The sequence below is a fragment of the Nocardioides sp. WG-D5 genome, assembly GCF_054031175.1.
The window spans coordinates 4,740,959-4,968,493 of the sequence record NZ_CM132928.1 but is presented as its reverse complement, the minus strand read 5'-3'; the positions used below and the strand labels follow the sequence as shown (position 1 = coordinate 4,968,493).

Annotated in this window: 208 protein-coding genes and 3 tRNA genes (2 of these 211 only partly in view); 53 read left to right on the top strand and 158 right to left on the bottom strand. The window is 70.1% G+C overall.

Translation table 11 applies throughout. The features are described from left to right. The 12 genes from ACWZJV_RS24010 to ACWZJV_RS23955 all read right to left on the bottom strand — a co-directional run. On the bottom strand, positions 1-394 hold the beginning of the coding sequence (locus ACWZJV_RS24010; protein ID WP_457179122.1) for a sensor histidine kinase. Its footprint begins 1,040 nt before the window's first position; 394 of the gene's 1,434 nt are visible here — the first part of the coding sequence; it begins with the start codon at positions 392-394; the stop codon falls past the left edge of the window. Then, positions 391-1,116 (bottom strand): response regulator transcription factor, encoded by a 726-nt coding sequence (locus ACWZJV_RS24005; protein WP_445321542.1) that lies wholly within the window; start codon positions 1,114-1,116, stop codon positions 391-393. The genes ACWZJV_RS24010 and ACWZJV_RS24005 overlap by 4 nt, the downstream gene beginning before the upstream one ends. 54 nt (positions 1,117-1,170) lie before the next feature. After that, positions 1,171-3,096, bottom strand: coding sequence for an HlyD family efflux transporter periplasmic adaptor subunit (locus tag ACWZJV_RS24000; RefSeq protein ID WP_457179121.1), 1,926 nt, complete (start codon positions 3,094-3,096; stop codon positions 1,171-1,173). After that, the gene (locus ACWZJV_RS23995; protein WP_457179120.1) at positions 3,093-3,935 is read right to left on the bottom strand and encodes a hypothetical protein; all 843 of its coding nucleotides are present in this window, start codon (positions 3,933-3,935) and stop codon (positions 3,093-3,095) included. The genes ACWZJV_RS24000 and ACWZJV_RS23995 overlap by 4 nt, the downstream gene beginning before the upstream one ends. A gap of 31 nt (positions 3,936-3,966) precedes the next feature. Further along, on the bottom strand, positions 3,967-5,196 hold the full coding sequence (locus ACWZJV_RS23990) for an ABC transporter permease (RefSeq protein ID WP_457179119.1): 1,230 nt from the start codon (positions 5,194-5,196) through the stop codon (positions 3,967-3,969). A 56-nt stretch (positions 5,197-5,252) separates the two neighbouring features. Beyond that, positions 5,253-5,963 carry an ABC transporter ATP-binding protein gene (locus ACWZJV_RS23985; protein WP_008363182.1) on the bottom strand — a complete coding sequence of 237 codons (711 nt, stop codon included), beginning with the start codon at positions 5,961-5,963 and terminating at the stop codon, positions 5,253-5,255. Next, the gene (locus ACWZJV_RS23980; protein ID WP_457179118.1) at positions 5,960-7,237 is read right to left on the bottom strand and encodes an efflux RND transporter periplasmic adaptor subunit; all 1,278 of its coding nucleotides are present in this window, start codon (positions 7,235-7,237) and stop codon (positions 5,960-5,962) included. The genes ACWZJV_RS23985 and ACWZJV_RS23980 overlap by 4 nt, the downstream gene beginning before the upstream one ends. A gap of 147 nt (positions 7,238-7,384) precedes the next feature. Continuing rightward, positions 7,385-8,119, bottom strand: a complete 735-nt coding sequence (locus tag ACWZJV_RS23975) for a class I SAM-dependent methyltransferase (protein ID WP_457179117.1) — start codon at positions 8,117-8,119, stop codon at positions 7,385-7,387. Between the two features lie 16 nt (positions 8,120-8,135). Beyond that, positions 8,136-8,723 (bottom strand): PspA-associated protein PspAB, encoded by a 588-nt coding sequence (gene pspAB, locus ACWZJV_RS23970; RefSeq protein ID WP_008363187.1) that lies wholly within the window; start codon positions 8,721-8,723, stop codon positions 8,136-8,138. Between the two features lie 10 nt (positions 8,724-8,733). Then, positions 8,734-9,642, bottom strand: coding sequence for a zinc metalloprotease HtpX (gene htpX / locus ACWZJV_RS23965; protein ID WP_008363188.1), 909 nt, complete (start codon positions 9,640-9,642; stop codon positions 8,734-8,736). 5 nt (positions 9,643-9,647) lie between these two features. Beyond that, on the bottom strand, positions 9,648-9,926 hold the full coding sequence (gene pspAA / locus ACWZJV_RS23960; protein ID WP_008363190.1) for a PspA-associated protein PspAA: 279 nt from the start codon (positions 9,924-9,926) through the stop codon (positions 9,648-9,650). Then, positions 9,923-10,705, bottom strand: coding sequence for a PspA/IM30 family protein (locus ACWZJV_RS23955; RefSeq protein WP_196874749.1), 783 nt, complete (start codon positions 10,703-10,705; stop codon positions 9,923-9,925). The genes pspAA and ACWZJV_RS23955 overlap by 4 nt, the downstream gene beginning before the upstream one ends. Before the next feature lie 186 nt (positions 10,706-10,891). On the opposite strand from ACWZJV_RS23955, the gene ACWZJV_RS23950 reads away from it, so the two are divergent. Further along, positions 10,892-11,476 (top strand): DUF3043 domain-containing protein, encoded by a 585-nt coding sequence (locus ACWZJV_RS23950; protein WP_008363194.1) that lies wholly within the window; start codon positions 10,892-10,894, stop codon positions 11,474-11,476. A gap of 99 nt (positions 11,477-11,575) precedes the next feature. On the opposite strand, the gene dapB is transcribed toward ACWZJV_RS23950, so the two are convergent. Continuing rightward, complete coding sequence (gene dapB, locus ACWZJV_RS23945) at positions 11,576-12,319, bottom strand: 4-hydroxy-tetrahydrodipicolinate reductase (protein WP_457179116.1); 744 nt, start codon at positions 12,317-12,319, stop codon at positions 11,576-11,578. Positions 12,320-12,478: 159 nt separating this feature from the next. Between dapB and ACWZJV_RS23940 the strand changes: the two genes are divergently transcribed. Next, the gene (locus ACWZJV_RS23940) at positions 12,479-12,946 is read left to right on the top strand and encodes a class I SAM-dependent methyltransferase (RefSeq protein ID WP_231380341.1); all 468 of its coding nucleotides are present in this window, start codon (positions 12,479-12,481) and stop codon (positions 12,944-12,946) included. 57 nt (positions 12,947-13,003) lie between these two features. Here the strand turns inward: ACWZJV_RS23940 and ACWZJV_RS23935 are convergent, their stop codons facing one another. The 17 genes from ACWZJV_RS23935 to rimP form a co-directional block, all read right to left on the bottom strand. After that, positions 13,004-14,374, bottom strand: coding sequence for a M16 family metallopeptidase (locus tag ACWZJV_RS23935; RefSeq protein ID WP_457179115.1), 1,371 nt, complete (start codon positions 14,372-14,374; stop codon positions 13,004-13,006). Beyond that, a complete protein-coding gene (locus ACWZJV_RS23930) occupies positions 14,371-16,632 on the bottom strand; it encodes a polyribonucleotide nucleotidyltransferase (RefSeq protein ID WP_457179114.1) in 2,262 nt (753 codons plus the stop codon). Before ACWZJV_RS23930 ends, ACWZJV_RS23935 begins: the two co-directional genes overlap by 4 nt. Before the next feature lie 264 nt (positions 16,633-16,896). Then, positions 16,897-18,081 carry a molybdopterin-dependent oxidoreductase gene (locus ACWZJV_RS23925; protein WP_457179113.1) on the bottom strand — a complete coding sequence of 395 codons (1,185 nt, stop codon included), beginning with the start codon at positions 18,079-18,081 and terminating at the stop codon, positions 16,897-16,899. A gap of 32 nt (positions 18,082-18,113) precedes the next feature. Beyond that, positions 18,114-20,192, bottom strand: a complete 2,079-nt coding sequence (locus ACWZJV_RS23920) for an MMPL family transporter (protein WP_457179112.1) — start codon at positions 20,190-20,192, stop codon at positions 18,114-18,116. A gap of 212 nt (positions 20,193-20,404) precedes the next feature. Next, positions 20,405-20,680 carry a 30S ribosomal protein S15 gene (rpsO, locus tag ACWZJV_RS23915; RefSeq protein ID WP_008363208.1) on the bottom strand — a complete coding sequence of 92 codons (276 nt, stop codon included), beginning with the start codon at positions 20,678-20,680 and terminating at the stop codon, positions 20,405-20,407. A 301-nt stretch (positions 20,681-20,981) separates the two neighbouring features. Then, positions 20,982-22,151, bottom strand: a complete 1,170-nt coding sequence (locus ACWZJV_RS23910; RefSeq protein ID WP_457179111.1) for an HAAS signaling domain-containing protein — start codon at positions 22,149-22,151, stop codon at positions 20,982-20,984. Further along, complete coding sequence (locus ACWZJV_RS23905; protein ID WP_176884102.1) at positions 22,148-22,474, bottom strand: PadR family transcriptional regulator; 327 nt, start codon at positions 22,472-22,474, stop codon at positions 22,148-22,150. Before ACWZJV_RS23905 ends, ACWZJV_RS23910 begins: the two co-directional genes overlap by 4 nt. Before the next feature lie 101 nt (positions 22,475-22,575). Beyond that, positions 22,576-23,445 carry a hypothetical protein gene (locus tag ACWZJV_RS23900; protein WP_457179110.1) on the bottom strand — a complete coding sequence of 290 codons (870 nt, stop codon included), beginning with the start codon at positions 23,443-23,445 and terminating at the stop codon, positions 22,576-22,578. Between the two features lie 49 nt (positions 23,446-23,494). Further along, positions 23,495-24,415 carry a bifunctional riboflavin kinase/FAD synthetase gene (locus ACWZJV_RS23895; protein WP_457179109.1) on the bottom strand — a complete coding sequence of 307 codons (921 nt, stop codon included), beginning with the start codon at positions 24,413-24,415 and terminating at the stop codon, positions 23,495-23,497. Positions 24,416-24,453: 38 nt separating this feature from the next. Further along, positions 24,454-25,482 (bottom strand): hypothetical protein, encoded by a 1,029-nt coding sequence (locus ACWZJV_RS23890; RefSeq protein ID WP_196874757.1) that lies wholly within the window; start codon positions 25,480-25,482, stop codon positions 24,454-24,456. A 36-nt stretch (positions 25,483-25,518) separates the two neighbouring features. Beyond that, positions 25,519-26,412, bottom strand: coding sequence for a tRNA pseudouridine(55) synthase TruB (gene truB, locus ACWZJV_RS23885; RefSeq protein WP_457179108.1), 894 nt, complete (start codon positions 26,410-26,412; stop codon positions 25,519-25,521). Further along, positions 26,409-26,864, bottom strand: coding sequence for a 30S ribosome-binding factor RbfA (gene rbfA, locus ACWZJV_RS23880; RefSeq protein ID WP_457179107.1), 456 nt, complete (start codon positions 26,862-26,864; stop codon positions 26,409-26,411). The genes truB and rbfA overlap by 4 nt, the downstream gene beginning before the upstream one ends. A gap of 204 nt (positions 26,865-27,068) precedes the next feature. Beyond that, a complete protein-coding gene (gene infB / locus ACWZJV_RS23875; protein WP_457179106.1) occupies positions 27,069-29,975 on the bottom strand; it encodes a translation initiation factor IF-2 in 2,907 nt (968 codons plus the stop codon). Between the two features lie 93 nt (positions 29,976-30,068). Then, the gene (locus ACWZJV_RS23870; RefSeq protein ID WP_457179105.1) at positions 30,069-30,431 is read right to left on the bottom strand and encodes a YlxR family protein; all 363 of its coding nucleotides are present in this window, start codon (positions 30,429-30,431) and stop codon (positions 30,069-30,071) included. A gap of 77 nt (positions 30,432-30,508) precedes the next feature. Next, a complete protein-coding gene (locus ACWZJV_RS23865; RefSeq protein ID WP_457179104.1) occupies positions 30,509-31,342 on the bottom strand; it encodes an alpha/beta fold hydrolase in 834 nt (277 codons plus the stop codon). Positions 31,343-31,368: 26 nt separating this feature from the next. Then, the gene (nusA, locus tag ACWZJV_RS23860) at positions 31,369-32,346 is read right to left on the bottom strand and encodes a transcription termination factor NusA (RefSeq protein WP_008363230.1); all 978 of its coding nucleotides are present in this window, start codon (positions 32,344-32,346) and stop codon (positions 31,369-31,371) included. Between the two features lie 3 nt (positions 32,347-32,349). After that, a complete protein-coding gene (gene rimP, locus ACWZJV_RS23855; protein WP_040757156.1) occupies positions 32,350-32,832 on the bottom strand; it encodes a ribosome maturation factor RimP in 483 nt (160 codons plus the stop codon). A gap of 168 nt (positions 32,833-33,000) precedes the next feature. On the opposite strand from rimP, the gene ACWZJV_RS23850 reads away from it, so the two are divergent. Together ACWZJV_RS23850 and ACWZJV_RS23845 are read left to right on the top strand one after the other, a co-directional pair. After that, positions 33,001-33,438, top strand: a complete 438-nt coding sequence (locus tag ACWZJV_RS23850) for a hypothetical protein (protein ID WP_457179103.1) — start codon at positions 33,001-33,003, stop codon at positions 33,436-33,438. Beyond that, the gene (locus ACWZJV_RS23845; protein ID WP_008363234.1) at positions 33,435-33,866 is read left to right on the top strand and encodes a DUF4439 domain-containing protein; all 432 of its coding nucleotides are present in this window, start codon (positions 33,435-33,437) and stop codon (positions 33,864-33,866) included. The genes ACWZJV_RS23850 and ACWZJV_RS23845 overlap by 4 nt, the downstream gene beginning before the upstream one ends. Positions 33,867-34,089: 223 nt before the next feature. Here ACWZJV_RS23845 and ACWZJV_RS23840 read toward each other — a convergent pair whose 3' ends face one another. From ACWZJV_RS23840 to ACWZJV_RS23830, 3 genes are all read right to left on the bottom strand, one after another. Continuing rightward, the gene (locus tag ACWZJV_RS23840; RefSeq protein WP_457179102.1) at positions 34,090-34,794 is read right to left on the bottom strand and encodes an HAD family hydrolase; all 705 of its coding nucleotides are present in this window, start codon (positions 34,792-34,794) and stop codon (positions 34,090-34,092) included. Between the two features lie 20 nt (positions 34,795-34,814). Next, complete coding sequence (locus ACWZJV_RS23835) at positions 34,815-36,059, bottom strand: acetyl-CoA hydrolase/transferase C-terminal domain-containing protein (RefSeq protein WP_457179101.1); 1,245 nt, start codon at positions 36,057-36,059, stop codon at positions 34,815-34,817. A gap of 117 nt (positions 36,060-36,176) precedes the next feature. Next, the gene (locus ACWZJV_RS23830) at positions 36,177-37,937 is read right to left on the bottom strand and encodes a proline--tRNA ligase (RefSeq protein WP_457179100.1); all 1,761 of its coding nucleotides are present in this window, start codon (positions 37,935-37,937) and stop codon (positions 36,177-36,179) included. Positions 37,938-38,028: 91 nt separating this feature from the next. Between ACWZJV_RS23830 and ACWZJV_RS23825 the strand changes: the two genes are divergently transcribed. Both ACWZJV_RS23825 and ACWZJV_RS23820 read left to right on the top strand, forming a co-directional pair. Continuing rightward, the gene (locus ACWZJV_RS23825; protein ID WP_457179099.1) at positions 38,029-39,015 is read left to right on the top strand and encodes a hypothetical protein; all 987 of its coding nucleotides are present in this window, start codon (positions 38,029-38,031) and stop codon (positions 39,013-39,015) included. Continuing rightward, the gene (locus ACWZJV_RS23820) at positions 39,012-40,016 is read left to right on the top strand and encodes a hypothetical protein (protein WP_008363240.1); all 1,005 of its coding nucleotides are present in this window, start codon (positions 39,012-39,014) and stop codon (positions 40,014-40,016) included. The genes ACWZJV_RS23825 and ACWZJV_RS23820 overlap by 4 nt, the downstream gene beginning before the upstream one ends. A gap of 12 nt (positions 40,017-40,028) precedes the next feature. Here ACWZJV_RS23820 and ACWZJV_RS23815 read toward each other — a convergent pair whose 3' ends face one another. The 4 genes from ACWZJV_RS23815 to ACWZJV_RS23800 all read right to left on the bottom strand — a co-directional run bounded on the left by ACWZJV_RS23815 (position 40,029) and on the right by ACWZJV_RS23800 (position 44,448). Further along, complete coding sequence (locus ACWZJV_RS23815; RefSeq protein ID WP_457179098.1) at positions 40,029-40,874, bottom strand: GNAT family N-acetyltransferase; 846 nt, start codon at positions 40,872-40,874, stop codon at positions 40,029-40,031. 81 nt (positions 40,875-40,955) lie between these two features. Continuing rightward, positions 40,956-41,615: a hypothetical protein gene (locus ACWZJV_RS23810; RefSeq protein WP_457179097.1), complete on the bottom strand. Its 660-nt coding sequence runs from the start codon at positions 41,613-41,615 to the stop codon at positions 40,956-40,958. A 117-nt stretch (positions 41,616-41,732) separates the two neighbouring features. Continuing rightward, complete coding sequence (locus tag ACWZJV_RS23805; RefSeq protein ID WP_008363243.1) at positions 41,733-42,512, bottom strand: SDR family NAD(P)-dependent oxidoreductase; 780 nt, start codon at positions 42,510-42,512, stop codon at positions 41,733-41,735. Beyond that, on the bottom strand, positions 42,496-44,448 hold the full coding sequence (locus ACWZJV_RS23800) for a hypothetical protein (protein ID WP_457179096.1): 1,953 nt from the start codon (positions 44,446-44,448) through the stop codon (positions 42,496-42,498). Before ACWZJV_RS23800 ends, ACWZJV_RS23805 begins: the two co-directional genes overlap by 17 nt. A gap of 284 nt (positions 44,449-44,732) precedes the next feature. Here ACWZJV_RS23800 and ACWZJV_RS23795 point away from each other — a divergent pair, with 284 nt between their 5' ends. Together ACWZJV_RS23795 and ACWZJV_RS23790 are read left to right on the top strand one after the other, a co-directional pair. Beyond that, positions 44,733-44,885 carry a hypothetical protein gene (locus ACWZJV_RS23795; protein WP_196874770.1) on the top strand — a complete coding sequence of 51 codons (153 nt, stop codon included), beginning with the start codon at positions 44,733-44,735 and terminating at the stop codon, positions 44,883-44,885. Beyond that, a complete protein-coding gene (locus ACWZJV_RS23790) occupies positions 44,885-45,298 on the top strand; it encodes a hypothetical protein (protein ID WP_040757087.1) in 414 nt (137 codons plus the stop codon). The genes ACWZJV_RS23795 and ACWZJV_RS23790 overlap by 1 nt, the downstream gene beginning before the upstream one ends. 187 nt (positions 45,299-45,485) lie before the next feature. Here ACWZJV_RS23790 and ispG read toward each other — a convergent pair whose 3' ends face one another. From ispG to ACWZJV_RS23765, 5 genes are all read right to left on the bottom strand, one after another. Beyond that, positions 45,486-46,640: a flavodoxin-dependent (E)-4-hydroxy-3-methylbut-2-enyl-diphosphate synthase gene (gene ispG / locus ACWZJV_RS23785; RefSeq protein ID WP_008363250.1), complete on the bottom strand. Its 1,155-nt coding sequence runs from the start codon at positions 46,638-46,640 to the stop codon at positions 45,486-45,488. Between the two features lie 22 nt (positions 46,641-46,662). Beyond that, positions 46,663-48,021 (bottom strand): M50 family metallopeptidase, encoded by a 1,359-nt coding sequence (locus ACWZJV_RS23780; RefSeq protein ID WP_008363251.1) that lies wholly within the window; start codon positions 48,019-48,021, stop codon positions 46,663-46,665. Then, entirely contained in the window at positions 48,018-49,127 is a 1,110-nt protein-coding gene (gene dxr, locus ACWZJV_RS23775; RefSeq protein ID WP_457179095.1) for a 1-deoxy-D-xylulose-5-phosphate reductoisomerase, read from the bottom strand. The genes ACWZJV_RS23780 and dxr overlap by 4 nt, the downstream gene beginning before the upstream one ends. A 205-nt stretch (positions 49,128-49,332) precedes the next feature. Further along, the gene (locus tag ACWZJV_RS23770; protein WP_457179094.1) at positions 49,333-51,369 is read right to left on the bottom strand and encodes an acyltransferase family protein; all 2,037 of its coding nucleotides are present in this window, start codon (positions 51,367-51,369) and stop codon (positions 49,333-49,335) included. Positions 51,370-51,512: 143 nt separating this feature from the next. Continuing rightward, a complete protein-coding gene (locus ACWZJV_RS23765) occupies positions 51,513-52,955 on the bottom strand; it encodes a gamma-aminobutyraldehyde dehydrogenase (RefSeq protein ID WP_457179093.1) in 1,443 nt (480 codons plus the stop codon). A gap of 117 nt (positions 52,956-53,072) precedes the next feature. Here ACWZJV_RS23765 and ACWZJV_RS23760 point away from each other — a divergent pair, with 117 nt between their 5' ends. Next, on the top strand, positions 53,073-54,461 hold the full coding sequence (locus tag ACWZJV_RS23760) for an aspartate aminotransferase family protein (RefSeq protein WP_457179092.1): 1,389 nt from the start codon (positions 53,073-53,075) through the stop codon (positions 54,459-54,461). 7 nt (positions 54,462-54,468) lie between these two features. On the opposite strand, the gene ACWZJV_RS23755 is transcribed toward ACWZJV_RS23760, so the two are convergent. Further along, complete coding sequence (locus ACWZJV_RS23755) at positions 54,469-55,878, bottom strand: amidase (protein ID WP_457179091.1); 1,410 nt, start codon at positions 55,876-55,878, stop codon at positions 54,469-54,471. A gap of 65 nt (positions 55,879-55,943) precedes the next feature. Here ACWZJV_RS23755 and ACWZJV_RS23750 point away from each other — a divergent pair, with 65 nt between their 5' ends. Next, positions 55,944-56,588, top strand: a complete 645-nt coding sequence (locus ACWZJV_RS23750) for a TetR/AcrR family transcriptional regulator (protein ID WP_457179090.1) — start codon at positions 55,944-55,946, stop codon at positions 56,586-56,588. On the opposite strand, the gene ACWZJV_RS23745 is transcribed toward ACWZJV_RS23750, so the two are convergent. Next, positions 56,559-57,173, bottom strand: coding sequence for a hypothetical protein (locus ACWZJV_RS23745; RefSeq protein ID WP_196874777.1), 615 nt, complete (start codon positions 57,171-57,173; stop codon positions 56,559-56,561). The two genes, ACWZJV_RS23750 and ACWZJV_RS23745, sit on opposite strands and share 30 nt — an antisense overlap. Positions 57,174-57,192: 19 nt before the next feature. On the opposite strand from ACWZJV_RS23745, the gene ACWZJV_RS23740 reads away from it, so the two are divergent. Beyond that, entirely contained in the window at positions 57,193-57,366 is a 174-nt protein-coding gene (locus ACWZJV_RS23740) for a hypothetical protein (protein WP_457179089.1), read from the top strand. 6 nt (positions 57,367-57,372) lie between these two features. On the opposite strand, the gene ACWZJV_RS23735 is transcribed toward ACWZJV_RS23740, so the two are convergent. Next, on the bottom strand, positions 57,373-58,761 hold the full coding sequence (locus ACWZJV_RS23735; protein ID WP_457179088.1) for an NAD(P)/FAD-dependent oxidoreductase: 1,389 nt from the start codon (positions 58,759-58,761) through the stop codon (positions 57,373-57,375). Between the two features lie 124 nt (positions 58,762-58,885). Between ACWZJV_RS23735 and ACWZJV_RS23730 the strand changes: the two genes are divergently transcribed. The 3 genes from ACWZJV_RS23730 (at position 58,886) to ACWZJV_RS23720 (ending at position 61,788) form a co-directional block, all read left to right on the top strand. Continuing rightward, on the top strand, positions 58,886-59,359 hold the full coding sequence (locus tag ACWZJV_RS23730) for an Lrp/AsnC family transcriptional regulator (protein WP_008363265.1): 474 nt from the start codon (positions 58,886-58,888) through the stop codon (positions 59,357-59,359). After that, positions 59,356-60,735, top strand: coding sequence for an NAD(P)/FAD-dependent oxidoreductase (locus ACWZJV_RS23725; protein WP_457179087.1), 1,380 nt, complete (start codon positions 59,356-59,358; stop codon positions 60,733-60,735). Before ACWZJV_RS23730 ends, ACWZJV_RS23725 begins: the two co-directional genes overlap by 4 nt. A gap of 165 nt (positions 60,736-60,900) precedes the next feature. After that, positions 60,901-61,788: a serine protein kinase RIO gene (locus ACWZJV_RS23720; protein ID WP_457179086.1), complete on the top strand. Its 888-nt coding sequence runs from the start codon at positions 60,901-60,903 to the stop codon at positions 61,786-61,788. On the opposite strand, the gene ACWZJV_RS23715 is transcribed toward ACWZJV_RS23720, so the two are convergent. Next, positions 61,785-62,378: a TetR/AcrR family transcriptional regulator gene (locus ACWZJV_RS23715; RefSeq protein ID WP_457179085.1), complete on the bottom strand. Its 594-nt coding sequence runs from the start codon at positions 62,376-62,378 to the stop codon at positions 61,785-61,787. The two genes, ACWZJV_RS23720 and ACWZJV_RS23715, sit on opposite strands and share 4 nt — an antisense overlap. Positions 62,379-62,449: 71 nt before the next feature. Here ACWZJV_RS23715 and ACWZJV_RS23710 point away from each other — a divergent pair, with 71 nt between their 5' ends. Beyond that, positions 62,450-63,328 carry an oxidoreductase gene (locus ACWZJV_RS23710; RefSeq protein WP_457179084.1) on the top strand — a complete coding sequence of 293 codons (879 nt, stop codon included), beginning with the start codon at positions 62,450-62,452 and terminating at the stop codon, positions 63,326-63,328. A gap of 18 nt (positions 63,329-63,346) precedes the next feature. Further along, on the top strand, positions 63,347-64,459 hold the full coding sequence (locus tag ACWZJV_RS23705; protein ID WP_008363279.1) for an LOG family protein: 1,113 nt from the start codon (positions 63,347-63,349) through the stop codon (positions 64,457-64,459). Here ACWZJV_RS23705 and ACWZJV_RS23700 read toward each other — a convergent pair. Beyond that, positions 64,434-65,594: a glycosyltransferase family 4 protein gene (locus ACWZJV_RS23700; protein ID WP_008363281.1), complete on the bottom strand. Its 1,161-nt coding sequence runs from the start codon at positions 65,592-65,594 to the stop codon at positions 64,434-64,436. The genes ACWZJV_RS23705 and ACWZJV_RS23700 overlap by 26 nt on opposite strands. Positions 65,595-65,796: 202 nt before the next feature. Between ACWZJV_RS23700 and ACWZJV_RS23695 the strand changes: the two genes are divergently transcribed. Continuing rightward, positions 65,797-66,231, top strand: coding sequence for a hypothetical protein (locus ACWZJV_RS23695; RefSeq protein ID WP_457179083.1), 435 nt, complete (start codon positions 65,797-65,799; stop codon positions 66,229-66,231). Between the two features lie 48 nt (positions 66,232-66,279). Here ACWZJV_RS23695 and rlmN read toward each other — a convergent pair whose 3' ends face one another. The 8 genes from rlmN to rpsB form a co-directional block, all read right to left on the bottom strand. Further along, positions 66,280-67,398, bottom strand: a complete 1,119-nt coding sequence (gene rlmN, locus ACWZJV_RS23690) for a 23S rRNA (adenine(2503)-C(2))-methyltransferase RlmN (protein WP_457181982.1) — start codon at positions 67,396-67,398, stop codon at positions 66,280-66,282. A 121-nt stretch (positions 67,399-67,519) separates the two neighbouring features. Beyond that, positions 67,520-67,918, bottom strand: coding sequence for a hypothetical protein (locus tag ACWZJV_RS23685; protein ID WP_008363290.1), 399 nt, complete (start codon positions 67,916-67,918; stop codon positions 67,520-67,522). A gap of 75 nt (positions 67,919-67,993) precedes the next feature. Further along, the gene (locus ACWZJV_RS23680; protein ID WP_457179082.1) at positions 67,994-68,497 is read right to left on the bottom strand and encodes a histidine phosphatase family protein; all 504 of its coding nucleotides are present in this window, start codon (positions 68,495-68,497) and stop codon (positions 67,994-67,996) included. A 14-nt stretch (positions 68,498-68,511) separates the two neighbouring features. After that, entirely contained in the window at positions 68,512-69,414 is a 903-nt protein-coding gene (locus ACWZJV_RS23675; RefSeq protein ID WP_457179081.1) for a phosphatidate cytidylyltransferase, read from the bottom strand. A 131-nt stretch (positions 69,415-69,545) separates the two neighbouring features. After that, entirely contained in the window at positions 69,546-70,100 is a 555-nt protein-coding gene (frr, locus tag ACWZJV_RS23670; protein ID WP_196876463.1) for a ribosome recycling factor, read from the bottom strand. A 63-nt stretch (positions 70,101-70,163) separates the two neighbouring features. Then, the gene (gene pyrH, locus ACWZJV_RS23665; protein WP_008363298.1) at positions 70,164-70,877 is read right to left on the bottom strand and encodes a UMP kinase; all 714 of its coding nucleotides are present in this window, start codon (positions 70,875-70,877) and stop codon (positions 70,164-70,166) included. A 167-nt stretch (positions 70,878-71,044) separates the two neighbouring features. Beyond that, complete coding sequence (gene tsf / locus ACWZJV_RS23660) at positions 71,045-71,854, bottom strand: translation elongation factor Ts (RefSeq protein ID WP_008363301.1); 810 nt, start codon at positions 71,852-71,854, stop codon at positions 71,045-71,047. A 49-nt stretch (positions 71,855-71,903) separates the two neighbouring features. Then, positions 71,904-72,767, bottom strand: coding sequence for a 30S ribosomal protein S2 (gene rpsB / locus ACWZJV_RS23655; protein WP_457179080.1), 864 nt, complete (start codon positions 72,765-72,767; stop codon positions 71,904-71,906). A 422-nt stretch (positions 72,768-73,189) separates the two neighbouring features. On the opposite strand from rpsB, the gene ACWZJV_RS23650 reads away from it, so the two are divergent. Then, positions 73,190-73,813, top strand: coding sequence for a murein hydrolase activator EnvC family protein (locus ACWZJV_RS23650; protein ID WP_457179079.1), 624 nt, complete (start codon positions 73,190-73,192; stop codon positions 73,811-73,813). Between the two features lie 157 nt (positions 73,814-73,970). On the opposite strand, the gene ACWZJV_RS23645 is transcribed toward ACWZJV_RS23650, so the two are convergent. The 8 genes from ACWZJV_RS23645 to rplS all read right to left on the bottom strand — a co-directional run bounded on the left by ACWZJV_RS23645 (position 73,971) and on the right by rplS (position 80,684). Further along, positions 73,971-74,933, bottom strand: a complete 963-nt coding sequence (locus tag ACWZJV_RS23645) for a tyrosine recombinase XerC (protein ID WP_457179078.1) — start codon at positions 74,931-74,933, stop codon at positions 73,971-73,973. A gap of 29 nt (positions 74,934-74,962) precedes the next feature. Then, positions 74,963-76,135 (bottom strand): DNA-processing protein DprA, encoded by a 1,173-nt coding sequence (dprA, locus tag ACWZJV_RS23640; protein WP_008363310.1) that lies wholly within the window; start codon positions 76,133-76,135, stop codon positions 74,963-74,965. Continuing rightward, positions 76,132-77,715, bottom strand: coding sequence for a YifB family Mg chelatase-like AAA ATPase (locus ACWZJV_RS23635; RefSeq protein ID WP_457179077.1), 1,584 nt, complete (start codon positions 77,713-77,715; stop codon positions 76,132-76,134). The genes dprA and ACWZJV_RS23635 overlap by 4 nt, the downstream gene beginning before the upstream one ends. After that, positions 77,715-78,080 carry a YraN family protein gene (locus ACWZJV_RS23630; protein ID WP_008363314.1) on the bottom strand — a complete coding sequence of 122 codons (366 nt, stop codon included), beginning with the start codon at positions 78,078-78,080 and terminating at the stop codon, positions 77,715-77,717. The genes ACWZJV_RS23635 and ACWZJV_RS23630 overlap by 1 nt, the downstream gene beginning before the upstream one ends. Positions 78,081-78,220: 140 nt before the next feature. Next, positions 78,221-78,529, bottom strand: coding sequence for a DUF2469 domain-containing protein (locus ACWZJV_RS23625; RefSeq protein ID WP_045550889.1), 309 nt, complete (start codon positions 78,527-78,529; stop codon positions 78,221-78,223). 2 nt (positions 78,530-78,531) lie between these two features. After that, the gene (locus ACWZJV_RS23620; RefSeq protein ID WP_040757094.1) at positions 78,532-79,224 is read right to left on the bottom strand and encodes a ribonuclease HII; all 693 of its coding nucleotides are present in this window, start codon (positions 79,222-79,224) and stop codon (positions 78,532-78,534) included. Next, the gene (lepB, locus tag ACWZJV_RS23615; RefSeq protein ID WP_457179076.1) at positions 79,221-80,195 is read right to left on the bottom strand and encodes a signal peptidase I; all 975 of its coding nucleotides are present in this window, start codon (positions 80,193-80,195) and stop codon (positions 79,221-79,223) included. Before lepB ends, ACWZJV_RS23620 begins: the two co-directional genes overlap by 4 nt. 138 nt (positions 80,196-80,333) lie before the next feature. Further along, positions 80,334-80,684 (bottom strand): 50S ribosomal protein L19, encoded by a 351-nt coding sequence (rplS, locus tag ACWZJV_RS23610; protein WP_008363321.1) that lies wholly within the window; start codon positions 80,682-80,684, stop codon positions 80,334-80,336. A gap of 289 nt (positions 80,685-80,973) precedes the next feature. Here rplS and ACWZJV_RS23605 point away from each other — a divergent pair, with 289 nt between their 5' ends. Next, positions 80,974-82,185, top strand: coding sequence for a Fic family protein (locus ACWZJV_RS23605; protein WP_457179075.1), 1,212 nt, complete (start codon positions 80,974-80,976; stop codon positions 82,183-82,185). 99 nt (positions 82,186-82,284) lie between these two features. On the opposite strand, the gene ACWZJV_RS23600 is transcribed toward ACWZJV_RS23605, so the two are convergent. From ACWZJV_RS23600 to rpsP, 5 genes are all read right to left on the bottom strand, one after another. Continuing rightward, complete coding sequence (locus ACWZJV_RS23600) at positions 82,285-83,544, bottom strand: ammonium transporter (RefSeq protein ID WP_008363324.1); 1,260 nt, start codon at positions 83,542-83,544, stop codon at positions 82,285-82,287. Between the two features lie 133 nt (positions 83,545-83,677). Then, positions 83,678-84,835 carry a tRNA (guanosine(37)-N1)-methyltransferase TrmD gene (gene trmD, locus ACWZJV_RS23595; RefSeq protein WP_457179074.1) on the bottom strand — a complete coding sequence of 386 codons (1,158 nt, stop codon included), beginning with the start codon at positions 84,833-84,835 and terminating at the stop codon, positions 83,678-83,680. Further along, positions 84,832-85,392: a ribosome maturation factor RimM gene (rimM, locus tag ACWZJV_RS23590; protein ID WP_457179073.1), complete on the bottom strand. Its 561-nt coding sequence runs from the start codon at positions 85,390-85,392 to the stop codon at positions 84,832-84,834. The genes trmD and rimM overlap by 4 nt, the downstream gene beginning before the upstream one ends. 212 nt (positions 85,393-85,604) lie before the next feature. Next, the gene (locus tag ACWZJV_RS23585) at positions 85,605-85,847 is read right to left on the bottom strand and encodes an RNA-binding protein (protein ID WP_008363327.1); all 243 of its coding nucleotides are present in this window, start codon (positions 85,845-85,847) and stop codon (positions 85,605-85,607) included. A 5-nt stretch (positions 85,848-85,852) separates the two neighbouring features. Beyond that, complete coding sequence (rpsP, locus tag ACWZJV_RS23580) at positions 85,853-86,335, bottom strand: 30S ribosomal protein S16 (protein WP_457179072.1); 483 nt, start codon at positions 86,333-86,335, stop codon at positions 85,853-85,855. Positions 86,336-86,546: 211 nt separating this feature from the next. On the opposite strand from rpsP, the gene ACWZJV_RS23575 reads away from it, so the two are divergent. Next, a complete protein-coding gene (locus ACWZJV_RS23575) occupies positions 86,547-87,434 on the top strand; it encodes a VanW family protein (RefSeq protein WP_457179071.1) in 888 nt (295 codons plus the stop codon). On the opposite strand, the gene ACWZJV_RS23570 is transcribed toward ACWZJV_RS23575, so the two are convergent. The 8 genes from ACWZJV_RS23570 to ACWZJV_RS23535 all read right to left on the bottom strand — a co-directional run bounded on the left by ACWZJV_RS23570 (position 87,425) and on the right by ACWZJV_RS23535 (position 97,453). Then, a complete protein-coding gene (locus ACWZJV_RS23570) occupies positions 87,425-88,498 on the bottom strand; it encodes an amidohydrolase family protein (RefSeq protein ID WP_457179070.1) in 1,074 nt (357 codons plus the stop codon). The two genes, ACWZJV_RS23575 and ACWZJV_RS23570, sit on opposite strands and share 10 nt — an antisense overlap. A gap of 30 nt (positions 88,499-88,528) precedes the next feature. Next, positions 88,529-90,244, bottom strand: a complete 1,716-nt coding sequence (locus ACWZJV_RS23565) for an FHA domain-containing protein (RefSeq protein ID WP_457179069.1) — start codon at positions 90,242-90,244, stop codon at positions 88,529-88,531. Between the two features lie 79 nt (positions 90,245-90,323). Continuing rightward, a complete protein-coding gene (locus tag ACWZJV_RS23560) occupies positions 90,324-92,327 on the bottom strand; it encodes a glycoside hydrolase family 3 protein (RefSeq protein WP_457179068.1) in 2,004 nt (667 codons plus the stop codon). 130 nt (positions 92,328-92,457) lie between these two features. Next, a complete protein-coding gene (locus ACWZJV_RS23555; protein WP_196874799.1) occupies positions 92,458-92,820 on the bottom strand; it encodes a hypothetical protein in 363 nt (120 codons plus the stop codon). Beyond that, positions 92,820-94,382: a signal recognition particle protein gene (gene ffh / locus ACWZJV_RS23550; protein ID WP_008363336.1), complete on the bottom strand. Its 1,563-nt coding sequence runs from the start codon at positions 94,380-94,382 to the stop codon at positions 92,820-92,822. Before ffh ends, ACWZJV_RS23555 begins: the two co-directional genes overlap by 1 nt. An 87-nt stretch (positions 94,383-94,469) precedes the next feature. Then, on the bottom strand, positions 94,470-96,683 hold the full coding sequence (locus ACWZJV_RS23545; RefSeq protein ID WP_457179067.1) for a [protein-PII] uridylyltransferase: 2,214 nt from the start codon (positions 96,681-96,683) through the stop codon (positions 94,470-94,472). Positions 96,684-96,726: 43 nt separating this feature from the next. Continuing rightward, a complete protein-coding gene (locus tag ACWZJV_RS23540; RefSeq protein ID WP_008363338.1) occupies positions 96,727-97,065 on the bottom strand; it encodes a P-II family nitrogen regulator in 339 nt (112 codons plus the stop codon). Positions 97,066-97,114: 49 nt separating this feature from the next. After that, positions 97,115-97,453, bottom strand: coding sequence for a P-II family nitrogen regulator (locus tag ACWZJV_RS23535; RefSeq protein ID WP_008363339.1), 339 nt, complete (start codon positions 97,451-97,453; stop codon positions 97,115-97,117). A gap of 196 nt (positions 97,454-97,649) precedes the next feature. On the opposite strand from ACWZJV_RS23535, the gene ACWZJV_RS23530 reads away from it, so the two are divergent. Then, positions 97,650-98,696, top strand: coding sequence for a class I SAM-dependent methyltransferase (locus ACWZJV_RS23530; RefSeq protein ID WP_196874801.1), 1,047 nt, complete (start codon positions 97,650-97,652; stop codon positions 98,694-98,696). 44 nt (positions 98,697-98,740) lie between these two features. On the opposite strand, the gene ACWZJV_RS23525 is transcribed toward ACWZJV_RS23530, so the two are convergent. Further along, positions 98,741-100,309 (bottom strand): glycosyltransferase family 2 protein, encoded by a 1,569-nt coding sequence (locus ACWZJV_RS23525; protein WP_196874802.1) that lies wholly within the window; start codon positions 100,307-100,309, stop codon positions 98,741-98,743. Positions 100,310-100,411: 102 nt separating this feature from the next. On the opposite strand from ACWZJV_RS23525, the gene ACWZJV_RS23520 reads away from it, so the two are divergent. Next, positions 100,412-102,298 (top strand): rhamnan synthesis F family protein, encoded by a 1,887-nt coding sequence (locus ACWZJV_RS23520; RefSeq protein ID WP_457179065.1) that lies wholly within the window; start codon positions 100,412-100,414, stop codon positions 102,296-102,298. Between the two features lie 6 nt (positions 102,299-102,304). Here the strand turns inward: ACWZJV_RS23520 and ACWZJV_RS23515 are convergent, their stop codons facing one another. The 19 genes from ACWZJV_RS23515 to ACWZJV_RS23425 form a co-directional block, all read right to left on the bottom strand. After that, positions 102,305-103,270: a sugar phosphate isomerase/epimerase family protein gene (locus ACWZJV_RS23515; protein ID WP_457179063.1), complete on the bottom strand. Its 966-nt coding sequence runs from the start codon at positions 103,268-103,270 to the stop codon at positions 102,305-102,307. 41 nt (positions 103,271-103,311) lie between these two features. Further along, complete coding sequence (locus ACWZJV_RS23510; RefSeq protein WP_196874805.1) at positions 103,312-104,319, bottom strand: sugar phosphate isomerase/epimerase family protein; 1,008 nt, start codon at positions 104,317-104,319, stop codon at positions 103,312-103,314. Between the two features lie 25 nt (positions 104,320-104,344). Then, complete coding sequence (locus ACWZJV_RS23505) at positions 104,345-105,718, bottom strand: alkaline phosphatase family protein (protein WP_457179061.1); 1,374 nt, start codon at positions 105,716-105,718, stop codon at positions 104,345-104,347. After that, complete coding sequence (gene eboE, locus ACWZJV_RS23500; protein WP_457179059.1) at positions 105,715-106,899, bottom strand: metabolite traffic protein EboE; 1,185 nt, start codon at positions 106,897-106,899, stop codon at positions 105,715-105,717. The genes ACWZJV_RS23505 and eboE overlap by 4 nt, the downstream gene beginning before the upstream one ends. Next, positions 106,896-107,768, bottom strand: coding sequence for a TatD family hydrolase (locus ACWZJV_RS23495; protein ID WP_457179057.1), 873 nt, complete (start codon positions 107,766-107,768; stop codon positions 106,896-106,898). The genes eboE and ACWZJV_RS23495 overlap by 4 nt, the downstream gene beginning before the upstream one ends. Then, positions 107,768-108,373, bottom strand: coding sequence for an EboA domain-containing protein (locus tag ACWZJV_RS23490; protein ID WP_457179055.1), 606 nt, complete (start codon positions 108,371-108,373; stop codon positions 107,768-107,770). Before ACWZJV_RS23490 ends, ACWZJV_RS23495 begins: the two co-directional genes overlap by 1 nt. Next, positions 108,370-109,248 (bottom strand): sugar phosphate isomerase/epimerase family protein, encoded by an 879-nt coding sequence (locus tag ACWZJV_RS23485; RefSeq protein WP_457179053.1) that lies wholly within the window; start codon positions 109,246-109,248, stop codon positions 108,370-108,372. Before ACWZJV_RS23485 ends, ACWZJV_RS23490 begins: the two co-directional genes overlap by 4 nt. Beyond that, complete coding sequence (locus ACWZJV_RS23480; RefSeq protein WP_457179051.1) at positions 109,245-110,093, bottom strand: SCO3242 family prenyltransferase; 849 nt, start codon at positions 110,091-110,093, stop codon at positions 109,245-109,247. The genes ACWZJV_RS23485 and ACWZJV_RS23480 overlap by 4 nt, the downstream gene beginning before the upstream one ends. Beyond that, the gene (locus tag ACWZJV_RS23475) at positions 110,090-111,253 is read right to left on the bottom strand and encodes an inositol-3-phosphate synthase (protein ID WP_457179049.1); all 1,164 of its coding nucleotides are present in this window, start codon (positions 111,251-111,253) and stop codon (positions 110,090-110,092) included. Before ACWZJV_RS23475 ends, ACWZJV_RS23480 begins: the two co-directional genes overlap by 4 nt. After that, complete coding sequence (locus ACWZJV_RS23470; protein WP_457179047.1) at positions 111,253-112,071, bottom strand: ThuA domain-containing protein; 819 nt, start codon at positions 112,069-112,071, stop codon at positions 111,253-111,255. Before ACWZJV_RS23470 ends, ACWZJV_RS23475 begins: the two co-directional genes overlap by 1 nt. A 63-nt stretch (positions 112,072-112,134) precedes the next feature. Then, positions 112,135-113,310, bottom strand: a complete 1,176-nt coding sequence (locus tag ACWZJV_RS23465) for a Gfo/Idh/MocA family protein (RefSeq protein ID WP_457179045.1) — start codon at positions 113,308-113,310, stop codon at positions 112,135-112,137. 80 nt (positions 113,311-113,390) lie between these two features. Continuing rightward, a complete protein-coding gene (locus ACWZJV_RS23460) occupies positions 113,391-114,428 on the bottom strand; it encodes a substrate-binding domain-containing protein (protein ID WP_457179043.1) in 1,038 nt (345 codons plus the stop codon). A gap of 71 nt (positions 114,429-114,499) precedes the next feature. Then, on the bottom strand, positions 114,500-115,555 hold the full coding sequence (locus ACWZJV_RS23455) for an ABC transporter permease (protein WP_457179041.1): 1,056 nt from the start codon (positions 115,553-115,555) through the stop codon (positions 114,500-114,502). Beyond that, on the bottom strand, positions 115,552-117,111 hold the full coding sequence (locus tag ACWZJV_RS23450; RefSeq protein WP_457179039.1) for a sugar ABC transporter ATP-binding protein: 1,560 nt from the start codon (positions 117,109-117,111) through the stop codon (positions 115,552-115,554). Before ACWZJV_RS23450 ends, ACWZJV_RS23455 begins: the two co-directional genes overlap by 4 nt. After that, positions 117,108-118,382 carry an ROK family transcriptional regulator gene (locus ACWZJV_RS23445; RefSeq protein ID WP_307785655.1) on the bottom strand — a complete coding sequence of 425 codons (1,275 nt, stop codon included), beginning with the start codon at positions 118,380-118,382 and terminating at the stop codon, positions 117,108-117,110. The genes ACWZJV_RS23450 and ACWZJV_RS23445 overlap by 4 nt, the downstream gene beginning before the upstream one ends. Positions 118,383-118,624: 242 nt before the next feature. Then, complete coding sequence (locus ACWZJV_RS23440) at positions 118,625-120,754, bottom strand: PQQ-dependent sugar dehydrogenase (RefSeq protein ID WP_457179037.1); 2,130 nt, start codon at positions 120,752-120,754, stop codon at positions 118,625-118,627. A gap of 157 nt (positions 120,755-120,911) precedes the next feature. Further along, the gene (locus ACWZJV_RS23435) at positions 120,912-122,117 is read right to left on the bottom strand and encodes an ROK family transcriptional regulator (protein WP_008358254.1); all 1,206 of its coding nucleotides are present in this window, start codon (positions 122,115-122,117) and stop codon (positions 120,912-120,914) included. 30 nt (positions 122,118-122,147) lie between these two features. Continuing rightward, complete coding sequence (gene ftsY, locus ACWZJV_RS23430; protein ID WP_040755245.1) at positions 122,148-123,290, bottom strand: signal recognition particle-docking protein FtsY; 1,143 nt, start codon at positions 123,288-123,290, stop codon at positions 122,148-122,150. A 17-nt stretch (positions 123,291-123,307) separates the two neighbouring features. After that, entirely contained in the window at positions 123,308-123,559 is a 252-nt protein-coding gene (locus tag ACWZJV_RS23425) for a hypothetical protein (protein ID WP_040755246.1), read from the bottom strand. 175 nt (positions 123,560-123,734) lie between these two features. Between ACWZJV_RS23425 and ACWZJV_RS23420 the strand changes: the two genes are divergently transcribed. Further along, positions 123,735-124,727: a glycosyltransferase family 2 protein gene (locus ACWZJV_RS23420; RefSeq protein ID WP_196874819.1), complete on the top strand. Its 993-nt coding sequence runs from the start codon at positions 123,735-123,737 to the stop codon at positions 124,725-124,727. Between the two features lie 22 nt (positions 124,728-124,749). Then, a complete protein-coding gene (locus ACWZJV_RS23415) occupies positions 124,750-125,793 on the top strand; it encodes a methyltransferase domain-containing protein (RefSeq protein ID WP_008358258.1) in 1,044 nt (347 codons plus the stop codon). An 80-nt stretch (positions 125,794-125,873) separates the two neighbouring features. Here ACWZJV_RS23415 and ACWZJV_RS23410 read toward each other — a convergent pair whose 3' ends face one another. The 22 genes from ACWZJV_RS23410 to ACWZJV_RS23305 form a co-directional block, all read right to left on the bottom strand. After that, on the bottom strand, positions 125,874-126,914 hold the full coding sequence (locus ACWZJV_RS23410; protein WP_457179034.1) for an FUSC family protein: 1,041 nt from the start codon (positions 126,912-126,914) through the stop codon (positions 125,874-125,876). 97 nt (positions 126,915-127,011) lie between these two features. Continuing rightward, positions 127,012-127,632, bottom strand: coding sequence for a maleylpyruvate isomerase family mycothiol-dependent enzyme (locus ACWZJV_RS23405; protein WP_457179032.1), 621 nt, complete (start codon positions 127,630-127,632; stop codon positions 127,012-127,014). 48 nt (positions 127,633-127,680) lie between these two features. Then, positions 127,681-130,827: a glycosyltransferase gene (locus ACWZJV_RS23400; protein ID WP_457179030.1), complete on the bottom strand. Its 3,147-nt coding sequence runs from the start codon at positions 130,825-130,827 to the stop codon at positions 127,681-127,683. A 117-nt stretch (positions 130,828-130,944) separates the two neighbouring features. After that, the gene (locus ACWZJV_RS23395; RefSeq protein WP_008358262.1) at positions 130,945-131,397 is read right to left on the bottom strand and encodes an acyl-CoA thioesterase; all 453 of its coding nucleotides are present in this window, start codon (positions 131,395-131,397) and stop codon (positions 130,945-130,947) included. Between the two features lie 18 nt (positions 131,398-131,415). Beyond that, a complete protein-coding gene (locus tag ACWZJV_RS23390; RefSeq protein ID WP_457179028.1) occupies positions 131,416-133,485 on the bottom strand; it encodes an acyltransferase family protein in 2,070 nt (689 codons plus the stop codon). Beyond that, positions 133,482-135,239 carry a glycosyltransferase family 2 protein gene (locus ACWZJV_RS23385; protein ID WP_457179026.1) on the bottom strand — a complete coding sequence of 586 codons (1,758 nt, stop codon included), beginning with the start codon at positions 135,237-135,239 and terminating at the stop codon, positions 133,482-133,484. Before ACWZJV_RS23385 ends, ACWZJV_RS23390 begins: the two co-directional genes overlap by 4 nt. Continuing rightward, complete coding sequence (locus ACWZJV_RS23380; protein ID WP_457179024.1) at positions 135,236-136,336, bottom strand: glycosyltransferase; 1,101 nt, start codon at positions 136,334-136,336, stop codon at positions 135,236-135,238. The genes ACWZJV_RS23385 and ACWZJV_RS23380 overlap by 4 nt, the downstream gene beginning before the upstream one ends. A 473-nt stretch (positions 136,337-136,809) precedes the next feature. Then, positions 136,810-140,349: a chromosome segregation protein SMC gene (gene smc / locus ACWZJV_RS23375; RefSeq protein ID WP_457179022.1), complete on the bottom strand. Its 3,540-nt coding sequence runs from the start codon at positions 140,347-140,349 to the stop codon at positions 136,810-136,812. A gap of 162 nt (positions 140,350-140,511) precedes the next feature. Continuing rightward, positions 140,512-141,627: a polysaccharide pyruvyl transferase family protein gene (locus ACWZJV_RS23370; RefSeq protein ID WP_457179020.1), complete on the bottom strand. Its 1,116-nt coding sequence runs from the start codon at positions 141,625-141,627 to the stop codon at positions 140,512-140,514. A gap of 243 nt (positions 141,628-141,870) precedes the next feature. Beyond that, complete coding sequence (locus ACWZJV_RS23365) at positions 141,871-142,068, bottom strand: hypothetical protein (protein WP_008358275.1); 198 nt, start codon at positions 142,066-142,068, stop codon at positions 141,871-141,873. Between the two features lie 181 nt (positions 142,069-142,249). Beyond that, positions 142,250-143,047: a DUF6576 domain-containing protein gene (locus tag ACWZJV_RS23360; RefSeq protein ID WP_457179018.1), complete on the bottom strand. Its 798-nt coding sequence runs from the start codon at positions 143,045-143,047 to the stop codon at positions 142,250-142,252. An 85-nt stretch (positions 143,048-143,132) separates the two neighbouring features. Continuing rightward, complete coding sequence (locus ACWZJV_RS23355) at positions 143,133-144,332, bottom strand: glycosyltransferase family 2 protein (RefSeq protein WP_457179016.1); 1,200 nt, start codon at positions 144,330-144,332, stop codon at positions 143,133-143,135. Further along, positions 144,329-145,123: an FkbM family methyltransferase gene (locus ACWZJV_RS23350; RefSeq protein ID WP_457179014.1), complete on the bottom strand. Its 795-nt coding sequence runs from the start codon at positions 145,121-145,123 to the stop codon at positions 144,329-144,331. Before ACWZJV_RS23350 ends, ACWZJV_RS23355 begins: the two co-directional genes overlap by 4 nt. A gap of 83 nt (positions 145,124-145,206) precedes the next feature. Then, complete coding sequence (locus ACWZJV_RS23345) at positions 145,207-147,327, bottom strand: acyltransferase family protein (protein WP_457179012.1); 2,121 nt, start codon at positions 147,325-147,327, stop codon at positions 145,207-145,209. A 34-nt stretch (positions 147,328-147,361) separates the two neighbouring features. Further along, positions 147,362-151,501, bottom strand: a complete 4,140-nt coding sequence (locus ACWZJV_RS23340) for a glycosyltransferase (RefSeq protein ID WP_457179010.1) — start codon at positions 151,499-151,501, stop codon at positions 147,362-147,364. A gap of 94 nt (positions 151,502-151,595) precedes the next feature. After that, complete coding sequence (locus tag ACWZJV_RS23335) at positions 151,596-152,792, bottom strand: glycosyltransferase family 8 protein (RefSeq protein WP_457179008.1); 1,197 nt, start codon at positions 152,790-152,792, stop codon at positions 151,596-151,598. A 317-nt stretch (positions 152,793-153,109) separates the two neighbouring features. After that, positions 153,110-153,979, bottom strand: coding sequence for a bifunctional DNA-formamidopyrimidine glycosylase/DNA-(apurinic or apyrimidinic site) lyase (mutM, locus tag ACWZJV_RS23330; RefSeq protein WP_457179006.1), 870 nt, complete (start codon positions 153,977-153,979; stop codon positions 153,110-153,112). Positions 153,980-153,992: 13 nt separating this feature from the next. After that, the gene (gene rnc / locus ACWZJV_RS23325; RefSeq protein ID WP_050800711.1) at positions 153,993-154,634 is read right to left on the bottom strand and encodes a ribonuclease III; all 642 of its coding nucleotides are present in this window, start codon (positions 154,632-154,634) and stop codon (positions 153,993-153,995) included. Positions 154,635-154,711: 77 nt separating this feature from the next. After that, positions 154,712-154,897, bottom strand: a complete 186-nt coding sequence (rpmF, locus tag ACWZJV_RS23320) for a 50S ribosomal protein L32 (protein ID WP_008358292.1) — start codon at positions 154,895-154,897, stop codon at positions 154,712-154,714. Positions 154,898-154,965: 68 nt separating this feature from the next. Continuing rightward, complete coding sequence (locus tag ACWZJV_RS23315) at positions 154,966-155,520, bottom strand: YceD family protein (protein ID WP_008358294.1); 555 nt, start codon at positions 155,518-155,520, stop codon at positions 154,966-154,968. 40 nt (positions 155,521-155,560) lie between these two features. Then, entirely contained in the window at positions 155,561-156,943 is a 1,383-nt protein-coding gene (locus ACWZJV_RS23310) for a hypothetical protein (protein WP_457179004.1), read from the bottom strand. Further along, positions 156,895-157,926 (bottom strand): lysylphosphatidylglycerol synthase domain-containing protein, encoded by a 1,032-nt coding sequence (locus ACWZJV_RS23305; RefSeq protein WP_457179002.1) that lies wholly within the window; start codon positions 157,924-157,926, stop codon positions 156,895-156,897. Before ACWZJV_RS23305 ends, ACWZJV_RS23310 begins: the two co-directional genes overlap by 49 nt. Before the next feature lie 94 nt (positions 157,927-158,020). Between ACWZJV_RS23305 and ACWZJV_RS23300 the strand changes: the two genes are divergently transcribed. From ACWZJV_RS23300 to ACWZJV_RS23280, 5 genes are all read left to right on the top strand, one after another. Next, on the top strand, positions 158,021-159,127 hold the full coding sequence (locus ACWZJV_RS23300; RefSeq protein WP_457179001.1) for a glycosyltransferase family protein: 1,107 nt from the start codon (positions 158,021-158,023) through the stop codon (positions 159,125-159,127). Positions 159,128-159,150: 23 nt separating this feature from the next. Then, entirely contained in the window at positions 159,151-159,906 is a 756-nt protein-coding gene (locus ACWZJV_RS23295) for a class I SAM-dependent methyltransferase (protein ID WP_457178999.1), read from the top strand. An 81-nt stretch (positions 159,907-159,987) separates the two neighbouring features. Then, the gene (locus tag ACWZJV_RS23290) at positions 159,988-162,750 is read left to right on the top strand and encodes a YfhO family protein (protein ID WP_457178997.1); all 2,763 of its coding nucleotides are present in this window, start codon (positions 159,988-159,990) and stop codon (positions 162,748-162,750) included. Positions 162,751-162,895: 145 nt separating this feature from the next. Further along, complete coding sequence (locus ACWZJV_RS23285; RefSeq protein ID WP_008358307.1) at positions 162,896-163,948, top strand: glycosyltransferase family 2 protein; 1,053 nt, start codon at positions 162,896-162,898, stop codon at positions 163,946-163,948. Then, complete coding sequence (locus ACWZJV_RS23280; RefSeq protein ID WP_457178995.1) at positions 163,945-164,916, top strand: lysylphosphatidylglycerol synthase domain-containing protein; 972 nt, start codon at positions 163,945-163,947, stop codon at positions 164,914-164,916. Before ACWZJV_RS23285 ends, ACWZJV_RS23280 begins: the two co-directional genes overlap by 4 nt. On the opposite strand, the gene ACWZJV_RS23275 is transcribed toward ACWZJV_RS23280, so the two are convergent. The 7 genes from ACWZJV_RS23275 to ACWZJV_RS23245 form a co-directional block, all read right to left on the bottom strand. Then, on the bottom strand, positions 164,858-166,369 hold the full coding sequence (locus tag ACWZJV_RS23275; RefSeq protein WP_457178993.1) for a phospholipid carrier-dependent glycosyltransferase: 1,512 nt from the start codon (positions 166,367-166,369) through the stop codon (positions 164,858-164,860). The genes ACWZJV_RS23280 and ACWZJV_RS23275 overlap by 59 nt on opposite strands. A gap of 583 nt (positions 166,370-166,952) precedes the next feature. Beyond that, complete coding sequence (locus ACWZJV_RS23270; protein ID WP_457178991.1) at positions 166,953-168,665, bottom strand: hypothetical protein; 1,713 nt, start codon at positions 168,663-168,665, stop codon at positions 166,953-166,955. Positions 168,666-168,726: 61 nt separating this feature from the next. Beyond that, positions 168,727-169,425 (bottom strand): class I SAM-dependent methyltransferase, encoded by a 699-nt coding sequence (locus tag ACWZJV_RS23265; RefSeq protein WP_457178989.1) that lies wholly within the window; start codon positions 169,423-169,425, stop codon positions 168,727-168,729. 90 nt (positions 169,426-169,515) lie between these two features. Continuing rightward, positions 169,516-170,007, bottom strand: a complete 492-nt coding sequence (gene coaD, locus ACWZJV_RS23260; protein ID WP_008358317.1) for a pantetheine-phosphate adenylyltransferase — start codon at positions 170,005-170,007, stop codon at positions 169,516-169,518. A gap of 24 nt (positions 170,008-170,031) precedes the next feature. Continuing rightward, the gene (rsmD, locus tag ACWZJV_RS23255) at positions 170,032-170,595 is read right to left on the bottom strand and encodes a 16S rRNA (guanine(966)-N(2))-methyltransferase RsmD (protein ID WP_008358319.1); all 564 of its coding nucleotides are present in this window, start codon (positions 170,593-170,595) and stop codon (positions 170,032-170,034) included. 9 nt (positions 170,596-170,604) lie between these two features. Further along, complete coding sequence (locus tag ACWZJV_RS23250; RefSeq protein ID WP_457178986.1) at positions 170,605-172,869, bottom strand: ATP-dependent DNA helicase RecG; 2,265 nt, start codon at positions 172,867-172,869, stop codon at positions 170,605-170,607. Between the two features lie 13 nt (positions 172,870-172,882). Then, positions 172,883-174,517: a DAK2 domain-containing protein gene (locus tag ACWZJV_RS23245; protein ID WP_008358322.1), complete on the bottom strand. Its 1,635-nt coding sequence runs from the start codon at positions 174,515-174,517 to the stop codon at positions 172,883-172,885. A gap of 236 nt (positions 174,518-174,753) precedes the next feature. Here ACWZJV_RS23245 and ACWZJV_RS23240 point away from each other — a divergent pair, with 236 nt between their 5' ends. Continuing rightward, positions 174,754-175,782: a class I SAM-dependent methyltransferase gene (locus tag ACWZJV_RS23240; protein ID WP_457178983.1), complete on the top strand. Its 1,029-nt coding sequence runs from the start codon at positions 174,754-174,756 to the stop codon at positions 175,780-175,782. Positions 175,783-175,907: 125 nt separating this feature from the next. Then, positions 175,908-176,093: a 50S ribosomal protein L28 gene (gene rpmB / locus ACWZJV_RS23235; RefSeq protein WP_008358326.1), complete on the top strand. Its 186-nt coding sequence runs from the start codon at positions 175,908-175,910 to the stop codon at positions 176,091-176,093. A gap of 61 nt (positions 176,094-176,154) precedes the next feature. Here the strand turns inward: rpmB and ACWZJV_RS23230 are convergent, their stop codons facing one another. Beyond that, the gene (locus tag ACWZJV_RS23230) at positions 176,155-177,111 is read right to left on the bottom strand and encodes a thiamine-phosphate kinase (RefSeq protein ID WP_457178981.1); all 957 of its coding nucleotides are present in this window, start codon (positions 177,109-177,111) and stop codon (positions 176,155-176,157) included. A 154-nt stretch (positions 177,112-177,265) separates the two neighbouring features. On the opposite strand from ACWZJV_RS23230, the gene ACWZJV_RS23225 reads away from it, so the two are divergent. Next, positions 177,266-177,502 carry an Lrp/AsnC family transcriptional regulator gene (locus ACWZJV_RS23225; protein ID WP_008358330.1) on the top strand — a complete coding sequence of 79 codons (237 nt, stop codon included), beginning with the start codon at positions 177,266-177,268 and terminating at the stop codon, positions 177,500-177,502. A gap of 39 nt (positions 177,503-177,541) precedes the next feature. Next, positions 177,542-178,498, top strand: a complete 957-nt coding sequence (locus ACWZJV_RS23220) for a D-alanine--D-alanine ligase family protein (protein ID WP_196874850.1) — start codon at positions 177,542-177,544, stop codon at positions 178,496-178,498. Between the two features lie 51 nt (positions 178,499-178,549). Here the strand turns inward: ACWZJV_RS23220 and ACWZJV_RS23215 are convergent, their stop codons facing one another. From ACWZJV_RS23215 to ACWZJV_RS23200, 4 genes are all read right to left on the bottom strand, one after another. After that, positions 178,550-179,509, bottom strand: coding sequence for an IS481 family transposase (locus tag ACWZJV_RS23215; protein WP_457178490.1), 960 nt, complete (start codon positions 179,507-179,509; stop codon positions 178,550-178,552). 204 nt (positions 179,510-179,713) lie between these two features. Continuing rightward, a complete protein-coding gene (locus ACWZJV_RS23210; RefSeq protein ID WP_008358334.1) occupies positions 179,714-180,829 on the bottom strand; it encodes a D-alanine--D-alanine ligase family protein in 1,116 nt (371 codons plus the stop codon). 19 nt (positions 180,830-180,848) lie between these two features. Next, positions 180,849-182,339 (bottom strand): UDP-N-acetylmuramoyl-tripeptide--D-alanyl-D-alanine ligase, encoded by a 1,491-nt coding sequence (locus ACWZJV_RS23205; protein WP_008358336.1) that lies wholly within the window; start codon positions 182,337-182,339, stop codon positions 180,849-180,851. A 23-nt stretch (positions 182,340-182,362) separates the two neighbouring features. Then, complete coding sequence (locus ACWZJV_RS23200; protein WP_457178978.1) at positions 182,363-183,100, bottom strand: alpha/beta fold hydrolase; 738 nt, start codon at positions 183,098-183,100, stop codon at positions 182,363-182,365. An 88-nt stretch (positions 183,101-183,188) separates the two neighbouring features. Here ACWZJV_RS23200 and ACWZJV_RS23195 point away from each other — a divergent pair, with 88 nt between their 5' ends. Beyond that, complete coding sequence (locus ACWZJV_RS23195) at positions 183,189-184,256, top strand: trans-sulfuration enzyme family protein (RefSeq protein WP_457178976.1); 1,068 nt, start codon at positions 183,189-183,191, stop codon at positions 184,254-184,256. Here ACWZJV_RS23195 and ggt read toward each other — a convergent pair. Further along, on the bottom strand, positions 184,253-186,079 hold the full coding sequence (gene ggt, locus ACWZJV_RS23190) for a gamma-glutamyltransferase (protein ID WP_457178974.1): 1,827 nt from the start codon (positions 186,077-186,079) through the stop codon (positions 184,253-184,255). The two genes, ACWZJV_RS23195 and ggt, sit on opposite strands and share 4 nt — an antisense overlap. A gap of 173 nt (positions 186,080-186,252) precedes the next feature. Here ggt and ACWZJV_RS23185 point away from each other — a divergent pair, with 173 nt between their 5' ends. Beyond that, positions 186,253-187,893: a glycosyl hydrolase family 18 protein gene (locus ACWZJV_RS23185; RefSeq protein ID WP_457178972.1), complete on the top strand. Its 1,641-nt coding sequence runs from the start codon at positions 186,253-186,255 to the stop codon at positions 187,891-187,893. A gap of 60 nt (positions 187,894-187,953) precedes the next feature. On the opposite strand, the gene ACWZJV_RS23180 is transcribed toward ACWZJV_RS23185, so the two are convergent. Together ACWZJV_RS23180 and ACWZJV_RS23175 are read right to left on the bottom strand one after the other, a co-directional pair. Continuing rightward, positions 187,954-188,967: an NAD(P)H-dependent glycerol-3-phosphate dehydrogenase gene (locus ACWZJV_RS23180; RefSeq protein ID WP_008358346.1), complete on the bottom strand. Its 1,014-nt coding sequence runs from the start codon at positions 188,965-188,967 to the stop codon at positions 187,954-187,956. A gap of 79 nt (positions 188,968-189,046) precedes the next feature. Next, positions 189,047-189,811 (bottom strand): lysophospholipid acyltransferase family protein, encoded by a 765-nt coding sequence (locus tag ACWZJV_RS23175; protein WP_008358348.1) that lies wholly within the window; start codon positions 189,809-189,811, stop codon positions 189,047-189,049. 60 nt (positions 189,812-189,871) lie between these two features. Between ACWZJV_RS23175 and cofC the strand changes: the two genes are divergently transcribed. Then, positions 189,872-190,513 carry a 2-phospho-L-lactate guanylyltransferase gene (gene cofC, locus ACWZJV_RS23170; RefSeq protein WP_008358350.1) on the top strand — a complete coding sequence of 214 codons (642 nt, stop codon included), beginning with the start codon at positions 189,872-189,874 and terminating at the stop codon, positions 190,511-190,513. Here cofC and ACWZJV_RS23165 read toward each other — a convergent pair. After that, a complete protein-coding gene (locus ACWZJV_RS23165) occupies positions 190,510-191,232 on the bottom strand; it encodes a hypothetical protein (protein ID WP_196874855.1) in 723 nt (240 codons plus the stop codon). The two genes, cofC and ACWZJV_RS23165, sit on opposite strands and share 4 nt — an antisense overlap. A 163-nt stretch (positions 191,233-191,395) precedes the next feature. Here ACWZJV_RS23165 and ACWZJV_RS23160 point away from each other — a divergent pair, with 163 nt between their 5' ends. Beyond that, positions 191,396-192,688 (top strand): hypothetical protein, encoded by a 1,293-nt coding sequence (locus ACWZJV_RS23160; protein WP_457178969.1) that lies wholly within the window; start codon positions 191,396-191,398, stop codon positions 192,686-192,688. A 69-nt stretch (positions 192,689-192,757) separates the two neighbouring features. Here ACWZJV_RS23160 and leuD read toward each other — a convergent pair whose 3' ends face one another. Then, positions 192,758-193,363 (bottom strand): 3-isopropylmalate dehydratase small subunit, encoded by a 606-nt coding sequence (gene leuD, locus ACWZJV_RS23155; RefSeq protein ID WP_008358356.1) that lies wholly within the window; start codon positions 193,361-193,363, stop codon positions 192,758-192,760. A 5-nt stretch (positions 193,364-193,368) separates the two neighbouring features. Continuing rightward, positions 193,369-194,781, bottom strand: a complete 1,413-nt coding sequence (gene leuC / locus ACWZJV_RS23150) for a 3-isopropylmalate dehydratase large subunit (RefSeq protein WP_008358358.1) — start codon at positions 194,779-194,781, stop codon at positions 193,369-193,371. 144 nt (positions 194,782-194,925) lie between these two features. Here leuC and ACWZJV_RS23145 point away from each other — a divergent pair, with 144 nt between their 5' ends. Beyond that, entirely contained in the window at positions 194,926-195,648 is a 723-nt protein-coding gene (locus ACWZJV_RS23145; RefSeq protein WP_008358359.1) for an IclR family transcriptional regulator, read from the top strand. Between the two features lie 37 nt (positions 195,649-195,685). On the opposite strand, the gene ACWZJV_RS23140 is transcribed toward ACWZJV_RS23145, so the two are convergent. The 3 genes from ACWZJV_RS23140 to ACWZJV_RS23130 are packed head-to-tail and all read right to left on the bottom strand — an operon-like array spanning position 195,686 to position 198,113. Continuing rightward, a complete protein-coding gene (locus ACWZJV_RS23140; protein ID WP_008358360.1) occupies positions 195,686-196,147 on the bottom strand; it encodes a hypothetical protein in 462 nt (153 codons plus the stop codon). Further along, positions 196,147-196,626 carry a methylated-DNA--[protein]-cysteine S-methyltransferase gene (locus tag ACWZJV_RS23135; RefSeq protein WP_008358361.1) on the bottom strand — a complete coding sequence of 160 codons (480 nt, stop codon included), beginning with the start codon at positions 196,624-196,626 and terminating at the stop codon, positions 196,147-196,149. The genes ACWZJV_RS23140 and ACWZJV_RS23135 overlap by 1 nt, the downstream gene beginning before the upstream one ends. After that, on the bottom strand, positions 196,626-198,113 hold the full coding sequence (locus ACWZJV_RS23130) for an Ada metal-binding domain-containing protein (protein ID WP_196874857.1): 1,488 nt from the start codon (positions 198,111-198,113) through the stop codon (positions 196,626-196,628). The genes ACWZJV_RS23135 and ACWZJV_RS23130 overlap by 1 nt, the downstream gene beginning before the upstream one ends. 205 nt (positions 198,114-198,318) lie before the next feature. Between ACWZJV_RS23130 and ACWZJV_RS23125 the strand changes: the two genes are divergently transcribed. From ACWZJV_RS23125 to ACWZJV_RS23110, 4 genes are all read left to right on the top strand, one after another. Then, positions 198,319-199,467: an LCP family protein gene (locus tag ACWZJV_RS23125; RefSeq protein ID WP_457178966.1), complete on the top strand. Its 1,149-nt coding sequence runs from the start codon at positions 198,319-198,321 to the stop codon at positions 199,465-199,467. A 23-nt stretch (positions 199,468-199,490) separates the two neighbouring features. Further along, positions 199,491-201,032 (top strand): histidine ammonia-lyase, encoded by a 1,542-nt coding sequence (hutH, locus tag ACWZJV_RS23120; RefSeq protein WP_457178964.1) that lies wholly within the window; start codon positions 199,491-199,493, stop codon positions 201,030-201,032. Positions 201,033-201,199: 167 nt separating this feature from the next. Next, positions 201,200-202,852, top strand: a complete 1,653-nt coding sequence (hutU, locus tag ACWZJV_RS23115) for a urocanate hydratase (RefSeq protein ID WP_457178962.1) — start codon at positions 201,200-201,202, stop codon at positions 202,850-202,852. Positions 202,853-202,953: 101 nt separating this feature from the next. Then, positions 202,954-203,940 carry a YihY/virulence factor BrkB family protein gene (locus ACWZJV_RS23110; RefSeq protein WP_457178960.1) on the top strand — a complete coding sequence of 329 codons (987 nt, stop codon included), beginning with the start codon at positions 202,954-202,956 and terminating at the stop codon, positions 203,938-203,940. 88 nt (positions 203,941-204,028) lie between these two features. Here the strand turns inward: ACWZJV_RS23110 and ACWZJV_RS23105 are convergent, their stop codons facing one another. Beyond that, positions 204,029-204,583, bottom strand: coding sequence for a helix-turn-helix domain-containing protein (locus ACWZJV_RS23105; protein WP_457178958.1), 555 nt, complete (start codon positions 204,581-204,583; stop codon positions 204,029-204,031). A 36-nt stretch (positions 204,584-204,619) separates the two neighbouring features. Between ACWZJV_RS23105 and ACWZJV_RS23100 the strand changes: the two genes are divergently transcribed. After that, positions 204,620-205,114, top strand: coding sequence for an arsinothricin resistance N-acetyltransferase ArsN1 family B (locus tag ACWZJV_RS23100; protein ID WP_457178956.1), 495 nt, complete (start codon positions 204,620-204,622; stop codon positions 205,112-205,114). Between the two features lie 84 nt (positions 205,115-205,198). On the opposite strand, the gene ACWZJV_RS23095 is transcribed toward ACWZJV_RS23100, so the two are convergent. The 6 genes from ACWZJV_RS23095 to ACWZJV_RS23070 form a co-directional block, all read right to left on the bottom strand. Then, positions 205,199-205,271 (bottom strand) — tRNA-Glu (locus ACWZJV_RS23095). 164 nt (positions 205,272-205,435) lie between these two features. Continuing rightward, positions 205,436-205,511, bottom strand: a tRNA-Glu gene (locus tag ACWZJV_RS23090). Between the two features lie 63 nt (positions 205,512-205,574). Further along, positions 205,575-205,646 (bottom strand) — tRNA-Gln (locus tag ACWZJV_RS23085). Between the two features lie 110 nt (positions 205,647-205,756). Next, the gene (locus ACWZJV_RS23080; protein WP_008358370.1) at positions 205,757-206,695 is read right to left on the bottom strand and encodes a CPBP family intramembrane glutamic endopeptidase; all 939 of its coding nucleotides are present in this window, start codon (positions 206,693-206,695) and stop codon (positions 205,757-205,759) included. An 18-nt stretch (positions 206,696-206,713) separates the two neighbouring features. Next, entirely contained in the window at positions 206,714-208,204 is a 1,491-nt protein-coding gene (gene gltX / locus ACWZJV_RS23075) for a glutamate--tRNA ligase (protein WP_231381342.1), read from the bottom strand. Positions 208,205-208,254: 50 nt separating this feature from the next. Beyond that, complete coding sequence (locus ACWZJV_RS23070; RefSeq protein ID WP_457178954.1) at positions 208,255-209,067, bottom strand: fumarylacetoacetate hydrolase family protein; 813 nt, start codon at positions 209,065-209,067, stop codon at positions 208,255-208,257. Between the two features lie 70 nt (positions 209,068-209,137). Here ACWZJV_RS23070 and ACWZJV_RS23065 point away from each other — a divergent pair, with 70 nt between their 5' ends. Next, the gene (locus ACWZJV_RS23065; RefSeq protein WP_457178952.1) at positions 209,138-209,989 is read left to right on the top strand and encodes a 3-methyladenine DNA glycosylase; all 852 of its coding nucleotides are present in this window, start codon (positions 209,138-209,140) and stop codon (positions 209,987-209,989) included. Between the two features lies 1 nt (position 209,990). On the opposite strand, the gene ACWZJV_RS23060 is transcribed toward ACWZJV_RS23065, so the two are convergent. Further along, the gene (locus tag ACWZJV_RS23060; protein ID WP_457178950.1) at positions 209,991-210,491 is read right to left on the bottom strand and encodes a hypothetical protein; all 501 of its coding nucleotides are present in this window, start codon (positions 210,489-210,491) and stop codon (positions 209,991-209,993) included. A 68-nt stretch (positions 210,492-210,559) separates the two neighbouring features. After that, the gene (locus ACWZJV_RS23055; RefSeq protein ID WP_457178948.1) at positions 210,560-211,246 is read right to left on the bottom strand and encodes a TetR/AcrR family transcriptional regulator; all 687 of its coding nucleotides are present in this window, start codon (positions 211,244-211,246) and stop codon (positions 210,560-210,562) included. A gap of 158 nt (positions 211,247-211,404) precedes the next feature. Between ACWZJV_RS23055 and ACWZJV_RS23050 the strand changes: the two genes are divergently transcribed. Both ACWZJV_RS23050 and ACWZJV_RS23045 read left to right on the top strand, forming a co-directional pair. Next, entirely contained in the window at positions 211,405-212,139 is a 735-nt protein-coding gene (locus ACWZJV_RS23050; protein WP_457178946.1) for a helix-turn-helix domain-containing protein, read from the top strand. 9 nt (positions 212,140-212,148) lie between these two features. Beyond that, positions 212,149-212,622 (top strand): NUDIX hydrolase, encoded by a 474-nt coding sequence (locus ACWZJV_RS23045; protein WP_457178944.1) that lies wholly within the window; start codon positions 212,149-212,151, stop codon positions 212,620-212,622. A 24-nt stretch (positions 212,623-212,646) separates the two neighbouring features. On the opposite strand, the gene ACWZJV_RS23040 is transcribed toward ACWZJV_RS23045, so the two are convergent. Both ACWZJV_RS23040 and ACWZJV_RS23035 read right to left on the bottom strand, forming a co-directional pair. Then, positions 212,647-213,285: a DUF4145 domain-containing protein gene (locus tag ACWZJV_RS23040; RefSeq protein WP_457178942.1), complete on the bottom strand. Its 639-nt coding sequence runs from the start codon at positions 213,283-213,285 to the stop codon at positions 212,647-212,649. Between the two features lie 197 nt (positions 213,286-213,482). Further along, positions 213,483-213,698 carry a hypothetical protein gene (locus ACWZJV_RS23035; protein WP_457178940.1) on the bottom strand — a complete coding sequence of 72 codons (216 nt, stop codon included), beginning with the start codon at positions 213,696-213,698 and terminating at the stop codon, positions 213,483-213,485. Here ACWZJV_RS23035 and ACWZJV_RS23030 point away from each other — a divergent pair. Beyond that, positions 213,697-214,572 carry an excalibur calcium-binding domain-containing protein gene (locus tag ACWZJV_RS23030; RefSeq protein ID WP_457178938.1) on the top strand — a complete coding sequence of 292 codons (876 nt, stop codon included), beginning with the start codon at positions 213,697-213,699 and terminating at the stop codon, positions 214,570-214,572. The genes ACWZJV_RS23035 and ACWZJV_RS23030 overlap by 2 nt on opposite strands. Positions 214,573-214,583: 11 nt before the next feature. Here ACWZJV_RS23030 and ACWZJV_RS23025 read toward each other — a convergent pair whose 3' ends face one another. Beyond that, positions 214,584-215,180, bottom strand: coding sequence for a TetR/AcrR family transcriptional regulator (locus tag ACWZJV_RS23025; protein ID WP_457178936.1), 597 nt, complete (start codon positions 215,178-215,180; stop codon positions 214,584-214,586). A 48-nt stretch (positions 215,181-215,228) separates the two neighbouring features. On the opposite strand from ACWZJV_RS23025, the gene ACWZJV_RS23020 reads away from it, so the two are divergent. The 3 genes from ACWZJV_RS23020 (at position 215,229) to ACWZJV_RS23010 (ending at position 217,547) form a co-directional block, all read left to right on the top strand. Then, complete coding sequence (locus tag ACWZJV_RS23020) at positions 215,229-215,741, top strand: GNAT family N-acetyltransferase (RefSeq protein WP_457178934.1); 513 nt, start codon at positions 215,229-215,231, stop codon at positions 215,739-215,741. 81 nt (positions 215,742-215,822) lie between these two features. Continuing rightward, positions 215,823-216,908, top strand: coding sequence for an alpha/beta fold hydrolase (locus ACWZJV_RS23015; RefSeq protein ID WP_008358384.1), 1,086 nt, complete (start codon positions 215,823-215,825; stop codon positions 216,906-216,908). A gap of 30 nt (positions 216,909-216,938) precedes the next feature. After that, on the top strand, positions 216,939-217,547 hold the full coding sequence (locus ACWZJV_RS23010) for a pentapeptide repeat-containing protein (protein WP_231380353.1): 609 nt from the start codon (positions 216,939-216,941) through the stop codon (positions 217,545-217,547). A gap of 17 nt (positions 217,548-217,564) precedes the next feature. Here the strand turns inward: ACWZJV_RS23010 and ACWZJV_RS23005 are convergent, their stop codons facing one another. After that, positions 217,565-218,134 carry a TetR/AcrR family transcriptional regulator C-terminal domain-containing protein gene (locus ACWZJV_RS23005; RefSeq protein WP_457178932.1) on the bottom strand — a complete coding sequence of 190 codons (570 nt, stop codon included), beginning with the start codon at positions 218,132-218,134 and terminating at the stop codon, positions 217,565-217,567. A gap of 111 nt (positions 218,135-218,245) precedes the next feature. Between ACWZJV_RS23005 and ACWZJV_RS23000 the strand changes: the two genes are divergently transcribed. Genes ACWZJV_RS23000 through ACWZJV_RS22990 form a run of 3 tightly spaced genes read left to right on the top strand, consistent with a single transcriptional unit; the run spans position 218,246 to position 220,153 of the window. Then, a complete protein-coding gene (locus tag ACWZJV_RS23000) occupies positions 218,246-218,854 on the top strand; it encodes a biotin transporter BioY (RefSeq protein WP_457178931.1) in 609 nt (202 codons plus the stop codon). After that, positions 218,847-219,551, top strand: coding sequence for an energy-coupling factor ABC transporter ATP-binding protein (locus ACWZJV_RS22995; RefSeq protein ID WP_457178929.1), 705 nt, complete (start codon positions 218,847-218,849; stop codon positions 219,549-219,551). The genes ACWZJV_RS23000 and ACWZJV_RS22995 overlap by 8 nt, the downstream gene beginning before the upstream one ends. Next, positions 219,548-220,153 carry a CbiQ family ECF transporter T component gene (locus tag ACWZJV_RS22990; protein WP_457178927.1) on the top strand — a complete coding sequence of 202 codons (606 nt, stop codon included), beginning with the start codon at positions 219,548-219,550 and terminating at the stop codon, positions 220,151-220,153. Before ACWZJV_RS22995 ends, ACWZJV_RS22990 begins: the two co-directional genes overlap by 4 nt. 120 nt (positions 220,154-220,273) lie before the next feature. Here ACWZJV_RS22990 and ACWZJV_RS22985 read toward each other — a convergent pair whose 3' ends face one another. From ACWZJV_RS22985 to ACWZJV_RS22960, 6 genes are all read right to left on the bottom strand, one after another. Beyond that, entirely contained in the window at positions 220,274-221,680 is a 1,407-nt protein-coding gene (locus ACWZJV_RS22985; RefSeq protein WP_457178925.1) for an amidase, read from the bottom strand. 9 nt (positions 221,681-221,689) lie between these two features. After that, positions 221,690-222,646 carry a GNAT family N-acetyltransferase gene (locus tag ACWZJV_RS22980; RefSeq protein WP_457178923.1) on the bottom strand — a complete coding sequence of 319 codons (957 nt, stop codon included), beginning with the start codon at positions 222,644-222,646 and terminating at the stop codon, positions 221,690-221,692. Positions 222,647-222,750: 104 nt separating this feature from the next. Next, the gene (locus ACWZJV_RS22975; RefSeq protein ID WP_457178921.1) at positions 222,751-223,290 is read right to left on the bottom strand and encodes an NADPH-dependent FMN reductase; all 540 of its coding nucleotides are present in this window, start codon (positions 223,288-223,290) and stop codon (positions 222,751-222,753) included. Between the two features lie 64 nt (positions 223,291-223,354). Next, complete coding sequence (gene cimA, locus ACWZJV_RS22970) at positions 223,355-224,965, bottom strand: citramalate synthase (RefSeq protein WP_457178919.1); 1,611 nt, start codon at positions 224,963-224,965, stop codon at positions 223,355-223,357. Between the two features lie 165 nt (positions 224,966-225,130). Then, positions 225,131-226,630, bottom strand: coding sequence for a protein kinase domain-containing protein (locus ACWZJV_RS22965; protein ID WP_457178917.1), 1,500 nt, complete (start codon positions 226,628-226,630; stop codon positions 225,131-225,133). 213 nt (positions 226,631-226,843) lie between these two features. Then, positions 226,844-227,535 carry the 3' portion of a branched-chain amino acid aminotransferase gene (locus ACWZJV_RS22960; RefSeq protein WP_442940982.1) on the bottom strand. 388 nt of this gene lie beyond the right edge of the window, so the window shows 692 of its 1,080 coding nt (coding positions 389-1,080); the start codon falls outside the window, past its right edge; its stop codon occupies positions 226,844-226,846.

Genomic DNA, 227,535 nt, shown 5'->3' with positions numbered 1-227,535 from the left:
TCACGCGGTAGGTGCCGCGATCGGGCAGCTCGACGTCATGGGGGCGTGCGTCGACACGTACCTCGGCCAGCAGATCCAGGTCGGCGGAGCTGAGGGACTCCATCTGGTCGGGGTTGAAGTTGCCGAGGTTGCCTTGGGGCTGACCGTTCTCGGGAAAGGCCGCCAGGACCGAGTCCGGCCCGAAGTTGAGGTCGGTGCCGGGGCCTGGGCCCGGGCCCACGACGCCGCGCGCCATGTCGTGCACGTCCCGGTCGAGACGCTCCATCAGCGTCTGGCGCAGCGCGATCGTGGCGACGGTGGCGATCAGCAGCGAGACGACCAGCACCAGGGCGACCGCGGTGATGACCAGCCGCGAGATGAGCGGCGCGACCAGCCGCTTCAGCGCGCCGGTCACTCAGCGGCCTTCAGCACATAGCCCGCACCCCGCATGGTGTGGATCATCGGCTCCCGGCCGGCGTCGATCTTCTTGCGCAGGTAGGAGATGTAGAGCTCGACGACGTTGGCCTGACCGCCGAAGTCGTAGGACCAGACCCGGTCGAGGATCTGGGCCTTGGACAGCACCCGGCGCGGGTTGCGCATCAGGAAGCGGAGCAGCTCGAACTCCGTCGCGGTGAGGCTGATCTCCTCCCCCGCCCGGCGCACCTCCCGGGAGTCCTCGTCCATCGTCAGGTCCCCGACATGGATCACCGAGTGCTCCTCGATCCGGGTCGCGCCGGCCCGCCGCATCAGGGCGCGCAGGCGCGCGACGAGCTCCTCCAGCGAGAACGGCTTGGTCACGTAGTCGTCGCCGCCCGCGGTCAGCCCGGCGACCCGGTCCTCGACGGCGTCCTTGGCGGTGAGGAAGAGGACGGGTACGGCCGGGTTGGTGGACCGTACGCGGCGCAGGACCTCGAGGCCGTCGAAGTCGGGCAGCATCCAGTCGAGCACGATCGCGTCGGGAGTGAAGTCGCGGGCGGCGCTGACCGCCTTGGTGCCGGTGTGTGCCGCCGCCACCTCCCAGCCCTCGTAGCGCAGCGCCATCATGATCAGCTCGGCGATGTTGACCTCGTCGTCCACGACGAGAACACGAAGGGGCGACCCGTCGAGGCGGGTCATGTCGGAGGCGGCAGCGGTCATGTCACTCATGGTGCCCCGAGAGGCTGTGTGAATCCTGTGTGGCTCCTGTGCGTGTCATCTGGACGGAGGACCGCCGGCCGGGAACCCACCTCCCCCGCCTGGGAATCCACCGGAACCGCCCACGTTGGTGAACGCACCGTCACCGCCGTCGGAGGAGTCGTCGGTGGTCGGCAGCGCGGCCGAGAGGTCGGCCAGCACGATCTCGTCGCCCGCGTCGATCCCTTCGGTCACCTCGACCGTGGTCCTGCCCGTGAGCCCGGTGGTGACGCGTACCCTCTGCGGGTTCCCGTCCTTGTCGAGAACGGTCACGGTTCCGTCGGAGACGGCCGAGGCCGGAACGGTGAGTACGTCCTCGGCGGATCCCAGGACGACCTCCACCGTCGCGGTGTTGCCGGCGAGCAGGTCCAGTCCCTCCTCGTCGAGCGTCACGGTCACCGAGAAGGTGCTGCTGCCCGAGGACGTGTCCGGCACCTTGCCGAGCAGGGTGACCTTGCCGGGCAGGTCCTTGTCGACACCGGCCGGCGAGACCGTGGCCGTCTGCCCCGCCTGCAGCTTGCTCAGCTGCGCGCTCGTGACCTCGAGCTCGACGCTCGTCAGGCCTTCGGCGATCACGGTGACCGCGGCGGCACCGGCGCTCACCGAGGACCCTTCGGTGACGTCCACAGCGGCGACCGTGCCGGCCGCGGGCGCCTTGATCACGGCGGCGGCCAGCGCTGCCTTGGCGTCGATGACGTCGACCTCGGCCCGGTCGATCTCGGCCTGGTCCTGGGCGATCGTCGCCGCCGTGACCGACTGGCCGGCGCCGCCCACGGCGCCACCGGAACCACTCTCCGCGCTGCCCTGACCCGTCATGCCCTCCGGCTGCGTACCCGCGCCGCCCTGACCTTCGATGCTGCCGCCGCCGGTGCCGCCGGGCATCTCCCCTCCGGAACCGCCTGGGGATCCACCCGGGTTGCCACCTCCCTCGGGGGTTCCGCCGGTTCCGCCGCCGGTGCCGCCTCCGGTGCCACCACCGGTGCCACCACCGGTGCCGCCGTCCGAGGAACCTCCGGCCGAGGCCGAGGCGAGCAAGGCGTCGAGATCATCGATCGCGGTGGAGAGCGTTCCCTTCGCGCCCGAGAGCGCCTCCTTGGCGCGGCCGACGGCTTCCTGCGCGGAGCTGAGCTGACCGATCGCATCCTGCACGCTGCCCTTGGCCGAACCCTGGGCGGCGAGCGCGTCGTCCAGGTTGCCGGTGCACCTCTCCGAGGAGCCTTCGTCGGTCGAGGTGCAGCTGGCCCTGGCATCGTTCAGCGCCTGGGCGAGGGCGCCACCGTCGTCGAGCGTGCCGCCACCCGAGACGAGCGCGGAGAGCTTGTCGATGGCGGCGGACAGGTCGGTCTGCGCGTCCTCGAGCTCGCCCTCGGCCGTGGAGACCGAGGTCTGGGCGTCGGTGACCTCGGTCTGCAGCGCCTTGATCTGCGCGACGACGTCGCTGTCGCTGACCGCCGTCACGGTGCCGGTGGTGCCGGTGAAGACGGCCGCGATCACACCGCCCGACGAGTCGGACGTCGTGGTGCTCGACTCGGTGGCCGTGCTCGAGGATGAGGACGACGTGGAGCCGGAGGCCTGGGCCTCCTTGTCGGACTCCAGCTGCGCCTTGGCGGAGGCGAGCGATGCCTTGGCCGTCTTGAGGCTCTTCTTCAGCGAGCTCGTGTCGAGCTCGGCCAGGACCTGTCCCTTCTTGACCGTGGTGCCCTCCTCGACGACCGAGGCCACGGTGCCGCTGGTACCGAAGCTGAGATCGGCACGGCCGTTCGGCGCGACCGTCCCGGTGAGCGAGAGGGTCTGCTCGACGTCGCCGGTCGAGGCCGACGCGAGACGGTAGCCGTCGGCGGGGTCCGTCGAGGCGGCGTACGCCACGTAGCCGCAGCCGGCGAGGACGGCCAGGGTCGCCACCCCCGAGGTGGCTCTGACCCAGCGTGCAGCCGGCCGCCTCACGACGACGCCCCGTCCTGCGAGCCGCCGCCCGGGAACCCACCGCGCCCGAAGCCGGTGGAGCACTCGCCGTCGACCGCGTCGGAGACCTCGATCCGCTCGGCGCTCACCGCGCCGGTGTCATCGGCGGTGCCGCTGGCCGTGACGCAGCGGCCGATGCTCAGCGCGGTGGCGTCGGCCGTCTCGGTGGCCGTCACCGTGGTCTCGCCGGTGGTGGTCACGGTCACCGTCGTGGTCTCGGGATCGGCACCCTCCTCGGCCTGCGGGTCGAACCTCGTCGCGGCGACCGTGATCGTGTCGCCGGAGACAGCGGTCACCTCACCCGAGGTGCCGAACCCGCCACCGCCTCCCGGGCCACCTGAGGGCATCCCGCCCTCGGGCGCACCCGAGGGCATCTCCCCGTCGGGGATGCCAGACGGCATCCCCGACGGACGGCCGCCGCCGAAGCCGCCCTGGCAGGATCCGTCGGTCTTCTCCGTGACCCGGATCGAGCCCGCGGTCACGGCGGTCTCGGAGCTCTCCGAACCGTCGGCCGGGGTGACCACCACGCACACTCCGGCCTTGACGTCGGCGACGCTTCCGGTGACCTGCTGACTGATCGCGGTCTTGTCGGTGTAGGTCACCGCGGTCTGGCTGTCGCTGCCCTGGACCTGGATGGTGGAGCCGTCGGCCGCAGCGACCTTGCCGGTGGCTCCTGGCATGCCGCCGCGCTGTCCGCCGCCCTGTTGACCGGCCCCCTGGCTGTCGCCCGCGGGAGCGTCCTGAGCCGTGTCGTCGGAGCCGCAGGCGGTGAACATGAACAGTCCGCCCACGGCGATGACTGCCAAACAGATGCGCTTCACAAGAGTTCCTTCGTACGTCGAGACGGGTGCGTCACTCGCTGCGGAGTGCGTCGATCGGGGTCAGGCGAGCGGCACGGGTCGCGGGGTAGACCCCGAAGCCGATGCCGAGCGCGAGGGAGGTGGCCAAGGCGGCCGCGGTGGCCACCAGGGAGAGCGAGACCGACTGGTCGATCAGGTCCGGCAGACCCCACGCGCCGAGGGAGGCGATGATGATGCCGACCACGCCACCTGCCAGGCCGAGAAGGGACGCCTCGACCAGGAACTGGTTGCGGATCACCGCCGGCGTGGCGCCGAGCGCCTTGCGCAACCCGATCTCGCGGATCCGCTCGGTGACGGAGACGAGCATGATGTTCATGACGCCGATGCCACCGACGAGGAGCGAGATCGCCGCGATGCCGCCGAGCAGGACCGTGAGGGTCTCGTTGGTCGCGTTGGCGGTCTCGACCAGCGAGTCCTGCGACGAGATCGTGAAGTCGGCGTCGGCCGCGCTCACGTCGTGCAGGTTGAGCAACAGCGCGTTGATCTCCTGGTACGCAGCCGAGAGGCGATCCTCCGAGGCGGCCTCCACATAGATCGTCGAGACGCTCGAGCTGGAGGAGCCGGTCAGGGCCTTCGCGGTGCTGATCGGGGTGACGGCGGTGTCGTCCTCGGTCGAACCCGACGAGGAGGATCCGCTCGAGGCGAGCACGCCGATCACGGTCAGCTGGGTGCCGCCGACGCTCACGGTCTGTCCGACCGGGTTGGCCGGCCCGCTGAACAGCTCCGAGGCGGTGTCGGGCCCGAGCACGACCACCTTCGCGCCCTGAGCGACCTCCTGGGAGGTGAAGAAGCGTCCCGAGGAGAGCTCCCGCTTGCGCACCTCCGGCCAGGAGGTCGTCGCCCCCACGAGCGAGGTGGTCCAGTTGGTCGTGCTGGTGTCGAGCTGGGCGTTGGAGGAGGTCACCGGCGCGACCCCCTTCACGTCCGGTGCGGCCTCGTCGTCCGCGATGGCGTCGGCATCCTGGAGGGTCAGCGTGGACGCCGACCCGAACCCACCGCGTACGCCCTCGGAGCTGGTCGTGCTGCCCGGGGAGACGATCAGCAGATTGCTGCCCAGTGCGCTGATCTGCGACTTCACCTGGTCCTGGGCACCCTGGCCCAGGCCGACGGTGAGGATGACCGAGGCGATGCCGATCACGATGCCGAGCATGGTCAGCACCGACCGCAACCGGTGGGAGCGGACCGCGTCCCAGGCCGTGCGGAAGGTCTCGGCCCAGCTCATCCCCGTCGCCGCGCGCGCAGTGCCCGACGTGTCGCGACGTCGCGGTGCCGCCCTCATCACGCCCCCACCAGGTCGTCCGCGGTGATCAGGCCGTCGCGGATCGTCAGATTACGGCTCGCCCGGGCCGCGACGTCGTGCTCGTGAGTGATGAGCACGATCGTGCGGCCGCTGTCGTGGAGCTCGTCGAGCAGCCCGAGCACGGCCGTGGTCGAGCCCGAGTCGAGGTTGCCGGTTGGCTCGTCGGCCAGGATGATGTCCGGCTCGGTGACCAGCGCCCGGGCCACCGCGACCCGCTGCTGCTGGCCGCCGGAGAGCTCACCGGGCCGGTTGTCGACCCGATCGCCGAGGCCGACCCTCGTCAGTGCCTCGACGGCGCGCTCGTGCCGCTCGGCTCTGCCCATGCCGGCGTACACCAGCGGCAGCTCGACGTTGCGCCAGGCCGCAAGGCTCGGCAGCAGGTTGAACTGCTGGAACACGAAGCCGATCCGGCGGTTGCGGACATGGGCGAGCTCGGTCTCCGACATCGTGGAGACGTCCTCGCCGCCGAGGTGGTAGCTCCCCTGCGTCGGTACGTCGAGGCAGCCGAGGATGTTCATCAGGGTCGACTTTCCCGAGCCCGACGGCCCGACCACGGCGACGTACTCTCCCGCGGTGATCCGCATGTCGACCCCGCGCAGGGCCTCGAACTCGATCGACCCGGAGCGATAGGTCTTGCGTACGCCGTCCAGCGACACCACGGCGCCGGTGGTCTCGGAGAGCGTGCTCACTGGCCACCGCCGCCCGGGAAGCCGCCACCGGGGAAGGCGCCGCCGCCCTGGAAGCCCTCGGGGAGCTCTCCGCCACCCGGGAAGCCGCCCTGGCCACGCTGGCCGCCCTCGTCGCCGCCACCACCGCCGGTGGGCCTGGTGAACCCCTGCATCTCGACGCTGTCGCCGTCCTCGAGGCCCTTGGTGATCTCGGTCGTGGCGCCGTACACCTCGCCGATCGTCACCTCGGTCTTGACCGCCTTCCCGTCGACGACCTTGTCGACGTACGTCTTGTCGCCCTCGGTCTGGATGGCGGCGCTGTTGACGGTGAGCACGTTCTCGCGCTGCTTGACCGTGATCGCGGCGGTGACGCTGGTGCCGGGATAGACGTCCTCGACCTCGCCGGTGACCGCGATCGTCACCGGGAAGACCGCGGCGCCGGTCGAGCTGGACTCGGCCACCTTCCCGACGGTGGAGACGGTGCCGAAGATGTCCTCCTCGGCTCCGTTGAGGGTGAGCGTGGCCTGGAGACCTTTCTTCACCTTCGCCGCGTCATCGGCGCTCACGGTCGCCTCGACCACGAACGAGTCGGTGGACACGACCGTGACGGTGCCGCTGGAGTCGCTGGAGCTGGAGTCGCTCGAGGAGTCCGATCCCGAGTCTCCGGGCATGCTCCCGCCGCCTCCCGCAGCGCTGTCGCCCGAGCCGGAGCTGCTGCTGGAGGATGAGGAGCCGGAGCCGACGGTGTCGCCGACCTCGATGTCGAACGCCGTCACGGTGCCGGAGATGGTGGAGCGCAGCACCGCGTCCTCCACCGCCTCGCGGGCGCTGTCCAGATCGGCCTCGGCCGAGACCACGGCGGCCTCGTCGGCGGCGAGCTGTACGTCGGAGGCACCCGAGTCCTGGTCGGTCTCGTACTGTTCCTCGGCGGCGGCCAGCGCGGACTTCGCCGCGGTGCGGGAGGCGATCAGCGACTCGTCGTCGACCTCGGCGAGCGCCTGACCCTTCTTGACCACGTCGCCCTCCGCGACGTGCACCTTCGTCACGGTGCCCGAGACCTGGAAGGTCAGGTCGGCGGTCTCGGCCGCCTCCACGGTGCCGCTGGCCGACACCGTCTCCTTCACCGTCCCCGAGGACGCCTGCACCGTCATCGTCTGGGACTGCCCGGTGTCCTCGCGGGTGAGCGCCCAGGCTCCCGCTCCGCCACCGACCACCACTGCCGCCACCCCGGCGGCGAGCAGGATCCGGGCCGTCCGCCCCAGCCTCCGCCACCGCTCCGTGAGTCTCTTGCGCACCACGCTGCCTCTCTCGTACGGCCCCGGCGGGGCGCCGGAGGGTCTGACGAGAGGACTGTGGTGAACCCGGCTATGCGGGAGGTCGGCCCCGGCTGTGGGGAGACTGTGAATCCCGTACGTCGCCGACCCGGCGGGCGGTGTGGAGCATCAGGTCCGCACGCACCTCCACCCTTCGGGAAGGCCTCGGGCCAGGTCGGCGAAGAGCGCGGCCCGGTCGTCGGCCGGGAGGATCCGGATCGCGGAGATGGTGTCGAGGTGGCGCACGTAGTCGTCGCGGGCGAGGCTGAACCGGCGCGGCACCTCCCGCTGGCGTACGTCGCTCAGCCGGTCGTCGGCCAGCATCTCGTCCCCGGGGAACAGCATCGGCGCATCCGCCGGGGACGGCGGCGGCAGGTGACGGCCCTCCGGGGCGTACGCCGCGATCATCTCCTCCTCGACCGCCGCGACCTCGTCGTCGGCGAGCTCGAAGGGACCGCCGAAGAAGGCCACCGCTCCCCCGGCGCGGACCAGCGCGGTGGCAAGGTCCCACCGGGTCACCGGCGCGGTCCAGTGCCAGGCCGCGGCCGCGTAGAGAAGGTCGAACGGTTGGTGGTCGGCCGGGTAGAGGTCCTCCAGAGCGGCCCGCACGGTGATCACCGGCAGGCCGGCGCACTCGCGGCGGAGGACGGCGAGCATCTCGGCGTCGGGGTCGGTCGCGAGCACCTCGATCCCGGCGCCCGCGAACGTCCGGGTCGCCTTCCCGGTGCCGGCACCGATCTCGATCGCCCGGCGCACCGGCCCTTCGGCGACCTCGGTCACCAGCGCGACCAGGCTCTCGGGGTAGCCGGGACGATAGCGCTCGTAGTCCTCCGCGACCGCGCCGAAGCTCCGTGCCCGTTCCATGTCGACCTCCGGTCGGTCAGAGCCCGGGGGCGCCCCAGACGGCGAGCCAGCGGGACAGATCCTTCTCGACCGGGAGGTCGCCCTCGATCGCGGTGCGGACGTTGATCTCGAGGAGGTTGTCGCGCTGCTGCGGGCCGGTGGGGACGAAGGGGTAGAAGGTGCCCTGCTTGTAGAGGTAGATCAGGCCGACGCGGCGCCCGTCGGCGCCTTCGAAGGTGATCAGGGAGCACAGCAGCCCGGGGCCGAAGCCGTTCATCTCCAGCGTCGTGTTGACCGCGTGCAGGTCGGTGACCAGGCCGGTGATGTCGGGGTTGTCCGGGTCCAGCGGCTCGCGGTCGACGCTGAGCCAGGTGAAGCCGAACTCGTCGACGCTCGTGGTCACCTTCGGCGCGTTCTCGGAGGCGCCGAGCAGCTCCACGACGTCGTTCTGGGTGCCGGCGAACCCGGCCCCGGCGGCGGCCCGGTAGCAGACCGCGCCGTCGCCGGTCGGGACCAGCCCGAGCGAGGTCTGCATGGTGAGCGCGGCCGTCGGCACCGCGAACAGCGCGTCGAGGTTGGCCTGCTTCGGTCGCGTACGACCTGTGATGACGTCCCAGAAGCCCACGAGGGCGACCCTACTGCGCCGGACGGCCCAGCTCGGCCTCGATCCGGGCGAGTTGCTCCAGCCGCTGCTCCAGCGACGGATGCGTCGAGGTCAGCGTACGCAGCGACTGGCCGCTGATCGCCGGCGCGATGAAGAACGCGTTCAGCGCCTGCGAGGACCGCAGGTCCCGGCTCGGGATCGCGGAGATCTCGCCGGTGATCTTCTGCAGCGCGCTGGCCAGCGCGGCGGGCTTCATGGTCAGCTGCGCGCCGGCCCGGTCGGCGGCGAGCTCGCGGTAGCGCGACAGCATCCGCAGCAGCAGCCACGACACCGCGTAGACCGCGAGCGAGACCAGCAGCACCACCAGCCACACCGGAAGACCGTTGTTGTTGTCGCGGCGGCCGCCACCGGCGTACGCACCGTACTGCGAGCCGCGGCTCAGCATCCCGGCCACGATGCCGGCCGAGGAGGCGACCGTCATCACCAGCACGTCGCGGTGGGCGACGTGGGAGAGCTCGTGAGCGATCACGCCCTCGAGCTCCTCGGCGCTCAGCCGCTGCATGATGCCGGTGGTCACCACGACCACGGACCGCTTCGGCGAGCGGCCGGTGGCGAAGGCGTTGGGCATGTCGGTGTAGGCGATCCCGACCCGCGGCTTCGGCATGTCGGCCAGGGCGCACAGCCGGTCGATCATCGCGTGCAGCTCGGGCGCCTCTTCGGCCGACACCTCTCGCGCGCGCATCGCGCGCATCGCGAGGGTGTCGGAGGAGTACCACTGCCACCAGGCGATGCCGAGCCCGACGATGCCGATGATCGGCGCCCACTGCGCAGGCAGCACGAACATCAGAGCCACGACGAGCCCGACGAACAGTGCGCCGAGCAGGAACATCACCGTGGTCATCCGGACGGTCAGCCCGGCATCACCCTGGAAGCGTGACATGCTGCTCAGCCAGGGATGAGGCCCTCGTCGCCGAGCATCTCGGAGACCTCGGCGAGCGTGGAGCCGGGTCCGGGGAGGATCAGGTCGGAGGAGTCGATCGCGTCGACCGGGTGGGCGGTCCCGAGCGAACGGACGCTGTCGAGCAGCGCGGTGAGAGCCTGTTCGAAGACGGCCTCGTCGGTGCCCTGGCAGGCAGCCTCGACGGCGGCGTCGAGCTCGTTGAGCTTGTCGACGGCGGCGTCGTCGACGTCGTACTGCCCCTCACCCAGGATGCGGACGATCACTGCTCGGCCTTCTTCTCGGTCGACTCCACGTCGATCACCGGCGCGTTGGCGTCGGCGGCGGGCAGCGCCTGCGTCTGCTGCGGAGCGCTGAGGCCCTTGAGCGCGGCGAGCTCGGCCTCGACGTCGTTGGTCGAGCTGAGCGCGTCGAGCTGACGGGTGATGTCGTCGGACGGTCCGGCGGTGAGGTCGTCGAGGGCGCCCGAGGCGAGCAGCTCGTCGACGGCACCGGCACGGGCCTGCATCTCGAGGGTCTTGTCCTCGGCACGCTGCATCGCCAGGCCGATGTCGCCCATCTCCTCACCGATGCCGGAGACGGCCTCGTTGATCCGGGTCTGCGCCTCGGCGGCGGTGTAGGTCGCCTTGATGGTCTCCTTCTTGGTGCGGAAGGCCTCCACCTTGGCCTGCAGCCGCTGCTGGGCGAGGGTGAGCTTCTCCTCCTCACCCTGGAGAGTGGCGAGCTGCGTGTTGAGATCGTTGATCTGGCTGGTCAGCCCCGACTTGCGGGTCAGCGCCTCGCGAGCGAGATCCTCGCGGTTCATCTCGATGGCCTTCTGGGCCTGTCCGGTGAGCTTGTCGGACTGCTGCTTGAGCCCGTTGATCTGCAGCTCGACGCGCTTGCGGCTGGTCGCGACGTCCGCGACGCCGCGGCGGACCTGCTGCAGCATCTGAAGCTGCTTCTGGTAGCTGTAGTCGAGCACCTCCCGTGGGTCCTCGGCCTTGTCGAGCGCCTTGTTTGCCTTCGCCTTGAAGACCAGGCTCAGCCGCTTCATCACACTCATCGGTTCCCTTTACGCCTCTCATATGCGGCCGACCGCCGGCCGCCCCGCGTCGTCGCTTGCCGCTGGACTCTCGTGTCCTAGGACAAGTGTTGCCTCTCACCTTAGGTCGGGTCCACAAAACTCGCTGTCAAGGCCGCTCGGGATATCCTGTGTGTGTCCCAGCCAACAGGTAAGAGGTCACTTAAGTTGTTCGGTCGTAAGTCCCCCGCCCCGCAGGTCGTCGAGCCCGAGAGCCCGGTCAAGGAGACCGGCAAGGGTCGTCCGACCCCCACGCGCAAGGAAGCGGAGGCAGCTCGCAAGGCGCGCCTCAAGCAGCCGCGTACGCGCAAGGAGATCAGCGCCGCCAACCGCGCCCAGCGCGCCGAGCAGGGCGACAAGATGCGCCAGGCGATGAAGACCGGCGACGAGCGCTACCTGCCGCTGCGCGACAAGGGCCCGGTCAAGCGGTTCATCCGCGACTGGATCGACGCCCGGTTCACCTTCGCCGAGATCGTGCTCCCGGTGCTGATTATCGCGCTGGTGGTGCCCTACGTCAGCCTCGAGCTCGCGATGTACTCCCAGCTCTTCACCCTCGTCGTGATGGCCACCGTGATCGTCAACCTGATCGCGCTGCGCTTCCTGCTCCGCAAGGAGCTCAAGCGCCGGTTCCCCGACAACGACCTCAAGGGCACGACCTACTACGCGATCATGCGGGCCATCCAGCTCCGTCCGCTGCGCCTGCCCAAGCCGCAGGTCAAGATCGGCACCCAGCTCCCCGACGACTACCGCTGAGGCACATCGCGCCGAGAATGCAGTTGTGGCGGACGAAACGCTAGTTTCGTCCGCCACAACTGCATTCTCGGCGTCCACAGGTGCGGACTCGGCGAGGCTTCAGAGTCCGAGGACGTCCTCGAGGCCGATGGTGAGGCCCGGCCGCGAGCCGATGCCGCGGATCGCGGCGAGCACGCCGTGGGCGAAGGAGGCGTGGGAGAGCGAGTCGTGGCGGATGGTCAGGAGCTCGCCGACGCCGCCGAGGACGACCTCCTGGTGGGCGACCGACCCGGACATCCGCAGCGAGTGGACCGGGATGCCCTCCACGGAGGCGCCACGGGCGCCGTCGAGCGCCGAGGTGGTCGCGTCGGGCGCCGGGCCCACGCCGGCCTCCCGGCGCGCCGCAGCGACGAGCTCGGCGGTCCTGCGTGCCGTACCGGAGGGAGCGTCGGCCTTCCGCTCGTGGTGGGTCTCGACGATCTCCACCGACGGGAAGTGGGCCGCGGCGAGCTCGGCGAACCGCATCATCAGCACGGCACCGACCGAGAAGTTGGGCACCACCATCGCGCCGACGCCCGGCGCCTTCGCCAGCCAGGCCTCGAGCTGCTCGACGCGGTCGGGACCGAAGCCCGAGGTGCCGATCACCGTGTGCACGCCGTGGGACAGACAGAACTCGGCGTTGCCCATCACCGCCTCGAGGGTGGTGACGTCGACGGCCACCTCGGCGCCGGCGTCGGTGATCGTCGACAGCTCGTCGCCGCGGCCGATCCGCGCCACGAGCTCGAGGTCGTCGGCGGACTCGACGGCATCGCAGACCGCCGAACCGAGCTTGCCACGTGCACCGAGAACAGCCACCTTAGTCATGGGGCCCAACCCTATAGATCACGCTGCAGCAACGATCTACCAGCATCCGGTGAACACTGTCCGGCGAGGGTCGTGCGCACAACCGTAGAAGGATCTGGCAGTCTTGGACCCATGGTGGTGCAGACGATCCCTGCTCGGATCCGTTGGGCCGTTGACTTCATGGACATTCAACCGAACGATCATGTCCTTGAGATCGGCTGCGGTCCGGGGGCTGGTGCCGAGCTGATCTGTAGCCGGCTGGAGACCGGAAAGCTGTTTGCGATCGACCGCTCGGAGTCGGGTGTCGATCGTACGAAGCGACGCTGCGCGAAATACCTGGAGGCAGGACGCCTCACGGTTCGCCAGATCGACCTCGCGACGCTGCGGGTGCCGGTCAAGCGGCTGACGAAGGTCTTCGCGTTCAACGTCAACCTGTTCTGGGTGCGTGACGCATCCGCCGAGATCGCGCTGCTCCACGAGCGCGTCCTCCCCGGCGGCACCGTCAACCTCTTCTACGAGGCCACCCAGCGCGAGCAGGTCCCCGAGATGATCGAGAAGTCGAGCAAGGCTCTGGCCGACGCCGGCTTCCGGGTCTCCATCGTCGACTCCAAGGTCCCGGCCGCGGTCGGGATCATCGGTAAGCGGTAAGCCGCCGCCGACCCAGATCACGCGGAGTCGGCTCGTCCTGACGAGCCGACTCGGCGCTCAGGCCGGTCCCACGACAGCGAGGATCTCGGGCCGGGAGAGGATCTCGGCGGCGACCTCGCGACAGTCCTCCAGGGTGACCGCGTCGATGCGCGCCAGGACCTCGTCGATCGAGTAGAGCTCGCGGTGGACCAGCTCGGCACGGCCGATGCGGGACATCCGGGAGGCCGAGTCCTCCAGGCCCAGCACCAGTCCGCCGCGCAGCTGGCCCTTGCCGAGCTCGAGCTCCTCGGCGGTGATGCCGTCGCGGGCGACGGCGGCCAGCTCGGAGCGTACGACCTCGAGGACCTCGTCGAGCTTGGCCGGCAGGCAGCCGACCTGGACCCCGAAGAGGCCCGTCTCGGCGTGGCTGTAGGCGTAGGAGTAGACCGAGTAGGCCAGGCCCCGGTGCTCGCGGACCTCCTGGAAGAGCCGTGAGGAGGTCGCCCCGCCAACGGCGGTGTTGACCACCTCGAAGGCGAAACGGCGGTCGTCGCCGCGCTGCAGGCCCTCGCGGGCCAGGATCACGTTGACCTGCTCCAGCGGGCGCTGGGCGCTGATCTCGCCGGCCACGACCTCCAGCGGGGAACCCTCGCGGGGAGGCACCGGCGCGGCCGCGCCGGTCAGGAAGCCCGACCCGGAGAACGCCTTCTCCACCATCGCCACGACCTCGTCGTGCTCGACGTTGCCGGCGACCGAGACGACCATCCTGGGCGCGACGTAGTGCTCCCGGTAGAAGTCGTCGATCTCCGCGCGGGTCAGCGCGGTGATCGAGGCCTCGGTGCCGGCGATGCCCCGCCCGAGCGGTGTCTCGGCGCCCCACGCCTGGGCGGCGACGAGGTTGTGGATCACGTCGTCGGGGTCGTCGTCGTGCATGGCGATCTCGTCGAGGATCACGTCACGCTCGGCCTCCACGTCCTCGGCGGTGATCAGCGAGGAGGTCAGCATGTCGCCGACGACGTCGATCGCCAGGGGCAGGTCGACGTCGAGCACCCGCGCGTGGAAGCAGGTGTACTCCTTGGCGGTGTAGGCATTGAACTCGCCGCCGACGCGGTCCATCGAGGAGGAGATCTCCAAGGCCGTACGCGACGGGGTGCCCTTGAACAGCAGGTGCTCGAGGAAGTGGGAGCAGCCGTGCTGACGCGCGGTCTCGTCCCGGGACCCGACGCCGATGAAGACGCCGATGGCCGCCGAGCGGACCCCGGCCATCTGCTCGGTCACGATCCGCAGGCCCGAGGGGTGGACCGTACGGCGCACCAGCGACGTCACCGCCCCGTTGACCTCGGTCTGCTCGAGCGTGACGGTGGTGCCGGGCTCCTGGTTATAGCCGGAGGACCGGCCGACACCCATGTGTCGACCGGTCCCCCAGGTGGTGCGTGACGCCAAGGTCACTCCTCGTCTGCGGCCTCGGTGGCGGTCTCGGCCGGAGTCTCCTCGGCGGGAGCCTCCTCCTCGAGCACCGGGGCGAGCGAGAGCTTGCCGCGGTCGTCGATCTCGGCGATCTCGACCTGGATCTTCTGGCCGACCTCGACGACGTCCTCGACCGACTCCACGCGCTTGCCGCCGTTGAGGGCGCGCAGCTTGGTGATGTGGAGCAGGCCGTCCTTGCCCGGGAGCAGGGCGACGAAGGCACCGAAGTTGGTCGTCTTCACGACCGTGCCGAGGTAGCGCTCGCCGACCTCGGGCATGGTCGGGTTGGCGATCGCGTTGACCGCCGCCCGGGCGGCCTCGGCGGCAGCGCCGTCGGTCGCACCGATGAGCACCGTGCCGTCGTCCTCGATGGAGATCTGGGCGCCGGTGTCCTCCTGGATCTGGTTGATCACCTTGCCCTTCGGGCCGATGACCTCGCCGATCTTGTCCACGGGGACCTTCACGGTGATGATCCGCGGAGCGGTCGGAGCCATCTCCTCGACGCCGCCGATGGCCTCGTGCATGACGTCCAGGATGGTCGTACGCGCGTCCTTGGCCTGGTTGAGGGCCTGGGCGAGGACCTCGGCCGGGATGCCGTCCAGCTTGGTGTCGAGCTGCAGCGCGGTCACGAACTCCGAGGTGCCGGCGACCTTGAAGTCCATGTCGCCGAAGGCGTCCTCGGCACCGAGGATGTCGGTGAGCGCGACGTACTTGGTCTCGCCGTCGATCTCACCGGAGATCAGACCCATCGCGATACCGGCGACCGGGGCCTTCAGCGGGACACCGGCGTTGAGCAGCGACATCGTCGAGGCGCAGACCGAGCCCATCGAGGTGGAGCCGTTGGAGCCCATCGCCTCGGAGAGCTGGCGGATCGCGTAGGGGAACTCCTCGCGGCTCGGGAGCACCGGCAGGAGCGCGCGGCGGGCGAGCGCACCGTGGCCGACCTCGCGGCGCTTGGGCGAGCCCACCCGGCCGGTCTCACCGGTGGAGAACGGCGGGAAGATGTACTTGTGCATGTAGCGACGGTGCTTCTCCGGGGAGAGCGTGTCGAGCTGCTGCTCCATCTTGAGCATGTCGAGGGTGGTGACACCCAGGATCTGGGTCTCGCCGCGCTCGAAGAGCGCCGAGCCGTGGACCCGCGGGATCACGCCGACCTCGGAGTGCAGCGGACGGATGTCGGCCAGGCCGCGACCGTCGATGCGGACCTTGTCGCGCAGGACCTGGGTGCGGATGGCCTTCTTGGTGAGGGCCTTGTACGCCGCACCGATCTCGCCTTCGCGACCCTCGAACTGGGCGCCGATCTTCTCGAGCAGGGCGAGCTTGATCCGGTCGCCCTCCTCCTCGCGCTCCAGCTTGGTCAGGACGCGCTCGCGCGAGCCCTTGACGCTGTAGAGGTCGGTGACGTCGGCGCCGACGGTGGCCTCGACGGCCTCGTAGACGTCGTCCTGGTAGTCCAGGAAGATCGGGTACTCCTGCACCGGCTTGGCGGCCTGCTTGGCCAGCTCGGCCTGAGCCTCGACCAGCTGCTTGATGAACGGCTTGGCGGCGTCGAGGCCACCGGCCACGATCGGCTCGGTCGGCGCCTGGGCACCGGACTGGACCAGGTCCCAGGTCTGCTCGGTGGACTCGGCCTCGACCATCATGATGGCGACGTCGCCGGTCTCGGTGACGCGGCCGGCCACGACCATGTCGAAGACGGCGTTCTCGAGCTGGCTGTGGGTCGGGAAGGCGACCCACTGGCCCTCGATCAGGGCGACGCGCACGCCGCCGACCGGGCCGGAGAACGGCAGGCCGGAGAGCTGGGTGGACATCGACGCGGCGTTGATCGCGAGCACGTCGTAGGGCTGGTCGGGGTCGAGCGCCATGACGGTGATGACGACCTGGACCTCGTTGCGCAGACCCTTCTTGAAGGTCGGGCGCAGCGGGCGGTCGATCAGGCGGCAGGTGAGGATCGCGTCCTCACCCGGGCGACCCTCGGAACGGAAGAAGGAGCCGGGGATCTTGCCCGCGGCGTACATCCGCTCCTCCACGTCGATGGTGAGCGGGAAGAAGTCGAAGTGGTCCTTCGGCTGCTTGGAGACGGTGGTCGCCGACAGCAGCATCGTCTCGTCGTCGAGGTAGGCGGTCACGGAACCCGCGGCCTGGCGGGCGAGCAGCCCGGTCTCGAACTTGACGGTGCGGGTGCCGAACTTGCCGTTGTCGATGGTGGTCTCGACGGCAGTGATGACTGGTTCGGTCAAGGAATTCGTCCTTAGTCTTTGTCGCGGAGCGCCCCCGCGCCGGGCGTGTGCGTTCACTGCGCACAGGGCCGGTCTTCGATCGAGACCCTCAGCCTTCTCGGCACGTGCCGAGATCTGGGAGTCACTACCGAGGACCGAGCCGGACGGGCGGGCCGCTCCTGGTGATGATCATTTTTCTTCGTACGCCGGCCGGTGGCCGTAGCACTCTCGGTCCAGCCTATCCGCCGACCGCCCGAAACGTGGAACGCGCGCCCCTCTCGCGTCTCACACGACGGTGACCGGGTGCCGCACGACGGCGTCGAAGAAGTAGCCGCCGGGGTTGTGGGCGGCGACATCGGGCTGGGTGCGGCCGGCGCGGTCGGTGGCCCGGACGAGGATCTCGTAGGTCCCCGGCGCGGGGTCGCGCCAGGTGAAGTCCCACTGCGCCCACCCGAGACCGTGGCCGCCGGTGGGGCGGCCCGGCGCGTGCGGGATCGCGGGCGCCCAGGTCTCGCCGCCGTCGGTGCTGATCTCGACCCGCGCGATCGGCGCCGCGCCGGACCAGGACCGGCCGCTCAGCACGATCCGCTCCCCCGCCGGGATCTGCGCGTTCCACGCCAGCTCGAGGGCGGAGCGGACCGGGTTGACGGTCAGCGGACCGTCGACGTTGTACCACTTGGTGTCCCACGGCGAGGTCAGCACACTCGTGGACACCTCCAGCGAGCCGAGCCACTTGATCGACGCGATCCCGATCCAGCCCGGCAGCAGCAGGCGCAGCGGGAAGCCGTGGTCGGGCAGCAGGGCCTCGCCGTTGGCTCCCCACACGAGCAGGGCGTCGTCGTAGGCCTTCTCGATCGGGAACGGCCGGCGCACCCGGCCGTAGTCGACGCCCTTGTCCACATAGCTGGCGTCCAGCCCGGTCGCCTGCACCGAGACCGCGTCGCGGCGGACGCCGACGGCGGTGAGCACGTCCTGGAGGCGTACGCCCTTCCAGCGGACCGCCCCCACCGCACCGAGCGTCCACTTCGTGCCGCTGACCTCCTGGCCCTGCTGGGTGGTGAAGAAGCTGCGGCCGTTGCCGGTGCACTCGTGGACGGAGGTCGTCTCGACGTGCCGGAAGGCCTTGAGGTCGTCGAGGGTGAGCTTCACACCGCCTGGATCGCGCAGCCCGTCGCCGAAGATCTCCAGCTCGTACGTCTCGGGGTCGATCCGCGGGGTCGCGGCGTGGTTGCGCACGAACAGGTCGGCCTGCGGGGTCAGGTAGCGGCGCGGGTCGACCGAGTCCCACCGGGTCTCGGCGTTGGTGCCGTAGTCGATGAACCGCTCCGCGGGCAGCGGCTTGAGGATCGCGGGCGCACCCGCCGCCGCACCGGCGACGACCGAGTCAGTCACCTGGGTAGCGCCCACGGAGGCCGCCCCGAGCGCAGCGGTGGTGAGGAACGTACGTCGGTTCAGACCTGGGGGCGTCATGTCCGGATATTAACATGACCAACTTACTGTTGTTAACGCTTCGCCAGTCTGCTCGGCCACCAGATCCGGTCCCCGGCGTCGAGGTTGATCGCCGTGACCAGGATCGACCGGACGATCATCGTGTCGAGCATGACCCCCAGCGCGACGGTCACCCCGATCTCGGCCAGGAAGACCATCGGCAGCGAGCCGAGCACCAGGAACGTCGCCGCCAGGACGACCCCCGCCGACGTGATCACCCCGCCGGTCGAGGTCAGGCCGACGAGCGACCCCTCCCGGGTGCCGCGGACCTCCGCCTCCTCACGCACCCGCGTCATCAGGAAGATGTTGTAGTCGATGCCCAGCGCGACCAGGAACACGAAGGCGAACAGCGGGAACGCCGGGTCCGTCCCGGCGAACCCGAAGACGTACTCGAACAGCAGCACCGAGATGCCGAGGGCCGCCCCGAACGACAGGATCACCGTGCCGAGCAGGATCAACGGGGCGACCAGCGCCCGCAGGAGCACCATCAGCACCAGCAGCACGACCACCAGGACGATCGGGATGATCACCAGGTCGTCGCGCTGGCTGGCCTCGAGGGTGTCGAGCATCATCGCCGAGGTGCCCGTGACCAGCGCGCCCGATCCGTCCACGTCGTGCACGGCCGAGCGCGCGGCGCCGACGATGTCGTACGCCTCGGGCGAGGTCACGTCGGCGTCGACCACCGCCGCGATCGCGACGACACCGTCCTGGGGCGGGCCGAGCGGGAAGCTCTTCACCTCCCCCGCCGGGGTCTCGGTCGGCACCAGTCCCTCGACCCCGTCGAGCGCCTGCTGCACCTGCGTCTGCGTCGCCGCGTCGGCGACCACGAGCAGCTGGTTGGACTGGTCGGCCATGTCGTGGTCGACCAGGACCTGCAGGCCGGTGATCGAGTCGAACTCCTCGGTGTAGGTCTCGTCGGAGGCCAGCCCGTTGGCGTCGAGCCGCAGCAGACCGAGGCACGCGACGAGCAGGAGGCCGGTGGTGACGATCCAGATCACGCGCGGCCGGACCGAGACGATCGCGCCGACCCTCGCCCACAGGCCGGTCTCGGTCGGCTCCGCCGATCCGTACGCCGGGCGCTTCGGCCAGAAGACCCACCGGCCGCAGATGACCAGCAGAGCCGGCAGCAGAGTGACCATCACCAGGTAGGTCACCGCGATCCCGACGGCGACGACCGGCCCCATCCCCGAGGTCGAGTTCATCTCGGCGAAGGTCAGGCACAGCATCGCCAGGATGACGGTCACGGCGCTGGCGAGGATCGCGGGCGCGGCGCGGTGCAGCGCGTGCGCCATCGCCTCGTGGCGGTCCTCGAAGTTGCGCAGCTCCTCGCGATAGCGGGAGACCAGCAGCAGGGCGTAGTCGGTTCCGGCGCCGATCGCCAGGATGCTCAGGATGGCCTGGCTCTGGCCGTTCACCGTCAGTCCCGCGTCCTTGGCCAGGAAGTAGACCAGGCCCATCGTCACGCCCAGCCCGACCACCACCGAGACGATCGGGAAGACCCAGAGCACGGGGCTGCGATAGACGAACAGCAAGATCACCACCACCACGACGAGCGCGGCCGCGAGCAGTGTCGTGTCGATGCCGCCGAACGCCTCCGCGGCGTCGGCGGCGGAGCCACCCTGGCCGGTGACGTGCAGCCGTACGTCGTCGTGGTCGGCGATCTCACGGATGTCGTCGACGATGCCGGGCATCTTGCTCCAGCCGTCCGAGCCGAGGTCGAAGGTCACCGTGAGCTGGGCGACCTCGCCGTCCTGCGACAGCAGGGGCGGCGCGATGTCACCCTCGACCCCGTCGAGCCCGCCGAGCTCGGCGATGTCGCCCGAGGCGACGCCGGCGAGGTCCTCGCCGGTGACCGTGGTCGAGGTGTAGACGAGCGTGGTGGGGATCGCGTTCGGGTTCTGGAAGGGACTCATCCTCTCGAACCCGCGGGTCGACTCCGCCGAGGCCGGCAGCCAGGAGGCGGCCTCGTTGTTCTGCACCTCGGTGAGCTTCCCGGCGAAACCGCCGAAGGCCACCAGCGCGAGCAGCCAGAGCACCACGACGACGTACTTGGTCCTGGGCCCGGTCAGCGTGCCCGCGATCTGTCGATGCACGGTCTCAAGCCTGCGCCCGATGCACCCGCTCGAACGACCCCAAAACAGGCGAACGGGCCGCCCCCGAGTGGGGACGGCCCGTTGCTCACGAAGATCAAGCAGCGTCGCGAGGTGCGTGCGATGACAAGGCGGGGGCGTGAAGGCAACCGTCAAGCGAAGCGGGTTGTCGAACGCCCCCAACGCCGTCAGCGCGCGTGCATCGCGGCGCTGGATCAGCGACGGAGGCCGAGCTTCTCAATGATCGAGCGGTAGCGCTCGATGTCCTTCTTCTGAAGGTAGTTGAGAAGGCGGCGGCGCTGGCCGACGAGCAGCAGCAGACCACGACGGCTGTGGTGGTCGTGCTTGTGCTCCTTGAGGTGGTCGGTCAGGTGGGAGATGCGGTGCGACAGCAGCGCGATCTGCACCTCCGGCGAGCCGGTGTCACCCTCGGTCGTGGCGTACTCGGCGATGATCTTCTTCTTGGTCTCCGCGTCAGTTCCAACTGCCATGCGAAGGCTCCCTTCCGGCCCGTGGGCCTACTCGTTGCGCGGCGCGCCCGGGCCTGTTCACCGGGGCACTCTTGGTCCGCGGCCGATTTCACGGCTTGAGCTGCCGACCCCCATGGGACGACAACCCGAGAAGATTAACAGCGAGCCGGGGTGCGCCCCGAATCGCCGCCATATCAGGCCACGAGCACGAGCCGTGCCACCAGCCGCCGCAACCGCCACCAGAGCTTCATCGCTTCCTCACCCTCGTCTCTCCGCCATATGGATCGACGCTGCGGAACGGAGATCGGTTGCATCGGTCGGGTCATGGCTTGTCGGCGGTACCCGCGGATGCACTCGGAGATGCGCTCGCGGATGCGCTCGGCGAGCTCGTCGTGACCCCGGGCAGCGACACCTTCGGCACGGTGGCCAGCGGCGGCTCCTGGATCGCCGGCGCGTCCTCACTCCCGTCCGCGAAGGCGTTCGGGTCGAGCGCGGTCTCCGGCTGGACGCGGCTGGGCAGCGGGAAGACGTTGTAGAGCTGCGCGGCACCGTTGGACCACGGGTAGAAGATCCGCGGCTGGAGCGGCTCACCGGTCATCTCGTCGGTGCAGGCCACCTCGGCCATGTCCAGCTCGTCGACGGCGAGCGGCGGCAGCGGAGCGGCACTCGTCGAGGTGCAGTCGGGCTGGGTGACGACGTCGATCGGCTTGCCCTCCTGGTCGAAGAGCTGGACGCCGGTCAGCGGCTTGCCCGAGGCGTCGTACGGGTAGATGTTGTTGACCCACCTGCCGCCGGAGTAGACGCCCGCCTGCTCGTCGATCGGCGCGGCATAGGCGCCGCCGGCCTCGTTGAAGCCGTCGCTCCAGCCGCGGTCGTAGTCGGCGCCGCCGCCACCCCACGTCGCCCAGGTCATGAAGAGCACGAAGGCGGCGAAGACGTTCAGGACCAGGAGCACGACGCGCGCGAGGGTCCCCCGCTCACCACCCGGCCAGACCCGGCCGGCGCCGATGAACATGCTGACCGCAACCGCCACGATGAGCAGCAGAACCGCCGGTGCGCTCGACATGCTCAGGCCGAACACCGCCGAGACCAGAGCGACCGCCGCCCAGGCACGTACGATCCACCACAGCGGTCGCAGCCAGGCGACCACAGGCCCCAGATCCGTACGCAGCAGCTCACCGAGCCTGGCGACCGCGGCGTCGAAGCGGGCGTGGCCGGCGTCGAGGAACCCGTCGACCTGCTCGCGGAACCCCCGAGGCGCCCGCACGCCCACCGGGATCCCGGCGGCGGCCCGCAGCTCCTTGGCGTACTCGACCGGGTCCCCGAGCGCGTCGGGCCCACGGTCCTCGACCAGCTCGGTGAAGTCGGCCTCGAGCCCGTCGGTGATGTCGCTGACCACCTCCGGGTCGAGATCGGCGAGCTCACGGCGTACGCGAGCCAGGAAGAGCCGCACCTCCGGTGCGACGTTCGCCTCTGCATCTGTGGTCGTCATGCTCGTGCCCCTTGGAGGATCTCTGTGACGGTGGTGGAGAAGTGGGACCAGTCCTCGCTCTGCTGCTTGAGCTGGCCTTGTCCGGCAGGCGTGATGCCGTAGTACTTGCGGTGCGGACCGGACTCCGACGGCACGACGTAGGAGGTCAGGGCGCCTGCGGCGTACAGCCGCCGCAGGGTGCCGTAGACCGACGCGTCCCCGACGTCCGTGAGCCCGCTGTCGCGGAGCTTGCGGACGATGTCATAGCCGTACGCATCCTCGCCGTCGACGACGGCCAGGACGGTCAGGTCGAGCACCCCTTTGAGCAGCTGGGTGGTATCCATGCTTCGCACACTACTACGCAGTGCGTACTACTTGCCAGAGCATTGCACCGCGCGCCGCCGAGAAGCTCGGCGGCGGCGAGGACCCAGCCCTCGAGCGGCGTCTAGGAGCGGCCGCGTACGTCCCGGACGAAGTCCTTCCAGGCGGCCGTGTCGCCGGCCGGTCCGGAGCCACCGCGGACGGGGCCGGTGAAGGTGCGCACCTGGACGGGCTGCGCGGGCCGCCCGGAGGGCGAGGTGGGCGCCAGGCTCGTCTGCGCGGTCGGCACGGCGACGCTGGCACGCAGCTGCTGGCCGTAGCCACCGGGCGCCCCAGGCGTGCTGCCGGGCGCACCGCCCGGCGCGCCCCCGGAACCGGAGATGAGCGAGGACATCGGCGTGTACTCCTCCACCTCGTCCCGCTTGCCGGGCACCGCGAGCCAGATCAGCGCGATCAGGAAGCCGATCGCCCACCCGTACGTCAGCCCGTACGCAGCCCCTGACGCGATCACGTCGTCGAGCGAGGCCACCAGCCACCCGGAGCGGCCGTCGCTGAAGTAGGCGTAGATGCTCTCCGCGGCCTGGCCGGCGGCGGTGGCGACGATCGCGGCGAACCAGCAGCCGACGAACACCGGCCAGAACGCGCGCGGCCAGATGCCGACGGTGCCGAGCCAGGTCAGCAGCCAGGTGAGCACGAAGACGGTCGCGGTGAGGACCGCGGAGTGCACCAGGGCGTCGCCGGAGAAGAGGTCGCCGAACCCGCTGTTGCCGAAGTAGGTGAGCCGGTCGCCGAGCAGCGAGGCCACCCAGCCGGCCGAGTTGGTGCCGTTCTCGTCGGCCCAGGTCGAGAACGGGGTCGACCCGGAGAAGAACTGCAGGGCCCAGAGCCCACCGGTGACGAGGACCGCGTTGAGGAGGGCCGGGATGCCGCCGCGGGGGCGCTCGGCCTCGACCTCGGTCTCGTAGACGGACGTGGGCGTGGAGTGGGGATCCATAACCAGCAATTCAACCGCACCCGGAGCCGGCTGAACAGGCCGCCCGGATCTACGAGTCGGTAAGGATCTGGCGCGCCCGCTCCACGTCGGCGTGCATCTGCTCGACGAGCGCGTCGATCCCCTCGAAGGCGACCATGCCGCGCAGCCGCTCGACGAAGGCGACCTCGACCTCGACGCCGTAGAGCTCCAGGTCGTCGCGGTCGAGCACGTAGGACTCGACCCGGCGACCGACCACGCCCTCGAAGGTGGGGTTGGTGCCGACCGAGATCGCCGCCGGGAACCGCTCCCCCGTGTCGCGCCGGGTCAGCCAGCCGGCGTAGATGCCGTCGGGCGGCACCGCGGTCAACGAGTCGGTGGGCACGTTGGCCGTCGGGAAGCCGAGCTCGCGGCCCCGCTGGTCGCCCTTCACGACGACGCCGCGGACGGAGTAGGGACGGCCCAGCGCCTCGGCGGCACCGGTGACGTCACCGGTCGCCAGACACGTACGGATGTAGGTGGAGGACCACACCTGGGGCCCGCCGTCGAGCGGGATCCCCTCGGCGGAGAAGTCGTGGATCTTGCCGTAGGCGATCAGGTCGGCCACGTCGCCGGCGGCCTTGCAGCCGTAGCGGAAGTTGGCGCCGACCACGCACGCCTCGGCGTGCAACGCGTCGACGAGGACCCGCTGGGCGAAGTCGTCGGGCGACCAGTTGGCCATGTCCATGTCGAACGGGAGCGCGAGCACGGCGTCGGCACCGGCGGCGTGCAGCAGCTCGGAGCGCTCCTCCATCGTGGTGAGCACGCCGGGGGCGTGCTCGGGGCGCAGCACCGCCATCGGGTGCGGGTCGAAGGTGACCGCCACCAGCGTGAGGTCCTTGGCGTCCGCCACCTCGCGTCCCCGGCTGATCACGTGCTGGTGCCCGAGGTGGACGCCATCGAAGTTGCCGATGACGACGCACGTGCGCCCCAGGCCGGCCGGCACCTCACTCAAGCTTCGCCACAACACGGCCACAGAATATCGGGGAGTGCTCACTCGGACGTGACCTGGGCCGTCTGTCGGGCACGGAGCGTCAGATAGACCGCGCGCATCCCGACGGCTCGCTCGATCTCGCGCAGCACCGTCCCGAAGAACTGCTCGCGGTAGGTCTCGTCCGTCACGGTCGAGACGGTCAGGTAGAGCGAGGAGAACCCGGCGAGGAACAGCGCGACCTTCACCAGCTCGCCCGACACGTTCGGCAGCCAGGACAGGTTGTGCAGCGACTGCTGACCGGTCCAGCCCATCTGCACCCCGTCGGTCATCACGATCGCGCCGAAGAGGAGGAAGAACGCGAAGACGGCGACCGCGATCAGCACGACCTGGGTGGCCTGGATGACGAGCAGCGCCAGGACCAGGTTCCAGCGCTCGAAGCCCGTCACCTGAGCGAGCTCCGCGGGGTCGGCGCCGCGGCCCTCCCGGGCGTCCTCGACCAGCTCCGCGCAGGCGGCCTCCAGGGGCGTTCCCCGGCAGGTGCGCATCAGGAAGGCGGCGTCCACGTCGTCGTCGATCCGGTCCACCTCCTCGGGCAGCCGGACCAGCAGGAACGCCACCGCCGACCCGGCGAACAGCAGCGTGACCAGCCACAACGCACCCAGGTCGAGGTTGGCCGACATCTCCCAGACCTCGGCGTTGATGAACAGGAACGTCATGAAGAGAAGCAGCAGCGGCAGGGCCCGCAGGGCCATCGGCAGCAGCCTGGTCAGGGACCCGAACGTACGCCCCATCGCCCACACCAGGATCGGCCGGAACCGCATCGCGGTCAGCGCGTACCAGCCCGCAGCGGCGCCGCCCAGGGTCAGCAGCAGCGCCGGCGCCGCACCGAGGTCGCCGGTGGTCCATGCCAGCGCCACCCCGGCCGCCACGGCGACGACCACGACCACCAGGCCCACCCTGACCGTACGCCGCGGCCGCATCGCCGCTCGCACCGCGACGCGCTCCTCGGGGACGAAGTAGGTCAGGCCGTTGTGGCGGAACCACGAGTCGGTGAGCCGAAGCGCCTCGGCCGGTCCGTTCTGCTTCACAAGCGCGTCATCCTCGCAGGCTTTACCGTTCCTCGGTCACCCGACGAAGACCGCGCTCGCCTTCGCGGTCGTCGCGCCGACCGGCTCGTAGAGCGCCAGGAACTCGCCGTCGGGGGCGAACACCGCGGTGAGCCCGTCGAGCGCGAGCTCGAGCTTGCGGCCGTAGCGGACGTCCTGGGCCTGCGCCTCGGAGAGGTCGTAGGAGGTGAACGCGGCGCGGGCGGCCTCGGCCAGCGGCAGCGCCGCGAACTCCTCGGCGAGCTCGTCGAGCGTCCTGGCGACGCCGAGATCGTAGGGCCCGACCGCGGTGCGGCGCAGCATCGTCAGGTGTCCACCGACGCCGAGCGCCTCCCCGACGTCGCGGGCGATCGCCCGGATGTATGTGCCCGAGGAGCAGCGCACCGAGATGTCGACATCGACGACGTCGCCCTCCCGCCGGAGCTCACCGACGGTGAGCTCGTGCACGGTGACCGGCCGGGCCTTCAGCTCGACCTGCTCCCCGTCGCGTACGCGTTGGTAGGCGCGCTTGCCGTCGACCTTGATCGCCGACACCGCGGTCGGCACCTGGAGGATGTCGCCGACCTGGGTGGCGAAGGCGCTTCGTACGCGCTCCTCGTCGAGGCCGGCGGCGGAACGCGTCTCGACGCGATGGATCGAGCTTGTCGAGATCACCTCACCCTCGGCGTCGTCCGTGGTCGTCGAGACCCCGAGCCGCACCGTCGCGGAGTAGGCCTTCTCGGTCAGCATCAGGTGGCCGAGGAGCCGGGTGGCCCGCTCCACCCCCAGGACGAGTACGCCGGTGGCCATCGGGTCCAGGGTGCCGGCATGCCCGACCTTGCGGGTGCCGGCCAACCGCCGGACGCGCGCGACGACGTCGTGGGAGGTGACACCGGCAGGCTTGTCGACGATGACGAGGCCGGAGGGACTCACTCCCCCTCGTCCTCGTCCCACTCGTCCTCGATCTCGCGGGGCTTCTTGTAGGGGTCGGCCTCGCCGGCGTAGGTCTCCCCACGAGCGGCGGCGACCGCGTCGTCCTGCGCCTTGGCGCGGGCGAGCACGTCGTCGAGATGGCGGGCCGTCTCCGGCAGCGCGTCGTGGATGAACTCCAGCGTCGGGGCGGTGCGGGTGCCGAGCTGTTTGGCGACCTCGGAGCGGATCAGCCCCTTGGCCGACTCCAGCGCCGCGGCCGTACCGGCCAGCTCGGCCTCGGAGTCGGCGCCCAGCACCGTGTAGAAGATCGTCGCCTGCTGACTGTCGCCGGTCACCCGCACGTCGGTGACGGTGACGAACCCGATCCGCGGATCCTTGATCCGCCGCTCCAGCATCTGCGCCACGATGACCTTGATCCGGTCAGCGATCCGGCGAACCCGTGGGCTACTCATGTTCACACTCTCTCAAACCGCGCCGAATCGGCGCTAATGTCTCAACTCGAAGCGCCGAGTCGGCGCTCATGTCTCACGAACTGGCGCCGAGTCGGCGCGTATTCCCGGGGCAGACGCGCCGACTCGACACGTACGTCCGGGACAAACGCGCCGAGTCGACGCATCTGTGCGGGACAGATGCGCCGACTCGGCAGGGGTTGGGGATCAGCCCCGGGGAATCTCCACCATCTCGAAGGCTTCGATGATGTCGCCTTCCTTGATGTCCTGGAAGTTCTTCAGGACCAGACCGCACTCGAAGCCCTCGCGGACCTCGGAGGCGTCGTCCTTCTCGCGGCGCAGCGAGGCCAGGTCGAGGTTGTCGGCCGCCACGGCGCCGTCGCGCAGGACGCGAACCTTGGCGTTGCGGCGGATGAGACCGCTGGTGACCATACAACCGGCGATGTTTCCGGCCTTGGACGAGCGGAAGATCGCACGGATCTCCGCCTGACCGAGGACCCGCTCCTCGTACTCCGGCTTGAGCATGCCCTTGAGGGCCGCCTCGATCTCCTCGATCGCCTGGTAGATGACCGAGTAGTAGCGGATCTCGACACCCTCGCGGTCGGCCATCTCCGTCGCCTTGCCCTGCGGGCGGACGTTGAAGCCGATGATGATCGCGTCGGAGGCAGCAGCCAGGTCGACATTGGTCTCGGTGATCGCACCGACACCGCGGTCGATGACCCGGATGGAGACCTCGTCGCCACCCACGTCGATCTTGGCCAGTGCGTCCTCGAGCGCCTCGACCGAACCGGACACGTCGCCCTTGAGGATGAGGTTGAGCTCCTGGCTCTCGCCCTTCTCCATGGAGGCCATGAAGTCCTCCAGCGTGCGGCGTACGCGGCGCTTGGCCTGCTGCGCGGCACGCTCGCGTGCCTCGCGCTTCTCGGCGATCTGGCGAGCCATCCGGTCGTCCTCGACGACCAGGAAGCTCTGACCGGCACCCGGCACCGCCGAGAGACCCAGGACCATCGCCGGACGCGACGGGGTCGCCTCGGTGATCTCGTGGCCGTACTCGTCGATCATCGCGCGGACACGACCGTGGGCCGGGCCGGCGACGATGGACTCACCCACGCGCAGCGTGCCGCGCTGGACCAGGATGGTCGCGACCGGGCCGCGGCCACGGTCGAGGTGAGCCTCGATCACGATGCCCTGCGCGTCCTGGCTGGCGTTGGCCTGCAGGTCGAGCGAGGCGTCGGCGGTCAGCACGACGGCCTCGAGAAGGCCATCGATGTTGATCCGCGACTTCGCCGAGATCTCGACGAACATCGTGTCGCCGCCGTACTCCTCGGGGATGAGGCCGTACTCGGTCAGCTGGCCACGGACCTTGGTCGGGTCCGCCTCCGGCTTGTCGATCTTGTTGATCGCGACCACGATCGGGACACCGGCCGCCTTGGCGTGGTTGAGCGCCTCGATGGTCTGCGGCATCACACCGTCATCGGCCGCGACCACGAGGATCGCGAGGTCCGAGGACTGCGAACCGCGGGCACGCATGGCGGTGAACGCCTCGTGACCCGGGGTGTCGATGAAGGTGATCTTGCGCTCGGTGCCGTCGACCTCGGTGGAGACCTGGTAGGCACCGATGTGCTGGGTGATGCCGCCGGCCTCGCCCTCGATGACGTTGGCGTCACGGATGGCGTCGAGCAGCTTGGTCTTACCGTGGTCGACGTGACCCATGACGGTGACGACCGGCGGACGGACCGTCCAGTCGGACTCGTCGCCCTCGTCGCCGAGCTCGATGTCGAAGGACTCCAGCAGCTCGCGGTCCTCGTCCTCCGGGGAGACGACCTGGACGACGTAGTTGAGCTCCTCACCGAGCAGCTCGAGGGTCTCGTCGTTGACGGACTCGGTCGCGGTGACCATCTCACCGAGGCCGAACAGCATCTGCACCAGCTGAGCCGGGTCGACGTTGATCTTCTCGGCGAAGTCGGTCAGCGAGGCGCCACGGGCGAGACGCACGGTCTCCCCGTTGCCCTTGCGTACGCGGATGCCACCGATCGTCGGGGCCTCCATGGCCTCGAACTCCTGGCGACGCGCCCGCTTCGACTTCCGGCCACGACGCGAGGGACCACCCGGGCGACCGAAGGCACCCTGGGTCGTTCCGCGGCCGCCGGGACGACCGGCACCGGGACGACCGCCACCGGGACCGCCGCCGAAGCCGCCGCCACCGGGACGACCGGCACCGCCGCCACCACCGGGACGCCCACCGGCGCCCGGACGACCGCCGCCACCGGGACGACCCGGGGCACCGGCACGACCACCGGGACCGCCACCAGGACGGGCACCGAACGCGGCCGGGGACTTCGGCATCATCGCCGGGTTGGGACGCGGCATGCCGGGACGGCCACCGGTCTGGCCACCCTCACGGGCGGCAGCAGGACGCGGCGGACGCTGGTCGCCACCGGCCGGGGCACCGCCCTGGCCACCCTGGCCTCCACCCTGGCCGCCGGGACGCGGACGCCCCATGCCCTGGTTGGAGGAGAACGGGTTGTTGCCCGGGCGCGGAGCGCCGGGCTTGCCGACCGGACGCGGTCCGGGACGACCGGTACCGGCGCCACCGGCGCCACCCGCGCCACCGCGGGCCGCGGGGGCCTGCGGACGGGCGCCGGGCTTCGGGGCGCCAGGCTTGGGCGCACCCGGCTTGGCAGCCGCCGGCTTCGGGCTGGGCTTGGGCGCGGTGGGGGCCGATGCCGACGCCGCAGGCGCGACCGGTGCGGCCTCGGCCTTCTTGGCCGGGGGCTTCGGGCCGGGCTTGGGCGCGGCCGGCTTGGACGCAGCGGGCGCCTCGGCAGGCTTCTCGGGCGCCGTGTCCGCAGCCTTCTTGGGGGCCGCAGGCTTGGGAGCTGCCGGCTTCGGGCCGGGCTTGGGGGCAGGCTTCTCGTCGGTGGACGCGGAACCACCCTTGCCGCCGGCCTTCAGGCCGGGGCCGATCTCCTTGCGGAAACGCATCTCCGCAGGCAGCTCGACGGTCGAGCTCGCCGACTTGACGAACTCACCCATCTCCTTGAACTTCTCGAGAACGAACTTGCTCTCGACTCCGAACTCTTTGGCGAGCTCGTGGACTCGGGTCTTAGCCACGCTTCTCCTTCTGGCCACAGACCCAAATCCGGGTGAAAACTGTGACCACTAGTGGGTGTAGAACACGCTCATCGCGAAGTACTCATCGAGTGCTCATGAGCTTTTGCTCCAATTCCTGGTCAGTTGACCGTCGGCGACGGTCGTGGGTGTCTGGCGCAAGTCGAGGTAGTCCTCCACCGGTGCGCTGGAAAGCCCGCCCTCGGCCCCCTTACCTTTCGGGAACAGGGCCCGGGTGAACGCCTTCCGGCGCACCGCGAGTTCGTAGCACTCACGCGTGGGGTGCAGATGCGCCCCTCGCCCGGGTGCGGTGGCTGTCGGATCGGGCACCACGGCCGGCTGGCCGTTGCGGTCCGAGCCGGCGGTCACCCGCAACAACTCGCGCTTGGCGGCTCGCTTCCGGCAACCAACGCACGTACGGACAGGTCCGTGCTGCGTAGTTTCTTCGAGGCGTTCCACCGATCCTTAACACTACCGCTTCCGGGGTTCGGTAGACGAAACCGGGGCACAGGTCGTTCTTATTCCGTGACCCGCGCTCACAAGATGGCGGCGATCTCCGGCCACGCCAGCAGCCCGAGCTCGCGGTCGGCGCGCTCCGACCCGCCCCAGGCGAGCGTCCGGCTCGGCGGGAGCACCGGCTCCCCCGGCAGCACGACCCGGTGACCGGCCTCCGGATGGGTGACCACGATCGTCTCCATGTCGTGGGCCGTACGCCGCCGCCGGACCGCCTCGGCGAAGAGGACCGAGGGCCACAGCGCGTCGTCTCCCCCGGCGACCACCACGACGTCACCGGCGATGCGCTCGACCGGGATGGTCGCCGCGGGGACGCGGTCGGCGTACTTCTCCAGGGCCGCGAGGTAGGCCTCGCAGAACGACGGCAGCTCCCCGTCGGCCTCCTTGACGGCATCCTCGATCGCCTCGTCGGCGAAGGGCACGAACGGCACCTGCTCGCCGCGCAGCGTCCACGAGGAGCGCTGCGGCCGCTCGTCGCTGAGGCCGGCCCAGGAGACGTACGTCGGGGAGATCGCGACGACCGCGTCGATCTCGGGATGCAGGGTGCCGAGCAGCAGCGCGGCCTGGGCACCCCAGGACGTCCCGAGCACCACCAGCCGCTCGTAGCGGGAGTGGAGGTCGGTAAGGACGTCGTCGAACGTCTCCAGCGGCACCAGCCGGGCCTCTCCCGGCTGGCCGGGGCCACGGAAGTAGCGGATCGACGCCGCGGTGACCCCGTGGGAGGCGAACATCCGGCACCGGTCGGTCTCGATCCGTCCCGAGGACCCCGAGAGGACGAGTACGCCGGTGGTGGCCCCCTCCGGCTCCAGCAGGACGCCTTCGGGGTCGGTCAGAGTGGTCTCACGCACGCTGGACATGCGCACAGGCTAACGCCGCGCCGGACTCAGGCGACCGGGGTCTCCTCGTCGGAGCGGATGTCGATGCGCCAACCGGTGAGGCGGGCTGCCAGGCGGGCGTTCTGCCCCTCCTTGCCGATCGCCAGCGAGAGCTGGTAGTCGGGCACCACGACGCGGGCGGACTTCGTCGCCTCGTCGATGATCTCGACCGAGGAGACCCGGGCCGGCGACAGGGCGGAGGCGACGAGCACCTTCGGGTCCTCGGACCAGTCGACGATGTCGATCTTCTCGCCCTGCAGCTCGGACATGACCTGGCGGACCCGCTGGCCCATCGGGCCGATGCAGGCACCCTTGGCGTTGACGCCGGGGACGGTCGACTTGACCGCGATCTTGGTGCGGTGGCCCGCCTCGCGAGCGATCGCGGCGATCTCCACGGTGCCGTCGGCGATCTCGGGCACCTCGAAGGAGAAGAGCTTCTTGACGAGGTTGGGGTGGGAGCGCGAGAGCGTGATCTGCGGGCCGCGCATGCCCTTGCGCACGCTCACGACCAGGGCCTTGATCCGGGTGCCGTGGCCGTAGTCCTCGCCCGGCACGCGCTCGGAGAGGGGGATGACGCCCTCGAGCCGGCCCAGGTCGACGAGCACGTCGTCGGGGTTGCGGCCCTGCTGGATGACGCCGGAGAGGATGTCGCCCTCCTTGCCGGAGAACTCACCGAACTTCACGTCGTCCTCGGCGTCGCGCAGCCGCTGCAGCACGATCTGCTTGGCCGTGGTGGCCGCGATCCGGCCGAAGCCCTCGGGCGTGTCGTCGTACTCCCCGACGACGTTGCCCTCGTCGTCGACCTCGGAGGCCAGCACGCGGACGTGACCGGTCTTGCGGTCCAGGTCGACCCGCGCCTTCGTCTGGGCGCCCTCGGTCTTGTGATAGGCCGTCAGCAGCCCCTGCTCGATCGCCTCGACGAGCACATCGAGCGAGATCTCCCGCTCCCGCTCCAGCATCCGCAGGATGCTCATATCGATGTCCATGGCCTACTCCCCCTCGTCGATCCGCTTGAACTCGATCTGCACAAGCGCCTTCTTCACGTCCGCGTACGCCACCTCGCGGCGCTTCCCGCTCACCTCGAGGCTCACCCGGTCCTCGTCGGACTCCTTGACGCGTCCGGTGAACGTGGACCCGTCGGTGGCGGTCACCTTGACCAGGCGACCCTTGTTGCGGCGCCAGTGGCGCGGCAGGGTCAGCGGCCGGTCGACACCGGGAGAGGTGACCTCGAGCGTGTAGGGCTGCTCACCCATGACGTCGGACTCGTCGAGGACCCGGTTGACCTCACGGGTCGCCTCGGTGACCTCCTCATGGGTGATCCCACCGTCCTTGTCGACGGCGATCCGCAGGATCCGGCGCTTGCCGGCCGGCGTGATCTCCACGGCCTCGATGTCGAGACCCAGGGCCTGGAGCGGGTCGGCGAGGGCCTTGTCGATGGCACTCGCGATCGCGTCCTTCCGCTCAGCACTCAACGCGATCTCCCCCTGCATCCTGTTGTCCGGTCCTGTTGTCGTGCGCCTCCGAGCACGCGGCGCCTCTGGTGACACCATACCTGTACGCCTCGGGTGTCTCGAACGCCGCGCGGCTGTGTTGGAAAGCCGCTGACGCGGCTCCCGCGGGGTGTCGTTAGGGTTCCTCACGTGACCAGCGCACGTGCCCTCCGGATGCTCTCTCGGCGCACCGCCGTGGGTGCTGCCGTGGTCGCTCCGCTGGCCGCCTCGGCGTGTTCGGCCTCGGAGACGCTGGATCATGTCAAAGCCCCTCCACCCAGCACTCCCCCGGCCCCTGCCAACCCCGACCAGAGTGTGATCGACGCCACGGTCGCGGAGATCCTCGGCACCGACGACGGGGCTCCGGCGGCGTTCGTCCAGCTCCACCGCGTGCACATCGAGGCACTGGCGCCGACCAAGGGGGTGACCGCCGCGCCCGCGAGCGGACGCTGGCAGGAACGACAGCTGGCCCTGGTCTCGACGCTCACCGCCGCCGCCGGTCGCGCGGCGGACCCGCAGCTGATCACGCTGCTCGCCTCGGCCGCCGCCGGCCAGCAGCAGCTCCTCCACGGACGGGGGCTGGCATGACGACCGCGGACACCGCCTCGACGGAGGCCGTCCAGGCGGCACTCGCCGTCGAGCACGCCGCGATCTTCGTCCTCGGCGCGCTCGGCGGGCTCACCTCCGCCTCTGCCGCACCGGCCCTGGCGCGGGCGCTGACCGACGCCTACGACGACCACGTGAACGCCCGGGAGGCACTGGCCGCGCACGTGGTGGCCGCCGGGATCGAACCGGTCGCGCCCTCGGCCGTCTACGACCTGCCCGGCCGGATCGGCACGGAGGCCCGCATCGCCGCTGCGGCGCTGCGCCTGGAGAAGGACACCACCGCGACCTACCTGTCGCTGGCCCCGAAGGCGACCGGCACCGACCGGACCCTGCTGATCCAGCTGCTGTGCCGGGCGGCCGCGCGGCAGCTCGATCTGGGCGCGAAGCCGTCCGCGTTCCCGGGGACCTGAGCCGCTCAGGCCCGAAAAGCCGAGATGGCCCGCGAACCGTCCGGCGCGGGAGACTCCCGAGATGTCTCCCGAGACCGGGCGGCTCGCGGGCCAGGTTGTGGCCTGGACACGAGGCCTGAGAAGTCGCCTTCGGCTGAACTCCTCTTGCAGAAGTATGCAATCCCCGCTCAGAGTGGCCCAGACCCGCAAAAGCGCATTGCAAGAACTTGCAACTTTTCTGGCGTCATTCCCAGGAGCGGATGATGTGGTGTATGTCGCTCAACCGGTGGGCGACGGCGTCCGGGGAGCCCTCGCTGTGGCCGACCTGGCTGCTCGGGATGTTGCTGTGCGGGATGTGGATCGCCCGAAGACCGGCCTCCTGAGCACCGTACACATCGTCGAAGAGCCTGTCGCCCACGTAGACGCATCGAGACGGATCCGAGACCTTCACGGCCGCCATCGCCGCGTGGAACGCCTCCTCGGCCGGCTTCGTCCACGGGACCTCGGAGGTGTAGACGTCACCGTCGAGCAGATCGAGCACGCCGTCACGCTCGAAGAACCCGCGATGCCACGCGCGCGGCCAGATCGTGTTGGACAGCACCCCGACGCGTACGCCGTCGGCGCGGAGCGCCTCCCACAGCGGCCCGACCTCGGAGTCGGTCAGCGTGTGCGGCTCCCAGAACTCGTAGTAGGCGTCGAGCAGCTCCGGGTCGTGCTCGAGTCCGGCCTCGGCGAAGAGATCGTCGACCGTGGAGCTCTGCTGATGGTCGCGGCTCCGGGCCCAGATCGTGTCGCCGGCCTGGTGGAGCCGGGTCGCGTTGACCGGGTGGTCGTCGTCGCAGGCTCCTCTGACCGCCTGGGCGAGCGCCAGCGACTCCGCATGGAAGTCGATGTCGTGCCACTTCGTCAGCGTGCCGCCCCAGTCGAAGATCACCGCGTCGATCGCCATGGCCCGACCCTAGCGGCGACTCAGCGGGACGGTCGCGCCGTTTCGGCGGCCTCGGTGAGCTGCTCGCGGAAGTCGGGGTGGGCGCAGCGGTCGATGATCCGCCGGGCCCGGGCGGCGGGCGAGAGACCGCGCAGGTCGGCGACGCCCTGCTCGGTGACGACCACCTGGACGTCGTGGGCGGTGTGGTCGACGTGGCGTACGAACGGCACGATGCGCGAGACGGCGCCGTCCTCGGCCGTCGAGGGCGCGACGAAGAAGTTGAGGTGGGCGTTGCTCGCGAAGTCTCCCGAGCTCGCGACGGCGTTCACGTTGCCGTGGATGTCGGCCTCCGTCATCGAGTCGATCGCGATGAGGCCGAGCCGGCGGATGACCTCGGGGTGGTTGGAGATCTCCTGTGGGCGCAGCAGGACCCGGCCCTTGTAGTGGTGGATGTCGCCGTTGAACCGGCGCGCACCCGCCTCGGAGAGGCCGAACGAGGTCGCCGAGACCCCGATCAGCTTCCCGGAGTCGAGGAGGTCGAGGACACCGTCCCGGATCGTGTCGGTGTAGGCCGTCAGGTGCTCGAACTCGGCCTTCTGCAGGCCGGCGAGGACCGCGTCGCCGACGTCTCCGGCACCGGCGTGGAGCGGGAGCAGGCTGTGATGGAGTCGGTCGTGGCGTACCTCGTGACGGAGGAAGTCCACGACCAGGTCGGCCATCGCGTGGCTCTCCTCCCCGATCGGGCTCGGCGGCGAGCCCAGATCGGGACGGTCGGTCTCGACGACGGCGACGACCTTGTCGGGATCGACCAGGAGGTAGGGGTCACCGATGCGCTGCGTCGGTGTCGTCAGCTGGATCGGCGCCCGCAGCGGTGGCAGCCGGGTGCCGTGATGGATGTCGTGGAACCCCTCGAACCCGCGTGGGTGCCAGCTGTTGACCTCGAGGACCACCGTGTCGGCGAGGTCGAGCCAGGTCTGGTTGTTGCCGACGCTGCTCCCCGGGACGAGCAGCCCGTTGGGCAGGATCGCCGCCACCTCGACCACCGCGACGTCGAGGGCGCCGTAGAAGCCGGAGACTGCGTGCTGGGCGACCCGCGAGTGACGTACATCGACGTCCTCCGGCCACTCCCGGACCTCGCCCAGCGCCTCCGGCACGGCCTTCGGGTGGCCGGCTCCGGCGAACCCCGAAAGCGCCACGGTCTCCCCCGGGCCGATCTGCGCGGCCGCCTCCGCCGCGCTCGTCACCCGCCCGGCGAGCGTACGGTCAAGAATCCTGTCCCCCGTCATGGGGTCGATCTTGCCCCAACCGCCACCGCCGAATCCGCAGAAGTGGCGGCCGAGAATGTAGTTGTGGGCGACGAAACTCGAGTTTCGTCGCCCACAACTACAGATTCGGCGGGTGGGTCAGCCGGCGACGACCTCGGTCAGGTGGGCGACGGCCTCGGCGAGCGCGACCTCGGTCTTCTCGCCGCTCTTCCGGTCCTTGACCTCGATCTTGCCCTCGACCAGGCCCTTGCCGACGGTGACGATGGTCGGGACGCCGATGAGCTCGGCGTCCTTGAACTTCACGCCGGGCGAGACCTTGGGGCGGTCGTCGTAGAGCACGTCGATGCCGGCGGCCTCGAGCTCCTCGGCGAGCGTGGCGGCGGCCTCGAAGACGGCCGAGTCCTTGCCGGTTGCGACGAGGTGGATGTCGTACGGAGCGACGTTGCGGGGCCAGGCGAGGCCGATCTCGTCGAGGGTGCCCTCGGCGATCGCGGCCACGGCGCGGGTGACGCCGATGCCGTAGGAGCCCATCGTGACGGTGACCAGCTTGCCGTTCTCGTCGAGCACCTGCAGGCCGAGCGCGTCGGCGTACTTGCGGCCGAGCTGGAACACGTGGCCCATCTCGATGCCGCGCGCCAGCGTCAGCGGGCCGGAGCCGTCGGGAGCCGGGTCGCCCTCGCGGACCTCCGCGGCCTCGATGGTGCCGTCGGGGGTGAAGTCACGGCCGGCGACCAGGTCGATGACGTGCTTGCCCTCGACGTTGGCGCCGGTGACCCAGCGGGTGCCGGTGACCACGCGCGGGTCGACGAGGTAGCGGATCCCGGACTCGGACTTCTCGCCGAGCACCTCGGGGCCGATGTAGCCCTTCACGAGCGAGGCGTGCTTCTTGAGCTCGACGTCGTCCATGGGCTCGACCTCGATCGGCTCCAGCTGGCCCTCGAGACGCTTGATGTCGACGTCGCGGTCACCGGGCAGGCCGACCGCGAGCGGCTCGACGGTGCCGTCGGGGTGGCGCAGCGTCAGCAGCACGTTCTTCAGCGTGTCGCCGGCCTCCCAGGGACGGTCGTCCCGCGGGAACGCCTTGTTGAGGTGGTCGACGAGCGTCTGGATCGTCGGGGTCTCGGGGGTGTCCTCGGCGTGAGCAGCGGGGACGCCCTCGTAGGAGATCGGCTCGGGGGCCAGCGTCGTGACCGCCTCGACGTTGGCGGCGTAGCCGCCGGGCGAGCGTACGAAGGTGTCCTCGCCGGCCTCGGAGACGGCCAGGAACTCCTCGGAGGCCGAGCCGCCCATCGCGCCGGAGGTCGCCTTCACGATGACGTACTCGAAGCCGAGGCGGTCGAAGACCCGGACGTACGCGTCGCGGTGGGCCTGGTAGGCCGCCTCGAGGCCCTCGTCGGTGACGTCGAAGGAGTAGGAGTCCTTCATGATGAACTCACGGCCGCGCAGCAGGCCCGCGCGGGGGCGAGCCTCGTCGCGGTACTTGGTCTGGATCTGGTAGATCGACAGCGGCAGGTCCTTGTAGGAGCCGTAGAGGTCCTTGACCAGGAGCGTGAACATCTCCTCGTGCGTGGGGCCGAGCAGGTAGTCGGCCTCCTTGCGGTCCTTGAGCCGGAAGATGCCGTCGCCGTACTCCGTCCAGCGGCCGGTCGCCTCGTAGGGCTCGCGGGGCAGCAGCGCCGGGAAGTGCACCTCCTGGGAGCCGATCGAGGCCATCTCCTCGCGGATGATCTGCTCGACCTTGCCGAGCACGCGCAGGCCCAGCGGCAGCCAGGAGTAGATCCCCGGAGCGGCGCGGCGGATATAGCCGGCACGGACAAGCAGCTTGTGGCTCGCGACCTCGGCGTCGGCGGGATCCTCACGCAGGGTCCGCACGAACAGGGTCGACATACGGGCGATCATGCGGGCAAGCGTACGGCGCACCGGACCGCTCCCGCGAACCGGTTGGAATTGGCGTTGCAACCGCGGCGGCGGCCCGCGCATCTTAACTTTCATGAGAGGTATCCGAATCCCGGCACTGGCCACGGCCATCCTTGCTGCTCTCATGCTCCCGGTGACACTCCTGTCACCGGCTTCTGCCGCCACATCCGTCAGCGTCCGTCCGCTCCCGCTGCCCATGGGAGCGCCGCCGACGGTCCCCTACATCGCCGGCTCGGTGGGCAACTTCGACGTCGTCGACGGGGAGACGAGGCTTTCGATCCCGATGTCAGACTCCGGCCACGCCAATCTCCTCGGTGCCTCGGGCAACGGCTATCTGGTACGCGTCTTCCCGGAGCACCGAATCGTGCGTGTGGAACCGGGAAAGGCCCCGAAGCAGCTCATCGACCTGAGCCTGGCCGAGGACGCGAGGCTCACCTCCGACGGCCGCTACCTGCTGCTGCTCACCTATCCGAACGACAACGCCGTCGCGCGTGTCCTGGACGCCGCGACGGGACAGCAGATCGCTCGCCGCACGTTCCGGGTCAGCTCTCGCGTGATTCCCCTCGACGTACGCGGAACGACGGTCCTGATGGGCGCCCATTCGCCTTCCCGGACGCTCACCTGGAACTGGAAGACCGGGGCCATCGTCACGATCGGGAACCGGACGGCGTACGTGGCTTCCTACGCCTCCGACCGGCTGGCGACCTATGACGCGTTCTCGGGACAGCCGGAGTGCACGTACGTCTCGAAGATCTCCACCCCGGCGACGACGACCTGGCGCACGTGCACCGAGAAGGTCGCCTCCTTCTCGCCGGACGGCGCTCGGATCGCCACCGAACCGAATGACGGCGGCATCGCGAACGTGAAGCGCCGCAGCCTCAACGGCACCCTGCTGACCACCTACACCAACATGAACGGGGTCTGGGCAGAAGCCTGGGAGACCAACTCCCGGATCCTGCTGAAGTCCTACCCCAACGACCGAACGACCAACTGGCTGGTCCGCTGCGAGGCCGCAGTCTGCGAGCGCGCCGCCAAGGGACACATCGAGGACCTGACATGAAGACGACACTCATCCGCGTCCTGGCAGGCATCACCCTGGCCGCCACCGCGCTCTCACTGCTCACCTCACCGGCATCCGCGGCCCCGACCGTCGACGTACGTCCCCTGCCTCTGCCCGTCGGCGAGAGTCCGACGGTGCCTTACCTGCACCGGCCCTCGTCCGAGTCGGTCTCGGTGGTCGACCCGGCGACTGGCATGAAGACCCCGGTCGCCCTCGTGGGCGACGAGCTCGACGAGTTCACGCTGCTCGGCCGGTCCGGGAAGGGCTTCGTCCTGCGGGTCACCAACCGGGACATCGACCGGATCGTCCGCGTCCAGCTCGACGTCCCGCAGAAGACGCTCGCCAACCTGCACTACTCGGCGAAGGCACGGCTCTCGGCCGACGGCCGCTATCTGCTGCACACGTCCTACCCGAGCACCGGTGGCATCCGAGTCGTCGTGCGCAACGCCACCACCGCGGCCACGGTCGCCGGACGCACCTTCAGGGCGGCGACCCGGCCCGAACCGGTCGACGCGAGCGGCACCCGCGTGCTGATAGGCGGCTTCAGCACTCCGCGCACGTTCGTGTGGGACTGGAGGGCCGGGACGATCCGGACGATCGCCTCCCGCAGCGCATACGCCGGGAGCTTCGCATCCAACCGGCTGGCGACGTACACGAAGGACCCGTCGAACCTCGACGCCTGCTCGGTGGTCTCCACCGTGTCCGCTCCCGGCACCACGCTGTGGCGCGGCTGCCTCGAGGCGGTGGCGTCGTTCGCACCCGACGGCGCCCGGTTCGCGACCAACGCGATCGAGCACGAGAACCACGCCGACGTCGTGCGTCGCCGCAGCCTCCGCGGCACGCTGCTGACCACCTATCGCAACCCCAACGGGCTGTGGATGTACGCCTGGGAGACCAACACCCGGATCCTGATGCGGTCCTACCCGGGTAACGGCAGCGGCGGCTGGCTGGTGCGCTGTGAGGCCACCGACTGCGAACGCGCCTGGCGGGCGTACTCCTAGAACATCGCCGGATCAGAACATGATGGTGGAGAAGCGGGCCGTCTCGAGGAAGCCGGCCCGCTCGTAAGCACGGCGCGCGGGGGCGTTCCACTCGTTGACGTAGAGGGAGATACGAGGGGCGATCTCGCTGCGGACGATGTCGCAGACCGCGGACATCCCGCGGGCAGCGAGACCCTCGCCGCGCCGGTGCGGAGGCACCCAGACGCCCTGGATCTGGGCGGCCTCAGGGGTCGCGCAAGCGACCTCGGCCTTGAAGACGACCTCGCCGTCCTCGATCCGGGCGAACGACCAGCCGCGGGAGATCAGCTGGAGCACCCGGGCCCGGTAGAGGTCGCGGCCGCCGCCGGTCTCGGGCGAGATGCCGACCTCCTCGGTGTACATCGCCACGCACGCCGGATAGAGGACGTCCATGTCGGTGCGGACCGTGCGGCGCACGAACGGGTCGGGCTCGACGAGGCTCTGCAGCTGCTGCTCGAGATGGGGCTGCTCCCACCGCTGGTCGCGCGGAGTGCCCCAGGAATCGCCGATCGATCCCCACAGCGAGCGCACCGCGGGCTGCCGCCCGACGATCGTCGAGACGGTGCGGACCCGGCTGCGAGCGCGCTCGCCGAAGGCCGCGGCGTCGTCCTCGGTGGCCTGGATGGGGACCAGGTTGGCGCCCACGTGACAGGCCGCGACGAGGTCGCCGCCGTCCCAGCGTCCCCAGATCTCGCCGCCCAGCCAGCGGGGCTCGAGGTTGGTGGTGCGCGCGCGGTACTCGGCGAACACGTTCACCACCGGATCCAGGGCGGTCAGCTCCAGGAACGCGCCGAGATCACCCGCATGCAGCGGGCGGATCCCCTGGCGCGTCGTGAGCATGTCTCCGAGCCTAGGGCCAATCTGGTCGTACGTCGCGCCACGGCTCGCTGGCCGGATCAAGAGACCGCGCCGGAGCGACCGCTAAGCAAAGGCGCGTTCGATAGTGTGCATGCGCTCGCGGATGGACTTGAGGCGTACGTCCTGGCCGGCCTCGCCGGTGTCTCCCCAGACCGCACGGCCCACCATCACGCCCCGGGCGCCGAGGGTGCGGACCCGCGGCAGGCGTCCGCTGAAGTCGTCCCAGCCCATCCCGTCCGAGCGCGCGACCCAGGGCGCGTCGCCGATCTCGGCGCGCTCGATGGCCGCGAGGCCCTCGTCGTTGACCTTGAGCTTGAGCACGATGCCGCCGCACCGCGACCGCGCGCCGAGGACGGCCAGGTCGTCGAGGCAGCCCGGCGTCGTGCAGTAGGGCTCGAGGAAGACCCGGTCGTAGCTCGGGAGGCGGTCCAGGATGGCCAGCGCCATCGACGCGCACTCGGCCCGGTGATCGTCGAACCCGACCTTCACCGCGTCCGTCGACCTCTCCGGGACGACGAGGTCATCGACGGCTTCGATGTCCGGGAGCCCGGCGCAGGCGAGCTCGCGGCGTACGTCGCCGTGCCCCTGCGTGGGGCGCACGACGATGCCCCAGCCGGGGGTGTGGGCCACCAGATCGAGGAGCTCGGACCTGATGTCGGAGGAGTCCGAGGTGCGGAACAGCGCATCGTCCGCGTGATCGATGGCAAGCCAGAAATTGGTCACTGTTGTCGCCAGTCTGAGAAGGGAAGAAGAAGACGTGTGGAGGCGCTAGGCGAAGCCTAAGCAGTGCGAGCGCGCATCAGCGGCATCTCGGGTAAATTGCGGATTTCGGGTCGCGCCTCAGTACTCGCCGCCGTCGGCGACGATGCACTGGCCGTTGATCGCGCTCGCGCCGTCGGAGGCGAGGAAGACACACACCTTCGCGACCGCGTCGGCGGTGACGAACCGGTGTCCGGGGATGCGCGCGGCCCGGTAGGAGATGTACTGGTCGACGGTCACGCCCTCCTTGCGGGCGTGCTTGACGAACACCTGCCGGGAGGACTCGCTCCACATCGGCCCGGGGGCGACGACGTTGGCGCGGACGATGCCCTCCTCCTCCTGCGCGATCGCCTGGGCGAGCCCGGTGAGGGCGTGCTTGGAGACCCCGTAGGCGGCCCGTCGTGACGGCGTACGGATCCCGAAGACGGAGCTGACCAGGACGACCGCACCGGACCGGGCGGCCCGCAGCTTCGGGAGCGCGAGCGAGGCCGTGCGCCAGACCGAGGTCAGGTTGAGGTCGAGGGTGAGCTGCCACTCGTCGCGGTCGATCTCGGCGACCGTGTCGGGGCTGGGGTTGATGCCGGAGCAGTTGATGAGGCCGGACAGCGTGTCGAACCCGGCGAGCGTCTCGGCCAGGGCGTTCACGCCGTCGTCGCTGGTCAGGTCGCCCTCCACCCGCGCGACGGCGCCGGTCTCGTCGGCCAGGTAGGCCAGCTCGGTGGTGCGGCTGTAGGCGTGCAGGATGACCGGTGTGCCCTCCGCGGTGAGTCGGCGCGCGACCGCGCTGCCGAGGTCGCCGGTGGCGCCGAGGACGAGCACGGGAGGCCGTGGCGGGGTGCCTGACTCAGACGCTGTGCTCATGGCGCTCCTTGATCCGGTGGATCGCCGACCGGACCACGTCCTGATGGGCGGGCGGCAGACCAGTGAGACCTTCGAGATGGCTCAGGCAAGTGATATCACCCATTTGCCCGAGCCGGTACGCGGTAATCGGAATCGCCGGCGCCAGGACCGGGTGGTGGAGCCGACGGACCAGGGCCGCGGTGATGTCGGTGCCCCAGCCGAGCACGTCGCGCTCGCGGGCGACGGCTCCGGGATCCTCCTCCCGCTCCAGGATCTCGAGGTAGCCGTCGACCGGCACCCGGCCGCGCAGGATCAGCTGGAACATCGCCGCCTTGCGCAGGAACAGCGACCGGAACGCCTCCAGGACGAACTCCAGCTCGTCCCAGTAGCGCTCCGGCGCCTGGTCGAGAAGGTCGCCGTAGTCCTCGCGCTCCTCGGTCAGGTAGAGGCAGATCAGCCGGTCCATCCAGGACAGGCTCTCGCGTACGCTCAGCCGGGCCACGGCATCGAGGTCGCCGGGCTGGAACCCGGCCTTGAGGAACGTCATCACCAGCGGGCCCATGTGCATGTCGGCGAACCGGGCGCCGTCGAGCGCCATGCCGTGCCCGTCGCGCAGCCGGTCGCGGATGCCCTCGGCGACGAAGTACTGGTAGAAGGTCTCGTGGGCGAACTCCGCCGACTCCACCGAGTCCTTGGTCCGTCCGGTCACCCCGAAGACCTCGGAGTGGTCGAGCAGGTCGGCGATCCACTCGTACGTCAGGAAGTCCCGTTGCCGGGTGATGTCGAGGTCGCGCTGCAGGTTGGCGAAGAGCCACTCCGAGACGCGCGGGACCGGGATCAGGTCCTGCTCCTGCGAGTCCGGCTCGTCCATCCCGGTGAACAGGTCCCAGGCGATGTCGCGGTAGGTCTGGAACCGCACCCGGCTGGGGATGCGTGAGCTCTTCCGGTCCCACGGCTGCCCGCAGACGTGCTTGAGGTGGACGGTGTAGCCGTCCCACTGCGTCCGAGGAGCGGGAGCGCCCTCCTCGATGGAGGCGTAGAGCTGCTTGAGGACCATCGGAGTCGCGGGGAAGAATCCTCCCCCGCGCTCCATCTCCGCGGCCAGGTTGCGCAGCTTCTCGTCACCGCCGCGCTCCTCGCTGAGGGCTCGCACCTCGACCGGGGAGATCGGCTCGACGCGTACGACCACGGCCGACTCGACGCCGAGGTCCTCCAGCCGGGCCGGGCTGCGCAGCTGCTCGGCGAGCTCGTCGCGCTCGGTCTGCAGGTTGCGCTTGCTGATCACGACGAACCTGCCACCGCGGCCGAACGCGGAGCGCAGCTCGCTCAGGTCGGGCCGGGTCACGCCGTGCTCCTCGGCGCTGGAGGAGATCAGGTCGAAGTCGTCGATGACGATCGGCGAGCGGTCCTCGCCGACCAGGTCCCCGTAGTCGACCGCGCCGTCGCGCAGGCTGATGTAGCGCACCTGCTCCTGCGAGGCGGTCCAGTCCCTGATCTCGATCGTCTTGCCCGAGCCCGAGGGACCGGTGAGGAAGAAGAGGTTGGACTCGGTGTTCTGGAGCCAGCGGCCCAGCGCCTCGATGAGCGGGATCGTGGGCTGCTCGGTCGTCAGCCCGCTCAGCGCCGCCACCCGGGCTCGCGGGAAGGTCAGCCGGGAGCTGGCGGCCGACACCGTCATCGGGGCCGCGGGTGCCGTGACCGCCGGGGTCAGCACCGGACCGGGCGGTGCGGCACCCTCGTCACGCCAGGAGTACGCCTTCCACCACTTCGCCTGCCAGATGCCGGTGTTCTTCCGGATCCACTCCCCGCGATGGGTCGGGTCGAGGGTGCGGGGCACCGCGCCGCCGACGACGCGGATGAGCTCGTCGAGCGGCATCAGCTTCGAGCCGGACGTACGTCGGTAGAAGGTGCTCCGGGCCATCGCCACACCGGCGCCGCCATCAGCTTTTCCGGTCACCTGCCGGACCCAGGCGCGCAATTCGCTGTTGAACTGCTCTGGTGAGAGAGATTCGTCGGCCATTACCCCTCGCCCAGTCGCCCGCATTCGCGGTTGCGAGTATCCCGCAGGTGTCCCAATTCTGTCCCAGAAACGTCCCAACTCACCAGGGACTGTCCTCACATCGTCCCCACTCCCGCCCGCCCTCTGGCGAGACACCTGTGGCCTCCGCCACCGTGGAGATGTCCCCAGAGGGACAGCGCCGGCCCCACCTACGGGCCCCACCGCTGAAGGAGATGATGACCATGAGGAACCACAAGTTCAGCATCGCCACCTTCGCCGTCACGCTTCTTGTCGTGTTCGGCTTCAACCAGCTGCTCAGCGCCGAGCCGCCCACGTGCCAGGCAGCCGCCGGCACCTCGTCCGTGTCCGTCGTCCTCACGGAAGGAGCGCTGTGATGACCAGCAACTTCCTACGCCTCGGCGATACCGTCCGGGCCCACGGCGGCGTACGTTCCGGAAAGCGCGGTGTCGTCGTCGCCACCGCCGCGGGCCGCACCAAGGTCCGCTTCAACGGCACCAGCGGCACCCGCTGGGTACGCAGCAGCAACCTGAGGTCCACCGGCAGCGGCTCGCTGTCCTGGATCCTTCCGGTCAAGGCCGCACTCGTCCTGTTCCTGGTCGTGCCGGGTCTCCGGTTCGTCGTCGTCCACCTGTGGACCCACGGCGGGCTCGACGGCTTCGCCACGGCCCTCGGGAACCAGATGGGCCAGGCCGCGCTCGCCTGGGGCCACCTGATCACCACGGACCCGCTCGGAGCCCTGCTCCACCTCGGGTTCCTCGGCGTCGTCTCCAGGCTGATGCACTGGTGAGACGACACAGACCTTCGAGGCGCACGCAGGGGGACGCCTCGGAGCACAAGAAGAAGCCCGGTCCGAGACTCGGACCGGGCTTTCCTGCGTTCTGTGTCAGCTGCTGACTGGGTCTCGACCCGCGGTTGCGGCTTCGCAAGCTCAGCCGCACGCTCGCTCGACCTCCTCGCGTTTGCCCTTCGCAAGCTCAGGGCAAGGCTCGGACCTGCGCGCCGGCGCCCTCGACGGGCTCCATGCCCTCGGCGATCTTCATCGCCTCCTCGATCAGGGTCTCGACGATGGCGGCCTCGGGGACGGTCTTGATGACCTCGCCCTTGACGAAGATCTGGCCCTTGCCGTTGCCGGAGGCGACACCGAGGTCGGCCTCGCGGGCCTCGCCGGGGCCGTTGACGACGCAGCCCATGACGGCGACGCGCAGCGGGACCTCGAGGCCGTCGAGGCCGGCGGTGACCGCGTCGGCGAGCTTGTAGACGTCGACCTGAGCGCGGCCGCAGCTCGGGCAGGAGACGATCTCGAGGCGGCGCGGGCGGAGGTTCAGCGACTCCAGGATCTGCAGGCCGACCTTGACCTCCTCCACCGGCGGGGCGGAGAGCGAGACCCGGATGGTGTCGCCGATGCCCTTGGACAGCAGCGACCCGAAGGCGACCGACGACTTGATCGTGCCCTGGAAGGCCGGGCCGGCCTCGGTGACACCGAGGTGGAGCGGCCAGTCGCCGGACTCGGCGAGCAGCTCGTAGGCGCGGACCATCACGACCGGGTCGTTGTGCTTGACCGAGATCTTGAAGTCGTGGAAGCCGTGCTCCTCGAACAGGGAGGCCTCCCAGATCGCCGACTCGACCAGCGCTTCGGGGGTGGCCTTGCCGTACTTCTCCAGCAGCCGCTTGTCGAGCGAGCCGGCGTTGACGCCGATCCGGATGCTCGTGCCGTGGTCCTTCGCGGCGGCGGCGATCTCCTTGACCTGGTCGTCGAACTTGCGGATGTTGCCCGGGTTGACCCGAACGGCCGCGCAGCCGGCCTCGATGGCGGCGAAGACGTACTTCGGCTGGAAGTGGATGTCGGCGATCACCGGGATCTGCGACTTCTTCGCGATCGCCGGCAGCGCGTCGGCGTCGTCCTGGCTCGGGCACGCGACCCGGACGATGTCGCAGCCCGACGCGGTCAGCTCCGCGATCTGCTGCAGGGTCGAGTTGACGTCGGAGGTGAGCGTGGTCGTCATCGACTGCACGGAGATGGGGCTCTCGCTGCCGACGCCCACCGAGCCGACCTTGATCTGGCGGGTCTTGCGGCGGGGAGCGAGCACCGGAGCAGGCGCTTCCGGCATACCGAGGGGGATGGACGTCATGTCTACCAATCTTACGTGCGGGTCAGGCCTGGAGATGAAGCGGGACGACGAGGTCGGCGACGATCAGGACAACACCCATCACCAGCAGCGCCGAGGCCACGACGTACGCCACCGGCAGCAGCTTCGCCGGGTCGGCATGTCCCGGGTCGGGACGTCGGAAGACCTTGGCGAAGGCGCGGCGGATGCCTTCCCACAGCGCCGTCGCGATGTGACCGCCGTCGAGCGGCAGGAGCGGGACGAAGTTGAAGATGCCGATGAAGAGGTTGAACCCACCGACCAGGAACGCGAAGCTGGAGACCTTCTCGGCGACGTCGAGACCCTCGTGGGCCGCGATCTCACCGGCGATGCGGCCACCGCCGACGATGCTGACCGGGCTGTCGGCCGAGCGCTCCTCGATACCGACGATCGCGAGCGCGACGTGCCAGACCTTGACCGGCAGGCGCAGCAGCGAGTGGACGGCGTTCTCGGCCATCGCGCCCATCTCCTTCAGCGCGTAGACCGGCCCCTCCTTGGTCGTCACGATGTGCGACTCGGGAGACATCCCGAAGAAGCCGACCTTCGCGGTCTCCGGGTCGGCGCTGGTGTCGTCGACGTCCTTGATCCGCTCCTGGACGACGGTCTGGGTGTGCAGCGTCATCTGCTTCCCGTCGCGCTCGATGACGATGGTGGCCGCGTCGTCCATGTTGTCGCGGATCAGCTTCTGGGCGACCGACCACGAGGTCAGCTCGGTGCCGTTGAACGAGATCAGCTCGTCGCCGGGCTTCAGGCCGGCGTCGGCGGCCGGGGTCGGCTTGTCGCCGGCGCGGCACTCGCGGCCCTGGTCCTCCCAGCTCAGCAGGCACTCCTGCAGGCTGGAGACGACCGGATGGCCCTCGTTGACGACGGGCTCACGGACGCCGTAGATGCCGAAGACGCCCCACAGCACGAAGAACGCGATCGCGATGTTCACCGACGGCCCACCGGCCATCACGATGACCTTCTTCCACCACGACATCTTGTAGAAGAGCCGCGGCTCGTCCTCGGGACGGATCAGCTCCCACTCGGCCGAGCGGGCGTCGCTGATCAGCTGGGTGAACATGCCGGTGTTGGACTTGCGCACCCGCAGCGCGCCGTCCTCGGTGCGCTCCCCCAGCTGCTCGGCGCCGGGCGGCAGCATGCCGACAATCTTGACGTAGCCACCGAGCGGGATCGCCTTGAGACCGTACTCCGTCTCGCCGATCTGCTTGGACCACACCGTCGGCCCGAAGCCGATGAAGTATTGGGTCACTTTCCCGCCGAACGCCTTCGCCGGGATCATGTGGCCGAGCTCGTGCAGGCCGATCGAGGCCAGGATCGCGACGATGAAGCCGATCACGGCCAGCGTGTAGAGCAGATAGCTCATGAACGGTTCTCCAGCATCCGAGTGGCCTCCTCGCGCGCCCAGGCGTCGGCGGCGAGCACATCCTCGATCGAGAGGCTGCTTTCAGAGCGTACGCCGCCGTGGGCTGCCAACACCTCCGCAATCGTGTCCACGATGCCGGTGAACGGGATCCGGCCCTCGTGGAACGCGTCCACGCAGACCTCGTTGGCGGCGTTGTAGACGGCGGGGTGGGTGCCGCCGCGGGTGCCGGCCTCACGGGCCAGCCGCACCGCAGGAAAAGCGGAGTCGTCGAGCGGCTCGAACCGCCAGTCGGAGGCCTTGGTCCAGTCGATCGGCGTCTCGGCGTCGGGCACCCGCTCGGGCCAGGCCATCCCCATCGAGATGGGCACCAGCATCGTCGGCAGCCCGAGCTGGGCGACCACGGCACCGTCGGTGAACTCGACCATCGAGTGGATGTACTGCTGCGGGTGGACGACGACCTCGATCCGGTCGAAGGGTACGTCGAAGAGCAGGTGTGCCTCGATGACCTCGAGTCCCTTGTTGACCAGGGTGGCGGAGTTGGTCGTGATCACCCGCCCCATCGCGAAGTTGGGGTGCTTGAGCGCCTGCGCCGGGGTGACCTGGGCGAGCTCGTCGCGCGAACGGCCGCGGAACGGGCCGCCGGAGGCGGTCAGCACCAGCTTGCGCACCTCGTTCGCGGAGCCCGCGCGCAGCGACTGGGCGATCGCGGAGTGCTCGGAGTCGACCGGGACGATCTGCCCCTCGCGCGCGACGCGCTTGACCAGCGGCCCGCCGATGATCAGCGACTCCTTGTTGGCCAGGGCGAGCGTGTTGCCGGCCTCGAGCGCGGCCAGCGTCGGGCGGAGACCGACGGCGCCGGTGATCCCGTTGAGCACCACGTCGGCTGGCTGGGCGGCGGCCTCGACCGAGGCCTCCTCCCCCAGCCCGGAGAACTTGGGCGCGAACTCGGCCACCTGGGCCTCGAACAGCTCCTTGTTGGACCCGCCCGCGGTCAGGCCGACGACTCGGAACCGGTCCGGGTTGGCCCGCACCAGGTCGAGCGCCTGGGTGCCGATGGACCCGGTCGAGCCGAGGATCACCACGTCGCGTGGTCGCTGATCGTTCACTCGCTCATTCTCCCAGCAGAGGCTGAGAGGGCGCCAAGCGGCCGGGGCTGCGGCCCGGAAAACTTCACGGGAAATAGCAACAGCCCCGGACTCCCCCACGGGTCCAGGGCTGTGCATGAAACGTTTTGCAACGTCTGGCCACAATTAAGCCACAAAGATGCACGCGAAGGCAAATCCTGAAACCGGCGTCCCAGTTAAATCTGCGTCAGATCAACGGCTCGAGGATGACACCGAGCCTCGGCGTCACGTGACGGACCCACGACTCGGTCAGGTGCGAGTCGTCGTAGTAGGTGACCTTCTCCCCCACGACCAGCGGGCAGCGGTCCTCGGCGCACACGAAGCGCTGGGTGTCGACGTACGCCGCCCGGGTGCCCTTCAGAGCCGCCTCGGTGAGCTCGTTGCTGCTGGTCTCGCGCGAGTCCCGGTCGCTGAGGCAGGACAGCTGGTCCGCCTCGGGAGCGCTGAGGCAGTCGGCCGGGTTGTGGTCGACGGAGGGCACGTCGCCGAGGACGACCACCTTGCGGGAGATCTCCCGGTAGGCCTGTACCGTGCTGCGTACGGCCTGCGACCACTGCTCGTCGCGGCTCATCCCGTCGTAGGTCTTGGGCATGAAGAGCTGGCCGCGGGCCGTGGAGACGATCGCGTCGGGGTCGAGGCGCTCGAGGAGGTCCGCGGACCACTCGCGGAAGTCGTCGCACTCGGCCTGAGTCATCTTCTTGCCGCGGTGCTGGACCGGGTAGGGGGCGCAGCCGACCTTCACGACCGGCACGACCCGGAAGCCGTTCTCGTTGCCGAGGTCGTCGAAGGCGGTCAGCCACATCCCGGCGTGGGAGTCGCCGACGACCGCGACGGTCTTCTTCGCGTCGGTGTCACCGAGGGTGCAGTCGGCACCGCGGGTGTCGCCGTAGTTGGCGTAGCAGTCGCCGTAGGTCTTCTGCCACCGGTCCTCGGTGATGTCCTCGCCGAGCACGGCCGGCGGGATCGGACCGCCGCGGTCGGCGATGTCGAGAGCGGCGCGGAGCTCGCGCTGCACCTGCGGCGGGCCGCCGGTCTCCGCGGCGGTGTCCGGGACCTCGTTGGCCGCGAACCACGCCTGCGCCTGCGCTGCGCGCTCCTTCTCCGCGTACGCCGCGTAGCCGGTCGTCAGCCAGCCGCTGCCGACCGCGAGCACGAGCGCGACCGGCCACAGGACCAGCGAGCGCAGTCCGTGGGAGAGCATCGGCACCCGCTTGTGCTGGAACGGCAGCTCGACGAAGCGGTGGCTCAGCGCGGAGAGCAGCAGCGCGGCGGCGACCGAGACCGTCATCTCGAGGGCGGCGTTGCCGAGCCGGAGGAGCTCGGGGCCGAGCACGACGAGCGGCCAGTGCCACAGGTAGAGCGAGTAGGAGATGTCGCCGACGTAGCGCAGCGGGCGCACGGCGAGCAGCCTCGCCGTCGGGGCGTTCGCGCCGGAGGCCAGCAGCGCGACCGTGCCGAGCGTGGGCACCAGCGCCTGCCAGCCGGGGAACGGGGTGGCCTCGCTGAACACGACGGTCGAGACGACGATCGCCGCGGCTCCACCGAGCCCGGCAGCGACGCTCGCGGCACCCTTGAGCCGGCCGCCCCAGCAGGCCAGCAGCGCGCCCGCGGCGAGCTCGTAGGCGCGGGCGGGCGTGGAGAAGTAGGCGGCGGTGGGGTTCTCGCCGGTCGCGTACACCGACCATGCGAGGCTCGCGACGGCGATCACCGCGGCGACGACCGTGAAGCCCTTGCGGCCGAGCCTGGGGATGAGCAGGAGCGCCAGCACCGGCCAGACCAGGTAGAACTGCTCCTCCACCGAGAGCGACCAGTAGTGCTGGAAGGGCGAGGGCTCGCTGGGCTGGAAGTACTGCACCCCCTCGGCGGCGAAGTGCACGTTGGCCAGGAAGAACGCCGCCCAGGTGCCGTCGGCGGCGGCGTCGGTGAGTCGGGTCGTGGGGAGCTGCCAGGAGGCGTACGCCAGGACGACCAGGATCACGAGGGTGGCCGCCGGCAGGATGCGACGGGCACGGCGCGCGTAGAACTGCGGGATGCTGACGGTGCCGCTCTCGCCGGCCTCACGCAGCAGCAGCGTGGTGATCAGGAAGCCGGAGAGGACGAAGAAGACGTCGACACCGACGAAGCCGCCCTCGGTGTGCGGAATGCCTGCGTGGGCAGCGACGACCAGACCTACGGCAATGGCCCGGAGACCTTGGACATCTGTCCGCCATTGCTTGGCTGACATGTGGGGTGCACCTCGTATGGGGGTTCGACTGCTTCCATTGCTGGCACCGGGTCGCGGAGGTACGCGAAACGGCGCTCGATGCTTTCACGGACCCCTCCGGCCCGCACATCGAGGGTCGCACACTCACATGTTTGTCTAGTGGATTACTCGCCGATGAACGACATCACGTGCTTGATCCGGGTGTAGTCCTCGAACCCGTAGACCGAGAGGTCCTTGCCGTAGCCGGAGTGCTTGAAGCCGCCGTGGGGCATCTCGGAGATGTAGGGGATGTGGGTGTTGATCCACACGACACCGAAGTCGAGGCGCTTGCTGACCCGCATCGCGGTGCCATGGTCCTTGGTCCACACGCTCGAGCCGAGGCCGTAGTCGACGTCGTTGGCACACCGGAGCGCCTCGGCCTCGTCGGCGAACCGCTGCACGGTGATCACCGGGCCGAAGATCTCGTTCTGGATCTGCTCGTCGTCCTGGCGCAGGCCGGCCAGGACCGTGGGCTGGTAGAAGTAGCCGTTCTCGCCACCCTCCACCCGGGCCGGCGCTCCCCCGGCCGCGATCGTGGCATGGTCCGGGAGCCGGTCGACCATGCCCTTGACGCGGGCGAGCTGGCCGGGGTTGTTGAGCGCACCGACGTCGGTGTTGTCCGCGGGGAGGCCGACGGTGGTGCTGCGGGCCGCCTCGGCCAGGGCGGCGACGAACTCGTCGTGGATGCCGGCCTGCACCAGCACCCGGGTCGCCGCGGTGCAGTCCTGGCCGGCGTTGAAGTAGCCCGCCGCGGCGATGCCCGCGACCGCCTTCTCGATGTCGGCGTCGTCGAAGACGATCACCGGCGCCTTGCCACCGAGCTCGAGGTGGACGCGCTTGACGTCGGCCGCGGCGCTCGCGGCGACCTCCATGCCGGCTCGCACCGAGCCGGTGATGGCCACCATCTGCGGCGTCCGGTGGCGGATCAGCGCGCGGCCGGTGTCCCGGTCGCCGGTGACCAGGTTGAGCACCCCGGGTGGCAGGAACTCCTGGGCCAGCTCGGCCAGCAGGGACGAGCTGGCCGGAGTGGTGTCGGAGGGCTTGAGCACGACGGTGTTGCCGGCGGCGAGCGCGGGCGCGATCTTCCACGACATCATCGCGAGCGGGTAGTTCCAGGGCGTGACCTGCCCGATCACGCCGATCGGCTCGCGGCGGATCCAGGAGGTGTGGTCCGGCAGGTACTCACCGGCGCTCTTCCCCTCCAGGGTCCGCGCGGCGCCCGCGAAGAAGCGGAAGTGGTCGATCGTCGGGGGCAGCTCCTCCTCCAAGGTCAGCTGGTAGGGCTTGCCGGTGTCCTTGACCTCCACCGCGGTCAGCTCCTCGGCCCGTGCCTCCATCGCGTCGGCGATCCGGAGCAGCGCCAGGCTGCGCTCCTGGGGCGTGGTCTCGCCCCAGGTCTCGAAGGCCGATGCGGCGGCTGCGTACGCCTTGTCGACGTCGGCCTCCCCTGACATCGGAGCCTGGGCGTAGACCTCACCGGTGGCGGGGTCGACGACGTCGTACGTCGCGGCGTCGGCGGCATCGCACAGCTCGCCGCCGATCACGTTCCTGAAGGTCTGGTCTGCCATGCGATAGAGACTAACTCCTTCCTGTAACAGGGATGTCACAACTGAATCCGCAGTGAAATTCGCACTTTGAAACTGATTCGCTTGCGAAAGCGAGATGCAGTGGGTGACCATGGAGTCATGACCGGCAACCACGAGCAGCTGCAGCGCGACGCCAAGGACCACCTCTGGATGCACTTCACGCGGCATTCGAGCTACGCCGAGGCAGACGTGCCGATCATCGCCAGGGGCGAGGGCGCCTACATCTACGACATCGAGGGCAACCGCTACCTCGACGGTCTGGCCGGGCTCTTCGTCACCCAGGTCGGCCACGGGCGCGCCGAGCTCGCCGACGCCGGCGCGGCGCAGGCCAAGCAGCTGGCCTTCCACCCGCTGTGGTCCTACGCGCACGAGCCGGCCATCGAGCTGGCCGCGCGGCTGGCCTCGCTGGCTCCCGGTGACCTGAACCGGGTCTTCTTCACCAACTCCGGCTCCGAGGCCGTCGAGACGGCGTGGAAGCTCGCCAAGAACTACTTCAAGCTGCGCGGCAAGCCGGGCAAGCACAAGGTGATCGGGCGCAACATCGCCTACCACGGCACCACCCACGGGGCGCTGTCGATCACCGGCCTCGCCGACATCAAGGCGCCGTTCGAGCCGCTGGTCCCCTCGACCTTCCGGGTGCCGAACACCAACATCTACCGCGCCTTCGAGATCACCGGCGGGCTGATGGACGGGAGCGACCCGGAGGCGTTCGGCCGCTGGTGCGCCGACCAGATCGACTTCGCGATCCGCGCCGAGGGCCCCGACACCGTCGCCGCGGTCTTCCTCGAGCCCGTGCAGAACTCGGGCGGCTGCTTCCCCCCTCCCCCGGGCTACTTCCAGCGGGTGCGGGAGATCTGCGACGAGCACGACGTGCTCCTCGTCTCCGACGAGGTCATCTGCGCCTACGGGCGGCTCGGCACGATGTTCGGCGCGGAGCGGTTCGGCTACGTGCCCGACATGATCACCTCGGCCAAGGGGCTGACCTCGGGCTACGCGCCGCTCGGCGCCACCATCATCTCCGACAGGCTGATGGCTCCCTTCCTCGAGGGCGAGGAGACCTTCTACCACGGCTACACCTTCGGCGGTCACCCCGTCTCCACCGCGGTGGCGCTGGCCAACCTCGACCTCTTCGAGGCCGAGGACCTGCTCGGCAACGTACGTCGCAACGAGGCCGCCTTCCGCACCACCCTGGAGAAGCTGAAGGACCTGCCGGTCGTCGGCGACGTACGCGGCACCGGCTACTTCTACGGCATCGAGCTGGTCAAGGACCGCACGACCAAGGAGACCTTCACCGAGGAGGAGTGCGAGCGGATCCTCTACGGGTACGTCTCCAAGGCGCTGTGGTCCGAGGGCCTCTACTGCCGCGCCGACGACCGCGGGGAGCCCGTCATCCAGCTCTCGCCGCCCCTCACCGTGGGCCAGGCCGAGTTCGACGAGATGGAGCAGATCCTGCGTCGGGTGCTGGAGAAGGCCTCGACGATGCTCTGACCCGGGGTCAGCCCTGGATCCGTGGCCACGGCGACTGCTCCTCGAGCGCATAGCCGAGCTCGAGGAGCGTCCGCTCGTCCCCGTACGCCGCGGAGAGCTGCACCCCGATCGGCAGCCCCTCCTCGCTGAGCCCCATCGGCAGCGAGATCGCCGGTGCGCCGGTGATGTTCTGCAGCGGCGTGAACGCGACGTGGCGCCGCAGCCGGTCGACGAGCTCCTCGAACGGCACGTTCGGGGAGAGGTGGCCCAACGGCGGGGTGACTCCGGCGACGACCGGGCAGAGCACCACGTCGTGGTGGTCGAAGACGGCCGCGTAGGCCACCGCGGCCCGCCGCAGGCGGTGCAGCGCAGCCGGCGTACGGCGCCAGCCACCGGAGGTGAAGGCGCGCCGCAGACCGTCGGTGAGGCCGTCGAGCCGGGCGGTGTCGAGGGTCCGGTCGATGGTCAGGCGACCCAGGTTGCCGGCGAGGAACGCGAGCAGGCCCCAGTACTCGAGGAAGTCGTCGCCGAAGCGTGCGTCGACGGGGATCGGGACCGGCTCGACGGTGTGGCCCTGCTCCTCGAGCAGGGTCGCGGTCCGTTCCACGGCCGCCTTCGTCGGGGTGTCCACGACGGCGTCGGTCACCGACTCCATGATCATCGCGACCCGCAGCCGCCGTCGCGCGGGGCCCTCGACCAGCCCGAGCGGCGGCAGCGCCGGGTTGCGCCAGTGCCGCTCGAGCGCGGCATGGAAGGTCGCGGTGTCCCGGACGGTGCGTGTCAGCACGCCCTCGCTGACCATGTTGATCGGCAGGGTCCGGGCCATCTCGCCGTCGATGTGCCGGCCGCGGCTGGGCTTGAGCCCGACCAGCCCGGCGGCCGCGGCGGGGATCCGGATGGACCCGCCGCCGTCGTTGGCGTGCGCGATCGGCACGGCTCCGGCGGCGACCATGGCCGCCGCGCCTCCGGAGGACGCCCCGACGGAGTGCTCGGTGTTCCACGGGTTGGGTGTCGGCGGCCCGCTGCGGAACTCCGTGGTCGCGTTGAGCCCGAACTCCGGCATCCGGCTCTTGCCCAGCACCGTCATGCCCGTGCTGAGGAACTGCGCCGTGTAGCGCCCGTCGCGGGTGGCCGGGCGCGCCCGGAACGCCTCCGAGCCGTGGTTGGTCGGCATCCCGAGCAGATCGGTGTTGTCCTTGAGCAGGGTCGGCACGCCGTAGAGCAGGCCGGTGCCGGCATTCGCGCGACGGGGCGCGTCGTAGGCCTCGTACGCCATCGCGTGCAGCGCCGGAGCCACCTGCTGGAGCCTGGCGACCGCCGCGGCCTCGACCTCGGCCGCGGCCAGCTCCCCCGACCGGATGAGGCGGGCGAGCTCGACGGCGTCGTGGTCGCCGAGGGCGTCGTCGGTGAAGGCGTGTACGCGGGTCGGTGCGGTCATGCCGACAGCGTGCTGGATCCGCCTCGAAAAGTCTAGAAGATCTTCCAGACTTTATGCTGGCTCCCATGAAGCGACGGCACGGCGACAGCGCCAGGCAGCGACGCGACGCCCTCGTCCGCGCCACGATCGAGGTGGCCGCGGAGAAGGGCATGGCCGGGGTCACCCACCGCGCGGTCACCGAGCGGGCCGGGCTGCCGCTGGCGACCGTCGGCTACTTCTTCGACTCCATCTCCGACCTGGCCGCCGAGGCGCTGCGCACCGGCGTGGCCGAGGACGTCGCCCGGCTGCGTACGCTCGCCGACGAGCTCGCCGCGACCTCGCCCGGCACCGATGCCATGGCCGAGGCTTTCGCGGCGGCGCTGATGTCGCCGCCGACCGACGCGCTCGCGTTCCTGGAGGGACTCCTCCACGCCGCCCGCGACCCCGAGTTCCGCCCGGTCGTGGCCGAGATGCTCACCGCCGGCCGCGACGTCGCCGCCCGCGCGGCGACCGTCGCCGGAGCGACCCGGACCGACCCGGCCTCCGTGCTCGCCCTGGTGCACGGCTATCTGCTGCACGCGCTCGCGGCCCCCGACCTGGTCGACCCCGACGCCCTCCTGCGTGGGCTGCGTGCCCTCGTCATCGGGACCCTGGTCGAGAGCGGCGAGATCGATGTCGCCCTGCGGCTCGCCGGCCGTGGGTCAGCCGACGACGCGTACCTCGCTCCCTAGGACCGCGCCGTCCTGCAGGGTCAGGTGGTCACCGGACCAGAAGCGGCCGGGGTCGTAGTAGTTGGTGGGGCGCTCGTCGTCGAGCAGTCCCATCTCCTGGTAGGTGGCCGCGACGACCTCGGCGCAGTAGACCTGCTCGATCCCGGCCTTCGAGCGGACCCTCCCCCGGACCCAGCGCCCGGCCAGGTTCACCGTCGAGGGGAACGGGGTGCCGTCGAGGCGAGCGATCGTGCGGAGCAGGGCATCCTCGCGTGTGCGGTCGATGTCGGCGGTGAGCTGGCGCAGCCAGACCTGCTGCTCGTAGCGGCCGGCCCACTGCTCGACCGCGGCGCGCAGGTCATGGAGCTGTACACCGCGGTGATGGGTGCCGGTGTAGAGGTCGAGCAGCCCCTTGCCGAGCTCGGCGTGCCACATCAGCGGCGGCAGGTCGTCGAGCACGACCGCCATCCCGACGTGGTTGACCGGGGCGTTGCTGAGCATCCGGATGGCCCGGTCGGCAACCGACCGGCCGCGGAAGAGCCACAGATCGCCGGTCCGGGTCTGGTCCACGGCGTCTTCGAGGGAGATAGTGGTGTCGTCAGACATCTCGAGCAGGGGGTCCTCAATGGGTTGGGGCAGTGCACGCGTGTGGAAGATCGTCGGTCTCGCCGGTCTGGCCGGGGTCACCGCGACAGGCGTCATCATCGCGCGCAACCACCGCCAGCGTACGCAGCGCACGCCGGAGGAGATCCACGCCAAGCTCCGCGAGCGGATCGCGGCGGCGCAGGACGCGGCCTGAGCCGGTTCAGGAGTCGAAGCCGAGCCCGAGCCGGTCCATCGTCCGCAGGAACAGGTCGCGACGGCCGCCCTCGGCGTCAGCCTTGCCGAGCGAGCGGACCATCATCGAGATACCGGCGTACCGGGCGGGCTCGGGCGGGAACGGCAGCGGTTTGGAGCGCACCATCTCCAGCGACGTACGTTCCGTCTGCTCGCCGCTGAGCAGGTCGAGCATCACCTGGGCGCCGAAGCGGGTGGCCCCGACGCCGAGACCGGTATAGCCGAGCGCGTAGGCGACGCGGCCGGCGTACGCCTTCCCGAAGAACGCCGAGAAACGGGTGCAGGTGTCGATGACACCGGCCCAGCGGTGGGTGAAGCGCAACCCCTCGAGCTGCGGGAACGTCTCGAAGAAGTGGCTCGCGAGCTTCTCGTGGGTCGCGCCCGTCTCCAGCTCCGGCGAGATCTTCGAGCCGAAGTGGTAGACCGCGTCGTAGCCGCCCCACAGGATCCGGTTGTCCCTGGTCAGGCGGTAGTAGTGGAAGTGGTTGGCGGAGTCGCTGACCCCTTGCCGGTTGGCCCAGCCGATGGCGTCCATCTGCGCCGGTGAGAGCGGCTCGGTCATGAGTACGTAGTCGTAGACCGGCACCGTCATCATCTTCAGTCGGCGCAGCAGCGGCGGGAAGGCGTTGGTGGCCAGAGCCACCCGCCCGGCCCGCACCGAGCCGGTGAGAGTCGACACCCGCATCCCGGCCCCGTCGCGACCGAGCCCGGTGACCGCCGAGCCCTCGTGGATCACGACACCCGCATCGAGGCACGCCTGCCGCAGTCCCCAGGCCAACCGCGCGGGCTCGACGGTGGCGGTGTCGCCGAGCACCTCCAGCCCGCCGAGGTAGGTCGGCGAGTCGAGCTCGGCCCGCGTCCCCGCCTGGTCCAGCAGCCGGTGCTTGACGCCGTGCTCGGTCAGCGCGGCCGACCACTCGGCCAGGTCGTCGACCTCGTGCGGCCTGGTCGCGACGTTCAACGCCCCGGTGAGCCGCCAGTCGCAGTCGATGCCGTGCTCCTGGATGGTGGCCGCCATCTCGTCGAGGTTCTGCTGGCCGAGCCGGTCCAGGGTCTCGAGCTCGTCGGGCCAGCGCTCCAGGCCGTTCCAGAACCCGTGGGTCAAGGACGCCTCCGCGAAGCCGCCGTTCCGTCCCGATGCCTGGTCGCCGCAGCGGCCGGCCTCGAGCACGATCACCGACCACGACGGAAAACGCTCCCGGGCCAGCAGCGCCGTCCACAGCCCCGAGTAACCGCCTCCGACGACCACCAAGTCGGCCGACTCCACCCCGAGCAGCGGCGGCAGCGGGGCAGGTCTCGCGGGGTCGTCGAGCCAGTAGACGGCAGGCTTCGCATCGGTCAGCGACACATGGTTCACGAGGCTCACTATGACAACTCACGAGGGCTTCAGCCACACAGAATGTACGGAATCATGGAAATTGTTCGTTACACACGACGGATTTCGTTGCATCTGGCGACGACAAACGGGTTGACTGGGCGCCATGACCACTCGCAAGCGCAACGGGGGCGCTCACCTCGACGAGGTCAACAAGCTGATCATCGAGCAGCTCCAGCAGGACGGCCGGCGCAGCTACGCCGCCATCGGCAAGGAGGTCGGCCTCAGCGAGGCCGCGGTGCGCCAGCGCGTGCAGCGCCTCGTCGACAGCGGCGTCATGCAGGTCGTCGCGGTCACCGACCCGCTCGAGCTCGGCTTCGCGCGGCAGGCCATGATCGGCGTACGCACCTCCGGACCCATCGAGGGCATCGCCGACGAGCTCGGCAAGCTCGACGAGGTCGACTACATCGTCATCACCGCCGGCTCCTACGACCTCCTCGTCGAGGTCGTGGCCGAGAGCGACGAGGCGCTCCTCAACCTCGTCTCCAGCAAGATCCGCGCCATCGAGGGCGTGGTGAGCACCGAGACGTTCATGTACCTCCACCTGCACAAGCAGACCTACGCCTGGGGCGTCCGGTGAGTGACTACTCCGGCATCAGCCTGTGGCACGAGACCGCGGGCGACTCCTGGGAGCCGCGTCCCGCGCTGATGGGCGACCTCGAGGTCGATGTCGCGATCGTCGGCGCCGGCTACACCGGCCTGTGGACGGCCTACTACCTGTCCGAGGCCAGGCCCGATCTGACGATCGCGATCCTCGAGGCCGAGGTCGCCGGTTTCGGGGCATCCGGCCGCAACGGCGGCTGGTGCTCGGCCCTCTTCCCCGCCTCCCTCGACAAGGTGGCGGCGGGCTCGAGCCGGAAGGCCGCACTCGCCCAGGACCGGGCGATGCGGGAGACCGTCGACGAGGTGGTCCGGGTCGCGGCGGCCGAAGGCATCGAGGCCGACATCGCCAAGGGCGGCACGGTCGTTGTCGCCCGTACCCCCGCCCAGCTCGAGCGCGCCCGACACGAGGTCGAGCACGCCCGGTCCTGGGGACTGGGCGAAGCGGAGCTCTCCCTGCTCGACCAGGCTGCCGCCGAGAAGCGCCTCGCCGCGACCGGCACCCTCGGCGCCACCTATACCCCCGACTGCGCCGCGATCCACCCGGCCAAGCTCGTCCGCGGCCTGGCCCGCGCCGTCGAGGCCCGCGGGGTCACGATCTACGAGCAGACCCGGGTCACCTCGATCGAGCCGCACGTCGTGCGGACCGAACGTGACGTGGTCAGCGCCGACGTCGTCGTACGCGCCACCGAGGGCTACACCCCGACGCTGGCCGGTCTCGAGCGCGAGGTCATCCCGGTGCGCTCCCTCATCATCGCCACCGAGCCGCTCACCGACCTGGTCTGGGCGAGCATCGGGCTGGAGGAACGCGAGACGTTCTCCGACGGCCGCCACTTGCTGATCTACGGGCAGCGCACCGCCGACGACCGGCTCGTCTTCGGCGGGCGCGGCGCTCCGTACTCCTTCGGGTCGAAGATCACCCACGCGGACTCCGCCGACCTGCGCACCCACCGTCGCCTGCAGGAGACCCTGGTGGAGCTGTTCCCGGCCGTACGCGGCCACAGGATCACCCACCGATGGGGCGGCGTCCTCGGCATCCCGCGCGACTGGCACGCCTCGGTCGGCTACGACCCGGCCAGCGGGATCGCTCACGCCGGCGGCTACGTCGGTGACGGCGTCGCGACCACCAACCTCGCCGGTCGTACGCTGCGGGACCTGATCGTCGGCACCGACTCCGACCTCACCGCCCTCCCCTGGGTCGGCCACGTCTCCCCACGCTGGGAGCCGGAGCCGCTGCGGTGGCTCGGCGTCAACGCCGGGCTGCGCGCCATGACCGTCGCCGACGTGGAGGAGACCGCGACCGGAAAGGGCTCGCTGGTCGCCCGGGCCGTCGCGCCGCTCGTCGGCGGTCACTGACTCTGGCCGAATAAACCTGTTGCGTACGCCGGTCGCGGTCCTCCACCATGGACCGCGACCGGCGTTCTCGTCCACGAGGCGCACTGATCGAGAGGAGCAGACCGATGGCTGTCGTTGTCCTGTGCCTGCCCACAGACCACATCTCTCGTATCAGGAGCACCCGAAGTGACTCAGGAGAACATCTCCGCTGATCCCGCCGTATCCGACTCTCTGGCAGGGATCGACCCCCATTTCGTCTTCGACTTCCAGGCCTACGACGACCTCGAGGACGGACAGCGCTGGTCCACCTGGCTCTCCGTGGAGCCGCTCTCCCGTGGACCGGAGCCGCGCCCGGACTGGGTGGTGACCTCTCAGGGCGCCATCGACACCGAGCTCGGCATTCTCAAGACCGGCAAGGAGGCCGACGCCTTCCTGATCGTGCGGGCGGACCCGCTCTATCCGGAGCAGGAGGCGCTGATGGTCGCCAAGCGCTACCGCGACACCGACCACCGCACCTTCCACCGGGCCGCGAGCTACACCGAGGGCCGTTCGGTCAAGCGCTCCCGCGACGAGCGCGCGCTGAAGAAGAACTCCACCTTCGGCCGCGAGGTCGCCAAGGCCGAGTGGGCCAACGCCGAGTGGAACGCGCTCGTACGCTGCTGGAACCTCGGCCTCCCGGTCCCCTATCCGGTGCAGATCGACGGGACCGAGATCCTGATGGAGTGGATCGCGGTCGACGACGGCAACGGGGAACTGGAGACGGCGCCGCGTCTCGCCCAGACCCGCCCGGAGCACCACGTCCTGGAGATGTGGTGGGACGGTCTCGTCGAGGCGCTGGCCACGATGGTGCAGGCGGGGCTGGTCCACGGTGACCTCTCGCCCTACAACATCCTGGCCCAGCAGGACCGGCTGGTGATCATCGACCTACCCCAGATCATCGACCTGGTCGGCAACCCGCTCGGTTTCGACTTCCTGCTGCGCGACATCACCAACGTCGCGAAGTGGTTCCAGGCCCGGGGCCTGGAGGTCGACGAGCAGGAGGTCTACGCCGACCTGATGGCCCACGCCTTCTAACGGGCCAGTCCGCGCATCAGGGTCTCGACGACGTCGCGCACCATCTCCTGCGACTGCTCGGGGGGCACGAAGCCGGACCCGACAAAGGTGGCCAGACCCTGGAGCGCGGCCAGGACGGTGACCCCGATGACCTCGGGGTCACCGTCGACGACCTCACCACGGGCCTGGGCTTCGGTGAGCAGGGCGGTGGGCCGGGCGAAGGCGGCGGCGATCGCCTCGGCGATCTCGGCGCCGGCGGTCTCGGTGTGCTTGCGCGCGAACATCACCGAGAGCAGCGCCGGGTTGTCGGTGGCGAAATCGAGATAGGCCGAGGCGAACGCCACCAGGTCGTCGGTCAGCGAGCCACGAACCGCCAGAGCGGCGTCCATCACCTCGGCCAGCCGCCGGAACCCGGCGACCGCGAGCGCGTCGAAGAGCGCGTTCTTGTCGCGGAAGTGAGCACTCGGCGCGGCATGGCTCACGCCCAGATCGCGGGCGATGCCGCGTAGCGAGAGCGCGTCGGTGCCCGACTCGCGCAGCACCTCCTCGGCGCGGCGGAGCACCGCGGCGCGCAGGTCGCCGTGGTGGTAGCGGGTCATCGTCTCGGTCATCAGGCACACCTTATCGAGATTTCACCAGTCTAGACGTTGTCAAGATTCTTGTCATCGCCTAGATTGGAATCATGACCGAACAGAAGTGGACTTCCGCACGGCTGCCGTCCTTCGACGGCCGCACCGTGATCGTCACCGGCGCAACCAGCGGCCTGGGCCGCGTCGTCGCCACCGAGCTGGGCGCGAAGGGCGCCAGGGTCGTCCTGGCTGTACGCAACGTCGCCGCCGGCGAGGAGGTGGCCGCCACGATCGGTGGCGGCGCCGAGGTGCGCTCGCTCGACCTGGCTGACCTGGGCTCGGTGCGGCGCTTCGCCGAGGAGTGGGAGGGCGAGATCGACGTACTCATCAACAACGCCGGGATCATGATGGTGCCGAAGCGGCTCACGACCGACGGCTACGAGAGCCAGTTCGCGACCAACCACCTGGGGCACTTCGCGCTCACCAACCTGCTGCTCCCCCACCTCACCGACCGCGTCGTGACCGTCGCCTCCTCGGCCCACCGCTGGGGTGGCTTCGACCTCGACGACCTCAACTGGGAGCGGCGCGACTACCAGCCGGAGAGGGCCTACGGGCAGTCGAAGATCTCCAACCTGCTCTTCACCCTCGAGCTGCAGCGACGCCTGGAAGGCACCGGACTCCGAGCGTACGCCGCACACCCGGGCTACTCCGCGACCAACCTGCAGAGCCACACCGGCAACCCCGTCAAGCACGCCCTCATGGCGCTCGGCAACCGGGTCGTCGCCCAGTCCGCGGAGGCCGGCGCGCTCCCCACCCTGTACGCGGCCAGCCAGGACCTTCCGCCGGCAAGCTACGTCGGGCCCGACGGGCTCGGCGAGTATCGCGGCAGCCCGACCCTCGTCGGTCGCACCGCGGTGGCCTCCGACCCCGACCTCGCCCGCAAGCTGTGGACCGAGTCCGAGAAGCTCACCGGAGTCTCCTGGCCACTGTGAGTCGGTAGATTTCTCGGTATGAAGCATCACCGGGGACGGCACGTCGACATCGAGTCGGTCGCGGAGCTCGATGGGCACCTGGCGGCCGGCGCGGGCAGCCTGAAGGGATGGCGGCTGCGGGCGCTGGACCTGACCTCGCGCTCCGGCACGCTGCGTGAGACCGAGCTCGCGGGGGCGACGTTCCTCGGATGCACCTTCGCACCCGGGGACGTCGACTATGCCGAGGACGAGGGCGCGCTGGTGATGCCGGTGATCCCGGAGGCACCGGTGGACGTCTACCGCTCCCGGCTCTACACCCCCGAGGAGCTCTACGACGACCCGGTCTACGCGCGGAGCCTGGACGCGAAGGCGTACGCCTGGCTGCAGCAGCCGCTCGACGCCGACGACGAGCTCGCGATCACCCTCCACGACCACGCGATCGACGCCGCGCTCGAGGCGTGGGTGCGCGCTCGGCGGGACGAAGGGACGCGGATCGTCGGCATGATGGGCGGGCACGCGCTGCAGCGCGGCGAGGAGGGCTACGCGACCGCCGCTCGCCTGGCCCAGCACCTGGCGAGCCGCCACGTGGTCGCCACCGGCGGCGGCCCTGGGGCCATGGAGGCCGCCAATCTCGGCGCCTTCCTCGCCGGGGCACCGAAGACGGCCCTGGAGGACGCGCTCGAGTCTCTCGCCGCAGTGCCGTCGTTCCGGCCCTCGATCGGGGCGTGGGCACAGGTGGCCCTCGGCGTACGCAACCGGGTCGAGGGCAGGCCCGCGCGGTCGCTGGGGATCCCGACGTGGCACTACGGCCACGAGCCGCCCAACGTGTTCGCCGGCGCGATCGCGAAGTACTTCCGCAACGCCACCCGGGAGGCGGTGCTCCTGGAGGTCTGCGACGGCGGGATCGTCTTCCTGCCGGGCGCCGGCGGCACGGTTCAGGAGGTCTTCCAGGACGCGTGCGAGAACTATTACGCCGACACCAGCGCGGTCGCTCCGATGGTGCTGGTCGGACGACGCTACTGGACCGAGGAGTTGCCGGTCTGGCCGCTCCTGCAGGCACTCGCGCGTGGCCGGGCGATGGAACACCACGTCCACCTCGTCGACACCGCCGAGGAGGTCCTCGAGGTCATCGCAGCTGGCGTGACCGGATGACGTCGCGGTAGTGGTCGACCAGGGCCGCATTGACCGCACCCCAGGACTTGTGCGCGACGCTCTTGCGGGCCTCGCGTCCCATCCGCAGCCGCAGCTGCGGGTCGTTGTGGAGCAGCGCGACCTGGGAGCCGAGGTCGTCGCGGCTGCCGGGCTCGTAGAAGAACCCGGTCACGCCCTCGGCGACCAGGTCCAGCGGCCCGCCGGAGCGCGGCGCCACCACCGGGACCCCGGAGGCGAGCGCCTCCTGGACCGCCTGGCAGAAGGTCTCGTGGGAGCCGGTGTGCACGAACACGTCGAGCGAGGCGTACGCAGCCCCCAGCTCCTCCCCCTGCAGCACGCCCAGGAAGGTCGCCTTCGGGAGCAGCTGGCGCAGCTCACGCTCCTGAGGACCACCGCCTACGAGCACGACCCTGTACGCCGGGTTATGCGCCAGCGCGGTCAGCAGGTGCAGCTCCTTCTCCTGGGCCAGGCGGCCGACGTACCCGACGATCGTCTCGCCGTTGGGCGCGAGCTGGGCGCGCAGGTCGTGGTCGACGCGGCTGGGGTGGAACAGCTCGACGTCGACGCCGCGCGGCCACAGGCCGGTGCGCTGGACGCCGAGGCCCTCGAGCTGGGTGAGGGCCGAGGAGCTGGGCGCCAGGGTGCGGTCGGCGGCCGAGTGCGCCTGCCGGGTGAGCATCGCAGCCGCCTGCGGGCCACCGACGGCCTTGTACTTGTCCCAGAAGCCCACCAGGTCGGTCTGGTAGATCGCCACGCTCGGGATGCCGAGCTCCTTCGCCACCAGCACCGCCTGCCGCCCGAGCAGCGCGGGCGAGGCGACGTGGACGACGTCGGGGGCGAACCGGCGCATCACCGCGCGCAGCTTGCGCCGCGTCTCGAGGCCGACGCGGAAGTCCTTGTAAACCCAGAACGTCGCGCCCCGGGTGCGGGTCACCGGGAACCCGGCGTACTCGGTCGGCCCGGTGGGGGCCACGACCTCGACGGTGTGACCGTCGACCGCGAGATGCTCCAGGACGCGGCGTACGGAGTTCGTCACCCCGTTGACCTGCGGCAGGAACGACTCCGTGACGATGAGGACACGGAGCGGCTCCGAGTTGGCGGCGACCATCGGGACCCGATCGAGGCTGATGCTCATGTTTCTGATCGTGAGCGTCCTCCGGCAACGTGATCCCCGACTTGGTTGACGGGTCGGTGAACCTACCGTGGCCAGAACTCCGTGCCGGACGACAGATAGTCCGCCCGGTGTCATCAGCGGAAACGTTGCGTGACTCTCAGAGATCCGTCACCGCACCACCGCTGGGTTGCCGCCGGCCCGCTCGTCTTGCCACGATCGCGGCATGACCACCGATGAGGAGCACATCCGGCCCGAAGGCGTCGACGACCTCACCGTCGAGGCGCTCGGCACGATCAGCGAGGCGCTCGAAGCGATCGAGATCGCCCGCGGCCATCTGTACGCGCTGCATCGCATCACCGGCACGGCCGACCTCACCCTCGGCAAGGGTGTCCAGCAGCTGCGCGAGGCCGGCCACACCGACCTGGCGGACACCTTCGAGCGCGAGCTCGTCGGACGCAACGTGCTCGACGGCAGGTGGACGTTCCAGATCGTCGAGGAGTACGACGACGGCTACTACGCCACCTTCAAGCGGCTCGAGAAGGAGGCACGCGACACTCTCGTCGAGGGCAAGCGACACCTCTACGAGTCGGAGATGAAGGAAGCCCGCCGCACCCGGGGCCGGCACGGCCACGAGCGCCGGCCCGAGCCAGGGGCTTGAGCCGGTCGGTCGTGCCGTCCTCGTAGCGCGAGGACACGGCCCAAGCGGTTACTCGGCGGCGGCGAGCTGGCCGCAGGCGCCGTCGATCTCGCGGCCGCGGGTGTCGCGGACAGTGGTGGAGATGCCCTTGGCCTCGAGGCGGCGTACGAACTCACGCTCGTCGGCTGGGTCGGAGGCGGTCCACTTCGAGCCAGGGGTCGGGTTGAGCGGGATCAAGTTGACGTGGACCCAGCCCCAGTCGCCGTAGCCGTTCAGGACGTCGGCGAGGAGGTCGGCGCGCCAGGCCTGGTCGTTGATGCCGCGCATCATCGCGTACTCGATGGAGACGCGGCGCTTCGTGACGCGGGCGTAGTTCCAGGCGGCCTCGACGGTCTCGGCGACCGAGAAGCGGGTGTTGATCGGGACCAGCTCATTGCGCAGCTCGTCATCGGGGGCGTGCAGCGAGAGGGCGAGGGTGACCGGGATGCCCTCCTCGGTGAGCTGCTTGATCCGAGGAACGAGGCCGACGGTCGAGACGGTCACGTGGCGGGCGGAGAGGCCCAGGCCCTCGGGCGCGGGCGAGGTGAGGCGGCGTACGGCACCCATGAGCGCCTTGTAGTTGGCCATCGGCTCCCCCATGCCCATGAAGACCACGTTGGAGAGACGGCCGGGGCCGCCGGGGATCTCGCCGCTGGCCATCTGCCGGGCCGCGACGACGACCTGGTGGACGATCTCGGCGGTCGACATGTTGCGCTCGAGGCCGCCCTGGCCGGTGGCGCAGAACGGGCAGGCCATGCCGCAGCCGGCCTGGGACGAGATGCAGACGGTGGCGCGGTCGGTGTAGCGCATCAGCACCGACTCGACCAAGGCACCGTCGAAGAGCTTCCACAGCGTCTTGCGGGTGGTGCCCTTGTCGGCCTCCTGCTGACGGATCGGCGTCATCAGGTCGGGCAGGAACGTGCTGACGAGCTCTTCGCGCTGGCTGGCCGGAAGATCGGTCATCTTGGCCGGGTCGTCGACCAACCGCTCGAAGTAGTGCACCGAGAGCTGCTTGGCGCGGAAGCCCGGCAGCCCGGCCTCCTTCGCCGCGTCCTGGCGGCCGGCCAGGTCGAGGTCGGCCAAGTGGCGCGGCGGCTTTCCGCGACCCTTGGGCGGCGCCATCACCAACGGCAGGCGACGGCCCTCCATCGCGGCGGCCTCTGCCTCGGGGCTGTGCGGGGCAGGTACGGTCACGGGGTCGGGCTCGGTCACGCCTCCAGTGTCCCACCGGGGTGCGGCGTACGGCGAAACCTCGATCCGGCCGGCCCGCTCAGCCCGTCTTGAGCAGGATCCAGAACACCAGCGCGCCGACGCCGACCACGACCAGCACGGTCAGGATGATCCCCAGCCAGACGAACTGGGCCAGGCGGCGGGTCTTTCGCGGGACGAGCAGGGCCAGCGGCACGAGCAGGGTCAGTGCCACCCAGGGAAACAGCTCTTCGGCCCGCTCCTGCCCGACCATCCATGCCAGCAGGGCGCCCCAGGTGCCGGGCACCAGGATCGCGTACGCCAGGCCGAGATAGAACCCGACCAGGGCAGCCACGGTCGGGTGCGAGTCGTGCAACCACGCCCACAGCCCACCGGACCCCGAGGACTCCTCCTCCGGGCCGTGATCAGCCTCGACGTCTGGATCGGGGTCCACGTCGAGGTCCGCGGGACGCTGGGTCACTCTTCAACCGTAGCGCCGAACCCGGCACGTCTTCGGTAAAGAATCGCTGCCGTGGCGAACTCGGGGAATCCGCGGTCAGGCGTCCACGGTGATCACGTCGGGGAGGCCGAGGTCGCGCCAGCGGGCGAGATCCGGGGCCGTGCCGGTGAGCTCGCTCGCCACGATGGTCCATGCGGTGCCGTGACCGACGAGCACGACGTCCTCGCCGGCGTGGGCCGAGAGGATCCCGGACACGGCCTTGGTCACGCGGGCCCGGCACTCCTCGAGCGGCTCCCAGCCGTCGTACGCAGGCACGGTCGGATCCGCGAAGGCACGCTCGACCGTGGCCTCGAAGTCATCGACCCAGGCCGCACCACGGCGGTGCTCACGCAGCGCATCGACCACCCCGACCTCACCATCGGTGAGCAGCTGGACGGTCTGCTGCGCCTTGGGCTCGGGCGAGGAGTACCACGCGGCACCGGCCGGGAGGCGGTCCCGCAGGGCCCAGACGTCGTCGAACCCGGCCGGGTCGAGCTCCCAGTGCTCCGCGGCGACGCCGCGGACCTGGACGGGTCGGCCGTGGCGTACGAGATGGAGCATCAGAAGACGCGCCCTCAGAAAACCGCGTAGTGGAGGATCAGCCAGACCGGGGCGACGGTCGCCAGGAGCGAGTCGAGACGGTCCATCAGGCCGCCGTGGCCGGGGATGATCTGGCTCATGTCCTTGATGCCGAGGTCGCGCTTGATCACCGACTCGACCAGGTCGCCGAGGACGGCCATCACGCAAGCGACCACGCCGAGCGCGACACCGACCCACCAGGACCCGTCGAGCAGCCACACGACCAGGCCGACGCCGGTCGCGACGGTGAAGACCACCGAGCCGATGAAGCCCTCCCAGGACTTCTTCGGGGAGATCACCGGTGCCATCGGGTGCCTGCCGAAGAGGACCCCGGCGACGTAGCCACCGATGTCGGACATGATCGTGAGCAGGACCCAGACGATGATGCCGCGTACGCCGTCGTCCGAGAGGCCGCCCGAGGTCCAGCCGCCACCCTCGCCGAGCATGAGGGCGACGAAGGATCCCAGGAACGGCAGGTAGAACAGGGTGAGGACGGCTGCCGCCGACGTACGCACGTAGCCGTCGACGCCACGGCGCAGCACCCACAGCATGATCACCAGGGCGGTGACCGCCGTGGCCGTGACCAGCGCGTCGGCGCCCAGGAAGTAGGCGACCAGGACCATCACCGTGCCGCCGATCATCAGCGGCTGCTCGGGAACGTCCATGTCCTTGGCCATCAGGCCTCGGTGGAGCTCCCAGGTCGCGGCCACGACCGCGGCGACGACGATCAGCATGAACGCCGTCTTCACGAACATCAGGCTGAGCGCGATGGCAACCAGCAGGACGACGGCGGAGCCGATCGCCGCGGGCAGGTTGCGGCCGGCGCGGCCGTAGTCCTTCTTCGGTGGCTCGGAAGCTGACGGCGACGGCGGCGTCTGGCTCACAAGGGAATCCTTCATGCTCAGGTCCTTATCTGGTCGCGGTCCGAATCGCTCGTGGAACTCGACCGCGTACGGGTAGATCTCGACCCGCTTCGCTCGCTCGGTCTCTTCGCGTTGTTGCCCTGCGACTTCGTCGCAGGGCAACAGGCTCAGACCTCGAGCAGCTCGGCTTCCTTGGACTTGAGCAGATCGTCGATCGCGTCGGTGTGCTTCTTGGTGAGGCTGTCGAGGCGCTTCTCGGCGCCGGTGACGTCGTCCTTGCTCGCCTCGCCGTCCTTCTCCAGCTTCTCCAGACCCTGCTTGGCCTTCTGGCGCACCTGGCGCACCGAGACGCGACCCTGCTCGGCCTTCTCCTTGGCGAGCTTGATGTATTCCTTGCGGCGCTCCTCGGTCAGCTCGGGGAAGACCGCGCGCAGGATCTTGCCGTCGTTGGACGGGTTGACGCCGAGGTCGGAGTCGCGGATCGCCTTCTCGACGTTGGCCATCGCGCCGATGTCGAACGGGGCGATGTTGATGATCCGCGGCTCGGGGCTGGTGAAGGAGGCGAGCTGCTGGATCGGCGTCGGGGTGCCGTAGTAGTCGACCAGGATCTTGTTGAACATCTGCGGGGTGGCCCGGCCGGCGCGGATGGTGGCGAAGTCCTCACGCGTTGAGTCCACCGACTTCGCCATCTTGCTGTCGGCCTCGTTGAGGATGTCGTTGATCACCAGATGCTCCTGTGCGCTCGAAAGTGTTGTGGGTGTGGGGTGGCGTGTGGCTCGCGCCGCTCAGCCGGCGGTGACGAGCGTACCGATCTTCTCACCCTGGACGATGCGGTAGATCGCGCCCTCGTCCTCCGCGCCGTAGACCACGATCGGCATCTTGTTCTCCATGCAGAGGGCGAACGCGGTGGCGTCGGCGATCTTGAGCTGCTTCTGCAGCGCCTCGCCGAAGGTGAGCTCATCGTACTTCGTCGCCGTCGGGTCCTTCTTCGGGTCGGCGGTGTAGATGCCGTCGACGCCGTTCTTGGCCATCAGGACGACCTCGGCGTGGACCTCCAGGGCCCGCTGGGCGGCGACGGTGTCGGTGGAGAAGAAGGGCATCCCGGAGCCGGCGCCGAAGATCACGACCCGACCCTTCTCGAGGTGGCGCATGGCCTTGCGCGGGATGTAGGGCTCGGCGACCTGGCCCATCGTGATCGCGGTCTGCACCCGGGTGTCGACGCCCTCCTTCTCGAGGAAGTCCTGCAGCGCGAGGCAGTTCATGACCGTGCCGAGCATGCCCATGTAGTCGGCGCGGGACCGGTCCATGCCGGCCTGCTGCAGCTCGGCACCGCGGAAGAAGTTGCCGCCACCGACGACGATCGCGATCTGCACGCCGGAGGCGGCGACGGCGGCGATCTCCTTGGCGATCGAGGCGACCACGATGGGGTCGACGCCGACCTCGCCACCGCCGAAGTTCTCTCCGGACAGCTTGATCAGGATGCGCTGGTAGCGGGTCATGCCGTGGCCTTTCCTCGGGCGACGTCGTGCAGGGTGGTGCAGGTGGGGATGGCGTGCGAAAGGGCCGGTCCGATGATCACCATTCGGTTCATCGGACCGGCCCTTTCGTCGTACGTTGCTGCTTAACCTAACTGATCACGCCTCGCGGCGCGGGGATCAGGCTCGGTTCAGGCGCCGACGTCGAAGCGGGCGAACTGCTTCACCTGCGTGTTGGCGGCGTCGAGGACCTGCTTGACGGACTTCTTCGACTCGAAGACCGACTCCTGGTCGAGCAGGACGATCTCCTTGAAGAACGCCTTGATCCGGCCCTCGACGATCTTGGCGACGGCAGCCTCGGGCTTGCCCTCCTCGAGCGTCTTCTTGGTGAGGACGTCCTTCTCGGCCTCGACCACGTCGGCCGGGACCTCGTCGGAGGTGAGGTACTGCGCCTTGAGCGCGGCAGCCTGCTGGGCGGCCTGCTTGGCAGCCGCCTCGTCGCCCTCGTAGGCGACCAGGACACCGAGGCTCGGCGGCAGGTCGGAGGCCTTCTTGTGGAGGTAGACCGTGGTCTCACCCTCGAAGTAGGCGACCTGGCCGAGCTCGATCTTCTCGCCGATGGTGCGGGCGAGCTCCTCGACGGTCTCGCCGACGGTCTTGTCGCCGAGCGAGACGGCCTTGAGGGCCTCGAGGTCGTTGATCTTGTTGGCGTTGGCGGCGTCGGCGATCTGCTGGGCAGCAGCGACGAAGCCCTCGTTCTTGGCGACGAAGTCGGTCTCCGAGAGGAGGCTGACCAGCGCGTTGCCCGAGGCGGCGACGAGGCCGGCCGAGGTGGTGCGCTCCGCGGCGCGGGCGGCGGCCTTGGCCGTGCCCTTGACGCGAAGGATCTCGACAGCCTTGTCGAAGTTGCCGTCAGCCTCGTCGAGCGCCTTCTTGCAGTCCATCATGCCGGCCTGGGTCAGCTCACGGAGCTTCTTGACGTCGGCAGCGGTGTAAGCCATGTGTGTCTTCCTCTGACTTGTTATGTGGCTCTTAAGTGGACGATGAGGCTCAGGCCTCGGCCGGGGCCTCGGGGGTCTCGGCGGGGGTCTCCTCGGCGGCCTCGACAGCCGGGGTCTCCTCGACCTTGGCCTCCTCGGCGGCCGGGGTCGCGAGAAGCTCGCGCTCCCACTCGGCCAGGGGCTCCTCGGCGGTGGCGCCCTCGGTGCCCTCGGTCTTGCCACCGGAGCGGGCGATGAGGCCCTCGGCGACGGCGTCGGCGACCACGCGGGTCAGCAGGCCGACCGCGCGGATGGCGTCGTCGTTGCCCGGGATCGGGAAGTCGACCTCGTCGGGGTCGCAGTTGGTGTCCAGGATGCCGACGATCGGGATCCGGAGCTTGCGCGCCTCCTCGACGGCGAGGTGCTCCTTCTTGGTGTCGACGATCCACACGGCGGACGGGGTGCGACCCATCTCGCGGATGCCGCCCAGGGTCTTCTCGAGCTTGTCGCGCTCCCGCTTCATCTGCAGGAGCTCCTTCTTCGTGCGGCCCGAGCCGGCGACGTCGTCGAAGTTGACCTCGTCGAGCTCCTTGAGGCGGTTGATCCGCTGGTGCACGGTCTGGAAGTTGGTGAGCATGCCGCCCAGCCAGCGCTGGTTGACGTAGGGCATCCCGACGCGCGTCGCCTGCTCGGCGATGGCCTCCTGGGCCTGCTTCTTGGTGCCCACGAACATGATCGTGCCGCCCTTGGCCACGGTCTCCTTGATGAAGGCGTAGCTGCGGTCGATGTAGGCCAGCGACTGCTGCAGGTCGATGATGTAGATGCCGTTGCGGTCCGTGAGGATGAACCGCTTCATCTTCGGGTTCCAGCGACGGGTCTGGTGTCCGAAGTGGACGCCGCTCTCGAGGAGCTGGCGCATGGTCACGACTGCCATGATGTTTTTTCTCCTAGGTGGTGGCCCGCGTGTGCACCGCTGGTGGCTCGACCTTGCGTTTCTCGAGGTCGGGCGGGTGTTGGCGCGAGCCGGTCGGTTTTCAGTTTCGCGCCCATCGGTGGTGATGGGCCCTGACGCCTGCACGCGGTCCGACCTGAGCGGGATGCTCGGGACTGAGGGCCGCGCCCGCGGGCGACCGGCGTCTCGGAGCGAGGCACCGTCGCGGTCTGCTGGCGTGCGAAGTCAGCCCACAGGGGGCTGCCGGTCCAAGACTAGCCGCCGACGGGGGTCCCAAGCCAATCCCGCGCCGCCGACTCCTTCACGGGCCGATCGGTGTCCACAGGGGTATCTCGGGACGGGGTTATCCACAGGACGTACGCAGCTCGTTGTACGGGTCCTCGATCCGGGGTTGTCTGCTCGTCATGACCTCGTTCCGCCTCTCCGACCGGGCCCGCGCCCTCGTCGCGGCCCTGTTCCTCGTCGTCCTCATCGCCCCAGCAGGCCCAGCCCTCGCAACGCCACGTGCCGAGGTGGCGCCGTCCGGCGCCTCGCTGGGTGGGGCTGGGGGTCTCGACGAGGGTCCGAGTCCGGTCGGAGGGGCTGACGAAGTGCCCCAGGGCGAATGGCCGCTGGCTCCCCGGCCGGAGGTGGTTCGTCGCTTCGACCCGCCGGACGCTCCGTGGGGTGCCGGGCATCGCGGTGTGGACCTGGCCGGCTCGCCCGGCGCGGTCGTCCGCTCCGCGATGGCCGGGACCGTCGCGTTCGTCGGGGTGATCGCGGGCAAGCCGGTCGTGAGCGTCGACCACGGCGCCACCCGGACCACCTATGAGCCGGTGGTCGCGACCGTCGCCGAGGGTGACCCGGTCGCGGCCGGTGCTCCTCTCGGCCGGCTCGGCGTCGCCGGCTCCCACTGTTTCCCTGCCGCCTGTCTGCACTGGGGCTGGATCCGCAACGCCGACGACGTCTACCTCGACCCGCTGCTGCTCGTCGACGCACCACGTCCGGTCAGGCTCCTCCCCCTCTGGCGCGGCGACCCGGTCCGGTAGACGCGCTCGCCGAATCGGTAGTTGTGGCGGCCGAGAAGTGAGTTGTGGGCGACGAAACTCGAGTTTCGTCCCCCACAACTCACTTCTCGGGCGCCATTTCTGCAATCTCGGCCGCCATTTCTGACGTCTCGGCCGACGCGGCTGACGCCTCGGCAGGTCAGGCGCGGGGGTGGGCCTGGCGGTAGGCCTTGCGGAGCCGGTCGCTGCTGACGTGGGTGTAGATCTGGGTGGTCGCGAGACTGGCGTGGCCGAGGAGCTCTTGGACAGACCGGAGGTCGGCGCCACCCTCGAGGAGGTGGGTGGCGGCGCTGTGGCGCAGTCCGTGGGGACCGAGGTCGGGGGCGCCGGGGACATCGGCGAGGCGGCGGTGGACGAGGGTGCGTACGGCGCGCTGGTCGAGGCGGCCACCGCGCGCCCCGAGGAACAGGGCTGGACCGGAGGACTCGGTGACCAGCTGAGGGCGACCTCGGACGATCCAGCGGTCCAGCGCCCGCGCCGCGGGGCCACCGAAGGGCACCATCCGCTCCTTGCGGCCCTTGCCGAGCACACGAACGACGCGGCGCTCGTAGTCGACGTCGTCCAGGTCGAGGCCGACGAGCTCACCGACCCGGGAGCCGGTCGCGTAGAGCATCTCCAGCACCGCGATGTCGCGCATCCCGACCGCGGTGCCGTCCTCGGCGGCCGCGATCGCGGCGGCGATGAGGGACTCGACCTCGTCGGGGCGCAGTACGGACGGAAGGGTCCGGTGAGCCTTGGGTGAGCCGAGTGCGGCGCCGGCGTCGACCTGCGCGCGGCCGGTCCGAACGAGCCAACCGCAGAAGACGCGGGCCGCGGTGGCCCTCCGGGCCAGGGTCGTACGCGAGTGGCCGGTCGTCTGCTGCTTGGCCAGCCAGCTGCGCAGCGTGCGCAGGTCGATTGCCTCCGGATCGGTGCGGCCCATGCGGCCGGCGTGATCGAGCAGGCTGCGGACGTCGCCCAGGTAGGCCCGGACCGTGTGATCGGACAGGCCGCGCTCGGCGCTCAGGTGTCGTTCGTAGTCGCCCAGGAGCGCGGCGTAGGCCTCGGAGAGCTCCGCGTCCGCGGACCCGCCCTCCGCCTCTGCCTCCTGATCAGCACTCACCCGAGCCAGGATAGTTCTTGACGTTCGGGTCAGGTGCGAGCCGCGCCCGGGGCCAGCTGCCACCCCTCGGGGAACCGCTCGGCGAGGCCGAGCGCCTCGAGTCGGGACAGGGCGGTGCCGGCGGTCTTCGGGTGCAGGCAGGCCGACCTCGCGATGTCGAGCTGTGAGGACGGGCTGCTCACCGGGACGGCGTCGAGGACCTGCTTCTCGACGGAGGTGAGGGAGTCACGCCGGCGGACGGGGCCGCGCGGTTCGACCGGGAGGGCTTCACCCATGTCGCCGACGAGCTCGCGTACGTCGAGACCGTCGGTCACGAGGACACCTCTGCCGCTGCGTACGAGCTCGTGGGTGCCGACCGAGGTCATCGCCCCGACCTGACCGGGCACCGCCATCACGGGGGTGTTGATGCTGTAGGCCCAGTGGGAGGTGTTGAGGGAGCCGCTGCGCGCCGCCGCCTCGACGACGACGGTGCCCCGGGCTAGGGCGGCGATGATCCGGTTGCGGGAGAGGAATCGATAGCGAGTGACCGGGAACCCGGGCGCGATCTCGGAGATCACCGCGCCGCTCTCGGCGATCGCATCCAGCAGGCGTCGGTTGCGCAGCGGGTAGGGAACGTCGACGCCGCCCGCGAGCACCGCGACGGTGCTCCCCGGCGGACCGGTGAGCGCGCCTCGGTGTGCGGCGGCGTCGATGCCGACGGCGGCCCCCGAGACGGTCACGAAGTCGTTGACCGCGAGGTCCGCGGCGATCCGCGCTGCGGCGTCGGCCCCGTAGGCGGTCGCGTCCCGAGACCCGACGACCGCCACCGAGCGGTCGAGATCGCTGAGCAGGAGCGGTCCCCGCACCCACAGGCCCAGTGGCGTGCCGGTGCGGTGCTGGAGCGGCTCCAGCCCGGCGAGCCGCTCGACCTGGGTCGGCCACTCCTCGTCGCCCGGGATGACGTAGCGGAAGCCGGCGTTGGTCGCCCGCTCCAGATCGCGGTCGGGGTGGATCTGGGACAGCCGCAGCCTCGCCTCGAGCCCGTCGTCGCCGAGCTCGGGATCCTCCTCGGCGAAGCGCCGGTAGACGTCGGTCGCGGTGGATCCCACCATGCAGGTGTCGAGCAGCGGGTGGCCGGGCTCGATCAGCTGGGTCAGCGCGATCCTGGCCAGACGCTCGCGCTCGAGGTCGGTGATGGTCGGGGCGACGGGTGCGGCGGTCATGCGGACCTCCCCTCGAAGGCCGAGACGGTGAGCGAGCCACCGCCGCGCAGCGCTAGCGCCGTCTCGGTCTCGGTGACGCCTGGCCAGTCGACCCCGGCGAGGTCGGCCACGGTCCATGCGAGGCGGTGCACGCGCACCGCGCCGCGACGGGTCAGGGCACCGGAGAAGATCCGCGAGTCGATGAGCGCCTCGGCCGCCGGTGGCAGTGGCCAGTGATCGCGCAGCGCGATCCCGCTGGCCTGGCCGTTGAGCCGCCACCCGAAGTCGGCGTAGCGCTCGCGCTGGCGGCGCCTGGCGCCGGTGACCCGTTCACGGATGTCGGCGCTGGTCTCCGATCCCCAGGGATCATGGTTCTGCTCGGACATCGGCCGCAGCGTGCGGATGATGTCGATGCGGTCGGTGATCGGTCCGGAGACCTTGCGGTCGTAGGCCTGGCGCTCGTTGGACCGGCAGATGCAGCCGTCCTTGGTGACCGAGGCGTCGAAGTTGCCGCACGGGCACGGGTTGGCGGCGAGCACGACGAGCGCACGCGCCGGGAGGGTCACCGACTCCTCCCCGCGGGACACGGTGATGTCGCCGCTCTCCAGCGGCTCGCGCAGGCACTCGATGACATCGCTCTTGAACAACGGGAACTCGTCGAGGAAGAGGACCCCCGCATGGGAGAGCGAGACCTGGCCCGGACGGACCCGGCCACTGCCGCCGCCGACGATGCCGGGTTTCGAGGCGTCGTGGTGCGGAGCCGAGAACGGCGGCCGGACCAGCAGGCCCCGGTCGACGTCGAGCACCCCGGCCAGGGACTGCACCGCCATCACCTCGAGGGACTCCTCGCGGGACAGGTCGGGCAGGATCGTCGGGATCCGCTCGGCGATCGACGTCTTCCCGCAGCCCTTGGGTCCTTTGAGCAGCAGGTGGTGTCCGCCGGCAGCGGCGACCTCGACGGCATAACGGGTCTCGGGCATGCCACGGAGGTCGGACATGTCCATGTCGTCCAGCCTCCGGTCGCCCCGCCAGCCGAGCAGGCTGCCGCCGGTGCCGGTGGCCACCGGCGGCGCGTCGGGCACCGGCTCACCGCGCAGCTCTGCCACCACCTGGCCGAGCGAGCGGAACCCGAGGACCTCCATCCCCGGCACCATCCGCGCCTCGGCCACCTGCGGCTCCGGGACCACCACCCGGGCAATCCCGGCGTGAGAGGCGGCGAGCACCATCGGGAGCACCCCGGAGGTCGGCCGCAGCCCGCCGTCCAGCGCGAGCTCGCCGATGAAGACCGTGCGTTCCAGGCCGATCGTCTCGATCTCGCCGCCGGCCGCGAGGATCGCCAACGCCATCGCCAGGTCGTAGTGCGAGCCGCCTTTACGCAGGTCGGCCGGCGAGAGCAGCACGGTGATCCGCTTGGTCGCCGGCCAGTCGAGGTCGGAGTTGATGATCGCCATCCGCACCCGGTCGCGCCCCTCGGCCAGCACACTGTCGGCTCGACCGACCAGCGTCACGCCCACCAGCCCGGGCGAGACATCGGCCTGCACGTCGACCAGGTGACCGACCGCGCCGCGGAGCGCGACGCCATGAGCTCGTGCGTATCCCATCACAGACCCCTGACGTGCTCGACCAGCGCCGATCCGCGGGGCGCATGCATCACCGCGACGAGGTCGATCCGGATCCCCGGAGCCCGCACGTCGTGCTGCTGCAGCCAGGTGATCGCCAGCCTCTTCAGCCGGTCGAGCTTCGTCTTGTCGACCGCCTCGTGCGGGGTGCCGCAGCCGTCATGGCTGCGGGTCTTCACCTCGCAGACGACCAGGGTGTCCCCCTCGCGGAGGACCAGGTCGATCTCTCCGTCGTCGCACCGCCAGTTGCGGTCGAGCAGCGTCATGCCCGCCTCGACCAGATGCCTCTCGGCGACCGCTTCGCCGTAGTTTCCCAGCGCGATCCGCGCCGGTGCCGTTGAACTCATCGTGGACCTCCTGCCCTTCGGCTTCGAGGTCCAGACTCATCGCGAGCACCGACAATCCGGGCTGGTTCCGGAGCGCCTGGGGATAACCCCGGATCGAGATCGCCCTGTGGACAGCAACTGGCCCGCAGAGCCAGGCTCAGTCAGTCCAGCGGCTGGTCGATGTCGGTCGGGTTGAGCGTCTCGACGTTGACGTCCTTGAAGGTGAGCACCTTGACCGCCTTCGCGAACCGCGCGGGCCGATACATGTCCCACACCCAGACGTCGTTCATCGAGACCTCGAAGTAGACGTCCCCCGAGTCAGTACGTGCCCGGACGTCGACCTGGTTGCACAGGTAGAACCTACGATCGGTCTCGACGACGTACTTGAAGATGCCGACCACGTCGCGATACTCGCGGTAGAGGGTCAGCTCCATCTCGGTCTCGTACTTCTCGAGATCCTCCGCGCTCATGTTCAGGACTCTAGAGCCAACACCGGCGAAGTGCCGGGAAGACTCCACGAGCGGCGGTGATATGCCGAGGGTCCGAGGCGCTCGAGCGCGGCGATGTGGGCGGGGGCGGAGTAGCCCTTGTTGTCGGCCCACGCGTAGTCGGGGTACTCCTCGTGCAGCGCGACCATCAGCGCGTCGCGCGAGGTCTTCGCCAGGATCGAGGCGGCAGCGACGGCGGCACACTTCATGTCAGCCTTGATCATCGTCGTCACCGGCGGCACCTCGATCTCCTCCACCATCGCCGAGACCTCACCGAAGAGGCCCTCCTGCGCGGGCGGGGTCAGATAGTTGTGGTTGCCGTCGAGCAGCAGCGCGTCGGGACGTACGTCCAAAGCACTCAACGCTCGCTGACCGGCCAGCCGCATCGCGGCCATGATCCCGACCTCGTCGATCTCCGAGGCCAGCGCGTGCCCGACGGCCGAGTCGACGGCCCAGCGGCGCACCTTCGGCGCGAGCGTCTCGCGGGCCTCGGGCGTGAGCAGCTTGGAGTCGCGTACGCCCTGGGGTGCTGTGCGCGTCGCCGCGGAGATCACCACGATCCCGATCGAGACCGGGCCGCAGAGCGCGCCACGCCCCACCTCGTCGACGGCACCGAGATGGGTGATGCCGTCGCGCAGCATGGACCGCTCGACACGCAGGCTGGGCGCAGTGCTCACTGTGACGGCACGCCCTCGAAGCTCTCGGGCCGGTGGATCCACTTCGCCCGGTCGATCGGCCAGCCCAGGGCGACGACCTTGCCGACCACGTTGTCCTCCGGCACCCACGGGACCAGGGCGCAGTCGGTCTCGTTGGCCGTGCACATGTGCACGGTCGAGTCGGCCGAGTTGGCCCGGTTGTCGCCCATCACGAACAGCGAGCCCTCGGGCACCGGACCGACCTCCCAGTGGCGGTTGCCGGGCATCGGCCCGAAGCACTCGCCCTCCTTGTTGGGGCGGCCGCACTTGGTCTCGGAGGGCCGGGCGTACGGCTCGTCGATCGGCACGCCGTTGACGATCAGCCTGCCCTGCTTGTCGCAGCACTCGATGACGTCGCCGGGGACCCCGATGACGCGCTTCACCAGGTGGCCGCCCTCGGGGTAGAGACCGATGATCGCCAGGCCCTTGCCGAGCAGGTTATCCGGACCGCTGGACTCGTCGACACCGAGCCAGGAACCCGGGTCGGAGAAGACCACGACGTCACCACGCTGGGGCGTCCCGGCGAACCAGTAGGAGGGCTTCTCCACCAGCACCCGGTCGTCGGTGGCCACCGACGGGCCGCCCTGCAGACCCGGCTCCATCGACTCCGAGGGGATGTAGAAGGCCTGCACGAACAGGGCCTTCACCACGACCGCCACCAGGACGGCCAGCACGACCAGGACGATGCCCTCCTGCCAGGCCGACAGGCGCGGCTTGTGCTCCTCCTCGTGGCCCGGAGCATCGCGCGGAGCATGGCGCGGGCCCTGGCCCTGGCCGGCACCCGGGCCGGCGCCCGGGCCATTGCCCGGGTGGCGCCCCGGACCCGGCTGCTGGGGGGTCCAGCGCGGCGCCTGGGAGGAAGACGAGAACGACCGCGATCCCCCCATGTCGGGCCCGTCCCAGCGGGCCTGGGGCCCGACGCCGACGGAAGGATCGCGGTCGTTCGAAGTCACGCGGTGAGTCTAGAGAGTTCCTCCACAACGAGCCTCATCGACTCGCAATGCTCAGGAAACCCTCAGACCTCCGAGGCTCACGCCTCGGCCTGGGGCAGATCGGGCGTCGCTTCGCTCCGCCGATCAAGCCCCAGCCGCTCACGCCTCGCGGCGCTCCTTGATCTTCGCCTTCTTGCCGCGCAGGTTGCGCAGGTAGTAGAGCTTCGCGCGACGGACGTCACCGCGGGTGACGACCTCGATCTGCTCGAAGATCGGGGAGTGCAGCGGGAAGGTGCGCTCGACACCCACGCCGAAGGAGACCTTGCGGACGGTGAAGGTGCGGCCGATGCCGGAACCGTGGATGCGGATCACGACGCCCTGGAACACCTGGACGCGGGACCGGTTGCCCTCGACGACCTTGACGTGCACCTTGACGGTGTCGCCGGCGCGGAACTCCGGCAGGTCGTCGCGCTTGGAGGCGTTGCCGACCTCAGCGAGTACGTTGCTCATCATCTCTCCTCACGCTCGCCACAGGCCGATCGCGGTCATCCATGCCCTGGTCAGGGCGATCTTTGGCGGTGGTCCAGACGCGCTGGCCGGCGGCGCACGGTTCCCCCTGTGGCAGGAGCCCGTCGCGACACCTCCGGGTGTCTTCTTCGGAGCGTGCCTCGGCCGACTGGACCGGCTCACAAGTCTGCCACAGCGCCGCGGGGCGCCGAGAATCGAGACGACCGGGCCAGTGGTAGCACGGAGTGCGGAGACGTACGCAGCAACCCCGCCCCCGTGCAAGGATTCCCCCGTGACCGACACCGACTGGCCACCGCACACCTACGTGACGCGCCCCTACCGGCAGCGGATCCCGCGCGGGCCGCGCGCGGACCGGCTGCTCCGCGAGGTCACCGTGGCGCTGCCGCCCCACATCGCCGACCTCGACCTGGTGCTGGAGCGTCCGGTGGCGGCGATGACGACCGCCAGCGCCGGGGCGCTGCGACACCTCGACCTGGTCCACGGCCGGACGATGGACGGGCTCAACCACCTGCAGCTGCGCACCGAGGCGATCGACTCCTCCAAGATCGAGCACGTCGAGGCCAGCCTGGCCGACTACGGGCGAGCCCTGCTCGGTATCGGCGCCAACTCCTCGGCGACCTCGATGGCATCGGCGACCCAGGCCATGCAGCGGCTGATCAGCGAGGCCGACACCACCCGCAAGATCACCTCCGACGCGATCCTGCGCGCACACCGGGACCTGTTCGAGCGCCACCCCGACGAGGCCGCCAACGCCGGCCGGTTCCGCGTCGTGCAGAACTGGGTCGGCGGTTCCGACTACGCACCGCGCGACACCCTGCACGTGCCACCACCACCGGAGACGGTCGTCGACTACATCGAGGACCTGGTCTCCTTCGCGAACCGCGACGACCTCTCCCCCATCGCCCAGGCGGCGATCGTGCACGCCCAGTTCGAGTCGATCCATCCCTTCATCGACGGCAACGGCCGGATCGGGCGGGCGCTCATCCACGCCGTGCTGCGGCGACGCCGTGCCTCCCGCCACCTGGCCGTCCCGATCGCCTCCGCGCTCGTCGCCCACCGCGACCGCTACTTCTCCGCCCTCAACGACTACCGGGCCGGCACGGTGGCCACGATCATCGCCATGCTCGCCGCCTCGACGACCATCGCCACGACGGAGTCGTGGAAGACCGCCGAGACGTTGGAGAGCATCCGGGCAGACTGGGGCGAGGCGGCCGGCGGCCCACGGCCGGGGTCTGCTGCGTACCGTCTTCTCGACCTGCTCACCGAGGAGCCCATCCTCAACGCCGAGCTCGTCACCGAACAGCTGGGGATCGACGACGCCGTCGGGACGATCGAAGGTCTCGAGAAGGTCGGCATCCTCACCCGCGCCAAGCGCACCCGCCGCTCCCCCGTCTGGATCGCGCCGGCGGTACTGGCCGAGGTGGAGGACCTCAGCGCCCGCATCCAGCACCAGGCGCGGCAGCTGCCGTACGGGCCGCGCTGAGGGCCGGATGTTCACCGAGCCACCTCGGTGAACATCCCGCGCGTACGCCGCGAGGCCCGCCCCGGCGAACCGGGACGGGCCTCGTCGAACCTGATGAGGTCAGCCGACCTCTTGGTAACCGGGCTCGTGGATGGCGAGGTCGATACCGGCGACCTCGTCCTCCTCCTTGGCGCGGAAGCCGATGGTCTTCTCGATCGCCAGGCCGACGACGTACGCCACGATGAACGCGAAGGCGATCACGGCGACCGAGGAGCCGACCTGCTTGATGAGCTGGTCGAAGCCACCGCCGAAGAAGAGGCCGGTGCCGCCGACCTGGGCGAAGAAGCCGAGGTAGGCACAGCCGATGAAACCGGCGACCAGGTGGATGCCGACGACGTCGAGGGTGTCGTCGAAGCCGAGCTTCCACTTCAGCTCGACGGCGAGGCAGCACACGACGCCGACGAGCAGGCCGAGGACGATCGCCCAGATCGGGGCGATGTGGGCACAGGCCGGGGTGATCGCGACCAGACCGGCGACCACACCGGAGGCGGCGCCGACGGCGGTGGACTTACCGTCCTTGAACTTCTCCACGATGATCCAGCCGATCAGACCCGCGGCCGGGGCGATCAGGGTGTTGAGGAAGATCAGGGTGGTCTGGCCCTGGGTGGTGCCCGGGACGCCGGTGTTGAAGCCGAACCAGCCGAACCAGAGGATGGCGGTACCGATCAGGACCAGCGGTACGTTATGAGCAGCCGTCTCCTCCTTGGAGAAGCCGACCTTGCGCTGACCGAGCACGAGCGCCAGGGCGAGCGCGGCCGCACCGGCGGCCTGGTGGACGATCGTGCCGCCGGCCCAGTCGAGGGCGCCCCACTTGCCGATCCAGCCGATGTAGTCACCGTCGGCGTTGAGGGCCCACACCCAGGCCTGGCCCGGGAAGTAGACGACGGTCGCCCAGATGCCCGCGAAGAGCAGCCACGGCCAGAACTTGGCCCGGTCGGCGATCGAACCCGAGATCAGCGCGACGGTGATGATGGCGAAGGAGCCACCGAAGGCGAGGCCGCCGAAGAAGTTCGTCGAGTCCTCGACCGCCGTGCCGTCGTCGAACTCCTTGACCAGGTCGCCGAAGGCGCCGGTCAGACCGAAGTCCTGGAACGGGTTGCCGAAGAAGTTGGTGAAGCCGGACTCGGAGATGGTTCCGATGCCGCTGAAGCCGTAGAGCACCCACAGCAGGGTGATCAGGCCGAGCGAGCCGAAGCTCAGCATCATCATCGAGACGACGCTCTTGGACTTCACGAGGCCGCCGTAGAAGAAGGCGAGGCCTGGGGTCATGAAGATCACGAGCGCCGTGCACAGCAGCTGCCATGCAAGATCGGTAGTCATTCGTACCTCATATGGTCGGGGTTCGGATCGCGTGAGCCGAGCACACGTTTCGCCGGATCTTGTCGAGCCCCCGTTTCGGTAACAAACTCTTTATGTTACAGACGCGTAACAGACTTCCGATGTGGGTGACTTGTTATCTAACCGCTCGCCTCGGTTTGGTGAGGATCACAGCACCGGTCGGCGCATCGAGGTCACGACGCAGCCGGAAGCCGGCCTTCTTGTACATCTTCTGGTTCCGCTCGCTCTTGGCCCCGGTGAAGAGCTGGTGGGTCCTGGCGCCGGCCGGGGCCACCGCCTGGATGTGGTCCAGCAGCTGGCGGCCGAGTCCGCGTCCGCGCATGTCCGGGGCGGTCATCAGCCGGCCGATCTCCCAGACGTCGCCCTCGAGCCGGCCACGGACCGAGCCGATCAGTCGCCCGGCGGAGCGGACGACGTAGACGTCGTGGGTCTCCAGCGCGCGCACCGTGTCCTCGAGCGACTCGTGCAGCGGCGGGATCACGACGCCGGGGTTGTCGTGCATCTCCTGCACCCAGCAGGCGAGCTGCAGCGTGTGCAGCTCCGGGGCGTCGGCGCGGACGGCGGGCACGATCTCCCACTCCGTGGCCGCCTGGGACGCGTGGAGCAGGTCGGGGCGGCGTACGGCGGTTCGTTCCACGGCCTGCTGGTGGCGCCACTCGGCGATGCGCTTGTGGTCGCCGCTGAGCAGCACCTTCGGGACCTCGAGGTCGCGCCAGGAGGCGGGCTTCGTGTAGACCGGGTACTCCAGCAGGCCGTCCTCGTGGGACTCCTCCACGAGCGACTCGGCGTTGCCCATGAAGCCGGGAAGCAGGCGTACGACCGCCTCGGTGATCGCCATCGCGGCGACCTCTCCCCCGTTGAGCACGTAGTCACCCAGGGAGATCTCCCGGACCTCGGCGCGGGTGGCGGCGTGGTCGAGGACGCGCTGGTCGATGCCCTCGTAGCGGCCGAGCAGGAAGACCAGTCTCTCCCGGGTCGACAGGTCCCGAGCCAAGGCCTGGGTGAACGGCTCGCCGCTCGGGGTCGTCACGATGACGGTCGCGCCGTCGATCGCCAGCTCGTCGAAGGCCTCGCCGAACGGCTCCGGCTTCATCACCATCCCGGCACCGCCACCGTAGGGGGTGTCGTCGACGGTGCGGTGCTTGTCGTGGGTCCAGTCACGTACGTCGTGGACGTGCATCTCCAGCAGTCCGGACTCGATCGCCTTGCCCGGCAGGCTCAGCCGCAGCGGCGCCAGGTAGTCGGGGAAGATGGTGAGGTAGTCGAGCCTCACTTCGCCTCGTCCTCGTCCTCGGGGAACGGCGTCACGAGGCCGGGCCGGTCGGCGATGACGACCTTCTTCTCGGCGAGGTCGACGACCGGCACCAGCGCCTTCACGAACGGCACCAGCGCGTCGCGCCGGTCAGGGGTACGGATCGTCAGCAGGTCCTGCGCGCCGCCGTGGACCAGCGCCTTGACGGTGCCCAGCACGCGGCCCTCCTCGTCGAAGGCGGTCAGGCCGATGAGCTGGTGGTCGTAGTACTCGTCGGGGTCCTCCGGCGTCTCCTCGGCCGGGACGTCGGCGAAGAGCAGCGTCCCCCGGGCCGCCTCGGCCTCGTTGCGGTCGGTGATCTCCTCGAAGGCGACATGGAGCACCTGCCCGTGCCAGCGGGCGCCCTCCACGGTCAGCCGCTTCGCGGCGTACGCCGATCCCTTGGGCGGCTGCGTCCGCAGCACCGTCCCCTCGGCGAACCGCCTGTCGGGCTCGTCGGTGCGCACCTCGACGGTCACGAACCCGCGGATCCCATGCGGCTTGCCGATCCGTCCGACCAGCACCTCGATCAACTCCACGAGGTGAGCCTAGAGGGTGGCGTACGTCGGGCTGAACTCCTCGGGGCGGGCGGCCCGGCCTGCTGTAACACGCTGTTCGTAGCACTATCCGGTCGTTCACATAGGGCGAGTAGTACTACGAACGACGTGTTACCCGGAGCCGGCCGCCGAAATGAGCAACGGGCGCCACCCCCGAAGGAGTGACGCCCGTTGTGAGTTGGTGCAGCCGGTGCTCAGCGACCGCCGTCGACGTCGACGAAGTCGATCCGCGCGCCGCCCTTGCCGGCCAGCGCGGAGATGACCGTGCGGAACGCGGTGGCGGTGCGGCCACCGCGGCCGATCACCTTGCCGAGGTCGTCGGGGTGGACCCGGACCTCGAGAACGGAGCCGCGACGGAGCTGCTTGTCGCGCACGCTCACCTCGTCCGGGTTGTCGACGACTCCTCGGACGAGGTGCTCGAGAGCTTCGGCGAGCATGCTGCTCAGGCCTCGGCCTCGGCGGCCGAGGTCTCCTCGGCCTTGGGCTCCTCAGCCGGAGCCTCCTCAGCCTTGGGCTCCTCGGCCTTGGGCTCCTCAGCCTTCTTGGCGGCCTTCTTGGTGACGGCCTCGGAGCCGGCGGAGGCGTGCGCCTCGGCGAGAGCCTTGTTGAAGAGCTCCAGCTTGTCGGGCTTCGGGGCGGCGTGACGCAGGGTGCCCTCGGCGCCCGGGAGGCCCTTGAACTTCTGCCAGTCGCCGGTCACCTTGAGGATCGCCTCGAGAGCCGGGGTCGGCTGGGCGCCGACGCCGAGCCAGTACTGGGCGCGCTCGGAGTCGACCTGGATGAAGCTCGGCTCCTCCTTGGGACGGTAGAGACCGATCTCCTCGATGACAGCGCCGTCGCGCTTCTTGCGCGAGTCGACGATGACGATGCGGTACTGCGGAACCCGGATCTTGCCCAGGCGCTTCAAGCGGATCTTGACAGCCACTGTTGGTGGTATTCCTTCGGAATCGAATATGGGTGAAGAGGCCCGTGTCGGTGTGGGGACACCCGTCAGGCAACTTCGGCGGGCACTGAGCGCCGGGTGAGAGGGTCCCTGCGCACAGGACACGCGCTCCAGTTTGCCAGACCTGCAGGTCGGGAAGAAATTCCCGTACGCAGCGCGCAACCGCCCCACCCGGCGGGGCGTCTCACCAGTCATGACGATCACCGCACCCGCTCCCAGCCCGGCCGAGCACGACGTGCTCGCGATCGCTGCCCGGCGTACGCCGCTGAGCAAGCGCCACCCCTCGCTGCTTCCCCTGGCCCGCTTCGTGCACCGCGAACGGCGCCACCTCGACTGGCTGCTCTCCTCCACCGCCTGGGCGGCCACCCGCTCGGAGGAGAACCTGCCGGTACGCGTCAAGCAGCACGGTTCGCTCCTGCTGCGCCAGCTCGGCGAGGCCGAGATGTGGCTGCAGCACAACAAGATCACCAATCTGCGTCTCGCGGCCGCGGAGACGGACGGGATCGTGGTCCGGCCCGGCGAGACCTTCAGCTTCAACAAGGTGGTCGGCGACTGCACCGCCCGCAAGGGCTACGTCGAGGGCATGCGCCTGTCCAACGGCGAGGCGACCCCTGGCGTCGGCGGCGGGATCTGTCAGCTGGCCAACCTGCTGCACTGGATGTTCCTGCACTCGCCGCTCACCATCGTGGAGCGCTCCGAGCACAGCTTCGACCCATTCCCCGACAACGGTCGCGTGCTCCCCTGGGGCGTCGGCTGCTCGATCGTCTACCCCTACCTCGACCTGGTCGTACGCAACGACACCCCGCACACCTTCCAGCTGCGCACCTGGGTCGGCGAGAAGCACCTGCGCGGCGAGCTCCGCGCCGACACCCCGACCGGCGTCTCCTATCACGTGGACGCCCGCGGCGAGGAGTTCCTCCGCGTCCCCTCCGGCGAGGTCTACCGTCGCAACGAGATCTGGCGCACCCTGATCGACACCCGCACCGGGACCGCGTACGCCGAGGAGTGCGTCAAGCGCAACTGCGCCCTGGTGAAGTACCTCCCCGAGGAGCACCGGATCCGCGACGTCGCTCAGGAGTAGATGGTCCCCCGCAGCACGACGGCAGCCGGGCGGGCCAGAACGGTGAGGTCCTCGAGGGGGTCGGCGTCGTAGACGACGAAGTCGGCCGGGTCGCCCTCGGCGAGGCCGGGGTTGTGGCCGAGCCACTCCCGCGCGCGCCAGGAGGCGGCGCCGAGGACGACGTCGGCGGGAAGGCCGAGGCGGTGCATCGCGAGCACCTCCGTCGGAAGTACGCCGTGCAGCTGGTCGCCCGCGCCGTCGGAGCCCGCGTAGAGAGCGACCCCCGCCTCGTAGGCGCTCATGATCGTCTCGCGGCGGCGCGCGTAGAGGTCCTCCATGGTGGCGGCGTACGTCGGGAACTTGGGCGCCGCCGCCGCGGCCAGGTCGGGGAAGATCTCCAGCTGGGCGACGGTGGGGACCAGTGCGGTGCCCTGCTCGGCCATCGCCTCGACGAGGTCCGGGGTCAACCCGGTGCCGTGCTCGATGCAGTCGATCCCGGCCTCGATCAGGCCCGGCAGGACCTCGCGGCCGAAGCAGTGCGCCGTGACCCGGGCGTCGTTGTCGTGGGCCACCTTGATCGCCTCGGCGAACGACTCGGCCGGGAAGGAGGGCTTCAGGTCTCCCTCGGCACGGTCGATCCAGTCGCCGACGAGCTTGACCCAGCCGTCGCCGGAGCGGGCCTGCCGCTCGATGGCCTCGGCCAGACCGTCGGGCTCGACCTCGTCGGCGTAGTTGCGCATGTAGCGCTTCGTACGGCCGATGTGGCGGCCGGCGCGGATCAGCCGCGGCAGGTCGTCGCGCGACTGGACCCAGCGGGTGTCGGCGGCGCTCCCGGCGTCGCGGAGGAGCAGGGCACCGGCGTCGCGGTCGGCGATCGCCTGGGCCTCGGCGGTCTCCTGGTCCACGGCGCCGTCGCGCCCCAGCCCGATGTGGCAGTGGGCGTCGACGAGCCCGGGGACGATCCAGCCGGACGCGCCGGTCTCGGCCCCCGACGGCCGCTCGTAGGTGATGCGGCCGTCGAGGACGTAGAGGTCCCGCACCTCTCCATCGGGAAGGACCGGGCCGGAGAAGCGCAGAGCAGTCATGTGACGCAGGTTACTAGCCGGGCTGCGGGGTCACTTCCTCGCCGCGGACACGTCCACGCCGGCCGCCTCGAGGATCGGGATGTGCTGGGCGAGCGGGATCACCTGGCCGGTGACGACGTTGCTCTCGTCCCACCCGATGGAGGTCGGTACGCCGACGAGCTCACCGTCGTCGTTGACCGCGGCGCCACCGGAGTTGCCGCTGGAGATCCGGGCGGTGACGTCGAAGACGGCCCGCTCCTCCCCCTCGAAGGAGAGGATCGTCGCCACGTTGCCCTCGGCGACGGTCGGCGGCTGGAAGAGCACGCCGGCCTTGTCGGCGAAGCTCTCCTTCGGCAGCATCGGGAAGCCGATCGTGGCGATGAAGTCGCCGCGGTCGACCGCGTCGGAGTTGCCGAGCGAGATCGTCGGCAGGTCCAGCGAGGACGGGTTCACCTGGTTGCCCTCGCCGTCGGCGACGATCTGCACGACCGCGCTGTCGACCTCGCCGTCGGACTCGATGACCTTGGCGACGTAGTCGGGCTCGCCGACCTTGTAGCCCTCGGCCGGGTCGGTCAGGTGGATGTTGACGAACTCGGGCGAGACCTCGCCCTTCGCGGCGTACTCCGGGATCTTCGCCGGGTCGGCGACGTGGGCGTTGGTGAGGATCTTGCCGTCCTCGGTGACGATCGAGCCGGAGCCCATCGCGATGGTGTCCTCGGTCGGCGCGTAGGTGATCCAGACGGCGGCCCGCTGGGCGCTGTTGAGCTCGTCCTTGGTGAGGCCGTTGTCCTGGGCGGCCGGGTCACCGCCGGGCACCACGAACATCGCGACGACGAGCCCGATGACCACGATCGCGGCCGCGGCGCCGATCCCGCCCCACAGCAGCAGCTTGTTGCGGCGCCTGGCGGCGGCACGGGCGACCTCCACCTCGGCCGCGTAGATCGGGATGACCTTGAGGATCTCGCCGGCCACCGGGTGGCCGAGACGGATCTCGGTCTCCTCGTCGATCTCCTCCCGCGCCAGCGGCTTGCCCTTGAGGAACGAGCCGGTCTGGGAGGCGTTCTCGAAGGTCCAGCCGCCGGGCTTGGCGACCAGCCGGGCGTGCTGGCGCGAGACGCCCTGGTCCTCCAGCACGACCGAGTTGTCGGCCGCGCGGCCGATGGTCACCGTGACCGGATGGCGGAAGCGGTGCTCCTTGCCCTCGGCCACGAGCAGCAGGTCGGGTCCGGTCGGCGGCGTCGGGGGCTGCCCGGGAGCGCCCGGCCGCGCCATCCCCGGGGCGATCGTCATCTCCGAGATCCCGTCGTCCGCCGACGGAGCCGGAGGCGGGGGTGGGCGGTAGCCGGGAGCTGCGGGGGCTGCTGCGGGCACCCCCGCGGGCGGGGCCACGGTCGCGCCCGGACCGGCGAAGCCCGCCGGCGGAGGCGGAGGAGCCGGGGCCTGGGCACGCGGCGCCCCTGCCGCCACCGGTGCGTCGTCGAGCGTGACGGTGATCGTCGAGCCCGGCCCCGCCGGGCCCAGCTGGATCTCGGTCGCCCCTGTCAACGGCACCTCGGTGACGCGGTTGCCGGAGACGTACGTCCCGCCGGCGGAGCCCACGTCGACCAGCTTCCACCCGGTGGGGTCCGGGCGGAGCTCGGCGTGAGCACGCGAGACCGAGGAGGACGACAGCACCACGTCGGCATCAATCGAGCGACCTATTCGGACGATCTTGTCGGGCGGGAAGCTGAGCGCACGTCCCGATACGTCCACGCGAAGCGTCTGCATGCACGAATCATGCACCGAAACGGCCCGATCCAAGCGTCGCGAATCGAAGATTCGCACAACTCGGACCGGGCCATTTCTCCTATCGGTGGATCCTCAGGCCGTGGCCGTAGGCGAACAGCGGGTCGTAGTCCGAGTCGCCGATGTTGATCGGCTCCTGGTCGACCGAGCGCGGCCACGTCACCGGGAGCTTCCCGGTGAAGGGACGCTTGCCGAAGAGCACATCGGCGACGCCCTTGCCCTCGCTGCCCGGCAGCCAGGAGGCCACCAACGCATCGATCTGGCCGAGCAGCTCGGGCGGGATGATCATCGGACGCCCGGAGATCACCAGCACCGTGCAGGTCGCCGCGGCCGCGCAGACCGTCTCGATCGCCGCCGTGTCGGCGTCGCTGAGGTGCATCGTCAGCGCCGGCCGCTGCACGCCGTTCTCGCCCGGGTCGTAGCCCCAGCGCGGGCCGCCGACGTCACCGAAGCCCTCGGCGTACGGGTGCTCTCCGACGACCACGACACCGTGCGCACCGGAGGGGACCGGTGCGGAGGCGTCGGGCGAGTGGGTCACCTCGCCGTGGGCCGCGGCCTCGATGCCGTCGAGGATGGTGTCGCCGGGGATCTGGTGGGTCGAGTTGCCCTGCCAGGTGATCGTCCAGCCACCGGCCTGGTCGCCGATGCTGTCGGCCTTGCTGCCCGCGACGTAGACGTCGTCGCCGCCGGCGAGCGGGAGCGTGTGGTGCCCGTTCTTCAGCAGGACCTGCGACTTCGCCACCGCCTCGCGCGCGACCCGACGGTGGGCGGCGCTGCCGATCTCGTCGATGTTGCGGCGGTCGGTGAACGGCTTCTCGAAGAGGCCGAGGTCGAACTTCGCGGTCAGGATGCGGGAGACCGCATCGTCGATGCGGGCCATCGGGACGGCACCGTCCTCGACCGCCGCGGTCAGCGTCTCGATGAACTGCGGGTAGCCGACCGTGTCACCGGAGAACGGCTCCATGAACAGGTCGACGCCGGCGTTGACCGAGATCGCCACCTGCTCGGCGTACGTCCCGGGGATCTGGTGGATCGCCCGCCAGTCGGAGATCACCAGGCCGTCGAAGCCCTGCTTCTCCTTCAGCCAGCCGGTGATGAGCTCCTCTTGGGCGTGCATCTTGACCGGGTTGCCGAGGCCGTCCTCGGTCCAGTCGACGCTGGAGAAGGACGGCATCACGGAGCCGACGTCGTGCTTCTTGATCGCGGTGACGTACGGCGAGAGCGCGAGCTTCGCGAACTCGGCACGCGAGGCCTGGGTGATGCCCTGGTCGATGGTGTAGTCGCCCTCGCCGGTGCCGAAGGTCGTGAACCCGTCGCCGGCGAAGTGCTTGGCGGTGGCCAGGACCCGGTCCGGGTCGTCGAGCTCCCCCTTGTCGCCCTGGAACCCCTCGATCATCTGGGACATCTTGGCGGCGAGCTTGGGGTCCTCCCCGAAGGACTCGTACGTCCTCCCCCACCGGTCGTCGCGAGCGACGCAGATGCACGGGGCGAAGGTCCACTGCGGCCCGGAGGCGCGGGTCTCCTCGGCGGTGATGTGCCCGATCCGCTCGGCGAGCTTCGGGTCGCGGGTCGCGCCGAGGCCGATGTTGTGCGGGAAGACGGTTGCGCCGTTGAGGTTGCCGTGGCCGTGGACCGAGTCCACGCCGTAGAGCAGCGGGATCCCCAGCCGGGTCGAGAGCGCCTGCTCCTGGAAGGCGTCGATCGTGTCGGCCCAGGCCTCGGGGGTGTTCTCGGCCGGGGTCGAACCGCCGCCGGAGAGTACGCTGCCGAGCCCGAGCTCGGCGATCTGAGCCGGGTCGGCGGCGACGTCCGCGCGCTCGGCCTGGGCCATCTGGCCGACCTTCTCGGCCAGCGTCATCCGGGCGAGCAGGTCCGCGACGCGGGTCTTGGTGGACAGTCGTGGGTTCTTGTAGGGCAGCGCGTGGCCCGCACGGGTGGCCGCGCTGCTCGCGGTGGGAGTGGCAGAAGCCGCGGTGGACGCGGGAGTGACGAGGAGCGTGGCGCAGAGCAGGCCGGCGAGAGCCGAGGCTCCACCGATCGCGCCGCGCTGTCTGTGTGATCGCACGGGACAGGCCTCCTGAGAGTGATCTGCCGGCGCCTCGGCGGTGAGGCGCCAGGGCTCGTGAGAGCGCTCCCAGCGTGACGGCGATCACATCCGTGGTCAATGGCTACGCGTGCGTAACCCCGCGAATTCCTCAGATCTGGTCAAGCAACCAGGACGGTCCCAGCGCCGTGGCACCCCCACAGCGCGCCTGCAGCATCCGGTCGGCGCTCACCAGCGTCACCCGGTCACCCTTCTCCAGCGCCTCGCGGACGACCCCGACGATCGCGGCGTCACCGTCCTTCGGCGCGTGCACGGTCTGCACGTGGGCGTCCCGCCCCGGACGTACGCCGCCCTTGGCCTGTCCCTCCAGGACCAGGACGATCCGGTCGTGCGGAAGGTCTGCGACCAGCAGGGCCTCGTGCAACCGGCGCGCGGCGCCGGCGCGGTCCTTCCACCAGCCGTCGGGGCGGGCGCCGACGACGTTGGCGCCGTCGACGACCAGGACCGTGGCCACTACTTCAGGAACTTGGAGAAGTCCGCGGGCAGGTTGAGGTCGGCGGCTGCCTTCTCGTAGTCGATCTCCTCGCCGCCGGGCACTCCGAACGGGTTGGCGGCGGCCGGCTTCTTCTCGGCCTCGGCCTTGGCCTGCTGGGCGGCCTTGGCCGGGTTGCCGGACTTGCGCGCGCCCTTGCCCTTCTTCTTCTGCGCGACCTGCTTGGCGCCGGCGCGCTTGCCGAAGCCGGCACCGGGCGCGCCGGGCATCCCGGGCATGCCGCCGCCGGAGGCGAGCTGCTTCATCATCTTCGATGCCTCGGTGAAGCGCTGGATGAGCTGGTTGACGTCGGAGACCTGGCGGCCGGAGCCCTTCGCGATGCGGGCGCGGCGGGAGCCGTCGAGGATCTTCGGGTTGGCGCGCTCGGCCGGGGTCATCGACTGGATGATCGCCTTGATCCGGTCGATCTCACGGTCGTCGAAGTTGTCGAGCTGCTCGCGGAACTGGCCCATCCCCGGCAGCATGCCCATCAGCTTCGACATCGAGCCGAGCTTCTGGAGCTGCTGCATCTGCTTGAGGAAGTCCTCGAGCGTGAACTCGCCGCTCGCGATCTTGGCCGCGTCCTGCTGGGCCTGCGCCTGGTCGAAGGTCTTCTCGGCCTGCTCGATCAGGGTGAGCATGTCGCCCATGTCGAGGATGCGGCCGGCCATCCGGTCGGGGTGGAACAGGTCGAAGTCGGTCATCTTCTCGCCGTTGGAGGCGAACATGACCGGCTTGCCGGTGATCTGGACGATGGAGAGCGCGGCACCACCGCGGGCGTCACCGTCGAGCTTGGTGAGGACCACACCGTCGTAGCCGACGCCGTCGAGGAAGGCCTGTGCGGTGTTGACCGCGTCCTGACCGATCATCGCGTCGACGACGAAGAGGACCTCGTCGGGGTTGACCGCCGCCTTGATGTCGGCGGCCTGCTTCATCAGCTCCTCGTCGATGCCGAGGCGGCCGGCGGTGTCGACGATGACCACGTCGTGGAGCTTGCGCTTGGCCTCCTCGACGGCGTCGCGGGCGACGTCGACCGGGTTGCCGACACCGTTGCCGGGCTGAGGCGCGTAGACCGGGACGCCGACGCGCTCACCGTTGACCTGGAGCTGGTTGACCGCGTTGGGTCGCTGCAGGTCGGCGGCCACCAGCAGCGGCGCCTTGCCCTGCTCCTTGAGCCACAGCGCGAGCTTCGCGGCCAGGGTGGTCTTACCGGCACCCTGCAGACCCGCGAGCATGATGACGGTCGGGCCGGTCTTGGCGTAACGAAGACGGCGCGTCTCGCCGCCGAGGATCGTGACCAGCTCGTCGTTGACGATCTTGACGATCTGCTGGGCGGGGTTCAGCGCCTGGCTGACCTCCTCGCCGCGCGCCCGCTCCTTGACCCGGGCGACGAACTCGCGCACCACCGGCAGCGCGACGTCGGCCTCGAGCAGCGCGATGCGGATCTCGCGAGCGGTGGCGTCGATGTCGGCATCGGTGAGGCGGCCCTTGCCCCGGATGTTCTTGAACGTCGTGGCGAGCCGGTCGGAGAGCGTGGCGAACAAAGCGGTCCTTCAGCAGAGTGGTTGTCCTGCCAAGACTAACGAACAGATGTGCGCGGTACGGCATCCGGCGGCAGGGAGAGGAACGGGTCAGTACTCGAGGGCCGCGCGCACCGCATGCGCCGCCTCGGCCGCCCGCTGCTCGGCCAGAGCGCCGGCGTGGGCCTCCTGCAGGTAGAACACGTCGACGGCCTGCGGGCCGAGGGTGGAGATGTGGGCGGAGCGGACGGCGATCTCCATCCGCGCGAGCGCGGCGGCGACGGTGTAGACGACCCCGGGTCGATCGATCGTGCGCACCTCGAGGACGGTGGCCTTGCTGGACGCCTCGGGGCGTACGACGACCGACGGCTCGCTCCCCCGCGCGGCCGCGCTCGGCGCCAGCCGGGCGGCCGGGTCGAGCCGGCCCTCGGTGATGGCCGAGAAGCGGGTACGCAGCACCGCGGCGTCGACGTAGGAGTCGTCGAGGTCCCACACGCTCACCCCGAAACCTGCCTGCTGCCAGGCACGACACGCCCTGACCGGCAGCCGGGCGACCGCGAAGGTGGCGGCCAGGTCGGCGAGCAGCCCGAGCCGGTCGGGCGCGATCACCCAGACCCGGGCGCCGTCGGCGAGCGGCTCGGCGCGGAAGGAGGCCGCCCCGGCACGTACGCTCTCGGGGATCTCGACGGCGGCCTGGGGCCGCTCCCCCGCGGCGATGCCGGTGTCGAGGACGCGCGCGGCCCGACGGGAGAGGTCCAGGATGAGCCGGGCCCGCCAGCTGGTCCAGGCCTGAGCGCTGGTCGCCCGCGCGTCGGCCTCGGTAAGGGCGGTGAGCAGCGCGAGCGCCTCCGCGTCGCCCATCGTGTCGACCACGAGGTCGACGGTCGCCGGGTCGTCCGGGTCTCGGGTGGTCGCGGTCGTGGAGAGCAGCAGGTGCCAGCGCACCAGCAGCGAGATCAGCTCGACCTCCTCGTCCGGGAAGCCCATCCGGGTGGCGATCCGGCGGGCGATCGGCTCCCCCGCGACGCTGTGCTCGGTCAGCGAGCCCTTGCCGATGTCGTGGAGCAGCGCCGCGACGAGCAGCACGTCCGGCCGGGCCACGCGCGGCATCAGCGCGACCGCCTCGATGCAGGCCTCGATGGTGTGCCGGTCGACGGTGAAGCGGTGGATGATCGAGGCGTGCGGGAGCAGCCGGATCCGCTCCCACTCGGGCAGGATCCGGGCGACCGCGCCGGTCTCCTCCAGCGTCTCCCAGACCGCGAGCAGCCCACGCCCGGCCCCCACCAGTCGCAGGAAGAGACGACGTGCCTCCTCCGGCCACGGCTCGGGCAGCGCCGGGGTGTCGCGGGCCAGCCGGGCGGCGGTCGGCGGCGCCAGCGCCACCCCGTGCTCGGCGGCGAGCGCCGAGGCGCGCAGCAGCATCAGCGGGTCCCGCGACGGGCGGGCGCCCGGCACCAGCACCACCTCGCCGGAGGCGAGCGCCAGCCCGCCTCCCAGCGGCGAGAGCCGGGGACGGCGCGGCGCTCCGGGACGCGACCGCTCGAGCACCCCGTCCACGCGCCGCCAGGCCAGGCGGGAGAGGTGGGTGATGCGGCGGCCGATGGTGCGTACGTGGGCCTGCGCGGTGCGCGCGTCGGCCAGCTCGAGACGCTCGGCGAGCTGGTCCCACATCTCCGGCACGACCCGGTCGGTGGCCCGGCCGGCGATCTCCTGCACGAGGTCACGCACGTCGAGCAGGGCCCGGCGCGACTTCTCCAGGTCGACCGCGGGCACGTCGACCAGCCAGGTCGCCACGATCGCCTTGATCACCACCGCGTCCCGCAGCCCGCCGTACATCTCCTTCAGGTCGGGCACCGAGGCGTGCGCGAGCTCACCGGCGCGCCGGTGTCGCTCCACGCTCATCGTCCTCAGCTCGGGCAACAGGGACCGGGCGTGCTTGCGCCAGTGCGCCAGCATCGTCGTACGCAGCCGCAGCACCAGCCCGCGGTCGCCGGCCAGGTGCCGGATGTCGAGCAGCCCGAGGGCGACCCGGAGGTCGCCGGTCGAGGCGGAGAGCATCTCGGAGAAGGAGCGCACCGAGTGGTCCAGCTTGGGCGCGGCGTCCCAGAGCGGATACCAGACCTGCTCGGCCACCGGCCCGGTCGGGACGGCGTCGTCGTGCACCAGGACGAGGTCCCAGTCGGAGAAGGGCGCGAGCTCCCCGCGCCCGAATCCCCCGACCGCGACCAGGGCGACCCCGACCTCGGGGCCGCCGGCCGCGGCGTACGCCTTGGCGCACTGCTCGTCGGCCTCGGCTGTACGCGCCGCCCGGCCCTCAGCGGTCACGCCGCTCGCTGCCGCTCACTCATGCGCCAGCCCCGTCCATGAGTCAGATAGCGGCGTCGTCGCGGTCGCCGGTGCGTACCCGCACGATGGTCTCCAGCGGGGAGACCCAGACCTTGCCGTCGCCGATGCGCTCGGTCTTCGCCGAGGTCTCGATGGCGCTGACCACCGACTCGACCTCCTCGTCGGGCACGGCGATCTCGATGCGGATCTTCGGCACCAGGGCGACGTCGTACTCAGCGCCGCGGTAGACCTCGGTGTGGCCCTTCTGCCGGCCGTAGCCGGAGACCTCCGAGACGGTCATGCCGGTGACACCGACAGCTTCCAGGGCGACGCGAACGTCCTCCCACTTGTGGGGTTTGATCACTGCGGTGACGAGCTTCATTTCTCTCCTCCGGTGGGATTCGATGGACCGACACTGCGACGAAGCCTAGTCAGAGCGCCTCTACGTCGCGCGCCCCGGTCCGTACGCGGACGACGGACTCGATCGGGCTGAGCCAGACCTTCCCGTCGCCGATCCGTCCGGTCTGTGCGGTCTTCACGACGATCCCCACGACGTCCGCCGCGTCCTCGTCCTCCACCACGATCTCGATGCGGATCTTCGGCACCAGGGCGATGTCGTACTCGGCTCCCCGGTAGACCTCGGTGTGGCCCTTCTGCCGGCCGTAGCCGGAGACCTCCGAGACGGTCATCCCGGTCACGCCGAAGGCCTCCAGGGCCTCGCGCACGTCCTCCCACTTGTGGGGTTTGATCACTGCGGTCACGAGCTTCACGAGAGGGCGCCTCCAGAGGTCCTTGATCCTGCCATCTTCACCGCCACCTTCACCTGGCGAGGTTTCGACACCCCGAGGCATGTGTTTCCACTGTGTAACAGACCATTTCACCGTACGTCGCCGAAGCATCGAAACACCCCGCAAATCACCCGCGCCGCACCCGCGCGACACCACCAAAGGTCGCTACCCTCGTCGCATGTCGCACTACGCCGTCGAGATCGACCTCGATCACCCCAACACCAGCCACGTCCAGGTTCTCGACCTGGCTGGGTCGACCGCCTCGGCGGGCGAGGTGAAACGCGTCCTCGACGTCGGCTGCTGGACCGGCGAGATCGGCCGGATCCTCACCGAGCGCGGCTGCACCGTCACCGGTATCGAGATCGACCGCGAGGCCGCGAGCCTGGCCGAGAAGGTCCTCGACAAGGTGGTCGTCGCCGACCTCGACGCGACGCCGCTGACCGAGATCGTCGAGCCCGGCTCCTTCGACGTGGTGATCTTCGCCGACGTCCTCGAGCACCTCGTCGACCCGCGGGCGGCGCTGGAGCAGGCCCGCGACCTGCTCGCCCCCGGCGGCAGGGTGGTCATCTCGATCCCCAACGTCACCCACGGCTCGCTCCGTCTCGCCCTGCTGCAGGGCCGCTGGCAGACCACCGACACCGGCCTCCTGGACCGCACCCACATCAAGTTCTACTCGCGCGAGGGGCTGCTCGAGCTCTTCGCGGAGGCGGGCTACGCGGTCGAGGACCTGCGCGGCACCACCGCCGACCCGCTCAACGTCGAGGTCGCGGTCGACCCCGACCTGCTTCCCGACGTCGCCGTGGAGTGGGTGCGTCAGCAGCGTGACGCGCTGGTCTACCAGTTCCAGCTCGCCGCCCGGCCGCTCGCCGACGGCGAGGTCCCGCCCGCGCCGCCCGAGCTCGTCCAGGCCGCCCCGGCCGACGAGGTGCGGCTCCGCGACGCCCACACCAGGCAGTTCGAGGAGGTCACCCGCTCCCGGCTGGCCACGCGCGACCACATCCTCGGCATCCAGGCCTCCGCCAACTCCGCCCAGGCCCGGGTCGGCACCCTGTCCAAGCAGCTGCGTGAGTCCCGCGAGGTCAACCGGCGCCGCCGCGAGCGCATCGAGCGCCTTCGCGGCAAGGTCGCCGGCCTCGAGGCCGACCTGACCTACGCCAACCGCCACCCGGTGCGTAACTTCGGCCGCCGGGTCGTCCGCCGCCTCCGCCGCGCCGCCCAGTCGTAGTCACACGGAGGCGCTGCGCGAGCTGCGAAGCAGTCGCATTCGATTCAGCGGATGCCGTTGGAGTAGCGCTCGCGCACGTCCATGTAGTTGCCCCACCGGTTGTTGACGAAGTCCTTCTCCCAGTCGTGGACCGCGTTGTCGCGGCTGACCGACTCGAAGTGGAAGAGGACGACGTCGTGGAGCCAGACCAGGCGCAGGCCCAGTGAGCGACGGACCTTGAGGCACAGGTCGACGTCGTTGTAGTTGACCGGCAGCCGCTCGCTGAACCCGCCGGCGTCGAAGAAGACCTCGCGCCGCATCGCTACGCACGCGCCGGTGAGCGCGGAGGTCTCCCGGTTGATGTGCAGCTCGCCGTGGTTGCCGCGCTCCTCGGGGCGGGCCCGGTAGTAGGCGTGGGTGATGGTGCCGCTGCCGTAGATCAGGCCGGCGTGCTGGATGCGGAGGTCCTCGAAGAGGAGCTTGGGGCCGGTCATCCCGACGTCGGGCTCGCGCAGCGGCGCGATCAGCTGCTCGATGACGCCCTCGGAGTAGGCCTCCATGTCGTCGTTGAGGAAGATCAGCACGTCACCGCGGGCGTGCGCGGCGCCGACGTTGCACTTGGCGCTGAAGCTGAACTTCTCGGTGAACTCGACGAGCTTGATGTCGGCGCCCTCGATCGCCCGCAGCGCCTCGAGCACCGGGGCGGGGGTCGGGGTGTCGTAGACGATCACGAACTCGACGTCGCGGTGCTTGGTGGCGGCGACCACGGAGCGGACGGTCTCGACGACCATGGCGCGCTTCTCGCCCCACACGATCGCGCTGGTGCCGATGGTCGGGATGATCACGCTGACCGGGGTGTCCAGGTCGGGCTCCCGCTCGACCCGGTAGAGGCCGGGCGAGACGCCGTGGGTGGCCCTCGCCCGGATCCCGAGCCGGTCCAGGTGGGCCTGGACCGCGCGTACGCCGGCGTCCCAGGCGTAGGGCTTGGCGTGGTTGTCCGCGGCGGCCGAGCCCGGCACCTGGCGCCAGTGGTAGAGCACTCCGGGGACGTGGACGATGCGCCGGGCACGCTCGCTGACCCGCAGCACGAGGTCGTGGTCCTGGGAGCCGTCGAAGCCCTCCCGGAAGCCGCCGACCTCCTCCACGACGGAGCGGCGGAACACGGAGAAGTGGGTGCAGTAGTTGTGGTGGCGCAGCCGCTCCGGGGACCAGTCGGGCTTGTAGTAGGCGTCGCGGAGCTCGCCCGCGTCGCTCATCAGGTCCTGGTCGCTGTAGGCGTAGTCGAGGTCGTCGAACCGGTCGTAGGCGGCGACCATCTTGGCCATCGCGTTCGGCTCGAGCACGTCGTCGTGGTCGAGCAGGGCGACCAGCTCGCCGCTCGCCTCGGCCAGCGAGGAGTTCGACGCGGCCACGATGCCGCCGTTCTCGGCGCGCTCCACGATCCGCACCCGCGGCTCCTTCGCGGCCAGCTCGCGCAGCCGCGGCAGCACCCAGGGCTGCGGTGATCTGTCGTCGCTGAGGATCCATTCCCAGTCCTCGTAGGACTGGCCGAGGACCGAGGCGATGGTGTCCTCGAAGGCATCGGCGGGCGGGTTGTAGACAGCGGTGATCAGGGACAGCCGGGGCGATGGCATGGGCTTCAGCCTATGCCGCCCGCGGACGGTACGCAGCACCCGACACGGGCCGGGCGACCGTTAGGGTGATGGCCGACATCACATCGTCTCGGAGGTTTGGCCGTGTCCCGGTTGGCAGTGTTGGCGACGTACGACTCCGAGGGCCGGCTGTGGCCGCACGTGCGCCGCCAGATCGAGGCGTACGCAGCAGCAGCCGAGGTCGTGGTGGTCTCCGCCGGTGGCCTGCGCGAGGAGGATCGGGCCTGGGCGCGAGCCAGGGCGCAGGTGATCGAGCGCGACAACGTCGGCTACGACTTCGCCTCCTACCAGGCCGGGCTGGACGCCGCCGGGGACCTGACGCGCTTCGACCTGGTCGTGCTGGCCAACGACAGCTTCATCGGCCCGGTGGTGCCGCCGGAGCGGATCTTCGAGGAGATGGCCGCGCGCGGCGTCGACTTCTGGGGGCTGACCCGCAACGAGGAGATGGGCGACCACGTCCAGAGCTACTTCGTGGGCTTCGCGCCGACCACGATCGCCTCCGCCGCCTTCGCCGGGTTCTGGCACGACTTCGAGCCGCTCGACGACCGGGCCGAGGTGATCACCCGCTACGAGGTCGGGCTCACCCGGCGGCTCGCCGAGGCCGGCCTCACCTACGACGCCTACTTCGTGCCGCGGGCGCACGAGCACCGCCGCGCCCGGGCACGAAGGTCCTGGATGGGCGTCAACATCACCTTCGACCCCGACACCGACCCGCACCTGCTCCCGGACAAGACCGCCGAGTGGAACCTGGTCCGCAACATCGGCGACCAGCCGCCCAACCCGTGCAACACGATGGCCGACAGCGTGCTCGACGACGGCCGGCTGCCGATCGTCAAGATCGAGACGCTGCGCGACGATCCCTACGCCCTCGACGCCGAGGCGCTGCTTCGGCACTGCGAGCTGGCCTACCCGAGCGTGTTCGAGGGGGTGAGCGACTACCTCGACCACACCCGGGAGGCCCGCGGCCGACGGCTCACCAAGGTGACCCCGCTGAGCCCCGAGCGCCGTCTCGACGGGCGGGCGCTGGCCTACTGCGCACCCGCGGCGGGGCCCGACGAAGGGCTCCGACCCTCGAGCCGGTTCCCGCCGGGGTCGCTGGCGGGCGAGAACACTCCCCCGGCGCAGATCGCCGCGCTGGTCGGCTCGGCGCCGAACGTGCTCGAGGTCGGCTGCTGGACCGGTGAGCTCGGCCGCCGCCTCGGCGCCCAGGGCTGCCGGGTGGCGGGTGTCGAGGCGGATCCGGAGGCCGCTGCGTACGCGGGTGAGGCACTGGCCGAGGTGGTCGTCGCCGACCCCGCCGCCACCGCGCTGAGCGACCTGTTCGACCCCGGCAGCTTCGACGTCGTCGTGCTCGCCGACCAGGTCGAGTACGCCCCGGACCCGGCCGCGGTCCTCGAGGACGCCCACGCGCTGCTCGCTCCGGGCGGGCGGATCGTGGTCTCCGCGCGCAACGCGTCCCACGGCTCGCGGCGGCTCGCCGCCCTGCAGGGGCACTGGTCGATGACGGCGCTGCCGGTCGACCGCACCCCGCGGCGCTCCTACGACCGGGCGGGCCTGCTGCGGCTCCTGGCCGACGCCAACCTGGTGGCGACCGACCTGCGCGGCACCGTCGCCGACCCTCTCGTCTCCGACTTCGGCGTCCCGCAGAAGACACTGCCGTACGGCATCGCCGAGTGGGTCCGTGACCGCCCCGACGCCATGGTCGAGACCTTCCAGGTCGCGGCACGGCCGGCGGTCCCCGGCGAGCGCGTCGAAGCCCCGGAGCTCGTCCCCGCCGTGGCCCCCGAGACCGTACGTCTCACCGACGCCCACACCGAGCGGGCCGAGCGGGTCCGGGCCGAGCGGCGCGCCGGCCGTCGGCTCCCCGAGCGCGTCGCGGAGCTCGAGGAGCACGTCCAGCAGCTCGAGGCCGAGCTGGCCCGCCACCCGTTGCGACGGGCGGCGGGCCAGCTCAAGCGGCGCGTGCTCTGAGGTCGGTCAGTAGCGCAGGCGGCGCAGGTAGGAGTAGCCGACCTCCGCGGTGCGGAGCGGGCTGATCTCCGGGGTGTCGTTCTCGACGATGTACTCCTCGACCTCGTGGGCCTCGAAGACCTTTGCGAAGTCGATGAAGCCGGTGCCGAGGTCGACGTGGTCGCCGGTGGCGGGGTTGCGGTCCTTGACGTGGTACTGCCGCACCCGCTGCGGCCCCGACGTGATGGTGTCGATGGCGAAGTCGATCGCCTCGGCGTTGGACAGACCGCGGTTGACCCCGCCCGTCACGGCCCAGTAGATGTCGATCTCGAGGTGCACCAGCCCGGGGTCGAGCTCGCTGGTGAGGACGTCCCAGGGAGTCACGCCGCCGCCGAGATCGGTCGTGAACTCGTGGGCGTGGTTGTGGTAGCCGTAGGCGATCCCGTAGCGCTTCGCGGCGGCCGCCTCGACGTTCATCTGCTCCGCCCAGGTCTGCCAGTCGGAGAGCGAGCTCGAGGCGAGGTAGGGCACGACCATGTAGCGCTGGCCCAGGGTCGCGGCGTTCTGCAGCTTGGTCTGCAGGTCGGCGGGTGTGGCGCTGATGCCGTCGTGGGAGGAGGAGGCGCGGATGCCGAGACCGTCGTAGAAGGCGCGCAGCTCGGCCGCGGTCTTGCCGAAGTAGCCCAGCGCCTGCTCGACCCGCGGGTAGCCCATCTCCGCGATCTTCGTCATCGTCGCGTCGAAGCCCGCCGCGCCGTTGAGGTCGTCGCGCAGCGTCCACAGCTGGATGCTGATCCGGCCCGGGGGCACCCGGCAGGCGCCGCGCTTGGCCGCCACGGCCGCACCGGCCGGCGAGAGCAGGCCCGGCGCTGCGGCCAGCATGGCACCGCCCGCGACGGCGCCGAGCGCGCCCTTGACCATCGAGCGACGGCTCAGGCCGCGCTCCTCCAGCGAGCGGCGCAGCGCGCCCTCACCATCGAATCCGTAACACATGGCTGTTTCCTCTCGGGGGGTTTCGAACTCTCGGGGTCGAGTCAGTCGTTGGTGCTGAAGGCGGCGTCGAAGGCGGCCTCCGGGGCGTCGAAGGCGAGCCGGCGGACGAACTCCAGCGCCTCGGGCGCGCCCACGAGGCGGTCCATGCCGGCGTCCTCCCACTCGACCGAGATGGGGCCCTCGTAGCCGATGGCGTTCAGCATCCGGAAGCACTGCTCCCAGGGGACGTCGCCGTGGCCGGTGGAGACGAAGTCCCAGCCGCGCCGCGGGTCGGCCCAGGCCAGGTGGGAGCCGAGCCGGGCGTTGCGGCCGTTGCCGGTCTGCAGCTTCGTGTCCTTGCAGTCCACGTGGTAGATCCGGTCGCGGAAGTCCCACAGGAACCCGACCGGGTCGACCTGCTGCCACACCATGTGGCTGGGGTCCCAGTTGAGGCCGAACGCCTCCCGGTGACCGATCGCCTCCAGGGTCGCGACGGTCGACCAGTAGTCGTAGGCGATCTCCGAGGGGTGCACCTCGTGGGCGAACCGCACCCCGCACTCGTCGAAGACGTCGAGGATCGGGTTCCACCGGTCGGCGAAGTCCTGGTAGCCGGCCTCGATCGTCTCCTGGGAGACGGGCGGGAACATCGCGACGTACTTCCAGATGGCGGAGCCGGTGAAGCCGACGACGGTCTTGACGCCGAGGTTCTTCGCCGCCCTGGCGGTCATCTTCATCTCCTCGGCCGCCCGCTGACGTACGCCCTCGGGGTCGCCGTCGCCCCAGATCTTCGCGGGCAGGATGTCCTGGTGCCGCTGGTCGATCGGGTCGTCGCAGACCGCCTGGCCCTTGAGGTGGTTGGAGATCGTGAAGACCTTCAGGTTGTGCTTCTCCAGCAGGTCCAGCTTCGCCTGGGCGTACGTCTCGTCCTCGGCGGCCTGCCAGACGTCGAGGTGGTCGCCCCAGCAGGCGATCTCCAGGCCGTCGTAGCCCCACTCGGAGGCGAGGCGGCAGACCTCCTCGAACGGCAGGTCGGCCCACTGGCCGGTGAAGAGCGTGATCGGTCGGGTCATGATTGTCCTTCCTCAGGGGGAGCTTTCAGGCGAGCAGGGATGCGAGCAGGTCACGGACCTCGGTGGCCTCGAACCGGTCGCGCTTGGCGGAGGCGTCGGAGCAGACGAGCACGGGGCCGTGCCGCGGGTCGTCCGGCAGCCGGCCGTGGCTGCCCGAGACCGGGGCGGGGTCGAGCGGCACCACGCTCATCGCGTAGCGCAGCCCGGCGGTCTTACGGGCCAGCGTGGTGGCGGCCCGCAGCTTGACCCAGCGGTCCTCGGGGTCGAGGAACAGCTCGGCCGGGTCGTAGCCGGGCTTCTTGTGGATCTCGACGCCGCGGGCGAAGTCGGGCGCGTTCGCGTCGTCGAGCCAGTAGTAATAGGTGAACCAGGCATCGGGCTCGGCCACCACGACCAGCTCGCCGGCGCGCTCGTGGTCGAGTCCGTACGCCGCCTGGCCGGTGCGGTCGAGGACCTCGGCGACGCCGTCGAGGCCGGTGAGCAGGGCCCGGACGCGTTCCAGGTCGGCGGGGTCCTTGACGTAGACATGGGCGATCTGGTGGTCGGCGACCGCGAAGGCCCGCGACGTCCACGGGTCGAGCAGCTCGCCGGTGGCGTTGTGGTGGACGTGCAGGAGACCCTCGCGGCGCAATAGCCGGTTGATGTCGACCGGGCGGGAGGCGGCGGTGATGCCGTACTCGCTCAGCAGCACGACGCGGACCCCTGCGGCCTCGGCGTCGTCGAGCAGCGGTGCCAGGGTGGCGTCGACGTCGCGGGCGGCCTGGACGGCCTGGGGGCTGTCGGGTCCGAACCGCTGCAGGTCGTAGTCGAGGTGAGGGACGTAGACGAGGGTGAGGTCATGGTCGGGCATGACCTTGCGGGCGGCCTCGACGATCCATGCCGAGCTCTTGATCGAGGCGGTCGGTCCCCAGTAGGTGAACAGCGGGAACGGGCCGAGCTCCTGGGTGAGCTCGTCGTGGAGCGACGGTGGCCAGGTCCAGCAGTCCGGCGACTTCTTGCCGTCGGCGTGGTAGGCCGGGCGCGGGGTGACGGTGGTGTCGACGTCGGCGCCCATGGCGTACCACCAGCAGATGTTGGCGACCTTCGCGCCCGGGCGCCGGCGGCGTACGACGTCCCAGAGCTTCTCGCCCTGCACCAGCGCGTTGTGCTGGCGCCACAGCAGCACCTCGCCGAGGTCGCGGAAGAACCAGCCGTTGCCGACGATGCCGTGGTCGCGTGGCAGCGCACCGGTCAGGAAGGTCGACTGGACCGAGCAGGTGACCGCGGGCAGCACCGTGCCCAGCTCGGCGGTGAACCCCGACTCCCCCACCTGCCGCACCCGCGGCATGTGCTGGAGCAGCTCGGGGGTCATCCCGACCACGTCGATGACCAGCAGCTTCTCACCCAGGTTGTCGCTCATGCCGATGCCTCCTGCAGCTGTTCGAGTCCGGCCTCGAGGAGCCGGTCGCGTGTCCAGTCGAGCTCGGCCGCGATGCCCGCGACCAGGCCGGCGTCCCCGTCGGGGCGGACCTGCTCGGGGAGGACGCCCCAGGTGTAGGTCTCGACCTCGAGGTGGTCGGTGTGCGCGACCGGGCCGCCGAGGAGCGCGTCGAGCGTGCCGGCGAGGTGGTCGCGGGTGCTGCGCAGCGGCGGAGCCGGGTCGGCGTGGAGAGGTACGTGGAAGTGCACCCGCCACGGATGCTCGGCCGGCAGCGGACGATGGCCACCGAGCGCCTCGGGCAGGTCGTCGCGGCTGTCCACCCGCGCCCCGCGGGGCTCGCGGGTCTGGTGGAGGAAGCGGTCCTCGGAGTAGGAGGCGAGGGCCTCCCGGGTCGCCGGGTCGCTCGGGTCGTCGGCGTGCAGGGCAGCGGAGACCTGGACCTTGACGACCGGCAGCCCGGCCACCTGCAGCCGGTCGAGCGCCTCGGTGGCGTCCTCGAACTGGGTGGCGAGATGGCAGGTGTCGACGCAGATCCCGAGGTGCTCCGGTGCCAGCCCAGCGAGCCGCGTGACCGCGTCGCGGGTCGTCTCCACGACGCAGCCCGGCTCCGGCTCGAACCCGACCCGGATCGTCCTACCGTGCTCGGCCTCGATGCCGGCCAGGCCGTCGGCGAGCTCGCCGATCAGCTCCCGGGCGGCCCGGTCGCGGTCGGTGAACCACGGGGTGCGCCAGCCCAGCGGGAGCGTCGAGATGCTGCCGCGGGTGGCATCGTCGGGCAGCAGCGCCGCCAGCACCCGGGCACAGTCGAGGGTGTAGTCGAGGCGGCGCCGGGTCGACCAGTCCGGGGAGTAGACGTCGCGCTTCACGACCGGGGCATGGAACCCGGCGTACGGGAAGGCGTTGAGGGTGACCACCTCCAGGCCGTGGCGGTCCAGCCCGGCGCGGAGCCGACCGAGGGTGGCCGGGTCGCCGGCCAGCTCGTGGGCCGTCGCCGCGGGGAGCCACAGCCCGAGACCGAGCCGGGGCTCGCCGAGGCGCGCCCGCACCTCACCGGCGTAGCGGCGGAGCTGGTCGAGGATGCCGTCGACATCCTCGGCCGGGTGCACGTTGCTGCAGTAGCCGAGGTGGACGACGGTGCCGTCGCCGTGCCGGAACCTCATGCCCGCTCACCCCGCAGCAGCGAGTTGCCGGCGAAGGTCGCGCCCTGGTCGGCCTCGGGTACGTCGAGCAGCAGCCGTCCGCTCTGGCCGAAGAACTCCACCGGGTTGCGCCACAGCACCTTGTCGACGTCGTCCTCGGAGAACCCGGCGGCGAGCATCGCCTCGCCGGTCGCCCTCGTCCGGAGCGGATCGGACCTCCCCCAGTCGGCGGCGGAGTTGACCAGCACCCGATCGAGCCCACGGCCATCCTGAACTCTTTGGGAAAGCATCGCGACCATCCGGTCGGGGTCCATCTTGGTGTCGGGGTAGATCGAGAAGCCCATCCAGGCGCCCGCCTCGTCGACGACGTCGACGGTGACCTCGTTGAGGTGGTCGACGACGACCATGCCGGGCTCCATCCCGGCCGCCTCGACGAGGTCGAGGGTGCGGCGGGTGCCGGCCAGCTTGTCGCGGTGGGGCGTGTGCACCATCGCCGGCAGCGCGAACTCACGGGCCAGCTCGAGCTGCCTGCTGAAGGCCTTCTCCTCCTCCTCGGTCATCGAGTCGAAGCCCACCTCGCCGACCGCGACGACCCCGTCCTTGGCGAGGTAGCGCGGCAGCAGGTCGAGCACCGGCGTGCAGCGCGGGTCGTTGGCCTCCTTCGGGTTGAGCGCGATCGTGCAGTGGTGGGCGATGCCGAACTGCGAGGCCCGGAACCGCTCCCAGCCGACCAGTGCGTCGAAGTAGTCGACGAACGAGTCGACGCTGGTCCGCGGCTGGCCGAGCCAGAAGGCCGGCTCCACCAGGGCGCGGACGCCGGCGGCGTACATCGCCTCGTAGTCGTCGGTCGTGCGCGAGCTCATGTGGATGTGCGGGTCGAAGATGCGCATCAGGACTCCCGAGTGGTGTGGAGGGGGGCGGGGTCGGGAAGGAGGGGCAGGGCGTCGGCGGGCACCTCGCGGCCGGCGGCGCGCCGCTCGGCGGCGTAGTCGGCGACCATGCGTCGCAGCTCGTCGTCGGCACGGAGGTCGAGCCCGTCGACCAGACGAAGAGGTACGCCGACGAAGAGGCACTTGAGGACGGCCTGACGCCACGCGGCGTCGTCGAGACGGGCGGCGTACGTCCCCATGGCGGCGGCCACCAGCCGCGGGTCGTTGGTGCGCAGCGCGTCCTGGAGCAGGTCGACGGCTCGGTCGCCCAGCAGCTCCGAAAGGTGTCCGAGGCCGAGCAGGACCGCGCGCCGCTCGTCGGCGTCGCCGAAGCGGTAGAGGTCGTGGATCTCGGCGCTCAGCGCGTCGGCGTCGCCCGCGAGGCCGCGGCCGAGCGCGCCCAGTAGCCGCACCCGTACGTCGTCCTCGACCCGGTCCGCACCCGGTTCGGGCGAGGTGCCCGGAGTGCGCCCGATCTCCCTGGCCGCGGCCGGGAAGCGGGTCCGGATCCGGGCCGGGGTGGCCTCGATCTCGGCGCACCACTCGGTCAGAAGCGTCTCGTTCATGCGCGCACCTCCTCGGTGTGTGGGAGCGCCGCCAGGGTCTCGCGCAGGAACGCCAGGGAGCGCTCTGCGACGACCGGGGCGGCGTGGGACTGCCGGGGCAGCTCGAGCGAGGCCAGCCCGGTGTAGCCGATCTCGACGAGGGTGCCGAGCGCGGCGGTGAAGTCGACCTCGCCGGTGCCGAGCTCGAGGTGCTCGTGGACGCCCTCGACCATGTCGTCGACCTGCACGTTGGCCAGCAGCGGGCCGGCCCGGCGGATGGTCTCGGCCATCCCCCGCGGCTCGTTGCAGACGACGTGTCCGAGGTCGAGGGTGACCCGGAGCAGCTCGGGGTCGTCGAGCCGGCGGCGCAGCTCGAGAAGGGCGTCGAGGGTGTCGATGAAGTGCCCGGGCTCGGGCTCGACGGCGCACACGACGCCGCGACGCTGCGCGAGGTCGAGGACCCGCCAGACGCCGTCGCACAGACGGCCCCATGCCCGGTCCTCGTCGACGCCCTCTGGCAGGCTGCCCGACCAGAACGAGACCGCCTCGGCACCGAGGTCGGCGGCGACCTCGACCGCGCGGTGCAGGTAGTCGACCCGGCGGCTCGCCTCCGGAGCCGGGTGGAGCAGGGTCGGGTGGTGCTTGCGGTACGGATCGAGGATGTAGCGGGCGCCGGTCTCGACCACGACGGACATGCCGAGCTCGTCCAGCCGGTCGCCGATCTGCGCCACCCGGCCCGCGAGGTTCGGCCGGTAGGGGTCGAGGTGGAGGTGGTCGAGGGTGAGCGCGACACCGTCGTAGCCCAGGTCGGCCAGGACGGTCAGGGCGTCCTCGAGCCGGTGGCTGTGCATGCCGTTGGTGCCGTAGCCGAACCGCAGGGTGCTGGTCGCGGTCATGTCGGCGACACCACCTTCGAGGCGGCCCTGACGATCGGCCCTGCGGCCAGCAGCCCGATCGCGGCCAGCGGCGAGCGACGGGCGATCAGCGCAGCCTGCAGCGGGATCATCCCGCGGATCCCGGCGCCGGTGGCCCGCCGGACGGTGCCGGCATCCGGCGAGGAGACCGCGGCCAGCTGGGCGGAGCCGACACTGCCTGCGTACGTCGCGGCGAGGGCGACGGGAAGCGCCGCCCGCCCGTGCCCGGCCGCCATGGCCGCGGTCGCGACCGTGACGCCACCGGCGAGCCCCGCGGTGAGGGGCCGGGTGCCGTGGACCTCGCCCCGGCTGAGCAGGGTGACCCCTGCGGTGTGCGCGGCGAGCAGGCCGGCCGGGACGAGCCCGGCCCGCGTACGTCCGGCAGCACTCGCCCCGAGGAGCACGTCGAGACCTCGTGCCGCGGCCATCGCGAACGGTCCGGCCGGGGTGTCCTTGAGGACGGTGTCGTAGGCCCACACCGCACCGGCCAGGGCCGCCGCCGTGGCGGCGGCCGGACGGCCTCCGGCGAGCGCGGCCAGCCCGACGCCCGCCGCGGTCAGCCCGACGGCCGCCCCCAGCGCCTGGCGGGGGCTGACCCGGCCCGATGGGATCGGCCGCTCCGGTCGCTCGACGGCGTCGAGGTCGCGGTCGGCCCAGTCGTTGAGCGCCATCCCGGCCCAGTAGAGCGCCACCGACGCGGCCGGCATGGCGACCGACCGGGCCCGCAGCGGGCCGGCCGCGGCCGCCCCGGCCAGGGTGTCGCCCGGCACGGTGAGGGCGGCCGGCAGCCGGACCAGCTCGGCGAAGGCTCGGGCGCGAGGCGTCATACGCCCACCTGACCGACGCGACTGCACCACGCGACCAGCTCGTCCCACTGCGTACCGAGCCGGTGCTCGGTGGAGCCGGCCGGGTCCTTGAAGAAGAACCCGAACGGCAGCGGTCCGCTCTCCCCCACCTCGGCCGCCCGCAGGGTGAGCCGGGCCAGGTCGAGCACCAGCGGCGCGGCCAGCGCCGAGTCGCAGCCGCTCCAGGTGAACTGCAGCGACATCCGCACCCCGAGGAACCCCTCGAAGGAGACGTGGTCGATGGCGGTCTTCCAGTCGCCGTGGTCGGGCACGTAGTCGATGTGCATCGGCCCCTCCACCGGGTGGCCGAGCATCGCCTCCAGACCCTGGGCCTTGGTGGCCAGCTTGCTCTGCGCGTTGGCCGGGTCGGCGAGCGTGGCACCGTCACCGCCGCCGAGCATGTTGTAGGACGCCCAGGCGTTGACCTGCAGCGCTCGCGTCGCGAACATCGGCGCCAGCGCCGACTTCAGCAGCGTCTCGCCGGTCTTGCCGTCGGAGCCGGCCCACGGGAGGCCGGCCCGCTCGGCGAGCGTGACGAGCACCGGCAGCCGCGGCCCCGGGCTCGGCGTGAAGGAGACCACCGGGCAGCCGGCCCGGTAGGCGGCCAGGACGTAGACGGAGCTGGCCGGCAGCGGCGACTCCCCCGCTGCCAGGGCCGCGTCGAGGGCATCGGGGTCGGCCAGCGGCCCACCGTCGGTGACCTCGGCCGGCCGCTCGGTGCTCGCGACGTCCACCACGACGACCCGGTCGAGCCCGTTCTCCTCACGGAAGGCGACGAGATCGGCGGTCAGCCGTTCGACGGCGGCACCCTGCGGCTCGGCGCCCGCCGGGTCATAGCCCGTACGCAGCCGCCCCTCGACCTCCTCGAGCTCGCCCGCGATCGCCGGCAGGATCCCGGCCGGGAGGACACCGCCTGCGGCGAGCCGCTCGGCCCGCTTCACGAGCGGCTCGGTGCACAGATCGTGCCCGCCGATCACCAGATCGTCGAGAGAGGGCAACCCGGCAGCGGCGATCTCCGGCTGCTCGGCCACCAGCCCGACCCGTCCGGCGAGCCCGGCCCGCACGGCCAGCGCGCCGACCGTCGTGGTGACACCCACCGAGCCGCAGGCACCGACCAGCCAGACGCCGACTCTGCTGCCCATCAGCCCGCCTCGCAGCGGAACGGGGCTACCCCCGCGACCATCTGGATGCCGCCGAGGACGTGGGAGAGGAACGCCGGCTCGGTGAACGACTCGTTCGTGTGGCCCATCCCGGTGTAGAACGCCCGCCCGCCGTCGTACTCGTGGCACCAGGCGATCGGGTGCGGGTCACCCATGGCGAACCGGCCGGGGCTGTAGCTGGTCTCGTCGAGGTCGGCGAGGACACGGATCGAGTCGGCGGGACGGTCGCGGAAGCTGTACCACTCGTCCCAGCGCGTCCACCGCTTCGGCAGCTCGGCCGTCGCCGCGGTGTTGCGCGCGTGCACCTTCACGGTCGCGGTCTGCTGCGCGGGGTGTCCGGCGAAGTAGGCGCCGACGAGGCCGCCGTACCAGGGCCAGTTGTACTCGGTGTCGGAGGCCGCGTGGACACCCACGTAGCCGCCGCCGTCCTGGATGTAGCGCTCGAACGCGGCCTGCTGTCCCGCGTCCAGCACGTCACCGGTCGTGGAGAGCCAGAGCACCGCCTCGTACTCAGCCAGGCTGGCGTCGTTGAACACGGCCGCGTCCTCGGTGGCGGTCACCGTGAAGCCGTTCTCGGCCCCGAGCTGCTGGATCGCCGCGATGCCGTTCGGGATGGACCCGTGCCGGAACCCCGCGGTCTTGGAGAACACCAGGACGTCGTACGTCCCCAGCCCCTCGCTCCCGTCGGAGCTGTCGGCGCTCGCGGCCGGTGCCGGCGACAGGCCCGGGGCCATGGCGGCCACGGCCACCAGCCCGATGCTCGCGATCAGCGTCCGGAACCTTCTCGATGCGTACTTCATGGTGCTGTCCCTTCTGTGCTCAACGGTCTGAACAGGCTGGAGGCCGGGTGGCCCCGGGGTGGATCAGGCAGGGATCTCCTGCCATGTCCTGGTGTCGGAGCTGGTCTCGACGGCGGCGAGCACGCGCTGGACCTGGAGGCCGTCGGCGAACGACGGTGTCGGCTCAGCCCCCTCACCGAGCGCGCGGACGAGGTCGACGACCTGGTGGGTGAAGCCGTGCTCGTAGCCGAGGCCGTGGCCGGGCGGCCACCAGCCCTCCAGCCACGGGTGCTCGGGCTCGGTGACGACGATCCGGCGGAAGCCGCCCTCGGTGTCCGGCAGGGTCGCGTCGTGGAAGTGCAGGACGTTCATGTCCTCGAAGTCGAAGGCCAGGCTGCCCTTCGACCCGTTGATCTCGATCCGGATCGCGTTCTTGCGGCCGGTGGCGAAGCGGGTCGCCTCGAACGAGCCGATCGCTCCCCCGGCGAACCGGGCGAGGAAGACCGCGGTGTCGTCGACGGTGACCGGGCCACGACCTTCGCCGGCGGTGGCGGAGAGACCGGACGAGGCCTCGGCGACCGGACGCTCCTTGACGAAGGTCTCCAGCATCCCGGCGACCTCACGGATCCGGTCTCCGGTGATGTGCTGGGTCAGGTCGATGACGTGGGCGCCGATGTCGCCGAGCGCGCCCGAGCCGGCCTTGGTCTTGTCGAGCCGCCAGCTCAGCGGGGTCTCCGGGTCGGCGAGCCAGTCCTGGAGGTACTGAGCCCGCACGTGGTGGAGCTCTCCGAGACGACCGTCGGCGACCAGCTTCCGGGCCAGGGCGACGGCGGGCACCCGGCGGTAGGTGAACCCCACCATCGCGCGCACTCCTCGCTCGGCGGCCTCGGCGGCGGCCGCGGCCATCCGCTCGGCCTCGGCCACGGTGTTGGCCAGCGGCTTCTCGCACAGCACGTGCTTGCCGGCCGCCAGGGCAGCGATCGCTATCTCCGCGTGGGTGTCGCCGGGGGTGCACACGTCGACCAGGTCGACGTCGTCACGGGCGATCACCTCGCGCCAGTCGGTGGCGCTCTCCTCCCAGCCGAAGCGGGTGGCGGCCTCGGCCACGCGAGTGGCGTCGCGGCCGCAGACGACCTGCATCCGGGGGGTGAGGGGAAGGTCGAAGAAGCGGTGGGCGCTGCGCCAGGCGTGGGAGTGGGCGGCACCCATGAAGGCGTACCCGATCATCCCCACCCCGAGAGTGGCGTTCTGCTCGGTCATCGGAACTCGATCCTGTGTCTCGGTGGTGTCGCCCCGCGCCCGAGCGCGGAGCGACCTTGCGGTCTGGCTTGGGCAGGCGGTCAGGACTCGAAGGCCGTGGGGAGGAACTCCTCCACGTTCTCCTTGGTGACGACCGGCGCGTCCAGCTGGATGGTGCGCGGCACGGTCACCTCGACCAGGTCGGACATCGCCTTGTCCTGGGCCAGGAGCCGGGCGAGCTTGATCCCGTCGGCGGCCTGGGTGGAGGGGTAGATGACCGTCGCCTTGAGGACGCCCTTGTCCGACTCGATCTCGCGCATCGCGTTGGCCGAGCCCGCGCCGCCGACCATGGTGAACTCGTCACGGCCGGCGTTGTTGATCGCGGCCAGGACGCCGACGCCCTGGTCGTCGTCGTGGTTCCACAGGAAGTCGATCTTCGGCGCGGCCTGGAGCAGGTTGGAGGCCGCCTTCTCGCCGCCCTCGACGGTGAAGTCGGCGGCGACCCGGTTGTCGACGTCGAGGTCGCACTTGGCCAGCGCGTCCTTGAAGCCCTTGCTCCGGTCCTGGGTCAGCGGCAGGGAGTCGATGCCGGCGATCTCGGCGACGACGGCGTCCGTCTTGCCGTCGGCCTGCTCGCAGACGTACTCACCGGCCGAGACGCCCATGCCGTAGTTGTCGCCGAGCACGGTGACGCGCGCGGCGTTGGGGTCGTTGAACTCACGGTCGACGTTGATGACCGGGATGCCCGCCTCCATCGCCTTGAGCGCGACCGGCGTCATCGCGGCGCCGTCGAAGGGCAGCAGCACGATGGCGTCGACCTTGTCGTTGATGAAGGTCTCGACCTGGCTGATCTGCAGGCTGACGTCGTTCGTGCCCTCCGCCAGGCGCAGGTCGACGTCGTCGTAGGCCTCGGCGGCGGTCTTGGCCTGCTCGCTGATCGCGCCCATCCAGCCGTGGTCGGCGGCGGGAGCCGAGAAGCCGATGACGACGGTGTCGCCCTTCTCATCGTTGGAGCCGGCGGCGGCGTTGGACGTACCGCCGACGTTCTCGGACTTCTCCGGGGTGTTGCTGATGCAGGCCGACAGGGCCAGCACCGAGAGCCCGGCGACGAGGATTCTTGCTGTGGACTTCAGTTTCATGGTGGTGGTGCTCCTAGATCGTGCGAGGGTGGTGGAGGGACGAGTCCGAGAGGGTCGAGGACGTACGCCTGTCATGACCCTGGCCGTCGCGCGAACCGCTTCTGCAGCAGCACGGCGGCGACGATGATCAGGCCCTTGGTGAAGGCCTGGGCGGAGATCGAGAGGTTGTTGATCACGAACACGTTGGTGAGGGTCGTGAAGATCAGCACCCCGAAGACGGTGCCGACGATGGTGCCGCGGCCGCCGGCGAGCAGGGTGCCGCCGATGACGACCGCCGCGATGGCGTCGAGCTCGTAGAGCTGGCCGTGGGTCGCGCTGCCGGTCGTGGTGCGGCTGACCAGCATGACCGCCGCGATGCCGCAGCAGAGACCGACGAGCACGTAGAGGAGCACGGTGTGGCGGCGTACGTTGATGCCGGCCAGCCTCGAGGCCTCCGGGTTGCCGCCGATGGCCAGTGTGCGCCGGCCGAAGGTGGTGCGGTTGAGCACGACCCAGCCGATCACCGCCACGATGACGAAGATCCAGACCAGCACCGAGATCCCGAGGATGTCCCGGGAGAACGCGTCGGTGAACCCGGGCACGCTGACGATCTGGGTCTTGCGCGCGGAGATGATCTCGGCCAGACCGCGGGCGCTGGCCATCATCGCGAGCGTCGCGATGAACGGCACCACTCCGCCGTACGCGACCAGCAGCCCGTTGATCAGTCCGGCGCCCGCGCCGACGAGGAGGGCCGTGGTGACGATGAAGATCCAGTGGTAGTCGTTGGCCATCGCCTGGGTCGACAGCGTGGTGCACCAGACCGAGGAGAGCGCGACCATCGCGCCCACCGACAGGTCGATACCGCCGCCGGTGATGACGAACGTCATCCCGATGCTGACCACGCCGATCACCGCGGCGAGACGCAGGATCGTCATCACGTTGTCGACGGAGGCGAACCGCTCGCCACCGGAGACGACGCCGACCAGGGCCAGCAGCGCCAGTGCCAGGACCAGGCCGAGGTTGTGCCCGGCGCCGCTGCGCAGCAGCTGGCCGACGCCACCGGGCTCGGCCCTGCGGGCCGCTTCCTTCTCGACGCGAGCCGTGTCCTCCTGGGCCACAGCAGCGTTCGTCGGGGTGGTGTCGCTCATGCGACCTCTCCTTCCATCACGAGGTCCAGGACCTTCGACTCGTCGATCTCGGTGGCGGGTCCCTCGTGGACGACGGAGCCCTCGCTGATGACGAGGACCCGGTCGGCGAGACCGAGCACCTCCTCCACCTCGCTGGACACCACGACCACGGCGACGCCTTCGTCGGCCAGGCGGCGGACGAGGTTGTAGATCTCGGTGCGTGCCCCGACGTCGACGCCCCGGGTGGGCTCGTCGAGGAGCAGCACCTTGCAGTCGCGCAGCAGCCACCGGGCGAGCACGACCTTCTGCTGGTTCCCGCCGGACAGGTTGCGGACCGGCCGGTCCACCCCGGCAGGACGTACGTCGAGCGAGCGACTGAGCTCCTCGGCGGCGCGGCGCTCGGCGCCGCTGTCCAGGAAGCTGGCCTTGGAGAACCTGCTCAGGGACGAGACGGTCACGTTGCGGTAGACCGCCTGGTCGAGCAGCAGCCCCTGGCTCTTGCGCTCCTCGGGAGCCAGCCCGATCCCGGCGGCCACGGCGGCGCGGACCGAGCCGCGGCGCAGCCGGCGGCCGTCGACGGTGACCGTGCCGGCGCTGGAGCGGCGGGCGCCGTAGATGGTCTCGAGGATCTCCGAGCGGCCGGAGCCGACCAGGCCCGCCAGGCCGACGATCTCGCCTGCGTGGACGCGCAGGTCGACGTCGTGGAAGCGGTCGCCGGACAGGCCGCTGGCCTCGAGCACCGGGGTGGCGTCCCGACCGGGTCGCGTCGTGGGGCGGTCGGGGAAGACGTACTCGATCTCGCGGCCGGTCATGAGCGTGATCAGCTCCCGGGTCGGGGTCTCCGCGACGGAGAGCCCGGTGGCCACGGTGCGGCCGTCCTTGAGGACCGTGATCCGGTCGCCGATCTGCCGGATCTCCTCGAGACGGTGGGAGATGTAGATGATCGCGACGCCCTCCGCGGTGAGGCCTCGGACCACCCGGAAGAGGTTGTCCACCTCCTCCTGGTCGAGGACCGCCGACGGCTCGTCGAGGATGAGCAGGCGGGTGTCGTGGGAGAGAGCCCGCGCCATGCTGACGATCTGCTGCCCGGCCGGCGAGAGGTCACCGACCAGGCGGTTCGGGTCGACCTCGCTGTGGCCGAGCCGCGCCAGCAGCGTACGCACCCGCTGGGTCGCCTCGGCGCGGCGGCTGAACCCGGCGGTGGCGAGCTCGTGGCCGAGGAAGATGTTCTCGGTCACGGTGAGCCCGGGCACCAGGTCGAGCTCCTGGTAGATCGTCGAGACGCCCAGCTTCATGGCGGCGACCGGGGTGGCCAGCCGGACCGGCTCGCCCTCCCAGAGGATCTCCCCCTCGTCGGGCTGGTACGCCGCCGAGAGCACCTTGATCAGGGTCGACTTGCCGGCACCGTTCTGCCCGAGCAGGCAGTGCACCTCGCCGGCGCGGACGTCGAGGTCGACACCGCCGAGGGCGAGCACGCCGGGGAACCGCTTCACGATCCCGCTCATCTCCAGCAGTACGCCACCCCCTTCCGTGCCGGCGGTGGGGCCGTCGGACGACGGCGTCGGGGTCTGGGTCATCGGGTTCCTCCGTGCAGTTCGGGCAGGTCGGCGAGGACGGTGGGGTCGGAGAGCACCGTCTCGAGGGAGACCAGTGCGCCGCCGCGGACCGCGGCGGTCGGGCCGAAGACTGAGATCGCCACCCGGGTGCCGCCGGCGCGCGGGGCGAGGACGTCGGCGGCGAGCCGGGCCTCGACCGCCGGCCGCAGCCACTCGCCGAGGACGGCGTAGTAGCCGCTGAGCACGACGGTGCCGGGGTTGAGCGTGTTGACCAGGACGGCGGCGCCGGTCCCGAGCCAGGTCCCGACCTCGTCCAGCGCGGCCAGGGTGCGGCCGTCAGCGAGCCTGGCCCGCTCGACCAGGGTGGCGAGCCGCTCCTCCAGGGTCAGCGCCGGGTCGCGGATCGGGTCGTCGGGGTCGGTGGCGGCCTCGAGCAGCGCCCGCAGACCCACCACGGTCTCCCAGCAGCCGGTGCGGCCGCAGCCGCAGAGGCGGCCGCGCGGGTCGACCGGGAGGTGGCCGATCTCGCCTGCCCAGCCGTGCCGGCCGGGTGCGACCCGGCCGCCGCTGACGACCGCGCCGCCGAGGCCCACCTCGCCGTAGAGCACCACCATGTCGGCGCGGTCGTCGTCTGTGAGGTCGAGCTCGGCGGTGGCCGCGAGGTTGGCCTCGTTGGCCACCCGCACCGGCGGCACCGGCTCGGCAGGGGTGGCGGCCAGCCGGCGGCGTACGTCCTCGACGACGTCGATGTCGCGCCAGCCGAGGTTGGGGGCGAGCGTGACCCGCTCGGTGGTGGCGTCGACGAGGCCGGCGACCCCGACGGTGATGCCCGCGACGGTGGCGCCGGCGGTCCGGGCCTCGGCGAGGGCGTCGGCGATCAGCCCGGCGAGCTCGGCCAGCACACCCTCCGGCGGAAGGTTCCGGCCGTCGATGCCGCGGCGGGCCTCGGCGATCACGGTCCCGGCCAGGTCGAGGGCGACGACGGCGAGATGGTCGACGTTGATCTCCGCGCCGATCCCGCACACCGAGCGGCCGACGAGCCGGACCTGGACGCCGGGGCGACCGGCGCCACGACGGTCGCCGTCCTCGCGGCAGACCAGCCCCAGCTCGGCGAGCTCGTCGACCAGGCCGTTGGCGACCGACCGGGTCAGCCCGGTCTCCTCGGCCAGGCGCCCCCGCGTGCGCGGGCCGCGGTCGCGCAGAGACCGCAGGAGCAGGCCCATGCGGGCGGTCCGCACGGCAGCCGGGTCAGCGGTGGCGGAGACCCGCACGGTGATGTCTGCGTCGCGCACGGTGGCCTCCTGTCGGGGTCGTGATGGGTCGTGATGGGTCGCTCGACGACCACGTCCTGTGATGGCAGTCACAGAATTCCGTGGCCGAGAGACAAACTAGTGACCCGGCTCACGTTGTACAACCCTTTCTCGGCGGTTTCTGCAAAGTTTCTGGCGAACTTTGAAAAGTGATTGGACAAAGTATCCGAAAAGAGGCACCCGGCCACTGCTGGCCGGGTGCCCCTTTCAGGCGATCGCGAGGGTCACTCGCTGGGTGTGATCACCACCTCATCGCTGCCCGTCAGCGCCGGGATGTCGCCCTCGCCCGGGTCGGTGTACTCCGCCACGAAGACGGCGTTCAGGTCGTCCTGGCCGGGGTCGTGGCCGCCGGGGACGGTCGTCACGATCGAGCCGCTGCAGCCGTTGGCGGTGGACTGCGGGTGGCCGTGCTCGTCGTGGCCCAGGACGTACGTCACCGAGACCTTGTCGCAGTCGACCGGCTGGTCGTCGGTCACCTCGACCTGGAAGTGCACGGTGTCGCCGAAGTGGAACGCCTCGCCGGGCGCCGGGCTGGTGGTCAGGGTCACCACCGGCACGTCGTTGCCGACGATCACGTCGACGTCGGCCGAGGCGTGCTTGCCGCGACCCGCCTTGCCCTTGTCCGTGACGGTCAGGGTCGCACGGTAGGCCCCCGGCTCGGCGTAGGTGTGGGTGGCGGTCTTCCCGGTGGCGTCGAAGGTGCCGTCACCGTCGAAGTCCCACTGGTAGACGAGCTTGTCGCCGTCAGGATCGGTCGTCCCGGCGCTGTCGAAGGCGACGGTCAGCGGCGGCTGGCCGGCGGTCTTGTCGGCGCTGATCACCGGCTTCGGGGAGTGGTTGCCGGTGCGGGCGATGTAGTCGATCCGGGAGACCTGGGCCTCCTCGTTCTCGCTGAAGTACCCGTCGCCGTACTCGAGCATGTAGAGCGAGCCGTCCTTGCCGAACTCCAGGTCCATCACGTTGTCCGTGGCGAAGGTGGAGAGCACCGACTCGATGCCGGTGAGCTCGCCGTCGGCGTCGAGCCGCATGCCCTTGATGTAGTCCCGACTCCACTCCGCGAACAGCGGGACGCCGTCGTAGTACTCCGGCCAGGCACCGGAGAGCGGGTCCTTCGTCGCCGACTTCCGGAAGTCGTACGCCGGGCCGGCCATCGGGGAGATGCCGCCGGTGCCGAGCTCGGGGAACTGCGCGGACTGGCCGTAGGTGTACCAGACGGTCGGCTGCGTCACCGGCGGGAGCTGGGTCAGGCCGGTGTTGTGCCGGGAGTCGTTGATCGGAGCATCACAGTCGAACGCCGGCCCGGAGGTCCCGGTCGCGAAGTCGTAGTCGTGATAGGGCAGCTCGGCGGTGGCACACAGCGGCCAGCCGTAGTTGGCCGGCTTCGTGACGACGGTCCACTTGCCCTGGCCGGCCGGGCCGCGGTCCGGGTTCGCGGAGGAGGCGTCGGGCGAGTAGTCGGCCACGAAGATGCGGTCGGTCTCTCGGTCGATCTCGATCCGGAACGGGTTCCGCAGGCCCATCGCGTAGATCTCCGGACGGGTCTTGGCGGCGCCCGGCGCGAACAGGTTCCCCGCAGGGATGGTGTAGCCGCCGCCGGCCTTCGGCTTGATCCGCAGGAGCTTGCCGCGCAGGTCGGCGGTGTTGGCCGCCGTACGCCGCGCGTCGAAGGCCGGGCTACGGTTCTCCCGGTCGTCGAGCGGGGCGAAGCCGTCGGACTGGAACGGGTCGGTGTCGTCGCCGGTGGCGAGGATCAGGTTGCCCGCGGAGTCGAAGACGATGTCGCCGCCGACGTGGCAGCAGCGCCCGCGGTCCACGGGTACGTCGATGATCTGCTGCTCGGTGGACAGGTCGATCTTGCCGCCCGCGTACTGGTAGCGGGAGAGGCGGATGGCGCCCTTGAACGGCGCGAAGTCGGCGGGCGTGCCGAACTCCGGCGCGTCACCCTCGTTGACGTCCGGCGTGGCCGGGTCGTCGACAGGGGTGTTCATCGGCGGTGAGTAGTAGACGTAGACCCACTTGTTGGTGCGGCCGTTGTATCCGGGGTCCAGAGCGATGCTCTGCAGACCCTCCTCGTCGTGCTGGTAGACGTCGAACTCGGCGGCGACGCTGTTGACGCCGGTGTCGGCGTCGTTGAGCCAGACCTTCCCGGCCCGGGTGGTGTGGAGGACGTCCCCGTTGGGCAGGACCGCGAGGTCCATGGGCTCACCGGGACGGTCGTTGAGGGTCACCTTCTCGAAGTCCGTGTCCGGCGGCGGGGCGGCCGTCGGGGCCGCGTCCGCGGACGTCGTGAGGGGGAGAACCAGGAGCCCTGAGACCACGGTCGTGGCGACGCTCCAGAGGGTGAATCTGCGCACGGTCCATCTCCTTCTCTCGCTGTCGTGGGAGGGGAAGCGAGATCGTCCGCGAACGTAGCGATGTGACGCCGGTCACGTCAAGCGACTTGCGTTCTTTCGCAAGAAGATTTCGAAAGGTGGGACGATGGAGGCCCTCCGGAGTGGTCGGGCGTCGGGTTTACGCCTCCGCGCTGCTGGGCGCGTACACCGAGGCGCTGATCAGGTGAGCGGCACCGATGACACCGCCCTCGTCCCCCAGCTCGCTGAGCACGATCGGGAGGTTGCCGGTGGCCAGCGGCAGCGAGCGGCGGTAGGTCACGCTGCGGATCTCGGCGAGCAGCCCGTGGCCCAGCTTGCTGACCCGGCCGCCGATGACGATGAGGCCGGGGTTGAAGAACGAGACCAGGCTGGCGAGCACCTGGCCGATGCGGTGGCCGCTCTCCCGGATGAGCTGGACCGCCTGGGCGTCACCCCGTGCCACCGCGATGGCGATGTCCTCGGCGCTCAGCTCGCCCTTCTCGGCGAGCAGCTCGGCCAGCACCGGGGAACGTCCGGAACGGGCCGCGGCGAGCGCCTCGCGGGCCAGCGCCGCTCCCCCGGAGAACGCCTCCAGGCAGCCGGTGTTGCCGCAGGCGCAGGTGGGGCCGAAGTCCTCGACCCGGATGTGGCCGATGTCGCCGGCGCAGCCGTCGACGCCACGGTAGAGCTCGCCGTCGACGACGATCCCGCAGCCGATGCCGGTGCCGATCTTGACGTAGAGGAAGTCACGGGCGGTGCGGGCGACACCGGCGTGCTGCTCCCCCGCGGCGAGCACGTTCACGTCGTTGTCGAGCACGACCGGACAGCCCAGCTCGCGGGCGACCGCGTCCCGCACGGGATAGCCGTCCCAGCCGGGCATGATCGGCGGCGACACGGAGACACCGCGGTGGAAGTCGACCGGCCCTGGTACGCCGACACCGGCGCCCATCGGCTGGGTGACACCGTGCTCGTCCAGGAGCGCGCGGACCTCGTCGAGCGCGGTCGCGAGCACCTTCTCCGGGCCGCTGCGGATGTCGCACGTCCGGGTGCGGGTGCCGATCACCGAGAGCCGTCCGTCGGTGAGGCCGACCGACATGCTGGTCGCGCCGATGGAGATGCCGACGAACCGGATGTCCGGCGCGAGGTCGACCAGGGTCGAGCGGCGACCGCCGCGAGAGGCCGCCGGCCCCACCTCGTGGGCCATGCCCAGCTCGGTGAGCCGGCCCACCTCGGCCGCGATCGTGGTGCGGGAGACGTTCAGCCGGTCGGCGAGCTGCACTCGCGACAGTGGGCCCTCGTCACGGAGCTGGGCGAGCAGCCGGGCCTGCATGGAGGTCTCGGCCCTGCCGGCGAGTGAATGGCGCATACCGGCGATCCTGCCATGCGGCACCTGCTGTTAACCCAGAAGCGCGTCGACGAAGGCTTCAGGCGTGAACGGAGTCAGGTCGTCGGGGCCCTCGCCGAGGCCGACGAGCTTGACCGGAACGCCCAGTTCGCGCTGGACGGCGACGACGATCCCGCCCTTGGCGGAGCCGTCGAGCTTGGTCAGGACGATGCCCGTGACGGCGACCGCCTCGCTGAAGACACGGGCCTGGATGAGCCCGTTCTGGCCGGTGGTGGCGTCGAGGACGAGCAGGACCTCGGTGACCGGGGTCTGCTTCTCGATGACGCGCTTGACCTTGCCGAGCTCGTCCATCAGGCCGGCCTTGTTCTGCAGCCGGCCGGCGGTGTCGACGATGACCGTGTCGACGCCGGTGTCGAGACCTTCCTTGACCGAGTCGAAGGCGACGCTGGCCGGGTCGGTGCCCTCCGGGCCGCGGACGACCTCGACACCGACGCGCTCGCCCCAGGTGGTGAGCTGCTCGGCGGCCGCGGCACGGAAGGTGTCGGCGGCACCGAGGACGACCTTGCGGTCCTCGGAGACCAGGATGCGGGCGAGCTTGCCGGTGGTGGTGGTCTTGCCGGTGCCGTTGACCCCGACCATCAGGACCACACCGGGAGCGCCGTCGGCGCCGCTGACCTGGAGCCGGCGGTCCATGCCGGGGTCGACCAGCTTGATCAGCTCGTCACGCAGCGCCGCCTTCGGGTCGGCCTTTCCGCCCTCGACGCGCAGCCGGGTGCGCAGGCCCTCGACCAGCTCCTGGGTCGGCGCCACGCCGATGTCGGCGGTGAGCAGGAGGTCCTCGATGGACTCCCAGGTGTCCTCGTCGAGCTGGTCGGTCGAGAGCAGGTTGAGCAGGCCGCGGCCCAGCGCGTTGGAGCCGGCCAGACGCTGGCGCAGCCGCACCAGGCGGGAGGCGGTGCTCTCCGGCTTCTCGAGGACCGGGGCGGCGGGCTCCGCCGTCGCGGGCTCGGCCTCCCCGGCCGTCGGCCCCTCGACCGTGGGCTCGGTCGGGCGGGTGATGACGTCGGTCCCCGCCTCGGGCGACAGCGAACGGTCCTTGCGGCGCCGGGTGCTGGTGACCAGTCCGACGATGCCGCCGCCGATGATCGCGACAGCGGCGACCGCGATGATGACGATGAGGGTGACCATTTCCATGGCCTCATCCAATCAAATCACGCGTTGTTTTCCGTAGTTCCTGGCTTGCGCTCACCGAACAGCTCGGCGAGATGGTCCTCGCGGCGGGTCTGCAGGCGCGTGGCCGGGCTGAGCGTGGGGGCCGTGTCGACGGCCCGCTCCATCGCCTCGCCGAGCTTGGTGGCGTACGGCATCTTCTGTCCGCGATGGGGGAAGACCGTGTAGACGATCACGAGTCCGGCCAGCGCGACGATGAGGAACATCGCCACGAAGATGACAAGGATGGTCAACACTGGCTCGGCCAGCCCCCTTCTGAATCGCGCACGGACGGCGTCCACCCTTGCACACCCGTCGCCCGAGGCCCACAACGCCACGCGCGCGAGCACCCGCGCGGGCGCCTGGGCGCGTCCCGGCGTACGGCGCGGGATCTCGACAACGTCCACCGTGCCGGTAGTGTTTCACGGCATGAGGATCATCGGGACAATGATGGTCCGGGACGAGGTCGACATCGTCGCCGCGATGATCGAGCACCACCTGGACCAGGGTGTCGACACGTTGATCGTCACGGACAACGCATCGGTCGACGGCACCACCGAGGTACTCGAGCGCTACGCCGCGACGGGACGGGTCGAGCTCCACCACGACCCCGTCCACGAGAAGCAGCAGGGCAAGGTCGTCACCGCGATGGCCCGGCGGGCGCGCACCCACTTCCGTGCCGACTGGGTCCTCAACCTCGACGCCGACGAGTTCCTGGTGCCGAAGGACAAGGGCCTGACCGTACGCCAGGCGCTCGAGGCCACTCCCCTCTCCCTCAACGCGTTCACCGTCGAGGTGGAGAACCTCGTCGGCCCGCCCGCCTGGAAGGGCGGCGGCATCAACCGGCTCCAGTGGCGCGACCGGCGCCCCGACGAACGGCTCGAGGCGGTCGGGCTGCACGCCCACCCGACGCCCAACGCGATCCACCGCGGCGAGTCCGACATCAAGGTCGTCCAGGGCAACCACTTCGTCTCGCTGACGAGCAACGGCCAGCCGGCCGACGAGGTCGCCATGGAGGTGCTCCACCTCCCCTGGCGCTCCTGGTCCCAGCTGGAGCGCAAGGTGATCAACGCCGGCAAGGGCTACGAGGCGAGCCCCGACCTCCGGCCGAGCCCGCGCCACCACGGGATGCGCGACTACCAGCGCTATCTCGCCGGCACGCTGCAGGACGCCTATCTCGCGCGCACGCCCACCCGCGCCGAGCTCGCCGCCGGGGCCTTCTCGGGCGACTACTCGTTCGACGACTGGCTCACCAACCACCTGCACATCGTGCTCGGCCGCTCGCTCGTCCCCGACCTGCTCCGAGACGTGCTCGACCCCGAGAACGACAAGGCCGTGCCCGACGACGAGCACGCGCTCGGTGCCGAGCGCGGCCGGGCCGCCCTGGCAGCCGAGCCCTACATCCCACCCCGCAATCGCTGAACTCTTTCCAGGAGGACCTGTCTTGCCCACCTTCAGGGGCGCCGTACGCCGCGGCCTCGCTGCCGCGGGTCTGCAGACCGTCCGTGCCGCCGACGCCGAGGCAGCGCGCCTGCACGACCGGATCGACGAGCTCAAGCAGCGCAACCAGAGGCTGCGTACGAAGGTGGAGGGGTTGCAGGGAGACCGCAACCGCACCACCGCGGTGCCGGCGATCCCGGGCATGGACCGACTGGAGCTGCGCCGCGAGCAGGTGCTCGCCGGGGTCAAGCCCGACGCCCTGATCCTGGAGATCGGCCCCGCGCACAACGCGATCCTGCCCAAGCGGGACGGCTACGACGTACGCATCGTCGACTATCTCGACCGCGAGGGCCTGGTGCAGCGGTATGCCGGTTTCTCGCAGTACAACCCCGATGACATCGAGGAGGTCGACTACGTCTTCCGGCCGGGAACTCCCTGGTCAGAGGTGATTCCGGAGCGGTTCGACCTGATCGTCGCCTCCCACGTCATCGAGCACACCACCTCGATGATCGACTTCGTCAACGAGTGCGAGAAGCTGCTCAACCCCGACGGCGTGCTCGCCCTGGTGATCCCCGACCACCGCTACTGCTTCGACCGGTTCCGTGAGCGCGCCTCGCTGTCGCGGGTCATCGACGCCTCGCTCTACCCGTCCTCGGTGCACACCATGGGTGCGGTCATCGAGGAGCGGCTCAACGCGGCCAAGCACGGCGGCATCACCGCCTGGGGCCCGCGCCACAAGGGCGACTACACCTTCGCCAACAACCTGGAGACCGTGAAGGCCAACGGTGAGGAGGCCCGCCGCGGGGAGCGCTACATCGACACCCACAACTGGGTCTGCACCCCCCACCACCTCCGCCTGCTCCTCCAGGACCTCGCCGACCTCGACTTCATCTCGATGCGCGAGACCTCGTTCCACGACACGGTCAAGCACGAGTTCTTCATCAACCTCTCCCCCTCAGGCGAGGGCACCGGCCTCGCCCGCGAGGACCTCCTCGTCCTCGCCGACGACGAGCGCCGCGTGCTCGACCAGGCCGTCTTCGAGAAGTAGGTCGCTACCCGGTCGAATCTGCAGTTGTGGGTGACGAAACTGCAGTTTCGTCACCCACAACTGCAGATTCGGCTGGGGTGTCAGCGGCGGCGGAACTCGCGGAGCGCGAGAGCCGCGGCGAGACCCACGACGACACCGAGAAGCGTCTCGGCGAACCGTGACCACAGCAGAGCGTCGACGGGCTGCGGATGGCCGAGCTGCACCATCAGCAGCGAGAGCGGGGTGATGACGACGAGCGCGAGGCCGTAATGGCGCCCGACGAGCAGCTCGGTGACCGCTTGGAGAGCGGCGACGACCACCGCCACGACGAGGGCCGGCAGCGAGATCGAGAGCAGCACGCCCGCCAGGACGAGACCGATCACGGTGCCCACCACCCGCTGCAGTCCGCGGGTCGTCTGGGCCATCAGCCCGGTGACGCCGAACGGCACGGCCGCGGCCACCATCGCCCAGTAGGTGTGGCTGAGCCCGAGGGCGGTCGAGACCGTACCGGCGACCACGACCGCCACGACGACCGCCGTCGCGTGGTCGATCCGGACCTCGCCACGGTTCGGCTCGACCGAGGCGCCGTTGGCGGCGAGCCGCTCCTCGAGCAGCCCGAGGGCAATCGCGATCAGGGCGGCGGCCGCGGCCACCCCGACCGCCACCGCGACCCCGGACATGGTCACCGGAAGCGCCGCACACGTGGCCACCGCGAAGACCAGGAACATCGGCCCCGGAGGCCGCAGCACGAACCGGTCCGACAGCATCGACCCGGCCGCGGCCCACACCGCGGCGGCGGGGATGACGAGCCAGGCCCGGTGCGAGGAGGTCGCGACGAGCGCGCCGCACAGGACCGCGAGAGACATCAGCGCCCCGGCGGCGGCCTGGGTCCGCCACCGTCCCCGCAGCGGCTGCCGGCCGCCGTAGATCGAGGCGAAGGTGCCGAAACAGGCGTACGCGGCCAGCTCGATGTGTCCGGTCACGGCCAGCGCCACCAGCCCGATGAGCAGGGTCACGCTCGCCCGCCATGCGGGCGAGTGGCTTCCGGGCGCCGGGGAGACTCGTACGGACTCCTGCATCAACCGCTCGAGCCGGCTCCGCTCGCTGCCTGACTCGTCTCGTCCCTGCCGTACCGCCCTCATCGCACCAGACACCTTACGGCCGCCGGGTAGTCCAGGGAGTTTCCGTCCATTACCGGCCGGTAGAGCGACGGAAACTCCATGGACTACCCCGGCGAGTTCAGCTCAACCGGCCCAGAAGCTCAACCACACCGTCGCCGTCCAGGTCCGCCGCCACCTCGCGCCGACCGGCCATGGCCATCACCAGGTCGAGCAGGCGGCCGCTGACCTCGGGGCCCTCGCCGGCTGCGAAGTCGGCGTCGACCGCCCGCAGACGCAGCCCGGCGACCAGCGACTTGCTGTTGACCGCGAAGTCCTTGGTGGCGAAGAACCTCGCGACGGCGGTGAGCCCTTCGGCGTCGGGGTCGTGCTTGATTCCCAGCGGTCGCCGGATGTCCTCGCCGTGGACGATCAGCTCCCCCAGCCCGCCGACGCTCTCCGTACGCGGCAGCCTGATCGGTCCGATCCCGGCGAACCGTGCCAGCGTCTCCTCGGGCGTGGCCCCGCGGAACTCCTCGAGCCGCCGGCGGTTGTGTAGGTCCGGGTCGAACCGGGCCCCGATCATGCTGCGCAGCCAGCCCGGGAACGAGAGCCGCGAGGCCGCGCCGAGGTGGGCCAGGACCTCCTCCGTGTCCCACTCGCCGCACAGCGTCGCCGATCTCCACTGCTCGGGCGAGAGCGACCTCAGATCCTCCGCCAGTGCGTCTCGCTCGCGCAGCTGGATCGTCGAGAGCTTCGTCATGCGGACACTCTGACAGGTCCGGGCCGCGCGAGGCGTGGCACCGTCGGTCTAGGCGCGGTCCCGTTTCTTCCGCTCCTCCAGCGCGATGTCGAGGAGCGTGCGGGCGCGGGCGTCGAAGCCGTGGTCGCGGTGGATGCGGGCGGCCTCGGCGCGGATGTGCTCATCGGTGCCGAAGACGACCGAGGGGTCGGGCATCGAGGACCACTTCACCAGGTCTTCGGGGGTCTCGTAGACCTGCACGGTGTCGCCGAAGACCTCGCGGAGTCCGACGACGTCGTCGGAGATGACCCGGGCACCGGAACCGACCGCGTCGAAGAGCCGGTTGGAGATGAAGCCGTAGTCGCGCATGTCGGCCCAGTGGTCGTTGAGGACGACCCCGGCGGCCCGGTATTCGGCGCCGAGCCGGGTGTTGGACATGTGCTGGGCCTTGACGTAGTGGCGCGGGATGTAGGGCTCCCAGCCGTGGCCGTAGACCGACAGCGGCAGCCCGGCCGCGACGGCGTCATGGATGATCGGGCGCTCGACGTCGCGCGAGGTGCCGACGAAGAGCACCGCGTGACCGGAGTCGGGCAGGGCCCGGTCGGGGTTGAACAGCTCGGGGTCGGTGGCCTGCAGCAGTGGGTCGATGCGGATCCCCCAGCGTGCCGACATCTGCTCGGCCCACCGCGGCCCGGCCGCCAGCAGCCGGTCGAAGGCGGCCGCCTCGGCGCGGGTGACCGTGTCGGGGTGGGAGATCACCCAGCCGATGTTGATCCGACCATCGGGCGCGGGGAAGTAGCGCGAGAGCCCGCGCAGGGTGACCACGACGTCGTCGTCGAGCGAGCTCGGCCGCTCCCACTCGTAGTGGTGGTCGACGACCGCCGACTGGCCGAGCTTGCGCAGCGAACGCGCCAGCGCGCGGGCGAAGTGGGTGTCGCCCCACCGCTCCCCCTCCGGCGCCCCCGGCGCCGAGATCTTGATCGACCAGCGCAGCTGCGGGACGCCCTCCACCACCGACACCCGGGGCAGAGGAGCGATGATCGGCCGGGTGGCGGCGTACGTCTTCGCCGGACCGGTCGGCTCGCCGGCCGTCGCCCGGCCGACGACCTGGTAGCCGCAGGCCGCCCAGGCGGCCACGTCGTCGCGAGGCTCGGTGCGCCCGACCCAGCGGTCGAGGTAGATCAGCCGGTTGCGCGGGGCACGCGCGAAGCGGCCCTTCGACTTCGACTCGTGGTGGACGACCTCCGAGGAGGTCACGACCCGGAAGGATCCCGGCCGCAGCTCGGCGAGCCGGTGGCACAGGTCGACGTCCTCCATGCCGTTGGTGAAGATCGGGTCGAACCCCTGCAGCGCGACGACGTCGCGGTAGCGCATCACCAGCGCCGCGCCGGTCAGCGCCGAGAACCGGTGGCCCTCGAGGCCGGCGGCGTCCTCGGGCGGGTACTCGGCGAGCATGTTGTAGGGCAGCCCGCCGTAGGGCGGGAAGACGACCCCGGCGGACTGCACCGACCCGCTCGGGTAGAGCAGCAGCGGCTGCACCGCGAGCACCTCGGGGTCGGCGAGCGCCTCGACCAGCGGCTCCAGCCAGCCGTCCAGCGCCGTGGTGTCGTTGTTGAGGAAGACCACGGTCTCCCCGGTGACGTACGGGATGGCGAGATTGTTGCCGAGCGCGAAGTTGTGGTTGACGGTGCTGTGCACCACCTTCACCTCGGGGAAGCGCAGCGGCAGCGAGTCGAGCACGGCCGAGACGCGGGCCGAGGAGCCGTTGTCCCAGACCACGATCTCGAGCCGCTTCTCCCCCGCACCGTGCTCCATCACGGCCTCGACGGCGCCCACGGTCAGCAGCGAGTCGTCGTAGGTCGGGATGACCACCGAGACCACGTCGGGGTCAGGGGTGCGCGCGGCGAGCGCGGTCCAGTCGACGAACGTGCGGTTGCGTACGACGTCCTCCCACGACTCCAGGTCGAAGGGGTCGAGCGGGATCCGGTCCTGGCGGGGACGGCGCGGGTTGACGCCCTGCCGTCGCTCGACGCCGACCTCGGGAACGACCTCGACCTCTGCCTTCGAGGTCAGTCGCAGCGCGAGGTCGTAGGCCCAGCCGACGCCGATGTCGTCGCGCGGCCCGCCGACCTCCTGCAGCAGCGGCCTGGCGATCAGCAGTCGCGAGACCAGCGCCCGCATCAGCGGACCCGGGACGTCGGGTCCCGGCGACGCCGGAGGTACGTCGACCGCGAACCGCTGCTCCGGCAGCCACGGCCGCTCCAGCACGTCGGCGACCAGCGGCCTGCCGGTCGCCTCGGCCACCGAGACCAGCCGCGCGAGGCGACCGGGCCTCCAGACCTCTCCCCCGGCGACGTACGCGACGAAGTCGCTGCTCACCTGCGCGAACGCGGCAGCGACGCCGGGCTCACCGCGGTCCGGGTCGCCGGGCACGACACGGGCCGCAGGGACGATGTCGGCGACCGACTCGGCGACCGACGGCGTCAGGCCACGGTCGATGACGATGATCTCGGTGTCCACGCCGTGCTGCGCGGCGACGCTGTCCAGCGTCGCCCGGGCGAGCTCGTCGGAGGAACCGAGGTCGACGATGACGCTGACGGTGCCGACGGGCTGACGACCGGCCGGAACGGCACGCACCGGCTCGATCGCCGGCCGCCAGGTCTGCGGGACACCCTGCCGGGCCTGCCATTCGGCGCGCCGGTCCCGGATCCAGTCGCGCAGGTCGGGGAAACGACCGTCGACCTGGGCGAGCCAGTCGTTGGCGCGCCGTCCGTTGCGGGCTCCGCGGTCGACGTAGTGACCGATCGCGCCGCCGTAGAAGTTCTCGGTCTTGCGCCGCTCGGTGTAGCCGTCGGTGTCGAAGAGCGGGTGGGTCGGCTGCAGCCACAGCTCGGCGCGCAGCCAGTAGAGGAACGGGTCCTGGTCGCCCATCTGCTTGCGCAGCCGCGGGGTCAGACGGGCGACGAAGAACTCCGGATCGAAGAGCGGGCTGGGCTGGGCCAGCTGCCTGCTGCGGTCCTGCTCGAGGTAGTGACGGGCGGCCCGTTTGCGGTCGAGTCGCTGACCGACCTGCTCGGCGTACCACTCGTGGTCGAACAACGGACAGTCGACGAGCAGGCGCACGTCGTCGGCCCGGCTGTAGAGAGGCGAGTCGTTGTAGACCTTGCGGGCCAGGTCTCGCCCTCTGCGCAGGCCGCCACGTGCGATGCGCTTCAACTCTTCGTCCACAGAGGTCCCCCAAGACGCTCTAGATCGTGCTTCGGCAGTGGGTCAGACTGTCACAGTGCCGAGTGGCGGTGAACGGCGCCACGCACGTTCACCCAACTGTCAAGGTCAATTCTGCCGCCACAGCGGCATGACCGCCTCCCGGATCTCATCGGGCATCGGCGTCACCGGACGTGACGGGTCGGTGTTGTCGACGTAGACGTGCACGAACCGGCCTTCGGCCGCGGCCTCCTCGCCCGGCCCCTGGAAGAGTCCGATCCGGTAGATCACCGACGAGCTCCCGACCTTGTCGACGACCAGCCCGGCCTCGACCGGCTCGGGGAACCCGATCTCGCGCAGGTAGCGGCACGAGGTCTCCGCGACGATCCCGATCTTCGGCAGCTTCCGCACGTTCACGCCGGTCGTCTCGAACAGGTAGGCGTTGACCGCGGTGTCGAAGTACTCGTAGTAGGTCGCGTTGTTGAGGTGACCGTAGGCGTCGTCGTCGCGCCAGCGGGTCGTGATCGTGCGCCAGTGCACGTAGTCGGCGCGGGTCGGGGCCTTGCGGTCAGGAGTGCTCATCGCGGCTGATCTTAGATCCTAGAGCTCGTCCTCGACCGCCCGGACCAGATAGGGCGCCAGCGTCATCGAGAAGGTCGCGGTGATGTGGCTCCGGTCGCGATAGGCCTGCACGTGGCCGACCACCAGGGGGCACCGGTCCTCGTCGCAGTAGGCCGCTGAGAGGTCGATCAGGGAAGCGCCCGGCCCGGCCAGGCGGACCGCCTCGGCGAGCGGGTCAGAGGTGGCGTACGCCTCCTGGCGGGTCATCTCGCACGCGCCGGCGTCCGCGAGCGTCTCGATCTCGTCGAGGCAGGTCGCCGCCTCGGGGGTGAGGTACGGGTTGTCGGCGAGCGCGACGATCTTCGTGCCCCGCTCGAGGATCGGCTTCCAGGCCTGGGCGAGCTGGTCGGCGGCCGGGTCCGGCTCGCCGGCCGCGAGGTTCGGATTGCGCCGTTGGGTGACCAGCACGACGTCGTACGCCTCCTGGTCGAGCTGCTCGATCAGCGCCTCGCGGTAGGCGCGGCGCGGGTCACCCGCGGTGGCCGGGAGCAGCCCTCCGCCGTTGGCGACCAACGTGTCGACCGACCATCCTGAGCTCTCGGCGACCCGGGTCAGGCCGGGGATCAGCGAAGCGCCGTGCGAGTCACCGACCAGCGCGACCCGGAGCGCATCCGGGTCGTCGGAGCCGAGGTGGCAGACCTTGGGGCGGGCGTCGGCGGCATACGTCTCGACCTCGGGGAGATAGCACTGGTAGGCCCGGCCGGTGTCATCCTTGCGGGCGATCGGCGCAGGCAGAAGTACGCCGTCGAGCTCCGGGTTCCGGCAACCCTCCATCAGGGCGGCGGCGCCGAAGCACTCGGTGTCTCCCGATGCGAGCGCCTCAGCCTGGCCACGACTCTCCTCGACCAGGTTGCGTCCATGCAGGATCCCCGGGACCGCGGCGGCGGCGACCAGGGCCGCTCCGAGCACCGCGAAGAGGAAGGCCCGCGGGGTGGTCCCCAGGATCGGTCCGGTGCGGAACGGCGTCTCCACGAACCGGTAGGTCAGGGCCGCGAGGCCGATGGTGACCAGGAGGATCAGCGGCTCGCGGAGCCAGGTGCCGAGCACGGGGCCGGTCTCGGGGAGCACGACCACGAGCGGCCAGTGCCACAGATAGAGCGAGTAGGAGACCGTCCCGATCCACTGCACGACCGGATGGCCGACGACCCGAAGCCCGAGGCCGCGAGGCGCGCCCGCCCAGATGACCAGCGCGGTGCCGACGACCGGCAGCAGCGCCACCCAGCCCGGGAACGGCAGCGAGTCGTTGAAGAGCAGCAGCGCGCCGAGCATCCCGAGCCAGCCGGCCACCGCTGCGTACGGCGCCCAGCGCCCGGGCACGCGCTCGAGGGAGAGCGGCAGCACAGCGATGAGACCGCCGACCGCGAACTCCCAGGCGCGCGCGTAGGTGACGAAGTAGGAGTCGGCGCCGTCCGTCGCGGTGACATAGACCGAGGCCGCGAAGCTGACCACGAAGACGGCGAGGAAGACCGCCCGGATCGCCGTCAGCCGCGCCTTCGGCCGTCGCCGGGTCAGGAGCGCAACCGCGACGATCAGCAGCGGCCAGATGAAGTAGAACTGCTCCTCCACCGAGAGCGACCAGTAGTGCTGCGCGGGCGATGGCGGGTCCTCGGCGGCGAGATAGTCGACCGCCGCCCAGGACAGCTGCCAGTTCTCCACGTAGAACGCGGCCGCGACCGTCTCCCGCAGGAACTGCTGCCACAGCGCCTCCGGCACCAGGACGTACGTCGCCCCCGCGCTGAACACGAGCACCAGCAGCGCCGCGGGGAGCAGCCGCCGGATCCGGCGGGCCCAGAAGGTGCCCAGCCGCACCCCGCCGGGCTTGGCGGCCTCGCGCACCAGGTGGGAGGTGATCAGGAAGCCCGAGATCACGAAGAAGACGTCGACGCCTGCGTAGCCGCCCCGGATCGCCCCCGGCCAGAGGTGGAAGAGCACCACTCCCAGCACCGCGGCCGTACGTAGGGCCTGGATCTCCAGCCGCTTGTCCCGCAACGGCTGCCCGGTCTGCGCGGACTGCCCGTCCGTGGCGGGCGCGACCGTGACAGCGGTCATCTGCGCACCCGGCGAACGATCCGGCCCGCCACCCGGCGGGCCTTGCGGACGCCGCGCTCGCCGAAGCTCAGCGGGATCTCGATCCCGTGGCGCGGGCGACCGTCGAGCTCGACGATCTGCGCCCTTTCGCCGATCCGCTCGCCGATGACGTCCTCGTGGATGATCACCGGCCCGTCGAACTCGCCCAGCGCGTCACGGCCCTCGAACCGCACCCGCCAGCGACCGCCCGAGAGCGCGGCGGTCGGCAGCGCGACCTCGAGGCTGCCGGAGGCGAGCTCGGTGGCGTAGTAGTCCAGCGTCCGGCGCCGGCGATCGTGAAGAAACACGACGCGGAGCCTAACGGGCTCGACCATCGTGTGGGCCAGGTGGAGGTGGGCGCGGCCGTCGACGAGCGAGAGCGAGGTCGCGGTCACCGGGTCGGTGGCACCGGAGACCACCTGGCGCACCAATTCGGGACCATCCTCGAGGGCGGCCATGATCCGGCCGAGCCGCCAGCCCGGCAGCTCGCCGGCCTCGCCGCTCTCGCCCGTCTCGCCCGCCTCGGCGACCGCGGTGAACAGGTCGCGGTGCTTGAGCACCAGGTCGGCGAGGTCGTCCCCGACCAGGGTCTCGTCACCCAGCGAGATCGTCGCGACGGCGTTGACCAGCGGCCGCTGGAGCGTACGCAGCGGCACCACGCCGCTGTCGGCGACGAGCTTCAGCGTCTCCAGGAGGTCGGCGACTGTCCGGTCGGCCCAGCGGACGTCGTCACCGATCAGCCGCGCAGCGGTCGCCCACTGGCCCGAGGAGACCAGCCGCCAGCCCCACCGCTTGTCGCGCTCCAGGCCGTCGATCAGGTCGTCGATGCCGGCGTCGTCGAAGAGCGCGATCAGCTCGGCGATCAGGAGCCGTGCAGGCTCCAGCGCCACCGGGTCGACCACCGCCATCCCACGCAGCGCCCGGACGATCGCCATCCAGCCGTCGGCGTCGAAGATCAGCGAGGCATACTCCGCGCGCACCTGCGGGTCACCGAGCTCGACGATCCGGCGGGCGCAGCGCAGCTCCTGCTCCAGATAGCTGATGATCCCCGCCGGCGAGTGGGACTTCGCCGTCATCGAACCCGGTCCGGGCCGGTCGCGGTAGACGTAGACCGTCTCGGTCACGATGTCGAAGCGGGCCGTGGTCAGCGCGTGCACCATCGGCTCGATGTCGTTGGAGCGCGAGGCGTCGGGAAACTCGATCTGGGCAGAGTCCCAGAAGTCACGCCGGAAGACCCGGTTCCAGCAGGCCCGGTTGCGCAGGGCGGACGGCGCGTCGGCCAGCCTCACCAGGGTGCGCTCCTCGTCGAAGGCCGGCCACGCCCGCACCGGCCACCAGACCCGGTCGCTGAACAGCTTGAAGAACCGGCCGACCACCATGTCCGAGCCGGTCTCCCGCGTCTTGCGCAGCATCGCGGCGTACGCCCCGCGCGGCACCAGGTCGTCCCCGTCCGCGAAGGCGAGGAAGCGGCCGCGCGCCAGCGAGACGCCGTGGTTGCGCGCCTGTCCCCCGCCCTTGCCTGGCGAGCGGACCACCGTCAGGCGCGGGTCGCGGGCTGCGTACGTCTCGGCGATCTCGAACGTCTCGTCGGTGGAGGCGTCGTCGACGAGGATCACCTCCAGGTCCACCGGGTCGGCGGCCGAGGACTGGTCCTCGAGGATCGAGGAGAGCAGCTCGCCGACCCACAGGCCGACATTGTGCGTCGGGACGACGACGGAGAGCTCAGGTGTGGTCATCGGGCGGCACCCTCCAGATCGCGGGTCAGGTTTCCGGCCAGCTCGTCGAGCAGCCGCAGGTAGTCGCGCGACATGTCGTAGGGCGTGTACGCACGGGTGAACTCGTGCGCGGACCGGTGCCGCGCCTCCTGCCCGTCGAGGGCCTCCAGGATCGCCGCGGCCAGGGCAACCGGCTCGTCCGGCTCCGGCGCGTACGTCACCACCCACGGCTGGTCGGCGAACTGCCGCGCGACCGGGGTGTCCTCCGGGATCAGGGCGGTCCGGCCGAAGGTGCAGGCGGCCAGCAGCGAGCCCGAGTTGAGGATCCGACGGTAGGGCAGCGCGACCACGTCGCTGGCCCGCAGCCAGTCGGAGAAGTCCGCGGTCTCGACGAACCCGAGCCGCTTGACGATGTTGGGCGCCGAGAGCATCTCCTCGACCGTCTCCAGGTCGGTCGCGGGCACCACCTTGCCGGCCACGACGAAGGTCAGGTCGGGCACCTGCTCGGCGGCGATCTCGACCGACCGGCACAGCACGTCGAGGCCCTTGTAGGCCCGGATCTGACCGATGAAGCCCACCGTCGGCACACCCTGCGGGACCCCGATGCGGTCGCGCGAGGCGGCGTCGTCACCGCCATCGGGATAGACGCCGAGGTAGGACGAGTGCGGCAGGTCGACGACCTTGTCGGGCGGGAGGGTGTAGTAGGCCGCGGTCTCCTCGACGGTGGCCGGGTTGAGCTGGATGATCCGGGTCGCATAGCTCGCCAGCGCCTTGGCGACCGCGAGCTCGACGTCGACGTAGTCGGCCTCGTGGGCGATCGAGTTGTGCACCGTCCACAGCACGTCGGCGCCCCGGTCACGCAGGCTGCTCAGCACGTCCTCGAACCGGGCCGCGTTGGCCCACGCCTCCTCGGCGCTCTCGCAGCCCGCGGTCACCGGTGAGGTCCAGTGCACATGGAGCACGTCGCCGCGGCCCAGGTGTGCCGCGCGTGCCTCGAGCCGGTGCAGTCCCTGCACTCCCTCGACGACGTCCCAGCCCGCTGCCCGCGGCGCGACGGTGAGCATCGTGAGATACGGGTTGCTCCGGTAGTACGGGAACGACAGCAGGGTCGCAGGCATGTGGGGGGTCCTCGAAATTCTCAACCGTGACGATCCCCCGAACGTCGAGACGATGTCTCGCCGGTGCCCCGGCCCGGCCGGTGACCGCAGGATTCTAGGCAGGCAAATGGACCCACTTTGACCACTCAGACGGCTTCCCCGCATGCCTTCATCACGGGTTCATCGACGGTTCATCGAACCCACATCAGGGGGTCGCCTAACGAGCGAATTCACCGCGCGGGCGCGGCTGCCGGCGACGTAGCCCACGCCGTTGGACTGCCGCGCAGCCGACGCCAGGCGCCGAGGGCAACGCACGTGCCGCGGTGCTTCCACGAAGACTTATCTCAAGACACCCGCGTCGACTCGCGCTGAAGATCTCTGGTCGACTTCCGCGCTGCGATGCGAGTCGTCGCCGGCCACATGACGAGGGCCGGTCAGCGCCTGTGAGACAGTCTCTTCAGGGATCAAGCGCCGCTCAACCAGCGATACAACACTCAGGCCGGCTGCGCGTCGCGCAGCCGCTGCGAGATGACGGTGGTGACACCGTCGCCGCGCATGGTGACGCCGTAGAGGGCGTCACCGACCTCCATGGTGCGCTTCTGGTGGGTGATCACCATCAGCTGGGAGTTCTCGCGCAGCTCCTCGTAGATCTCCAGGAGCCGGCCGAGGTTGGTGTCGTCGAGCGCGGCCTCGACCTCGTCGAGGATGTAGAACGGGCTGGGCCGCGCCTTGAACAGCGAGACCAGGAAGGCGACCGCGACCAGCGATCGCTCGCCACCGGAGAGCAGCGAGAGCCGCTTGACCTTCTTGCCCGGCGGCCGGGCCTCGACCTCGATGCCGGTGGTGAGCATGTTCTCCGGGTCGGTGAGGACCAGGCGACCCTCACCACCCGGGAAGAGCCGCGCGAAGACGTGGTCGAAGGCGACGCGTACGTCCTCCCAGGCCTCGGTGAAGACCTGCTCGACGCGGTTGTCGACCTCCTTGACGATGTCGAGGAGGTCCTTGCGGGTCTGCTTGAGGTCCTCGAGCTGCTCGGTGAGGAACTTGTGGCGCTCCTCCATCGCGGCGAACTCCTCCAGCGCGAGCGGGTTGACCTTGCCCAGAGCGCGCAGGTTCTTCTCGGCGATCTTGAGCCGCTTGGCCTGCTCGGCGCGGACGTAGGGAATCGGGTCGACCTCGTTGCCGTCCTCGTCGGGGTGCTGCGGGACCAGCTGGTCGGGGCCGTAGTCCTTCACGATCGCCTCGGCGTCGAGGCCGAGCTCCTCGAGGATCCGCTCCTCGAGCTGCTCGATCCGCATCCGCTGCTGGGCGCGGGCCATCTCGTCGCGGTGGACGGAGTTGACCAGCTCCTCGAGCTCCTTGCCGAGGTTGCGCAGCAGCGAGCGGCACTCGCGCAGCGCCTGCTCGCGTCCGGCGCGGGACTCCTCGATCTCGGTGCGTGCCTTGGCGGCCTGCTGCACCGAGACCTCCAGCCGGTCCAGTGCGTACGCCACCGCGGTCCCGACCGCTCGCGCGGCCTCCCCCTCGCGGCGCATCTGCTCACGACGGGCGGCCGCCTTGGCGCGCTGCTCCCGCTCCTGCCGCGCCGCGCGGAGCAGCCCCTCGGCACGGCCGGCCAGCGCGCGGGCGCGCTCCTCGGACGTACGCAGCGCCAACCGCGCGTCCATCTCGCGCTGGCGCGCGTTGCGGGCCGCCTCCGCCAGCTCGTCGCGGGCACCCAGGTCCGGCTCGTCCTCGGGCTCCTCCTCGGCCATCGCGAGGCGCTCCTCGAGCTCGGCGAGCCCGGCGACGGCGTTCTCGCGGGCCTCCTGAGCCTGCTCGACGGCGGCCAGCAGCCTCTCGGCCTCCCCGCGGGCGGCGCGCGACTGGGCACCGAACTGGCCGAGCTCCTCGGCGACGGCGGCCAGGGTGGCGTCGGACTCGTGCAGCTTGGCGAGCGCGACGTCGACCCGCTTCTGCGCGGCCAGCCGCTCGGCCTCCAGCTTGGACGTCTCGAAGGTGGCCCGCTCGGAGACCGCGTGGGCCTCGGCGAGCTGGGCGGTGGCCTCGTCGACAGCGGCCTGCACCTCGATCAGGCTGGGCACGCTCGACGAGCCGCCGGCGGCGAAGTGGGCGCCGATCAGGTCGCCCTCGCGGGTCACCGCGGTGATCTGGGGCTCCGCAGCCACCAGCGCCTGGGCGGCGGCGAGGTCGTCGACCACCGCGACCTTGTCGAGGAGCCGCGCAACCGCGGGCCGCAGCACCGGCTGGCACTCCACCACGTCCAGCGCGTACGCCGCACCAGCAGGCAACGAAGGCCAGCCGCCGGTCTCCTCGGGCGAACCGCCCAGGAGCAGCCCGGCGCGGCCGAGGTCCTCGGCCTTGAGATGCTCGATCGCCCCGATGGCCTCCTCGGAGGAGGAGACGACGACCGCGTCCGACGCGGTCCCGAGGGCGGCGGCCACGGCGGCCTCGTAGCCGGAGCGCACCGCCAGCAGCGACGCGACCGACCCGAGCACCCCCGGAAGCGAGGAGCCGAGCAGCGCGCCGGCGCCGTCCTTGCGGTTCAGCCCCATCTCCAGCGCGTCCTTGCGGGCGGCGAGCGTCGAGCGGTCCCGATCAGCCTGCGACGCCTCGGCCTGCAGCTTGGCCAGACGCTCCTCGATGTCCTCGAGCGCGGCGGCAGCGGCCTCGTGCTCGGCATCGAGACCCTCCTCCCCCGCGTCCAGCCCGGCGACCTTGGTCTCCAGGGCGGTGAAGTCGCGCTGGGCCCGCTCCGCGCGCGCCAGCGCCTCCTCACGCGCAGCCGTCAGCCGGCCGACCTCGTCATCGGCGGCAGCGGCGCGCGACTTGAGCGCGTTGACCTGGCCGGCCAGCCGGGCCAGCCCCTCGCGGCGGTCGGCGGCGGCACGCTCGAGCCCCTTGACCCGGCGCTCCTCCTCGGCCGCGGCATCCTCGGCCTCCTTGCGGGACTCGACGGCCTCCTCGAGGGAGTAGCGGAGCTCCTCGACCTCGGCGTCGGCGGCCTCCTCCTGCTCGCGCGCGATCTCGGCCTGCGCCTCGAGCTCCTCGGGGTCGCGCCCCTGGCGCACCTCCAGGTCCTCCGAGCCGGCCGCGTTGCGCACCCGCTCGGAGGCCAGCGACTGGGTGCCGCGCAGCCGCTCGCGCAGCGAGTTCAGCGCGAACCAGGTCTCCTGCGCGGCGGCGAGCGCCGGCAGGTCCTCGCGCAGCGCGGCCTCGAGCACCGCCTCCTGCTCACGCCCCTCGGCGATGGTCTCCTCGACCTCGGCGCGGCGGGCCAGCAGCGCACCCTCGTCGGCGAGCTCCTTGTCGAGCTCGGTCTTCGCGGTGACCAGGTCGTCGGCGTAGATCCGGGCCTTGGCGTCGCGTACGTCCATCTGCACGGTCTGCGCCTGCCGGGCGACCTCCGCCTGGCGGCCGAGCGGCTTGAGCTGGCGGCGGATCTCGACGAGCAGGTCCTGGAGCCGGTCCAGGTTGACCTGCGTGGAGTCGAGCTTGCGCAGCGCCTTCTCCTTGCGCTTGCGGTGCTTGAGGACGCCGGCGGCCTCCTCGATGAAGCCGCGGCGGTCCTCGGGAGTGGCGCGCAGGATCGTGTCGAGCTGGCCCTGGCCGACGATGACGTGCATCTCGCGGCCGATGCCGGAGTCCGACAGGAGATCCTGGACGTCCAAGAGGCGGCACGGGCTGCCGTTGATGGCGTACTCCGAGCCGCCGTTGCGGAACATCGTGCGCGAGATGGTGACCTCGGCGTACTCGATCGGCAGCGCGCCGTCGGTGTTGTCGATCGTCAGCGAGACCTCGGCCCGGCCCAGCGGGGCGCGGCCGGACGTACCGGCGAAGATGACGTCCTCCATCTTGCCGCCGCGCAGGCTCTTGGCGCCCTGCTCGCCCATGACCCAGGCGAGCGCGTCGACGACGTTGGACTTGCCCGAGCCGTTGGGCCCGACGATGCAGGTGATGCCCGGTTCGAGCTCGAGGGTCGTGGCGGAGGCGAACGACTTGAAGCCCTTCAGCGTCAGACGCTTGAGGTACATCGACTTCTCCCCCGGCTCAGGACCACGTGGTCGTACACAGTTCGCAACACATCAGCGTGGCTGAGGTGAGCCAGCAAATCTAATCGCCGCTGCTCAGGGGAACCCCAGCGGGTCGAGGATAACCCGCCAGGCGGCGCGATCCGTGGACCTGAGAGCAGAGTCTCAGAGCCCCAGCGTCTGCTTCACCTCGGCCCGCAGCTCCCGCAGGTGGGCATCCGCGGCCGTACGCAGCCCGGCGACCGCCTCAGGATCCGGCTCGACCCGCTCGGTGAACCTCTCGGCCAGGTCGGCGGCGTCGAAGGCGGAGACGTTGGCGTCCAGGCCGATGCGCTTCATGAAGTTGCGGTTCTTGTTGGTCGCGATCATCACGATCGACGGCACGCCGTACATCGTGGCCACCACCGAGCCGTGGAACTTCATGCTCGCGAACGCGGTGCACTCCCCGATCGCCCGGGTGAGCTCGTCGAGGTCCTCGGTGTAGACGACCTCCTTGCCCGGGATGTCGAGGTCGTCGGCGTTGGCCACGTCGCGACGGCCGACGTCCATCGTGCCGAGGATGAGGTGGCGTACGCGCCAGCCCTCCGCCAACGCCTTGCCGGCCATCTCCTCGACGCGCGAGTAGTCGTCGGGCTCCTCCAGGTTGGGCCGGTAGCGGGTGACCACGCCCAGGATCGGCGCGCCGTCGGGCTTCTCGACGGGTGGCAGGTCGAGAGAGCAGACCATGTCGGGGGCGACCTTGATGTCCAGGTCGGCGGAGATGTTGCCCAGGATCCAGTCGGCGGTCTGCTGGTCGCGGACGCCGATGAACTTCACGTTCGGGTGCTCGAGGAACTTCCGGTGCCTCTCGATGATGTGAGGCTTGATCTCGGTGTTGCGGTAGATCGGCACCCCGATGCCGACGACGAAGACCGGCTTGGCCAGCATCTTGTGGTTGAAGTAGCGCGGGTCCGCCTGCCACGGCTGCAGGATGTCCCCGCCACCGATGAGGATGGCGTCGACCTCGTCGACGATCTCCGGCAGCGGCCGGTCGTAGTAGGGCTTGGTCATGTTGTCGGCGAGCACCCGCAGCTCGAACTCCTCGCCGAAGTACTGCTCGTAGACCGAGAGGAACAGCTCGTCGCCGTAGTTGCCGGCGCCGAAGAACCCGGCCAGCCCGATGACCGGCTTGCGACCGCGCCGCTCGCGGCGGGCCAGCGCGGCCCTGATCTGCTCCTTGAGCGGGTCGGGCAGACGGCGGGCCGCGGAGCGGAGGACCGGGTGATGACGCAACGAGGACAACGGAGAGCTCCTGTGGGGGATCACGAGACGGGTAGCCACCTGCGATGGCGAACCGCGCGAGCGTAGCGACGCCAAGTTGTTCCGGGCGCCCGCCAGCCGAACCCCAGGTGAACACTCGGGGACCAGTGCGTACGACGTCCGAAAAGGTCGAAACCGACCCTGATTACCAGAGTCGGTTCCCCCTGAGCGAGGCCAGCCTTGATCAAGAAATGGCTCTCGCCCGTGGTGTTGCTTGCCCGCAGGTCAGGCGGGCTGCATCTCCTGCATCGAGGTGTCGAGGTCCGCGGTGTGGGCCGCGACCAGTGCGTCGTTCTCCGTCTTCAGGGACAGAACGAGTTCCTCGAGCTCACGCACACGTGCACGCAGCCGAGCGTTCTCGGCTGTGAGGTGGGCGGGAGTCCGCAGGTCGCTGCTCATGTAACCGATCAGCGCCTTCGCCATGAATACGTTTCCTTCGTTGGAATCACTAGAAGTTCCCGCGATACCGGGCCGTCTACAAGGGTGACACCGTTATCGACAAGCGTCAACGTCGCGCGTCCAAAGCCGGGACCTCCGACCGTGCAAACCGCGGATTTCAGGCAGAACTTGAGTTCATCGCACTCAACTTTTGCCCGATCTCGGGTCAGCCACGGCGACGGCGCTCACGCAGCTGCATGAGCTCCTTCTTCTCCTTGCTGGTCAGCGAGTCGGCGCCCTGGGCGTGGATCTTGTCGAGGAGCTCGTCCATCCGCTGGTCGTCCTTCGAGACGGTCGAGGACTCCCACGGGCCGGTCACCACGGTCGGGCCGGACTTGCGCTTCTTGGCCTTGGCGGGCTTGGTCGCCCTCGGCTGACCGGAGCCGGCCACCTGCGGGATCCAGGCGAACCGGTCGAGCAGGCCGAACTGGCGCGCGACGAACGCGTTGACGGCCAGGCCGACGACGAAGACGAGCAGCATCACCCAGCTGCGGTAGCCCAGGTATTGGATCAGCTGGATGCCGACCAGGATCACACCGAAGAGCCAGGCGGGGATGTTGAACATGAACATCCGGTCGGGCCACTGCGCGATCCACAGCAGCACCACCATCATCTCGAGCATGCCGAGGCCGAAGAGGGCGTAGGACGGGTCCAGCACGGCGCCGAAGAAGACGGCCAGGACCGAGAGCACCGCGGTGAACGCCACCAGCAGCCAGGCGAACCGGACCCGGCCGAGCTCGTTGCGCTCGAGGTCGGAGCCGAAGTACCAGAAGAAGAAGATCGCGAGTACGTCGAAGATGCCGAACTGCGGATAGGCGAACGGCCAGGTCAGCAGCGTCCACAGCTTGAGCTCGGCGATGTTGGGCTGGACCAGGGCCAGCCCGAGCACGCCCCCACCACCGAGGATGGCGAAGAGCACCAGCCCGACGATGCTCGCGAAGACCACGAGCCATGTCGTGGTCACCCCCAAGGAGCCGATGTGGAACCAAGGCTCGTGGGGGTAGCGACCGCCTGGGGACAACCGGAAACGTTCTCGCACGGGGCCGAGCCTATCCACGCATTGGTTGCCGCGTCAGCAGGGCACTCCCATCGACTTTCTCGATGTCACGCAGCTGCGGCGGTAGCGCCGGATCCTCGCGCCACGGATGTTGGCGAAACGCCTTGCCCGCACCGTACCTGTCGATCATCCCGATCAGTGCGGCGAGGCCCTCGGCCCGGTCCTGGGCGACCAGCCAGGCCATGAGCCGCTGAACGGGCGGGACCGTCGTGTCCTCGAACGGGACGCCGGCGTCGTACCAGAACTCCAGGACCGCGGCGCGCAGCAGCTCCCAGTAGCGGCACGGATCCTCGGTGTCGGGGTGAACCGCCGCGCGGAAGTGCTCCCACATGTCGATCGGCAGGATCTCGACGAGCAGCGTCTCCATCAGCTTCGCCGAACCGGCCGCGCGGACCAGCTCGACGGTCTGGCGCTTGGTGTCGATCCGCTCGACGAGGTTGGCCGTCTGCGCACGCTTCTGCGTCGCCGAGGACCGGTCGGCGCGGACCTGCCAGTCGTAGACGATCTCGGTCAGGACGTCGAAGGAGTCGGCGGCGAGGAACACCTGCGTGAGCGCGACCTGGTCCTGGTAGCGGGTGCGCTCGGGAAAGGCGATCGAGTTCTCCGTCCAGAACGACCGCCGGAAGATCTTGTTCCACACGAAGATGTCGGCGAGCATCAACGGCGCGTCCTCGATCCGGCACCGGAGCCGCTCCTCCGCGTGGTTGCGGCGCATCAGCGGCGTCATGAACCTCCGCTCCACCCCGCCCTCGACGCTGACCCGCTCCGCGGCCCCGACCGCGAAGTCCGAGCCCGTACGCCGCAACGACCGCACCATCGCCGACCATGCGTCCGGCGGGAGGATGTCATCGGGGTCGACGAACGTCAGCAGCTCGCCGGTCGCCGCGTCGATCCCGGTGTGACGCGCCCTCGACACCCCTGAGTTCGGCTGGGTGATGACGGTGACGCAGGCCTCCTCGGCGGCGATCCGCTGCAGGATCTGCGCCGATCCGTCGGTCGAGCCGTCGTCGACGACGATCACCTCGAGCCTCGAGATCTCGCTCCGTGGCTGGTCCAGGACGCTGCGCAGGCTCTTCTCGACGTACTCCGCGACGTTGTAGACCGGCACGACCACGCTGAGCGTGGGTCTGCCTCGCAGCAGCCCTCGTGCCCGACGGACCCCGGCTGCGGTCGTCTGGCGCCAGAACGTCACGCCGATCCGCTTCCTGCGTCCTGCTCCGCGATCTGCGCCCGAAGGGCCACCTTGAGCGAGTTCAGGCGGTAGATCTCCTCGGTAGCCGTCACCAGCGCCGCAACCACCTCTGCCTCCTCGGGCGTTCCCGTGGCGGGGCGGAAGACATGGGTCGGAGTGAGGTTGTAGGTGCCCGTCTGGGCGTAGCCCATCCGAATCATCCAGGAGGAGACCTTCTGGTATCCCGTCAGCGTTCCGCACTCGGCATACACGATTGGGCGGTCCCTGGCGATGAGTGCCGCTGCCCCCTCGAGCACATCGATCTCCGCCCCTTCGACGTCGATCTTGAGCGCTGCCACGCGGGCTGGGAACTGCTCGTCGTCGAGAGCGACGACTGCGAAGTCGCCCTCCTCGTCCGCGACCGCGACCGACTGTGCCCCCAGGTTCGTCGCGTCGAGGTCCGCCATCGTGCCGCGTGCCGACTTCGAGTGGACGCCGACCTCACGGACGACGACACGGTCACCGAGGTCGTTCGCCTCCACGCTGGCCCTGATTCCCGCGACCAGCTCGGGGTTCGGCTCGTACGCGACGACCTGGAGGTCTCCGACCACAGCCAGGTACAGCGTGTGGTTGCCGATGTTCGCCCCGACGTCGACCACGAGATCTCCCGGCTCGAGAGCGGCTGTCATCGCCTCGAGCATCTGCTCCTCGTAGGGGCGGCCGGTCTTCACCAGGTTCGACTGGATGTAGTCGGTCGCGGCGTGCGGGACGCAGACCACATAGCTCCGTTCCCCGACCTCGATCGTGGTCATGGGGGCTGGAGATGTCGTGCTGTCAATCATTCGTGATCACTTTCGCAGCGCAAGGACGGGACGGAACTGGTGCCTCGACGCCCTCACGTTTGTGGCAAGGCGTCTTCGATGGCGCGCCCCAGGTACGGCGCGAGGGTTCGCGTGTAGGTGAGTGTCAGGTGTTCACCGTCGTCACGGTAGACGATGACGTGACCGACGACCGGTCGGCAGACCTTCGGTTCGCAGTAGAGGTCCGTCAGGTCGACCAGCACCGCGTTCGGGTCGATGGCCACAGCCTCTGCCAGGCCCGATGGTGGAAGGACCTTTCTGCGAGGCTGAGCACACGCCGATGCTGCGTCCAGCCGCTGCGCCTCCACGCAGGCCATCGTTCCTTCTGGCATCGCCGGGTTGTCCTCGATCGCGATCACGGGCACCTTTCGAGGTGCCGGCCGGTGCGCCCATGCGCGAACCAGCCCGTCAGCAGTCGCACCGACCGAGGGCGTCACGTCGTCATCGGCCAGGATCGGAGAGGAGTTTCGCGCCTTGGAGGTCAGGATCGCATCGAGGTCGTCAGCCTTTTCGACGTACGCGCTGATCTGACGCCGCCACTCTTCGCACATCGTCTGGTCTGCGGTGCTGTTCTTCTGGAGATCCGCCTCCGTCCAATAGCAGCCGACCCGGCCGGCAACGTCGATCCGCCACCCGAACTCGTGCGCGATGTCCTCGTACGCCCCGACCAACTGGTCGTTGTGGGAGTCGCCGACCGCGAGCAGTCGCCTGCTGTAGCCGGTCTCCGGACCGAGCCGACACATGACGACGTCCCCGGTCTTGGCGGCCGAACTCGACCAGCATTCGGCTCTGTTCGCCTCGTCCGTGGCGAGCTCGGACGGGTCCGGGACCAGGACGCCCTCCAGATCGGGGTCTTCGCAGGCCGGATCAGCAAGCTTGGCTGCACCCAGGCACGACAGGTCCTGGGCGAGCAGGGTGTTCACCTTCCGTTCCGACTCCGCGGCGCCGCTCACCTTGACGGCCAGCCCACCGGCAACGACGGCCAGCACGACGGCCATCGCCGCAGCACTCCACAGGCCGACCGTGGCCGGGGAGCGTCCGCCAAGAAGGCGCGCGGAGAAACGCACCCGATTCTCCCACTGCGTCGTGCTGAGCCATGCGAGCGGGAACGCCACGCCGAGGATCAGCAGCTTCGTCCCCACGTTCAACGGCGCATCGGTGATGTACGGCACCAGGACGATGAGCGGCCAGTGCCAGAGGTAGATGGCGTACGAGGTGTCGCCGACGAGCGACACGGGTCGCCATGACCCGACTCGGGCGAGGAACGTTCCCCGGCCGAGCCAGATGGCGAGTGCGGCGCCGCTCACCGGGACCAGGGCGGCGACCCCGGGAAATGGAGTCACGCTGGTGTATTGCGTCGCTGCTGTCGCGATCAGCGCGAGGCCCAGCGCCACCCCCAGGGCGCGCGCCGTTCTCGACGCGATCATCGGAAGGAGTCCGACGAGAACTCCGGCGGCGAACTCCCATGCCCGGGTGAAGGTGGAGAAGTATGCCTCCGGAGTGTTCGCGGTGAGCCATACCCCGTAGGTGAAGGAGGCGCAGACGACGAGCGCGAACAACGACCCGGCGAGACGTCGGGTGGTGACGTACGACCCGAGGCGGATCCACCGGGAGAGCAGCGCCACCAAGAGCAGCAGCACGGGTGTGAACAGGTAGAACTGCTCCTCGACGGAGAGGCTCCAGAAGTGCTGAACCGCGGACGCCTTGTTGTCGGCGGCGAGGTAGTCCACGCTCGCCCAGGCGAGGCGCCAGTTCTCGACGTACAGGCTCGAGGCAGCGATCTCGGTCAGGAACTGCGACCAGAGACTTCTTGGCACCCAGAGGAAGGTCGCGACGGCGCTCACCAGCAGGACGAGGAGCGACGCCGGCAGAAGCCGCTTCGCTCGCCGGGCCCAGAAGGCACCCAGGCGAATGCGGCCGGTCGTCTCCAACTCCCGGAGCAGGTGGCTGCCGATCAGGAACCCCGAGATGACGAAGAACACGTCCACACCGACGTACCCACCACTCAGCCGCCCCGGCGCGAGGTGGTAGGCGAACACCGAGAGGACCGCGATCGCGCGCAGTGCCTGGATGTCCGGTCGATACGCGGCCGCCCGGGTCTGTGTCCTCGTTGCGGCATCCGGATCAGCCGACGGCGTATCCGTCAGGATCGTCATGAAGCTCCCTCGTCCACCTGCACCGTCATCGCCCTCAGAGAAGCGGCGCCGTGTCGACGTCGTCCGGGCCGATCACACGACCGTCGTCCGCGACACCTCGGATTCGCTGCAGCAGTGCATCCCGCGAGACGCCCACGCCGTTCTCGACGTGGTCGAAGACCTTCTCCAGCACGAGGTCGTTGTTGCCCTGGAACGCGTTGCGACGCCACAGCGCGACAGCCTGTGCCTCCTGGATCTGCTGGTAGCCGGCCCGCTCGCGCGGCATCCAGACCGGGTAGCCGTTGGCGGTCGCCATGGCCTTGAGCCACAGATCATCGGCGTACAGCGCGGTCTTGGAGATCGCCTCGGTGTCGAAGGCGGCGGCGGGTAGCGAGTGCTGCGGGTAGAGGACGCCGCCGATCCCGGTGGGGAGAAGCTGGTAGCTCGCTTTGCCACGCAGGTAGTTGCAGTCGTAGACCCAGCCGTCGTAGGACCGCAGGGTGCCATCGGGCCGGAACAGAGCCAGGTTCGCCCGCTGGCAGATGATGGCGTGCGGGTTCGCCACGTGCCCCTCGTACAAGGAGTCGATGAGGTTCTCGTCGTAGATCACGTCGTCGTCGACCGTGACCACGATCGCGTCGGGGTACTCCTGCATGGCGTAGAAGTACTTCTTGTGAGGCGCGATGTCGCCGTCCACCCAACGGATCCGGAAGCAGTCGCCCTGACGGTCCAGGACCTCCTTCGGCACGTCGGACTCCCGGTTGGGGAAGTTCTCGGTCGAGAGCCACAGGAGCACCTTGTCGGGCCGCCTCGTCTGTTCCATGAGAGAGTCGATGCACTGACCGATGGTGAGCATCCGGTGAGGAATCGAGGTGAGCGACACCACGATCTCCCGCGTGCCTGAGGCAGCTCGTCCCCGCCCTCGATCGGCCGTTGACCTGGCCGGCTGGATCTTCCGACCCGGGCCGGCGGCGATTCGGCGTTCGAAGAGGGCTCCGAGGTCCTTGGCGTACGCGTCCATGCTGGCCCGCTCCTCGTACGCCCGCCGGGACGCGATGCCCATCTTCTCGAGGGTCGCGGCCTCCTTGTCCATCATGGCCATGAAGGCGTCGCACAGCGACATCACGTCACCGGTGTCGACCACCAGGCCGTTCGCGTTGCTGACCATGTACTTCGCGCCGACGTTCTCCGTCACGATCAACGGCTTGGACAGCATCGCTCCCTCGAGAGCGACCAGGGAGCACGACTCGTCGCGTGACGCGACCACCACGGTGTCCATCTGCGAGAGCAGCTCGATCTTCTTGCGCTCGTCGGAGATCACGCCGTGGTAGTGGATGTTCTCCTCGTCCGCGATCTGACCGAACACGTAGGAGGTCACCGACGTGCCACTGTTGATGAACCCGCCCGCGAAGTGCAGCTCTGCCCGAGCGCGATACTCCTCCGGCATCGCCTTGAAGGCAGCGATGAAGACGTCGTATCCCTTGCGGTGCTCGACGGTACCGAGCTGGACGAACTTGAACGTGCCACCGGCCGCGATCTCGTACGGCTGCGCGTACTCGGACACGTCCACGACGCTGTTGCGCACGATCTCCACGGGACCGTCGGCGTGCTCCGCAACGGCAGCTGCGGCGTACTCGCTGACCACGCAGATGCTGCGGCTCTGGCGAAGCGTCTCCTGACGCTCCGGAGCTGCGGCGAAGAAGTCCGGCAGGTTGGTCGCCTCACGGACGTACCAGACGAGCGGGATCCGACCCTCCAGGGCGCGAACGTAGTCGTCTGTCGCCACGGTGTTGCAGACGACGAGCTCGACACCGCTCTCGATGAGCTTGTTGATCCGCTTCGGGCCCAGCTGACCGGCGCGCACCACCTTCACGGAGATGCCGAGTGCCGCGAACTCCTTCGAGAAAGGACCGGGCTTCGCAGTCCAGACCACCGGCTCGTACCCCAGCGACATCGCGACCTTGCACATTCTGTGCAGGCTTCTGGGCGTACCGGTGTACGTCATCTCCGGCGAGACGAACACGATGCGTCGCGGCCGCGAGAGCTGCGCGGAGTCGTTCGCCGCGTCCGCGGACTCGAGGGCCTGGATCGGCCCGGTGAGGTCGAACAGGTCACCGAAGCGTTCGGTGTGCGTCTCCTCACCGAACAGCGCCGGTGTCGCGTCGTAGAGGAAGTCCTTGTAGACCTCGTGGGAGTACGACTCGTTCTCGATCGCCGCCTTCAGCGGGTTGAACGCGACGTAGGGCGAGATCGGGCGGATGTCCCGATAGTTCTTGGTCCGCGCCTGGTACGCCTCGACGAAGTCGACGATCCCGCGCTGCATCTCGGTGATCTGCTCGACATTGCGCGGAGCGTTGTTCCCCCGGAGGGCGACAGGCCGGCCGTCGTCGTCGAACCCATAACCCACGACGCTGGAAGCAACCTGGGTGAACAGATACTCGAGCGGGTGGTGCAGCAGATCGGTCTTGCGTGCCGCCTTCGGTCCGCCAGGCATCATGAACCTCGCCAGGTCCAGGTTCGACATCGGTGAGTACGCGTAGGCGCTGATGAACCCGTCAGACACCATGTCGGTGACCTGTTCGGTGCGGCTCGTGCACATGAGTGCACCGAGGACCTCGAGTTCACGGTCTGCCAACGCGGTGCGGAAGAAGTGGCGGAGGGTGGTGATGCAGGTGCCGCTCCAGCCGATGTCCACGATCAGAACCCGCCGCGCATCGCCGACGGCCTCGGCGAAGTATGCCTTCGCCGCATCGACGCTGGTGCGGTTGTGCTCCTCGATGACGTGCTTGTGGTCCCAGAAGAACCGCTCCAACCGCCGCCTGGTGGCGCTCGCCGGGAACAGGAACCTCTCGATGTCTGCCTTGTCCAGGTAGGGCAGGAGGTAGTCGAACCCTGTGTCGATCAGCAGCTGCTCGATGGTCTTGGTGTTGTTGGATTCCTTGAACCAGCGGAAGAAGGAGCGCCCGACGAAGTCGTCGAAGTTCAGATCCAGAGTGATCCCAGAAGCTGCATACCGCGAGACGTCGATATAGGCGCTGTCAGCGCTGCCGTAGAAGCGGTCGTAGACGCGCGAGATCACGTCGCAGTCCCGCCCGCAGAACAGAACCCGATCGATGGCCTTCTCACGAACGACCGTCTCGAGAAACTCGCAGAAGCCGGCTGCCAGGACGCCGCCGACGCGGTAGCCGTGCGTGTAATGCAGACCTTCGGTCCAGGTGCCGGAACCGATCGTGTTGTTCAGGACCGCGCCGTAGAAGCTGCCGGCCAGGGTCTCCATGTACGGCTCCCGAACCAACCGTCGCTGGTCCTCGTTGTACACGGCCGGTAGACCAACCCGTTCGGACTGCTCGACATCAGCCTCGAGATTGTCACCGACGTGCACGAGCGACGTCTCGCTGCCGTAGTACTCCAGGAGGACCTGCTGCAGCGTCCCATCGCCCTTGCGGCGAAGGTACTCGTTCGAGAGGTAGATCTTCTCGTAGCCCGTGTATCCGTTGCGAACGAGCATCTCCTCGATGACCTCTCGGGGAAGGTACATGTCCGAGGTGAACACGATGGTCTTGCCCTGGGCGAGGAGCCGGTCGAAGACCTCTTTGATGTACGGGTTCGCTTCGGACAGCTCGATCTCGAGGTTCTGCTCGAGCACCTCCCACGCCGGATCCGCGCCGTACCGCTCCGCCATCACGGTGTAGATGTCACGCAGCGTGACCTCGCGAGAGCCCTTGTGGTTGTCGTTCTCCCGCCGTGCGTGGTCCTCGGCCTGCCTGCGGATGCTCGGGAACCTGTCGATGCCGAGCCTCGACCCCATGATCCGGAAGACATCCTTCGGGAACTCAACAGCCCGATACAGCGCCGTGTCGAAGACGTCGAACGAGACGACGTCGTACGCGGCCAGCTTCTCGGTCATCTCGTCGATGCTGAGCCGCTCGACGCTGTCCGGCTTGAGGTAGTAGGGCCGCCCGGTCTCCAGCTCTTCGCCTGGGGTCTCTCCGAGACGGGCACGGAGCCGCTCGATCTTCGCGTTCAGACCGGACTGTCGGTCCAGGAGGCGGGTGTAGCGGGACACGACCGGACCGCCGCTGGTCGGACGACCGAACAGCACCAGCTTGTGCTCCCCGTCCACCTCTGCGACGCGCACCATCCGATGGCGCAGCCCGAGCTTGTTGGTCGGCTGCTCGCCCATACCGGCAGGCATGGTTCCTCCTTGTGTTTCTGGGTGACGACAGTGCGGGCAGCCCCGCGGTTGGTCTGGTTGTGATCGAGTTGACTCATGGCCGCGACGGTGCGGGCTACTTCTCGAGGGCGCGGGGCTGTGACTGCGGTGGGCGGACCTCCCGCTTGAGCGAGTTGCGGATGACGCGCGGTCCGGATGTCATCAAGGAGCCGATCCTGAAGGACACCGACCTGCGGGTGTCGGCGAGCTCCTGGTCACGGCCCTGGAGCTGCTGCTCGAGGCTGACCACGCGGCTCCTCAGCCGCTTGCGGACGGCCGAGGTGACGCCGGCAGCAGCCGCGACTGCGTCCGCGAGGTAGTCGGCGACGATCTCGCCGCACATCGGGCTCATCGCCGCGTACTGCCACCACCGCTCCGCGAAGTCGGCCGAGACGTCCATCCACGGCTTGCGCTTGTCAGCGAAGTGGATGATGACCGGCGAGCTCATCGCATCGTCGTACTCGTCCCGGGACCAGACCCGCTGGACGGCCGGCCGGCTCCAGAACTCCTCGACGTTCTTGGGCCCGTACTTCGTCATCAGGTTGAAGCGGAGCGGAAGATGCCGGATGCCGTCGTAGCAGACGATGTTGATGATGTCCTGATCGTCGGAGTCGAACCCCCTGGAGGAGAGCTCGAGGAACTCCTCGACCAGACCGTGCTCACGCATCCGCTTCAGGTTCATCAGCATGACGCCGGAGTTGACGTAGCGGTCGAAGGACGGGAGGCCCATCGCCTGCGCGGCCTCGGCTGAGCGGACGTGGTAGGCGGCGGCGGGCACCGCGGCGACGTAGACGTCGTCCACGTCCTGCGTGTAGAGCTGCGACAGATCGCTCTCGATGATCGTGTCGACGTCGAGGTAGATGATCTTGTCGACGTCCGGGAAGAGATCCGGCAGCTTGAGCCGGAAGTATGCGGGTGCCGTCAGGTGCGAGGTGCTGACCTTGACGTCAGCGAAGCCGTCCACGACGACGAACGAGACCGTGTTGCCCGGATAGCGACCTTCGAAGGAGAGGAACTGGTCGCGTACTTCTGCCGGAAACTCCTCCGCCACCAGGATTCTGAGGTCATATCCGGTGTCGGTGCCCGAGTTCTCCAGCAACGACGTGATCGCCACCGACATCGGCTTGGCGTAGTTGAGGTCGGCGGCCATGGCGACCGGGATGGTCCGGGTCTGCTCGGCCCGGCCGGTGTCTACGCGGGGTTGCGGTAAGTCCAGATCCTGGGGGCGCTTCGTGGGCGCTTGGTCGGATACGGCGAGCTTGTGGGGAGCCACCTGTTGTCCTTGTCGAGCTTTGACCACCCGGTGGCTTGGCGTGTGGTTCACGCCGGCGCCGGTGCTGGAGGGCCGTGGTTTTCATCCCGAGATCCGGGTGACCACGTCGCCACCCGGCTTGAACCGCCGGCCCGAACACAGCGGTGTGTCGTCCGCCCCTTTCGGCGGGTGTAGACGAACTGCACCCAGGACGAACGACCCGAAGGTTAACTCACCCGAATCCTGAATCCTTAACGAACGATGAGGAAGCGCGGAAGTGTCATACGAGCGCAACATTCGAGCGGCCCGGAAGGGCCATGTGACATAGCCCGAAATGACTATTTCGGCTGGGATCTCCGGGGTCGAGGTGCCGGCTGGCACGTGGGGCAGAAGTAGGAGGAGCGGTTCATGAAGGCGATGCGGCGCATCGGGGCTCCGCACCGGTCGCAGGGCTCACCCTCACGTCCGTACGCAGCCAGCGACCGCTCGAAGTAGCCCGACTCGCCGTTCACGTTGACGTAGAGCGCGTCGAAGGAGGTGCCGCCCTGGGCGAGGGCCTCGGTCATCACGTCGTGTACGTGGCCGAGCAGCTCGCGCACCTTCGGGGCGGTGAGGCGCTCCCCCGGTCGTTCGCCGTGCAGCTTCGCGCGCCACAGCGCCTCGTCGGCGTAGATGTTGCCGACGCCGCTGATCACGGTCTGGTTGAGCAGGATGCGCTTGATGCCGCTGGCCGACCTCCGGACCCGTCGGACGACCGCCTCGGCGTCGAAGGCGGCCTCGAGCGGGTCGGGGGCGATGTGGGCGATCTCGGGCGGGAGCTCGGCCCCACCGGGGCTGATCGAGAGGCCGCCGAACATGCGCTGGTCGACGAAGCGGAGCTCGCGGCCCTCGGCGGCGCCTTCGAGCCGGATGCGGACGCGCAGGTGCCTCTCGTCCGGCGAGGCGGGAGGCTGGACCAGCATCTGGCCGCTCATGCCCAGATGGGCCATCAGGGCGTCGCCGGAGTCGAGCGGCAGCCACAGGTACTTGCCGCGACGGCGGGCGCCGGTGAGGACGCGGCCCTTCAGCTCGTCGGCGAAGGCCGAGGCGCCGGCCAGGTGGCGGCGCACGGGCCTGGGGTGCAGGACGTCGACGGCGACGATCCTCGCGCCGAGTACGTGGCGCTCGAGGCCGGCGCGTACGACCTCGACCTCGGGGAGCTCAGGCATCCGGGCCGAGCTTCTAGGCCGAGGAGGAGGCGGAGGCCTGGATCTCGCCGTAGGCGGTCTCCGCGGCGGCCTGCTCGGCCTCCTTCTTGGAGCGGCCCACGCCGTTGCCGTAGAGCTGGTCGCCGACCCGGACCTTCGCGGTGAAGGTCTTCATGTGGTCGGGGCCCTCGTCGGTGATGACGTACTCAGGCACACCGAGGGCCCGCTCGGCGGCGAGCTCCTGCAGGGAGGTCTTCCAGTCGAGACCGGCTCCCAGGTCGGAGGCCTTCTCGATGAGCGGGTCGAAGAGCCGGTGGACGAGGACGGTGGAGACCTCGATGCCACCGGAGAGGTGGACCGCTCCGATCACCGCCTCGACGGTGTCGGAGACGATCGACGCCTTCTCGCGCCCACCGGTGGCCTCCTCGCCCCGGCCCAGCTTGATGTGCTGGCCCAGGCCGATGGCCTGACCGACCTCGGCCAGGGCGCGGGCGTTCACAACCGCCGCCCGCAGCTTGGCCAACTTGCCCTCGGGCAGGTCGGGGTGGGTGCGATAGAGGGTCTCGGTGACCACGACGCCGAGCACCGAGTCGCCCAGGAACTCCAGGCGCTCGTTGGTGGGCAGGCCACCGTTCTCGTAGGCGTAGGACCGGTGAGTCAGCGAACGCTCAAGCAGCTCGGGGTCCAGAATCGGATCCCCGAGCGCTTTGCGTAGCTCGGCGTAGTTGGTCAGGAGACTAACCGCGTGTCAGATCAGAGGACCTGGCGACGCTCGGCGCGAGCGCCGTACTGGCCGCACTCGCCGCACGCACGGTGCGGGATGTGCTTGGCGCCGCAGGCGGGGTTCGCGCACGTCACCAGGGTCGGCGCGACGGCCTTCCAGGCCGAGCGGCGGTGGCGGGTGTTGCTGCGCGACATCTTCCGCTTCGGAACAGCCACTGTTATCTCCTCATAATTCGACCGGCCGGATCTCGACCGGCTACTGAAGCCTGTTGTGCTGGGTGATCCTAGTTGCTGGAGTCGTCTTTCAACGAAGCCAGCCCCGCCCAGCGCGGGTCGACCTTGTCGCCGTGGTTGTGCCCGGGCTCGTCCGCGAGCCGCGCCCCACACTCGGGGCACAGTCCCGGACAGTCGTCCTGGCACATCGGCTGGAACGGCAGCGCGAGCACCACCGCATCCCTGAGCACCGGCTCGAGGTCGATCAGGTCGCCCTCGGTCCGGCTGGTCTCGTCGTCCTCGTCAGGGTCCTGGCCGTCACGAGAGTCGTCGTAGACGTACAGCTCCTGGATGTCGACCTCGACGTCGTCGTCGATCGGCTCCAGGCACCGCACGCACTCGCCCTCGAGGCCGGCGAAAGCCGTCCCCGTGACCAGCACACCCTCCATGACCGCCTCGAGCCGCAGGTCGAGCTCGACCGGCGATCCCTCGGGGACAGAGAGGACTTCGATACCAAGATCTGCCGGCGCCGGCACCGTCAGCTCGACGTGACGCTCGGACCCCGGGCGGCGGCCGAGCTCGCGGGTATCGAGCACGAGCGGCGCTCTCGGGTCCAGGCTGGTCACGTTTCACTTCCGGATGAGGGCACGACAGATCAGATAGATCTTAACGGGACCGGGCGACGGCGACCAAAAGGACGGTCGCCACGCCGACCGCGCACGCGACCCCCGCGACGCCCGCCGACACCCAGGCCGCGGTCTGGAAGACCGGAGCGGTGGCCAGGTCGCCGCCGGAGGGGTTCGGCGGGGCGATGTGGGCGACGAAGACGGCGTACGTCGCCGCCGCCCAGACGCCGGCCAACGGTCCCATCAGGCGAGGCGTGTCGGCGAGGCCGAGCGCGGTGAGCAGGCTGGTCACGATGGTGAGCGGGAGGAGATAGCGCCAGTACGCTCCCCCGCCCCCGGCCGCGTAATTGAGCTGGATGGCGACGATGACGGCGGTGAGGGCGAGCAGCAGCAGTCCCGTCGCGACTCGGACGGGCTCCCGCCGTTCCCGGGAGAGGGCGCGGAGACCGACGACCAGGCCGAGCACGAGGGGCCCGATCGTGAGCACGGCGCCGATGACCACGTGCTCCTGCAGCGCCGGCGGGATCAGGAGCTGGTGCCAGATGTCGGGGTCGGTGGCGACGTCGAGCACGGAACGTACCTCCCGCTCCTGCAGGGGGCCGCCGGGCTTTCCGACGAGGTCGGTCTGCATCCCGGACCAGTTGCCCGTGGCGCGGAAGTTGCGGACGTAGAACCACGCGTTGACGGCGACGGCGAGGAGCACCGCGACGCCCAGACGCAGGACACCCGCCCAGTCGCGGCGCGGGCCGGCGAACAGCCAGACCAGGCCGAGGGTGGTCGCGCACAGGCCGATGAAGACGACACCGGGCAGCCGGGTGCCGAGGGCGGCGGCGGCGTACAGGCCGAAGAGCACCACCCCGCGGGTACGCGGTCCGTGACGGAGCAGCCAGACGGTCTGCCCGACCAGGAGGGTGACCCACAGGACGAACAGGTTGTCGTTGAAGACGACGCCGCCGAGCCGGGTGAGCGCCGGGCTGAGTGCGGTGGCCAGGCCCGCCGCGAGGGCGACCTCGGGGCGGCTGGGGACGATCTGCCGCGTCGTCCACATCACCGCCGCCACGACCAGGCAGGTGATCAGGAGGGTGATGCCACGGGCGGCCAGCCCGGCAGCGAGCAGGTGGCCGGCGTCGGTGAGCGGTCCGACCACGGGCGCCAGCAGCAGGTAGAAGAGCGGCGGATGCTGGCCGGTCCAGTCGAAGGGCAGCGTGTAGCCCCAGATCTGCGGCATCCGCATCGGCTCGCCGATGGCGATCAGGGTGCCGTGCCAGAGCTGGTAGGCGTGGTCGACGTGGGCCACCTCGTCCTTGGTGCCGTAGAGCGGCGAGGAGAGGGCGTAGCCGGCGCACACGCCGGCACAGGTGATGAGGTTGGCGATCAGGCCTGCGGTCCAGAGCTGCGATGCGGTGGGCCGTGGGGTGGGCACAGAGATCTCCCGAGTTTCTCGTTGGCTGGTGGCTGAGCAGATGGCTGAGCAGATGGCTGAGCAGGTGGTGGAAGGTCGCCGGCGCGACGGGTCAGGAGAGCGGCGGCGAGAGCGACGACGACATCGGCCAGGACGGCGATCCCGCGGGCCAGCAGCGCGACCAGCAGCGCCAGCCCGGGCGAGAGGACGCCGGAGAGGGCGACGACCAGGACCGCCTCGCGCAGCCCGGCGCCGGCCGGGAGCCCGATCGCGGCCATGCCCAGGCTGAACCCGAGCGCATAGCCGCCGACGCTGGCCAGCAACGAGGGCAGCGGGTCGCCACCCAGGCCGACCACGACCACCCAGATCTGCAGGCCGAGCAGGAGCCAGACGAGGCCCTGCAGCGCCAGCGCCCTGCCGATCCCCCGCCAGGTCGGCAGCACCTCGAGCGGCTCGCGCCGCAGCAGCCGCAGCCCGGTGTCGACGACCTTCGCGAAGACCGGCGGATGCAGCGCCACCAGGATCAGCGGCAGGAGCAGCACCGCCCACCAGTAGCGCGCGAAGGTCTCCCGCCCGAGGAACGGCATCAGCAGCACCGAGACCATCACCCCGGCGCCGACGGCGATCGCCAGCACCAGGACGCCCTGGGTCAGGGACGTACGCCGCGGCACCCGCTCCGCGCGGGCGAGCTCCATCTGGCCGACGATCGTCCACACCGAGCCGGGCAGGTACTTCCCCAGCTGGCTGACGTAGAAGATCCGGGCCGCGGGCACCAGCGGCAGCGGCGAGCCGAGATCGGCCAGCACCACCCGCCACATCAGCAGCGCGACACCCTGGGCGAGCACGGTGAGGACGAACGCGATGCCCAGGACCCACAGCGGGAGCTCCTGGAAGCCGCGCACGAGCGCGGCCCAGTTGCGGTGGATCGCGTAGGCCGCGACCGTGACGACGATCGCGACGACCACCGCCTTGAGCGGCACCGCCTTCGTCCAGCCTCGGCCCACAGGTCCTCCCAGGCAGCACTTTTCGGGTGCCGACATCTCAGATGCGGGGTGTGCTGCTCGATCTCTCCTTGACCTCGACCCTAACGTTGAGGTGATGCACATCGTCGCCTTCGGCACCTATGACGTGGCCTCCCATCCGCGGGTCGCGGTACTCATCGAGGGCTTACGCGCCTGCGGCGCCGAGGTCACCGAGGTCAATCGGCCGCTGGGTCTGGACACCGCGGCGAGGGTGGCGATCCTGCGACAACCGTGGCGGCTGCCGCTGCTCGTGCTCCGCCTGCTGGTCTGCTGGAGCGGGCTGGTCGTGGAGTCGCTGCGACGCCGTCGGCGGGGGCGTCCCGACGCAGTGCTGGTCGGCTACCTGGGCCACTTCGACGTGCACCTGGCCCGCCTCCTCCATCCTCGTTCGACCATCCTGCTCGACCACATGGTCTCGGCGGCGGGCGTCGCCACCAACCGCCGACTGGCCGGCTCCGGCGGCCTCAAGCTCCGCCTGATGAAGGCGATCGACGCGATGGCGCTGAAGGAGGCCGACGTCGTCATCGTGGACACGGTCGAGCAGCAGCAGGCACTGCCCGAGGACGTACGCCTCCACTCGGTCGTGTGCCCGGTCGGAGCCACCACGGAGTGGTTCGATGCGGGCGCCAGGGCGCTCGAGCGGCCGACCGAGGCGCCGCTGCAGGCCGTCTTCGTCGGTCTCTTCTCCCCCACCCACGGCACCCCGGTGATCGCCGACGCGCTCGACCTCCTCGCCGACGACGACCGGATCGAGGTGACGATGGTCGGCCAGGGCCAGCAGTACGAGGAGGCCCGTCGACTCGCGGCCGGCAACCCACGGGTCTCCTGGGTCGACTGGGTCGACGCCGAGGACCTGCCCGACTTCGTCGCCGGGTTCGACGTGAGCCTCGGCATCTTCGGCACCGTCCCGCAGGCGCGCCGGGTGGTGCCGAACAAGGCCTTCCAGGGCGCCGCGGCGGGCGCGGTGGTCGTCACCTCCGACACCGCACCTCAGCGACGGATGCTGGAGAGCTCGGCCATGCTGGTCTCCCCGGGAAGCCCCGAGGAGCTCGCCTCGGCCCTGACCAAGCTGGCCGACGACCCCGACGAGGCCCAGCGCCTGCGCGAGGCGGCCTACGAGCAGGCCCGCGAGCACTACACCCCGCAGGCCGTCGCCTCCCCCCTCCTCGAACTTCTCAGCTGACCCGACCCCGACCCAGGAACCAGATGTCGCTCACCGCCACCGACCGCCCGCTACCACCGCTCGCACCCCGCGCCTGGCTGCGCTACGACGTCGTCAGCCGCATCATCGACCGGCTGGCCCCGGCGACCGCGCTGGAGATCGGCTGCGGCCAGGGAGCCTTCGGGGCGCGCCTGGCCACGCGCGCCGACTACCTCGGGGTCGAGCCGGACGCGGACTCGTTCACGGTGGCGTACGAGCGGATCACGGCGCTGGGCGGCAAGGTGCTCAACGCGATGTCCTCCGAGCTGGAGCCGGGATCGGCGTACGACCTCGTCTGCGCCTTCGAGGTGCTCGAGCACATCGAGGACGACAAGGGGGCGCTGGCCGAGTGGGTCACCCATGTCCGACCCGGCGGTCAGCTGGTGCTCTCGGTGCCGGCATTCCAGGAGCGGTTCGGGCCGATGGACCGGCACGCCGGACACTTCCGCCGCTACAGCCCCGAGGAGCTCACCGCCCGGCTCGAGGAGGCCGGCCTGGGCGACGTCGAGATCACCGTCTACGGCTGGCCGCTCGGCTACGCCCTGGAGGCGGTCCGCAACCGGATCGACGCCCGGAAGCTGGAGAAGGTGGGCGACCTCACACCCGAGGAGCTCACCCGGGCGACGGGACGTACGTTCCAGCCCAGCGGCCGGCTCAAGGGTGCCGCCATCGCCCTCGCGACCAGCCCGTTCATGGCCCTGCAGCGGCTGCGGCCCGACACCGGCACCGGGCTGGTGGCCGTGGCGACCCGCCGTGACTGATCCGGTCGCCGTCGAAGACTTGACCGAACTGCCGCGTGCGCTACCGGCGCCCGGTTCCGACTACTCATAGATTTTCGGCTTGTGTTCTCATCGGATCGGTGGCGCTCGGGCGTCGTGCTGGCGCTTCTCGTCCTCTTCGTCGCGGTGACCTTCGGCCCCGCGCTCGTGGGTCACGGAATGCTGCTGGACACCGGTTGGCTGCACGCGATGATGCCGTACGCCGCCGACGGCCCGATCCCGCAGGGAACGCTGTGGTGCCGCGGCGACACCTGGGACTACTACCTGCCCGGCGTCGAGAACATCGTCGAGGGCGTACGCCACGGCAACTGGCAGACCTGGGCGCCCTACGAGGTGGGCGGCGCTCCCCTGGCCTCGCTGCCGAACCACGCCGTGCTGAGTCCGGTCTCGTGGCCCTACTGGGTGATGCCGATGTGGCTGGCTCCCGCGTGGGTGAAGCTGACCGAGCTGGTGCTCGTGCTGGCCGGGATGGTGCTCTTCCTCGGGCGCCTCGGGGTGCGGCGCAGCATCGCGCTGGTCGCCGGGCTGGTCTTCTTCACCTCCGGGTTCATGATGATGTGGACCAACTGGCCGCACACCAAGGTCGCCTGCCTGGTCCCGCTGCTGCTGTGGGCGCTGGACCGAGCCGTCCACGAGCGCGGCGCGCGTGACCTGGCCGCGGTCGGCCTGGTCGTCGCCTCGATGCTGCTCGGCGGCTTCCCGGCGGTGACGATGTTCGCGCTGACGCTGGGTGGGATCTACGTCGTGGTCCGGGCGCTCGCGCTCCGGGACGTCCGGCGCACGCTGATCGGCGGCGGCATCGCCGCCGGCGGGGTCGGGCTCGGGGTCGCACTCTCCGCGGTGCAGGTCCTTCCGTTCGCGCTCAACATGAGCGCGCTCGGGATCGACGAGCGGGTCCCCAACCAGGTCAAGCCCGCCAGCCTCGCGCTCACCACCGTCGCACCCGACGTCTACGGCACCTGCGTCGACGGGCTCTGGGCGGGCGAGGACAACCCGATCGAGTCGATCGCCTTCATCGGGGTCGCGGCGCTGGTGCTGGTCCTGTGCGCCCTGGTCGTCCGGCTGCCCGGCGGACGCCGCCCCTCGACGCCGGCGCTGCTCGCGGTCGTCGTGGCCGCGATCGTGTGGCTGCTGTGGATCGGCGGGCTGCCGCTCGAACTGCTCCAGAAGCTGCCGGGCTACAGCTCCAACAGCTTCGGGCGGGCCAACTCCATCTTCGGGTTCCTGTGCGCCGTCCTGGCCGGGATCGGGCTGGAGCGGCTGGTCCAGCGGGCGGAGGACGCGGGCTCGTCGGATCGGGAGGACCGGCCCTGGCGACCGCGTCTGATGGTGTCGCTGGTGGTGCTGCTGGCGGCCGTCGGGGTGACGGCGTACTTCCTGTATGCCGCCTACGCCTACATCGACGGCGCCGAGCGGCCGATCCCGGACGTGGCCGCGAAGCTGCGGGTTCCGGCGCTGCTGCTGGTGGTGTCGCTCCTCGCCGTCGCGGCGACGCTGCTACTGCGGGGCCGGCTGCGGCTGCTTGGCCCGCTGGTGCTCGCGCTGGCCGTGATCGCGCAAAGCACGATGTTCGCGCGCGAGGTGCTGCCGCTGACCGACCGCGACGACTTCTACCCGGTCACCTCCGCCCACGCGTTCCTGAAGAAGCACCTGGGCGAGGAGCGCTACGGCGCCTCCGGCTGGGAGCACTCGGCGGTCGCGGACCACTACCGGCTGCGTACGCCGACCGGTCACGAGTTCACCTCGCCGGAGTGGAAGGAGCTGATCGCGGCGGTCAGCCCGGACGCGCAGCTATCGACGACCTACAGCGACTTCCCTGCCGGCGTACCCACGCCCGGACGCCTGCCGGTGCTCGACCAGCTCTCGGTGCGCTACTGGGTGACCCAGCCGCAGGAGGTCATCGGGGCCGCCGGGCCGACGCCGGTGCCTCTCGCACAGCGGCAGACGCTGACCGTGATGCCCGGCCGGCAAGCGACGTGCCGGGTCCCGAAGGGCGACCTGCGCGGCATCGAGGTCACCGTCCCCGACGGCCTGAAGCCGCGGGCCCAGACGCCGACGGTCGTCCGGGTGAGCGTCGGGGCCGGTGCCGAGAAGGTCACCTCCGAGCGGGCCATCGCCGTGAACCGGCCGCTCAGGCGGGGCGAGAAGCTGCGCGTCGCGGTGCCCGACCACCGCTTCACCACCGGTCCGGTCCCGGTCACCATCACGTTCGCCGGGAAGCGGAAGCCCGTCCACCTGGCCGGCCGCATCGACGGCTCCGCGATCTGCGCACCGGTCCGGCCCGAGAGGGGCGACGGCCTCCGGGTCGTGCACGCCTCGGCCGGCGCGGTCGTCTACGAGCGGGCGAGCGCCCTGCCCCGGGTCCGCTGGGCCGGCACCAGCGAGGTCGTCCCCGACGGCGCGACGCGAGTGCAGCGGCTGACCGAGGGGGTCGAACCCGGCACGGTGCTCCTCGACGACTCCTCGACGCCTGCCGCGTCCGGTTCGACCGCCAAGGTCGACGTACGCCGCGACGAGGCCGAGACGATCTCGGCCGATGTCACCGCGGACGGGGCCGGTTATCTGGTCGTCGCCGACTCGATCGCCCGCCCCGGCTGGTCGGCCACGGTCGACGGCCGCCCCGTGGACCTGGTCGCGGGCAACCACGCCTTCGCCGCCGTACCCGTCCCCGACGGCACCCACACGGTCACGCTGAGCTACGACGCGCCGGGGCTGCGTACGGGTGCGGTGGTCTCGCTGCTCGGCGCCCTGGTCACTCTGGGTCTGCTGGTCGTCCCCGCGCTCGTCGGCCGACGGCGCAGCAGACGCCGTGTGGACCCGTCCTGAACGCCAGGTTTCCTTAGCACATACGCCGGATGACACCCGCGAGGGGGCGTAGGGCCGCAGATTCCACGCGGTAATGTGGCGGGTCAGAAGCCGCTCACTCACCCCCGAACCCGGTGTTCGGTCCCACTACTTGCCTGAGGTCCCTGTGAAGCTTGTCGTTCAAGTCCCCTGCCTCAACGAGGAGGAGACGCTCCCGTCCGTCCTGGAGTCGATTCCGAAGCAGATCCCCGGCATCGACGAGATCGTCATCCTCATCGTCGACGACGGGTGCACCGACCGGACGGTCGAGGTGGCCAAGGAGCACGGCGTGCGCGAGTTCGTGCACCACTCCCGCAACCAGGGTCTCGGCCGGAGCTTCCACGACGGCGTGGTCCGCGCGCTCGAGCTGGGTGCCGACATCGTGGTCAACACCGACGGCGACAACCAGTACCCGCAGGACCGCATCGCCGACCTGGTCCAGCCGATCATCAACGGCCAGGCCGACATCGTCATCGGCGACCGCCAGGTCGACCAGATCGAGCACTTCTCCGGGCTGAAGAAGAAGCTGCAGAAGGTCGGCTCCAAGGTGGTCAACATGGCCGCCGAGACCGACCTGCCCGACGCCGCCAGCGGCTTCCGCGCCTACTCGCGCGAGTCGCTGATGCTGCTCAACACGGTGACCCGCTTCTCCTACTGCATGGAGACGATCATCCAGGCGGGCAACAAGCGGATGAAGATCGCCTCGGTGCCGATCGTGACCAACGCCAAGACGCGTGAGTCCCGGCTGTTCAAGTCGATGCCCGAGCACATCATGAAGTCCGGCGCGGCGATCGTGCGCAGCTACATGATGTACAAGCCGTACGCCATCTTCGTGTGGCTCACCGCCTTCTTCTTCATCCTCGGCGCGATCCCGTTCGTGCGCTACCTGGTGCTGTGGATCAGCGGCGACAACGGCAACCACATCCAGTCGCTGCTGCTCGGTGGCGTGCTGATCAACCTGGCCTTCATGTCCGCGATGCTCGGCGTGATCTCCGACCTGATCCGCACCAACCGGGTGCTCATCGAGGACGACCTCGAGCACACCAAGAAGGCGCGCTTCGGCAAGTCCGGCACCGAGATGCTCCGCGACCAGACCTCGGTCGCCGAGTTCGACCTGCCGCACACCCAGGCCCGTGCGGCCTCGGCCCAGTCCGGCGAGACGTGGACGACCAGCCTGTGACAGCGACCAGCTCCGACCCGGTCTACGCCACGGAGGCCGGGTCGTCGGCTACGCCGGAGCCTGCGAAGCCCAGCCCTGCGAAGCGGCTCCTCAAGATCGGTCTCGCCCTCGTGGTCGTGCTCGGCGGCGCCTACCTGGTCTGGCGCCAGCGCGGCGACCTGGCCACCGCGGTCCAGGAGCTGAGCCTCGGCCGCTTCGCGGTCGCTGGGGTCCTGGCGATCATCGGCACCATGCTGATCGGCCAGATCTGGGTCGCCCTCCTGCACGGGATGGGCATCCGGCCCTCGCTGCGCGACTCCCACTCGGTCTTCTACGTCTCCCAGCTGGGCAAATACCTGCCCGGCTCGGTGTGGCCGGTGGTCGCGCAGATGCAGTTCGGGCTGCGCTGGGGCGTCGCGCGCCGGACGATGCTCGGCGCCAACATCCTCTTCATGGGCGTCGTGGTCGCCAGCGGCATCGGCGTCGGCGCGCTCCTGCTCCCCTGGTCCTCCTCCGAGGGCCTCAGCCGCTACTGGTGGCTGCTGCTCCTGCTGGTGCCGCTGGCCATGTGCCTGCACCCGCGCGTCGTCCCGGGCATGCTCGACTGGCTCTTCGCTCGGCTCGGCCGGGAACCTCTCGGCGTACGCCTCACCGCGCGCGGCCTCTTCACCGCGATCGGCTGGGCGGTGCTCGCCTGGGTCGCCTTCGGCCTCCACCTGGCCGTGATGATGCAGTCGTACGCCTCGGTGGGGCTGCTCGAGGTCGCGGCCGCGACCGGCGGGATGGCCCTGGCCTGGGCCGCCGGGATCGCGTTCATCCCCGCCCCGGCCGGCGCCGGGATCCGCGAGGCGCTGCTCGCGCTCACCCTCGGCCCGATCATCGGGACACCCGAGGCGCTCACCGTCGCGCTCGCCTCGCGCGTCCTCCTGCTCATCGCCGACGTGGTGCTGGCTGGTCTCGGAGCGGTTGCCGGGCGACGTACGTCCTAGCCGGCCAGGCCGCGAGGCAGACGGCGACCAACCCGCACACCACGCCCACGGCCACCACGAGCTCGGCGCCACGCGAGTCGGAGTTCGGAAGTCGGCCGACGTAGGTCGGCGACCCGATGAACCACCGGAAGATCAGGAACGCGTAGAGGCCCAGGGCGAGGGTGGTCGCGGCCGCCGCCAGGTCGGCCCGAGACTCGCGGGAGCCGACCGGGATGACGTCGACGACCGCCATCACCCCCACCGCGAGCACCGTGGCCAGCAGCGGCATGAGCGGCAGCAGGTAGCGGTCGTTCGGGTTCCCGCCGCCCGCGACGAAGCCGACCAGGTTCACCAGGACGACCCCCGCGTGGACCGCGAGCAGCAGCCACCCCGGCCGTGCCCAGGTTTGACCCGTCGGCCCGGTTCTCGCCCGGCGGACGACCAGCACGAGGAGGCCGATCGCCGCGACGACGGCAAGCAGGTCGGCGACCACGACGTAACCCCCGGCCAGCAGCGGCACCCACAGCCGCTCGTACCAGTCCAGCCAGAGCGAACCGTCCGTCAGCACCTGCCACCAGGTCCCGTTCGGCTCCCGGTCGAACTTCTCCAGCAACGCACCGGTGGCGGTCGGGTCGCCGTAGAGGACGATGTTGCGGACGTAGAACCAACCGGTCGCGAGCCCCGGAACGCCGGTCGCCACGGCCGCGGCCACCAGTGCCCGGACCACGCCGCGACGAGAACGGTCCTGCAGGAGCAGGCCCACCGCGATCGCGGTGCCGCACAGGACGACGGTCAGCACACCGGGCGCCTTCGCACCGGCTGCGGCGGCCCCGGCCAGCGCGACCAGCGCCAGGCGCCTCGCGGACAGGTCGCGGTTCAGGATCCGGATCGTGGCCAGCAGGGTCAGCGACGAGGCCGCGACCGCGACCCCGTCGTTGGCGATGTGGCCACCCGCGGTCACCAGCACCGCGCACGAGGCGCTGATCCCCGTGGCCAGCAACGCCGTCGCCGCCCTCCGGGTCACCTCGAAGGCGATCAGGCCCACCAGCAGGACGCACAGCGCGGAGCCGACGGCGTTGATCATCCGCATCCCGACGATCATCACCTGAGGTGCGTCGAGCGCCCCGGCAGCCGCCACGAACGGCAGCGACATCAGGTAGTAGAGCGGCGGGTGGTTGGCGGTCCAGATGTGGCGGTGCGGCTCGTCCACCATGGTCTTCAGCCCCTCGACGACCTGGGGGTAGCGGCGGGCGTCCGTCGTCACGGGTGTGTCGATCGTCGGCAGCCGCCCCGAGGCCAGCTCCACCGTATAGCCGGCGTTCGGCCCCTCGTCGCGGGTCTGGTACTGCAGCGACCGGGTCAGCGCGACGTAGCTGCTCAGGCTCAGCGCGAAGAACGCGACCAGCACCATCGCCGCCAGGAGTCGTCTCGGGAGACGTACGTTGGCACCGTCCTCGGGTGTGGAGCGGGGCATTCGCTGCTTTCGGGGTGGGCTTGGGGGCTTGGGTTGCGAGCCTATGACGGCTGTGGCTCCTGCGCTGTTTGGCTCGGCGAGTTCAACGATTGTTGTTTGTGGCTGGTCTGGGCCGCCGACCCTGTCCTCGAGTGTTTCTCGACCTGCCCCGGAGTCAAGGACGGCCTACGGCCGCCGGCTACGCCGGCCGCTTTGCGGTCCTTGACACCGGACCATGTCGAGAAATTTGGCTGGCTATCAGGGGCGGCGGCCCCAGTGTGGCCGGGAGACAGTCGCCCCTTGGGAGGCGGACGCTCCACGGTGAACGAAAATTCATTCACCCCCGCGGAAGAAGACGCTCTCCTGGGTGAACGGAAATTCGTTCACCTCGGATCCCAGGCCCCTGCCCAACCCACATCGCCGCGCCAAACCCCTGCCGCCGACCCGATAACCAGCCAAAATTCTCAGCGACGGCCGGTGTCAAGGACCGCGAAGCGGCCGGCGAAGCCGGCGGCCGAAGGCCGTCCTTTACTCCGGACGCCGCTGAGAACACCCTCCCGTAACGGGTCGGCGGCAAACACCAACCAGAAAAACAGAGCAACCCTCAGCGCGTCGGAACAAGCTCCCCACCCCGAACGCTGAGATCACGCCGCTCCACACTCCCCCGAGACTTGTGCGTCCAGATCGTCACGGTCGTCGCCTGCTTCTCGATCCTCACGATCGAGCAGGGGACGTAGTTGGCGTGGATGGCGTCGGTGAGCCAGGGCTGCGGAGTGTGCAGCGGCATGGTCTCGATGATGACCGGGATCGAGCCGTCCTCGAGCTGAGGCACCAGCACGTCCTCGTACTGCGCGAAGTCGTAGTGGAACAGGTAGTACGGCGTCGGGTTGGTGACGTCGAGGGTGTCGTAGAGCTCGAGGTAGTTGGGCATCACCAGCGCCTCGCGGGTGCCGCCGCTGCAGCGTTCGTACTCCGGGCCCGCCCAGCGGGTGATCGCGTCGGTCACCTGGAACGACTTCGCGTCGCGGCGCATGTCGTTGAGGTGGTCGACGGAGGCGAGGGCGGGTACGCAGCCGAGCACGACCAGCGCGCCGGCGGAGACAGCCGCAGTCGCGCCTCGCAGGAACGTCGATCCGAGGACCGCACCTGCCACCGCCAGGGCCACGAGGAGCACGGCACCGGCCATGCTCTGTAGTCCGAAGCCGATCCACAGGGTGGCACCGGCCCACAGCACCCCGACCAGGGCGAGCGCCCATGCGGCAGGGCGTCTCGGCAGGCTGGAGGTGCGGGGGCCGGACTCCCACAGCTCGGCGACGGCGAGCACGACGGCGAGCAGGACGAGGGCGGAGACGGTGGTGGTGTGGGGGTTGTCGACGCGCCGGATCGGGACGACGACGAGGACCAGCCCGGCCAGCGCGATCAATCGGGTCGAGTCGGAGATCCGCTGCCACACCAGCGGTACGAAGGGCAGGAGCAGCGCGAACGGGTAGAGCGCCAGGATGAAGAACCGCCCGGACTCGGTCGGCAGGTCGAAGAAGTTCCAGACGGCGTACTGCGAACCCTCGTGCGTCTCGGTCTGGCCGAGGATCACCTGCCGGTTGAAGTCGGCGCAGGAGAGCCCCCACAGCACTTTGTACGCAGCAGCCTCGACGACCAGCCCGAGCACGAACCCGCCGGCCAGCTGGACACAGTTGACGATCCGGGTGCGCCAGGCGGCGTCCCGGCGGGCGAAGAGCTCGAAGAGACCCGAGGCGCCGGTGAGGAGCACGGCCAGCTCGACGTACTGCCAGAAGACCAGGGCCGGGAGCAGCACTCGCGCGGCCGCGGCCAGGCGTGGCCGCGCCTCGAGCCACCCGGTCGGCAGCAGGACGAAGACCCACAGGAGGCAGATCGTGTACTTGATGTGCAGCGGGGTGGCCAGCAGGAGCACCCCGAGCGCGACCGCGACCATCACGGCCGGGTGCAGCCGCAGCCGCAGACCGATGGCGGCGGCGAGGACCGCGCCGAGGCCGGCGCCGAGGAGGCGGCCCCAGAGGAAGTACCAGATCGTCGGGGACCCGGAGGCGACTGCGTAGAGCGCCGCGTTGACCCAGAAGGAGCCGGCGTTCCAGCCGTGCTCGAAGTCGACCAGCGGGATCGCGCCGTGGGCGGTCATCTTCGCGAGGTGGTACTGCGCGCCGAAGTCCTGGGTCAGGAACGTGCCGTTCTGGGCACCGACCGAGTATGCCGACCAGAGCAGCGCCAGCACGCAGACACCGGCGAACGTCGCCCAGCGCACAATCCCCACACGTTCGGTCTGCTCCCCCGATGTCGCCATGGGGAGGACCCTAGGGCGAGCACGTGGCGGCGCGGAAACTCCACGCCGTCACGTACGAGAATCAGCCTTTGGTGAGGACGGAGGTGCGCTCGGGGTAGGGCAGGGTCGGGGTGAGACCGGCGTGGATGGTCTCCTTCAGCCCCGAGGCGGCGATCGCGTCGACGTAGCGCTTGCGGCGGCTGTTGTCGAAGACGATGATCCCGCCGGGAGCGAGGCGGTCCTTGGCCTTCTCCAGGCACGCCTCGCGGGCGCGCCCGTCGATCACCACGAGGTCGAACTCGCCGTCGACGTCGTCGATGGAGTCGACGTACGCCTCGAAGTCGAGGCCCGCGTGGCCCTCCTTCTGCGAGGGGACGACGGGGTTGTCGCTGGGGACCGGCTCGATGACCCGCAGCGAGATCTTCTCCTCGCCGGCGAGCTCGGCCTGCATCATCTCGCCGAACCCCTTGTGGTGCTCGACGGAGTGGATCTCGTCGGCGCGGCGGGAGAGCCAGATGGTGGAGGCGCCGGAGCCGTACTCGTAGACCCGGATCGGACGCTCACGCTCGCTCAGCCAGGCGTCGACGGCGGTGATCGCGTCGTAGGTCCACCACGGCACGTCGAGCTTCGCCATCGCCAGGGAGTCGTAGACCTTGGTGAGCGAGTGGGCCCAGTGACGCCAGCGCTGCTCGACCGGCGGAGCGGTCTCCTTCGCGAGCCCCGTCTTCGTCAGCCCGCGACCGACGGCCTTGAGGGAAGCGGCGTAGGACTGCTTGGCCAAGGAAAGCGGTGAACGGCCTGAGGTGGACATTGATCTCCAGAGAAAGAATGACGGGCAGCGCTGATAGACGATACCGGCGAACCGTGCCTGTTACTCGGAACGTTCTGCCAAACGCTTGGTGAGTCGTGCAAGAACATCGGGCGGCAGGAAAGCCGACACATCCCCACCGAAAGTGGCCATCTCCTTGATCAGGCTGGAGGAGACCGCGGCCCAGCGCGGGTCGTTGAGCAGGAAGACGGTCTCGACCCGGGTCATGTGGGCGTTCATCTGCGCCATCGGCGCCTCGTACTCCAGGTCGGGCGCGCCGCGCAGCCCCTTCACGATCGCCTGGGCGTCGATCTCGACGCAGAAGTCGGTCACCAGCCCGGTGAACGCCTGGACCCGGACGTTGCCCAGCGGGGCGGTGATCTCGGTGATCATCTCCATCCGCTCCTCGGGCGTGAACAGGCGCTTCGACTTCGACGGGTTGACCCCGACGGCGATGACGACCTCGTCGAAGATCGCCGAGGCGCGGGTGAAGATGTCGAGGTGGCCGAAGGTGGGCGGGTCGAACGACCCCGGGCACACCGCGCGACGCGTCATTGCTTCTCTCCTTGTTGAGTGCGGTCAGTCCGGCGCCGTGCCGTACCAGAGCGTGGTCTCGCCGTACTTCTTCGACCTCTGGTCGGTGAATCCGTCGGGCCAGACCGGCTCGGGGCTGCGCGCGGACCGCTCGACGACGACCAGCGCACCGGGCACCAGCCAGCCGTGCTTGACCAGCAGGGCGATGTCCTCGGCGACGGCGTCGTCCGAGAGCGGGTAGGGCGGGTCGAGGAAGACCAGGTCGTACGGCGCCGCCGGCGGCGTCACCAGGGTGCTCGCCACGCTCGCCGCGACCACGTTGGCCCGCGGGAAGCCGAGCTCCTTCGCGTTGGAGCGGATCACCCCGGCCGTACGCCGGTCCGACTCGACCAGGGTCACGACCCCGGCGCCGCGGGACCACGCCTCCAGCCCGACCGCGCCGGTGCCGGCGTAGAGGTCGAGGAAGCGCAGCCCGGCCAGGGAGCCGTAGGAGGACTCGATCGCCGAGAAGAGCGCCTCGCGGACCCGGTCGGTGGTGGGACGGGTCCGCACCCCTTTGGGAGCGAGTAGGCGCCGCCCTCCTGCGACGCCTCCGATGATCCGAGTCATTGGGACACCTTAGGACTTCTCGAGGTAGTCGGCCGAGGCGGACTCCTCGATCTCGGCGACCCGCTCGGCCAGCAGCGGCGCGGTCGCGAGCTCCACGTCCTTCTCCAGGAGGGACTCGGCCGCCTCGCGGGCCTGCAGGATCGTCTCCTCGTCGCGGAGCACGCGCAGGCTCTCCAGGCTCGATCGCCGACCCGACTGCGAGGCGCCTAGCACGTCTCCCTCGCGGCGCTGGTCGAGGTCGACCCGGGAGAGCGCGAACCCGTCGGTGGTCTCGGCGACCGCGTCCAGGCGGGTCCGGGCCGGGGTGCCGACCTCGGCGTGGGAGACCAGCAGGCACAGCCCGTGCAGCCCGCCACGGCCGACCCGGCCGCGCAGCTGGTGGAGCTGGGAGACACCGAAGCGGTCGGCGTCGAGGATGACCATGGTGGTGGCGTTGGGTACGTCGACGCCGACCTCGATCACGGTGGTGGCGATCAGCACGTCGATGTCGCCGGCGGCGAAGGCGCTCATGGTGCGCTCCTTCTCCTCGGCGGGGAGCTTGCCGTGGAGCTTGGCGACCTTCAGCCCGCGCAGCGGCCCGTTGGTCAGCTCCTCGGTGACCTCGTCGACGGCGGAGAGCTGGCCCTTGGCGGAGGCGACCTCGTTGCCGTCGGCGTCGAAGTCGCGCTGGTCGCTCTCGCCCTGCTCGGACTCGTCGCCGCTGATCCGCGGGGCGACCACGTAGACCTGATGGCCCTTCTCGACCTCTTCCTTGACGCGCTCCCACACCCGGGCGATCCACGCGGGATGGTCGACCAGGGAGACCAGGTTGGTCTGGATCTCGGCACGGCCGGCCGGGAGCTCGGTCAGCGTGGAGACCTCGAGATCACCGAAGACGGTCATCGCGACCGTACGCGGGATCGGCGTCGCGGTCATGACCAGCAGGTGCGGCGGAGTCCCGGCCTTGTCGGTCAGGGCGGCCCGCTGCTCGACGCCGAAGCGGTGCTGCTCGTCGACGACGACGAGGCCGAGGTCGTCGAACATCACCTGGTCCTGCAGCAGCGCATGGGTGCCGACGACGATGCCGGCCTCGCCGGTGGCGATGCGGCTCAGCGGTCCCTTGCGCTGGGTCTTGGTCATCGAGCCGGTGAGCAGCTCGACATGGGTCTGCTCCTGGTCGCCGGCGAAGAGCCCGCCGGCCAGACCGCTGGCGGCCAGGTCGCCGAGCATCGCGGTGATCGAGCGGTGGTGCTGCTGGGCGAGCACCTCGGTCGGCGCCAGCAGCGCGGCCTGGCCGCCCGAGTCGACGACCCGCAGCATCGCCCGCAGCGCGACCAGCGTCTTGCCGGAGCCGACCTCGCCCTGGAGCAGGCGGTTCATCGGGTGGGGCTGGGCCAACGCGGTCTCGAGCTCCTCCCCGATCGTCTCCTGACCCTTGGTGAGGGTGAACGGCAGCCGCTCGTCGAAGGCCTCGAGCAGGTGGTGGACCCCGCCCGTGCGGGCGGTGGTGCCCAGGGCCTGGAGCGCCCTTCTCCTCCGGCCCAGGACCAGCTGCAGCCCGAGCGCCTCCTCGAACCGGAACCGGTGCTGGGCGCGCTGGACGTCCTTGAGCTCATGGGGCGCGTGGATCAGGTCGAGCGCGTCGCGCAGCCCCGGCACGTCGTACGTCTCCCGCAGCTGCTCCGGGAGCACGTCGGTGACGTCCTCGACGACCTGCCGGGCGAACCGCACCGCGCGCATGACGTCCCAGTGCTGGAGCCCGGCGGTGAGCGGGTAGATCGGGAAGAGCTCGGTCAGCTCCTCCACGGCCATCTGGTTGTCGGCCGCCTCGGCGGCGTTCTCGGAGTCGGAGGGGTCGCCGAAGACGACCATCTGCGGGTTGGCCAGCTGCCACTCGCCGCGGAACGACCCGGCCTTGCCGACGAAGACCCCACGGACTCCCGGGGCGAGCACGCCCCGACGCCACTCGGCGATCCGCTGCGACTTGGAGAAGAAGGTGAGCTGCAGGTCGGCGGTGCCGGCCTTGAGCTGGGTCTCGACGCGGTAGGCGGGCCGGCCGGTGCGGCGGTCGGTGTGCTGGCGGACCACGCTGCGGACCACCTCGCCGAGCACGGTGAGCATCTCGCCCTCGTGCAGCTGCGGGGTCTGGCTGAGGTCGGCGGTGCGCAGGTAGCGCCGCGGGAAGTGGTAGAGCAGGTCGCCCACGGTGCGCAGCCCGAGACCCTTGGTGAACTTCGTGGCGTGCTTGCTGTTGCCCAGCACGGCCTTGATCGGCGACTCGAGGGTGATCGCCACCGTCTCTTCTCCTCTACTCGACCGACATCAGGAGGGGGTAACGCTCCTGGCCTCCGTCGTACACCATCACATCAACGGCCGGATGGTTGGCAGCCAGCCACGCCGCGACCCCCTGGGCGAGCTCGCCGTCGGGGTCCTCCAGGCCGGAGACCAGCGTGACCAGCTCACCACCACCGCCGATGAGCCGGGCGAGGACGTAGGTCGCACATCTCTGCAGGTCCTGGCCGACCTTGACGAAGTCTCCGTCGAGCACCCCGAGCGCGTCGCCCGGCATGCACGGCCCGGCCATGGTAATCGCTCGGGTGTTCGAGATCGTGACCGCGCCGTGCCGCGCGTGTCGCGCGGTGGCGGTCATCTCCAGCACGTCCTTGTCGAACTTCCGGCCGGGCTCGTGGACCGCGATCGCCGCCAGGCCCTGCACCTGGCTGCGGGTCGGGATCACCGCGACGCTGATGTCGAGGTCGTCCTCGGCGGTGCGCGCGGCGGCCTCGGCCGACTGCCGGGTGGGCGCGTCGTTGGGGAGCACGATCACCTCGGAGGCACCGGAGGCGGTGATCGCCTCGAGCAGCTCCGAGGTCGTCGGGCGCCGGTGCGGGCCGCCCTCGATCACGATCGCGCCGGCGCCCCGGAAGAGCTCCGCCAGCCCCGGGCCCGCGGCGAACGCGATCACCGCGCGGCCGCTGCGGGTCGCGTGCCGGTGGGCCTGTCCGGCGATCTGCTCGGCGAAATGGGTGACGTGGATCCGGTGCGGCCGGCCGGCACTGATCCCGGCCTCGATCGCGGCACCGACGTCGTCGACATGGACGTGTACGTTCCAGATGCCCTCGCCGCCGACGACGACCAGCGAGTCGCCCAGCGGCTGGAGCCGCTTGCGCAGATCCGGGATCGCCCCGTCCTCGGCATCGAGCAGGTACATCACCTCGTAGGCCGGGCCGCCCGGCTCCAGCGCATGACCGTCCGCGCCAGCCAGGCCCGCCGTGATCGGGATCGGGATGTGCGGGGTCGGCGCCTGCGGGCTCGGCCGGCGACCGGTCAGCGCGGTCTCGAAGGCGTCGAGCAGCACGCAGATCCCGCGGCCGCCGGCATCGACCACCCCGGCGGCGGCGAGCGTGGGCAGCTGCTCCTGCGTACGGGCGAGGGCGGCGCGGGCCGCGCTGGCGGCGACCGACATCACGTCGCGGGTGCGTGCGGACTCGTCGATCTCGACGCACGCCTCGGCCGCGTCCGCGGCGGCACGGAGCACGCTGAGCATGGTGCCCTCCTGCGGCTCCCCCACCGCGGCGTAGGCGGCGTTGGCGGCGTTGCGCAGCGCATCGGCGAAGACGACGGCGGTGCGCTCCTCCTCGGTGGCCTGGATCAGGCGGCGCAGCAGGGCGCCGATCATCTCGGCCAGGATCACCCCCGAGTTGCCGCGGGCGCTGAGCAGCGCGCCGCGGGAGAAGGCACGCAGCCCCTCCCGCCAGTCGGAGCCGGTGAACTCGCGCAGCCGGTCACGGGCCGCGGCGATGGTCAGGTAGAGGTTCGTGCCGGTGTCGCTGTCGGGCACCGGGAAGACGTTGAGCGCGTCGATCTCCTCGCGGTGCGACCCGAGCGCGTCGGTCGCCAGGTCGCCGAACCGGCGGAACAGATCGAGCTTGACCTCGGCCACGCCGCTCTCCCTTCCCTCGACACCGTGCAGGCAACCAGACATCGTGACGCCGGACACACTTCCCGGTATCGCGGCCCCAAGGTTAGGCCGTGCCTGGGTACGGGGTAAACGACGGGTGAACAAATCCAAGGCTGCAGCAAAGACACGAGCGAGTAACAAGTTCTGCCGGGTCGCGCCCCGCGCGGGTGACGAATCATCCCTAGTGTGGAGACTTCCCTACGCCGAAGGACTCCCGGATGTCGATCCCGACCCCGTCCCCACGCGCTCGTCGCGTCGCCGAAATCTTCGACTTCTCCACCGGACACGGCCTGGAGATCGGACCGCTGCACAAGCCGCTCGTCCCCCGCGGCGCCGCAGACGTGTCCTATCTCGACCTCTACGACCGCGACCGGCTCTACGAGACCAACACCGACAACCCCAACGTCACCCGTGAGGCCATCCCCGAGATCGACTATCCGATGTGGGACGGCACCCGGATGCGTACGATCGAGGAGGCGGCCAAAGAGGGCGCCCCCTTCGACTGGGCGCTGGCCAGCCACGTCGTCGAGCACGTGCCCGACCTGGTCGGCTGGCTGGCCCAGGTCGAGGCCGTGACCGCCCCCGACGGGGCGCTGGTCCTGGTCGTCCCCGACAGGCGCTACACCTTCGACGCCCACCGCCCGCCCACCACGATGGGGCAGATCCTGCAGGCCCACGAGGCCGGCGACACCATCCCGTCCGTACGTGCCGTCTTCGACCACCATCGTGCCGCGGTCAGCCACGACCCCAAGCGGCTCCACCACCACGGTCCGAGCGAGGCCGAGACCTGCATCCACGACCTCGGCTACACGTTGGCCCAGGTCGAGCGGGCGCGCGGTGGCGAGTACGTCGACTGCCACGTGTGGACCTACACCGACCGCTCGTTCCCCGAGATCATCGCCGAGCTGCGCCGTCTCGGGCTGACCGGCTGGTCGGTCGAGAAGATCCTGCCGGTGCCGGAGGACGACATCGAGTTCTACGTCGTCCTGCGCCGCGGCCTCTCCCCCGAGCTCCCCTCGGTGCCCGCCATCCCCGACTGGGTCGAGCAGGGCCTGGAGCTGCGCGACGAGGTCGCCCGGCTCCGTGAGGTCGTCGCGGACCAGCGCCGTAGACTCGAGTCGCAGCGCAAGCAGCTGGCCGGTCAGCGCTCCGAGATCGACGATCTGCGCGGGTCGAAGCGGTGGAAGCTGGCCACCGCGCTGGCGGCCCCGCTGGACAGGTGGCGGGATCGCCGCTCCGGGGACTGACGATTTCGTTCGTCACAGCCGGACGGGCTACGCTTGTTCGGTTGTCTCGGCTGGGCAGCCGTTCATCGCGCTCGCCGGCAATATCTATTCGACCTCGATCATCTATTCAACCTCAGGAGTTCACGGTGGCTGCCGTCTGCGACATCTGCGACAAGAAGCCGGGCTTCGGCAACAACCGGCCGTGGTCCAAGAAGGCGACCAAGCGCCGCTTCGACCCCAACATCCAGCGCGTCCGTGCCGTCATCAACGGCACCCCGAAGCGTATGAATGTCTGCACGACCTGCATCAAGGCCGGCAAGGTCGCTCGCTGACCCGAGTTCTTCCTCGTACGAAGGCCGCTGCCCATTCGGGCGGCGGCCTTCGTCGTTCTCCTCAGAAGTGTGTCCAGCCCGCCGGCCCCTCATAGACCTCGCCGTCGACCGTGACCGGCTCGCCACCGGGCTCGTCGATCGTCCCGATCACCGTCCACCCCTGCGGCAGCTCGACCTCCGGTGGGAACGCCGCGAGCAGCGAGTGGTCCTCTCCCCCGCCCAGCACGAACGCGAGCGCGTCAGCGCCGGTCGCCGAGGCGACCGCCTTGAGCTCGTCGGGGATGGTCAGCGCAGAGGTCTGCACGTCGATGGAGACCTCCGAGGCCTCGGCGATGTGCCGGGCCTCGGACAGCAGACCGTCGGAGACGTCGATCAGCGCCGAGGCACCGGCCGCCGCGGCGGCGGGGCCGGCTGCGTACGGCGGTTGCGGGCGGCGGTAGGCGTCGACCAGCACACGAGGTGACCGGAACCCCCGCTTGAGGATCGCCAGACCGGCAGCGGCCCATCCCTGGCGGCCACACAGCGCGAGTACGTCGCCGGGCTCCGCGCCCGAGCGGAGGACCGGGGCCTGGGCGACCGCGCCGATGGCGGTCACGGAGATGACGATCTGGTCGGCGCCGGTGACGTCCCCGCCGACGACGGAGGCACCCACCAGCGAGCACTCGGCGGCGAACCCCTCCGCGAAGTCGACGGCCCACTCGGCCGGGAGATCCGACGGGAGCGCGAGGCCGAGGGTCATCGAGTGCGCCACACCGCCCATCGCGGCGATGTCGGCGAGGTTCTGACCGGCCGCCCGGTGGCCGATGTGGGACGCCTCGGCCCAGTCCCGCCGGAAGTGGCGGCCCTCGACGAGCAGGTCGGTCGAGACCACCACGTGACCCTGCTTGACCCGCAGCAGCGCGGCGTCGTCGCCGGGGCCGACCAGCACCTGCTCCCCCTGGGCGAAGTGCTTGGTCATCTCGGTGATCAGCCCGAACTCACCGACGTCGGCGAGTGTCGTGTCCCTCGGAAAAGCCATACCTGTATCCAACCCTCCCGGCGATGCCCGGAGATACCGGGACACGCATCACCTGTCTTATCCCCAGGGTCGGTGTAGGTCGAGCGACAGATAACGCGATAGGTTACATGCCTGACGTTGTGCCAAGGAAGGCACGGAGAACAGGAGCAGCACCATGGTCGTACAGGCGTACATCCTCATCCAGACCGACGTCGGCAAGGCCGCAGAGGTCGCCACCGAGATCGGCAAGATCCAGGGCGTGACCCTGGCTGAGGACGTCACCGGTCCGTACGACGTGATCGTCCGCGCCGAGGCCCGCAATGTCGACGAGCTCGGCAAGATGGTCGTGGCTCGCGTCCAGAGCCTCGAAGGCATCACCCGCACCCTGACCTGCCCGGTCGTCCACATCTGAGATTGACGGCTCGTCCCGGCCGTCTGTTAGAACGAACTCATGAGTACATCTCCTCTTCCCGGGCCCGTCGCCGTCATCGCCGGCGGGCTGAGCCACGAGCGCGACGTGTCGCTGGCCTCCGGCCGCAACCTCGTGCGCGAGCTGTCGGCGCTGGGAGTGGAGGTGGCTGCGTACGACTTCGACCGGGCGCTGCTGCACAACCTCGAGCGCGACAAGGCGGTCGTGGCGCTGCCGGCTCTGCACGGCCAGTTCGGTGAGGACGGCGAGATCCAGACGCTCCTCGAGCTGATCGGGATCCCGTACGTCGGCACCGTCTCCACCTCCTGCCGCGTCGCGTTCGACAAGGCCGCTGCCCGCGAGCTCCTGCGCCGCGGGGGCATTCCGGTGCCCGACTCGGTCTCGCTGTCGTCCACGACGTTCCGCGACGTCGGCGCTCCGGTGCTGATGGAGCACGTCATCTCGCGGATGGGCGAGCGGGTCGTGGTCAAGCCCTCGCGCGGCGGCTCGGCGCTCGGCGTCACCGGCGTCGACGGCCTCTCCGCCCTCCCCGCGGCTTTGGTCAAGACCTACGCCTACTGCGACGAGGCGCTCATCGAGCGCTTCTACGCCGGTATCGACGTCTCCGTGGTCGTCCACGAGACCGACGAGGGCACCAAGCCGCTGACGCCGATCGCCATCGACTTCAGCAAGGGCCACGAGTTCGACTTCGCGGCGCGCTACACCGCCGAGTTCGTCGGCTTCGGCCGCCCCGACCTCCCCGACGCGCTGCTCACCGAGCTCGGCGAGACCGCCGTACGCGCCCACGAGCTGCTCGGCATGCGCGACATCTCCCGCACCGACTTCATGGTCACCCCCGACGGCGGCTTTGTCGTCCTCGAGGTCGCCATCACCCCCGGCGCCACCGAGACCAGCGTCTTCCCCTTCGCCGCCAAGCACGACGGCACCTCGATGGGCGAGGTCACCCTCGCCCTCCTGAAGCGCGCTCTCGCCCGATAAAACGCTGGTCGAGCCGCCGGAGCCGCTAGGTGTACCCGGCCAACACGTTGGTCACAGACGGCTGATCGGTGGGAGTCCGCCGAGTGAGCTGTGGCGACGTTGAGTGTTGTAGTGCTCGAGCCAGGGCGCAAGTGCGGCGGTGCGTTGGTCGTTGGTGGTGAAGACTTGGCGGTAGGCCCATTCGGTTTGCAGGGTCCGGTTGAGGCGTTCCACCTTCCCGTTCTGCCAGGGGCAGTGTGGCTTGATGAACTTCTGGACGATGTCGTGGCGAGCGCATACGGCTCGTAGGGAGTGCCGGTAGGCCCACGCGTTGTCGGTGATCAACCGTTCGATGCGGGTGATGCCGTGTTCAGCGAAGTAGGCAATGCCACGCTCAAGGAACGCGGCACAGGTGGGGCCCTTCTCATCGGGCAGGATCTCGCTGTAGGCCAGCCGGGAGTGGTCATCGACCAGGGAGTGCACGTAGTCGTAGCCCAGCCGGGTCTTGTTCACCCGGGAGCGGTGGTTGCGAGTGGTTTGCCCTTCGGCGCGCCAGCCGCCACCATCGGGGATCTTGCCGAGTTTCTTGACGTCCATGTGCACCAGTTCGCCAGGCCGCTCGCGCTCGTAGCGCACCGTGGTCTTCTTCGAGGCCCGCAACAGCTCGCCGGTGATCGAGTCCAGATCGCACAGGTGCGGCGCGGCGTGACGGGCCAGCACCCGAGACACGGTCCGCGGCGAGATGTTCAGCTCGGCCGCGACCCAGTCACGGCCGCGACGCTCGCGGGTACGCAACTCGAGGATCGATGCCTCGACCTGTGGAGTGGTCCGGCGCGGGCACGAGTGTGGTCGCGAGGAGCGATCAGCCAGGCCGGCCTCGCCCTCGGCCTCGAACCGGCCGATCCACTTCGCGACACAGCGACGCGAGATCCCCATCGCCTTGGCGATATGGGCCCGGGGCCAACCAGCGCGGTGACGATCAATGATCAGCAACCTGCCGTGAAACGTGGTGCGGGCGTTACGGTGGGACACGAGAGCCTCCTGGGCGGCGTGAATCTAGACAATCCACACCTCACCCGGAGGCTCTCTCCACGTCAACGACCTGCCACCAACCTCATGGCCGGGTACAGCTAGGCGGAGGCGTGTCGAGACCAACACAGTCCCCTCGGCGCTCAACGGGACTGTGTTGGTCTCGACACGCTCGCTAGCGCTCGCGGCTCGACCAGCGGCGTGGGCTCAGCTCAGGCCGGTGAGCTTGCCGGCGATGCCGCCGGCGGCCTTGAGGGCGACGCCCTCCTCGAAGTTCCGGGTGACCTGGGGGACGTGCTTCTCGGCCTCGGCGATGGCGCTGGTGAGGACCTCGGAGGCGGGGGTGTCGGGCCACAGGTAGAGCGAGAGCGCGCCGGGGATCGAGTTGACCTCGTTGATGAAGACCTCGCCCTTGCCGTCGGAGAGGAAGTCGATGCGGAGGATGCCGGTCAGGCCGGTGAGCTCCACGACGCGTACGGCCAGGTCCTTGATCTGCTTGGTGACCGACTCCTCGACCTGGGCCGGGAACTCACGCGGGGACGAGGAGAGACCGTCGGTGTGGACGTACTTGGCGGAGTAGTCGTACATCTTCGCCTCGTCGGAGCGCAGCGGGCGCTCGACGTCGCTCACCGCGATCTCGGGCGCGGTGCGGACCGAGGCGTTGAGGTCGAAGAGGTCGGGGCGGTACGGCTCGACGACCGCGCCGGCACGCAGGTGCGGCGAGGTGTTGAGGAGCGCGAGGCCGGTCTCGTAGTCGTCGACCACCTCGATGCCGATCGAGGAGCCACCGAAGCGCGGCTTGACGATGTAGGGGCCCTCGAAGGACGGGGCTGCGTAGCGCGAGAGCAGCTCGCGCTGCAGCGACGGCAGGCCGGCGTTGAGCATGACCGCGCCGAAGGCGAGCTTGTCCATGCCGAGGGCGGCCGAGGCCGGGGTGGCGCCGGTCGCCTTCAGCCCGGCGAGCTCGAAGAGCCACTGGATGCCGCCGGCCTCGCCCGCGCCGCCGTGGAAGGCGGAGAGGATCGGGCCGGTCTCCAGGCGCTTGCCGCCGCCGAAGCCGCCGACGGTGTAGAAGCCGTCGCCCTTCTCGGTGCCGAGCCGGAACTCGACGGCCTTGGAGCCCTTCGGCTCGCCGCCGAGGAAGTCGCGCGCCTCCTGCTTGGCGGGCACCAGGAACCACTTGTCCGAGCGCGCCCAGTAGAGGCAGGTGACCTCGACGCCGGCACCGGAGAGGACCCGCTCGGCCTGCAGGCCGGTGAGGATGCTGATGTCGTGCTCGGCGCTGGGACCGCCGAAGACGATGGTGGCCTTGGTTACGCTCATGGTGGAAGCTCCTGGGGTCCTACGCGTAGTGATCGGGGAGGTCGTTCTCGTACAGCACCACGTCGCCCTCCTTGGCCGCGGTCAGAGCATGATCCGCCGCCGCCTTGCGGCTGTCGAACGCAGTGGTTCGCGCGGGGTCCCCCGCCCGCAGCGCTTTTCGGTTGGTGCGACCGACGATGCACAGCTGCATCTTGTCGGAGGCCGTGGCAGCCTGCGCGAACTCGATGTTGCGCGCGGCCTGCTCGGTGCCCAGCTCGACCATACCGGGCGTGATGGTCCACACCGTTCCCGACTCCCCTGCCAGCCGCTTGGCCTTCGCCAGCGCGGCGGCGGCGCCGGTCGGGTTGGAGTTGAAGGTGTCGTCGATGACCCAGACGCCGCCGGGCGTCCTGTTGGCCTCGGCGCGGTGCGGCGTACCCGGGATCGAGGCCAGCCGCTGGGTGATCGTCTCGATCGGGACCTCGACCGCGAGGGCGAGGCCGACGGCGATCGCGACGTTGATCGGGTGCCCGACCTCGTCGGGCAGCTCCACCGCGTACGTCTCGTTGTTGATCGTCAGCTTGCCGTCGGTCACCAGGACCTCGGCGGCGGTGCCCGGCACCGCGGAGCAGGCGATCACGCGCTTGCTGGCGCGGAGGTTCTCGGCGATGAGGGCGAGCTCGGGCACGTCGATGTTCAGCACCACGGTCGAGGCCTTCGGGAGGATCTCCGACTTGGCCTTCACGATGGTCTCGCGGGACTTCATCCGCTCCAGGTGGGCCTCGCCGATCGTGGTGATCGCGGCGACCTCGGGCGGGAAGATCTCGGTCAGCTCGGCGATCTCGCCGGGGCCGTAGGTGCCCATCTCGGCCACGAAGATGTCGGTGCCGGGCTGGAGGCGGTCGTTGACCGCGCGGGAGAGGCCCATCGCGTTGTTGAAGCTCGCCGGGGAGGCCAGCGTCGACCAGCGGCCCTGCATCAGGTGGGTGGCGTAGTTCTTCGTGGAGGTCTTGCCGTAGGAGCCGGTGATCGCGACGATCTTCGGGTTGACCTTCTTGATGGTGGCGGCGGCCTGCACCTGCCACTTCTTGGCCATCGCCTTCTCGATCGGCCACATGATCGCCAGGGCCGCCTCGGCCAGCGGGACCGCGAGGATCGGGAGCAGGCCCGCAGCGACCGGGGCGAGCAGCGCGATCAGGACGGTGACGACGGCGTGCAGCACGAAGAGCACACCGGCCAGGCGCTTGACCCGGTCGGTCCAGACGAGACGCTTCGCGCCGGTGAACGACATGCCCACGGGCCAGCCGAGGAACAGCAGCGCGCCCACGAGCGCACCATAGGGCAGCACGAACGACGCCAGGCAGACCACGACGACCGCGCCGAGCAGGATCGCCTCGACCGGGCGGGCCTTGATCCAGATCCACTCGATCGCGAACAGCCGCGTCGGCTCGTAGTGCTCACGCTGAGCGACCCGCAGCCAGCGGTAGTAGGAGACCAGGGTCAGCGCGGAGGTGACCAGGACGATCCACATGCTTCTTCTTCAGCCCCTCAGATTCAGTTCGTACGAAGTTCGTCGATGGCGCCTCGAAGGCTCTTGACCAGCCCGGCGTCGAGCAGGTGCGCGGAGCCCGGGACGATCTCCAGGGTCGCGTTGTCCCCCAGGAGGTCCATCGCCTCACCGGGCATCCAGACCGGGGCGGCGGTGTCGTTCTCGCCCCAGATCAGCCGGACCGGGAGGTCCTTCGGGATGGCCGCCAGCTGCTCGGCGTAGGACTCGTTGACGACCTTCACGAAGATGTCGCGGATGATGCCCTTGGCGTTGCGGTAGTCGGTCGAGCCGTACTTCTCCCGCAGCGCCTCCATCCTGGACTCCGGGATCAGCCCCTTGGAGTGAAGCCAGCGGCCAATCCGGTAGGTGAGCTTGGGCTTGCCGGCGGTCTTCGGGCGGAACAGCGGCACCCCGGTGAGGACGACTCCACGGACCAGCTCCGGGCGGCTCGCGGCGAGCTGGACGGCCACCCGGCCGCCGAAGCTGTGACCGACGAGCACCGGGCGGTCGAGACCCTCGAGGATCTGGGCGAGCCACGCGGCGTAGTCCGCGGATCCCCAGACCTCGTCCGGCGCCGGGGTCGCGCCGAATCCGGGCTGGTCGAGCGCGAGCGCGTCCAGGCCCTCGAGCGTCGAGCCCCAGTCGCTGCGGTTGCGGGCCCAGCCGTGCAGGGCCACGACGGTGGCAGCATCCTTGCCGTGCTTCTCACCGAAGGCACGTCCATCCAGCAGGGTCGTCAACACGGCCGCAACCTTATCCGGGACCGTGCGCCGACCCGTAACCGCGCGGCGTGTGAGACCCGTCGACGGAGGGGGCAATAGGGTCGAAGGCATGGATCACAAGCCCGCCACGATCGCCGTCCACGCCGGGCGGCCGGCCCACGAGCCCGACCAGCCGCTCAACGTACCGATCACGATGGCGTCGACCTATGTGGCCGGCGGCGACAAGGAGTACGGGCGCTACACCAACGACGCGTGGGTGGCCTTCGAGGAGGCGCTCGGGAGGCTTGAGGGCGGGCGGGCGCTGTCGTTCGCATCCGGGCTCGCGGCGGTCGCGACGCTGCTGGACCTGGTCAACGACTCGGTCGTGGTGGCCACCGAGCAGAGCTACCTGGGGACCATCGGCCAGCTGGCCGATCTCGAGGCCCGCGGCCGGCTGACCGCTCGCCTCACCGACTTCTCCGACACCGAGGCGGTCGTGAAGCTGCTCGAGCGGCTCGACGGCGAGGTCGCGCTGGTGTGGGTCGAGACGCCGACCAACCCGGGCATGCAGCTCGCCGACCTGCCGGCGGTCATCGCCGCGGCCCACAAGGCGGGCGCGCGGGTCGTGGTCGACAACACCTTCGCCACTCCCCTGCTCCAGCAGCCGCTCGCGCTCGGCGCCGACATCGTCATCCACTCCGCGACGAAGTTCATCGCCGGTCACTCCGATGTGGTGATGGGCGCGGTCGTGGTCTCCGACGACGCGCTGTGGGACGTGCTCAAGGCCCGCCGCGACCTCCTCGGCGCGATCCCGGGCCCGTTCGAGGCCTGGCTGGCGCTGCGCGGCCTGCGTACGCTGCACCTGCGCGTCGAGCGCTCCGCCGCCAACGCGGCGACCCTCGCCGAGCGCCTGGCTGCCCACCCGGCCGTCGCGGAGGTCCGCTACCCGGGCTTCGGCGGCATGCTGGCGGCCGTCCTCCCGACCGCGGACCAGGCCGACCACCTCACCCGCTCCACCTCGCTGTGGGTCCACGCGACCTCGCTCGGCGGGGTCGAGTCCACGTTCGAGCGCCGTCGTCGCTGGAAGACCGAGTCGTCGACGGTGCCCGAGGGGCTGGTGCGGATGTCGGTCGGGATCGAGGACGTCGACGACCTGTGGGCCGACCTCGCCCAGGCGCTGGACGGTCTCGGCAGCTAGTCCTCCGCGTCCACCGGGCTGACCACCAGCGCGGACCCGCCTCCTCGACGCCAGGGCTCCGCCGTCGAGGTCAGCAGCCCGTCGGGGCCGATCTCGATCGCGGCGGCCGCGCCGAGTTCTGCCGTGGAGGCGAACCGGTGTCCCAGCGACGTCAGCGGCCCGCCGTACGTCTCGATGAACGCCGGCTCGGCGCCGGTGTTCGCGGCGTTGCGCTGGGAGACCCGCGGCGCCGCCATCGCCTCGGGCAGGGTCCGGTCGCGGGCGTAGCGCTCGATGAGGATCTGGAGCACGGTGGTGATGATCGTCGAGCCTCCGGGCGAGCCGACCGCCAGCACGGGGCGGCCCTCGGAGAGCACGATCGTGGGCGACATCGAGCTGCGGGGGCGCTTGTTGGGCTCGATCCGGTTGGGGTCGTCGGGCCGGTAGGTGGTCGAGAAGTCGGTGAGCTCGTTGTTGAGGATGAAGCCGCGGCCGGGAACGGTGATCCCGGATCCTCCGGTCTGCTCGATGGTCAGGGTGTATTCGACGACGTCGCCCCAGCGGTCGACCACGGTCAGGTTGGTGGTCTCCAGGTTCTCGGTGTCCTTGGCGGTCTCGCCGGTGCCGGCCGGATCGTCGCAGACGCCGTCGTAGTCGTCGACGTCTCCCGCCGCCACCGGCTTCGGCCGGGCTGCCGCGGGATCGATGCCGCAGGCCCGCTCGGCGGCGAAGGCGTCGTCGAGGAGCGCCGCGACGGGCACGTCGACGTGGTCGGGGTCGCCCAGGTAGGCGCCGCGGTCGGCGAAGGCGATCGCGCTCGACTCGATCAGGTGGTGGTAGGCCTGGGTGGCGCTCATCCCGGCCAGCTCGTAGCGCTCGAGGATGTTGAGCGCCTCCCCCACCGTCGTGCCGCCGGAGGACGGCGGTGCCATCCCGTAGACGTCCAGATCACGGTAGGTCGAGTGGGTCGGCTCGCGGCCGGGGGCGGTGTAGGCCGCCAGGTCCTCCGTGGTGACCCAGCCGGGCGGGACCGGCAGGTCGGTGTCGTCGGTCTTCGGCGGCTCGGCCACGGTCGCGGCGATCTCCGCCGCGAGCGGGCCGCGGTAGAAGGCCTTCACGCCCTTGCGTCCGAGCAGGTCGTAGGTCGCGGCGATGTCGGGGTTGCGGAACCGGCTGCCGACCTCGGGGGCTGATCCTCCGGGAAGGAACAGTTCCGCGGTGGATTCGATCGCTGCGAAACGTTCCGCGTTGTCGACGGTCTGCTGCCGGAAGGTCTGGTCCACGACGAAGCCTCGGCGAGCCAGCCGTGCGGCCGGTTCGAGCGTCTGTGCGAGCGAGCGCGTGCCCCACTTCCTCAGCGCCTTGTCCCAGGTCAGCGGGGTGCCGGGAACCCCGACGGAGGCGCCGCTGGTGACCATGTCGGGGAAGAACGGGTACTCCTTCCCGGTCTCCGGATCGATGAACGCGTCGCGCGGCATCGCGGCCGGCGCCTTCTCCCGTCCGTCGATGGTCTCGACCTTCCCGGTGCGCGCGGAGTAGTGCACGAAGAAGCCGCCTCCGCCGATCCCGGCCGAGTAGGGCTCGGTGACCCCGAGCGCGGCCGCCGTCGCGATCGCCGCGTCGGTCGCGTTGCCGCCCTTGCGCAGCACCTCGAGCCCGATCCGGCTGGCATCGGCGTCGACGCTCGCCACCGCGCCGCCGTAGCCCACCGCGGTGGGCACCTTCGGCGGTGGCGTGAGCCGCTCCTCCGGGGCGGCGGTCGCCCCTGCGTACGGGACCAGGGTGGCCAGCGCGAGCGCGCCCCCGGTCAGTGTGGCAACGACTGCAGAGCGGCGTCCGAGCATGGCGATCTCCCAGAATTGGCGGCTCGTCGAACGTACTACTTCCGCGCCCACCTCGAATTACGTTCTGAAATTCCTTAATTAGTAAGGGTTGCTTACAAATACGGAGGCTGCCACCATCGAAAGGCGATCGGGCGCCTGGTGCCCGAGCAAGCCATCACCTCGGAGGTGTCACCATGCATGTCGCCTTGCCCCCACGAAGGTCACGCCGGATCGCCGGCCTTCTCATCGGCGCTCTCGCCGGAGCTCTCGCCCTCACCGGCACGCTCGCCCTCACCAGCACCCCGTCCAGCGCATCGCTGCAGGCGGCCGCCGCGGAGACGACCGCGATCAACGGCTACCGCAACGTCGGCTACTTCGTGCAGTGGGGCGTCTACGGCCGCGGTTTCAAGGTCAAGCAGCTCGAGACGTCCGGCGTCGCCGACGACCTGACCCATCTCAACTACGCCTTCGGCAACATCCACCACCAGACGCTGACCTGCTTCGAGGCCAACAAGGCCCAGGGCGAGGGGCCCAACGGCTCCGACGGCGCCGGTGACGCCTACGCCGACTACGGGATGTCGTACGCAGCCGACGCATCCGTCTCCGGCACGGCCGACACCTGGGACCAGCCCCTGGCCGGCTCCTTCAACCAGCTCAAGCAGCTCAAGGCGAAGCACCCGGGCCTCAAGGTCCTGCTCTCGCTGGGCGGCTGGACCTGGTCGAAGAACTTCTCCCTGGCCGCGGCGACCCCGGAGTCGCGCCGCAAGCTCGTCTCCTCGTGCATCGACCTCTACATCAAGGGCAACCTGCCGGTGATCGACGGCCGCGGTGGCGCCGGTGCGGCCGCCGGTGTCTTCGACGGCTTCGACATCGACTGGGAGTGGCCGGGCTCGCCCAACGGCAACACCGGCAACCACGTCGACCCGGTCAACGATCGCGCCAACTTCAAGGCGCTGCTGGCCGAGTTCCGCTCCCAGCTGGACGCCCTGGGCGCGACCACGGGCAAGGACTACCAGCTCTCGGCCTTCCTCCCGGCCAACCCGCAGGACATCGAGGCCGGCGGCTGGAACGACCCGGCGATCTTCAACTCGCTCGACTTCGGCAACATCCAGGGCTATGACCTGTGGGGCGCCTGGGACCCGACGCTGACCGGCCACCAGGGCAACCTCTACGCCGACCCCGCCGACCCGCGCCCCGACGGCAAGCGGTTCAGCGTGGACGCCTCGGTCCGGGAGTACCTTGACGCCGGGATCTCACCGGCCCAGCTCGGCCTGGGCATGGCGGCCTACGGTCGCGGCTGGCAGGGTGCGACCTCCGCCAACCCGTGGGGTCCGGCGACCGCCGCGGCACCCGGGACGTACGAGGCGGGCAACGAGGACTACGACAAGCTCAAGACCCGCGGCACCGACCACTACAACGCCGCGACCGGTGCCGCCTGGCGCTACGACGGCAACCAGTGGTGGAGCTACGACAACGTGTCCACCATCAGGCAGAAGGCGGCCTACGCGATCTCCAAGCGTCTCGGCGGAGGCATGTGGTGGGAGCTGTCCGGTGACCGCCAGGGCGAGCTGATCGGCACCTTCGCCGACGCAATGCGCAACGGGACCGGTGGTCCGGTCGAGGAGCCGGACCCGACCGACCCGCCGACCGAGGAGCCTACGGACCCGCCGACCGACCCGCCGGGTGGCGCGGCCGCGTGGTCGGCCACGACGGTGTACGTCGCCGGCGACCGCGTCACCTACGGCGGTCACCTGTGGGAGGCCAAGTGGTGGACCCAGGGCAACACCCCGGGCACCGAGGAGTGGGGTCCGTGGAAGGACCTCGGCTCCGTCTGAGGCCCTACCAACAGCGACGGCCCCGGAGCACTCGCTCCGGGGCCGTTCCGCCTCGATGTCCTACTCGGTCTCCGCCTTCGTCGGCCGCTCGAGCATCTCGTCCATGATCTCGCTGACCGTCTTGGCGCCGGAGACGACGTCGTCGACGTACTGCGCCAGCGGCACGTCCACGCCGACCTTCGCCGCCAGCTCGCGCAGCGAGTGCGACGACTTGGCGCCCTCGGCGACCTGGTGGCTGGAGGCGAGGATGTCGGCGGTGGTCATGCCCTTGCCGAGCTTCTCCCCGAACGTACGGTTGCGGGAGAGCGGCGAGGAGCAGGTCGCGGCCAGGTCGCCCAGGCCGGCAAGACCCATCAGGGTCATCGGGTTGGCGCCCAGCTTCATCGCCAGCCGCGCGGTCTCGGCGAGACCGCGGGTGATCAGCGAGGCCTGGGTGTTGTCGCCGAACCCCATGCCGGCGGCCATGCCGGTGGAGATCGCGACCACGTTCTTGTAGGCCCCGCCGATCTCGCAGCCGACCACGTCGGTCGAGGTGTAGGGGCGGAACGCGGGCGAGTGCACCCGCGCCTGGATCGCCTTGGCGACCTCCTCGTCGGCGCACGCCACCACACCGGCGGCCGGCTCACGACGGATGATCTCCTTGGACAGGTTGGGACCGCTGACCACCGCGATCCGCTCCGGCCCGGCGCCGGTGACATGGGCGATGACTTCGCTCATCCGCTCCAGGGTGCCGAGCTCGACGCCCTTCATCAGCGAGACCAGCGGCACGTCCTTGGGCAGGAACGGCGCCCAGTCGGTGAGGTTGGCGCGCAGCGTCTGCGACGGCGCGGCCAGGACGACCAGCTCGGCTCCGTACGCCGCCTTCTCGATGTCGTGGGTGGCGCTGATGTTGCGGGGCAGCTCGGTGCCGGGGTGGTAGTCGGGGTTCTCGTGGGTGTCGTTGATCGCCGCCGCGACCTCCTCCCGGCGCGCCCACATCGTCACGTCGTTGCCCGCGTCAGCGAGGATGACCGAGAACGCGGTGCCCCACGAGCCCGCTCCGAAGACCGCTACCTTGCCGCCACTCACGCTCACGCCGCCACCTCCGTAGCGCAAGCGCCAGAATTCGGACGCGGCGACGTGTTGCACTCATGGTTCACTCGCTGACGCTGGCTCAATTGCCGTCCTTCTTCTTGGTCTTGCGGGGGTCGCCGGTCGCATTCACGCCGGCCTTCTTCGGGTCGAAGAGCTCGCTGGGCGGCTCCTCCTGCCGGATGTCGGCCACCAGGCCGACGATCGCCTTCATGATCCGGTCGGTCGCCTGGTTCACGACCGCCGGCGTGTGCTCCTGGACCTCGAGATCCTTCAGGTCGACCGGGTCACCGATCTTCATCTGGATCATCTTGCGGCCGATCAGGTGCGGCTTGAGAGAGTACGCCGGAAGCAGCTCCTGAGCTCCCCACTGTCCCACCGGGTAGACCGGAGCACCGGTCGCGAGCGCGATCCGGGCCGCACCGGACTTGCCGCGCATCGGCCAGCCGGTCGGGTCCTTGGTGATCGAGCCCTCGACGTAGACGACCACGATGCTGCCCTCGTTGACCGCCTTCACGGCCGCGTCGAACGCCGACGCGCCGGCCGTCCGGTCCACCGGAATCTGGCGGGCCGCCCGCAGGAACTTGCCCAACGGACCCTTGAACAGCGCGGCCTTGGCCAGGTAGCTGGGTCTGCGTCCGTAGTCCCACACGATGTGCGCGGCGGTGAACGGGTCGATCTCGGAGACATGGTTGAGCGCGAACACCGCTCCGCCACTCTCCGGGATCTTCTCGCCGCCGTCCCACTGGTGCTTGGTGGTGGCGAGAAGGACGGGCTTCACGATGCCGACGGCCACGACCCATGGCCAGCCGAGCTTGCCCTCCTGGAACTTCCGGTACTTTCCCACGCAGGGCAGGCTACCGGGCCGTCACCTCGAGGTTGTGAGATACCTGTCAGGATCTACCCTGTGCCTGCACCTGCACCCGGTTACGTCGTCCTGCTGCCCGTGAAGCCTCCCGCGCGCGGCAAGTCCCGGCTGGTCGGCATCGAATCGCACGAGCGGGCCGATCTGGCTCGCTCGTTCGCCCTCGACACCGCGGAGTCGTGCCTGGCCGCTGCCAGGGTCGGCGCGGTCCTGGTGATCACCGACGACTCGTTCTTCGCCGCCGACGTCGCCCGCCTCGGTGCCGCGGTCATCCCCGACGGGGTCAGCGGGGACCTCAACGAGACCCTCGTGCAGGGTGCGCGTGAGGCCCGGCGCCGCTGGCCGGAGCTTCGCCCTGCGGCGCTGTGCGGCGACCTGCCTGCGCTCCGTGCCGCCGACCTGGACGCGGCGCTGGCCGCCGCGAGCGGGTTCGGGGCTGCGTACGTCGAGGACGCGGCGGGCGGGGGCACCACGCTGTACACCGCGCCCCACGACCGCTTCCGGCCCGCGTTCGGGCCCGGGTCCGCCGCCGCCCACCGGGACGGCGGCGCCCATCCGCTCGAGGGCGACCTGCGCTCGCTGCGCCACGACGTCGATACCCTCGAGGACCTCGAGGCCGTACGCAGGCTGGGGCTCGGGCCGCGTACTGCTCTGGCCTCGGTGCGGGTCGTGCGTCTCGGCTAGGAGTCGCTCGACGGCGTCTCGGCGCCGGTGCTCGGGCGCGGGCTCGGGCTCGGCGAGACCCCGTTCGCGGGCGCCTTCTTGGCTGGTGCCTTCTTTGCGGGAGCCTTCTTCGCCGCCGTCTTCTTCGCCGGGGCCTTCTTGGCCGTCGTCGTCTTCTTGGCCGCGGTCTTCTTGGCCGCGGTCTTCTTCGCCGTCGTCGCCGTCGTCGCCGTCGTCGCCGTCGTCGCCGGGGTCGACGCCGTCGCCGGAGTAGCCGGGCTCACCGGGGTCGCCGCCGTGGCGGTCTTCTTGGCCGCCGGCGTCTTCTTCGCGGTGGTCTTCTTGGCGGCCGTGGCCTTCTTCGCAGCCGGAGCCTTCTTCGCCGCAGGGGCCTTCTTGGCCGCCGTCTTCTTGGCCGCGGTCGTCTTCTTCGCAGGGCTCTTCGTGGCCGTGGTCTTCTTGGCGGCGGCCTTCTTCGCCGGCGCCGGCTTCTCGGCCGGGGCGGCTGTCTCCGCGGGGGCGGGCTCGACCGGCTCAGCCACCGGCTCCGCAACCTTCGCGACGGGCTCGGGCGTGACGACGGGCTCGGCCACCGGCTCCACGACGGGCTTCGTCGCCGGCTCGGCGGGCTTGGCCGGCGCCTTGCGTCCGGGCCTCGGCACCTTGACCTTCGGGATGGAGGGGATCTTGACCTTGCCGGACACCACGTCGGCGACCAGCTTGCCGGCCGTGTCCTTCACCGCCTCGACTACTTTTCCGGCCTGTTTGCTTGCATCAGCTACTCGTTTTCTCACCACCCGTCCGACCTTAGGCCATGTCCGGTTCCTGCGGACATACCGACGGCATGTGAAAACGGATTGTTCACCTGAACTCTCCTGATCCCGACACCCCGGCGTGGTTACCGTGGAGAGACTCGGGGCACGTCCGCAGCACAGCTTCGACATCTCAGCCTTCGGGAGACTGGACGAGGAAGGTACGACCATCACCGACGTGCACATCGACGAGGAACAGCCGCCCGTGGTGCTCGACGAGCAGCCGACCACGGTGCGGCACAGCCGCGCCGGAATCCTGTTCTCGGCCTGCATCATCCTCGCCCTGATCGCCTCCGTGGCCTGGCTCGCGGTCCACACGACCCGGCTCGCCGAGGGACGCACCGGCGCCAACGCCAACGTGCCCACCCCCGCGCCGCCCGCTCCGACGGTCCGCAACAGCGCTCCCGCCATCCCGGCGACGTACGCAGATCTGCCTGTCGGTCCGGCGACGACCCTGCCGTTCGTCGACCAGGACGGCCGGCTCCAGCTCGGCGCGAAGCCGCAGAAGGTCTACGGCTCCCGGATGAGCGTGGCCGGGTGGACGGTGCTGATGTACGAGCGCGCCGACAAGCCCGGTCCGGTGTGGATCGCGCGCCGCGGGAAGACCATCCAGATTCCCGGCCTGTGGATCCAGCCGGTCCTGAGCAAGGATGGCAACCGGCTCTTCGCCCTGCAGCAGACCGGTGACGAGACCTCCGCCCTGGTCGCGGTCGACGCCGCGACCGGCGAGGTGACCGACCGGCTCGACCTCGAGGGCACCCCGGTCGCCACCGCGATCCTCGGCACCGACCGCACCCGCGCCTACTTCCGCACCGGCATCGTCCCGGCCCCTCCGGCCGTACCCGGCAACTACGGCGAGCTGACCGTCTCCCGGCCGCCGGTGACGGCGTGGGACCCGGGCCACGCGACGCAGCGGATCTCGCTGCCGCTCGGCTACCAGCAGCTGATCCCGCTGCGCCGCGGCGTACTCCTCCACAACCCCGGCGAGTGGGAGGCCCGCTTCGCCGCCATCGAGGCCGACGGCAGCCTCACCCAGCCCGGCGTGCACGCGCCGCTGCCCGGCTCCGTCGCGGACTCCCCCGACGGCTCGATCGTCGCCATCGCCCGCAACCCCGGCGACCCCGGGATGATCAGCTTCGGCGCCGAGCGAGGCATCGCGGTCAACATGAGCACCTCCGAGCACATCGACCTGCGCGTACCCGACGCTGTCGAGAAGGTCTACGTCGCCGGCTTCGAGTCCGACCGCAGCGTCGTCCTCTACACCGCGACCGCCGCCGAGTCCTGGTACCTCCGCTGCTGGGTCGACACCGGCTCCTGCGACCGCATCACCGGCTCACAGCGCGGGGCCGACGGCCGCCAGATCCGCCTCCCCGGCCTCCCCTGACCGCCGAAAAAGCAGTTGTGGGCGACGAGAGTGCACTCTCGTCGCCCACAACTACCGATTCGATCTGCCTCAGGCGTGCTGGGTGACCGGCTTGAAGGAGGGCCGGGTGGCCTCGTACGCCGCGATGTCGTCGGCGTGGGACAGCGTGATGCCGATGTCGTCGAGGCCCTCGAGGAGACGCCAGCGGGTGTAGTCGTCGATGTCGAAGGAGTCCTCGATGGCGTCGGCACCCTCGCCGGCCCGGACGGTGCGCGACTCGAGGTCGACCGTGATCTGGGCGCCGGGGTTGTCGTCGAGGTAGTCCCACAGCTTCTGGACGACCTTCTCGTCGACCTTCGCCGCGAGCAGGCCGGCCTTGCCGGAGTTGCCGCGGAAGATGTCGCCGAAGCGGCTCGAGATGACGACCCGGAAGCCGTAGTCCATCAGCGCCCAGACGGCGTGCTCACGCGAGGAGCCGGTGCCGAAGTCGGGGCCGGCGACGAGGACCGAGGCCCCGGCGTACGCCTCGTTGTTGAGCACGAAGGCCGGGTCGTTGCGCCAGGCGGCGAAGAGGCCGTCCTCGAAGCCGGTGCGGGTGACGCGCTTGAGGTAGACCGCCGGGATGATCTGGTCGGTGTCGACGTTGCTGCGGCGCAGCGGCACCCCGGTGCCGGTGTGGGTGGTGAACTTGTCCATGGTGCTCAGGCCTCCACGAGAGTCAGGTCGGCGGGCGAGGAGAGGGTGCCGCGTACGGCGGTGGCGGCGGCCACCTCCGGCGAGACCAGGTGGGTGCGTCCGCCCTTGCCCTGGCGGCCCTCGAAGTTGCGGTTGGAGGTCGACGCGCTGCGCTCGCCGGGGGCGAGGGTGTCGGGGTTCATGCCCAGGCACATCGAGCAGCCCGCGCCGCGCCACTCGGCGCCGGCGTCGAGGAAGATCTTGTGCAGACCCTCCTCCTCGGCCTGGAGACGCACCTTGGCCGAGCCCGGCACCACCAGGAACCGCGTGCCCTCGGCGACGTGGTGGCCCTGGATGATGTCGGCCGCCGTACGCAGGTCCTCCATGCGCCCGTTGGTGCAGGAGCCCAGGAAGACGGTGTCGATGTGCACCTCGCGCATCGGGGTGCCGGCCTCGAGGCCCATGTAGGCCAGGGCCTTCTCGGCCGCGATCTTCTCGTCGGCGTCCTCGAAGTCGTCGGGGCTCGGGACGGAGGCGCCCAGCGGGACACCCTGGCCCGGGTTGGTGCCCCAGGTGACGAACGGGGTGACCTCGGCGGCGTCGAGGACGATCTCCTTGTCGAAGACGGCGTCCTCGTCGGTGACCAGGGACTTCCAGTGTGCGACGGCCTGGTCCCACTCGGCGCCCTTCGGAGCCTCGGGCTTGTCCTTGATGTAGGCGAAGGTGGTCTCGTCGGGGGCGATCATGCCGGCCTTGGCGCCCCACTCGATCGACATGTTGCAGATCGTCATCCGGGCCTCCATGGAGAGCTCGCGGATGGCCTCGCCGCGATACTCCACGATGTAGCCCTGGCCACCACCGGTGCCGGTCCTCGAGATCAGGGTGAGGATCAGGTCCTTGGCGCTCACACCCTCGGGCAGGGTGCCGTTGACGGTGACCGCCATGGTCTTGGGCTTGTCCTGCATCAGCGTCTGGGTCGCCAGCACGTGCTCGACCTCAGAGGTGCCGATGCCGAACGCGATCGCGCCGAACGCGCCGTGCGTGCTCGTGTGGGAGTCACCGCACACGATCGTCATGCCCGGCTGGGTCAGGCCCAGCTGCGGGCCGACCACGTGGACGATCCCCTGCTCGGCGTCGCCGAGGGGGTGGAGACGTACGCCGAACTCCTCGGCGTTCTTGCGCAGCGTCTCGACCTGGGTGCGGCTGACCGGGTCGGCGATCGGCTTGTCCCAGTCGAGGGTCGGGACGTTGTGGTCCTCGGTGGCGATGGTGAGATCCGGACGGCGCACCTTCCGGTTCGACAGACGCAGGCCGTCGAAGGCCTGCGGGCTGGTCACCTCGTGGATGAGGTGAAGGTCGATGTAGAGGAGGTCGGGCTCTCCCGCGGTCGACCGGACGACATGCTCGTCCCACACCTTCTCCGACAAGGTCCTGCCCATGACACGTTCTCCATCTGGCATCTTTAGGTCTGTAGTGGCCGGTGGCGGCTCGAGCGTTGAATCGCGATGTCAGATCCGCCACTTCCAGTCTGCTTCTACGAGCGTAACGTTGCATCTCAGGTTCTGAGAAGTTAGTCTTGCGATATGGACAGTTCCAGCGGTGTGGGTGTGCTCGACAAGGCCGCCCTTGTGCTCACAGCTCTCGAATCCGGCCCGGCGACCCTGGCGGGTCTGGTGGCCGGGACGGGTCTCGCCCGTCCGACCGCGCACCGTCTGGCGGTCGCCCTCGAGCACCACCGCCTGGTCGCCCGCGACATGCAGGGCCGCTTCGTCCTCGGCCCGCGACTGGCCGAGCTGTCCGCCGCCGCCGGCGAGGACCGGCTGCTGGCCACCGCCGGGCCCGTCCTGGCGCGTCTGCGCGACATCACCGGTGAGTCGGCGCAGCTGTGGCGGCGCCAGGGCGACTTCCGCGTCTGCGTCGCCGCCGCCGAGCGCCCCTCCGGTCTGCGCGACACCATTCCCGTCGGCTCGCAGCTCACGATGCGCGCCGGGTCGGCCGCTCAGATACTGATCGCGTGGGAGGACCCCGAGCGCCTCCACCGTGGCCTGCAGAACGCCGCGTTCTCCGCGGCCGCCCTGTCCGGCATCCGCCGCCGCGGCTGGGCGCAGTCGATCGGCGAGCGGGAGGCCGGCGTCGCGTCGGTCTCCGCCCCCGTCCGCTCCCCCGGCGGCAAGGTCATCGCCGCCGTCTCCGTCTCCGGCCCCCTCGAGCGCCTCACCCGCCAGCCCGGCAAGATGCACGCTCCCGCTGTCCTGGCTGCCGCCGACCGGCTCTCGGAGTCGCTGCGGCGCGCGGCTGCGGAGTAGCGGGGCCAGATGCTCACCGAGTTATCTCGGTGAGCATTCAGCCGCAGATCTCCCGCACCGCCTCACGCACGGCCTTGAAGTCCTCGGCCCGGGTCTGGTCCTCGGCCAGCCCGACGATCGCGGCGACGTGGTAGTCGTCGAAGAGCCGGGGCTGGGCGTCCTCGAGGTCACCGGCGACCAGCACGACCACGCCGGCGGCGGTGCTCTCCGCGAACCTCACCGACCAGGTGGGCTGCTGGAGTCCGCCGACGCGTTCGATGGTGTCCTTCGCCTCGTCGCTCGACACGTCCTGGTCGCACGTCAGCTGACCGTTCACGCGCAGCTCGCTCTCCGCCGCCTCGGCCGACCTCGTGCTCTCACCCGTCGCCGGCTCGGCGGGTTCCGCGGCCTCCTCCGCACATCCGGCGGCGACGCCCCCGAGCACGGCCACGAGCGCACAGGCGGCCAGCGGCGTACGCCACGACTGCGGTCTCGGCCGCCACAACTGCGGTCTCGCCATCAGAAGAGGGCACCGCTCTCCAGGCCCAGCAGCGTCGTCTTGCGGTCCAGGCCGCCGGCGTAGCCGGTCAGGGAGCCGTTCGCGCCGACGACACGGTGACAGGGGATCACGATCGGGATCGGGTTCTTGCCGTTGGCGAGCCCGACCGCGCGGGCGCCGTGGCCGGTCAGCTCGAGGCGGCCGGCGATCTGCCCGTAGGAGCAGGTCGTGCCGTACTCGATCTTCAGCAGCTGCTCCCACACCCTCTCCTGGAACGCCGTCCCGGAGGGTGCGAGCGGCAGGTCGAAGGTGGTCCGGTCACCGGCGAAGTACTCGGCGAGCTGCCGGGCGCACTCCATCAGCAGCGGGTCCGAGTCGGATCGTTCCCCGCGCGGCCGGTTCTCGGCGTAGAGAGCCGGCATGAAGTCGATCGCGGTGATCGCGCCGTCGTGCGCGACCAGCCGGAGCTCGCCGACGGGCGAGTCGATGATGGTCCACATCAGAGTTCCTCCAAGGCAGTCAGTGAAGTCCACAGGTAGAGCAGGGCGTACGAGCGCCACGGCCGCCACGCGGCGGCATCCGCCGCGGGCGCACCGAGCACTTCCAGCGCTCGTCGGATGCCGACGTCGGTCGGCAGGAAGACATCGGGGTGGCCGAGCGCGCGCAGGGCGACGTAGTCGGCGGTCCAGGGGCCGACGCCGGGCAGGCCGAGCAGCTGCTCGTGCACGACGTCGCGGTCGGTGCCGCGGTCGAGCTGGAGCTCGCCGGAGGCGAGCGCCGCGGCCAGACCGGTGACCGCCCGTCCGCGCGAGCGTGGCATCGGCATGCCGGCCGGGTCGGCGGCGGCCAGGGTCTCCGCGGACGGGAACAGATGGGTGAGGCCGTCGATCTCGGTCGTGATCGGGCGACCGTGCTCGGCGACGATCCCCGCCAGCACCGTGCGCGCCCCGGCGACCGAGACCTGCTGCCCCACGATCGTACGCAGCGCCAGCTCGCCCCCGTCGACGGTGCCGGGCACGCGCAGACCGGGCAGCACCCGGGCGAGCGGTCCGATCACCGGGTCGTCGGCGAAGACGTCGCCGACCGCACGCGGGTCGCAGTCGGCGTCCAGCAGCCGCCGGGCGCGCTCGACCGCCGCGGTGGTGTCGCGCAGGTCGGCGAGCTTGAAGGTCGCGTGGACGAAGCCGGTCTCGCCCTCGGGGATGTCGGCGAGCTCGAGGCGCAGCGTGCCCGGGCCGTTGGGCAGATCGAGGGTCCGGGCGAACCACAGCCGCCCGTCGTCGACCCCGGCGACCTCGATGCCCGGCACCAGGTGGTCGCGCAGGAAGGCGTGCAGGGCACGGCCGGCGAACGGGGTGCGGACGGCGAGGCGCAGCGCGATCGTCCCGTCGGCCCGGCGCCGCGAGCCGCGACGCCCGCGGAGCTCGGTCGGCGAGGCCGCGTAGACCTCACGGACGGTGTCGTTGAACTGGCGTACGCTCGAGAAGCCGGCTGCGAAGGCGATGTCCGCGAAGCCGAGCTCGGTGGTCTCGACCAGCGTCCGGGCGGTCTGCGCGCGCCGCGCCCGGGCCAGGGCCAAGGGGCCGGCACCGAGCTCGGTGGTCAGCAGGCGGGTCAGGTGGCGAGGCGAGTAGCCGACCCGCCGGGCCAGCCCCTCGACACCCTCCCGGTCGACGACGCCGTCGGCGATCAGCCGCATCGCACGTCCGGCCAGGGTCGCGGCCACGTCCCACTCCGGGCTGCCCGGGGTGGCGTCGGGACGGCAGCGCTTGCACGCGCGGTAGCCGGCCGCCTGGGCGGCCGCGGCGGTCCGGTGGAAGGACACGTTGGTCAGCGCCGGGGTGCGCGCCGGGCACGAGGGGCGGCAGTAGATCCCGGTCGAGGCCACGGCCGTGTAGAAGACCCCGTCGAAGCGCCGGTCGCGCGACCGAACGGCGCGGTAGCACGACTCGAAGTCGAGTCCGTTCACGCTCGTCGTCCCATCCATGTCCTCCATGTTGCCGCGTTCGGAACGAAATTACGCGCGGTTTTCGGACAGTGCCTTCCTCATGGTTTCACATTGCCGTTACCTGAAGGAGCAACCTCTCGGCTCACTGGCGCGTACAACCTGTGTGGGCTGCACACGCAGACGGTCTGCTCACGCGGACGGGCGAGGGAGGGTGATGGGGTCGGAGACGAGGTCAGGCACGCGTATGGTCGTGCTCACCGTCGTGGTCACCATGCTGTTCCTGGCCGTCGGCACCGGGATCGGCACCTGGGCGTTCTACGGCCATCTCAACCGCAACCTCGGCTCCGGCGGCGACATCCACCACCTCGTCGAGGAGCCGGACGACGCCGACGAAGGCCCCAAGCAGCCGCTCAACATCCTGATCCTCGGCACCGACGGCCGTGACTGCGACGGCTGCTCGATCGACGGCGAGGGCGGCTCCGGCGGCTCCGACAGCACGATCCTGCTGCACGTCGCCGCCGACCGGAAGTCGGCCTACGGCGTCTCGATCCCCCGCGACGCGCTCGTCGACCGACCCGAGTGCACCGCCGCCGACGGCAGCACGATCCCCGAGGCCAGCGGCGTGATGTGGAACCAGGCCTACGCCCTCGGCGGCCCGATCTGCACCGCCCGCCAGACCGAGCTGCTCACCGGCATCCCGGTCGACCACTACCTCGCCCTCGACTTCGCCGGGTTCCGCGGCATGGTCGACGCCCTCGGCGGCGTCACGATCTGCATCCCCGAGGCGATCGACGACGAGGAGCACAACATCTTCCTGCCCGCCGGGACCCACAACCTGCGCGGGAAGCAGGCGCTCGACTACGTACGCAACCGCTCCTCCACCCCCAACGCCGACCTCGGCCGGATGCGGCGCCAGCAGTACTTCCTCACCGCTCTCGCCACCAAGGTCCTCTCCGCCGGCACCCTGACCCGCCCGCGCCGGTTGGCCACGTTCGCCACCGAGCTGTCGAAGTCGATCACCACCGACATCGGCTCCGTCGCCGGCCTGGCCGAGCTGGCCGCCCAGATGCGCGACGTCGACCCGGGCAGCATCGAGTTCGAGACGGTGCCCAACCAGGCCTACCCCGAAGGCGACCCCAACTGGGGCCGCCTCCAGATCCTCCCGAAGGCCGACCAGCTGTGGCAGCGGATGCTCGAGGACCGACCCCTCCACGACCCGACGAGCGCCCCGACAGACTCCCCCACCAGCTCGCCGCCCAGCTCTCCGACCGGCACCGCCACGCCCGCGAACCCCGAGGTCAGCGCCTCACCGAACGAGGTCCCGGCCGAGTCCGTGACCCCCGAGCAACGGGAGAAGGACGCCGCCGACAACGGCCTGTGCGCACCCGCCTGAGTGTGATGTGATCCACTCACCTCATGACCAACACCACGGTTCCCGTCGGGGTCGGCGCCCTCACCTTCGACCAGGTAGTCGCCGTCGCCCGTCATGACGCCCCCATCACCCTCACCGACGAGTCCCTGACCGCGATGGCCACGAGCCGCGCGCTCATCGAGGACCTCGCCCACGACACCCGGCCCCACTACGGCATCTCCACCGGCTTCGGTGCGCTGGCCAACACCTCGATCCCGCCCGAGCACCGCGCCCAGCTGCAGGCCTCGCTGGTCCGCTCGCACGCGGCCTCCTCGGGCGCCGAGATCGAGAAGGAGGTCGTACGCGGCCTCATGCTGCTCCGCCTCTCGACCCTCGCCACGGGGCGGACCGGCGTGCGCCCCGAGGTCGCCCAGACCTACGCCGCGCTCCTGAACGCCCGGATCACCCCCGTCATCGGCGAGTACGGCTCGCTGGGCTGCTCCGGTGACCTGGCCCCGCTCGCCCACTGCGCGCTCGCGGCGATGGGCGAGGGCGACGTACGCAACGCCTCCGGTGAGCTGGTGCCCGCGGCCGACGCGCTCGCGGCTGCCGGGATCACCCCGGTCGCGCTGCGCGAGAAGGAGGGGCTGGCCCTGATCAACGGCACCGACGGGATGCTGGCGATGCTCGTCCTGGCGCTTGCCGACCTCGACGACCTGGTGGCCACCGCCGACATCGCCGGTGCGCTCAGCATCGAGGGGCTCCAGGGCACCGACAGCGTCTTCGCCGAGGACCTCCAGGCGCTGCGTCCGCACGCCGGCCAGGCGACCTCGGCCGCCAACATCCGCGCCGTCCTCGCGGGCAGCGGCATCGTCGCCGACCACCGCGGCACCGGGTTCACCCGCGTGCAGGACGCCTACTCGCTGCGCTGCGCGCCCCAGGTGCATGGCGCGGTGCGCGACACCATGGCCCACGCGGCCCGGGTGGCCGAGGTCGAGCTCGCCAGCGCGGTCGACAACCCGGTGATCACCCTCGACGGCCGGGTCGAGTCCAACGGCAACTTCCATGGTGCACCGGTCGGCTACGTACTCGACTTCCTGGCCATCGCCACCGCCGACCTCGCCTCGATCTCGGAGCGCCGCACCGACCGGTTCCTCGACAAGGCCCGCAACCACGGCCTGCCGCCGTTCCTCGCCCACGACCCCGGGGTCGACTCGGGGCACATGATCGCGCAGTACACCCAGGCCGGGATCGTCTCCGACCTCAAGCGCCTCGCCGTGCCGGCCTCGGTCGACTCCATCCCGACCTCCGCGATGCAGGAGGACCACGTCTCGATGGGCTGGAACGCCGCCCGCAAGCTCCGCCGCGCCATCTCCGGGGCACGCCAGGTGGTCGCCATCGAGATCCTCACCGCTGCCCGCGCGATCGACATGCGCGCCCCGGAGTGCCCCGGCGCCGTCGGTGCCGCGCTGGTCGAGGAGATCCGCACCCTGGTCCCGGCCCCCGGCCCCGACCGCTTCCTGGCCCCCGACATCAAGGCCGTCGTGGACCTCGTCGCCACCGGCGCGCTCCTGGCCAAGGCGCGCGAGCTCGCCGACATCTCCTGACTGCCGCGCGGCGCCACTTTCCCGCCATGGCGGGAAAGTGGCGCCATCCGCAGATCCCGCGACAAATCCCCTCCATGGCGGGAAGATGCACCGACCACAGCCGCCAGAGCGAGCTTTTCGCCGGGTCGGGCTGACGCCCGATCCCACGATGAGGTGAGATGGACCACATGAGCGAACCACGCACTGTCCGCGCAGCCCGCGGCCCCGAGATCACCGCCAAGACCTGGCAGACCGAGGCCGCCAAGCGCATGCTGATGAACAACCTCGACCCGGAGGTGGCCGAGCGCCCCGACGACCTGGTCGTCTACGGCGGCACCGGCCGCGCCGCCCGGTCGTGGGAGGCCTACGACGCCATCGTCCGCACCCTCGACGAGCTCGAGGCCGACGAGACGCTGCTGGTGCAGTCGGGCAAGCCGGTCGGCGTGTTCCGCACCCATGAGTGGGCGCCCCGGGTCCTGATCGCCAACTCCAACCTCGTCGGCGACTGGGCGACCTGGCCGGAGTTCCGGCGACTGGAGTCGCTCGGCCTGACCATGTACGGCCAGATGACCGCCGGCTCGTGGATCTACATCGGCACCCAGGGCATCCTCCAGGGCACCTACGAGTGCTTCGCCGCCATCGCGCGCAAGAGGTTCGGCGGCACGCTCGCCGGCACCCTGACCCTGACCGGCGGCGCCGGCGGCATGGGTGGCGCCCAGCCGCTCGCGGTCACGCTCAACGAGGGCGTCGTGATCGTCGTCGACGTCGACGCGGCCCGCCTCCAGCGCCGGGTCGACCACGGCTACATGGACACCGTCGCGTCCTCTCTGGAGGACGCGCTCGCCCAGGCCGAGGAGGCCAAGAAGGCGCGTACGCCACGCTCCATCGGTCTCCTCGGCAACTGCGCCGCGGTCTTCCCGGAGGTCCTGGCGCGTGGGGTCGAGGTCGACATCGTCACCGACCAGACCTCGGCGCACGACCCGCTCTCCTACCTCCCGCTGGACTACACGGTCGAGGAGTGGGCCGCGCGGGCCCAGCAGGACCCCGACGACTTCACCGAGAAGGCGCAGGCCTCGATGGCCAAGCACGTCGAGGCCATGGTCGGCTTCCTGGACCGCGGGGCCGAAGTGTTCGACTACGGCAACTCGCTGCGCGAGGGGGCCCGGCTCGGTGGCTTCGCGAACGCGTTCGCGTTCCCGGGCTTCGTACCCGCCTACATCCGCCCGCTCTTCGAGGAGGGTCTCGGCCCGTTCCGCTGGGCGGCGCTCTCCGGCGACCCCGAGGACATCGCCAAGACCGACCGAGCCATCGTCGAGCTCTTCCCCGAGAACGAAGGGCTCAAGCGCTGGATCACCCAGGCCGGTGAGAAGGTGCACTTCGAGGGCCTCCCGGCGCGGATCTGCTGGCTGGGCTACCAGGAGCGCCACCTCGCCGGGCTGAAGTTCAACGAGATGGTCGCCTCCGGCGAGCTCTCGGCACCGGTCGTCATCGGCCGCGACCACCTCGACTCCGGCTCGGTGGCTTCCCCCTACCGCGAGACCGAGGCCATGAAGGACGGCTCCGACGCGATCGCCGACTGGCCGCTGCTCAACGCCCTCCTCAACACCGCCTCCGGCGCGAGCTGGGTGAGCATCCATCACGGCGGGGGCGTCGGCATCGGCCGTTCCATCCACGCCGGCCAGGTCTGCGTCGCCGACGGCACTCCCCTGGCCGCCCAGAAGATCGAGCGCGTCCTGACCAACGACCCCGGGTCCGGCGTCATGCGCCACGTCGACGCCGGCTACGAGCACGCGCGCGAGGTCGCTCGTGAGCGCGGCCTCAACGTACCGATGCTCGACTAGCTCGACAGATGCACACAGCGTGCATGGTCTGTTGACCGCACCAGCTTCCGCGTGCTCTGCGCGCGGGGTTGGTCCAGCCCGTGCGTGGGTACCGTCGATTTATGGCATCTCAGCGCGTTCGCAGCGGGCCCCCGGGCGTAGACGCGGGCTCGCCGGAGGAGATCCCGCGCAAAGGCTGGGTCCAGGTTGTGAAGCGGGCGTGGCGGGAGGCGAAGTCCGACCAGCTACCTCTGCTGGCGGCCGGCGTCGCCTTCTACTCGTTCCTGGCGGTGTTTCCGGCGATGATCGCGGCGGTGATGCTCTACGGCCTGGTCCGCGACCCCGGGGACGTTCAGCGCGAAGTCGACGAACTGTCCCAGACGCTGCCCTCGGACGCGGCGAGCGTACTGACCACCCAGTTGGAGGCGATCACCTCCACCTCGTCGGGTTCCCTCGGGCTCGGGCTGCTGGTCAGCCTGATTCTGGCACTGTGGAGCGCTTCAGGCGGCGTCGGCAGCATCATGAGCGCGGTCAACATCGCCTATGACGAGGAGGAGACGCGCGGATTCGTCAAGCGCAAGCTGCTGTCCCTCGGGCTCACCGTCGCTGCGATCGTGTTCGTGATCGTGACGATCTCGTTGGTGGCGGTCGCTCCGGCGCTGCTCGACAACCTCGTCGACGCCGGTCCGGTGCGTTGGGGTCTGGAGGCGGCACGCTGGGTGGGTCTGGTGGTCGCGATGTCGATCGCGCTGGCCGTCCTCTACAAGGTGGCCCCGGACCGCGACGACGCCGAGCTCCGTTGGGTTTCCGTGGGAGCCGTCGTGGCGACGGTCCTGTGGCTGGTGGCCAGCGTCGGCTTCTCCCTGTACGTGGACAACTTCGGCTCCTACAACAAGACCTATGGTGCGCTGGCCGGCGTGGTCGTGTTGCTGCTGTGGCTGTGGCTGACGATGTACGTCGTGCTGCTGGGTGCCGAGATCAACGCGGAGGCCGAGCAGCAGACCGTGGAGGACACCACGGTCGGCCCGGATGAACCGCTCGGCGAGCGCGGCGCGGTGAAGGCTGACAGCGTCCCCGATGACCAGACCGCGCGACCGGCCGACCCCTGAGGCCCCGAAGCCACGGCGGGACCTGAGAAGGCCCGGTGAGTTGCTGGGCAGCCTGCGTCTCAGCGTTGCTCGCCGGGCCTGGTCCGACTCACCCACGCCGCTTGCCGAGCACGACCAGATAGCGGCACGGCTCGTCGGTCGGGTTGACGAAGACGCAGTCGGCCGGTGGCCCCAGCTGCAGGCAGTCCCCCGCGTCGAGCTCGTGGACGAGGTCGCCCTCGACGAACCGCAGGTGCCCCGACAGCACCCAGATCTGCTGCTCCTTGAAGGCGTACGCCGAGGCCGGCGCGGCCACCGACGCACCCGCCGGGAACTCCACCTCGACCAGCTCCAGGATCCCGCGCGCGGGCGGCGAGACGGCGCGGCGTACGTAACCGGTCTCGGGGTCCGTCCACTCGGGCTGCTCGGCACGCCTGGCCACGCGCACGGCGTCCCCCTCGACCCGCGCGATCAGCTCCGACAGGGTCAGCTCCAGGGCACCGGAGAGGCGGGCGAGCAGCACCGCCGTCGGCTGCGCGTCGCCCCGCTCGATCTTGGAGATCATCGCCCGCGAGACGCCGGAGGCCTCGGCGAGAGCCGCGACCGTCATCCCGGCAGCCTCCCGCGCCGACCTGATGTTGGCAGCCAGGGCATCACCGAACATGTCTCCTATAGTAGCCATATGGCTACTATAGGAGACATGCCCTCCTGGACCATCCGCGACGCGACGCCGGACGACGCCGCTGCCTGCGCTGAGATCTACGAGCCGTACGTCCGCGACACCGTCATCTCCTTCGAGACCGAGCCGCCGACGGCCGAGGAGATGGCCGACCGCATCAAGGCCGCCCAGGCCGAGCACGCCTGGCTCGTCCTGGAGGCCGACGACAGGGTGGTCGGCTATGCGTACGCCACCAGTCACCGCACCCGCGCCGCCTACCGGTGGGCCTGCGACGTGTCGATCTACCTCGAGACCGGCCGCCGCCGCAGCGGCGCCGGCAAGGCCCTGTACGCCGCCCTCCTCCCGATCCTCCGCGAGCGCGGCTACCGCCGAGCCCTGGCCGGGATCGCGCTCCCCAACGAGGCGAGCATCGGCCTCCACCGCTCCTTCGGCTTCACCGACGTCGGCGTCTACCGCCGCATCGGCTGGAAGCTCGACGCCTGGCACGACGTCGCCTGGATGCAGCTGGACCTCTGAGCGCGCGAAGCCGCGAAGCGGATCGAGGCCTACGCCAGAAAACCAAGAAGCCCCGAGTCACTGACTCGGGGCTTCTGTGCGTTGTACCCCCGACCGGATTTGAACCGGCGTTACCGCCGTGAGAGGGCGACGTCCTAGGCCGCTAGACGACGGGGGCTTGCACCTGTCATCAGGACCGATTCGGTCCCGCTGACGAGAGAAAACACTACCGGATGACCTGCCGATCCCCCACATCGGCACCCCCTTTCGACGCCGACCGCATCAGCGCCCGCGACCGAAAATGACGAAGAGCCCGAGTCAGTGACTCGGGCTCTTCCTGCGTGGTACCCCCGACCGGATTTGAACCGGCGTTACCGCCGTGAGAGGGCGACGTCCTAGGCCGCTAGACGACGGGGGCTTGCAGCGGGTGAAACCTTAGCGAACCGCTTCGGTGACTCCCAAATCCTCCGCAGAGGATCCGCTGGGCTACTAGGACTCGAACCTAGAATAACTGGACCAGAACCAGTCGTGTTGCCAATTACACCATAGCCCATCGCCTTGCTGGACTAAGCCTCACAAGGACGATCTGGCCCTGGGGATTTCTCCCTCGAACCGAGAGGAAACATTACCGGCGAGGTCCCCCGGCGACGAAATCGGCACGCCCTAGACGCTCTTCGTCGTGGTCGACAGGCCTGCTGATCGCGCGGCCCACACGGTCAGCGCCAGGAAGACGCCGGACTGGACCAGGGTGACCGGGATCCGCCACCACGATCCCTCGGAGGTGTTGAGCACCGCCGAGATGTCGCCGAAGGCGACCGCCATGCCGAGGCTGACGAAGTTGTTGAGGACGTGCATCGCGATGCCGGCCTCGATGCCACCGGTCGCGATCACGCAGATGCCGGCGACGATCCCGAAGGCGAACCGGTCAAGGAACAGCGGGAGGTCCTGGGACCCGTGGGCGGAGGCGAACAGCAGCGCGGTGATCGTCACCGAGACGGTCCGCGCCCAGGCCATCCCGCCGAAGAGCGAACCGAAGGTCTGGAAGATGTAGCCGCGGAAGAGGTACTCCTCCCCCGCCGCCTGCAGCGGGGTGAGCAGCACGATCACGAGCACGAAGTCGCGCATCGTGCTCGTGTAGGGGTTGAGCGTGCTGGGCCCGAGATCGTCGCCGGGGATCGGCAGCCGCGAGGCGATGATGACGGTGACCACCATCGTGATCGCCGCGATCCCGAGACACTGCAGCAGCCACGGCCAGCGGATCCGTCGCTCGACCGAGGCGAGCCACCCCGGCCGCAGCCCGTGCAGCGCCCAGCACAGCAGCATCGCCGCCGGGATCGCCCCGGCGAGCGAGAGCAGCAGGAAGGCCAGCGACTCCGGGGTGACGTTCTCCACGTCGGCGACGCGGGCCATCCCGGTGGCGACGTCGTCGCCGGTGAGCACGAAGAAGAGCTCGAAGCCGACCAGCACCACCGCCGGCGAGACGAAGAAGACGCACAGTCCGATCAGGATGAGTCCGACCAGGGGTCGCCCCCAGCCGCTGCGCCCACTGCGTTGCACCTGGTAGTACGCCAGTCCCGAGGGCGGCTCCATGACCGTGCTCATCCTGCCCGTCCTGCCACGTCAGCTCCTCCCGAGAACCGCCTTCAGGCGCCCCAGCGTACGCTCCCGGCCGAGCAGCTCCATGGATTCGAACAGCGGCGGACTGATCCGCTTGCCGGTGACCGCGACCCGGACCGGGCCGTACGCCTTGCGCGGCTTGAGCCCGAGACCGTCGATCAGGGCCGCGGTCAGCGCGTCCTGGATGGCGGCCGTCGACCAGGTGGAGAGACCGGCAAGGGCGTCGTGCGACGCCCGGACGACACCCAGGCCCTCCTCGTCGAGCAGCTTGGCGGCGTCCTCCTCGTCGAGGGCGAAGTCGGCCTCGGGGACGAAGAGGAACCGCAGCATGTCGGAGGCCTCGCCGAGCTTGTTGATCCGCTCGGCGACCAGCGGCATCGCGGCCTCGAGCATCTGCGCGTCGGCGTCGTGCACCGGGTCACCGATGACGCCGTCGGCCTTGAGGTAGGGAATCACCCGGTGGGTGATCTCCTCGACCGGCAGCAGCCGCATGTGGGAGGCGTTGATCGCCTCGGCCTTCTTGATGTCGAAGCGGGCCGGGTTCTTGACCACGTCGGAGATCTCGAAGGCCTCGACCATCTCCTCCATGGTGAAGATGTCGCGGTCGGCCGCGATCGCCCAGCCGAGCAGCGCCACGTAGTTGAGCAGGCCCTCGGGCAGGAAGCCCTCCTCGCGGTACTTCAACGCGTGCGCCTCGGGGTCGCGCTTGGAGAGCTTCTTGTTGCCCTGGCCCATGACGTAGGGCAGGTGACCGTAGGCCGGTGCGCGCTCGGCCAGGCCGATCTCGACGAAGGCGTCGAACAGCGCGATCTGCCGCGGGGTCGAGGAGAGCAGGTCCTCACCGCGGAAGACGTGGGTGATGTTCATGGTGGCGTCGTCGACCGGCGCGGTGAGCGTGTAGAGCGGGTCGCCGTTGGCGCGCGCGAGCGCGTAGTCGGGGACGTGCTTGGTCTCGAAGGTCACCTCGCCCCGGACGAGATCGTCGAAGGTGATCGAGCCGTCGGGCATGCGGAACCGCGGGACCGAGGAGCGGCCCTCCGCCTCGTACGCCTTGATCTGGTCCTCGCTCAGGTCGCGGCAGTGGTTGTCGTAGCCCTGAGCGGGCGCCTCGCCCTTCTCCCCGGCGGCCTTCGCGGCCTTGTAGGCAGCGAGGCGCTCCTCGTAGCGGGCGGTGACCTCCTCGCCGGTGCAGTAGCACTCGTAGACGTGGGAGGAGGCGCGCAGCCGGCCGAGGGCGTCGGCATAGATCTCCGAGCGCTCCGACTGGCGGTAGGGGCCGTAGGGGCCGCCGACCTCGACGCCCTCGTCCCAGTCGAGGCCGAGCCAGCGCATCAGGTCGATGAGCCCGTCGTAGGACTCCTGGGTGTTGCGGGCCTTGTCGGTGTCCTCGATGCGGAAGACGAAGGTGCCGCCGTGGTGGCGGGCGAAGGCCCAGTTGAACAGGGCCGTCCGGACCAGGCCGACGTGAGGCGAGCCCGTCGGCGAAGGTGCCATCCGGACCCGGTAGTCCTTGGGCTCGAGTGTGCCGATCACTTCATTGCCAGTCAACGCTGTGCCACCTTGTTCGTCAGAGCTCCGAGCCCCTCGACGAAGATCTCGATCTCGTCGCCGGGCTCCATGGGGCCGACACCCTCGGGGGTGCCGGTGAGGATCACATCGCCCGGCAGCAGCGTCATCACGCTGCTGATGTGGGCGATCAGCTTGGGGATGTCGTGGACGAGGTCCTTCGTGGACCCGTCCTGGACGACGTCGCCGTTGAGGAATGTCTGGATGCGTACGCCGGCCGCCAGCTGCTCCGGCTCGACCTCGGTCTCGATCCAGGGGCCGAGAGGACAGAAGGTGTCGTAGCCCTTGGCCTGGGAGAAGTGCTTGAGCCGCCGCTGGACGTCGCGCGCGGTGACGTCGTTGGCCACGGTCATCCCGTAGATGACGTCCGTCACCTTCTCCACCGGGACATCGCGGCAGATCCGGCCGATCACGATCGCGAGCTCACCCTCGTAGTGCAGATCCTCGACACCCGCGGGCCGCTGGATCGCGTCGTTCGGGCCGCAGACCGCGGTGTTGGGCTTGATGAAGAAGAGCGGCTCCTCCGGCACCTCGTTGCCCAGCTCGGCGGCGTGCTTGGCGTAGTTGCGGGCGACCGCGACCACCTTGCTGCGCGGGATCACCGGCGCGAGCAGCTTGACGTCGTCGAACTTGTGGACCTGATCGGTGAGGTTGATGCCCGAGAACAGCGGGTCGCCCTGGAGCGCGACCACGGTCGCGTCCTCGCTGAGCTGGCCGTAGCCGTCTAGGTCCCCCATGACGACGCCGAACTGGGGCTCGCCACCCTTGGTCGTGAATCTGGCGATGCGCACAGGCTGAGCCTATCCGGACCCGTCGCCACGATTCACTTCACGATGCGCCGCCTTCGTAGGCTTGTACGTCGTGGAGGTGCTGTCGCGTTCGGAGTGGACCGCTCACGCGGCCGCCCACCACGCGCGCCTGGCGCCCTACGTCGAGCCGCATCTCTCCCGTCGCGGCGCCCGGGTCAAGCACCCGGTCAACGACTTCCTCTTCACCTACTACTCCTACCGCCCCGCTCAGCTAGTGCGCTGGCACCCGGGGTTCGGGGTGACGCTGTCGGACGCAGCGGAGTACGCGGATCTGCGCGGCTATTCGAACGGCACGGTCTCTCTTGAGTTCCTCGCCGACAAGCGCCTGCTCGTCGAGACGCTGCTGAAGCTCCTACGGGCGACCGCTTCGCGCGACGGCAACTTCGGCTGCTTCGGTCTCCACGAGTGGGCGATGGTCTATCGCCTCACCCCGGAGCAGGTACGCCACGCCGACTGGCCCTTGCGGTTGGGAGCCGCCGGCACCGACCGCGTCGTCGAGTCCCACCGGATCGCGTGCAGCCACTTCGACGCGTACCGCTTCTTCACTCCCCCGGCCGCACCGCTCAACACCCTCTCGCCGCGGTCGGACGACCGGGCGTCCTTCGAGCAGCCTGGCTGCCTGCACGGCAACATGGACCTCTACAAGCACGCCTTCCGGCTCTCGCCGCTGATCTCCTCCGACCTCGTCGCCGACTGCTTCGAGCTCGCCTGGGAGATCCGCACCATGGACATGAAGGCCGCTCCCTACGACCTCGCCGAGCTCGGCCTCGACCCGATCCGGATCGAGACGGCCGCCGGGAAGCAGGAGTACGCCGCGGCCCAGCGCGCCTTCGCCGAGCGGGCGGCGCCACTGCGGGAGCGGCTGATCGCCGAGTGTAAATGGCTACTCGGAAGCCTCGCCTAAGTCAGTGGGGCTGAGCCCGAAAGGTCGCGTCCCAAGAGGTACCGGCTTCGGACTCGTGGTCGTACCAATCGAAGCTGATCGTCGCGGCCAACGTGGACGAGTCGTACACCTCTTGATGCTCATCCCATGAGGCATTGAGGTTCGCATCGGCCATCGCCTCTGTCACCGACTTCGGCGCTTGCGTCTCCGCGAGAATGCAATCGCCAACCCAGTATCCAAGGTTTCCAAGGTCCTCACCCTGAGTGCGGGGCGTCTTGACCGTGATCGCGTTTCCGTCTTCGCTCAACTGGATGACGTCACCCACGGGCGGGGCCTGGGAGCCATACGCCTTCCAATCGACGACTTCGCCGGTCGAGCATGCTGCGTACGCTTCTTCCAATAGACCTGCCGTCTGGTCATCGGAGGATGGGGATGACTTCGGGTCACTCGCTTCCTCCGAACATCCGGCAAGCGTGAGGACGAGCACGAAGCACAAGGACACCAGCGTCGCTTTGTAACTCATTCCCGCAGCGTGGCCAACTTGCCCGCTGGCCTTGTGCGACCTTGACGCGCCGTACCCAATCCGAGGTACTAGTCCACGGCGAGGATCAGTTGAGCCTGTCGTGCCGCAGTGTCGATCTGGTCCTGGCCGGCTCCGCACATTCGTAGCCCAGAGGCGGCGATAGCGGCCTCTGCGGCTCCGCCGATCCTGTCTCCAGACCTCCGCATCAGGATCACAGTCTCCGCATGGTTGAGGAGCCACTCCCCCGTAGTTCCTGGCACGACCACTTGAGACCGCACGACCTGACGGCCCAGCCGCTCGTACGCATCTTCGAGCCCTCGACGGGTCTTGTCGTACGGCTCGTAGGCGGGCGACCTCGTGACCTCCGGTAGACGTGCCAGGAACCCTGTGTTGTGCGGGAGCGCCGCCAACGTGCGGACATCGAGCAGCATCAAGACATACAACGCGGTCTCGGGTGCCTCTGGCGGGCACATGCCTTCAATCTGAGCCACCTTGTCGACCGTAGGCCGTACTGACTGCTGTAGGAGCTCACCGAGGATCTCGTCCTTGCCAGACGCGAAGTGGTAGTAGAGCGACGCCTGGCGAATGCCAACCTTCTCTGCGATCTCCCGTGTCGATGTGGCGGCGAACCCCTGGTAGACGAACAGCCGAGCGGCAGCGTCGAGGATCTGGTCACGGGCTGAGAGGGCACTGTCAGGTGCCTGAATGTGCCGGGGTCGTCCCGGGCGAGTGCGTCGGTTCTCTGCGGAACTCATGGTGCTCCGTCGCAGGTCGTTGTCGAGTCTGGATCCCGGGGCGACCGCCGTCGGTGAACCCTTCGGCGCCCCCGGGCTCTGTCAGTTTCGGTCGACTCGCGGGGACGACAACACCTCGCTACAGGGACATTGAGGGACACTCGTGACAGAGTTCAGCCATGGGTAATGTCCGCCTACGCAGTGCGATGAACGCACTCGGGCTCTCCCCTGCTCGCCTCGGGGCCCTGGTCGATGTCGATGCCAAGACCGTCGAACGCTGGATCACCCAAGATCGCATCCCCCGACCCAAAGCACGGGCCCGGGTCGCCGCAGAACTGGGCAAGGACGAAACGTACTTCTGGCCCGTCCTCCTAGGCACAGACCACGCCGTCAGCCCCACTACGTCAGAGATCACCAGAGTCTGGCCCACTCGATCCGCCGTGCCCGCCGAGGTCTGGCAGCGGCACCTAGACAACGCGCAAGAGAACATCGACGTACTCGTCTACGCCGCCATGTTCCTCACGGACACCTACCGACTCCCTGAGACGCTCGCACGCCTGAGCAGCGCTGGCGGCAGAGCGCGCATCCTCTTGGGTGACCCAACGAGCGATGTCCTGGTACAGCGCGGACTTGATGAGGGAATGCCGAACGTCCCCGGCAGGGCCGCATCCGCATACGAGTTCCTCGCGGCGTCAGCATCACTGCCCGGCGTCGAGATCCGCCTACATGGCACAGCCCTGTATGCCTCGCTGTACCGGTTCGACCAGACTCTGCTGGTCAACCTTCATAGCCACGGGCTACCAGCGAAGGACTCTCCAACGCTGGAGTTGGCCGACGTGTCGGGAGGTCACCTGCACAGTTACTACATGGGTGCCTTCGACCGCGTATGGAGCACCGCCCGACGCCCTGAATAGGCTGGGCACATGCCTCGGACGGACTGGCACGACGACCCAGCGGCCCCAGCAGTCAACAGCCTGAAGCCAGCAGCAGCGGCCTTTGTCGAGCACGACGACAAGATCCTGCTCATCCAACGCAGCGACAACGGCAAGTGGTCCATGCCTGGCGGCACGATGGAGTACGGCGAGAGCCTGACCACTTGTGTTGTTCGGGAGACGTTGGAAGAGACCGGCATCGAGATCAATTGCACCGGCCTGGTCGGCGTCTTCACCGATCCACTCCACCGCATCGAGTACGACAACGGCGAAGTTCGTCAGCAGTTCGCCATCGTCTACCGAGCCGAGTACGTGGCCGGAGAACCGACCCGGAGCCCCGAGAGCCCACGGGTCGAGTGGATCCCACGGTCAGACGTTCTCGAGCTCACCATGGACCCAAGCCAGCGCATGAGGCTGGTTTGGGCGATCGAGCATCCCGACATGGTTCGACTCGACCCGGCCTAGAGTTCATCTCCGCAGCGTGAGTCGCTACATGGGGTTGTCGCGACGATCGATCGCAGCCAACTTGGTCCCAGGCAACTTCGAGAACAACCCGCTGATGTTCTTCGGTCGAGCGATGACCTGCTCAACGATGATGTTGAGAAGGTTGAACAGCGCCGGAAGCCACTCGTCGTCGGCGTCGAGATTGATCTCTCCCGGATGCACCGACTCGTTCCCCACGACACGTAGTACGTCCATCGCCTGCTGAACCTGGGGGTCGAGCCCCTTGTTTACGAGGGCGCCGATCTTCTTATCGATCCCTCCGTTGCCTGGCTCCAGCTCATCTACGAGCATCTGCAACGCCAAACGCAGCAATCCCGACGCGCTCTTGCGCGAGATGGGCGCTACCTCTCGTGCCTCGTTGTAGATCGCGAGGACATCCTCAGGCATGTCGGGATGCGGCTTCTCGCCCCGCCGCTTCAGCGGGAAGACCATCGTTTCGTCATGCCAGATGCTGAACTTCTGACACATCGTTGCCGTGCACTGCGCGATGTCGAAGTCGTCGGCCGAAACCCATCCTGCCACCGTCTTCCTCTTTACGACGGACCAGTCTTGAAGCGCATAGACGCCGCAATGAGGACAGTGAAAGGACTCGCGCTGATACGCCGGGGTACGGTCCTCCTTCACCTCAGTTGACCCTCCGAGCCCTCGACATGCCCCAAGGCCCTACTTGAGTCTCGACCACAGCGTCAGGGTCATCGCTTGATGACGCAGGCGGGGCACAGCTCACCGCCGAGGATGTCGAGTTCCCAGTTGCGCAGGGTGCTTCGACCATGCCCGTAAGTCCCGCATTCCGAACAGGTCGCCACTATCTCTCACCCATCTCAGTTCTCGCGAGTCCGCTTGATGGCCCACTCCACTGCCGTGGTGATGATGCCTACCTGGGTCATGGTTGCGCCGATCGCGATGATGATGGCACCAAACGCTCCGTCGTCGGTCATGATCATGCCGCCGATAAAGACGATGATCAGTCCGAAGACCATGATCTCGCCGGGGCCGAGGGAGATCCGAGGTGCTCGCGGCATGTTCTGCTGACTCATGAGGGCCAGAGTGGCCAAGAACGTCGGGAGGCGCGCGGGCCGCTGCGCGGTCATACCCCGCTTTAGGCACGCTGACACAGAGACAAGCGACCTCTCCCCGTCCACCAGACCCGATGACGCTGAGATCGATCCGATGCCGAGCATCTCGCCATCGACAGCGCATGGAATCACCTACCTTGACGAGATACGCACCAGTCACGCGCTTACTCGGGACGCAAGGAACTGGAAGCAACGCGTGATTCCAAGACCCATGAAACCGAGTCGCTACATGAATTACGGCCCGCCCTCGCCGCCTCCGCCACCTCCGCCACCTCCGCCGCCTCCGCCACCTCCGCCACCACCAGGCCCAGACGGAAAACTGAACGTCGGAGCCGTCATAGGTCTATCCGCGGTGATGCTCTGCTGCTGTGTCCCGATCCTGCCGTTCTACCTCTGGCGCAAGGGCAAACTCAGCGCGCCGATCGCGACCGCGATCGCCGGCGTCTGGGTTGTGCTTGGGGTTGCAACCGTGGTCCTGACGTCTCTCGAAGGGGAGGATCCGACGGACCCGACTCCCCTGATGCGTACCCCAAGCGCATCGAGTTCGCCCTCACCATCGGCGTCATCACCTGACAACGAAAGGCCCAGCGCCACCGCTTCTACCCGGCCCACGCGAACTGCGACGCCGACCGCGAAGCCTACCCCAACACCGAAGCCCACCCCCACGCCAAAGCCCAAACCTAAGCCCAAGCCGACACCTGAGTTGGATCCGAACTACGGGACTTGTGCCGAGGCGAACGATCACGGCCTCGGCCCGTATACGCGCGGGGTGGATCCGGAGTACCACTACTACGAAGATCGTGATGATGATGGCGTCGTCTGCGAGTGGAACTAGCAGTTCCGCTCTTACTCGACCAGGATCTGCTCGGCTGATCCCCCGAGGGCGGCTGCCTGGAGCTCGACCGCGGCGGTGACCCGCTCGGCGTCACCGGTGGCGAGGAGATCGAGGAGGGCTCCGCGCAGCGTGGCGAGGGCGAGGGTGCGGAGGGTGAGTCCGTGGTCGCTGGTCCGTTCGGGTTCGGGCTGACAGGCGGCGAGGACGGCAAGCCAGTCGTTGACGGTCGACTCGGCGAAGCTGGCCCAGGCGCCGTCGGGCTCGACCAGGGAACGGGCGTACGCCTCGGCCCACAGCCGCAGGAGCGGGCGGTGCTCCTCGGCGTCGAGCCAGGTCCAGACATGGGAGACCGCCTCGGGCAGGCCGGTGGCCGAGGAGTGCAGAGGCTCGATCATCCTCAGCTCGTCGGCGCGTGCCCGGGCTAGGAGCGCCTTGACCAACCCGTCCTTGTTGCCGAACAGGAACATCAGCACGCGAGGGCTGGAACCGATCGCGGCGGCCACCGGGCGTAGCGAGAGATCGGCGAGACCGTGCTCGAGGGCGTAGGCGTAAGCCGCCTCGAGCAGCTCGGTCTTACGGGCTGACGGGGTTGGCTCCGGGGCGGGCACGGGCCTAGCATAACTCCTACTGAAACAGTCGTGTCAGTAGGAGACGTGATGACACACGAAGAACGCGGCACCCGGATGAGGATCCGGCGTGCCGACAGCCCCGGCGACCTGGGCTGGATGGTGATGGCCCACGGCGAGATCTATGCCGAGCAGTTCGGCTGGAGCACCGAGTTCGAGGCGCTGGTCGCCCGGATCGTCGCCGACTACGCCACCGCCCACGACCCCGCGAAGGAGGCCGCTTGGATCGGCGAGGTCGACGGGCGCCGTGCCGGCTGCATCCTCCTCGTGACCGGCGAGCAGCCCGGCGTCGCCAGGCTGCGGATCCTGCTGGTCGCCGCCGAGGCACGCGGCCTCGGGGTCGGCACCTGCCTGGTCGAGGAGTGTCTCGACTTCGCCCGAGCCGCGGGGTACGACGAGGTCACCCTCTGGACCAACGACATCCTGACCTCCGCGCGGCGGATCTACGAGGCGTACGGCTTCGTCCTCACCGACGAGGAGAAGCACCACAGCTTCGGCCACGACCTCATCGGCCAGACCTGGACGCTGGACCTGCGTCGCTGACCGAACCGAGGTAACGGACGTCACATGCGGAGCACGCTCCTCCCGGCGTGACCTCGATCAACGGGATACGTTAATCCCATAATGGCCATCATTCCCCGCCCCCGAAAAGCTGCCGCCTCGATCACCACCACGGTCGGCGCCGCCGCGGGGAACGTCGCGCACTCGCTGCTCTACGGTGGGCTCGCCGACCTTCGGCCGATGCCGCGCACGCTGATCGACGACGGCACCAGGCGCGAGCTCTACCACTACCGGCCGGTGCGCGGGGCGACCCCGGAGGGCGACCCGGTGCTGCTGGTGACGCCGCTGGCGGCTCCGGCGCTCTGCTACGACCTGCGGCGCGGCTGCTCGGTCGTCGAGCACCTGGTGGAGACGAACCGGCCGACCTATCTGGTCGAGTACGGCGAGGTGAACTTCGCCGACCGCAGCCTCGGCATCGAGCACTGGATCTCCCACGTCGTGCCCGAGGCGGTCCGGTCGGTCTCCGAGCACGCGGGCGGGCGGCCGGTGCACGTGGTCGGCTGGTCGCTCGGCGGGATCTTCGCGATGCTCGCCGCCGCCGACTCCCCCGACCTCCCGATCGCCTCGCTCGCGGTGCTCGGCTCGCCCTGCGACGTACGTCAGGTGCCGCTGATCGCGCCGCTGCGGCCGCTGCTCAACCTGCCTCCGGGCAACCTGGTCACCACCGCCTACCAGGCCTTCGGCGGCGCGCCGAAGCCGCTGGTCAGGTGGGCTTTTCAGCTCTCGTCGGTCGACAAGATGTTCACCAAGCCGGTGGCGAAGCTGTCCAACCTGGCCGACCGCGAGTTCCTCGCCCAGCTCGAGGCGGTCGACCGGTTCACCGACAACATCATCGCCTACCCGGGGCGGACGTTCGGGCAGCTCTACCACCACTTCTTCCGCACCAACGCGCTGTTCGGCGGGAAGATCGATCTCGGCGACCACATCGTCGACCTGCGCGACATCAAGCAGCCCACGATCGTCGTCGCGGGTGCCAACGACGGCATCGGGCCCGTCGCCTCGGTCCGACCGCTGGTCGATCTGCTCACCAGCGCCAAGGAGCTCCGCTTCGAGGTCGTTCCGGGCGGCCATCTCGGTCTGCTCACCGGCCGTGCCGCGCGTGAGACCACCTGGCCGCTCCTCGACGACTGGTTCGGCCGGCACGACTGAGTGTCGGTGGTCGGTGGCAGGGTGTGCGCCATGTCGAACCCACCCGCCGAGGCGACCGACGAGCACTTCCGCAGCGAGGACTGGTACGCAGCAGATCTCACCGGGGCGAGGTTCGTCGACTGTGTCTTCACCGACGTCGACCTGACCGAGGCGACGACGTCGGCCGCGCTCTTCGAGAACTGCGTCTTCCACGGCGGCCGGTTCAACGCCTCGACCCACGTCGGCTCGGCGTTCGTCGGCTGCGACTTCCGGCGGACCAACTTCTTCGACGCGACCTTCGACGGCTGCAAGCTCAGCGGCACCGAGTTCTCGGACTGCACCCTGCGGCCGCTGAAGGTCACCGGCGGCGTCTGGCGCGGGGTCTCGCTGCGCGGAGCCAACCTCGCCCGGCTCGACCTCTCCGGACTGGATCTTCGCGATGCCGACCTGTCGCTGGCCGACCTCACCGACGCGGTGCTACGAGACGCGCAGCTCGGCGGAGCCACGGTCCAGGAGACGACGCTGCACGGCGCCGATCTCCGCGGCGCCGACCTCGACCGCGTCGACCTCACCGTGGCATCGCTGCGCGGCACGAAGCTCGACCTAGCCGGAGCCGTGCTGCTCGCCGAGCTGCACGGCGCGGAGGTCGACTCGGTCTGACCGCGAGCGCCGGGACCTCAGCGGTCGGCCGAGGCCTCGCGGACGGCCTTGGCCATGGAGATGCCGGCGGCGATCAGGCCGAGGCCGGCGATGAAGTCGTCGGTGTCGCGTACGTCGTCCTCGATGGCGCCCGCGGCGGCCGCCTGGAGGTGGGTCTGCTCGTCGACGGCGTGGCCGTAGACGAAGTGGAGCAGGGTGCGGGCGGCGGTCGGGGCGAGGTCGCCGAGGCCACCGTCGTTCAGTGCCGCGACGAGGTCGTCGTAGGGCTGGGTGGCGCCGAGCCCGAAGGCCCACACGGTGGCGACCACCTCGGCGCCGTCGCGGTAGGCCAGCAGCGAGTCGCGCAGGTCGGTGCAGACACCGGTGACGCGTACGTCCCAGGCTCCCGTCTGCTCGTGGCGTCCCCGGAGCAGGATCTCGTCGGCCACCGCGGCCAGCAGGGACTGCTTGTTGGCGAAGTGGTGGTAGAGCGCGCTGGGACGTACGCCCAGCTCGGTGCCGAGGCGGCGCATGGTCAGGTCGGCGAGACCGTAGTCGTCGAGGACCTCCAGCGCGCGGGCGACGACGTCCTCACGGCGGTATCGCATGTTGCTCCCAGGGGCCGGGTGGTGGGACGAAGTGGACGAAGACGTACGTCGACCTTAACCTGAACACCGTTCACCTGACCAAGGTTCAGGTCTGAGTACGCAGGAGCGAGTATGACCGAGTCCCCCACAAGCACGGACAAGACCCCCGCGGCCAATGCGTCGCGTCTGGACACCACCGACCTCGCGCTGATCGCCGCGTTCGCGGCCCTGATCGCCGTCTGCTCCTACCTCGCCGCCATCCCGATGGGCGGCGCGGGCGTCCCGCTGACGCTGCAGGGCTTCGCGCTGCTGCTGACCGGTGCCCTGCTGGGTCCGCTGCGCGGCACCGCCGCGGTGGTGCTCTACCTGGTCCTCGGCGTCGCCGGGCTGCCCGTCTTCGCCGGCCACGCCTCCGGCCCCGGCGTCTTCGTCGGGGTGACCGGCGGCTACCTGTGGTCGTTCCCGATCATGGTGCTCGCCGTCGGCCTGCTCGTGAAGTACGTCCTGCGCGCCCGCCGCACCAACCCCCTCCTCGTCTTCGCCGCCTGCGTCGTGGGCGTCGTGATCAACCACGTCGGCGGGATCATCGGGATGGCCATCGTGCTCCACGTCGGCCTGCCCGAGGCGGCGGCCTTCGACGCTCCCTACTGGATCGGCGACTTCATCAAGGCGGCCGTCGCCGCGGTCGTCGCCTCGCAGGTCCACCGCGCCTTCCCGAAGCTGCTCGCCCGACGTGCCTGAGATCCGCTTCGAGGCCGCCGAGGTCCGGGTCGAGTCCCCGGATCTCGGCGGCTCACGGACCATCCTGCAGCCGACCACGCTGTCCCTGACCGAGCAGCGCATCGGGATCGTCGGCAGCAACGGCTCGGGCAAGTCGACCCTCGCCCGTCTCATCAACGGGCTGGTGCTCCCGAGCGCCGGGAGCGTCACCGTCGACGGGCTCGACGTGGCTCGTCAGGGTGCTGCCGTACGCCGCCGCGTCGGGTTCACCTTCACCGATCCCGCCGCCCAGCTGGTGATGCCGACCTGTGTCGAGGATGTCGAGCTGTCGCTGCGCCGGACCGTGAAGGACCGCGTACGCCGCAAGCAGGTCGCCCTCGAGACCCTGGCCCGCTTCGGGCTCTCCGAGCGTGCCGAGGTGAGCGTGCATGCGCTCTCCGGGGGCCAGCGTCAGCTGCTCGCCCTCGCCGGTGTGCTCGCCACCTCGCCGGACGTACTGGTCACCGACGAGCCGACCACGCTGCTCGACCTGCGCAACACCCGGATGGTCGGTGACCTGCTCTTCTCGCTGCCGCAGCAGCTGGTCCTCGTCACCCACGACCTCGACCTCGTACGCCGCTGCGACCGCGTCCTCGTCGTCGAGGACGGCCGGGTCTGCTTCGACGGCGACGCCGACGCCGCCGTCAAGCACTACGTGAGGACGGTGAGCGAGGGATGAGCATGACGGTCGGGCTCTACCGCCCCGGCGACACCGTGCTCCACCGCCTCCCGGTGGGCCCCAAGCTGCTCGGCCTGGCCGTCATCAGCGTCGCGATCGTCGCGCTGCGCGGACCGATCCTCGCCGTCGCCTTCCTCGTGGTCGCTGTCGCGCTCGCCCTGGTCGGGCGGCTCGACCTGGCCGCCACCGCGCGGGCGCTGCGTGCCGTACTCGTCATCGCCGTGGTGGTCGCGCTCCTGCAGTGGTGGCTCTTCACCTTGCCACGGGCGGTGGAGTCGCTGCTCGACCTGGTCTCGCTCGCCCTGGTGGCGCTCACCCTGACCGTGACCACGCCGACCACCGAGATGCTCGATGCCGTGGTCCGCTGGATCCGCCCGCTACGCCGCGTCGGGCTCGACCCGGAGCGGGTCGCGCTCACGATCTCGATGGCCATCCAGGCCCTCCCCGGCACCCTCACCCTCGCCCAGGAGACCCGCGACGCCGCCCGCGCCCGCGGCCTCGGCCGCTCCCCCAGGGCCTACCTCACCCCCTTCGTCATCCGCGTCGTCGCGCGCGCCCACGAGACCGGCGACGCCCTCAAGGCCCGGGGTCTCGGCGACTGACCATCCCCAGCCGAATCGGTAGTTCTGGCGGCCGAATCTGTAGTTGTGGGTGACGAAAGTCGACTCTCGTCACCCACAACTACAGATTCGGCTCGCCATTTCGGCGGTTTCGGCTAGGGGTCACCAGCCGGGCGGGAGGCGGTGGTCCCAGAGAGCGGCGTCCTCGATCTGGGCCGAGAGGGAGAGCAGGAGGGACTCCTCGGCGGGACGGGCGGCGAGCATGACGCCGACCGGGAGGCCGGAGGGGGTCCAGTGGAGGGGCAGGGAGACGGCGGGCATGCCGGTGACGTTCCAGGCCGAGGTCCAGGGAGTGAACTCCTTCTGGGCCTGGAAGTCGCCGGCGGGGTCGGCGTCGTCACGGATCGCGCCGACCTTCGGCGGCGGGGTGGCGAGCGTCGGGGTGAGCACGGCGTCGTAGGGGGCCAGCGCCTCGAGCGCGCCCGCGGCGAAGCGGCGCAGCTCCGCGATCGCCAGGCCGAACTCCGGGCCACTGACCGCCTCGCCGCGCTCGGTGAGCCAGCGGGTCAAGGGCCGGATCTGAGAGCGCTGGTCAGGGGTGAGGTTCACGACCGCCATCGCGGTCCCGACCGCCCAGACGGTCTCGAAGACCGCGACCGCCTCGACCGGCAGCGGCCGCGGGGTGTCGACGATCTCGTGGCCCAGCGACTCCAGCAGCGTGGAGGCGTTCTCCCACGCCGTGACGCACTCGGGGTCGACCGTGGTCGGGGCGATCAGCGGTTCGATGAACCGGGCAATGCGCAGCCGCCCCGGCGGCCGATCGCAGGCGTCCAGGAACGGGAGCTGCTCCTCCGGGGCCCAGAACGGGTCACCCGTACGCCGCCCCGCGAGCACGTCGAGGAAGGCCGCCGCGTCCCGTACGGTCCGGGCGATCGGGCCGGCGGCGGCGAGACCGGCCGCGTCGCCGTACATCGGCGACGGCGAGATCCGCCCGCGGGTCGGCTTCAGGCCGACCAGGCCACAGCACGAGGCCGGGATCCGGATCGAGCCGCCGCCGTCGGAACCCTGCGCGACCGGCACGAGCCCGGCGGCCACCGCCGCGGCAGCACCTCCGGAGGAGCCACCGGCGATCCGCGTACGGTCCCAGGGGGTGACGGCGGGCGGCGCCACATCCGGCTCGGTGTAGCAGGGCGAGCCGAACTCGGGGGTGTTGGTCTTCCCGAGCGAGATCATCCCGGCCGCCTCGATCGAGAGCGTCACGTTGTCGGACACGTCCGGGACGAACGAGGCGAAGGCCGCCGACCCGAAGGTCGTACGCACCCCACGGGTGAGGTTGAGGTCCTTGATCGCGGTGGGTACGCCCCACAGCGGTGAGGCGCCGACCGGCTTGACCGCGAGCTCACGGGCACACGTCGAGATCCGCTCCTCGGCCACGGTGACGAAGGCACCCACGTCGTCGAGCCGGGCGATCCTGTCGAGATAGTGCTCGGCGAGCTCGCCCGGGGAGACCTCGCATCGATGCAGCAGCTCTCCCTGTTCCAGGGCGGTCAGATCATGAAGCTCGGCCACTCCAGCACACTAACGCCACTCGTCCTCGAGCATCGCGTAGTGCACCAATGTCGTCCACTCCCCCTTGAACCACTCGGCCTCCCGCTCGACCGCCTCCTTGCGCATCCCGAGCCGCTCGATCACCCGAGCGGAGGCCTCGTTGCGCTCGTCGACCCGGGCGGTCACCCGGTGCAGGCCGAGCCCGTCGAACGCCAGCCCCAGCAGCGCCCGGGCGGTCTCGGTGGCGAAGCCCTGTCCATGGAACTCCGGGTTGAAGGCGTAGCCGATCTCTCCCGACCGCTGCTCCTTGCTGTGCCAGAAGAGCACGACATCACCGATCAGCTGCCCGCTGTCCCGGTGCTCGACGCCGAGGCATAGCACCTCGCCCTCGCGGCGCAGGACCGAGGGGCGCCTCCACGCCGCGTAGGACTCGCGCAACGCGTCGCGGTCCTTCGGCACCGGCGGGATGTAACGGCACACATCCTCCCGCGACAGATAGGCGTGCAGGTCCTCCAGGTCGCGCTCGACGTCGATCGGACGCAGCAGGAGCCGCTCGGTGGTGATCGGGTAGTCCGGCGCCAGCACGGGCTCGCCCAGCTCCTGGAAGAGGCTCAGGTGCAGGTCGGCGGGGCCGTCGAGGCGCGCGTTGAGCGACTCCCACGGGGTGCGGGTGGGCGGCGCCACCAGCGCGGCACCACCCTCCACGAGCCGGGACGTGACACCGGCGGAGTCCTCGACCTCGAACGCCACGCGTACGTGTCCGGCCACCGGTCGACCGACCTCGACCTCGTCGATGTAGGCGTGCTGGGCGGGGTTGGCGAGCTCGAGCGTCGCTCGGCCGGCGTCGAGGATCGTCACGTGGGCATCGCCGGGGCCGGAGAAGGCGGCCTGCTCGGGAAGGCCGAGGGTGTCGCGGTAGAACGCCACCGCCTCCTCGTAGTCCTTCGCCTCGACCACCACTCGCAGCTGCTTCACGGGTCCACTCATGTCCCGCAACCTAAGGCCGAATGCCCCATCGCGCACGCGATAAATGACGAAGGTCAGGTCTCCCCCCGGAGAGACCTGACCTCGTAACGCCGCCTGGATGGGGCTCAGGCGGCTGCGGGCTCGAAGCCCGCGAGCTTCTCGACGGCCTCCTTGAAGCGGGCCTGGGCGTCGGCGTCGGTGAAGACGTCGATCTCGTGGACCGGCTGGGAGACGATCGCGTCCTCGACGACGATCGCGCCACCGATGCCGGCCGAGCGGGCGGCGTCGGCGTGGGACCACTTGGCGCCGTAGGGGGTCGGGGCGACGCCGACGACCGAGAGGATCTTGCCCTTGAGCACGCCGGCGGCGTACGGGCGGGAGAGCCAGTCGATCGCGTTGTTGATCACGGCGGGCATGGTGCCGTTGTACTCCGGCGTCACGATGAGGACGCGGTCGGCGGCGTCGATCACCTTGCGGAACTGGGTGACGGCCTCGCCCGGGTCGGCCTCGAGGTCCTCGTTGAAGAACGGCAGCTCCGCGAGGCCGTCGACGATCTCCAGCACGACACCCTCAGGCGCCTCGGCGACGAGCTTCTCGGCGAGCTTGCGGTTGATGGAGTCGGCGCGGAGGCTGCCAACGAGTACGGCGATGCGGGTGTCGGTCACGGGTTCTCCTCGTAGAACGCGGAAAGTTCAATGTTGAACTGTCTAACGTCCTCCGTCCGGAGATTCATTCCGAGACAGCGGCCTCCGAGGGTGTGGTCTCGCCCACATGCCGGCGCAGGCCGAAGGTGAGCCCGTCGACCAGGGCCTCCCACGACGCCTCGATCACGTTGGAGCCGACCCCGACCGTCGTCCACGACGTCACGCCGTCCGAGGTCTCGATCAGCACCCGCGTCCTGGCGTCGGTGCCGTGCCCCTGGTCGAAGAGCCGCACCTTGAAGTCGATCAGGTCGAAGTCGGCGACGACCGGGAAGGCGCGCGTGATCGCGGCGCGCAGCGCCTGGTCGAGCGCGTTGACCGGACCGTTGCCCTCCCCCGTGGAGACGTGACGTACGCCGGCGGCGTGGATCTTCACGATCGCCTCGGTGGTCGAGGCAGCCTCCTGGCCACCACCGCGGGCCTCGGAGATGACCCGCCACGACTCGACGTCGAAGTAGGAGGGACGCGCGCCCTCGACCTCCTCGATCAGGAGGAGCTCGAAGGAGGCGTCGGCCGCCTCGAAGGTGTAGCCCTGCTCCTCGAGCGCCTTGACCCGGTCGGTCACCCGGGTCACCAGGTCGCGGTCGTCGGAGAGGTCGTAGCCGAGCTCGCGGCCCTTGAGCTCGATCGAGGCCCGCCCGGCCATGTCCGAGACCAGCAGCCGCATGTCGTTGCCGACACCGGCCGGGTCCATGTGCTGGTAGAGGTTGGGGTCGACCTTGATCGCGGAGGCGTGCAGCCCGGCCTTGTGGGTGAAGGCGGAGGCACCGACGTACGGCTGGCGGCCTGCCGGCGGCACGTTGGTCACCTCGGCGACCGCGTGCGCGACGCGCGTGGCCTCGCTCAGCAGCCCGGTCGGGAGCACCTCGCGGCCGAGCTTGAGCTGCAGGTTGGCGACGACGGAGACGAGGTCGGCATTGCCCGTACGCTCCCCGTAGCCGTTGATGCAGCCCTGGACGTGCATCGCGCCGGCGTCCACGGCAGCCAGCGAGTTGGCGACGGCGCACCCGGTGTCGTTGTGACAGTGGATCCCGACCGCTCCGTGGGTGTGCTCGCGGACGTCGTGGACGACGTCGGCCACCCAGGACGGGAGCATCCCGCCGTTGGTGTCGCACAGCGCGACCACCTCGGCACCCGCCTCGTATGCCGTCTTGAGGACCTCCATCGCGTAGTCGCGGTTGGCCCGGTAGCCGTCGAAGAAGTGCTCGGCGTCGAGGAAGACCTGCTGGCCCTCCTGGCGCAGGTGGGAGACGGTGTCGCGGATCATCGCGAGGTTCTCCTCGAGCGTGGTGCGCAGCGCCAGCTCGACATGGCGGTCGTGGGACTTCGCGACGAGGGTCACGACGCTCGCGCCCGAGTCCCGGAGGGCCGCCACCTGCGGGTCGTCGGCCGCTCGTACCCCGGCCCGCCGGGTCGATCCGAAGGCCGCCAGCCGCGCGTGCTTGAGGTCGAGCTCGTCGACCGCTCGGCGGAAGAACTCGGTGTCCTTCGGGTTCGCACCGGGCCAGCCGCCCTCGATGAACCCGACGCCCAGGCCGTCGAGGTGCCGTGCGATCGCGAGCTTGTCGGCGACGCTGAGATTGAGGCCCTCCTGCTGCGCACCGTCGCGCAGAGTGGTGTCGTAGACGTGGAATTCCATGGCTTGTCTGTCCTCGGGGTCGACCTGGGGCTGGGCAACAAAAAACCCTCTCGGGAACGAGAGGGTGGCGCGTCGGGCAAGGCTCGACGCGCTAGCGAATGATGATGACGTGGTTCGTCATAACCCTGATACTGCCACGAAATCTTTCTCCGTGGGACGGGCGTCTCACCAGCCGAGGAGCTCGACCCACCACGGCTCGTCGCCGCCGGAGAACTGCGAGCCCTCCTCGGCGAGGGTCTGGATCGGGAAGAGCGCCAGGGTGAGGACCACGGCGAACCCGAGGATCCAGGGCACCCACCGCGCCGAGATCCGGCGGACCACCGTCGTCACCGGGTCGCGCAGCCGGTCACGGCCGGAGCCGGTCCAGAGCGCGAGCACGAACGCCAGCCCGGCCAGGCCCAGGGCCGCCTCGAGGGAGAGCTGCAGGGCGTAGCCGATCAGCACCGCCGCCACCACGAACCCGAAGCCCCACACCCCGACCACGACCGTCTTCGGCAGCGAGCGGACCAGCCGCCAGGGCGCGCCGATCAGGAGCCGAGGCGCGTCGTGCCACTTGCGGCCGCGATACCAGCGCCAGCGGCGCAGGTCACCGGCGGCCAGGGTGGCGGCGCGGATCAGCCACGCCGCGCCCAGCACGGTCAGGAAGCCGACGCTCGGGAAGGCGGCGACGACACCGACGGCGAAGGCGAGCAGGCCGAGCCAGATGGCCGCCCGGCGCAGCTTCTCCAGCCGGGGATCGTGTCGCGGGCCCACCGGCAGGGCGATCGGGGCGACCGGCGTGGTCGCCTTCTCCCGCTCTGCCCGGTCGCTCAGCGAGAGCTGCTCGACCGGCTTGTGCACGAACGGCCGGCGCGGCGTACGCAGCCACTCGCGGACCTCGTCCAGCGTCGGGCGGTCGGCGGGGTCGGGTGAGAGCGCCTGGCCGAGCAGTCCGCGCAGCGGCTGCGGCACCCCCTCCAGGTCGTGCTCGCCGCGCCGGGCCCGGTCCATCAGCTTCATCGGGTTGCCCTCGCCGAAGGGCGGGCGGCCGGTCGCTGCGTACGTCACCACGGAGGCCCACGAGTGCACGTCCGAGGCCGGGGTCGCCGGGTCGCCCACAGCGATCTCCGGCGGCAGGTAGCCGGGCGTGCCGATCAGCAGGCCGGTCACGGTGATCTTCGGGTCGTCGGCGACGCGGGCCAGCCCGAAGTCGATCAGGATCGGGGTGCGGCCCTCCATGATGATGTTGGCCGGCTTGATGTCGCGGTGGAGGACGCCGACGGCATGACAGTCGGCGATGCCCTCGGCCAGGTCGCTGGCCAGCTGCTCGACGTCCTCGCGCGAGAGCGGCCCGTCGTTGATGATCTTGTCGTGCAGCGTCGGGCCGGGGACGTAGCGGGTCGCCAGCCACGGCACGTCGCCCCACGGGTCGGCGCCGACGACGCCGGCCACCCACCGGCTCCGCACCCGCTGCAGCGAGGAGACCTCGCGCGCGAGGCGCTGGCGGCCCTCCTCGTCACCCACGAACTGCGTACGCAGCACCTTCAGCGCCACCCGCTCACCACTGGTGCGGTGGCTGGCCAGGTGGACCCGCCCCATCCCGCCCTGCCCCAGCAGGGAGAGCAGGTCGTAGTCGCCAACGGTCTCCCGTTGGTTCGCCGGGAGACGGCGAGGGGCTGTCGTCACGTCACAAACCTTATCGGCCACGGCCGACAGCAGGCCGAGACGTCACGTACGTCGGCCGAGGTGGCACGGGCATGCCACCTCGGCCGACCGGAGTGACGCTTCCGCGCTACGCGCGGTTACTCCCTCGCTCGGCGCGAGCGGACGAGCAAGCTCGCCGCTCGACCTCGCTCCGGTCGTCTCGGCCGACGCGACTGACGTCTCGGCCGTCGAGGGTCAGACGATCTTGCGCATCCAGCCGAAGGTGTCCTCGGCGCGACCGAACTGGATGTCGACCAGCTGCTTGCGGATGGTCTTCCAGACCTCGCCGTCGCCGGCGGAGGCGATGGAGCCGCCGTTGTAGACGAGCTCACCGACCGGGGTGACGACCGCGGCGGTGCCGCAGGCGAAGACCTCGGTGATCTCGCCGGACTCGACGCCGGACTTCCACTCGTCGATGGCGAACTTGCGCTCCTCGACGGTGTAGCCGAGCTTGCCGGCGAGCTCGATGATGGAGGCGCGGGTGATGCCTTCGAGGATGGTGCCGGTCTCGGGGGTGACGATCCGGCCATCGGCGTGGACGAAGTAGAGGTTCATGCCGCCGAGCTCCTCGACGTACTTGCCCTCCTGCGCGTCCAGGAACACGACCTGGTCGCAGCCGTTGGCCGAGGCCTCGGCCTGGGCGACCAGGGAGGAGGCGTAGTTGCCGCCGGTCTTGGCCGCGCCCATGCCGCCGCGGCCGGCGCGGGTGTAGTCCTCGGTGAGCCAGATCCGCACCGGCTTCACGCCGCCCTTGAAGTAGGAGCCGGCGGGCGAGGCGATCACCATGTAGGTGACGTGCTGAGCCGGGCGGACGCCGAGGAACGCCTCCGAGGCGAACATGAACGGCCGCAGGTAGAGGCTCTTCTCATCGGTCTCGGACGCCTCGG

Coding starts and splice junctions, on each gene's coding strand:
- ACWZJV_RS23770 (WP_457179094.1), bottom strand. CDS start 51,369: ATGTCAGCCAAGCAATGGCGGACAGATGTCCAAGGTCTCCGGGCCATT.
- ACWZJV_RS23715 (WP_457179085.1), bottom strand. CDS start 62,378: ATGACCGAGACGATGACCCGCTACCACCACGGCGACCTGCGCGCCGCG.
- ACWZJV_RS23745 (WP_196874777.1), bottom strand. CDS start 57,173: ATGTCTGACGACACCACTATCTCCCTCGAAGACGCCGTGGACCAGACC.
- ACWZJV_RS23990 (WP_457179119.1), bottom strand. CDS start 5,196: ATGAGCTGGGCCGAGACCTTCCGCACGGCCTGGGACGCGGTCCGCTCC.
- ACWZJV_RS23600 (WP_008363324.1), bottom strand. CDS start 83,544: ATGACTACCGATCTTGCATGGCAGCTGCTGTGCACGGCGCTCGTGATC.
- pyrH (WP_008363298.1), bottom strand. CDS start 70,877: ATGACCCGCTACCAGCGCATCCTGATCAAGCTGTCCGGAGAGAACTTC.
- ACWZJV_RS23925 (WP_457179113.1), bottom strand. CDS start 18,081: ATGACGCCCCCAGGTCTGAACCGACGTACGTTCCTCACCACCGCTGCG.
- ggt (WP_457178974.1), bottom strand. CDS start 186,079: ATGCTCGGACGCCGCTCTGCAGTCGTTGCCACACTGACCGGGGGCGCG.
- ACWZJV_RS23820 (WP_008363240.1), top strand. CDS start 39,012: ATGAAGACGACACTCATCCGCGTCCTGGCAGGCATCACCCTGGCCGCC.
- ACWZJV_RS23695 (WP_457179083.1), top strand. CDS start 65,797: ATGACCACCGATGAGGAGCACATCCGGCCCGAAGGCGTCGACGACCTC.
- ACWZJV_RS23410 (WP_457179034.1), bottom strand. CDS start 126,914: ATGAGGGCGGTACGGCAGGGACGAGACGAGTCAGGCAGCGAGCGGAGC.
- gltX (WP_231381342.1), bottom strand. CDS start 208,204: ATGGCACCTTCGCCGACGGGCTCGCCTCACGTCGGCCTGGTCCGGACG.
- ACWZJV_RS23030 (WP_457178938.1), top strand. CDS start 213,697: ATGAGGGCCAGAGTGGCCAAGAACGTCGGGAGGCGCGCGGGCCGCTGC.
- ACWZJV_RS23345 (WP_457179012.1), bottom strand. CDS start 147,327: ATGACGATCCTGACGGATACGCCGTCGGCTGATCCGGATGCCGCAACG.
- ftsY (WP_040755245.1), bottom strand. CDS start 123,290: ATGGAAATGGTCACCCTCATCGTCATCATCGCGGTCGCCGCTGTCGCG.
- ACWZJV_RS23390 (WP_457179028.1), bottom strand. CDS start 133,485: ATGACCGCTGTCACGGTCGCGCCCGCCACGGACGGGCAGTCCGCGCAG.
- coaD (WP_008358317.1), bottom strand. CDS start 170,007: ATGACGCGTCGCGCGGTGTGCCCGGGGTCGTTCGACCCGCCCACCTTC.
- ACWZJV_RS23505 (WP_457179061.1), bottom strand. CDS start 105,718: ATGAGCGACAACCTGGGTGAGAAGCTGCTGGTCATCGACGTGGTCGGG.
- ACWZJV_RS23270 (WP_457178991.1), bottom strand. CDS start 168,665: ATGGCGACATCGGGGGAGCAGACCGAACGTGTGGGGATTGTGCGCTGG.
- ACWZJV_RS23385 (WP_457179026.1), bottom strand. CDS start 135,239: ATGACCACACCTGAGCTCTCCGTCGTCGTCCCGACGCACAATGTCGGC.
- cimA (WP_457178919.1), bottom strand. CDS start 224,965: ATGGAATTCCACGTCTACGACACCACTCTGCGCGACGGTGCGCAGCAG.
- ACWZJV_RS23480 (WP_457179051.1), bottom strand. CDS start 110,093: ATGACGCCTCGCGCCCGAGCCTTCGCCGAGCTGGTCCGGCTGCCGGCC.
- ACWZJV_RS22980 (WP_457178923.1), bottom strand. CDS start 222,646: ATGAGTGGACCCGTGAAGCAGCTGCGAGTGGTGGTCGAGGCGAAGGAC.
- ACWZJV_RS23000 (WP_457178931.1), top strand. CDS start 218,246: ATGACCGAGTCCCCCACAAGCACGGACAAGACCCCCGCGGCCAATGCG.
- ACWZJV_RS23240 (WP_457178983.1), top strand. CDS start 174,754: ATGTCGATCCCGACCCCGTCCCCACGCGCTCGTCGCGTCGCCGAAATC.
- ACWZJV_RS23750 (WP_457179090.1), top strand. CDS start 55,944: ATGAAGCGACGGCACGGCGACAGCGCCAGGCAGCGACGCGACGCCCTC.
- ACWZJV_RS23015 (WP_008358384.1), top strand. CDS start 215,823: ATGGCCATCATTCCCCGCCCCCGAAAAGCTGCCGCCTCGATCACCACC.
- ACWZJV_RS23405 (WP_457179032.1), bottom strand. CDS start 127,632: ATGACGAAGCTCTCGACGATCCAGCTGCGCGAGCGAGACGCACTGGCG.
- ACWZJV_RS23455 (WP_457179041.1), bottom strand. CDS start 115,555: ATGAGCGACACCACCCCGACGAACGCTGCTGTGGCCCAGGAGGACACG.
- smc (WP_457179022.1), bottom strand. CDS start 140,349: ATGTACCTCAAGCGTCTGACGCTGAAGGGCTTCAAGTCGTTCGCCTCC.
- ACWZJV_RS23940 (WP_231380341.1), top strand. CDS start 12,479: ATGGACATTCAACCGAACGATCATGTCCTTGAGATCGGCTGCGGTCCG.
- ACWZJV_RS23765 (WP_457179093.1), bottom strand. CDS start 52,955: ATGGCAGACCAGACCTTCAGGAACGTGATCGGCGGCGAGCTGTGCGAT.
- ACWZJV_RS23530 (WP_196874801.1), top strand. CDS start 97,650: ATGTCGCACTACGCCGTCGAGATCGACCTCGATCACCCCAACACCAGC.
- ACWZJV_RS23700 (WP_008363281.1), bottom strand. CDS start 65,594: ATGAGCATCAGCCTCGATCGGGTCCCGATGGTCGCCGCCAACTCGGAG.
- ACWZJV_RS23845 (WP_008363234.1), top strand. CDS start 33,435: ATGACGACCGCGGACACCGCCTCGACGGAGGCCGTCCAGGCGGCACTC.
- ACWZJV_RS24005 (WP_445321542.1), bottom strand. CDS start 1,116: ATGACCGCTGCCGCCTCCGACATGACCCGCCTCGACGGGTCGCCCCTT.
- ACWZJV_RS23485 (WP_457179053.1), bottom strand. CDS start 109,248: ATGACCGCGACCAGCACCCTGCGGTTCGGCTACGGCACCAACGGCATG.
- ACWZJV_RS23755 (WP_457179091.1), bottom strand. CDS start 55,878: ATGACCGCACCGACCCGCGTACACGCCTTCACCGACGACGCCCTCGGC.
- leuD (WP_008358356.1), bottom strand. CDS start 193,363: ATGGACAAGTTCACCACCCACACCGGCACCGGGGTGCCGCTGCGCCGC.
- mutM (WP_457179006.1), bottom strand. CDS start 153,979: ATGCCTGAGCTCCCCGAGGTCGAGGTCGTACGCGCCGGCCTCGAGCGC.
- ACWZJV_RS23540 (WP_008363338.1), bottom strand. CDS start 97,065: ATGAAGCTCGTCACCGCAGTGATCAAACCCCACAAGTGGGAGGACGTT.
- rsmD (WP_008358319.1), bottom strand. CDS start 170,595: ATGACTCGGATCATCGGAGGCGTCGCAGGAGGGCGGCGCCTACTCGCT.
- ACWZJV_RS23060 (WP_457178950.1), bottom strand. CDS start 210,491: ATGAGTTACAAAGCGACGCTGGTGTCCTTGTGCTTCGTGCTCGTCCTC.
- ACWZJV_RS23840 (WP_457179102.1), bottom strand. CDS start 34,794: ATGGCGATCGACGCGGTGATCTTCGACTGGGGCGGCACGCTGACGAAG.
- ACWZJV_RS23080 (WP_008358370.1), bottom strand. CDS start 206,695: ATGAGCACGGTCATGGAGCCGCCCTCGGGACTGGCGTACTACCAGGTG.
- ACWZJV_RS23395 (WP_008358262.1), bottom strand. CDS start 131,397: ATGAGCACTCCTGACCGCAAGGCCCCGACCCGCGCCGACTACGTGCAC.
- ACWZJV_RS23625 (WP_045550889.1), bottom strand. CDS start 78,529: ATGAGCGCGGAGGATCTCGAGAAGTACGAGACCGAGATGGAGCTGACC.
- ACWZJV_RS23230 (WP_457178981.1), bottom strand. CDS start 177,111: ATGGCTTTTCCGAGGGACACGACACTCGCCGACGTCGGTGAGTTCGGG.
- ACWZJV_RS23380 (WP_457179024.1), bottom strand. CDS start 136,336: ATGCCTGCGACCCTGCTGTCGTTCCCGTACTACCGGAGCAACCCGTAT.
- ACWZJV_RS23680 (WP_457179082.1), bottom strand. CDS start 68,497: ATGCTCCATCTCGTACGCCACGGCCGACCCGTCCAGGTCCGCGGCGTC.
- ACWZJV_RS23955 (WP_196874749.1), bottom strand. CDS start 10,705: ATGAGTGTGATGAAGCGGCTGAGCCTGGTCTTCAAGGCGAAGGCAAAC.
- rplS (WP_008363321.1), bottom strand. CDS start 80,684: ATGAGCAACGTACTCGCTGAGGTCGGCAACGCCTCCAAGCGCGACGAC.
- hutH (WP_457178964.1), top strand. CDS start 199,491: ATGACCAACACCACGGTTCCCGTCGGGGTCGGCGCCCTCACCTTCGAC.
- ACWZJV_RS23435 (WP_008358254.1), bottom strand. CDS start 122,117: ATGCGCCATTCACTCGCCGGCAGGGCCGAGACCTCCATGCAGGCCCGG.
- ACWZJV_RS23185 (WP_457178972.1), top strand. CDS start 186,253: ATGCATGTCGCCTTGCCCCCACGAAGGTCACGCCGGATCGCCGGCCTT.
- ACWZJV_RS23105 (WP_457178958.1), bottom strand. CDS start 204,583: ATGTTCGGTGATGCCCTGGCTGCCAACATCAGGTCGGCGCGGGAGGCT.
- ACWZJV_RS23760 (WP_457179092.1), top strand. CDS start 53,073: ATGACCGGCAACCACGAGCAGCTGCAGCGCGACGCCAAGGACCACCTC.
- ACWZJV_RS22990 (WP_457178927.1), top strand. CDS start 219,548: ATGAGCATGACGGTCGGGCTCTACCGCCCCGGCGACACCGTGCTCCAC.
- ACWZJV_RS23565 (WP_457179069.1), bottom strand. CDS start 90,244: ATGCAGACGCTTCGCGTGGACGTATCGGGACGTGCGCTCAGCTTCCCG.
- ACWZJV_RS23740 (WP_457179089.1), top strand. CDS start 57,193: ATGGGTTGGGGCAGTGCACGCGTGTGGAAGATCGTCGGTCTCGCCGGT.
- ACWZJV_RS23010 (WP_231380353.1), top strand. CDS start 216,939: ATGTCGAACCCACCCGCCGAGGCGACCGACGAGCACTTCCGCAGCGAG.
- ACWZJV_RS23275 (WP_457178993.1), bottom strand. CDS start 166,369: ATGCCCCGCTCCACACCCGAGGACGGTGCCAACGTACGTCTCCCGAGA.
- ACWZJV_RS23515 (WP_457179063.1), bottom strand. CDS start 103,270: ATGTGTTACGGATTCGATGGTGAGGGCGCGCTGCGCCGCTCGCTGGAG.
- htpX (WP_008363188.1), bottom strand. CDS start 9,642: ATGTCACGCTTCCAGGGTGATGCCGGGCTGACCGTCCGGATGACCACG.
- dprA (WP_008363310.1), bottom strand. CDS start 76,135: ATGACCGCCGCACCCGTCGCCCCGACCATCACCGACCTCGAGCGCGAG.
- ACWZJV_RS23675 (WP_457179081.1), bottom strand. CDS start 69,414: ATGAAGGATTCCCTTGTGAGCCAGACGCCGCCGTCGCCGTCAGCTTCC.
- ACWZJV_RS23525 (WP_196874802.1), bottom strand. CDS start 100,309: ATGCCATCGCCCCGGCTGTCCCTGATCACCGCTGTCTACAACCCGCCC.
- ACWZJV_RS23100 (WP_457178956.1), top strand. CDS start 204,620: ATGCCCTCCTGGACCATCCGCGACGCGACGCCGGACGACGCCGCTGCC.
- dapB (WP_457179116.1), bottom strand. CDS start 12,319: ATGACTAAGGTGGCTGTTCTCGGTGCACGTGGCAAGCTCGGTTCGGCG.
- ACWZJV_RS23710 (WP_457179084.1), top strand. CDS start 62,450: ATGACCGAACAGAAGTGGACTTCCGCACGGCTGCCGTCCTTCGACGGC.
- ACWZJV_RS23975 (WP_457179117.1), bottom strand. CDS start 8,119: ATGGAACGGGCACGGAGCTTCGGCGCGGTCGCGGAGGACTACGAGCGC.
- ACWZJV_RS23225 (WP_008358330.1), top strand. CDS start 177,266: ATGGTCGTACAGGCGTACATCCTCATCCAGACCGACGTCGGCAAGGCC.
- ACWZJV_RS23650 (WP_457179079.1), top strand. CDS start 73,190: ATGACCTCGTTCCGCCTCTCCGACCGGGCCCGCGCCCTCGTCGCGGCC.
- ACWZJV_RS23795 (WP_196874770.1), top strand. CDS start 44,733: ATGAGGAACCACAAGTTCAGCATCGCCACCTTCGCCGTCACGCTTCTT.
- ACWZJV_RS23780 (WP_008363251.1), bottom strand. CDS start 48,021: ATGAGCTATCTGCTCTACACGCTGGCCGTGATCGGCTTCATCGTCGCG.
- ACWZJV_RS23570 (WP_457179070.1), bottom strand. CDS start 88,498: ATGACTGCTCTGCGCTTCTCCGGCCCGGTCCTTCCCGATGGAGAGGTG.
- ACWZJV_RS23450 (WP_457179039.1), bottom strand. CDS start 117,111: ATGACCCAGACCCCGACGCCGTCGTCCGACGGCCCCACCGCCGGCACG.
- nusA (WP_008363230.1), bottom strand. CDS start 32,346: ATGGACATCGATATGAGCATCCTGCGGATGCTGGAGCGGGAGCGGGAG.
- ACWZJV_RS23585 (WP_008363327.1), bottom strand. CDS start 85,847: ATGCTCGCCGAAGCTCTCGAGCACCTCGTCCGAGGAGTCGTCGACAAC.
- ACWZJV_RS23495 (WP_457179057.1), bottom strand. CDS start 107,768: ATGCGCATCTTCGACCCGCACATCCACATGAGCTCGCGCACGACCGAC.
- ACWZJV_RS23630 (WP_008363314.1), bottom strand. CDS start 78,080: ATGAGTTCAACGGCACCGGCGCGGATCGCGCTGGGAAACTACGGCGAA.
- ACWZJV_RS23050 (WP_457178946.1), top strand. CDS start 211,405: ATGGGTAATGTCCGCCTACGCAGTGCGATGAACGCACTCGGGCTCTCC.
- ACWZJV_RS23905 (WP_176884102.1), bottom strand. CDS start 22,474: ATGGATACCACCCAGCTGCTCAAAGGGGTGCTCGACCTGACCGTCCTG.
- ispG (WP_008363250.1), bottom strand. CDS start 46,640: ATGACGTCCATCCCCCTCGGTATGCCGGAAGCGCCTGCTCCGGTGCTC.
- ACWZJV_RS23910 (WP_457179111.1), bottom strand. CDS start 22,151: ATGACGACCACAGATGCAGAGGCGAACGTCGCACCGGAGGTGCGGCTC.
- ACWZJV_RS23730 (WP_008363265.1), top strand. CDS start 58,886: ATGACCACTCGCAAGCGCAACGGGGGCGCTCACCTCGACGAGGTCAAC.
- ACWZJV_RS23460 (WP_457179043.1), bottom strand. CDS start 114,428: ATGAAACTGAAGTCCACAGCAAGAATCCTCGTCGCCGGGCTCTCGGTG.
- ACWZJV_RS23490 (WP_457179055.1), bottom strand. CDS start 108,373: ATGAACGAGACGCTTCTGACCGAGTGGTGCGCCGAGATCGAGGCCACC.
- ACWZJV_RS23365 (WP_008358275.1), bottom strand. CDS start 142,068: ATGGCGAAGGCGCTGATCGGTTACATGAGCAGCGACCTGCGGACTCCC.
- ACWZJV_RS23135 (WP_008358361.1), bottom strand. CDS start 196,626: ATGTGGACCATCATCGACTCGCCCGTCGGCGAGCTCCGGCTGGTCGCG.
- rpsB (WP_457179080.1), bottom strand. CDS start 72,767: ATGGCAGTCGTGACCATGCGCCAGCTCCTCGAGAGCGGCGTCCACTTC.
- ACWZJV_RS23900 (WP_457179110.1), bottom strand. CDS start 23,445: ATGGATCCCCACTCCACGCCCACGTCCGTCTACGAGACCGAGGTCGAG.
- ACWZJV_RS23210 (WP_008358334.1), bottom strand. CDS start 180,829: ATGAGCGTAACCAAGGCCACCATCGTCTTCGGCGGTCCCAGCGCCGAG.
- ACWZJV_RS23035 (WP_457178940.1), bottom strand. CDS start 213,698: ATGAGTCAGCAGAACATGCCGCGAGCACCTCGGATCTCCCTCGGCCCC.
- ACWZJV_RS23420 (WP_196874819.1), top strand. CDS start 123,735: ATGAGGATCATCGGGACAATGATGGTCCGGGACGAGGTCGACATCGTC.
- ACWZJV_RS23470 (WP_457179047.1), bottom strand. CDS start 112,071: ATGAAGTACGCATCGAGAAGGTTCCGGACGCTGATCGCGAGCATCGGG.
- ACWZJV_RS23295 (WP_457178999.1), top strand. CDS start 159,151: ATGTCGCTCACCGCCACCGACCGCCCGCTACCACCGCTCGCACCCCGC.
- ACWZJV_RS23055 (WP_457178948.1), bottom strand. CDS start 211,246: ATGAGTTCCGCAGAGAACCGACGCACTCGCCCGGGACGACCCCGGCAC.
- ACWZJV_RS23220 (WP_196874850.1), top strand. CDS start 177,542: ATGAGTACATCTCCTCTTCCCGGGCCCGTCGCCGTCATCGCCGGCGGG.
- ACWZJV_RS23475 (WP_457179049.1), bottom strand. CDS start 111,253: ATGGGCAGCAGAGTCGGCGTCTGGCTGGTCGGTGCCTGCGGCTCGGTG.
- ACWZJV_RS23300 (WP_457179001.1), top strand. CDS start 158,021: ATGCACATCGTCGCCTTCGGCACCTATGACGTGGCCTCCCATCCGCGG.
- ACWZJV_RS23805 (WP_008363243.1), bottom strand. CDS start 42,512: ATGAGCACAGCGTCTGAGTCAGGCACCCCGCCACGGCCTCCCGTGCTC.
- ACWZJV_RS23110 (WP_457178960.1), top strand. CDS start 202,954: ATGGCATCTCAGCGCGTTCGCAGCGGGCCCCCGGGCGTAGACGCGGGC.
- eboE (WP_457179059.1), bottom strand. CDS start 106,899: ATGAGGTTCCGGCACGGCGACGGCACCGTCGTCCACCTCGGCTACTGC.
- ACWZJV_RS23465 (WP_457179045.1), bottom strand. CDS start 113,310: ATGACCGAGCAGAACGCCACTCTCGGGGTGGGGATGATCGGGTACGCC.
- ACWZJV_RS23145 (WP_008358359.1), top strand. CDS start 194,926: ATGGACAGTTCCAGCGGTGTGGGTGTGCTCGACAAGGCCGCCCTTGTG.
- rpsO (WP_008363208.1), bottom strand. CDS start 20,680: ATGGCAGTTGGAACTGACGCGGAGACCAAGAAGAAGATCATCGCCGAG.
- hutU (WP_457178962.1), top strand. CDS start 201,200: ATGAGCGAACCACGCACTGTCCGCGCAGCCCGCGGCCCCGAGATCACC.
- ACWZJV_RS23705 (WP_008363279.1), top strand. CDS start 63,347: ATGAAGCATCACCGGGGACGGCACGTCGACATCGAGTCGGTCGCGGAG.
- ACWZJV_RS23350 (WP_457179014.1), bottom strand. CDS start 145,123: ATGACCACGATCGAGGTCGGGGAACGGAGCTATGTGGTCTGCGTCCCG.
- ACWZJV_RS23825 (WP_457179099.1), top strand. CDS start 38,029: ATGAGAGGTATCCGAATCCCGGCACTGGCCACGGCCATCCTTGCTGCT.
- ACWZJV_RS23130 (WP_196874857.1), bottom strand. CDS start 198,113: ATGGATGGGACGACGAGCGTGAACGGACTCGACTTCGAGTCGTGCTAC.
- ACWZJV_RS23195 (WP_457178976.1), top strand. CDS start 183,189: ATGGATCACAAGCCCGCCACGATCGCCGTCCACGCCGGGCGGCCGGCC.
- leuC (WP_008358358.1), bottom strand. CDS start 194,781: ATGGGCAGGACCTTGTCGGAGAAGGTGTGGGACGAGCATGTCGTCCGG.
- ACWZJV_RS23815 (WP_457179098.1), bottom strand. CDS start 40,874: ATGCTCACGACGCGCCAGGGGATCCGCCCGCTGCATGCGGGTGATCTC.
- ACWZJV_RS23125 (WP_457178966.1), top strand. CDS start 198,319: ATGGTCGTGCTCACCGTCGTGGTCACCATGCTGTTCCTGGCCGTCGGC.
- ACWZJV_RS23045 (WP_457178944.1), top strand. CDS start 212,149: ATGCCTCGGACGGACTGGCACGACGACCCAGCGGCCCCAGCAGTCAAC.
- ACWZJV_RS23830 (WP_457179100.1), bottom strand. CDS start 37,937: ATGATCGCCCGTATGTCGACCCTGTTCGTGCGGACCCTGCGTGAGGAT.
- ACWZJV_RS23005 (WP_457178932.1), bottom strand. CDS start 218,134: ATGCGATACCGCCGTGAGGACGTCGTCGCCCGCGCGCTGGAGGTCCTC.
- ACWZJV_RS23790 (WP_040757087.1), top strand. CDS start 44,885: ATGACCAGCAACTTCCTACGCCTCGGCGATACCGTCCGGGCCCACGGC.
- rlmN (WP_457181982.1), bottom strand. CDS start 67,398: ATGGAGGGCCGTCGCCTGCCGTTGGTGATGGCGCCGCCCAAGGGTCGC.
- ACWZJV_RS23865 (WP_457179104.1), bottom strand. CDS start 31,342: ATGTCCAGCGTGCGTGAGACCACTCTGACCGACCCCGAAGGCGTCCTG.
- ACWZJV_RS23575 (WP_457179071.1), top strand. CDS start 86,547: ATGACGATCACCGCACCCGCTCCCAGCCCGGCCGAGCACGACGTGCTC.
- ACWZJV_RS23140 (WP_008358360.1), bottom strand. CDS start 196,147: ATGGCGAGACCGCAGTTGTGGCGGCCGAGACCGCAGTCGTGGCGTACG.
- tsf (WP_008363301.1), bottom strand. CDS start 71,854: ATGGCTTACACCGCTGCCGACGTCAAGAAGCTCCGTGAGCTGACCCAG.
- ACWZJV_RS23510 (WP_196874805.1), bottom strand. CDS start 104,319: ATGACCCGACCGATCACGCTCTTCACCGGCCAGTGGGCCGACCTGCCG.
- ACWZJV_RS23205 (WP_008358336.1), bottom strand. CDS start 182,339: ATGTGGATCGTCCTGGTCACCTCCGCGCTGACCCTGGTCTCCTACTAC.
- ACWZJV_RS23835 (WP_457179101.1), bottom strand. CDS start 36,059: ATGACGGGGGACAGGATTCTTGACCGTACGCTCGCCGGGCGGGTGACG.
- rbfA (WP_457179107.1), bottom strand. CDS start 26,864: ATGAGTAGCCCACGGGTTCGCCGGATCGCTGACCGGATCAAGGTCATC.
- ACWZJV_RS23340 (WP_457179010.1), bottom strand. CDS start 151,501: ATGCCTGCCGGTATGGGCGAGCAGCCGACCAACAAGCTCGGGCTGCGC.
- ACWZJV_RS23020 (WP_457178934.1), top strand. CDS start 215,229: ATGACACACGAAGAACGCGGCACCCGGATGAGGATCCGGCGTGCCGAC.
- ACWZJV_RS23635 (WP_457179077.1), bottom strand. CDS start 77,715: ATGGGATACGCACGAGCTCATGGCGTCGCGCTCCGCGGCGCGGTCGGT.